Raw genomic sequence first — 230686 nt, 5'->3', positions numbered from 1 at the left:
CAACCACGTCTGGGAGGCGACCTTGCCGCGTTCCGTGGCATGGCCAAAGCGGTGTTCGCCGCTGATGATGCAGCTCTTGCTGCCGGAGAGCCGTCTGTACTCGATAGAGCATTTCTGGCCGAACACACGGCAGAATTTGAAGCCTATCGGGCTGCAGTCGATGCAACTTCATGGGACGAAATTGAAGATCAGTCCGGGCTGTTGCGTCAGTCGCTGGAACATGCTGCGCGTATTTACATGAAGGCGGGCCGCGTTATCTGCACGTGGGCGATGGGCATAACGCAACATCGCCATTCGGTGATCACGATTCGCGAGATAACCAATTTCATGCTGCTGCGCGGCAATATTGGAAAGCCCGGCGCGGGGCTGTGTCCTGTCCGCGGTCATTCCAATGTGCAGGGCGATCGCACGGTCGGGATCAACGAACGTCCGTCAGCTGCGTTTCTTGACGCGCTGGAAAAGGAATTCGCTTTCAAAGCGCCGCGCGAGCCGGGCCATAATGTGCTTGGTGCAATTGGAGCCATGCTTGACGGATCGGCAAAAGCCTTCATCGGTCTGGGCGGCAATTTCGCCCGTGCGACGCCCGACAGTCCGATGATTATCAAGGCACTTTCCAGCCAGAGACTGACCGTTCACATCGCAACGAAACTCAACCATTCGCATCTTTTGCCGGGGCAGGATTCGTTCATTCTGCCATGTCTGGGGCGCACCGAGATTGATTTGAATTCCAAAGGCGTGGCGCAGATTATAACGGTCGAAGATTCCATGAGCATGGTTCATGGATCAGGCGGTATCAACCATCCGGCTTCGGCGCTGCTCCGCTCGGAAGTTGCGATTATAGCTGGCATGGCAAATGCAACATTGGGTGCAAAGCCTGTCGATTGGTTGGAATTGGCGGATGACTATGACCTCATCCGGGATCATATTTCGCGGGTCCTGCCCGATTTCTATGACTTTAATGTACGTGTCCGCGTGCCGCGTGGTTTCCACTTGCGTAATACCGCGCGCGAACTGGAATGGGTAACGCCAAACGGTAAAGCAACCTTCTGGAGCGGGGCAATGCCAGAGGCCGTCGAGCATCAACAGGCACGCGGAAAGCCGGGCCACTATGTCTTGCAGACCTTCCGCAGTCATGATCAGTACAACACGACGATCTATGGTATGGATGACCGTTATCGTGGTGTTTATGGCGAGCGGCAGGTGGTTTTCATGAACCCTGCCGATATGTCAGACATTGGTGTTGAAGCAGGTGATCGAGCCGATGTTGTCGGTGATTTTGCAGACGGTGTTGAGCGTGTTGCGCGTGATTTCCGCTTTGTTCCCTATGATATTCCGCGTGGTTGTATTGCCGGTTATTACCCGGAAATGAATGTGTTGGTGCCGCTTGGTAGTGCCGGTGATGAGAGCTACACCCCAACCTCAAAATCGGTGATTGTTTCATTCCGCCCGGTTCAGGCGGTCAACGCCTGATGGAAGAAGCCGAGTATATGGCATTGGTGGATGCGCTTGAGGCAGCATCGGGTAAGATCTCGCGGCTTGGTGCCGGTATTATTGCTGCGCTTGCGCTCGATATAGCATCGGACAGCCGCAGTTTTTCACGAATACTGGGTATTGCTCACGCTCTTGTGTTGCGGGAGGTTGTAGTTCTTAGTGCTGAGGGGGGCTATATCCGCATCCGACAGCGAGATGAACGGACGCAACGCACACGTTATGAGCTGAGTGCAACAGGTAATCGGCTTGTTGAAGAAATGCGGCTATAAATTATTCTGATTTGTTATTTAGATTTCAGCGTTTTCCCAAAGTCTGTTTTGAGAGCGCGTTTTATATGTGAGCATGACGATTAATGATGTTTTTAAAGCATGCTTTTCGCGGCATTATTTTGGTTGCATTGTGCTCTCCAGGAAAAGAGCGAGAATCGTATAGATGGCCACAAAATTTTATCCTCTTGTGAACGTGCTACATAGTGCGCTTCAAGCGATTATCGGCGTTCTCGTTGTAACGACAGCGGTTCTGACTTCAGCGTTCTATGCACATGCTGAAACCAGCGGCGTCGTTGCTGTTGCCGTGACAGAAAGCAAGTTGATCGACTATCAGCCAAAGCTCACGCTATCGGGTGCGATTGCGGCCAGATCACTTGTCAATGTATCATTCCGTGTCAATGGGCAGGTTGTGGAACGTATGGTTGAAATCGGCCAGCACGTTGAAAAAGGTGCAATCCTTGCACGGATCGACAATGCCGAGCAGCAGTCCAATATGCGCGTTGCGCTGGCGTCCACAGATGCTGCACAGGCTCAGCTTGTGCAGGCTGAGGCCAGCTTCAAACGCCAGCAAGCCTTGCTTGCGCAAGGATTTACGACGCGGTCTCAATACGATCAGTCCGAGCAAGTCTACCGTACGGCGCAAAGCACGCTCATGAATGCTGAAAGCCAGCTTGGCAATGCGCGTGACGAGCTTTCCTATACTGAACTCCATGCCCCGGTTTCTGGTGTGCTCACAGCTCGCAATATTGAAACCGGGCAGGTGGTGCAGGCTGCGCAAACGGCGTTTTCGATTGCCGAAGACGGTCCCCGTGACGCGATCTTCGACGTTCAGGAAACACTCGTCAATTATGCCAAGATTGGCATGGACGTTACTCTGGCTTTGTTGTCGGACGATAAGGTTCAGGCGGAAGGTAAAATAAGGGAAATTTCGCCGGTGGTTGATGCACAGACCGGTACTGTGCGGGTGAAGGTTGGTATCGCCAATACGCCTGAACAGATGGCGCTCGGCGCGACGGTGACAGGCACCGTCCATATGGACAATCAGAAAGTTGTCATCCTGCCTTGGAGTGCCATGACGTCCGATTCAGGCCGTACAGCTGTCTGGCGCGTGGCGAAGGACACACAAGTCGCAACCCTCGTGCCGGTCAAAGTGCTCGCCTATGAAAAAGAACGAGTGATCGTTGCTTCCGGTTTGGGTGTTGGAGAACTGATCGTCACCAAAGGCGCGCAAATGCTTCGTTCAGGTGCTCAAACAGAGATTGTTACGGGTCTTGAAGGAGCGGGCGCACAATGAAGCCGACCATGAAGCTCTTAAGCTGCCTTGCTATTGCTGGTTCGCTTGTAACACTTACGGCATGTGGCAAGGATGATGACAAATCATCTGAAGCGGAGCCAATTCGCCCTGTGCTTTACACGATTGTAACGCCTAAGCCCGCCATTCAAACCAGTTTCGCCGGTACGATCGAACCGCGATATTCAACGGATCTTGCCTTCCGCGTTCTTGGTCGCATCATAGCGCGTCCGGTTAACGTGGGCGATCTCGTCAAGAAAGACGAAATGGTAGCGATGCTCGATCCTTCCACGCTTGATCTTTCGGTGCAGTCCGCAAAGGCTGACCTTTCAAGTGCTGGAGCGCAATATGCCAACGCAGCTGCCAGTGAGGAGCGTCTGCATATCTTGCTTGAAGGCAACAACATCTCACAAGCTGATTATGATGCTGCAAAGCAGGCGCGTGACAGTGCTCAGGCCGGACTTGAAAAGGCACAGGCTGGTTTGCGTAAAGCTGAAGATCAGCGCGGCTATGCTGTTTTGAGCCCGGATTTCGATGGCGTCATTTCAGCAACCAATGCTGAAGTTGGTCAGGTCGTGGCCGCAGGGCAGGCGGTGATGACGGTCGCAAGGCCAGACATTCGTGAAGCTGTTCTCGATATCCCCGACAGCATGACGGAATATTTCGTGGCGGGAACGCCATTTTATGTGCAGCTGCAAGCTGATCCTGCGGTGACTGGAAATGGCACTGTGCGCGAGGTCGCGCCCCAGGCAGATGCTCAAACCCGTACACGTCGGGTTCGGATTGCACTTGAGAACCCGCCGGAAGGGTTCCGCCTTGGCGCGACCATCAGGGCGGGGCTTGCAAGAGCGGAGAAAGACCACGTGATTTTGCCGATACAGGCCTTGCTTGAAAAAGACGGCAAAACTGAAATCTGGGTCATTGATCCAAAAACACAGACCGTAAGCCTCCAGGACATTCAGGTTGTCGAACGTCGCAGTGAGAATTTTGTTGCCGATAACGTTGAAGTCGGCAGCTATGTGGCGATTGCCGGAGTGAACGAACTCAAGCAAGGGCAAAAAGTCCGTCTGGATGCGAAGGGAAGCAGCCTATGAAAAAAGGTTTCAATCTTTCTGATTGGGCTTTGAACCACCGGTCGCTCGTCTGGTATTTCATGCTTGTCTTTCTGGTCGCAGGGTTTGTCTCCTATCTCGATCTCGGCCGTGCGGAAGATCCGGAATTCACCGTGAAGACGATGGTGGTGCAGGCCAACTGGCCGGGCGCATCCATCGACGAAACAATGAATCAGGTTACAGATCGTATCGAGAAGAAACTCGAAGAACTCGACACACTCGACTATACGCGCAGTGTCACTACAGCAGGTAAGTCGGTCGTATTTGTTTTTTTGAAGGATACGGTTCGCAAGGAACAGGTCACAAAGGCCTGGTCCGAAGTGCGTCATATGCTTGATGATATCAAGCCGAACATGCCGGAAGGCGTCTACGGTCCTTATTACAATGACAAGTTTGGCGATGTTTTTGGGAATATCTTTGCCTTCACCGCAGATGGGCTGTCGATGCGACAGCTGCGCGATTATGCGGAAGATGTACGCACGAAAATTCTGACCATCCCCAATGCTGGTAAGGTTGAACTGATCGGTGCGCAGGACGAGGCAATCTATCTCGAGTTCTCGACCCGGCAGGTGGCAGCCCTTGGTCTCGACCAGCAGGCTATTCTGAAGGCGTTGCAGGACCAGAACGCCATCACGCCATCAGGTGTTGTGCAGGCGGGACCTGAACGCATCAGCGTTCGCGTAAGCGGTCAGTTTGACTCGGAAGCTGATCTTCGTGCGGTCAACCTTCGGGTGAATGATCGCTTCTTCCGCCTGTCGGATGTCGCAACAATCACGCGCGGTTATGTCGATCCACCATCATCGATTTTTCGGGTCAATGGCCATGATGCGATTGGTCTTGGCATCGGCATGAAGCCTAACGGCAATCTGCTTGAGTTTGGCGAGAAGCTGGACACACTGATGCAGCAGGTGAAGGCCGAACTGCCGGTCGGCGTTAATGTATTTAAAGTGGCCGATCAGCCAGAAGTGGTTCAGGACGCGGTCTCAGGCTTCACAAAGGCACTCTTTGAAGCGGTTGTGATCGTTCTGGCAGTGAGCTTCATCAGTCTTGGTTTGCGCGCAGGCTTCGTGGTGTCGTTGTCGATCCCGCTGGTGCTGGCAATCACCTTCCTCGCCATGTCGCTCATGGATATTTCGCTGCAACGTGTGTCTCTCGGTGCACTGATTATTTCGCTTGGGCTTCTGGTCGATGATGCAATGATCGCGGTTGAAATGATGGTTGCCCGGCTCGAGCAAGGGGACCCCATCAACAAGGCTGCGACCTATGTCTATTCGCACACCGCCTTTCCGATGTTGACGGGTACGCTTGTCACGATTGCGGGCTTCATTCCGATTGGACTGAACTCGAGTCAGGCCGGCGAATATACATTCACGCTTTTTGTGGTGATTGCTGTTTCGCTGATTGTTTCGTGGATCGTGGCCGTGTTGTTTGCACCACTCCTCGGCGTGACGGTGCTTCCTAAGAAAATGAAGCATCATGAGGAAAAGCGCAGTCGCTTTTTCCAGGCCTTTTCGAGAACACTGCTTCTTGCGATGCGGCACAAATGGATTACGATTGTCACGACGATCGCTCTGTTTGTGGTCTCGGTTTTCGGTATGGGCTTGATTGAACGACAGTTCTTCCCTCAGTCCGATCGTCCGGAACTGGTGATCGACTGGACTCTGCCGCAAAACAGTTCCATCGCCGATACGAAGGCGCAGATGGAGCGCTTTGAACAGACGATGCTCAAGGATAATCCAGATATCGAGCACTGGAGCACCTATGTCGGCCAGAGCGCGATCCGTTTTATTCTGTCTTTTGATGTGCAGCCAGCCAATCCGTATTTCGGACAGATGGTGGTGGTGGCCAAGGATGTGGAAGCGCGTGATCGCCTGAAAGCCAAATTCGATGATGTCTTCCGCAAGGATTATGTCGGTACGGACGTTTACGTGAAATTCCTCGAACTTGGACCGCCGGTCGGACGCCCGGTCCAGTACCGCATTTCAGGCCCGGATATTCAGAAGCTGCGCGGTATTGCGCAGGATTTTGCAGGCATCATGAGTGCGGATAAGCGGCTCGGTGTTGTCAACTACAACTGGAATGAACCGGGGCGTGTTATCCGTGTGGATGTGATGCAGGACAAGGCGCGCAAGCTTGGCATTTCATCGAAGGATATTGCGACAACACTGAATGGCGTGGTCGGCGGCATCAATATCACGCAGGTTCGGGATTCGATCTATCTGATCGATGTGATCGTGCGGGCACAGAAGCATGAGCGCGATTCCATTAACACGCTGCAGAGCCTGCAGATCGCAACCGGCAACGGCAGTTCTGTACCGCTCGCAGCCATCGCCAATTTCCGCTATGAGCTTGAACAGCCGGTTATTTATCGCCGCTCACGCATTCCAACCATAACTGTTGCTGCCGGTATCGTTGATAAAACGATGCCCGATACGATAGTCAAGGAGCTTGAACCTGCGGTGAAGGCATTTGTCGATAAGCTTCCGGCGGGTTATTCGGTTGCGACAGCTGGTACGGTTGAAGAAAGCGGCAAGAGCCAGGGACCGATTGCAGCTGTCGTGCCGCTGATGCTGTTCGTGATGGCAACCGTTCTGATGTTGCAATTGCAGAGTTTCCAGCGCCTGTTCCTCGTGGTTGCCGTGGCACCTTTGGGGCTGATCGGTGTGGTTGCGGCACTGCTTCCGAGTGGTAAACCGCTCGGCTTCGTGGCTATTCTCGGTGTGCTGGCGCTGATCGGTATTCTCATCCGAAACTCGGTCATTCTGATTGTGCAGGTCGAAGAGCATATTACCGAAGGAATGCATCCGTGGGATGCGGTTGTTCAGGCAAGTCAGCACCGTATGCGGCCGATTGCATTGACGGCAGCGGCTGCAAGTCTGGCGCTGATCCCGATTGCGCGCGAAGTGTTCTGGGGGCCGATGGCCTATGCCATGATGGGCGGTATCATTGCCGGTACGGGCATCACCTTGCTTTTCCTTCCAGCACTTTACGTGGCCTGGTTCCGCATCAAGGAACCTGATGCTGAAAAGAGTGAAACAGCGGTGGAGCCACAGCCACAACATTGATAAGAAGAAGGCCCGCTTTATGCGGGCCTTTATTTTGGTTTTGGAGAATGAACATGCAAACTGCTCCATCGCTTATGCTGCAAGAAACCGAACAGTCACCTTCTGTTGTGGCGAAACTTCTTGAAGCAGAAGTCGGAACATTTGCTGAAATTGGGCGCTTGTTTGAAAAATCGCCATCAGTGATTACCACGGCTGCGCGCGGCTCGTCTGACCATGCTGCGACCTTTTTCAAATATCTGATGGAGATCGCCACCGGTATTCCGGTTGCCTCCATCGGTCCATCGGTGGCTTCCGTTTATGGTGCCGAGCTCAAACTGAAAGGTGGTCTGCATTTCACGGTGTCGCAATCGGGTGCAAGCCCGGACATTATTGCGGTGCAGGATGCGGCAAAGCGTGGCGGGGCTGTGACGGTTGCCGTTGTTAACGTGACCGATAGTCCGCTTGCGAAGGGTGCCGATATTGTGCTCGCCCTTCATGCAGGCGAAGAGAAAAGCGTTGCCGCTACCAAGTCTTTCATTGCGTCTGTCGCAGCGCTTTCAGGCGTGGTGGCTGCGGCCAGCAACGACCCGAAACTGAAAGATGGTTTGATCCGCTTGCCAGAAGCGTTGACCGCAACAAGGTCGGAAGGCCGTGAGGTGGTGGAAGACCTGTTGGTCGAGGCAAAGTCGCTGTTCACGGGCGGACGTGGCACCGCCTATGCCATTTCACTTGAAGCTGCACTCAAGGCCAAAGAAACTGCCAATATTCATGCGGAAGCATTCTCGCTTGCCGAGCTGATGCATGGACCGATGCGGCTGGTGGAAACCGGCTTCCCAATTCTGTCGTTCATACCGCAGGATGAGGCGCTTGAAACAAGCATTCAGGCACTGGGCAGGCTTCAGTCGTTCGGCGCAAACCTGGTTTCGTTTGGTGATGCGGAGGTGCCGGGACATCGGGTGCCATCAGCAAGCACAGGAAATGGTCATCTCGACCCACTGGTTGCGCTCATCAACTATTATCGGATCATTGAAACAGTAACGCGCCGCAAGGGCTATGATCCCGATAAACCACGTCATTTGAACAAGGTCACATCGACGGTCTGACGAATTAACCTACAATTCCATTCTTCACGCATTATCGACTTGATAGCGCAATCCGGTCAGTGCATTACGCATTCTGGCATGGTTGGCGCTGCATCGTAGAGTAAAAAATCACGATGTAGCTGCGCCTGCGTAATAGAGGAAGTTCGATGCATAATTTTGTCCTGACCGTCACCTGCAAGTCCACCCGCGGTATTGTTGCCGCCATTTCGGGTTATCTTGCGGGCAAGGGTTGCAACATCATCGACAGCGCCCAGTTCGATGATCTGGACACGGGTCGCTTCTTCATGCGCGTCAGCTTCATTTCGGAAGACGGCGTGGCGCTTGATGTCCTGCGCGAAGGCTTTGAGCCAATCGCGGCGCCGTTCGAAATGGATTTCGATTTCCACGGCAATGCCCATCGCACGAAGACGCTGCTTATGGTGTCGCGTTTTGGTCATTGCCTGAATGATCTTCTTTATCGCTGGAAGATCGGTGCTCTGCCAATCGATATCGTTGGTGTTGTATCGAACCACTTCGATTATCAGAAGGTTGTCGTCAATCACGACATTCCGTTCCATCATGTGGCCGTCACCAAGGCGAATAAGCCGGAAGCCGAACAGCGTCTTCTGGATATTGTCGATAATACGGGCACCGAGCTGGTGGTTCTTGCGCGTTACATGCAGGTTCTGTCCGATCAGCTCTGCCAGAAAATGTCGGGCCGCATCATCAATATCCATCACTCGTTCCTGCCGTCTTTCAAAGGGGCAAACCCTTACAAGCAGGCTTATGAGCGTGGTGTGAAGCTGATTGGCGCCACGGCGCATTATGTGACCGCCGATCTCGATGAAGGTCCGATCATCGAACAGGATGTTGCTCGCATCACCCACGCGCAGAGTGCGGCGGATTATGTGTCGATTGGCCGTGATGTTGAAGCGCAAGTTCTGGCGCGCGCCGTTCACGCGCATATCCATCACCGTTCATTCCTCAACGGAAATCGCACCGTCGTATTCCCGGCTTCGCCTGGGTCGTTCGCCTCCGAACGCATGGGCTGATATTGCGGTTCTGACGGCCTGCAAATCGCGTCTTTTTGCGCTTCCGGTGCTCACGTACTCAAGTACGCTGCGCGCCGGTTCTCAAAAGCCACGATTTTCGGCACGTCATAACGACAATCTCGCTAATCGCATGGCTTAGTGAAGCATCGGTCGATGCGTTGTGCCAATTCAAAGTTTAAGCCAATAAAAAACCCCGCTGAAAAGCGGGGTTTTCTTTTGATCTGAAATCAGACCGATTAGTCGATGTCGAAGGAAACGCCCTGTGCGAGCGGCAGAGCCTTCGAGTAGTTCACAGTGTTGGTTGCGCGGCGCATATAGCCCTTCCACGCATCCGAACCCGATTCACGGCCGCCACCAGTTTCCTTTTCGCCGCCGAATGCGCCGCCGATTTCAGCACCCGAAGTGCCGATATTGACGTTTGCAATGCCGCAATCCGAACCTTCAACCGAAAGGAAGCGCTCTGCTTCCTGCAGGTTCAGCGTGAAGATCGACGAGGACAGGCCTGCGCCAACTTCATTGTGGCTCGCCAGCACGTCGTCGAAGTCCGAATACTTCATGACGTAAAGGATCGGCGCGAAGGTTTCTTCGAGAACTGGACCCTGCTGCTTTGGCATTTCGACGATAGCTGGGCGCACGTAGTAAGCGTTTTCATGGCCAGCTTCGACGCGTTCGCCGCCCTGTACCTTACCGCCGTGAGCGGCTGCTTCCTTCAGTGCCTTCTGCATGTTGTCGAAAGCAACCTTGTCGATCAATGGACCAACCAGAGCAGTGGTTTCGAGTGGCGAACCAACGGTAACGCTGGCATATGCCTTCTGCAGACGTGGAACGAGAGCGTCGTAAACGCTTTCATGTACGAACAGACGACGAAGTGTGGTGCAACGCTGACCAGCGGTGCCCATTGCACCGAAAGCGATTGCGCGCAGTGCCATGTCGAGATCGGCCGATGGGCAGACGATACCGGCATTGTTGCCGCCGAGTTCGAGGATTGCACGCGCAAAACGCTTTGCAAGACGTGGACCAACTTCGCGGCCCATGCGGGTCGAACCGGTTGCCGAAAGAACAGGAACCTTCGGGCTGTCAACGAGAACTTCACCAACAGTACGGTCGCCGAGTACGACTTCAGCCAGACCTTCTGGAGCATCGCCAAAACGCTTAATTGCGCGCTTCAGGATTGCGTCACATGCAATAGCGGTGAGCAGGGTCTTTTCCGATGGCTTCCAGACAACCGAGTTGCCGCAAACGATAGCGAGAGCGGAGTTCCATGCCCAGACAGCAACAGGGAAGTTGAAGGCCGAGATAACGCCGACAACGCCAAGCGGATGCCAGGTTTCCATCATACGATGGCCAGCGCGTTCGGTAGCGATTGTGAGGCCGTAAAGCTGACGCGACAGACCAACTGCGAAATCGCAGATGTCGATCATTTCCTGTACTTCGCCGAGGCCTTCCGAAGGAATCTTGCCAGCTTCGAGCGAAACGAGACGGCCGAGGTCTTCCTTGGAAGCACGCAGTTCTTCACCGAGCAGGCGGATCAGTTCGCCACGCTTTGGTGCTGGAACAGTGCGCCAAGCACGGAAAGCTTCATCAGCCTTGTCGATGATCTTGGCTGCATCTTCCTTGCTGTGGGTCTTGACCGAAGCAATCTGCTCGCCGGAAACCGGGCTGAAACCAGCAAGGTCGCCCGATGTGTAGATCGAGGCGTCAACGCCAAGCTTGGACAGAAGATTTGCAGCTTCCTGCTTCACGTCGAGTTTTTTAACAGCGGTGTTCATGGTTTTCCTCTTAAGTCAGTATTGGTTTATTCGGCTGCTTCAAGGCCGCTCAAGCGGGCGAGTACAGCTTCAATAGATTCGCGTTCGATGCGAGCATAATGCTCGAATTCATTGAGAACCTTGGCGCCAAGGTCTTCCTCGAAACGCTTCTGGTTCGGGCTTTCCACAAAATCCTGTGCGTCGTCGTCGCCGAGGTTCGACTGGAAGATACCAGCGGCACTGACCGGCAGGAAGTCTTCATAGATAATCGGATCGAACTGGACTGCGCCGCCTTCGATCAGAGTTTCAATATCGGTATTAGCCGGGAAGGCTGCAAGACGTGCAGCATCCTTGACCGAATAGGCGAAATAGCCAAGGGCTTCTTCGCGCACGCCAGCCCATGTGTCAGGGAAAGCGGCAAAGGTGTCGCTTAGTGCTTTCACATATTCAGCCGAGTTTGAGCCATCCGGAGCAGGGCGGGCAACTGCACGGGTGTCGTTGAGCAGCTTGTCATAGAGCGCACGGCCCTTTGGTGTGAGAGCAACGCCACGCTGTTCGATTTCACCGAAACGGGCAGTGTGGGAGCCTGGTGTCCAGGTGCCGTCTGCGCTGACAAACGAAACTTCTTCTTCCAGTGCCTTGAACGAGGTCTGGCGCAGAAGGATCGGGCATTTGCGGGTTGGCGGACCTTCGACAACTGCCTTCGGGTTGATGCCGCGATCTGGCATCTGAACCTGCACGGCGTCGATGTCGAGCGTGCGTGGTGTCAGATGGTTGATGTGCGGACCCTTGAAGGAAACAACGTCGGCGATCAGGCGATGCGCATCGTGGAGGCGATGGTAAAGCTCTGCGCTGACATTGGCATGATCATGCCAGCGGAAAGTCTCTAACACTTCTGCAACGAAGATCTTCGCATCGGCTTCATCAAGGCCGCCATTGGCCTCTGCCTTCTCGACAAGCGCAATTGCGCCCGGCGTGAAGATTTGGCGCTTCGCGAGAACCTCTTCCGATTCTGCACGCAGCTTTTCGTCCGAAATCAGGTCAAGGCGCAGGAGCGACGTGAACACACGGAATGGATTGTGCTTGAGTGCTGCATCTTCGATCGGGCGGAAGGCGGTGGAATGCACTGGCACGCCAGCCGCACTCAAATCGTAGTAACCAACCGGAAACATGCCCATGACGGAGAAAACGCGGCGCATCATCGAGAGTTCAGCAGCAGTGCCGAGACGGATTGCACCGTGACGTTCTTCGGAAATGCGCTCAAGCGAATCTGTTTCCGTCAGACGCTCATGCAGATGCGCATCGTCTGCCAGAACTTTCGCGTTCACATCGGAGACGAGTTCCATCAATGTGCCATAAGCAGGCACTTCTTCCTTATACATGGCCGACATGGCTGCCGAAAAGGCGGAGCGAATGGCGTCCGGCGAAATGAATTTATGCTCGTTCATTGCGAAAGCTTCCGTAGAACTTGTGTCATCTTGGGGACGGACATGTTAATTGCGGGAGGAACATGCCTGGATTATGATGAAAATGTATCATATCAGCCGTTTTGCCGTTATGATTGCGACGAACGCAACTATGTTAATGCGAGATTGGAATGAAGCTTAGCAGGAGACTGATCCCCGACATTGCCACGCTACAGGCGTTTGAATGTGCGGCCCGGCATGGCAGTTTCACGCAAGCCGCCAATGAACTTAATCTCACGCAGAGTGCTGTCAGCCGTCAGATCAAGGATCTTGAAAGCCAACTTGGCGTGCTGCTGTTTGAGCGCATCCGTCAACGTATTCTTTTGTCCGATGCCGGGCGCAAGTTTCTGCCGGAAGTGCGGCGTTTGCTCAACCAGACGGAAGACACGATGCTGCGTGCAATGGCGTCGGCACAATCGACCTCTTCATTCAGTGTTGCAACCCTGCCGACCTTTGGCACACGCTGGCTGATGCCGCGTATTCCGGATTTTATTGAAAAGCATCCCGGGATTGCAATCAATGTCGCCTCGCGGTCCGGCGTTTTCGACTTTGAAGAACAGCCATTCGATCTCGCTATTCACTATGGCCAGCCGGTCTGGGCACATGCGACATGCACATTTCTGTGCAGTGAAGTCATTGTGCCGGTGGCCAGCCCAAGTCTACTCAAAGCACGACATCCCGCCAATCCCGAAGAACTTGAAAACGAGCCGCTGCTGCATCTCGCGACCCGTCCGAAAATGTGGGCGCAATGGTTTGAAAGCTGTGGCATTGAAGGCAAATCCGCCTATCGCGGCCATCGGTTCGATCAGTTTTCCATGGTAATTGGCGCTGCGCTTGCGGGGCTCGGCTTTGCATTGCTGCCGCTTTATCTGATTGAGCAAGAGCTGCGGAACGGTGAACTGGTTATGCTTTTCGAGCAGCCGATGCGCACCGAGAATGACTATTATCTGGTGGTTCCGGAAGGCAAACTTGAGAACCCGCTGACGCAGGTTTTCTGTCAGTGGATCGCGGGGCAAGTGGGGAACGTTGTCCTATAGGGTAAGTTCATTCCCAACCGGCATGAATTGTTGCATAAATATTGCTGTCATTGAGACTTCCAGCGCGTGAAATAGTTTTGGCGGTAAAAGCCGTCTGTTTTTCATTCTATGAAATGGTTGCCGTTCATGCTCAACGATCCACGCTCTCATGGCCTTTGGGAAAAGACCGCTCCAGCTGCACCAAAAACAACTGCTCTTAAAGGCGATCTGACTGCCGATGTGGTGATTGTTGGTGGTGGTTTCACCGGGCTTTCCACTGCGTTGCATCTCGCGGAAAAGGGCACGAAAGCAATCGTGCTGGAAGGTATCGAAATCGGCTATGGCGGTTCGGGCCGTAATGTTGGTCTGGTCAATGCGGGCATGTGGGTCATGCCTGACGATCTGCCGGGTGTTCTGGGCCAGAAGCACGGCGACCGTCTGCTCGACGTTCTCGGTAATGCGCCGAAGCTGGTTTTTGAACTGATCGAGAAGCATAAGATTGCTTGCGAAGTTGAAAAGCAGGGAACGCTGCATTGTGCGGTTGGCAAGAACGGTCTCAAGGAACTTGAAGATCGCTATGAGCAATGGGCACGTCGCGGCGCCAATGTGAAGCTGCTCGACGCCAGGGAAACTGAAGCCAAGGTTGGCACCAAGGCGTATGCCGGATCTCTGCTCGATCTGCGTGCCGGTACAATTCAGCCACTTGCTTATGTGCGCGGTCTGGCACATGCGGCGGTTGCTGCAGGTGCACAAATCTTTACGGCAAGCCCTGTAACGGGTGCCAGCGAGCAGAACGGTAAGTGGGTGGTGAAGACCGCTGCCGGTACTGTGACAGCTGACTGGGTTGTGGTCGCAACCAACGCCTATACCAATGTACCATGGGCAGAGGTGCGCGCGGAACTGGTGCATCTGCCTTATTTCAACATGGCGACCAAGCCGCTTTCTGACAATTTGAAAAAGAGCATTCTGCCAGAACGTCAGGGTGCGTGGGATACGAAGGAAGTTCTCTCTTCTTTCCGCTTCGATCAGCAGGGCCGTCTCGTGTTTGGTAGTGTTGGTGCGTTGCGCAATACTGGTGCTGCCGTTCATACGGCATGGGCTAAAAAATCATTGAAGCGCCTGTTCCCGCAGATCGGAAATGTCGAGTTTGAAGCCGAATGGTATGGCAAGATCGGCATGACCAATGACAGCCTGCCGAAGTTCCACCGTCTTGGACGTAATGTCGTTGGCTTCTCTGGCTATAATGGCCGTGGCATTGCGCCGGGTACGGTATTCGGACGCTTATTGGCACAACTCGTTTCAGGCGTAATTTCCGAAGACGATCTGCCGTTGCCTGTCACCGATCCGAAGGCGCAGAATTTCCGCGGCTTGCGCGAGGCTTATTATGAAGCCGGAGCACAGGTAGCGCACGCGGCTGAGATAATCATCTGAAGCTGCCTCACACTGTCATATAATTGAAGCCAAAGCCCGTTATGGCATCCGCGTCGCTTCCGAGTGGAAGAGATGCGGAAGGTGAAATCGATCTCTTCAAGTGATAGATGCCCTTCTGCGGACCGTTCGTCTGCCGGAGGGCATTTTGCTTTCTGAAATCAGTTCCGATTTTCTGGCGGATGTTTTAGAGATTTGTTTGACAGGTGAGTCATGAACAGGAATGATCGCGCTTCTCGATATGACAGTATCTGCGCCATTTCAGCTCGCATGCAGCGTAATCACGCCGGAGCGGCGGCACATGCTGCCGAAAACCACACAGAAATTCGAGGAGCCAACTCCATGACCAAGATGCTGAAGCGGGCCAGTGCTATTCCTGCTCTTCTTGCTCTTTCCATCGCCGTGGCGCAGGCCGATACGCTGACGCTCTATACGTCGCAACCGGAAGCGGATGCGACCAAAACGGTCGAAGCCTTCCGCAAGGCCAATCCGGATACGGATGTGCAGATTTTCCGTTCGGGAACGAGCGAACTCCTCACCAAGCTTGCTGCCGAGTTTTCGGCTGGCGCGCCGCAGCCTGACGTTCTGCTGATCGCTGATGCGGTGACGATGGAAGGTCTCAAGAAGGACAAGCGCCTTCTTCCTTACACCGACGCCAAGGTTGATGGTTTTTCTGCTGATAGCTACGACGTAGACAAGACCTATTTCGGCTCCAAGCTGATCACCACCGGCATTGCCTACAACACGGGCGCGTCCCAAAAGCCTGAACATTGGGCCGATCTCGCCAAGGCTGATTATAAGGGTCAGGTGGTCATGCCAAGCCCGCTTTATTCGGGTGCTGCCGCCTATCTCCTGAGCGGTTTCGCGCTCGATAAGGATCTTGGCTGGGATTATTTCAAGAACCTCAAGACCAACGAACTCGCAAGCGTCAAGGGCAACGGCGCCGTGCTGAAGTCGGTTGCGAGCGGCGAAAAGCCTTACGGCATTTTGGTTGACTTCATGGCGCTCAATGCCAAGGCCAAGGGTTCGCCGATTGAGTTCGTCTTCCCGTCGGAAGGCGTGCCTGCAGTGACCGAACCGGTTGCGATCATGGCAACCGCCAAGAACGTTGATGGCGCAAAGAAGTTCGTCGATTTCATCCTGTCGGATGATGGTCAGAAGCTGGCACTTGAGCAGGGCTATCTGCCTGCCAAGGAAGGTGTAGGTCGCCCCGCATGGCTGCCGGAAGGCACCAAGATCAACATCATGTCTATCGACACCCAAAAGGTTCTCGATCAGACTGATGCCGACAAGAAGCAGTTCTCCGAGCTGTTTGGTGGATAAGGCATTTTAATGCGCATGTTTCGAGATATTCAGGGCCGTGATGCGGCCCTGATTGTTGGTGTAACGCTGATTGTTGCAGTGCTTTCGCTTCTGCCGATGGCGCGTCTGCTGGTCGAACTGGTCGCGCCGCAGGGACAGTTTTCGATATCGGTGCTCACTGAAACGCTGAGCAGCCGCTCGACATGGGTTGCCACATGGCATTCCCTGCAGATCGGTATTGGCGGCACGCTGCTTGCGCTGGTGTTTGGCATTGTAGCGGCGTTGCTCGTCGGCCTCACCGACATGCGCGGGCGCAATGTCTTTGTGCTTTTCTATGTGACACCACTGCTGATCGCCCCGCAGGTAACAGCGCTGGCGTGGCTCCAGCTTTTCGGGCCTTCCAGCCAGTTCCTCAAGATCATCGGCATGGTGCCGCCGCTGGGAAGCCGTAATCCGCTTTATTCCGTCTGGGGCATCATCTTTCTGCTTGGCGTGCAATATGGACCGCTGGTCTTTCTGATTGTACGGGCGGGCCTGCGCAAACTCCCACGCGAGCTGGTGGAAGCCGGTCTGAGTGCCGGTGCCAGCAAATGGACCGTTCTGCGCACCATCATTCTGCCGCTGATGACGCCGTCTATCATCGGTGCCGCCGCCTTGGCCTTTGTTTCCTGCGTCGGCAATTTCGGCATCCCGGCGTTTCTGGGGATTCCATCGAATTATCTTGTTCTGCCAACGTTGATTTATCAGCGCCTTGCGGGCGGTGGGCCAGCTGTGCTGTCGAGTGTCGCGGTGCTTTCTGTGCTGATCGGACTGATTGCCATGGCAGGAATCGCCGCGCAGGACTATGCTTCGCGCCGTCGTGATTTCCGCATTGTTTCAACCTCGCTGCCAGCCGCACCTTTTGCGCTTGGCGCATGGCGCATGTGGGCGGAGCTGGCTGCATGGCTGTTGATCGTGGTGGTGCTATTCTTGCCCTTGATTGGTTTGACCCTTTCAGCACTGGTTCCAGCCTATGGTGTGCCGCTGACATTTGCGACCGCAACGCTGGAAAATTTCCGCTTTGTGATGCTTGAGCATGGTGGTTCGGCGCGTGCTTTCGGCAATAGCCTGATGCTGTCCTTTGCGGCTGCTGTGTTTGCGGTGCTGATTGCGGTCCCGCTTGCCTATATGCTGGCATGGCGCAAACGGCGCTGGACGCCTATCCTCAATTTTGCAGCCGAGATGCCCTATGCGCTCCCGGGCGTAGTTCTTGCAATCGCCTGTCTGCTGATGTTCTTAAAGCCTCTCCCGGTTGTTGGTGTTAGCCTTTACAATACGCTCTGGATTATCCTGTTTGCCTATCTCGCACGTTTTTTCGTGCTGGCGTTGCGGCCAACGGTTGCGGGTCTTCACCAGATTGACCGTGCGCTGGAAGAAGCTGCGCGAATTGCGGGGGCAGGGCTTTTCTATCGGCTGCGGACCATTATATTTCCTCTTGTCGCACCAGCGACGCTTGCAGGCGGCGTGCTCATTTTTATGACCGCATTCTGTGAGCTGACGGTTTCAGCGCTTCTCTGGGCGTCGGGATCGGAAACGCTGGGCGTGGTGATGTTTTCTTTTGAACAGGCGGGCGATTCCGCCTATGCGGCTGCCATATCCATTTTGGCCGTTGCGGTGACATTCATGCTGATGCTTGCAACAAATCTGTTTGCGCGGCGTCTTCCAAACGGGGTGCTGCCATGGCGCGACTGAAAATCGCTTCTGTTTCCAAGGCCTTCAACGAGTTTCAGGCCCTGTCTGAAGTGTCGCTCGATGTGAAGGATGGTGAGTTCGTTGCTATTCTCGGACCGTCTGGCTGCGGCAAGACCACACTTCTGCGGATGATTGCCGGTTTTGAAGATGTTGACGGCGGCGAAATCCATATTGGTGACAGCCGTGTTTCTCATGTGGATGGGAACGTACCACCTGAGAAGCGGCAGGTCGGTATTGTCTTCCAAAATTATGCGCTCTGGCCACATATGACGGTCGCTGAGAATGTCGGCTATAGTCTGCGGGTGGCAAAGGTTGCCAAAGCCGAGCGCGAGGCCCGTGTGAAGCAAGCGTTGGCGCTGGTCGATCTAGACGGTTTTGGTGATCGCCGCCCGGCCAATCTTTCAGGTGGTCAGCGGCAGCGTGTGGCTTTGGCCCGCTGTCTGGTAGCAGCCCCTTCGCTGGTCTTGTTTGACGAACCGCTTGCCAATCTCGATATGCATTTGCGTGCTTCGATGGAAGACGAGTTTGCGGCTTTCCACAAGCGCACCGGTACGACGATTATCTACATCACGCATGACCAGGCCGAGGCCATGGCGCTTGCCGATCGTATCGCCGTGCTCGATTATGGCAAGCTTCAGCAGTTCGATACGCCGCGCAAGCTTTACGAAGAACCGGCCAGCGAAATGGTTGCATCCTTTATCGCGCATGGCATGGTTCTGCCTGCGGAGGTCGTGTCTTTTGCGCAAGCGGGACATTGTGAGGCGCTGGTGCTGGGAAGCCGTGCGCAGGTGCGTTGTTCCGGCATTGAAATGCCGCGTGCCAATGCGCAGCTCTGCGTTCGCGCAGAAGATCTGGCATTGACCGAAACCGGCGGCATCCCCGTGCGGGTCAAGCGTTCGGTCTATCGCGGTGGCGGTTCACGCATCGAGGCACATCCGCTCACCAAGCCGGATATTCATCTGCATTTTGAAGTGCGCGATCCGGTGCGGCTCGAAGAAGGCGACGAGGTTCGCATCGCCATTCGCGGTGGCTGGATTATTCCCACCGATGAAATGCCGGTGAGAAAAGTCTCAACCGGCTTTCCAATCGGCAACAAGATCTGAATGTAAAAAGGGCGGCTTTTGTAGCCGCCTTTTTCTTATTTCTTCTTCATCGCCTCCAGAAGGGCTGCACCGAAACCGCCGGTTGATGGCTGTTCCTGTTTACGCGGGGTGAAGTTTTGCTTCTGTGCAGGTTTCGTGTCGCGCTGCGCATTGTTGCGCGGGGCAGGAGCTTCGCCGCCGTCCTTGCGCATTGTGAGGCCGATGCGCTTGCGTGGCACATCCACTTCGGTCACGCGCACTTTCACCACGTCGCCAGCCTTGACCACTTCATGCGGGTCTTTGACAAATTTATCTGCGAGTTGCGAGACATGGACAAGCCCGTCCTGATGCACGCCAATATCGACGAAGGCACCAAAGGCCGCGACGTTCGTGACAGTGCCTTCCAGCACCATGCCGGGTTTCAGGTCCTTGATGTCATCAATGCCATCGGCGAAGGTCGCGGTTTTAAAGCCGGGACGCGGATCTCGGCCCGGCTTATCAAGCTCGGCGATGATGTCACGCACGGTTGGCAGACCAAAACGCTCATCGACAAAGACGCGCGGATCGAGGCTTTTAAGTGCTGAGCTATCGCCCATGAGGCTGCGCACATCGCGGCCGCAGGCGGAAACGATCTTTTTTGCAACGCCATAGGCTTCCGGGTGCACCGACGATGCATCAAGCGGCTCGGTGCCGTTCGCGATACGCAAGAAGCCTGCGCATTGCTCGAAAGCACGGTTGCCAAGGCGTGCAACTTTCAGAAGCTCCTTGCGGTTCTTGAAAGCGCCGACTTCGTCACGATGTGCGACGATTGCTTCGGCGAGAGATTTTCCAAGACCGGACACGCGCGCGAGGAGCGGCGCGGATGCCATGTTGAGATCGACGCCAACAGCGTTCACAGCGTCTTCGACCACAGCGTCCAGCGAGCGGGCAAGGCGGACTTGATCGACATCATGCTGATACTGGCCGACGCCGATAGATTTCGGTTCGATCTTCACGAGTTCCGCCAACGGGTCCTGCAAGCGGCGGGCGATGGAAACGGCACCGCGCAGCGACACATCAAGTTGGGGGAATTCAGCCGCAGCGGTTGCTGAGGCTGAATAGACCGAAGCTCCTGCTTCCGACACGATGACTTTGAGCGGCTTTGGCGCTGGCAGCTCGGTGAGCATATCCACGACGAGGCGTTCGGTCTCGCGGCTGCCGGTGCCATTGCCGATGGCAATCAATTCGATCTTGTGTTTGCGGATCAGGCTTGCGAGCTCGGCCTGTGTACCGCGCACATCGTTTTTGGGCGGGAATGGATAAACAGTCGTTGCGTCGAGCAGTTTGCCGGTATCATCAACGATTGCGACCTTCACGCCCGTGCGGATGCCCGGATCAAGACCCATGGTGGCGCGCGAACCGGCAGGGGCGGCGAGCAACAGGTCTTTGAGGTTGCGGGCGAAGACGTTGATGGCTTCTTCCTCGGCGCGTTCACGCAGGTCGCGCATGAGGTCGAGCGAAAGGGAGAGCGAAAGTTTGACGCGCCAAGCCCAGCCTGCAACTTCCATCAGCCAGCGATCACCGGGCAATGTTCCGCCGATATTATAGGCGGCTGCAATTTTGCGTTCGACCGGCTTTACCGGTGATGTGTCGTCGGCGTCGATTTCAATATCGAGCGACAGAAAATCCTCGTTGCGACCGCGCAACATAGCGAGAGCGCGGTGGCCCGCAACATTTGCCCAGCGTTCGGAATGGTCGAAATAATCCGAGAATTTTGCGCCAGCTTCCTGCTTGCCATCGACAACGCGCGAGCGGAGCACGGCGCGTTCTTTGAGATAGTTACGCAGATTGCCGATCAGCTCGGCATTTTCGGCAAAGCCTTCGGCAATGACGTCGCGTGCGCCTTCAAGGGCTGCCTTCACATCGGCTACGTCGCCGGTGACATATTGCGCAGCAATCTCTGTGGGAACCAGCCTGCGGTCGGTCAAAATGGCTTCGGCAAGCGGTCCAAGACCGCGCTCGCGAGCGATTTCCGCTTTGGTGCGGCGCTTTGGTTTATACGGCAGGTACAGGTCTTCAAGTTCGGCCTTGGTCTGAACGCCTGCGATTTTCAGTTCGAGTTCCGGCGTCAGCTTTTCCTGTCCGCGGATCGATTCCAGAATTGAGGTGCGTCGCGCTTCAAGCTCGCGCAAATAGGAGAGGCGCTCGTCCAGCATGCGCAACTGGGTGTCGTCAAGCCCGCCGGTGACCTCCTTGCGGTAACGCGCAACGAAAGGCACGGTCGAGCCTTCATCCAGCAGACCAATGGCGGCGATTGCCTGTTCCGGCTTTGCGTTGATTTCCGCTGCAATGATTGCGGCAATGCGCTTGATGTCGTTGGCCATTAATTATTCCAATCCAAAATATCTGCTGCGAACATAATCGGATAGTGCTTTGACGCAATCAAGGCGGGCATATTGGTCCACAGGAAAGGCGTGAGTTGGAGCGGTTCCAGCTAGGAATGAATTGTCGGAACCGCTCTAATTATTTGCTTTACGCATTATCCAACGCAAAACCGCTTCGCACTTTTGCTGGAAATGCTTTTTACCTGCTCACGCGCATGTGAACGACCTCCCTCTTTTCAAATCGAATACAAACGATACTTATATCGTGAAATGACGATATGAACGAAGATCAGCGAGGTGAACGTGATGTCGGACATTCAAACCATAGCATTAGCTATGCCTTTGGACGAAATACTCAAGGCGCTCGCTCATCCTGTTCGTCTCGACATTTTGAGCTGGCTCAAGGAACCGGAGAATCATTTCTCCGATCAGCACATGCCTCTGGAGATGGGTGTGTGTGCGGGCCAGTTCGAACGGTGTGGTCTCTCCCAGTCCACCGTTTCTGCTCATTTGTCCGTGCTGACGAAAGCGGGGCTGATCATGCCCCATCGTGTTGGCCAATGGACCTTCTACAAGCGCGATGAGGAGGCGATTGCCGCCTTGCTCAAATCGCTGTCCGATCTTTAATCCCATTTGCCCAATCGTTCCCACTTGAAGGAAATGTATCTATGGCCACATTGTTCGATCCAGTTACAGTCGGCGATCTCAAGCTTGCCAACCGTATCGTTATGGCACCGCTGACGCGCAATCGCTCGCCCCGCGCTGTGCCAAACGACCTCAACGTCACCTATTATGAACAGCGCGCAAGTGCTGGTCTCATCATCACCGAGGCAACGCCGATCAGCCATCAGGGACAGGGCTATGCCGATGTGCCGGGCCTTTATTCCGATGAGCAGCTCGCCGGCTGGAAGCGCGTGACCGACGCAGTTCACACCGCGGGCGGCAAGATCGTCGTGCAGATGTGGCATGTGGGCCGTATTTCGCACAACACGTTGCAGCCAAATGGCGGCAAGCCGGTTGCGCCTTCGGCCATTACGGCCAAGTCGAAGACCTATCTCGTGCATCCGGACGGCACCGGCGAGTTTGCGCCAACATCCGAGCCGCGCGCGCTTGAAAAGAGCGAGCTGCCGGAAATCGTTGCGACCTATGCTAAGGCCGCGAAGGATGCTGTTGAAGTGGCTGGTTTTGACGGCGTCGAAATCCACGCAGCAAACGGTTATCTGATTGATCAGTTCCTCCGTTCGGACAGTAATCACCGCACTGATGAATATGGTGGCTCTATCGAAAACCGCGCGCGTTTCCTGTTTGAAGTGGTGGATGCAATCACCAAGTCGGTTGCACCGGGCAAAGTTGGTATTCGTCTTTCGCCGGTAACGCCTGCCAATGACGCGTCAGATTCCGATCCGCAGCCACTGTTTGACTATGTGATTGAGAAGCTTGCCTCTTACGGTCTTGCATATGTTCACATCATCGAAGGTGCGACCGGCGGCCCACGCGATTTCCAGCAGGGTCCGCAGCCGTTCGATTATGCTCGTCTCAAGCAGGTTTATCGCGATGCCGGTGGCGAAGCTGCCTGGATGGTCAATAATGGCTATGATCGCGAGCTGGCTGAACAGGAAATCGAAAGCGGCCGCGCTGATGTGGTTGCCTTTGGCAAACCGTTCATCTCCAACCCTGATCTTGTCCGTCGTTTGAAGGATAATTCGTCGCTCAATGAGCTGGATCAGCAGCATATGTATGGCGGTGGCGCCAAGGGATATACGGATTATCCGATCCTTGCCTAACCGCGAAAACAAAAAAAGCCCGGCAAATTGCCGGGCTTTTTTTACAGACGCGCCCGCGTTGAGCGCGGGGTAGCAAGCAGTAGATTGGTTTCGCTGGCCTTGATGCCTGGCACCAATCGGATGCGACGGAGCACGGCATCGAAATCGGTCAGTGTTGCAGCACCCAGTTCCACCACCAGATCGAAACGACCATTGGTGGTGTGGATGGCTGAAATTTCGGAGAAGCCGCCAAGTGCCTTGACCACACGGTCGGCGACATGGCCTTCGATTTCGATCATCATGATACCGCGCACCGGCAGATCGACCGCATCAGACCGCAGGATCACCGTATAGCCAATGATGTCGCCGGACTGTTCCAACCGTTCCATGCGCGAGCGAACAGTCGCACGCGAAACACCAAGATCAATTGCCACGTCCGAAATGCTGCGTCGGCCATTGTGACGTAAAAGCGTGATTAGCTTTTCATCCAGATCGTCCATGTTTTCTCCATTTTGAAAAGCCAAACCGACATTATGATAAACCAAACCGTTAAAATTGCCAATCCGGTTGCTTCACATCGCCAAGCGTAAATGGTCAATCTAAGAGAATAATTTCTCAGGAGTAGCACTTTATGCATTGCAAGATTTTGGGATTGCCTGTTCAGGAAGGCACTGGTCGTCTGGGCTGCAATATGGGCCCCGACGGTTATCGCGCCGCGGGCATTGCGGAGGCGATTCGCGAACTCGGCCACGAGTTTACCGATCTGGGCAATCTGGTGCCGGCCGAACTGCGCCCTTTGACCCATCCCAATCCTGCGATCAAGGCTTTGCCGCAGGCTGTCGCCTGGATCGAAGCAATCAGCGAAGCTGCTTATCGTGAGAGCGAAGACGGTTTTCCGATCTTCCTCGGTGGCGATCATCTGCTTGCAGCAGGCACTGTTCCCGGCATCGCGCGCCGCGCGGCAGAAAAGGGTCGCAAGCAATTTGTGCTGTGGCTTGATGCTCATACGGATTTCCACACGCTGGAAACAACAGGCAGCGGCAATCTGCATGGCACGCCTGTCGCCTATTACACCGGCCAGAAGGGCTTTGAAGGCTATTTCCCGGAACTGGCGGCACCGATTGATCCTGCCAATGTCTGCATGATGGGTATTCGCAGTGTTGATCCGGCAGAACGCGCCGCGATCAAGCAGACGGATGTTGCCGTCTATGACATGCGCCTCATCGATGAGCATGGTGTGGCAGCCCTGTTGCGACGTTTCCTGCAGCGCGTAAAGGACGAAAACGGCCTTCTGCATGTGAGCCTTGATGTCGATTTCCTTGAGCCTTCGATTGCGCCAGCTGTCGGCACTACGGTTCCGGGGGGCGCGACCTTCCGTGAAGCACATCTCATCATGGAGATGCTGCATGACAGCGATCTGGTGACGAGCCTCGATCTCGTCGAGCTCAATCCATTTCTCGATGAACGCGGACGTACCGCAACTGTGATGGTCGACCTGATGGCGAGCCTTTTGGGCCGCAGCGTCATGGACCGCCCAACCATCAACTATTGATTTCAAAACTGCATTCACTGCTGGCGGGATCAAATGGTCTGCCGCTGAATGTTAAGGAGCAAGAATGACCCAACCGAACCTGAATATCGTCCCTTTTGTCAGTGTCGATCACATGATGAAGCTGGTGCTTTCCGTCGGCGTCGAGACTTTCCTCAAGGAACTCGCCGATTACGTGGAAGAGGATTTCCGTCGCTGGGAAAGCTTCGACAAGACGCCACGCGTGGCGTCGCATTCCGATGAAGGCGTGATCGAGCTGATGCCGACAAGCGACGGTACGATGTACGGCTTCAAATATGTGAACGGCCATCCGAAGAATACGCGTGACGGCCTACAGACAGTGACGGCTTTCGGTGTTCTTTCGGATGTTGGCAGTGGCTATCCGATGCTTCTGACCGAAATGACCATCCTGACGGCGTTGCGCACGGCTGCGACCTCAGCAGTTGCCGCAAAGCATCTTGCGCCAAAGAATGCGCGCACGATGGCGATTATCGGCAACGGCGCACAGAGCGAGTTTCAGGCCTTGGCGTTCAAGGCAATTCTCGGTATCGACAAGCTGCGTCTTTACGATATTGACCGCACGGCTTCAGAAAAATGCGCGCGCAATCTCGAAGGCGCAGGCATTGATATCGTGATCTGCAAAGATGTTGAAGAAGTGGTCGAGGGTGCGGACATCATCACGACCGTAACGGCCGACAAGCTCAATGCGACGATCCTGACCGACAACATGGTTGGTGCTGGTGTGCATATCAACGCGGTCGGCGGTGATTGCCCTGGAAAGACCGAACTGCACGGCGATATCCTTCGCCGTTCGGACATTTTTGTCGAGTACCCGCCGCAGACTCGCATTGAAGGTGAAATCCAGCAGCTGCCGGAAGATTATCCTGTCAATGAACTGTGGGAAGTGATCACCGGCAAGACTGAAGGCCGCAAGGATGCGCGTCAGATTACGCTGTTTGACTCGGTCGGCTTTGCAACGGAAGACTTCTCGGCCCTGCGCTACGTTCGCGACAAGCTGAAGGATACGGGCTTCTATGAGCAGCTGGATCTTCTTGCTGATCCGGATGAGCCGCGCGATCTCTATGGCATGTTGCTGCGACACAAGCAGCAGCTTCAGGCAGAAAAGTCTAAACCTGCTGCATAATAAGCGCGCGTTCCGAAAAGTGTTTATAGCGGTTTTCGGATAAGACGCGCGTTGAAAACTATTGAACCGCCTGCTTCTGTTATCAGAGACAGGCGGTTTCTTTTATAACGGCTTGCGTGAATGGCGTGGTGCTGCGATCTGCCCGGAATGCGTGGCGATTGCCATTTCAAAACTATCGGCAATCCGGCGGGCGCGATCAATGAAAACAATTGCTCCGTCAGGTGGGAAAATGTCCCGCGCTGTCTGCTCAAACAATTGCAACCAACGATCAAAGTGTTCGTTTTTAAGGCCCAGGCGAATGTGTGGGGGCATAGGCCGCCCATCGTAACGTCCGGTTTTCAGGATAACGGATGACCAGAATTCGCTGATGCGTTCAATATGGTGATCCCAGTCATCCACTGCCTCTGAAAAGATTGGGCCGATAACGTCGTCTTCGCGGGCTCTTCCATAAAAAGTGCTGACCAATTTGTCGATGGACGCTCTGTCTATGGATGGGTGGGGCTGATTGATAAGAACGGTCATTCTCTCTTGCCAGTTTGCGTCGCGCCAAGGGTGCGCAACCAACTCTGATATAGTCCGGCGCCACGGTTCTATCCAGTGAAGCATTGCCGCATCATTGTGTTGAAACAAGTGGTTCATCGCTGCAGGTGGTGACTAAGCTAAAAGCCGCTCGCACCGCGCGAGTTCAACATAGAGACAAATAGGGGGGAGATTAGGCTTCCAGAGCCTGAAGTAGCTGAAACACTGCTGCTGGGTGCTGTTGGTAGCGGAGGACGGATTCGAACCGCCGACACAAGGATTATGATTCCTCTGCTCTAACCTACTGAGCTACTCCGCCACACATTGCAGTGAAACAGTTTTCGGCGCTGTCTCCAGCGTTTCACGAACCGTGTTCATGCAAGGAATGGCGGCGGTATATGTGGGGAACGGGACCCTGTCAAGCACTCTTCGCATAGCTTTCGTCTTGTTTTCCACGATTTGCGTAGATAAGTAACTAGCGGAAAGCAAAGGCTTAGTTTTATGGCACCTCGTATTGCGGTTTTGGGTTGTGGCTATTGGGGCGGCAACCATATTCGTACCTTGAAGAGCCTCGGGGCCCTTCATGGTGTTTCTGACGCCAATCCACAGAATGCGGAACGATTCGCTTCTGAGTTCGGTGTTCCCAACATTCCGGTCGACGAACTTTTCTCGCGCGCCGATATTGATGGCATCGTTTTGGCGCTGCCTGCGCAGTTTCACGCGCAATACGCAATTGAAGCAGTGAAGAACGGCAAGGACGTTCTGGTTGAAAAGCCGATCGCGCTGGAAGTTGCCGATGCAGAAGCAGAAGTTGCGGCTGCACGCGAAAATGGTCGCGTGTTCATGGTCGGGCATATTCTGCGCTTCCATCCGGCATTTGAGAAGCTGCTCGACATGGTGAAGAGCGGTGAGCTCGGCGATATTCGCTACGTGCATTCACACCGCGTCGGTTTCGGTAAGTTCCACGACAAGTTCGATGCGCTCTGGGATCTTGCACCGCACGATCTTTCGATGGTTCTTGCCATCACCGGCGAAGAGCCTTCAGCCGTTCGCGGTGAGGGCACGGCAATCATCGATAAGATCAGCGATTTCGCCCATGTGCATCTCGAATTCCCGAGCGGCATTCGCGGCCATCTCTTCGCTTCCCGAATGAACTCCTATCGTGAGCGTCGCCTGAGTGTGACCGGGACCAAGGGTATGCTTGTCTTTGACGATGCAGAACCGTGGGATCGCAAGCTTGCATTCTACAAGCACGAAGTATGGCGCGAGAATGATCAGTGGGCTTTCAAATCGGTCGATCCGATCTATATCCCCGTCGAAGAAGGAATGCCGCTGACACGCGAGTTACAGCATTTCCTGCACTGCATCGAAACACGCGAAAATCCGCGCACCGATGGGCAGGAAGCAATCAACGTCTTGCGTATTCTGACCGAAGGATCGGTCAATCATTCCAGATAATCCGCTTTTGACAGAAGTTCCTGTCAAGCGGTGTTACGGGAATAGCAAAACTTTGAACGCTCCACCCATGGCAGGGCGGGGCGTGAAGGAATAAACAGGTTGCCGTGGATTCGCTTTTGATAGGGCGAACCAGATAAATTGGAGCCAACATGCAGTTCATTGATCTTGGAGCGCAACGCGCGCGTATCGAAGACCGTCTTAATGCCGCCGTTTCCAAGGTAGTTGCGGAAGGCCGTTATATTCTCGGTCCTGAAGTTGCTGAGTTCGAAAAGAAGCTCGGTGAATATCTGGGCGTGGAACATGTGATCGCCTGCGCTAACGGCACCGACGCTTTGCAGATGCCTTTGATGGCGCGCGGCATCGGCCCGGGCCATGCGGTTTTCGTTCCGTCGTTCACGTTCGCTGCGACCGCTGAAGTTGTTGCCCTTGTTGGTGCAGAGCCGGTTTTCGTTGATGTTGATGCCGATACCTACAACATGAATATTGAACAGCTGGAAGCTGCCATTGCCGCCGTCCGCAAGGAAGGTCGTCTTGAGCCAAAGGCAATCATTCCTGTCGACCTGTTCGGTCTTGCTGCCGATTACAACCGTATTAGTGCAGTTGCAGATCGCGAAGGTCTGTTCGTGATTGAAGACGCGGCTCAGTCGATTGGCGGCAAGCGCGACAACGTCATGTGCGGTGCTTTCGGCCATGTTGGTGCGACAAGCTTCTATCCTGCCAAGCCGCTCGGCTGCTATGGCGACGGCGGTGCAATGTTCACCAACGACGCTGAACTGGCCGACACGCTGCGCTCCGTGCTGTTCCACGGCAAGGGCGAAACGCAGTATGATAATGTTCGCATTGGCCTCAACTCGCGTCTCGACACGATCCAGGCAGCTATTCTTCTGGAAAAGCTGGCGATCCTTGAAGACGAAATGGAAGCGCGCGACCGTATTGCCAAGCGCTACAATGAGCTGCTCAAGGACGTGGTCAAAGTTCCGGGCCTGCCTGCTGGCAATCGTTCAGCCTGGGCACAGTATTCGATTGAAAGCGAAAACCGCGACGGTCTGAAGGCACATCTTCAGGCAGCCGGCATTCCATCGGTCATCTACTATGTGAAGCCGCTGCATTTGCAGACCGCATACAAGCATTATCCGATTGCACCGGGCGGTCTGCCTGTTTCGGAAGCGCTGCCTGCACGCATTTTGAGCCTGCCGATGCATCCTTACCTTTCGGAAGAAGATCAGGACAAGATCATCGGCGCGATCCGTGGTTTCCACGGCAAGTAAGCCTGATTTATCAGTGATTGTGAAAGGCCCGGCGAAAGCCGGGTTTTTTATTTTTGCCTTTTGGCAATGCGCGAAGCGACAAAGCGGGCAATTGCCGGGCCTGCAAGCAGCACAATGAAAAAGCGGCTGGTTTGCATGGCGATGATAAAGGGCAGATCGACATTGCTTGATGCTGCAATAATGGCCACGGTATCTGCGCCGCCGGGGCTGGTGGCGAGATAAGCGGTGAGGGGATCAAGACCCAGCACATGACCGAGCGTCATGCCGAACAGGCCACAAACGGCAATCAGAATAAGCGCTGATGCAAGCACTGCCGGGAAGGCGCGTGCCGCATGTGCAATGATCGCACGGGTAAAGCCAAGGCCAATGCGCCAGCCGATGAAGATGTAGCTTGCAGCCAGCAGCCATGGTGGCAGGTCAATGACCATAAGGCCCAAATCCTGCAACAATGCTCCGAGTGCGAGTGGCACGAGCATCGCTCCCGTTGGAATGCGAGATAATTCGCCCAGAAAGGCGCCACAGACGATCAAAGCGAGGGTCGGGCCCAGAGTGTGCCAGTTTATCGCTGGAAACCACTCTACGGCCGCTGGAGCGACTGTTTGGATATCGGCGGTAAACATCACCACAAGCGAAGCGGTGGTTGCGACAAGCACCACGCGCAAATATTGCATGAAGGCGATGAGCCGTGCGTCAGATCCGAAGGATTCGGCCATCAGCACAATTGCTGTTGCAGCCCCCGGTGAGACACCCCATACGGCAGTTGTTCCGGGCAAAACGCGAAAGCGTGCCAGAAGATAGCCGATCGTCGTGCTGGCGAGCAGCGTGAAGCCTGTCGAAAACAGGATTATCGGCAGATGTTGGCCCATATTGCTGAAGAATTCAGCCGTCATTGCCCGCGCGATCAGCAGGCCGACGATTGCCTGCGCGAGCAGTGAGAAATTTTTGTGAACTCTGATCGTGCTTTCACGAGAAGCAAGGATGATCGCTCCAAGCATAGCGCCGAGAAGCAGTGCGGCTGGCAGTCCCAGCTTCTCTCCGATGAAGATAAGAAATGCAGATATGATCAGCAGCACACCCCATTGAATGGGCTTAGGCGTCTTGCTGAAATTGAATTTATTGTGGGCTTCTTCTTGCCCTGAGGAGACGAGTTTCTGCATCGCGCTTCTTCCCTACAACTGTGTATGGGAAAAAGGCAAACCAAGAATTTGTGTCGAAAGCCAAAAAAGAGCCACAGCCTTCTGACGGGCTAAGCTGCGAATATTACTTCATTGCGACGCGAAGCGCCGACGGATCGGCGCTCCAAGCCCATTTTTCCAATCACAATCTGATCGGTACGCGTTTCGCGCTGGTCAGATTATGCTTTAGCCGATCATCGCGCGTCGCTGGTTCACCGGGCGCTCGACGATTTCACGAGGCGCTTTACCGCCGTCACGTTCTTCGAGTGCTTCAGCCTTTGACAGCTCGGTTTCCGCATAGACCAGTTCTGCTTCTGCAGCTTCTTTCTGAGACATCAAATCGCGAATCGATCCGAACAGGTTGTCGCGTCGCTGACGTGCAGCCTTCGCGAAGGTCGGGTAGGCGAAATGATTGATGTCAGTGATGCCTGCCTTCTTCTCTTCCGATAGAATCTGAGCGTCGAGTTCTCCCGCCATACGTTCGAACTCGCCGATCATCAGGTCGAGCTGGCCCAGCTGACGGCGTTTTTCCTTCACCTGGAACAGTTTAAGCCTGACGAGGCTTTCACGTGGCTTCATACGCAATACTCCTTGAACACCAACCAGCTTTATCAGAGCTCCTCTCGGTCTGCTTTGACCAGATCGGCGCCCTAACATTTTGTATTAACGCGCATCTTATCCGAAAACCGGCTCGCCCTTTCCGGGATGCGCTCTAATGTTGGGGCGTTCCCCCCGACTTTATTAACAGGCATATATGCTGGCGATTTTCCTGCAATATGCCGCGAAATCCATTGCAATGCCTTGCTTTTCAGGGCTTCGGCTTTGCCGCCAAACATAAGAACAGTCTCCATAAGCGAAACAAAAAGTTAAGATTTTGCTCTTTTGGTAACCATTCCTTTACCGGCAACGTTAATCATACGCGTTAGGAATTAAGGCTCGGTAAATCTTGTGTGGTTTTTGGGTAACAGGTGAAACATAGAGTCGAATGAATCACTTAAGAGGATTTCTTAATGTGATTCATAAGGGTCAATCGAATTGAATAATCACATATGATTCAGTTGGATAAGAGTTTTTTCTAAACAGGATAGAATTATGCTTGCCAACAGGAATCATATTTTGTTAACCATTTGCAGGCACCTTCATGCTAAGGCAACGACAGTTCCGTCAGCTGCCGTGAGGGAAAACTGGTCAGCGGCGGAAAGGGGATAAGATATGCGCGTCCTTTTAATTGAAGACGACAGTGCTATCGCACAGAGCATTGAGTTGATGCTGAAGTCCGAGAGCTTCAATGTCTACACCACCGATCTGGGTGAAGAAGGCATCGATCTCGGCAAGCTTTATGATTACGACATCATCTTGCTGGACCTGAACTTGCCGGACATGTCCGGTTACGAAGTTCTGCGTACCTTGCGCCTCTCGAAGGTCAAGACGCCAATCCTGATCCTTTCCGGTATGGCCGGTATTGAGGATAAGGTTCGCGGTCTAGGCTTTGGCGCAGATGACTATATGACGAAGCCGTTCCACAAGGACGAGTTGATCGCCCGTATTCATGCGATTGTTCGTCGTTCCAAGGGCCATGCTCAGTCGGTCATCACCACTGGCGACCTGATTGTTAACCTCGACGCCAAGACGGTTGAGGTTGGTGGTCAGCGCGTTCACCTGACCGGCAAAGAATATCAGATGCTCGAGCTTCTCTCGCTCCGCAAGGGCACGACGCTCACCAAGGAAATGTTCCTCAACCACCTTTATGGCGGCATGGACGAGCCTGAGCTGAAGATCATCGACGTGTTTATCTGCAAGCTGCGCAAGAAGCTTGATGCCGTTTCCGGCAGCCAGAGCTACATCGAAACCGTTTGGGGCCGTGGTTATGTGCTGCGTGAACCGGATGGCAGCGAGCTGCGTGAAAGCGCGTAAGCGTTTTTCAGGTGATGAAATGAAAAAGGCTCCGTTTGTGCGGGGCCTTTTCTTTTGGAACTGAGCCAGCAAAAAAAGGCGCAGGTTTTATCCTGCGCCTTTCTTGTGTTTGATCGGAAAGGGTTATTCAGCGGCGAAAACGATGTCTTCTGCAGTCGCGTGAATAGAAATCTTCATGCCAGCTTCTTCGGCGAGCAGCAGCGTATAATATGGCTGCACCGAATGCGCATCAATCGGCTCTTCTGGTTCTGCACCTGAATGCAGTTCCAGGAATTTCGGTGGTACGCGGAGCATACGACCCTTCACAGTAATGACGAAGCGCGGGTCGGTATCACCATTTTCAAGACGAACGGCCAGCGAACCACCGCGCGGGATAGCGGCATTGCCGATCAGCAGCATATTGAGCAGAAGCTTGACCTTGTTCTTTGGCAGCAGGACGCGTGAGCCTTCCCAAGTCAGTTCAGGCTTTTCATTTGCGAAATATTGTGTGGCAACATGCTGGGCATCACCGGTATCGATCTGCACACCAGCCGATCCGGCTGCACCAAAAGCGATGCGGGCAAATTGCAGGCGGGCCGAAGCATTGCGCGCGCTCGATTTGATAAGCGCCATCGCGTCTTCGTCTGCACCGCCTTCTTCCAGCAGCTCGAGACCGTTGTTGATCGCGCCGACCGGCGAGATGATGTCATGACAGATCCTGCTGCACAGAAGCGCACCGAGGTCGAGTGCGGAAAGGGTAACGGGCAATGGCATGGTGATTTCTCCAGGCACGAACCGACCCTGAAAATCGACATTCAAGTCGAATGACGGGCCGCTATCAGTTGGTGAGCGTAAACCCCGACGAATCATCGTCAGGAACCTTGGGAATCTGGATACACGCGACATCCGGTTGCCGCAACAAAGCTGTTTTTTGCCGCCATTCTAAAGCCAATTTCGCGGCATAAAGATTTAGACAATAAATTCGCGGTTAGAATAAGCGCGATTCGGCCAAAGCGTTCGCAAGAGACGTAGTAGCCAGGCTTTTAACAGGGCCGTCAGACAGAGAAGCTGGTAGGCAAAAGGAATTATAAATGGCCATACCGTCCCTGTCGCAGATCAGGTTCCGCAACGCGGCGTATTTTGTAGCGTTTTTTGCGGCATTTCTGATTTCCATTATCGTCGTGCCGCACAAAGCGCAGGCACAGAGCAGCAACGCATACACAGCCGAGGAAGTCGTTGAATCGGGGCACCGGTTCTTTGGTTCGACGTCTGGTGGAATAGCCAGTGCCGTCGAAAAAGCATTTCAGAGTTTTGGTCTTCCGAACGGATATATTCTGGGCGAGGAAGGTTCCGGCGCGTTCATAGGCGGTCTCACCTATGGTGAAGGCACGCTCTATACGAAGAATGCCGGTGATCATCGCACATTCTGGCAGGGTCCATCGCTGGGCTGGGATTTTGGCGGGCAAGGCTCACGCGTGATGATGCTTGTCTATAATCTCGACGACATCCAGAGCCTTTACGGTCGTTATGCAGGTGTTGCAGGCTCGGCCTATGTGATCGCGGGTGCAGGCTTTAACGTGCTCAAGCGTCAGAACATCATGCTGGTGCCTATCCGTACGGGTGTTGGCGCAAGGTTGGGTGTCAATATCGGGTATCTTAAGCTTTCGGCTGCGCCGACCTGGAACCCATTCTGATACGTGTTGCGCGATATGAGCCGCATGGGCGGAGTGGTTCCCCATTGAAACCGCTCTGCCGGTCTGTTTTGAAACATTCATCTCGCGCAAAACCGCTTCGCACTTTTGCTGAAAATGTTCTAGCATCGCGGGTGACGATCTATGAATAGTTGCCAGCCATTATCCTTTGGCTGGTCCTTTTTTCTTTTTGTGACAAAGTCGTGATCCAGTCTGCGCTCATTTTCATACTTGGCGTTCTCGTGGCGGTTTTCGTCGTGGTTCTGCTTGGCCCTTCGGTTTGGCGTCGTGCCTTTTTTCTGGCACGACGGCAGGTGCATGCCGAACTTCCGGTAACGCTTGCCGAAATAAGAGCGGATCGTGACGGTTTACGTGCCGAGCATGCCGTGGCTTTCAGCAAACTTGAACGGCAACTCAAGCAGGAACGGGAAAAATCGTCCGAGCAACTGATCAAGCTGGGAAAGCAGTATGACGAACTCAGGCGCTTCGCATCGCTTGAGAACGACATCGCCCAGCTGAGAAAGACGTTGGCCGAACGGGAAAAGGCCGTTGAAGAGACGGTTGTCGAACGCGATAATGCTGAGGAAAAGGCTGAAATCGTCGAGGCTGAAGTGGAGCGACTTCAGAAACATCTTTCATCTCTGCAAGATCTGGCCGATACGCTTCGTATCGAGATAAGCGCCAAGGAGGTCGAACACGGCCGTCTGGTGAATGAGATGAGCGAGATGCGTCGGGAACGTAAAGATGCATCTGCCCGCTATAATGAGGTTTCGACGCAATTGACTGCAGCACAAACTGAACTGAAAAGCGAAAGACGCCGCAACACAGAGCTCCAGCAAAGATTGGATAAGCTGATTTCCGATTTTTCTGACGCGCAGGAGAGACTGGAGCGTTATACGCGTAACGGCTCGACCTTTGTTGCAGGGGGCGTGCAGTCTGCAGAGCTCTCAAAGGAAAATGCTGCACTCCGCGAGGAAATGGCCGCCCTGGCTGCCCGGATGGTTGCTGCGACTGCCGAAAAAGAGGGCGAAGATTCGCCCATCGACGCTCTCGTGAATGCCGACAGATCGGAAGGCAGAGACGAGGTCAATGAAGAGCGCCCTCAAAGCCTCGCAAGCCGGATTCGCGACTTGCGCTAGAGCGCATCCCGAAAAGTGGGAACCGGTTTTCGGAACAAGATGCGCGTAAAAACAAAGAGATAGAGCATTTCCAATGATTCAATTTAAACTGGAAATGCTCTAAAGCCTGAAAACCAAAGGCGCACTTCAGAACTGCACTACCTATTCTGTCTCTATGACATCGGACCAGTCGGAATACCGTTTGACCTGTGCCTGCATGAAGCTGCAGCGCGGTACAATCTTCCAGCCGGTTTTGCGAGCATCTTCAACAGCATTCAACGCCAGGGCCTGTGCGACACCTTTGCCGCGCATCGAATCGGGCACGAATGTATGATCGATGGAAATCAGCGCTGGACCCAGCTTCGTGTAGGTCATTTCTGCTTCGTCGCCATTGATGACGACAAAGTAACGTCCGCTATCCGTATTGTCGCTTTTCCGAATCTGGATGTTTTCGCTCATCTGAGAACTCCATCAAAAGGTTTGTGACCCTACCTTCATATAGGCGGGATAGGCCAAAGAAAAACCCCGGCCGATTGACCCGGCCGGGGCTTAATTTGCGTATCTGATGTTTCCGAAGAAACCGGCAGAATCTTAGTGTCTATACTGCTGGATACGTGTGGTCCTTAGACCGGCGAGACCATGCTCATCGATCGAGGACTGCCAGCCAAGAAATTCCTCCACCGTCAACGTGTAACGCTGGCATGCCTCCTCAAGGCTGAGAAGGCCACCGCGTACAGCGGCGACTACTTCAGCCTTTCGGCGAATGACCCAGCGCCTCGTAGTGGCGGGGGGGAGGTCTGCGATGGTCAGCGGGCTGCCGTCGGGACCAATAACATATTTTATACGCGGTCTTGTCAGATCGGTCATTGTACTCTCTACACAACACTCAAGGACCTAATCGAGACCGAGACTAGCGCCACAGCTTTAAGAATTACCTAAACAGCCGGTAACTCTCTGGTAACACTTGCAAAAAAATGCCTCATTTAGAGAGAAAGTCATAAAAAAACCCGCTTATGCCGATATTTTTCTGAATGTCTCACGCGAAATTGTGACTGCAACGCTACAAAATGCGCGTTGTTTTTGCTGCGACATCTTGGCAATCACCCTTTGTGTGACCTATATAGGGCGCAAACCTAAACTTTGAGAAGCAGGGCATTTGCCCGGAAGCTGGAATCAATCATGAGCCTGAACAGCCTCGATCTGCCGGGAAAGCCGGAAGACACGCGCGTTGTCGTCGCCATGTCGGGCGGCGTCGATTCATCCGTTGTGGCGGGGATACTCAAACGTGAAGGCTATGATGTCGTTGGCGTGACGCTGCAGCTTTACGATCATGGTGCGGCTGTGCATCGCGCTGGTTCGTGCTGCGCCGGTCAGGACATCGAAGATGCCCGCCGCGTTTCGGAAAGCCTCGGCATCCCGCATTATGTACTGGATTACGAAGCGCGCTTCCGTGAAGCTGTTATTGATCCATTTGCAAATTCCTATGTGAGCGGTGAGACGCCGATTCCTTGCGTTTCCTGCAATCAGACCGTCAAGTTTGCTGATCTTTTGCAGACGGCGCGCGAGCTTGGTGCGGATGCGCTGGCAACCGGACATTATATCCGCAGTCGGCTGAATGGCGCGCATCGTGCGATGTTCCGCCCGGAAGATTCCGATCGCGATCAGAGCTATTTCCTGTTTGCGACCACGCAGGATCAGGTTGATTATCTGCGCTTTCCGCTCGGGCATCTGCCAAAGGCGCAGGTGCGTGAAATTGCCGAAGAAATGGGACTGACCGTTGCTAAGAAGCAGGACAGTCAGGACATTTGTTTCGTGCCGCAGGGAAAATATTCCGACATCATTTCCAAGCTGAAGCCGGAAGCAGCGACCCCGGGCGACATCGTGCATATCGACGGTCGCGTACTGGGCCGCCATGACGGCATCGTGCATTATACGGTTGGTCAGCGTCGCGGTATCGGTGTTGCAACGGGCGAGCCGCTTTATGTGGTGCATCTGGACGCCGCCAATACGCGCGTTATCGTCGGTCCGCGTGAAGCGCTCGAAACGCACAAGGTGTTCCTGCGCGACGTGAACTGGCTGGGTGATGGTTCCCTTGATGCGCTGCCAGAAGGTGGGGTCGAGGTCTTCGCCAAGGTTCGCTCGACACGTCCGCCACGTCCTGCTGTTCTCCATCATGGTGATGGAAAGACATGGGTAGAGCTCGTTGACGGTGAAAGCGGCATTGCGCCCGGACAGGCTTGTGTTCTTTATTCTGATGACAGCAATACGGCACGCGTGTTTGGCGGTGGATTTATCGGGCGCTCAGAGCGCGAACCGCAGGCTGAAGAAATGCTCCGTCGTTTGGTTGCCAATACGTCGAAGGAATCTGCAGCTTAGAGCATCATTCCTTAAATTTGGATCAGTTTAAGGTAAAATTATGCTCTAATTTTAAAGTGTTAGAGCGACCTTTGCGCGCCCAATAGGGCGGCCCAGCGCTCTAAACAGCGATACATGAGTTTGAATTTTAAAGCCTTCGACATCGTTCGGAGGCTTTTTATTTTAGAGTTTATTTTAGAGCGCGTTTCGACCTGATTGGATCAGATCGGCGCTATAAATATTTGTTTTAACGCGCATCTTTGTCCGAAAACCGTTTCACACTTTTCGGGATGCGCTCTAATCAAACCGGCTGAAGTGGGATAAAGCGATGCCGGAAGCAGTCGCCACATTCAGACTGTCGAACTCTTTGGACATAGGGATACGGGCTCCGGTCAGTCGCTTCAGCAGATGAGCCGGAAGGCCTTCTCCTTCCGTGCCGAGCAACAGAGCTTGGCGCCTATGGTGCGACGCCTGATAAATGCTCATCGAAGAAGAAGGGCTCAATGCCAATATGTCAAAATCGGATGACTGCAATGTGCTGATAATGTCTTCGATGGCTGAGCCGTGGAAATAGGGCATCTTTAGCGTGGCACCTACAGAAACGCGGATTGCTTTTCGATAAAGCGGGTCGCAGCAGGTTTCGTCAAGGAGAACGCAGTCAGCTTCGAATGCAGCAGCATTGCGAAAGATGGATCCCACATTATCATGGTTGGAAATGCCGCACAAAACCACCACGAGCGCCGTTTCCGGTAGGCGGTTGATCATTTCGGAAAGTGCGGGCTGGGCTTTTCGTCGTCCAACGGCAAGAATTCCGCGATGGACATGGAATCCCGCGACCTCATCCATGACGGATTGAGGCACGGAATAAACCGTTACTCCCGCAGGCAAATGCCTGAATTGCTCTTTTAACCCACTCAGGCGATTTTCGAGGACGAGCAGTGACTCTGTCTCGAACCGGGCATGAGCCGAAAATAGGACATTCAGGACGACTTTGCCTTCAGCAATGAAGCGCTGTTGGCGGCCTACCAGGTCCTTTTCGCGAATATTCGTATAGGGGGATAAACGACTATCGCCAGAATCGGAAATTCTTACGACAACGCCGTGCGATCCGGTTTCTTCTTCCTTCATCGCACGACGTATGCCTCATGGATGTGCGTTACTGATGTACGACCGCCGCCAATTCACGTCGGCGTGGAACAGGACTCATATAGAGACTTGAAAGCGTAGACAACATCAACTCAATGTGGGGTGAAGATACCATATAATAAATTGTCTGCGCATCACGTCGCGTGGATACGAGGTCAAGTGCCCGTAGTTTTGCGAGGTGCTGGGACAGCGCCGACTGGCTAAGATCAATTGCTTTTGCTAAAGCACCAACAGACATTTCATTGTGAAGTAACTTGCACAAAATGAGTAGTCTTTTGTTGTTGGCAAGAGCTGAAAGAAAATCAGCTGCTTCATCAACATTTTCTATTAAATCAAAAAAATTATTTTCATTGGTCATTTGCAGTCATACCCCCGTAAGACAGCATTAGGTTAAAAAATGCCCATACAACATTTGTCGAAGGCATCTCAAAATTAATACTATACGGAGAAATTGAAAAGGGCTTGCTTATATTTACCGGCTAAAAAAACTGGAAATTTGTCCCAAAACTATCGGGGTTTTGTTTCAGTCGTCGGTTTTAAGCGCACCTGTCAACATTTTCAGTGCTACGTCGCCAGAATCGGCTTGTACTGGAAAATGAGATCGAATGATGTGGTCCCCATTGGACAGATTGAAGCCATCGGGATCGAGGCTGGTTATGTTCCAGCGACCCGCCGCTTCATTGTGACGTTTCGCATGCAGGCTGATCTCGGTTTCGAGTTTGCTGTTGAGGTCATCAATGTGGTCTTGCTCCGACAAGGCAATGCCCCTCGCTATTTCTGGCGAATTTATAAGGTCGGCGTGACTAAGATTGAAAGCCTTGCCGAAGCCGCCATTGAGGCTGGCAGACTCTACAGCCAGTCGGAAAAAGACGAAGTCGCCCAAGTTTACATAGAGCGAACCCTTGGGATTGTGATTCAGATAACGTCGTCTTGTATGCGAGTAATCTGCCGAGTTCCGCTCAACCTTGTGAGCCGTGCAATGGAGCGTAATGCGCGGATGAGCAAGAGGGTCTCCCTTTCCTGCCTCTCCAAGTAACAACGAGCAGGCCGGATGAGCGATCAGAGCTGGTGTATGCGCTGCCAGTCCGGAAACAAGAATGATAGGTGTTCCGTTAACATCGGTGGCGACAGCGACACGACTGGCCAGAGGTCTGCCCGTCAATGAATCAAGTACGGCGAGTGCACCATAGCGGGAGGTGCGCATCAGTGCTTTCGCCAGCTGGATTGCTTCCGGAGTGGTGGAGCGGATGGGGCTTTTGTCTTCTGACATGAAAACAGGCTCAAATATGAGGGTGGTTCACCAGTTAATAGCTGGTGAGGATGCAGGAGTATAGCGCTATATCAATTTTTGTTTATCCTGGACCGGAATCTGGCCGGGGTACAATCATTGCGCTGCATTGGATGAGACAGTTTTGTATATATTTTAAGCATGAAGATTATTATAATTTGACGGCAGTTAGCGCAATTTTCTAAAACATGCCGATGTCGCGGAATAAAAATCTAATAATTTCGGGCAAAATCGGTTGAGAATATGACGGGATTCTAAAGATTGCGCTTGCAATGTGACATGGCAAGCGTTTCGATAAGGGCAGGTTGCGCGCTTAGGGTGCGCGCAATATTATTTCCGTGGAGGCGGGCACTAAATGAAATTCTATAAAACACTTCTGGCGGCAACGGCAGTTGTCGCTCTGATGAGCGGCGCGGCATCGGCAAAGACCTTTGTATATTGCTCGCCAGCATCTCCTGAGGGTTTCGATCCAGCAGCTTATACCGGCGGTGACACGTTCGATGCATCGGCGCATCCGGTCTATAACCGCCTTGCAGAATTCAAGAACGGCACGACGGAAGTTGTACCGGGTCTGGCAGAAAGCTGGGAAGTTTCGGAAGATGGTAAGGAATATACCTTCCATCTGCGTAAGGGCGTAAAGTTCCATTCGAGCGACTATTTCACGCCAACCCGTGATTTCAACGCCGATGACGTGATCCTTTCCTTCGACCGTATGGGCAACAAGGAAAATCCTTGGCACGAATACACCGCTGGCATCACCTACGAATATTTCGATTCGATGGAAATGGGCTCGCTGATCAAGGAAATCCAGAAGGTTGACGACAACACCGTCAAGTTCATTCTGAACCGTTCAGAAGCTGCGTTCCTCGCCAATATCTCGATGCCTTTCGCTTCGATCATCTCGAAGGAATATACCGACAAGCTCGCAGCTGACGGTAAGAAGGACGATCTCAATCAGGTTCCAGTTGGCACCGGTCCTTTCCAGTTCGTAGCCTACCAGAAGGACGCCGTCGTCCGCTTCAAGGCTAACCAGGACTATTGGGGCGATAAGCCGAAGATCGACGATCTGGTTTTCGCAATCACGACCGATCCTGCAGTCCGCGCGCAGAAGCTCAAGGCTGGCGAATGCCACCTGATGTCTTATCCTGCTCCAGCAGACATTAAAGATCTTCAGGCCGATTCCAACCTCAAGGTTGACGAACAGGCTGGTCTGAACATTGCTTACTTCGCTTACAACACGACTGTCGCTCCATACGACAAGCCAGAAGTTCGTAAGGCTCTCAATCAGGCTGTGAACAAGCAGGCAATCGTTGATGCAGTGTTCCAGGGTCAAGGACAGGTTGCCAAGAACCCAATCCCACCGACAATGTGGAGCTACAACGACAAGATCGAGGACGACAAGTACGATCCGGAAGCCGCCAAGAAGGCTCTCGAAGCCGCTGGCGTCAAGGATCTGAAGATGAAGCTCTGGGCTATGCCGGTCAGCCGTCCTTACATGCCAAACGCACGTCGTACTGCTGAACTCATGCAGTCTGATTTTGCCAAGGTTGGCGTAAACGCTGAAATCGTTTCGATGGAATGGGGTGAATATCTCAAGAAGTCCGGCGAAAAGGACCGCGATGGTGCAGTTATTCTTGGCTGGACCGGTGACAATGGTGATCCGGACAACTTCCTCGGCACGCTTCTCGGCTGCGCCGGCGTTGGTTCGAACAACCGCGCACAGTGGTGCTACCAGCCATTCGAAGACCTGATCCAGAAGGCAAAGGTTTCGACCAACCACGAAGAACGCGTCAAGCTTTATGAAGAAGCTCAGGTGATCTTCAAGGAACAGGCGCCATGGAACACCATTGCTCACTCGACTGTCTTCGTGCCGATGTCTGCAAAGGTTACGGGCTTCAAGCAGAGCCCGCTTGGTGATTATCGCTTCGAAGATGTCGATATCTCCGAGTAAAATCTGACAACACCAGCGGCCGGGTGTGGAGGTTTCCTCCGCACCCGGTCGGAGTTTTTGTATGTTTCGTTTTATTTTAAACAAACTCCTCTATCTGATACCGACTTTCATCGGCATCACGATCGTTGCTTTCGCCTTCGTCCGCGTATTGCCGGGCGACCCGGTGCTATTGATGGCAGGTGAACGCGGCGTCAGCCCCGAGCGCCATGCGCAGCTATTGGCCCAGCTCGGATTTGATCGTCCGTTGTGGGAGCAATATATCAACTATGTCTGGAACCTTCTGCATGGCGATTTCGGCCAGTCTCTGGTCACGAAAAAGCCGGTGCTTGTGGAATTCTTCACACTGTTCCCAGCAACGATTGAGCTTGCTGTCTGCGCCATCATCGTAGCAATTCTATTGGGTATTCCGGCAGGTGTTCTTGCCGCTGTAAAGCGCGGCTCATGGTTCGATCAGGGTCTTATGGGCATCTCGCTCGTTGGCTATTCGATGCCGATCTTCTGGTGGGCCTTGTTGCTGATCATCATGTTCTCAGGCGTTCTGCAATGGACGCCGGTTTCAGGTCGCATCTCGCTGCTTTATTATTTCCCGCCGGTAACGGGTTTCATGCTGATTGACAGCCTTCTGTCGGGGCAGAAGGGCGCGTTCGCTTCTGCGGCTTCGCATCTCATCCTGCCGACCATCGTGCTTGCAACGATCCCGCTTGCGGTGATTGCGCGTCAGACACGTTCGGCGATGCTGGAAGTGCTCGGTGAAGATTATGTGCGTACTGCACGCGCGAAAGGCCTGCCGGTTCGCCGCGTTATCGGTCTTCATGCGCTGCGCAATGCGATGATCCCTGTCATCACCACAATCGGCCTCCAGGTCGGCGTGCTTATGGCGGGTGCAATCCTGACCGAGACGATCTTCTCATGGCCTGGAATCGGCAAATGGATGCTCGATTCCATTTCGCGTCGCGACTATCCGGTCGTGCAGAGCGGACTGCTGATTATCGCGTTCATCATCATGATCGTGAATCTGGTCGTCGATCTGCTTTACGGTCTGATCAATCCGCGTATCCGGCATAAGTGAGGGTATCATGACACACTCAGCAATTCAGCCGGAAGCCGTAAACGAAGTCGGAAAAATCCGTGCTTTGAAAGATTTCTGGTTCTATTTCAGCGTCAATCGCGGCGCTGTCATCGGTCTTTTCGTATTCTTGGCGCTTGTCATCGTTGCAGTTCTCGCGCCACTTATCGCTCCGCACAACCCTTCGGAGCAGTTCCGTGACTTCATGTTGGCTCCTCCTTTCTGGGAAGAGGGCGGTTCAACGCAGTTCCTGCTTGGCACAGATGCTGTCGGTCGCGATATGCTGTCTCGCCTCGTCTATGGCGCTCAGTATTCGCTACTCGTGGGCTTTGTCATCGTCATCATTTCGATGTGCCTGGGCATCACTATTGGTCTCATCTCCGGCTATTTCGGCGGTGGTGTCGATACGATTTTCATGCGTATCATGGACGTTATTCTGGCGTTCCCGTCGCTGTTGCTCGCACTGGTTCTAGTGGCGATTCTGGGACCAGGCCTCATCAACGCCGTTCTCGCAATCACGCTGGTTCTGCTTCCGCACTTCTCGCGTCTGACCCGTGCAGCTGTGATGGCCGAAAAGGAACGTGAATATGTGACAGCTGCCAAGCTTGCCGGTGCAAGCAAGCTGCGTCTCATGTTCAAGACCATTCTGCCAAACTGCCTTGCACCGCTGGTTGTTCAGGCAACCATGTCGTTCTCCAACGCTATTCTCGACGTTGCAGCACTTGGCTTCCTTGGCATGGGTGCGCAGCCGCCGACACCGGAATGGGGCACAATGCTTGCAGAAGCGCGTGAGTTCATCATGCGTGCATGGTGGGTTGTGACTTTCCCGGGTCTTGCGATCCTGATCACTGTTCTCGCGATCAATCTGGTCGGCGATGGTCTGCGCGATGCGCTTGACCCGAAATTGAAGAGGAGCTGATCGATGGCTCTGCTTGAAATCAAGAACCTCACGGTTTCGTTCGATACCTCGACTGGTCCTTTCAAGGCGGTCGATGGCATCGATATCTCGGTGGACAAGGGCGAAGTACTTGCCATCGTGGGTGAGTCGGGCTCTGGCAAATCGGTCGGTATGCTTGCAGTCATGGGCTTGTTGCCTAAGACCGCAACAGTGACTGCCGATAGCATGATGTTTGACGGACAGGACCTGAAAGGGATGTCCGACAAGGAACGTCGCAAGATTATCGGACGCGATATTTCGATGATCTTCCAGGAACCGGTTGCCAGCCTCAATCCGTGCTTCACGGTGGGGTATCAGCTCGAAGAAGTTCTTAAACGCCATCTGGGGCTTAAGGGTTCTGCGAGTCGTGCCCGCGCGATTGAACTGTTGGAGCTGGTTGGTATCCGCGATGCCGGTGAACGCCTGTCGAGCTTCCCGCATCAGATGTCGGGTGGCCAGTGCCAGCGTGTGATGATCGCGATTGCGATTGCGTGTAACCCGAAGCTGCTGATTGCTGACGAGCCGACAACGGCGCTTGATGTGACGATCCAGAAGCAGATTCTGGATCTGCTGATGAACCTGCAGGTTGAGCACGGCATGGGGCTTATCATGATCACTCATGATATGGGTGTTGTTGCTGAAACAGCCGACCGCGTGATCGTGCAGTATAAGGGCCACAAGATGGAGGACTCCGACGTGTTGTCGCTGTTCTCTGCACCAAAGCATCCTTATACACGTGCGCTGCTTTCTGCTCTGCCGGAAAATGCGACCGGTGATCGTCTGCCGACGGTATCCGATTTCGTTTATCAAAACAGTGCCGCAGGAGAAGCGTGATGAGCGAGATCGTTCTCGAAGCGCGCGATATCAAGCGCGATTACCATGTTGGTGGCGGTCTTTTTGGCAAGCCAAAGGTTGTTCATGCCGTCAAGGGCGTGAGCTTCAAGCTTGAAAAAGGCAAGACGCTGGCAATCGTCGGTGAATCGGGTTGTGGCAAGTCAACACTCGCCCGCATTCTGACCATGATCGACCCGCAGACATCCGGCAATCTGATGATTGGCGGCAAAGATGTGAACATTGCCCGTGACGGTCTGACAGCCGAAATGCGCCAGAAGGTGCAGATCGTGTTCCAGAACCCTTACGGTTCGCTCAATCCGCGTCAAAAGATTGGCGACGTGCTGGCTGAGCCTCTGTTGCTCAACACCAATATGTCTGCTGCTGAGCGCCGCGAAAAGTCGATGGAAATGTTGCTCAAGGTTGGTCTTGGCAAGGAGCATTTCAATCGTTACCCGCATATGTTCTCAGGTGGTCAGCGCCAGCGTATCGCGATTGCGCGCGCGCTGATGCTCAATCCGAAGCTACTCATTCTCGATGAGCCGGTTTCGGCGCTTGATCTTTCCGTGCAGGCGCAGGTGCTCAACATTCTTGCTGATCTGCAGGAAGAGTTCGGCCTGACTTACGTTTTCATCAGCCACGATCTTTCGGTCGTGCGTTACATCGCTGACGATGTGATGGTGATGTATTTCGGTGAAGTTGTTGAATATGGCTCGCGTGACGACGTGTTCAACAACCCGCAACACGACTATACGAAGAAGCTTTTTGCAGCCACGCCGCGTGCGGATGTGGATGCGATCCGCGCCCGTGTTGAAGCACGTGCCGCAGCGAGACAGGCAGCACAGGCTTAAAGCCCCAGCTGTATGAGAATAAGAAACGCCGCCCTTTCGAGGCGGCGTTTTTCTTGATTAGTGTTGTCCGCGTTGCTGATGCCAGGCGAGCGCCCGCACAATGTCGTCGGCGGCAATTTTGCCGATGATGGCACCGTTCTCGACAATGCCCACATCGCCGCTGCTGTCTGCAATAACACCCATTAGTTCACGAATAAGCGTTTCGCGTCGAGCAGTTGCCGCAAACGGCCGAGGCGCTGCATTTCGATCAAAGGGCATCATAATATCGCCTGCGCACAAAACGCCCAGTGGGTTCATATGCGCCACGAAATCGGCGACATATTTATCCGCCGGCTGCAGAAGAATTTCCTGCGGCGTACCACATTGAACGATGCGGCCGCCTTCCATGATGGCGATGCGATTGCCTATTTTCATAGCTTCGTCGAGATCATGACTCACGAAAACGATTGTTTTCTTGAGCCGCGACTGAAAAGCCAGTAGTTCGTCCTGCAAACGCGTGCGGATGAGCGGATCGAGCGCTGAAAACGGCTCATCCATGAGCAGGATCGGCGCGCCGGTCGCAAAGGCGCGCGCCAGGCCGACGCGCTGCTGCATGCCGCCGGAAAGTTCGCCGACCTTGCGCTTGGCCCAGTCCTGCAGGCCTACAAGTTCAAGCTGCTTGCGTGCCTGTGCGAGCCGCTCTTCCTTGCGCATGCCGGAAATTTCCAGCCCAAACGCAACGTTCTCTTCAACCGTGCGCCATGGCAGCAGACCAAATTGCTGAAACACCATCGAGACGAGTTCGGTGCGCAGATGACGAAGCGTTCCCCGATCGGCTTTGCCGACATCGATTGTCCGCTCACCGTCACGCACCAGAACGCGGCCGCGTGAAATCGGATTGAGCCGGTTGATGGCACGCAGCAGTGTTGATTTTCCGGAACCTGAGAGGCCCATCAGGACGAGAATCTCGCCTTCCTGAATATTGAGCGCGCAGTCATGCACGCCCAGAACGAGATCGGTTTCAGCCTGAATTTCCGAACGTGAAGCGCCACGATCTGCCAGTTCCAGCGCGCTATCGACATTCTCGCCGAAAATAATGCTGACATCTTCCAGTGCGATGATCGTCATGGTCGTGTCTCCTATTTCTCGCGTCCGGCGCGGAAGATGCGGTCGAGCACAATGGCGACCACGACAATGACGAAACCTGACTCAAAGCCCAGCGCGGTATTGACCGAGTTCAGGGCTCGGACCACCGGCACGCCAAGACCATCAGCCCCCACGAGCGCTGCAATCACCACCATGGATAGCGACAGCATGATCGTCTGCGTCAGGCCGGCAAGAATTTGCGGCATGGCATAAGGCAGCTCGATTTTCCAGAGAAGCTGTGTGCGGGATGCGCCGAAAGCTTCACCGGCTTCTATGAGCGAGGAAGGCGTCGATGAAATGCCAAGATGGGTAAGTCGCACCGGTGCGGGCAGCACGAAGATCGCTGTTGCCAGCAAGCCCGGCACCATACCGATGCCAAAGAAGACGATAGCCGGGATCAGATACACAAAGGTCGGCAATGTCTGCATCAGATCGAGAATCGGCCTCAGGACTGCATAAAGCGTAGGGCGATGGGCGGCTGCAATGCCGAGCGGTACGCCTATTGCCATGCAGAGGAAGCAGGCTGACAAAACCAGCGTCAGCGTTTTGAGCGTGCCGTCCCAATAGCCTTGATTGATGATGAACAGAAAGCCGATGACGGTGAGGATCACCACCGAAATTCGGCGCTGGATGAACCAGGCGATCACGGCAAAAATGGCGATCAGGATGAGGGGATGGGGGAGCTGCAACAAGTATAACAACCCATCGATGAGCCACTGCATGATCGCAGCAAGCGTATCGAAAAAACCACCCATATTGTTCGTAAGCCAATCGACCACCGACTTTGCGGTTGGTCCGACTGGAATCTTATAGTCCGTCAGCCAGTTCAACGATCATGTCTCCTGCTGCGTGCTTTTTGTTTATCTTAACGCGCATCCTGTCCGAAAACCGCTTCACCCTTTTCGGGATGCGCTCCGATAGTTTACTCACAAAAGAGTAGGCCGCGGTGATCCGCGGCCTGTGGCTTTAAAGATTACAAGCCGAGTTCCGACTTTACGGCTGGGAGACCTTCCTTGCCATCGGCGGTGGTCACACCGTCGAGCCATTTGTCGAGAACAGCAGGATTTGCCTTGAGCCAAGCAGTTGCAGCCTTCGCTGGGTCTTCGCCGTCGTCAAGAATCTTGCCCATGATCTCGTTTTCCATTTCGAGCTGGAATTCGAGATTGGTAAGGAATTTGCCGACGTTCGGGCATTCCTGCGCATAGCCTGCACGGACATTGGTTTCGACTGTCGCGCCGCCGAGGTTCGGGCCGAAGAAATCGTCGCCACCGGTCAGATAGGCGATTTCAAAGCGTTTGTTCATCGGATGCGGCTCCCAGGCGAGGAAGACGATCGGCTCTTTGCCGCGGACGTTCTTGCCAACCTGTGCAAGCATGCCCTGTTCGGACGATTCAGCGAGTTCAAACGACTTCAGACCAAAAGCATCTTTGCTGATCATGTCGAGGATCAGACGATTGCCGTCATTGCCTGGTTCAATGCCGTAGATCTTGCCGCCAAGCTTGTCCTTGAAAGTGGCAATATCTTTGAAGTCCTTGAGGCCTTCATCATAGGCATATTTTGGTACGGCGAGGGTGTATTTCGCGCCCGTCAGATTGGTGCGGAGCGTTTCGACGGTCTTGTCATCCAGATAAGGCTTGAGATCGGCGCTCATGGACGGGTTCCAGTAGCCGAGGAACACGTCGATGTCCTTCTTACTGAGCGACGCATAGGTCACCGGCACAGAAAGAACCTTGATGTCGGTCTTGTAGCCGAGGCCTTTCAGAATTTCGGTGGCTACCGCTGTGGTGGAGGTGATGTCGGTCCAGCCCACATCGGAAAAGCGAACGGTGGAGCAGCTTGCCGGTTCGGCCGCAAAGCTGGTACCGGGCAATGCAACAATAGCTGTCGTGAAGGCTAGCGTGCTCAATGCAAACTTGAGTGTGGACGTCGATGTGGACTTCATTTCTCTCTCCATTAACCGGGCCGTTTTGACGGTTGATTGTTTTTCCGGTTCCGGCTGTTAGCAAACACCAAAGATTTCGCCGATCAAGTACCATTGCGGCGAAAATATTTCTGATTGCGACTTTGGGGTGTGTTGTACTCGTTTTTCTGGACCGTCAGTCAAAAAGGTTCTGCAGATGAGGCTTTTAAAGCCGAAGCAGTGCGAAGTGGCGCCATGTTACGCAAGGGGCATCTTGTTTCAACCCTTGAGCGCTGAAAACACGCGATAAAGTCGGAGACAGACTGGTTCAAGGTTGTCGAAAAGCTTGCCGCACTCTATTTGAGATGTGTGAAGCTCATCAGAATATGCTGATCATTGGTCAGTGGCTTTTCGGGCCTGTTGCCCGGATAGGTCAAAGTGTCGGATAGCCTGCAATTGCAGGCAAGAGGAAGGAATTTTTACGGTGTGGAATGCAGTACGGGGCGTTTTCTCCTTCCTTGGTCGATTTATCGCGGCATTGGCCCGCTTGATAGCAGTACCGCTCGGCGGCTTATGGCGGCTTTTTCTTAAATTGGGAAATTTGTGGAAAGTTGCGATTGCCGTCATCGTGATCGGACTTGGCGGCCTTTATATTTATTTTATCTGGCAAACGCAGGTCTGGACTAATTTCAATCCCGACTATCCAGCCAAGTACAGCTATCAAACGGCGGTAACACCCGGCGAAGCAGTTCAGACGACGCCTGTGCCGCTCGCGGCAACGCCCGAACCTGCAACGTCAACACCTTCCGAAAATAGCTCTGGCGGCACGGATACGACACCTGCTGCTGGTAACGGCGACACAAGCACGCAATCCGAAACCCCGACAGAATCACAGGCGCAGCCGATGCAGGCCGCGCAGATTCCATCGACTGCGCGTAAGTGTTCGCCTTCTGCAATTGCCGAAGTTGCGGCTGATCTCACTGATTTCAACGTGAACCAGAATGCGTGGATTTCCTCCATGCTGCTCTACAAGGTTGGTTTCTTTGGAATCGATTGGGATCGCACGCCTTTCCTCGACAACAAGGCGTCGTTCCAGCGCGGCATCAATGCAGCTGTGCGCCGCACGGCAATCGAGTTGGTGGACAATATCGGCCGTCTGCGCGGCACCTCGCAAATCGATGGCGATCTTCAAAAGGCACGCGGTAATCTGCAGTTTGCCGAAGATGCCTGGTATTTCGGCCTGAGCCCGTTTGGTCCTAAGACCCCGACGCCAAGCTATTATCGCTCGGCCATCAAGGACCTGCGTTCGTTCAACACGCGTCTTGAAAACTGTCAGGCCACGTTTGATGCGCGCGCCGACAATCTGATTCAGTTTGTCGACCGTATTGCCAGCGATCTGGGTTCGACCTCAGCAATCCTCAAGGATCGTGCCGAAAACTATCATGCCGGTTGGTTCGATACGCGTGCCGATGATCGCTTCTGGTTCGCCTATGGCCAGCTCTATGCCTATTACGGTCTGCTGCGTGCTGCCCATTCGGATTTCCGCGGTGTCCTGGCTGAAAAGCATCTTGATGGTGTGTGGGATGAAATGGAACGGCAGTTGCGCTCGGCGCTCGATATGCAGCCATTTATCGTTTCCAATGGAAGCCCTGATGCGTGGTTTACGCCATCGCATCTGACGACAATGGGCTTTTATATCCTGCGCGTTCGGTCCAATCTGGTCGACGTAAAGCAGGTTCTGGAGCGCTGATCTGCGATGGAATTGCCGTCACTATTGCGTCAGGCTGTGGACGCGTCGCTTGAAGGGGTAGCTCTGGCTGACCTCAAGCGTGCGTCTGAGGTTCTTTCGCGGCGCTATCGCGCGGAAAAGCGCGATGGACGTCTGCATATTTCTGATGAACTTGCGGCCAAGGCTTATCTTGCTGCACGACTGCCTGCGACCTATGCGGCTGTGCGCGCAAGCCTTGATAGTGTTGCGGAGGTGTGCCCGGACTTCACACCTCAGACTATGCTTGATGTTGGCTGTGGGCCGGGGACTGCACTTTGGGCTGCGCGCGAATGCTGGTCTGATCTCAAGTCTGCGACCATGATCGAAGCAAGCCCGGCGATCCGTGCTGTGGGCAGCAAGCTTGCAGAAAATGTGGGGTTTCAAACCGAGTGGCGCGCAGGTGATCTGGTCAAGGAAAAGCTTGATTTGCCGCAGGCGGATCTTGTGACGATTGCCTATGTTCTGGATGAGCTCGCTCCCCTTGATCGCAGGGTGCTTGTCGAGCGGCTATGGGCCTCGGCCCGTCATCTGTTTGTGATTGTCGAACCGGGAACACCTGCAGGCTGGCAACGTATTCTCGATGCACGCGCAGCGCTCATTGAACAGGGCGCGCATATTGCGGCGCCATGCCCGCATCAGCTCGAGTGCCCGTTGGTTGCACCTGACTGGTGCCATTTTTCGCGTCGTGTTGCCCGTTCGCGTATTCATCGTCTGACCAAGGATGCCGAGGTGCCATGGGAAGACGAGAAGTTCATCTATCTGGCTGCAACACGTGATCCGTCGCTTGCTGTATCAGCGCGGGTGATTGCGCCAACGCGTATCGGTGGCGGCAAGGTCGCATTGAAGCTGTGCAATGAAGATGGAAGTGCTGAAGAACGTCTTGTCACCAAGCGGGATGGCGAGTTTTTCCGCTGGGCGCGTCGTGCCGATTGGGGCGATGCGGCACTTGGAAGTTAGGCTATGAAAATCAGTCTCGTCCAGTTGCGCTTGCTCGAAGCAGTAGCCGAAACCGGCAGCGTGGGTGCGGCAGCGCGCAAGCTTGGCCTCACTCAATCGGGTGCCAGTCAGGCGCTGGCGACGCTGGAGAAAATCCTCGGACTGGATCTGCTTGCCCGTAAGCGCGATGGTGCGATGCTGACTGCTTTCGGGCAGACCATCCTTGATGATGCGCGCAGTGCTTTATCGGCTGTGGACCGGATCGAAGCGCAGGCACGCAAGATGGTAACGAATGCGCCTGACAGGCTACGCGTGGCGGCCATTCCCAGCCAGCTGGAATATGTTGTGCCTGATCTGCGTAAAACGTTTCTGCGGCTTCATCCGCGTGTGGAGTTCAGCACCTTTGAAGGTGGTCATGACGATGTGAGTCTCTGGGTCAGCGAAGGTATCGCCGATTTGGGTATTACCTCGCTACCGGCTTCAGGTCTTGAAGCAACAGAAGTGGGGCAGGAGGAGCTGGTCGCCGTGGGACGCCGTGATGATCCATTCATGCGGCGTGATCTGGTTGCTCCAGGTGATTTGCGTGATCGACAGCTGATTGCGGCTGCTGGATGCGAGCTGATCATCGATCGTATCATTCATGCGGATAGTGGCGCACGCAGCGAGCAGGTCAGAACGAGGGACGTCGCTACCGTGCTCGAAATGGTGCGGCATGGCATCGGTATGACACTGCTATCGGAAATCAGTCTTCCGGGTTCCGATCTGCATGATCTGCGGGCGATCAGGCTCGATCCACCAACGTTCAGGACGGTCTATATCGTTTATCGTGCGGATAGCCCGGTAAAGCACTTGATCGACAGTTTCTGTGCGGTTGCCAAAGAAGCAAATATCAAAGCGGCATAAGAATTTCTAATATCTCATATTTGGCTTATCCGTGCCGTCTGCATTTCGGGTTTCTGCAATAGTCGCCCCACTATTCACGAAGCAGGGCACAGCAGATATGACGGCCACCACAGATACGACTATCTCGGTTTCAACATCCAATACGATAAAGGGCTTGGCCTGGGGACTTTCGGGCGTCCTCGTCTGGTCAGGTTCATTCGTGCTGACCCGCTTTGGTTTTAAAACAGCACTCATGCCATCGGACATCATTGCATTACGCTTTGGCGTGGCAGGGTTGGTGCTGTTGCCGGTGGTCTTCGCGAAAGGGTTTGGCTTCCGGCAATTGGGGCCGCTTGGCTTCGTGCTGCTCGCGTCCGGCGCAGGCTTTCCCTATGCGCTTCTGACGGTTTATGGGCTGCAATTCGCGCCTGCATCGCACGCGGCAGCGCTTATCCCTGGCCTGATGACAGCACTCGTCGCTATCCTGGGTGTTCTTTTGCTTCAGGAACGGCTGGCGCTGTCGCGTTGGGTCGGGGTGGTGCTGATCCTGATTGGAAGCGGGTTGATCGCAGGCCTTTCACAATTGGGCGGGCAGGAGATGATGGGGCATCTCTCCTTTTTTGCAGCTGCGCTGGTCTGGTCGATCTACGTGATGGTCTTTCGCCGGAAAGGCATGGATGGTCTTCATGCTACGGCGATTGCAGCCGTTGCCTCTGCTCTGGTGTTCCTGCCGATTTACGTGCTTTTTCTTAACAAGGGCATTAGCGAAACCGCTTGGGGCGACATCGCTCTGCAGGGCTTTTATCAGGGCGTTCTGACCTCGGCCTTCGGTGTCTTTGCTTTCAATCGTGCAGTCGTGCTGTTGGGAACAGCGGCAGGAGCAGCCCTGTCCGCTCTCATCCCGGTTGCGACGTTGGTATTGGGGCTTTTGCTGCTTGGTGAGGTGCCGGGATGGACCGACACTGCTGCTGCCCTTCTGATCAGCCTCGGTGTGCTGGCGCTAAACAGAAAGGGCAGGAGACGATCCGAGTGCTGACCTGATTTCAATCAGATCGGCACTCGGATCATTTTTCTTTAGCGCGCATCTTTTCCGAAAACCGCTTCACACTTTTCGGAATGCGCTCGAGTGGATTGAATTTGACGTTTGAATCCCGACTGACATCAATGCCGTTTCAAACGTCAAATTCGAAAAATCCACTAGATTCATAAAGTTGCTAGTGGTCTTCGCGATTCCGACATTTGTTCGGTGCTTGTAACTGCGGGATCCAAATGTCGGAATCGAACCACTAGCATCATGATGCCTGAAGCACAGCACGTCTCGACGGGCGATTGATGAGAAACACCATCGCAGCAGCAGCGAAACACATAGCACCTGCCAGAATAAGTGCTGGTGTGTAGCTATCGTAATCGGTGCGGACATAGCCTGCGAAAGCCGCAGCTGCAGCCGCGCCCACCTGATGGCCAGTGAATACCCAGCCAAACACCATGCCAGCCTTTTCAGGGCCGAACTGTTCAGCCGCAAGCTTTACGGTTGGTGGCACGGTGGCTACCCAGTCGAGGCCATAGAACACTGCGAAGAGTGCAAGCTCGTAGAGTGTGAAATCTGTGAACGTCAGATAGATGAGCGACAGGCCGCGCAGGGCATAGAACCAGAACAAGAGCCAGCGATTGTCGAAACGATCAGTAAGCCAACCAGACGCAATCGTGCCGATGAGATCGAAGGCACCGATGACCGCGAGAATGCCCGCTGCACCAACAGGAACAATTCCGAAGTCTCCGCAAAGCGCAATCCAGTGGGTCTGGATCAAGCCGTTTGTGGAAAAACCACAGACGAAGAATGTGATGAATAGCACCCAGAAGGTGGTTGTGGATGAGGCCTCACGCAACGTTACCAGAGGCGAGAGCAACATCGATGCAAAGCGCTTCTTTGGTTCTGCTGCAGGCATGGGCGCTGTACGACCATATGGCTTGAGGCCAATATCGGCCGGATTGTCGCGCATCAGCGCCAGAACCAGCAAAAGGGCTGCCAGCAGGAAGGAAATGACAATTGTAAGCGACATGCGCCAGCCGATGTTTTGGCTTACACTGGCCAGAATTGGCATGAAAATAAGCTGTCCGGTCGCGTTGCTGGCCGTCATCATGCCGACGACGAGGCCGCGGCGCTTTTCAAACCAGCGTGCGGCAACGGTCGCGCCCAGCACGAGTGCGGTCATGCCTGTGCCAAGTCCGATGACGACACCCCAAAGTGCCACCATCTGCCATTGCTCCGTCATGAAAATCGAGCCGACAAGGCCCAATGAAATCATGATCAGTGCTGTCATGACCACCCGGCGAAGACCAAACTGGTTCATGAAGGCAGCTGCAAATGGCCCCATCAGCCCGAACAGAACCAGACGCAGAGCCATGGCGAAGGAAATATCCGCGTTGGTCCAGCCGAACTCACTTTGAAGTGGCTCAATCAATATGCCTGCTGATCCCATCGCCGCAGCCGTTGCCAGCATGGTGAGGAAGGTGACAGCAGCGACGACCCATCCATAATGGATGTTTCTTTGCGCAAGAAAGCTGGCAAGGCTGGCTGAAATCATTTTCGGCGCTTTCGGACACTGGCTGATTTTTGAACAGCCGCAAAGTTGAAGATCAACCCAATTTGCCAGTTACAGGCTGAATGGGTTTTTGGTCATTGTTTTCAGTCAAAGGCGCGGAGAAGGGTAAGCAATTGCTCCACTCCCTCGCTCCCAAGTTTTGCTTCTATTTCTTCCTGTGCCTCATCCCATAGCGGTGCGCCGCGCTCGACAAGGTCGCGGCCCATCGCCGTCAAAGCGATGTGGGTCTCACGATGATCTTCACCCGGTGTCTGTTCGACGAGGTCCATACGCTGCAGCACCTTCGCATTGCGGCCCATGGTTGACCGATCAAGATCGGCAAGCCGGGCAAGTTCGGTCAATGAGATCGATTGCGCGCGCGAAATCTTTCGCAGCAGGCTGAACTGGGCAACATTGATGCCAAGCGGCGCCAGCGCTTGGTCGTAAACGCTGGAAGATTTTCTCGCCGCCTGGCGCAGAAGGATGCAGAAACATGGATTGGACATTATGCGGGTATATACCCGTAAATAATTATTGGCAAGCGGATATCGGCAACGTGCCGTCTCATACTGTCATCACGCTGGCAGTAGGTTTATACGGGTTGCCGATGATTCCAGTGTCACACAGCGATGTGCGACGTTTCTTTGACCTCTTCCATAACCGCGTAGGTGTGGGACTCTCGCACGCCGGGTAACGACAGCAGCGCCTCCGACAAAAACCGCCGATAATGATCCATATCGGATACGCGTGCTTTGATCAGATAATCGAAGCCACCTGCAACCATGTGGCACTCCAGAATGTCGGGATTGCCACGTGTGAAAGTAGAGAATGTTTCAAAGACTTCCGGTGTGGTGCGGTCGAGTTTGATCTCGATAAAGACCAACATTGAGCGATCGAGCATTTTGGGCGACAGATGCGCTGAATAGCCGAGAATATACCCCTCTCGCGTCAGGCGCTTGACGCGTTCTGCGGTTGCAGTCTGGGAAAGATTAATGCGATCAGCGAGTTCAGTGTTGGTCAGTCGGCCGTTTTCCTGAAGCGCGTGCAGAATACTCCTGTCCATCGCATCGATATTTTTCATCGTTGTCCCCATTTGACTGCCTGCTTCGGCGTCTTTTTATTGATTAATTATAAATGATTTGCTTGCGAAATGAATCCGAATTCTGCGTTTGGCGCAAGGTAAAACTTTTGACGCACACATAAGTTGGATCCCTTTCATGCGGTTGAAAAGAAGGGATCAACGATAGAACTAACAGTTGCCAGCTATATACAACCTATAGTAGTATTCGGGTATACTTAAAGTGATATTGCACGTATAAAGTCATGACGTCTGGCAGGTGTTATACCTACTGCTCGCCGGTAAAGGTACGCCGACCATAAGTCGAGTAGTCCTGAACAAGGGCGAGAGCAGTTTCAGTTGAGGCTGAAGCTGCTCTATCTATTTGTTTTGGCGCATTTGCGTCACGCAAAGTCGCTTTGCGTTTTCGGCTCAGGTCCTGGTGGATAGTCTCGACCGGTTCATATGTCCGGATTTTCTCCTCACCGTTCTATCCGGCATAGTCTGAAAAATTTCATTCTGCAGCGAAACTGACAAGTATGACAGGAGTGGGATGACAGGAACGGGATGGCAGGCATGGTGTGCTCCGTTCAGGAGTTCAATTTTCCAGTTGCAAGCGATGCGAGGGAAGGCTAACAGTATCGCCATGAACATTTCGCGCATTGATACAAAAATCTGGTGGTGGGCTCGCTAAAAGCGGCCACGCAGGCGTTTGTGCATTTGCGTTTTAGATAAGGCCGCTGGGATTATCCGGGCGGCCTTTTTGTTTGGCTATCCGAATAATGCCGGGTTTTGGAAGTGCTCGATAACGTATAACACTTGGGAATTGCCAGTCATGAATGCGAAGATTGCGGATAGCGAGATATTCAGGCACGAGACAGCGGGCGGCGTTGTTGTCGAACGCGTGCGCCATCTGACTGCTTATAAGGGAGCCATCGAAACTTATATCGATGCTCTCAATGAGCGGCGGGGCGCGGTCTTTTCTTCCAACTACGAATATCCTGGCCGCTACACGCGATGGGACACGGCAATTGTCGATCCGCCAGTCGTGATCACCTCGCGTGCTCGCCAGATGCGTATCGAAGCGCTAAACAAGCGCGGCACGATCCTGCTGCGTCCGATCCTTAAGACGGTGCAGGCGCTTGCCGAAGTGAAGGTCGATAAGGCCGACGAAGATCTTATCGAGCTGACGATTGCTGAACCCACCGGCACCTTCACCGAAGAAGAACGCTCACGTATGCCGTCGGTCTTTACCGTGCTGCGTGCGATTGTCGGCCTGTTCTTCTCTGAAGAAGATGCAAATCTCGGCCTTTACGGTGCTTTCGGCTATGATCTCGCATTCCAGTTCGATCCAATCCAGTACAAGTTGAAGCGCCCGGACGATCAGCGTGATCTGGTGCTTTTCATTCCTGATGAAATCTTTGTGGCGGATCATTATTCGGCACGCGCCTGGGTAGATCGTTACGAGTTTGTTTGCGGCGGTTCATCCACACACGATCTTGATCGGGCCACACCAGTGCAAGCTTTCAAGCCTGCTGAACGGGACCTGCCGCGCGGTGATCACAATCCTGGCGAATATGCCAAGCTGGTCGAGCGTGCCAAGGCCAGCTTCCAGCGTGGTGATCTGTTCGAAGTTGTGCCGGGACAGACGTTCTATGAACGCTGCCACACGGCACCCTCCGAGATTTTCCGACGCCTGAAGACGATCAATCCATCTCCATATTCCTTCTTCATCAATCTCGGTGAGAACGAGTATCTGGTTGGCGCGTCGCCGGAAATGTTCGTGCGCGTCAATGGTCGTCGTATTGAAACCTGCCCGATTTCGGGTACGATCAAGCGCGGTGAAGACGCGATTTCAGATTCCGAGCAGATCCTGAAACTGCTCAATTCCAAGAAAGACGAGTCTGAGCTGACCATGTGCTCGGATGTGGATCGCAATGACAAGAGCCGTGTCTGCGAGCCGGGTTCTGTACGCGTTATCGGTCGTCGTCAGATCGAGATGTATTCGCGTCTGATCCACACGGTTGACCATATTGAAGGCCGTCTGCGCGATGGCATGGATGCGTTTGACGGCTTCCTCAGCCACGCATGGGCTGTAACGGTAACCGGAGCGCCGAAGCTCTGGGCTATGCGCTTCCTTGAAGAAAACGAACGCAGCCCCCGTGCATGGTATGGCGGTGCTATCGGCATGATGCATTTCAACGGCGACATGAATACCGGTCTCACGCTTCGCACGATCCGTGTGAAAGACGGCGTGGCTGAAATCCGTGCCGGTGCGACGCTGCTGTTTGATTCCAATCCGGAAGAGGAAGAAGCAGAAACCGAACTGAAAGCATCTGCAATGATTGCCGCCGTGCGTGAAGCGCAGAAGAGCAATCATGTGGTAGAAGAGCGGGTGGCGGCAAAAGTGGGCGAGGGGATTTCGATCCTGCTTGTGGATCACGAAGATTCTTTTGTGCACACACTCGCCAATTACTTCCGCCAGACCGGCGCAACAGTTGCGACCGTTCGTTCGCCGGTTGCTGAAGAAGTGTTCGATCGCATCAATCCTGATCTTGTCGTGCTGTCGCCCGGACCGGGTACGCCTCAGGATTTTGATTGTAAGGCGACCATCGACAAGGCGCGCAAGCGGGAACTGCCGATCTTCGGTGTCTGCCTTGGGCTTCAGGCGCTGGCCGAAGCCTATGGTGGTACGCTGCGCCAGCTGCGCATTCCGATGCATGGCAAGCCGTCGCGTATCCGGGTTTCAAAGCCGGAACGCATCTTCTCAGGCTTGCCGAAGGAAGTAACGGTTGGGCGCTATCACTCGATCTTTGCCGATCCTGAACGTCTGCCGGATGATTTTCTGGTAACGGCGGAGACGGAAGACGGCATCATCATGGCATTCGAACATAAGAAAGAGCCTGTGGCAGCCGTTCAGTTCCATCCCGAATCCATCATGACACTGGGTCATAATGCGGGGATGCGAATGATCGAAAATGTTGTGACGCATCTGGCAAGAAAGCATAAAGCGCGTCGTAGCAACTACTAACAGCGTTTCTGTTCGACAAAACAATCAACCGGCCGTGGCGAAAACTGCGGCCGGTTTTGCATTTAGGGCCTTATAAAACCATAGTTTTCCGGAGCTGCTTTAGCGAACCATTTGCAACTGTAATGCCTTGCATTTGCAGGAGAAAATTAAATGCGATAAGTGCAGAAGAGGGGTTCGATACTTGAACTTTCTAGGCTATAGAACGGCTATCGAAATGCTGCTGACTGGCTTGGCCAGAGTGAATGCGCAGTGAGCTTCATATTGAGCTCAACCCGCTGGTCGGGACAAGAATTTAAGTATCTGAAGGTTCGTGATGGACGCGAGTGTAAAAGTTCGGCGGCTCGCCGCTTGGTCGATTCCTGTTGCGCTGGGCGTAATGGGGCTGAAATATCTGGCCTATGCGCTGACTGGCTCCGTGGCACTCTATTCGGATGCTCTGGAATCGATCGTCAATGTCATTGCGGCACTCGGTGCATGGTGGGCAATCAGTGTCAGCTACAAGCCAGCCGACGAAAACCATCCGTTTGGTCATCATAAGGCAGAGTATATTTCGGCAGTTGTTGAAGGTGTGCTGATTACGATTGCAGCCCTTTTGATTGCAAAAGAAGCATGGTCTGCGCTTGAGAATCCGCGTCAGCTTGATGAGCCGTGGCTGGGTCTTGCGATCAATACGGGCGCTGCTGCGATAAATGCTTTCTGGGCTATGCTGCTCATTCGCACGGGTCGCAGTGCGCGTTCGCCTGCTTTAGAAGCAGATGGCCAGCATATTATGACTGACGTGTTTACGTCGGTCGGCGTTCTGGTTGGCCTTGTCGGTGCCGTCATTACGGGTTGGGCGATACTCGATCCGCTGCTCGCAATTCTGGTTGCGATCAACATTCTCTGGCAGGGCTGGGGCGTTATCAATAAATCAGTGCAGGGCTTGATGGATATTGGGGTCGAGCCTGCCGAGGAAATGCGCATTCGCGATGTGATTTCAGCGAATGCCGGTGGTGCGCTGGAAGTTCATGATCTCAAGACCCGCATTGCAGGCCGTGTCACCTTCATCGAGTTTCATCTGGTTGTGGTCGCCGATATGAGCGTGGGCGACGCACATATCATATGCGACCGAATCGAAGATGCACTGAAAGCGCAGATCGAAAGCGCGCGCGTCGTGATCCACGTTGAGCCGGAAGATGAGGCAAAACTGCCGCTGGGCACGAGTTCCGTGCCTTTTGCATAGAGCGCGTTTCGATCTGATTTTATCAGATCGGCGCTCTAATCTTTATATTTGATGCGCATCCCATCCGAAAACCGCTACGCACTTTTCGGGGTGCGCATAAAACAAATAGCAGCTTGCGCGTTTTGAACCTCGAGTGTAAAAGCGTCTCCATGGTTATGAAGAACGCAACATCTCTGGAACATTCCGCCGCCGCTTCCAGCGCGCGCGTAAATGTTTGCGTTCTAAACTCGCTTCTTACCCTCGGCCTTAGCGGCGATCGCCGGGCTCGTTGAAAGGAGCGTCCGGCGGTCGATTGAAGTCCCGCTGACGCATGCTCCTTTCTCAAAATCCACATTTGAATTTTAAGACGAGATATCCGTGTCGTTATGACAGTGCAGAACTGTTTGCGCCGGGAGGATGAGAAGACCATGAACCATAATCCAAATACGACTGTCTCCGCTGCAAAGCCTAAAGGCATGCCTGACGCGGCTGTAAAATATTCGCCGTTTCCATTTCCAAAGCTTGATGACCGTACATGGCCTGCAAAGCGCATCGAGAAGGCGCCAATCTGGTGCTCGGTCGATCTGCGCGACGGCAATCAGGCCTTGGTTGACCCAATGGGCCACGACCGCAAGGAGCGCATGTTCCGCCTGCTGGTCGATATGGGTTTCCCGGAAATCGAAATTGGCTTCCCATCGGCTTCGCAGACCGATTTCGACTTCTGCCGCTGGGCAATCGAACAGGGCGATACGCCTGACGAAGTTGATCTGCAGGTGCTGGTGCAGTGCCGCCCTGAACTGATCACGCGTACTTTTGAAGCGCTGGAGGGCGCGAAGACGCCAATCATCCACTTCTACAATTCGACCAGTGAATTGCAGCGTCGCGTCGTTTTCAACAAGGACGTCAAGGGCATCAAGCAGATTGCGACCGATGCTGCCAAGATGATCATGGATATGGCTGCGAAAGCAGCCAATGCTGAGGGGGGTGGCTATCGCTTCCAGTATTCGCCGGAAAGCTTCACCGGCACCGAGCTGGAAGTGGCGCTGGAAATCTGCAATGCGGTGACAGAAATTGTCAAACCGACTGCTGAGAACAAGCTGATCCTCAATCTGCCTTCAACAGTCGAAATGAACACGCCAAATGTTTATGCCGACCAGATTGAATGGATGTGCCGCAATCTCGATAATCGCGAAAACCTGATCATTTCGCTGCATCCGCATAATGACCGTGGCACGGGCATCGCTGCGACCGAACTGGGTCTGATGGCCGGTGCTGACCGTGTTGAAGGTACGCTGTTCGGCAATGGCGAACGCACCGGCAATGTCGATGTGGTGACGCTGGCGCTCAACATGTACACGCAGGGTATTGATCCTGAGCTGGATTGCACAGACATCAATCGCATGAAGGATGTGTACGAATATTCGAACCAGCTGAAGATTGCAGAGCGTCACCCTTATGTGGGCGAGTTGGTCTATACGGCTTTCTCAGGCTCGCATCAGGATGCGATCAACAAGGGCATGAAGGTTCGCAAGACTGCCAATTCACCGGTCTGGGAAGTGCCATATCTGCCAATCGATCCGCAGGATGTTGGCCGTTCCTATGAAGCGATCATCCGCATCAATTCGCAGTCGGGTAAGGGCGGTATCGCTTACATTCTCCAGGCCGATTACGGCCTGAATCTGCCACGCAATCTGCAGGTGGAGTTCCGAGAAATCATCCAGAACATTACGGATGAAGAAGGTAAAGAGTTGCCATCCAAGCGTATTCATGAAGAGTTTCAGAAGCTCTATGTGGAGCAGGCGGAAGGCCGCATCAAGTTCGTGGATCACCACACCTATCCTGATCCCGAGCAGAAAGGCCGTCGCATTCTGACCGCTGAAATCACTGATAATGGCGTGACCAAGAATATCGAAGGCAAGGGTACAGGCCCGATCGATGGCTTCATCGATGCGCTGTCGAAATATCTCGGCGTGAAAATGTCGGTTGTTGATTACTCCGAGCATTCACTAAAGCAGGGTTCGGACGCAGCGGCAATTTCTTATGTCGAAGTCGCATACCAAGACGGCAAATTGTTCGGTGCCGGTATCAACGACAATATCGTCAGCGCTTCACTGGAAGCCATTGTTTCGGCTGCCAATCGTGTAATCGGTAAGTGATCGAAGAAAAAGGCGGCAGAAATGCCGCCTTTTTCATTTATAGTGTCAGAGCGCCGTGGACCCAATTAGGCCCACGGCGTTCTAATAAAGCTTCTGCTCTGAAATTTTGATGATGCGCTCGCTCGCATCTTCGATACCGTGCTGTTCCCATAAACACAGCCAGCCGCCTTCCGGCTTACGGTCGATATTGAAGATATTATACCGTGCAGGTGGCTTATGCCCACCGAAATTCTGGCTTGCCGATGGCACGCAAACCACAGGAACTTTGTTGCCATTCGGCCCATCAATGTCATAGCGCGTGGCGAGATGCGTGTGTCCATGAATGACCAGTTCTGCGCCATGTTGGCGAATGACTTTCTGGAAACGACGGATACCATAGAGCCGCTTATGCGTGGGAGTTGCACCGTGGATTGGCGGATGGTGGATCATCACGACACGAAAAAGACCTTGCGAACCAGCTTCGTCAAGCAGCTTTGCAAGACGTTTGGCTTGCGCAGAGCGAAAATCGCCACTGGCCATAAAAGGTGCCGTGGCGCGTGCCGATGAAACGCCGATCATGGCGACCGGACCGCGTGCGCGCATGTACGGGAATACCGGTCGCTCGTTGTGGTTGTCGATGCCATCGCCACGCATCCATGGTTCCCATTTGCGGCAGGATCTATCGAGCGCGCCCGGAACATATGCATCGTGATTGCCGGGTACAACGGAAACATCGTCGGGGTTGCCGAGACCAGCAAGCCAATCGTGGGCGATGTCGATTTCCAGATTGAGCGCCAGATTGACAAGATCGCCCGTGACCGCAATATGATCGGGGTTCTGCGCCAGCATATCGGCAATCAGGCTGTCCAGCACTGTGCCATGCATTGCGTTCTTACGGTTTCGCAGCCAGTTGATGTAGCCGGTAATACGTTTTGACGCTAACTCGCGATAGCGAATGCGTGGCAGAGGCGACAGATGGATGTCTGAAATATGGGCAAGCCGAAACATATAGTCGGTGTACTGTATTATTTTTTAAACTGAAACCGTGTTTAGCGACTTTTTGTTGAGGTCTTTGCTGCAATGATCTCATCAGGAATATTTGTTCAGGATCGACGGTATGCGCTTCCGCCATTTTTTGTTTCATACGTATTTCTTATTGAGGCGCCCCATGACCTTGGGTGTCAGGGCAATTGTATTTGATGAAAAGAAAAACTCCGTATTTCTGGTGAAGCATACTTATGTCCCTGGCTGGCAATTGCCGGGCGGTGGTGTTGATAGCGGAGAAACATTCGGGCAGGCGCTTGAAAAGGAATTGCGTGAGGAAGGCAATATTTACCTCACTGGTCGGCCCGAGCTTTTCGCCCTTTACAAAAATGCTCATGCGTCACCGCGAGATCATGTAGCGCTTTATGTCTGTCGGGCCTTTGAACAGACAGAGCCGAAAAAGCGTGACAGAGAAATCGCGGAGGCGGGCTTTTTTCCGCTCGATAACTTGCCCGAAGGCACAACACCTTCGACCAAGCGTCGCTTGCAGGAAGCGCTTCATGATCTCGATCCGCTTCCGACGTGGTAATGAAAAGGGCGCTTTCGCGCCCTTATTTATTAGAGAATTTCCAGCAAAAGTGCGAAGCGGTTTTGCGTCGGATAATGCGAAAAAACAAAGAGATAGAGCATTTCCAATGATTCAAGAAAAACAGGAAATGCTCTAAAGATCAGAAGCGGTATGTAATACCTGTACCGATCAGCCAGGGATTGAGCTTGGCCTTGCCGCTGACCTGAGTACCACCAGCCAGTGTGGCGTCGAATTTTGGTTCGAGGAAGAGCTTCTTGACGTCGAAGTTGATACCCCAGTGTTCATCAAGCATATAGTCGAAGCCGACCTGAAGCGCGCCGCCGAACGTGTTCTTGACCTTGAGATAGTCAACGCCTGCTGCATCCTGATTGTAGAAGATCGTGTAGTTTACGCCTGCACCGACATATGGCTTGAATGCGCCAAAATTGGTGAAATGATATTGCATGGTCAGAGTCGGAGGCAGCATCCAGACCTTGCCGATCTTGCCCAGACCTTCGATGGAACCAGTGCCATTGATATTGGCATAGGTCGTGCCGAGGATGAGTTCAGCAGCCAGATTGTCGGTAAAGTAATAGGTGATATCGAGTTCTGGGGTGATCGACTTCGAGTAATCAAGACCAGAGCCATCAACGCCGTTTACGTAACCCTTGTTTTCAGCGATGACGCCGAGAGCGCGCACACGGATCTGCCACGGTGACAGGGCCTGCGGAACGGCAACGATTTCGGTTGCTGGCTGGGCGACAATCGCATCGGCGGCAAATGCGGCTGGTGCTGCAAAGCTGAGCGCGGTTGCAGCCAGAAGGCCTTTGGCAAAGCGGTTCATCATTCTCTCCTTCAAGTCTTGGGTAGTGATGCGCGCAATCTGGACTGCGCCGCAGGACGCCCCATTGATCTAGATCAAAGAGGCGCCCAAGATTTGAGGAAGTGCTGATGTTCCCGCCAGACTGTTGCAGGAAAGGCTCAGTTGCCTAGTCTATCCCGATCATGCGGGGCTGAGAAATCGATATCCGGTCCAAACGGAACGATGCCTGTGGGATTGATCGTCTTGTGGCTACGGTAATAATGGCCCTTGATGTGCTCCATATCGACGGTCGAGGCTACGCCCGGCACCTGATAGAGTTCACGTGTGTAGTTCCAGAGGTTCGGATAGTCCGCGATACGACGCAGATTGCATTTGAAATGTCCGACATACACCGGATCAAAGCGTAAGAGCGTCGTGAACAGGCGCCAGTCGGCTTCGGTCAGGTTCGATCCGGTCAGATAGCGCTGTGTTGAAAGCTTATCTTCCAGTTTATCGAGTGTGTTGAACAGCTGACCGAAGGCTTCTTCATAGGCATCTTGCGTTGTGGCAAAGCCCGCACGATAGACGCCATTGTTGATGTTTGGGTAGATGAGGTCGTTGAGTGCATCGATCTCACCGCGCAATTGCTCCGGATAGAAATCAAGCGTTGCATCGCCAAACTCATCAAAGGCGCTGTTGAGCATACGAATAATTTCAGCTGATTCGTTGGAAACGATTGTTTCGCGTTGCTTGTCCCACAGAACTGGCACCGTCACGCGACCGGAATAATGCGGATCGGCACGTGTATAGATTTCATGCAGGCGCTTTGAGCCGTATAAAGCGTCGCCAGTGCTGCCGGTTGTGCCGTAGAACGTCCAGCCTTCTTCGAGCATGAGGTAATCGACAACCGAGACGGAGATGACGTCTTCAAGTTTCTTCAATGCGCGGAAGATCAGCGTACGATGTGCCCACGGGCAAGCGTAGGATACATAGAGATGATAGCGGCCGGGCTCAGCTTTGAAGCCACCTTCACCGCTCGGACCTGCGCTACCATCCTTCGTCACCCAGTTACGAAACTGCGATTTTGAGCGTTCAAAGCGGCCCTTTGTATTTGCGGTGTCATACCAGACATCATGCCACTTGCCGTCTACCAGAAGTCCCATGTGATTTCTCCTTTTGATAAGGAAAATAGTCCGAAAACTACCGTTTGACAGCCTCCCAAGCCGTGAACAGTGCGTAACGGTGCCAAAAAGGTAAGTTTAATCCGCCGTTTTGAAAGAAATTGTTTTACCTCTGACCAATTTGGTGTTAGGCAACTGTCAAATTGCGGCACTATCCATTTTTCCGCCGCGAAGGAGAGACCTATGACCGGAATGCGTTTCATCCGACGATGAAATTGAAACTGTGCTCAACGCGCACAGAATGCATTCCATTGGCTTCCTCTGGCCATCGACTTCTCTCTTCAGGCAATTCTCCCATGCAACAGCTTGAACTGACCTACGCGCAGGAAGATCCTGCGCACGACATCGAGATCGAGGATATGAATGCGGAAGCGTTCGGTCCCGGTCGTTTCACCCGTGCAGCGCATTTTATTCGGGAAGGTGGGCCACACGACTACAACCTGTCTTTTGTGGCACTGATGGGCGGTATCGTTATCGGGTCGCTGCGTATGACGCCGGTTGTGGTTGGTAAAACACCAGCTTTGTTGCTTGGCCCCCTTGCTGTGCGCCCTGATTGGAAAAAGCGCGGCATTGGTGGCACACTGATGCGGATGTCATTGGAAGCGGCCAGGAATGCCGGTCATAAGCTGGTCATTCTTGTTGGCGACCAGCCTTATTATGGTCCGTTCGGATTTAATATGGTGCAGCCGGGTTCGATGATTATGCCTGCGCCGGTCGATCAGCGCCGGATGCTCGCTTGCGAGCTTGTGCCCGGCGCATTGAGCGGCGTTGGCGGCGTCGTGCGCCACGCCAATAGAGCTTAGCAGTTATAATATGGTCTGCGTTCGCGAAGGCGCTTTACCGCCCTTCGCGATACCACATGCTGCCGAATATGAAGAGCAGGGCTGCGAGAGCAGCCAAACCAGAGAACAGCGGCAGGCGGTTTACGCTTTTGAGTTGAGTATCGGTTGTCTCACGCAAACCAATCCAGTCATTGCCACTTGCGGAACGACCAGCACCGACAGCTGTGATCGCAGGCACCTGAACTGCGCTGTTGGCACTCGCATGCACGCGATGGACTGAGCCGCCGGTTGCATCGGCAAGTGGCTTCAGACGATCTGGGGTCGAGATACTGTCCAAGAACTCAGGCGCGTCGACCGGACCTACATGGGCAAGTGTTTCATAGTCGCCGTTTTTAATGCGGAAGATGCCGATTTCATCCGTCTGCAATGTGCCGTCGAACAGGCCCGGTTTGTTTTGTGTGAGATTGATCTGCAGTTCTTTGCCGGATGGTGTGGTGACTGAGGCTGTGCCCGGATTATCGCCCATCGTCTGACGATGAATGGTCAGCGTACGACCATTTCCGCCAGCAGTAAGTGCTTCTTCTTCAAGCTCCGGTTCCTGCATCAGCCAGTGGGCGATGCGGCGATAAAGTGCTGCATAAGGACCGCCGCCTTCAAACCCGCGCGCCCAGAGCCAACCCTGATCCGAAAGGAACATGCCGACGCGACCCTTGCCGACACGGTCGAGTACCAGAAGTGGCTTGCCATCGGCCCCGCTCATGACGGTTTCACCTCGTGGCTGGCCGATATCGATCGTGCGGAACCAGCGGCTCCAATGTGGCGGCTCCTGCTCGCTGCCATCAAGGCCGCGTGTGACGGGGTGGCGTTTGCCAAGCTCAGTCAGGCGCGGATAGAAGGCTTTTTCCGTGAGCGTGCCGGTGGGCATGGCGGGCAGGGCGCTATAAAGCGGTGTGCGTGCAATCGACATGTCGCCCGCATATTCGGGACCGGCGGCAACCAGCAAAGCGCCGCCATTTTCCACATACTGCGCGATGTAATCATAATAAAGCAGCGGCAGCACATCGCGATGCTGATAGCGATCAAGAATGATGAGATCGAACTCATTGACCTTGTCGACGAAAAGCTCGCGCGTTGGGAAGGCGATCAGAGAAAGCTCGTTGATGGGTGTCCCGTCCTGCTTTTCAGGTGGGCGCAGAATGGTGAAATGGACGAGGTCTACGGCTGCGTCAGATTTCAAAAGATTGCGCCATGTGCGCTCGCCATTATGCGGTTCACCCGATACGAGCAATACACGCAGGTTCTCGCGAATACCGTCGACTGTAGCGACTGCACGATTGTTGGCATCCGTCACTTCGCCCGGAAGGGTCGGGGTGATTATCTCGACGATATTGACGCCTGCACGCGGCAGTTCGATGGTGACGGGGGTCTCCTGACCAACCTGTGCCTGCTCTTCACTAACAGCTTCTCCGTTGACACGGATTTCTACAGGTGCGGAGCTTCCAAGGGTCTTGCCTTCATCGATGACCGTGAAAGACATTTCCATCGGCTTGCCGCTGATGCCGTAGCGCGGAGCTTTGTTGAAGCGAATGCGGCGGTCGAATTCGTCTGGCTTGCCCGTAACCAATGCATGGACGGGTGCGTCGAAGCCAAGCGCATTTTTGTTGGCCGGAATGTCGTGCACCTGACCATCTGTGATCATGATTGCGCCAGCCACGCGTGACGGCGGTACATCAAGCAATGTGCGAGCGAGCGGTCCGAACAGACGGGTCGCATAACCGTCTTCGTTCTCGCCCGGCTGAGCAGCTTCAACAACACGCGTCTCAAACTGCTGCATGGATGCAAGCTGGTCCTGTACGGCCTTAAGGGCTGCATCCGTATCGGCGCGACGGTTGCCCAGTTCCTGGCTCTGGCTGCGATCAACAACAATCGCGACGACGCTTTTCAGAGGTTCGCGTTCTTCACTGATGATGACTGGATTGAACAGCGCCAGGGCAAGGGCTGCGGCGGCAAGCAAACGGATCAGCCCGCCGTGCATGCGCAGCGCGATTGTTGCCAACACAAGCAGTGCCAGTGGGACCAGAATGCCAATGAGCCATGGTAGCGAGAGGAACGGTTCGAACTCTATATTCATGTCAGTTACCCAGCCGCTCAAGCAGGGCCGGAACATGGACCTGATCGGATTTGTAATTGCCGGTGAGCATATACATGACAATATTCACGCCGCCGCGGATCGCATAAATGCGCTGCATTGGATCATTCGGCACGGTTGGCAATAACGGGTTGCCTTGTTCGTCCACAGCCCATGCCCCTGCAAAATCATTTGCAGTGATCATGATCGGTGAAACACCGTCGCCGGTGCGCACAGGCCGGTCCTGTGCTGCATTGGTGGGCGCGGTTGCTTCTACCCAAAGCGGGCTGCCTTCATAACGGCCGGGAAAATCTGGCATGATAAAGAAGGATTTGGTCAGCACGTGATCGTCTGGCACAGGCTCAAGTGGCGGTACATTCATGCCATTGAGAATGGCGCGGAGGCGCTGGTTGGCTGGTGAAGCAGCCGGATCAAGACTTGCACCCGCCTGCAACTGGTCACGCGTATCGAACAAAACCGTGCCGCCCTGCTGCATATAGGCATCAACCTTGGCGATGGCCTCGGGATTTGGCATTTGGGCATCGGGATCAATCGGCCAATAGATCAGGGGATAGAATGCGAGTTCGTCCTTTGCAGGATCGACGCCGATCGGATCACCTGGTTCCAGCGCTGTTTTGTCCAGCAGGGCAAAGCTTAAACCGCGCAGGCCAGCCTTGCTGATATCATCGGTCGCGGCATTGCCGGTGATGATATAGGCAAGATGGGTCTTTGAGACGGAATTGATAATCGCCTCATCGCCCGGCTTACTGTCGTCGTGCGTTTGCTGTTCTTGCGCGTGCGCTGAAGGGATTGCTGCAGGCAAAAGGCTGATGGCAAATGTCGCGGCAAGCAAAATGGCGATACCGGCGACTTTCGAACGAATTTTCATGCGGCGGCGGAATGCGCCGCGCAGCCAGAGCATCAGCAATGTGTCGAGCGCCAGCAGCATGGCGGCTGCAGCAAAAAATGGGCCGCGCAGCGAAATGGATTGATCAGCATCGTAAGATGTCGGGATTAAACCGGCAGATAGTGCAGGTTGGCTGATTGGTTGAAGCTCGATGTCATTACCCTCGAAGATATTGAGCGCTTTCAGACCGTCTTCATTGCCGTAAAAACCCGGTGGTGTGTTGATGCTGACGTCAGGCAGTTTGTCTTTTTCCACGATCAAGGGTTTTGCTTCCGATGATGGGGGTGCCAGTTCACCAGACGCCGAAAGGAGCTGGAATGGTGGCAACGAAATGGATTGCTGATTGTCCTGTGAGCCCATGCGCTGCGACAGCGACACGATACGGCGCAGCATCTCAACAAACGACCCGGAAATCGGCAGGCTCGACCATGTTGCATCAGGTGAAATGTGGAAGAGAACGACATTGCCGCGACCGCGGGTCTCGCCGGTGACAAGTGGCGTTCCGTCTGCCAGCGTCGCATAGGCCTTGTCGTTGAGATCAAAAGACGGTTCAGCGAGAACCTGCCGGTTGACCGTCACGTCATCAGGAACAGAAAGGCCTGCAAAGGGACCCTTGTCGGAAAAAGAACGCAATTTCTGAGGCTCTGACCATGACAAGGTGCCGCCGAGTGCGCGTTCGCCCTTACGAAGACGGACAGGCAGAAGCTGATCATTTTCGCTGGCACCTGCCAGGCGAGGGCCTGCAAAACGGACCAGCGTTCCGCCGTCTTCGATCCAGCTCGAAAGCTGTTCTTCAACAGGCTTGGGCAAGGTGCCGATGTCCGCCATGATGAGGATCGACGGTTTGGCATCCAGCAATTCCGGTACGGTCTTCATCAAATCTGCAGAACGCGGTTCGATCAGATTGGCAAAGGGTGACAGCGCACGCGAAATATAGTGAAGCGGGGACAGAAGCGGCTGTGCGAGATCTCCATCGCCACTGGCCAGAAGACCAATGGTGCGGCGCTCGGAACCGGCATCGATCAAACGCGTGGCACCAGCCTGTTGAATACCATCCACACGGATCAGGCGGAAATCGTTTCGCAACTCGACTGGCAGGTTAAAGCGGGCCGTCCCCTCATTGCTTCCTACCGCAAAGGATAGCGGCGCTTCCGCAATACGTCGGCCTTTGTCGTCATAAGCTGACGCCGTCAGCGTGCGTGGCATGGTTATGCCATCGGGGCGAATAGCTTTTGCTTCAAGACTATCGGCCTTGTTCTCGATGCCTGTCAGAGCAAGAACGCGGTCCAGATCGGCGGCATACCAAAGCACAGAAGTAAGGCGATCGTTCTGATCGAGCTTTATGAAGGCGTCTTTGTCATTGGCCTGTGCCAAACCATCATTCATGAAAGCCAGACGGATTTTTTCGCCCTGTGGTACAGTCGATGCGAGGCGGTCCAGTGTGGCTTTACGATCAACGGGAATCGGGCGTGGCTGCAAGGCCTGCAGACGTTCAGTTGCACGATTGCCGTCATAAGGGCCGATCTCAGCATTGGCAGGCTCTGCAGTGCCAAGCACATAAATTTGCGTGTTGGTGCCTTCCGCATCGGCAATCAATTTTTCTGCAGCGGTGACACGCTGTGTCCATTCTTCCGCCGACGCCCAACCATTATCAATGACGATTGCCAGCGGTTCATTGCCGGAAAGGGTGGTAGGGCGTGGGTTCCACACCGGCGAAGCAAGGGCGAGGATAACCAGTGCGGCGATCAGGAGACGAAGAAGCGTCATCCACCATGGGCTTTTGGACGGCACTTCTTCACGCTTGAAGACCTGTGCCAGAATCCGTAGCGGTGGGAATGTTTCTTCCTGTGGGCGCGGTGGCGTCATGCGCAGCAACCACCAGATAACCGGCAGCGCAATAAGGCCAGCCAGAATCAACGGTGATCCGAATGCGAGCGGAAGAAAATTCATGAACGTGAGCCTCCCCAAGAGGATACTTGTGAGGATGCGCTGAGAGCATCATGCAGTCGCGACAATGCCTGCGTGGCGGGTGTGTCCGTACGATGCACGATAAAGCTCCAACCAAGGCGTCTGCAAAAATCGGCCAGTGTATCCCGACGGGCTACATAAAGACGGCGATAGTCGTCGGCATAGGTTTCTGCGCGGCCCGCCACGAGGGTGACTCCCGTTTCAGGATCACGAAATTCGGTGCGGCCGGAATAGGGGAAGGTTTCTTCTGCGGGGTCCGCCACTTCCACCAGATGTGCGCGCACACCACGACGCGCCAGACTATCGAGCAATTCCGTCAACTCATCGAGCGGATGCAGGAAATCGGAAACGAGCACCACTTCAGAGAAACGGCGTATCTGATCGATATCGGGCAAAGGGCGGGCAGAATTGTCATGCATTAAGGCACCCGCCAGACGTTCCGCACCATTGCGGGCCGAAAAGGGCTGCAACAAGGATGGGAAAGCGATGCGTTCGCCTGAGCGGGAGAGCAGTTCTGCCAGTGCCAAGGTGAGCACTAACGAACGCGCTTCTTTCGAAACAGGCGAGAGTTGTGAACGATAAAGCATGGAGGGCGAGAAATCGCACCATAGCCAGACTGTGTGTGCCGACTCCCATTCGCGGTCACGCACATAGGTATGATCGTCCCGCGCTGAACGTCGCCAGTCGATGTGGACGAGAGACTCGCCCTGCACATAGGGTCGGAATTGCCAGAAGTTTTCGCCGGGGCCGCGTTTGCGACGACCATGCCAGCCATTCATCACAGTGTTGACGACACGCTGTGCTTCAACCAGCAGATCAGGAATACTCGATGCCCGCGCACGTGCACGAGCCAGTGTATCCTTGTGATCTGATGATGAAACTTCCGCGCCGATCACCATCAGGCAGCAGCCTTCACCAAATTGGCAATGACATCGCGCACATGCATACCATCGGCACGTGCTGCAAAATTGAGCGCCATACGATGCTGCAGAACCGGTTCGGCCAAAGCCTTCACATCATCAATGGATGGCGCGAGGCGACCCTCGTAAAGTGCACGTGCGCGCGCACAGAGCATCAGCGCCTGACTGGCGCGTGGACCCGGACCCCAGGCGATGTGCTTCTTTGCATGATCATTGTCTGCATCCGGTCGTGCCGAGCGAACCAATTTCAAAATTGCATCAACCACGCTTTCGGAAACCGGCATGCGACGCACAAGTGCCTGCATCTGACGCAGTCGATCCGCATCGAGAATTGCATGAGCCTTGGCCTCGGTTACGCCTGTGGTTTCAAGCAGGATACGACGCTCAGCATCCAGTTCAGGATAGAGAATATCGATCTGCATCAGGAAGCGATCAAGCTGGGCTTCGGGCAGAGGATAGGTGCCTTCCTGCTCCAGAGGGTTTTGCGTGGCAAGCACGTGGAATGGGGCGGGCAGATCATAACGCTGACCGGCAACGGTCACGTGATATTCCTGCATGGCCTGCAACAGCGCGGACTGGGTGCGCGGCGAGGCACGGTTGATTTCGTCGGCCATCAGAAGTTGGGTGAAGATCGGTCCCTTGAGATAGCGGAAGGAACGGCGACCGTCAGCGTTCTGCTCCATCACTTCCGAACCGATAATGTCCGATGGCATCAGGTCTGGTGTGAACTGGATGCGCTGGCCCGAAAGGCCAAGAACGGTTCCCAGAGTTTCGACAAGCTTTGTCTTGGCAAGGCCAGGCACGCCGACGAGCAGTGCATGACCACCTGCGAGAATCGCAACGAGCGCGCGTTCAATAACGCTTTCCTGCCCGAAGATAACGGTGCCGACATTCTCCTTGATGCGTGCGATGTCAGCGAGGGCGCGTTCGGCTTCGGCAACAATTTCATTGTAAGCTGTAGAGGAATTAGCGGCTTCGGGCGTAACAACAACGCTCATAGGGACCTCGCAATATTTCCGCATATGATTGGGCGGAGAACCGGACTGAAGGCGACTGCCTCTCAAACTTAAATCGCACTATAATGCTGACAAGCCGTGAAACGGTGACTATTTCATGACTCTATGCATTTTAATCACATTCGAGCAGGAATAACCGAGTCGGATGACAAAAAGCACCCCTAACGGCAAACATGAGCCGCAAAGTTCAATGAAGGCGGCCGCGAGTGCTGGCGGACTGGAAGCTCTGATTGCACGCGCCCACGCCGATGCCCATAGCGGACCGGCGACGAAAGAACGTGGAATTCCGCCTGTGGAACGCTGGAATCCAGAGTTTTGCGGCGATCTGGATATGGAAATCCGTGCTGACGGAACATGGTTCTATATGGGGACGCCCATTGGACGCCCTCAGCTTGTGCGACTGTTCTCGACTGTGCTGCGCAAGGATGAAGACGGAAAAACCTATCTGGTAACGCCGGTGGAGAAAGTTGGGATTCGCGTGGAGGACGCGCATTTCATTGCCGTTGAAATGCAGGTTTCGGGCGAGGGAGAGGCGCAGAAGCTGATTTTGCGGACCAATGTCGGAGATGTGATCGAAGTGGGTGATGAGCATCCGCTACGCTTTATCATTGAAAAGAACAGTGGAGGCCTCAAGCCATATGTGCTCGTTCGCGGTCGACTGGAAGCATTGCTGACGCGGGCTGTGATGTATGATCTCGTCGCACTCGGCGAAGAGATTGGGGTGGATGGCGTGTCGATGTTTGCGGTGCGTTCAAATGGAGTGATTTTTCCAATCATGCCTACCGATGCACTGGAGGTCGCCCTTCAATGAATGAGCGTGCACCACATCTCTTTCCGGCTTTTTCTGCGAGTGATTTTGCCGAGCGCGTGCGCAACTGGCAGCCGGATCATGACGATCTGACCGGAGACTATTCGCTCAACCCGGAATTCACACAAGCCATGGTCACATCGAAAATGCGTGATGCTGCCGTGCTCGTACCGGTGGTGGATCGTGGACCGGAGGCGACGTTGCTGCTGACGCGGCGCACTGAAAAATTGCGCAAGCATTCTGGCCAGATTGCTTTTCCGGGCGGCGCGATCGACCCGGAAGACGGTACGGCTGAAAATGCAGCGCTACGCGAAGCCAACGAGGAAATCGGGCTTATCTCCGAACGGGCTGAAATCATCGGGCATATGCCGCGCTATCTGACGGGCAGCGGGTTTTCGATCACCCCTATTCTGGCGGTCGTTAACACGCCTTTTGACGTGTATCCCAATCCAGACGAGGTGGCGGACATATTTGAAGTGCCGCTTTCATTTCTCATGAACCCGGCCAACCATCGGCGCGAAAGCCGACTGTTCAACGGTCAGGAACGTTTTTATTACGCAATGCCATATCACGAACGATTCATCTGGGGTGTGACCGCAGGGATCATTCGCGGACTTTATGAAAGGCTCTACGCTTGAGCGAGACACGCATTCATTCCATCAATATTTCTAGCCGTGCCGATTGGCTGAAGGCGAAGCCACTTCAGGCGCTTTTTGCAGCATTGAACCGTGATGGTGGCGAAGCGCGCGTGGTCGGCGGTGCTGTGCGCAACACGCTGCTGGGTACAAAAGTCAGTGATATCGATTTGGCTACCACGCATCTGCCGCAGGATACTGTACGACTTGCTCAGGAGGCAGGCTTCAAGCCCGTGCCGACCGGTATTGAGCATGGCACGGTGACGGTTGTCGTTCAGGGGCACCCCTTTGAAGTGACAACATTGCGCAAGGATATCGAAACCGATGGTCGCCATGCCAAAGTGGCTTTCGGTACGGACTGGAAAGCGGATGCCGAGCGACGTGATTTCACGATCAATGCGCTTTACGCAACGGTTGATGGCGCGGTGATCGATTATGTCGGCGGGCTGGCCGATATTGAAACGCAGACACTGCGTTTCATCGGCGATGCCGAAGCGCGCATCCGGGAAGACTATTTACGTATCCTGCGTTTCTTCCGCTTCTTTGCCTGGTATGGTTCGGGTCGTCCCGAAACCGATGGCCTGCGCGCCAGTGCGCGTCTCAAGGATGGCCTCGATCAGCTTTCTGCCGAGCGCGTCTGGTCAGAACTCAAGAAGCTCCTTGCTGCCCCAGATCCTTCGCGTGCGCTTTTGTGGATGCGGCAGGCTGGTGTCCTCACCGCCATTCTGCCCGAAAGCGAAAAATGGGGCATCGATTCGATCCATGGCCTCGTGCGTACAGAAGGCGATCTTGGCTGGCCTGTGGATGCTTTGTTGCGGCTTGAGAGCATGATTCCGCCGGATACGGCTCGCGTCGATGCTATGGGCAAGCGGCTTAAAATGTCGAACGCAGAACGGGCACGGCTTGAAGCATGGGCGCGGGCTGATGCCATCAAGCCGGAAATGTCTGAACAGGCGCTAAAAAAGCTCGTCTATCGTGGCAGTAAGCAGGCAGTCCTGGATCGCATTCAACTCAGCTATGCCCAAGCACGCAATGAAGCGATCGGCAGTGATGAGGCCATGATCCGTGCAGGTGGTTACGCGCGTCTGCTTGAGGCTGTTCAAAGCTATGAAGCGCCGGTGTTCCCGGTTACGGGTGGCGATCTTCTTCGCCTTGGCGTCGAGAAAGGCCCCGTTTTGGGCGAAAAGCTGCGCGAGTTGGAAACTCTCTGGATTGACTCAGGTTTTAGTCTTGACCACGAAGCGCTTCTGGACAAACTTGATCGCAATAAAATGAACGATTGACGGTTGATTATACAAAATCACGCCGCGATTTTCTGAGTTTATATCGTAAGTTCCGTTTTAGAGCATAATCCGACCGGAGTGAAACGAGGATCGATAAGATTATGCTTCAATAAAAAGGGTTGAGGCGCACCGATCTGATTCAATCAAATCGGCGCGTCTCAAGCGCCTGATTTGAAAGAGCAAAGAATGTCCTCTTCCGATACATCGACTTCGCAGAATACGGCCACTGATCCCAAGCAGAATTTTGGTACTGACGGTATCGCGCCTATGGAGCGTCCGGGTGCGATAACACGTTTCTTCATGGGGATCGTTGCCTGGGCAGAGCGGCTTAATCTCAAATACGCAAAGCTTGGCAATCCGCCTGTTTATGACAATGCCACCTTTCCTTGGGCAGCAGAGGTTGAGAAGGAATATCCGGCTATCCGTGCGGAGCTGGAAAAGGTTCTGCTGCGGCAGAGCGAACTGCCGTCCTTTCAGGATATTTCATCAGACGTAAAAACGATCTCGACGGATAATCACTGGAAGACGTTCTTCCTGCTCGGTTTTGGCGTGAAGTCTGAGCAGAACGTTCGCGCATGCCCCAATACATGGAATGCCGTGCAGAAAATTCCGGGCCTGACCACCGCCATGTTCTCGATCTTTGAGCCGGGCAAGCATCTGCCACCGCACCGTGGTCCTTATAACGGCGTGTTGCGTCTGCATATGGGCATGATCGTGCCTGAGCCTGCCGACAAACTTGCGATCCGGGTCGACAAGCAGGTCTGCCATTGGCAGGAAGGAAAGGTTCTTATTTTCGACGATGCCTATGAGCATGAAGCCTGGAACCACACCGAGCATACGCGCGTGGTATTGTTCGTTGATTTCGTGAAGCCACTGAAATTCCCCGCCCGCTTTGTGAACTGGGCGCTGATGAACCTTGCGATCTTCACCCCCTTCATCAAGGAAGGGCTGGACAACCACAATGAGTGGGAAAAGAAGTTCTATGCGCAAGCTGAAAAGCTTCGCAACCAGCCAAAAGCCTGAGCGATTTGACTTCAAGCTACAGCACTCTTAAATAATCTTCCGGAGGGCTTTTGAGCCCTCCTGTCTTTTTTGTGACCCATCATTAGTCTGGGTCTGCGTTAATGGGAATTGTTGATGCTGGAGATTGTCGGAAGCCTCTGATCGTTCCGAACAATAACTGCGGGTTTTAGAGCGCGTTTCGATCTGATAGGATCAGATCGGCGCTCTAATCATTTGTTTTAACGCGCATCTTTGTCCGAAAACCGTTTCACACTTTTCGGGATGCGCTCTAATCCACGCAGATGTTCAGGGACGGGAACGGCATTGGCCGTGGGTAAATTTTTGTTTGTCCGCGAGAGCTGGTGCTTGTCATGGTTTCCATCCAGGCATTAACGACAATGAATATCTCACGCATTGAACAGCGCGTACTGCACGTGCTGGCGCAGGGGGGCTATATCCGCCACCTGCGCGAAGACGGACGTATCTGCGAAATCGAATGTTATACCCGTGAAGGTTATCTGCTTTCCGATTGCACAATGGCTGTCTTTCAGCAGTTGCGCCGGAAGCGGCTGATCGAATCCCGCGCAGGCGGCGCGTATCGCATTTCGCTTAAAGGACGCATCAACGTCCGTGCACAAGCCAATAATCGATGAAGGAGCGCATGATGCATATCCGTAAGGAGCAACCAGGAGACGTCGCTGCAATTCGTCGCCTGACTGATGAGGCATTCCGCGGGATGCTTTATAGCAATCAGAAAGAGGCCGCTATCATCGATGCACTTCGTTTGGCATCGGCACTGACTTTGTCACTGGTTGCTGAGGAAGAAGGGTCTCTTCTTGGTCACGTGGCTTTTTCGCCCGTGCTCATCGATGGTACTGATTGCAACTGGTACGGGCTTGGCCCCGTGTCGGTTCAGCCGGGCAGGCAAGGTGAAGGAATTGGTAGTACACTCATCCGAGAAGGTCTTTTGCGACTGCAAGAGGCGGGAGCCAAAGGCTGCGTATTGCTCGGTGACCCGGGCTACTATCAGCGTTTTGGTTTCAAGGTTGATGAAGGACTCAGACTTGACGGTGTTCCGCCTGAGTATTTCCAATGCCTTCTGATTGACGGTGAAATGCCGAAAGGCAAAGTGACCTATCACTCAGCATTTGATGCATAAAGAAAGGGCGGGAAATTCCCGCCCTTTTGTTTGGTTCATTCTAGCTGTTACGGCCACTTCACCACGGGTGGCATGGATGAGAGAATAGAATTCACGTTGCCGCCGGTCTTGAGACCGAAGATCGTGCCGCGATCATAAAGTAGGTTGAACTCGACATAGCGTCCGCGACGGATCAGCTGTTCTTCGCGCTGTTCTGGTGTCCATTCCTTGTTGAAGTTCTGGCGCACGAGATGCGGGTAGACCACCGAGAAACCACGACCGACATCGCGGGTATAAGCGAAGTCCTTATCCCAGCCGCCCTGTTCTTCGGTTGAATGCAGCCAGTCATAGAAGATGCCGCCAATGCCACGCGCTTCGTCACGGTGAGGCAGGAAGAAATACTCGTCGCACCATTCCTTGACGCGCTGATAATCAACGATATCCTTATGTTTTTCGCAGATGAAGCGGAACGCCTTGTGAAAGGCGAGGGTGTCCGGATCTTCCTGTGTGCGGCGGTTGTCGAGAACGGGTGTAAGGTCAGCGCCACCACCGAACCATTGGCGTGTGGTCACGACCATGCGGGTGTTCATATGGACGGCTGGTACATTCGGGTTTTGCGGATGCGCTATCAGCGAAATGCCGCTTGCCCAATAGCGTGGGTCTTCTTCAGCGCCCGGTATCTGCTTGCGGAACTCCGGCGAGAATTCGCCATAGACGGTCGAGACATGTACGCCGACTTTTTCAAAGACGCGGCCATGCATGATGGACATGACACCGCCACCGCCTTTGCCCTCATCCTTTTGCCATGGGGTGCGAACAAAGCGTCCCGGCTCCTGATCGGAAAGCTGTCCTTGCAAGTCGTCTTCGAGCTGTTCGAAGCTCGCGCAGATACGGTCGCGCAGTTCTTCAAACCAGCTCTGGGCGGCTTGCTTTTTCTCTTCGATATCTTGCGGGATGATTGCCGGAATTTCGTCGCGCTGCATTTAGGTATCCTCTCACGCAATGTACCGAGCGACCTGAAAGGCCGCAAAAATTCAAACGTCTATCTTCCTGACTTAGCAAAGTCCTGCAGTCTGGCAAAGCGCGAAGAGTGCGCGGCTTGCGGGTGCGAATTCCTCTCCCCAAGAAAAGACTCGTCATGAAGTCGTTGCTTCCCTATCTTAAGCTTCCAAGGGATTGGAAGTTTCGAGTTTTCCCTTGTTTCGGGAGGCAATTGCATGACCGCATCTTCGCCCCGCCCACCACTTGAAGGCTTGCGCAAGCAGCTCGAAAAAGGTCGTGCCAAGAAGAGCCGTATGCCACGCGACGGGTTTGTCCGCGAGACATTCACCTTACCGCGACAGGCCGCACGCGATAAAGCGCGGGAATGGTTTGAGACTTTCCCCAAGGCTGCCTATTGGACTGAAATCGAAAGCTGGTGTGAACGGCCTGATGATGTCATCGAATTTACGATGCGTCGCTTGCCGGCATCGGATTAGAGATCTGAGTCAACGAGACGCTTTAAGCCATTGAAACCAGATTCAAATCAGGTATTTGCGAAAACGCCCTCCGGTTTTGCCGAAGGGCGTTTTCATTTCTGAGTCGTTATAGCATTACGAGACACCATTAACTCTTACGCGCATTTTTCCCGAAAACCGGTTTCCACTTTTCGGAATGCGCTATTTCGCTTCCGTCTGAGGTGCTTGCTCCCACGATTTCCAATCCTTGATGATGCTGTCAGCATATGCCTTACCAACGCGATAGGCATTGGTCGTTGCCAGCGGGAAACCACCCGACTTTGCCGCAAGGGATTCTGCAGCCGTCTGGTCTTTCCCCTGACGGTCGAAGTTGGAAGACGTGCGCAGCAGCGCAATACGGTCATAATCGAGCTTGCCTGCGTCGGCTGCGCGCTTGAGCGAGGTCAGCGTTGCATTGTCTTCCATCTGAGAGGTGCAGTAGTCGGCCTTACCGTCGGTCAGGAGCTTTGCCCACTGTTCCATGGCTTCGCCCAGCTTGGTGCCGTGCCAGTAGGTGTCGCCTGAAGCGGTATCGCAGATGGTAACCATTGGTGTGCTGGTTGCAGCTTCTTGTGTGTAGTGTTTGCGATATTCCTTGGCATCGTCACTGTCGAGAAGCTCAACGCCCTTGGTCGTTGCCAATGCGTAATCAGCAAGCTTGCCATTGAGTTCGAAAACTTCCGTACCTGCAGCCCATTTTGGCTTTTCACCCGGCTTTTCAGCGCCGAGACCGAAGAAGTCGGTCGGCCAGCCTTCAGGTGCTTCGCGGATATCAATGCGATGGTTGAGGTTGGCATCGACTGCGTATTTTGCCCAATGCGCAGAACCGAGTGTGCCATGCTTCGGATCAACGCCTGCGATACCGGCGATGAGGAAATAGGTGTGGCTCAGATCAAGCTTGTCGCTCAGCGCCATTGCTGAGACAGCGCTTGCTGCATTTGCAAAACCCATGGCCGTGGTCATGTGGCAGAGGCCTTCAGCCGTGCAATCGATCTCGGGATATTCAGGGCTCAAGCCCGGCAGCTTCAGCTTCTGCGTGAACTTTTCACCTTCCAGCCAAGGCTTTGCTTCCTCACCGAACATGGTGATGACCATGACCTTTGGCGAAATGGTTTCAGCAGTTTGCGCAAACGCAGGAGCGGCAACTGCGGTTGTCAGAAGCGAGGCTGTAAGAACAGAGGTGCGGAACGATGGCTTCATCGGAGAAGAACCTTTTCTGACTGAATATTAAATCTGCTTCGGGAACTGATTCCGTTTGTTCGTCTATGCGATTGAAACGGAATCGTTTTTTAAATTTCGCTGGCGCATAGCTTCGCCTGCGGTCAGTGCCACGGAAACCGCAAGATTGAGGGATCGTGCGCCCGGCACCATGGGGATAATCAGCCGCGCATCCGCGATGTCCTGAATGCTGTCAGGAACGCCTGCGGACTCTCGCCCGAACAACAGGATGTCATTTTTCTGAAACTGATAATCCGTATAGGGGATCGCGGCCTTGGTCGACAGCAACACAAGGCGTTTGCCTGCCTGCTGACGCCAATCATTGAAATGCTGCCAGTCGGCATGGCGGGTGAGGGCCGCCTGTTCCAGATAGTCCATGCCCGCGCGCTTCAGCGATCGGTCGGAGATGTCGAAGCCCGCAGGCTCGATCAAGTCCACCGCGAAGCCGAGGCATGCGGCCATGCGCAGGATGGTTCCCGTGTTTCCGGGAATGTCAGGCTGGTAAAGAGCGACACGCAGTTCCATATGAGGCGGGTAACGCACAAATCCGATGGCCGCAAGTGTTCAGATCGGTTGCGTCTCTCGCGTCAACACATCAATTCGCGGATGATGCCTGGTACGAGGATGAAAGTTCTCCTATCACAAAAATATTCCCTTTTTGTTCCTATTTTGCCTTGGCAATTTTTAAGGAGACACATAAAAGGATCGCCATGTTCAGATGGTTTGAAAAACGACTCGAAGCCTATCCCGAAGAGCCCCCGCGCGAGCCTCCGCGCGGGCTGGTGGCCTTCTGCCTTTATTATACCCGTGGCGCATGGCCATGGATTATCGGCATGGCAATTTTCACAACGCTGATCGCGATCATCGAAGTGTCGCTCTTTGCCTTCATGGGCAATATTGTCGACTGGCTTTCGCATCAGTCGCGTGAGACATTCCTGAGCAACGAGGGCTGGCGGCTTGCGATGATTGCAGGCGTTGTTCTGGTTGGCTTGCCTGGTGTGGTGCTGATCCATTCGCTGCTCATTCACCAGACGTTGCTCGGCAACTATCCGATGCGCGTGCGCTGGCTGATGCATCGCTATCTGATCCGTCAGTCCATGTCGTTCTTTCAGGACGAGTTTGCCGGACGTATCTCGACCAAGCTGATGCAGACCGCTCTCGCCGTGCGCGAAACGGTGATGAAACTGCTCGACGTGCTGAACTATGTCATCGTCTATTTCGCTGGTACGCTGTTTATTGCGGCCTCGGCGGATATTGTTCTGATGATCCCGTTTGCTGTCTGGCTGATCGTTTACATTGTCCTGTTGCGCTTCTTCATTCCGCGTCTCAGGGTGATTTCCGAACAGCAGGCTGATGCACGTTCATCGATGACCGGACGTATTGTCGACAGCTATACCAATATTGCGACCGTCAAACTGTTCTCGCATTCCAGCCGCGAAGAGTCTTACGTGAAGGAAAGCCTCGATGGCTTTCTAGGTACCGTGCATCGACAGATGCGGCTCATCACGATGTTCCATTTCACGCTCTATATGGCGAACTGCATTCTGTTGTTTGCCGTGGGTGCGATCGGCATCAAGCTCTGGATGAATGAAGCCATTTCGGTTGGTGCGGTTGCTGTCGGCATCGGCCTTGTGCTGCGCCTCAACGGCATGTCGCAGTGGATCATGTGGGAAATGTCTGCGCTGTTCGAAAATATCGGCACAGTGGAAGACGGCATCACGACGATTTCGCGCGCTCATGAAGTGGTGGATGCGCCAAATGCGCCCGCGCTGCATGTCAGCAAGGGTGCGCTGGATTTCGACAAGATCGGTTTCCACTACGGCAAGGGCAAGGGTGTTATCGAAGGTCTGTCGCTCGACATCCAGGCTGGGCAGAAGATTGGCCTCGTCGGCCGTTCGGGTGCGGGTAAGTCCACGCTGGTCAATCTGTTGCTGCGCTTCTACGATCTCGAGAAGGGTCGCATCCTGATTGACGGGCAGGACATCGCCAGGGTCACGCAGGATTCACTTCGCGCGAGCATCGGCATGGTCACGCAGGATACATCGCTTCTGCATCGCTCTGTACGTGAGAACATCATGTATGGTCGCCCGGATGCGACGGATGAAATGGTCGAGCGGGCAATCCGTCTGGCACAGGCTGATCAGTTCATCCCGCTGCTGACCGACGCGAAAGGTCGGCGCGGGCTTGATGCCCATGTCGGAGAGCGTGGTGTGAAGCTTTCCGGCGGTCAGCGTCAGCGTATCGCGATTGCTCGGGTTATGTTGAAGGATGCGCCGATCCTCATTCTGGACGAAGCAACGTCAGCGCTCGACTCGGAAGTGGAAGCAGCCATTCAGGACAGCCTGAATACGCTGATGGAAGGCAAGACCGTTATTGCGATCGCCCATCGTCTTTCGACCATTGCCGCCCTTGATCGTCTCGTCGTGATGGACAAGGGCCAGATCGTTGAAGATGGGACGCATGAGGAACTTGTTGCGCTTGGCGGCATTTATGCTGGACTATGGGCGCGGCAGTCGGGCGGCTTCCTGGGATTTGATGAACAGGCCGAAGCAGAGATGGCAAAGTAAGGATCACGCATTTGATGAAAGCGGTTTATAGCCTGTTCGAGCGCTGGGTTAACCCCTTCCGCGAACCGGACAAGCTCAGACCGCCTTCAACAACACTCGCCTTTCTCTGGCATTATGCACGCCAGGCTAAATGGCCACTTGCAGCCTCGTTGGCCGTCGGTGGCCTTTTGCCATTGGTGGAGGCAGGTCTCTTTTATTTCACAGGCAGGCTTGTCGATATTCTCGATCAGGCTGGCAAGGGCGGTGTCGAACGCAGTTGGTCGGCATTGTTTCAGGCTGCAGGTCCGGAACTTTTGTTCATGGGGATCACGGTTCTCGTCATCCGCTTTGTCGTTACCGCGATAAATACGCTGCTGGAAGGTCAGACGCTTTCACCCGGCTTCTACAATATGATCCGCTGGCAGGCGAACTCTTACGTTCAGCGGCAATCCTACGCGTTCTTTCAGAATGATTTTGCTGGACGCATTGCCACCAAGGTCTGGCAGGCGGGGCAGGCGGCTGGTGATCTTATTGAAAGTCTCATTCAAGTCGTCTGGTTTATGGCGATTTATAGCATCACAACTCTTTTTCTGGTCGGCCGCCTCGACTGGCGGTTGGCTGCAGCCGTTATCTTATGGATCGTTGCTTTCGGCCTGATCGCCCGACATTATCTGCCACGCATTCGCAAGAGTGCTGAAGCCTCCGCTGAAGCGGGCTCGATGATTAATGGCCGTATTGTCGACAGCTATTCCAACATTCAGACGATCAAGCTTAATACCGCTGATGATGACGAACGCTACATGCGCGAAGGCTTCATGCGGTATCTCGCTGCAATCTTGCCTTTCATGCGTTCATTGACTGGCGTGCGTCTTGCAATGACCGCGCTTTCTGGTGTGATGATCGTTACCGTAGCTGCAATTACCATCGATTTGTGGACCCGTGATGCGATTACCGTTGGACAGGTGTCCTTCACGCTTGGTCTGGTTTTGCGGTTGAACATGCTGCTTGGTCGCCTGATGATGCAGCTGAATGGTATGCTGCGTCAGCTTGGGCTGATCGAAAATTCGATGAAGCTTGTTTCCGAACCTTTGGGTCTGGAAGACAAGCGCGGTGCAAAACCATTGCAGATTACCGAAGCGCGCATCGATATCCAAAACGTCACGTTTCATTATGGTAAGGCGGCCGGCGTTCTCGATGGTATTAACTTCTCCATCAGGGGCGGGGAACGCGTGGGGCTCGTCGGCCATTCGGGCGCAGGTAAATCGACCCTCGTCAATCTGATCCTGCGCCTTTATGACGTCGAGAAAGGGGCGATCCTTGTTGACGGCCAGGACGTGCGCGATGTGACGCAAGCATCACTGCGCCGTGCCTTTGCGGTGGTCAGTCAGGAAACCGCACTTCTGCATCGCTCATTACGTGAGAATATCATGCTGGCGCGCGACGATGCGACGGATGAAGAGCTTGCGCAGGCTGCACGACAGGCGGAAGCAGATGAGTTTATTGCCAAGCTTGAGGACTTCAATGGACGCAAGTCTTTCGACGCTTTTGTCGGTGAGCGTGGTGTCAAGCTTTCTGGCGGCCAACGTCAGCGTATCGCGATCGCACGCGCTATTTTGAAGAATGCACCTATTCTTATTCTGGATGAGGCGACTTCTGCGCTCGACTCAGAAGTGGAAGCTTCGATCCAGGAGAACCTTCGTCAGCTCATGGACGGTAAGACCGTGATCGCTATTGCGCATCGTCTTTCGACCATTGCGGCACTTGACCGCCTTATTGTGATGGACAAAGGCCGGATTGTTGAAGAGGGCACTCATGATGAACTTATCGCACGTGGTGGCATTTATGCCGGTCTGTGGGCACGCCAGTCGGGCGGTTTCCTAGGCATTACCGGCTAATTCAAGACAATTTCGCGAGATGTTTCGCAAGCCGCTCAAAGTAAGATTTGAGCGGCTTGTTTTGTTCGGTCGCTTTTAAATCATCCCAATAAAGCACCCTGCGACATGGTGCCGTCCTATGAGGTTGGCGTCTGGACAAGGCTTTTCAACCTGCCTAAACCTCAATGTTGAGATGGAGGGAATTTCGTTCTGCAAGCAATTGTAGAACTGCTTTTTGCGTGAGCGCAAAAGGCTGGACTACTTTTGCCTAAGTGCAAAGGAACGAGGGGAGATTTCAATTGGATATCCAGGTTAAAAAGGAATTGGCACGTGAGCGCACACGACACGGCTGAGCCGACACGGCGTGATTTTTTGTATATTGCGACGGGAATGGCCGGTGTCGTCGGTATCGGCGGACTGGCATGGCCGTTTATCGACCAGATGCGCCCCGACGCTTCGACGCTTGCTGCAGCGTCCATTGAGGTTGATGTATCGTCTCTGGCAGAAGGTGCGTCACTCACCGTTAAATGGCGCGGGAAGCCAGTTTTCATCCGTAACCGTACGGCCAAAGAAATCGAAGATGCCAAGACGACTGCTCTTGGCGATCTGAAAGATATCGCGGCCCGCAATGCGAACCTTCCTGCTGATGCGGAGGCGACCGATGTCGCGCGTTCTGCTGGTGAAGGTAAGGAAAACTGGATCATCATGATCGGCGTTTGTACCCACCTTGGTTGTGTACCGCTCGGTGAATCGGGTTCTTTCGGTGGCTGGTTCTGCCCATGCCACGGTTCGACCTATGACACCGCAGGTCGTATCCGCAGCGGTCCAGCACCGGAAAACATGCACATTCCGGCATACGCATTTGCTTCCGATACGGTCATCAGGATCGGCTAAAACAGATCTTGGGGAGAGAAAACATGAGTGGTGGACACTCCACATATACGCCCTCGACCGGCATCGAAAAATGGGTCGACGAACGACTGCCTTTACCGCGCCTTGTCTATGATTCCTTTGTTGCCTATCCGACGCCACGTAATCTCAATTACATGTATACGTTTGGTGGCATTCTGAGCTTTATGCTCATTGCGCAGATCATTACCGGTATTGTGCTGGCAATGCATTATGCGGCTGATACGGGCATTGCGTTCAATTCCGTCGAAAAGATCATGCGCGATGTCAATTCCGGCTGGCTGCTGCGCTATATGCACGCCAATGGAGCATCCTTCTTCTTCATTGCGGTTTATCTGCATATTGCTCGTGGTCTGTATTATGGCTCCTACAAAGCGCCGCGCGAGCTTCTGTGGATTCTCGGTGTGGTGATCTTCCTTCTTATGATGGCAACAGCCTTCATGGGTTATGTGCTGCCATGGGGACAGATGTCCTTCTGGGGTGCGACGGTTATCACGGGCTTCTTCACCGCCTTTCCGGTGATAGGCGAACCGATCCAGCAATTGTTGCTTGGTGGCTTTGCTGTCGATAATCCAACGCTGAACCGCTTTTTCTCGCTGCATTATCTACTGCCGTTTATGATTGCAGGTGTTGTTATCCTGCACGTCTGGGCACTGCACGTAACCGGCCAGACCAACCCGACAGGCATTGAAGTCAAGTCGAAGACAGACACACTGCCGTTCACGCCTTATGCGACCATCAAGGACGCTTTTGGCGCGCTCGTCTTCTTCATCTTCTTCGCTTATTTCGTCTTCTACTTGCCGAACTTCCTCGGTCATCCGGATAACTATATCCCGGCAGACTCGCTGAAGACGCCAGCTCACATCGTTCCGGAATGGTACTTCCTGCCGTTTTACGCGATGCTGCGCGCTATCACCTTCAACATCGGACCGATCGACTCGAAGCTCGGCGGCGTTCTGGCCATGTTTGGTTCAATCGCGATCCTCTTCGTGGTTCCCTGGCTCGATACGTCGAAGGTTCGTTCAGCGGTCTATCGCCCTTGGTTCAAGCTGTTCTTCTGGCTGTTCGTCATCAATGCCATCTTCCTTGGCTGGCTTGGTTCGCGTCCTGCGGAAGGCACTTATGTCTTCATGGCTCAGTTGGGTACGCTTTACTACTTCGCATTCTTCATTGTCATCATGCCGGTTCTTGGCCTGATTGAGACGCCAAAGCGTCTGCCGAACTCGATTACCGAGGCGGTACTGGAAAAGGGTGCAGGCAAAGCTGAGATCGCCCCAGTGGACATCAAGGCTTGAAGCAGCGAGAGATGAAGGACGTAACAATGAAAAACATCCTCAAGAGTTTCGCTGCCTTCGGTATTGCTCCGCTGGTTGCGCTGGGTGTGACGATGGGCGGTGCTTTTGCCGCCGGTGGTGAAGGGGAACCTGAACATTTTCCGATCCACCATCCAAAGCAGGAAAAATGGACCTTCTCTGGTCCGTTTGGAACCTATGACAAAGGGCAGCTTCAGCGCGGTCTCAAGGTCTATAAGGAAGTCTGCTCTGCTTGCCATTCGATGAACCTGGTAGCCTTCCGTACGCTGGAAGATCTTGGTTATTCGCCGGAGCAGGTGAAGGCATTTGCTGCGGAATATGAAGTGCAGGATGGTCCCAATGCGGATGGTGAAATGTTCACCCGCAAGGCAATCCCGACAGATCATTTTCCGTCGCCATTTGCGAACGCAAATGCAGCCGCTGCCGCCAATAATGGTGCAGCTCCGCCAGACTTTTCGCTGATTGCGAAAGCTCGTGCGGTTGAGCGTGGTTTCCCGACGTTCGTCTTCGATATATTCACACAATATGCCGAAGCAGGTCCGGATTACATTCACTCGCTTCTGACCGGCTATGATGAACAGCCGCCAGCAGGCATGCATGTCCCGGAAGGCACGCACTACAACCCGTATTTCATCGCGGGCAAGTCGCTTGCCATGGCCAAGCCGCTGAGCGACGATCAGGTAACATATGATGATGGTTCACCCCAGACGGTGGATCAGTATGCGCGTGACGTTTCAGCATTCCTGATGTGGGCCGCAGAACCGCATCTGGAAGAACGCAAGAAAACAGGTTTCCGGGTCATTATTTTCCTGATCCTGTTCGCAGGCCTTGTCTATATTGCCAAGCGTTCGGTCTGGTCGAATGTGAAGCATTAGAGCGCCGTGCGCGCTATTGGGCGCGCAAAGGTCGCTCTAACACTTTAAAATAAGAGCGTAGTTTACCTTAAACTGATCCAAGTTTTAGGAATTATGCTCTGGTCATTTGATCAAGTTGAACTGTTTCAAAGGGCGCCGTGAGGCGCCCTTTTCGTTGGAAAGAGCAGAAGCCGTTCAAAAATGTGCGAACGTGCTTGGCGTGGTGCGCATATCATGATTGAAGTGAGTTCAATATAATTGAGTCAGCCGACACTGCATTTATGACATCGCGTGGGCTTATCCTCTGAAAGGACTGAAAATGGAATCCGGACTCAAAGCGACGTTGAAGGACGCGATCAGAACGATTCCTGATTATCCGAAACCCGGTGTTCAGTTCCGTGATGTGACAACGCTCATGGGTGATGCGCAGGCTTTCCGTCGTGCTGTTGATGAACTGGTCTATCCTTATGCAGGCAATAAGGTGGACAAGGTTGCAGGTATTGAAGCACGCGGCTTCATTCTTGGCGGGGCGATTGCGCACCAGCTTTCCGCTGGTTTCGTGCCAATCCGCAAGAAGGGCAAACTGCCGCGCGATACCGTGCGCATTGCCTACAGTCTTGAATATGGCATTGATGAAATGGAAATGCACCGCGATGCTATCGTTCCGGGCGAGCGCATCATGCTGGTGGATGATCTGATTGCAACCGGCGGTACAGCGGAAGCTGCAGCGAAGTTGCTTCTTCAGATGGGTGCCGAGATTGTGGCGGCGTGCTTCATCATTGATTTGCCGGACCTTGGTGGTCGCAAGAAACTTGAAGCTCTTGGTGTGCCGGTGCGCACGCTTGTCGAGTTCGAAGGCGATTGAGCCCGAACAGATAGAAGAAAAAACGCCCGGATTTATCCGGGCGTTTTTGTTATGAAGGCAGCTTTACCATCGCAGCGTTGTCGAAGGACAGAACCTGCTGGCCGTCCTGATTAAAGGCACTGGTACTCATGCTCAACATCGACCAGCCTGGACGCGAGGTGAGAGGGCGTACTGCGTGCACGGTGCGCCTATAGGTGATCGTATCACCGGCATAGACCGGCCTCATCCATTTCAGGTTTTCAAAGCCGGGGGAGGGACCGAACATCGGTGGAACTTCACCGCGCTTCATCACCTCCTTTGTAGCCGCTACGATGGACATGACGTTCAGCTTCATAAACACCGCTGTGGTGTGCCAGCCGGAGGCGCAGAGACCACCGAAGACGCTGTTCTTTGCAGCTTCCATATCCAGGTGAAATGGCTGTGGATCATACTTTCTGGCGAAGTCGATTATTTCTTCGGCGGAGAAAGTATAGCTTCCGATGACAATATCCTGCCCGAGGTTTTCTTCAAGGAAACTCATGCTGCATCTCCCGGGATCACATCATGATTGCGCCGCAGCATCATGCATGGATGCTGCATCTCACAGACGCTTTCGCCACGCTGATTGAACAGTTCATGATGGAACGTAATCAGGCCGATTGTCGGACGAGATTTAGAGATGCGTTTATCCTTAACCGTCGTCATGCCGTTCAGCGTATCTCCTGCAAGTACGGGGCGCTTCCATCGCGTGAATTCGACGCCAGGGCCGCCTTGCGAGGTGGAGTTTGTGAGAAAAGCATCGCAAACCATTCGCATGATCAAGGAAGCAGTCTGCCAGCCCGACGCGGCTAGCCCGCCCAGTACGCTTGCCTTGCCTGCTTCTTCATCCAGATGGAAAGGTTGTGGGTCGAACTCACGGGCGAATTCGATAATCTCTTCTTTGGTGATGGTGCGCGGCCCGAAGGGGAGCTTCAGCCCTTGCGTGAAATCTTCATAAGCATATTGGGGCGTCTTATCAGTCAATCCGGTCTCCTCCCGAATAAGAAAAAAGGCCACCGTTTTCACGGTGGCCTGATCGTATCAGGTATTGAAGCGGAACAGCATCACATCGCCGTCATGGACGATGTATTCTTTGCCTTCGTCCCGCGCTTTGCCTGCTTCCTTGGCGCCGACTTCACCGTTGAACTTGACGTAGTCTTCATAGGCGATGGTTTGCGCGCGAATGAAGCCGCGCTCGAAATCCGTATGGATAACGCCTGCAGCGCCCGGTGCCTTGGTGCCGCGCTTGATGGTCCATGCGCGTGTTTCCTTGGGGCCAGCCGTGAAATAGGTGATCAGGTCGAGCAGCTTGTAGCCTGCGCGAATGAGACGGTCGAGGCCGGGCTCTTCGAGGCCCATGGCATCGAGATATTCCTTGGCTTCTTCATCAGCGAGCTGGGCTACTTCTGCTTCGATTGCAGCAGAAATAATGACGCTCTCTGCGCCCTGTTCTGCAGCCATTTTCGCAACGGCCTCGCTATACTCATTGCCCTTGGCAGCATCGCCTTCGGCAACATTGCAGACATAAAGCACCGGCTTAGAGGTGAGTAGGTTCAGACCCTTGAGAATCAGGAGATCGTCTGGTGCAATGTCTTTCAGCATCAGGCGAACGGGCTTGCCATTCTGCAACAGCTCCAGCGCCTGTTCCATGATTGGCAGGACGGTGGTTGCTTCCTTGTCCTTGGATGCAGCGCGCTTACGGATCTGAATGATGCGGCGCTCGATGCTTTCGAGGTCCGACAGCATCAGTTCCGTTTCAACGGTTTCTGCGTCAGACACAGGATCGATACGGCCTTCAACATGGGTGATGTCGTCGTCTTCAAAGCAACGAAGGACATGCACGATCGCATCGACTTCGCGAATGTTGGCGAGGAACTGATTGCCTAGGCCTTCACCCTTGGATGCGCCGCGTACCAGACCTGCAATATCAACGAAGTTGATGCGGGTCGGGATGATTTCCTTCGAGCCGGCGATTTTCGCAATGCCATTCTGGCGCGGATCAGGAACAGCCACTTCGCCAGTGTTTGGTTCGATGGTGCAGAACGGATAGTTTGCAGCCTGTGCTGCGGCCGTCTTGGTCAGCGCGTTGAAAAGCGTGGACTTGCCGACGTTAGGCAGGCCGACGATGCCGCATTTGAAACCCATGATATTCGTCCCTTATCGCTTGACGCGGTAAATTGAGCGCACGGCGCCATTATGAAGCGCATTGGCGGATTGCAAATCCAGCCAGTGGCGTGATGAATTTTTGAAAGCCGGTTTTCCGCTTCCCAGAATGACCGGAATAGTTCCTATATCGATGATGTCAAGCAGACCGGCATCGAGAAATTGCCGCGCCAGATCGCCCCCACCCATAAGCCATATGCGACCGGTTGCGCCCAAAGCTTTGAGCTGTGAAATCAACTCGTGCGGATTACCAGCCATTGCGACCGTGTTTGCAGGCAGATCATCAAATTTCTGATGCGTTGCAACAACAACGGGCATCGGCCCATAAGGCCATTCAGGAATGGAACATATGACATCATAGGTTTCGCGTCCCATAACGATTCCGGTGATGCCCGCCATGAACTCATCGAAACCAAAGCCGTCATCTGGCGGAAACTGTTCGAGCCAATCGAAACTGCCATCGTCATTGGCGATGAAGCCATCGAGGCTCATGGCAAACATATAAACGACTTCGCTCATGACTTAGTCTTTCTTACCCAGAAGCTTCTTGAGCATTTCAGCCATCGGGCCGCTTGCTGGAATGTTTGGCTTGGCTGCGCTCTGGCGCGCTTGCCGAATGTGGCTCTGAGCCTTGGCAGGAGCCTTTTCCAATTGTGCAGGATCAGCCTTGAAGCCGTTGGGGCGCTGGCTACCATCGCCCATGGCGATAGCCACACGGTTCATAAAGCTGTTGTCTTCCTTTTTGGCCAGCAAGCCAACATTATCGGCAATGGCACCGAACAGCGTGTCGAGCCATTCGCTGTCGACCTTGGCGAAATCACCCAGAACATAATTGTGAACCAGCTCTTTTGCGCCCGGATGCCCAATGCCAAGCCGCATACGGCGATAGTCTTTGCCGCCGGGGAAGGCCTGCACATGGGCGTCGATGGATTTGATGCCGTTATGGCCGCCGGAGCTACCGCCTGTCTTGATGCGCAGCTTTGCAGGCGCAAGATCAAGTTCGTCATATATCACGACGAGATCGGCAGGGGTCAGCTTGTAGAAGCGCATGGCTTCTCCAATGGACTGGCCGGAGAGGTTCATGAAAGTCATCGGCTTGATGAGAAGTACCTTTTCACCGTCGATCACGCCATCGGCGATTTCGGCATGGAACTTCTTCTGCCAGTTGGAAAAGCGATGGCGGCGGAATATTTCATCCGCCGCCATGAAACCGATATTGTGTCGGTTATGCGCATATTTGGGGCCCGGATTGCCAAGTCCTGCGATGAGCAGCATGGATTTCAGACCCCTCAATACGGAAAGCGATTATTCGCCTTCGGTCTTTGCTTCTTCTGCGCCTTCTGCATTTTCTTCCGACTTCAGGCCGGCAGGTGCAGCAATGGTGGCGATCGTGAAGTCACGGTCCTGAATGGCAGCAGTTGCACCCTTCGGCAGCTTGATAGCCGAAATGTGAACCGAGTCGCCGATTTCAAGGCCGGTCAGATCGAATTCGAGAGCTTCTGGAATTGCATTCGCAGGAACGATCAGTTCAACGTCGTGACGAACGATGTTGAGAACGCCGCCGCGCTTGATGCCCGGTGATGCTTCTTCGTTCTTGAAGTGAACTGGAACGTTGACGTGAACAACCGACTTTGCGGAAACGCGCAGGAAGTCAACGTGCTGTGGGAAGTCACGAACTGGATCCAGCTGGTAGTCCTTAGGAAGGACCTGAATCTTCTTGCCGTCTACTTCGATCGTTGCAACAGTGGTCTTGAAGCCACCGCCATGGATCTTGTAGAAGATTTCCTTATAAGGAACGGCGATTGCGAGGGGCTCCTGCTTGTCGCCATAGATGACTGCAGGAATCTGGCCGTTGCGGCGAAGTTCGCGGGAGGACCCCTTACCAACCCGGCTGCGCAGATCGGCCTTGAGCACGTAAGTATCGCTCATGGCATTACCTTTCAAAGTTACTGGAGTGTTGGTCGCAGTTTTTTATCTAAGCATGATCTAGTCCGAAAACCGGTTTCCACTTTTCGGGATCATGCTCCAGCGAACAACATGAAACAGCCCGTAATGTCTTCCACATTGTGAAAGACCGGACCGCCCCATTCCGCGTTGCCTCCAAGGGTGTCTACGCGGATGGCAGGCCTATAGCCCATAGCCTTTTCAAGCGCAAGTTTTTTGGTTGGAAAGACAGCTTCTGTGGGCTTTTGTCTTAACGGGTGGCATTGGCTGCGTCAAAAATGTTAAGCGGATGCCTGATCGATTGCAGGTTCTCCTGCCGAGTCGCCCCAATATTCATGAAACAAAAGGAAACGAGATGCAGGTCGGTATCGACATGGGTTCTGTTGCTGGAAGCGGTACTGCTGCGGCAGGTGCGCTTGGTGGTGGCAAGCAGGCCATGCTTGATCTTGAAGAGCTTCTCGCAACCCGTCTGCTGGTTCAGGGAAATTCCGGGTCGGGAAAGTCGCATCTCCTTCGTCGCCTGCTTGAGCAGAGTGCCCAATGGGTGCAGCAATGCATCATTGATCCTGAGGGCGATTTCGTGACGCTTGCCGACATTCACGGCCATGTCGTCGTTGATGCTGCCCGCACCGAAGCTGAACTGACGCGTATTGCCGGACGTATTCGCCAACACCGGGTTTCCGTCGTGCTCAATCTCGAAGGTCTCGATGTCGAGCAACAGATGCGCGCTGCCGCAGCTTTTCTCGGTGGTCTGTTTGATGCCGAGCGCGACTATTGGTATCCCATGCTCGTGGTGGTCGATGAAGCGCAGCTCTTTGCGCCCGCTGCCGCAGGCGAAGTGTCTGATGAAGCGCGTAAGCTTTCGCTTGGCGCGATGACAAACCTCATGTGCCGTGGCCGTAAGCGCGGCCTTGCTGGTGTGATTGCCACACAGCGCTTGGCAAAGCTTGCTAAGAATGTTGCTGCGGAAGCATCGAACTTCCTGATGGGCCGCACATTCCTCGATATCGACATGGCGCGTGCCTCCGATCTGCTCGGAATGGAGCGTAAGCAGGCGGAGATGTTCCGCGATTTGCAGCGCGGCCATTTCATCGCGCTGGGACCTGCTTTGTCACGTCGTCCGCTGCCGATCAAAATTGGCAAGGTTGAGACCTCGGCACGTTCGTCTTCGCCGAAACTGATGCCGTTACCGGATGCACCGGAAGATGCGCGCGATCTGATCTTCACGCCAGCACCTGAAGAAATTCGCACGGTTGTACGCCGCACACCACCACCGCCTCCGCCACCATCGACAGCGGAAATTCTGGCGCAGGTCGCCAAACCCAAGCCGGAAGCTGAACCTGTTGAAGCACCGTTGTTTCCTGGCATTGTGGAAGCCGAGCGTGACGGTCTTCTTGAAAAGGTGATGCGCGAAATTGTCGATGACCCGGAAGCATCCTTCCGTTCAGTTGCTGTGCTCTATCAGGATTTTCTGGTGCGTTGCCGCATCCATCGCGTTCCCGGAGAACCACTGGCTTTGCCTGCGTTCCGCCGCCGTCTTGCTGTTGCGCAAGCCAGCATTGAGAGCGATGTAGCGACCGGCGAGACATGGCAGAAGGCATTGACGCTGTCCGAAAGTCTCACAGATGATGTGCAGGGTGTGTTCCTGATTGTCGCACAGGCAGCAGTGACGGGCGCGCCATGCCCTTCAGATGCCGCTCTCGCGCGTGCCTATGGCACGCATTCATTGAGCCGCGCGCGGCGTCTCCTGACCTATTTTGAAGAGCGCGGTCTTCTTGTATTGCGCAACGACTTCAAAGGTTTGCGTATCGTCAACTTCCCGGATCTCGAATGTGAAACTGCACCGGGCGATCCCAACGCACCGGATGATCAGGTCGATGAAAGCACTGCGGCTGAGTAATGGGCCTTCTGTGCAAATTGTCATGAACCTGTAATGATCCTCAGCAACTGCTTGGAGGATTATGCAGAGAGAGAACATGACAACAGAGCCGCAACCGGATTTCAGAGAATTATTCGCCACGTTTGGCAAGATCGGGTTGCTGTCGTTTGGTGGGCCTGCTGCGCAGATTGCCATGATGCAGCGAGTGATCGTCGACGAAAAGAAGTGGATGGATCAGGAGCGGCTGATCCATGCTCTGAACTTCTGCATGCTTTTACCGGGACCCGAAGCCATGCAACTTGCCACCTATTGCGGCTGGGCCGCCAAGGGTTGGCGTGGCGGGCTGCTTGCCGGGTTGCTCTTTGTTCTTCCCGGTGCTGCGGTCATGTTGGTGCTATCGGCGCTTTATGTGGCCTTCGGTCATGTTGATGTGGTCGCCGGTCTTTTGTTTGGGCTTAAAGCTGCAGTTCTGGCGATTGTCTTTGAGGCTCTTTATCGAATGGCCAGACGCACACTGGCGTCTGGATTTTCCTATGCAGTAGCGGTGCTGGCATTTATGGCCGTCGCGTTCCTTAAACTGCCGTTTCCTTTGGTGGTGGCGCTTGCGGCGCTGGCAGGAGGAATGCGTCACTGGTTGCAGCGCGATGGGCATGGGGCTGCACATGGTGCGGTAGGGACGAATGCAATGCGTGTAGCGACGCAGCAGGCGCTCATCTGGGGAGCGCTCTGGCTTCTGCCACTTTTAGCGCTTTATCTGGTGTTTGGCGGACAGCACGTGTTCACGACAGAAGCCGCATTTTTCTCAAAGCTTGCAGCGGTGACATTTGGCGGTGCCTACGCTGCTCTCTCCTATACGGCACAGCAGGCCGTTGAGCATTTTGGCTGGATGAAGCCCGGTGAGATGCTGACAGGCCTCGGATTAGCTGAAACCACACCGGGGCCACTGATCCTTGTGCTGGTGTTTGTGGGCTTTGTTGGAGCGTCCAATCTGTCGGGCCTGCCGCCGCTCCTGGGCGGCTTTTTCGGTGGCCTGATTGCGCTGTGGTTTACCTTCGTACCTTGTTTTTTATGGATTTTTGCTGGCGCACCGTTTCTTGAGCGTTTGCGCAAAGTGCGCTGGTTATCCGCCATGCTGGGTGGGATAACGGCCGCAGTCGTCGGCGTTATTGCCAATCTTGCCCTGTGGTTCTCGCTGCATGTGCTGTTTGGAAAAGTGGTTGATCACCCGATCGGACCAGTAACCCTGCCACTGCCGGTGGTGAGCACAATAGACAATGCCGCCGTCCTGATCGCAGGCGCGGCGGCATTCTTACTTGTCGTTCTGAAGCTCAACATGCCGCTCGTGCTTCTGCTCGCGGCATGTTTCGGAATTATCTTTCGACTGGTCTTCTAATTATTTCGCGCATCTTTTCCGAAAACCGGTTCCCACTTTTCGGGATACGCTCTTAGTCGAACAGGCTCGAAACTGATTCTTCAGCTGCCGTGCGTGCAACCGCTTCACCGATAAGGCTGGAAATCGACAGAACGCGAATATTCGGAGCGTCGTTGATTGCTGTTGTTGGCTGGATGGAGTCGGTGATGACCAGCTCTTTCAGCTTTGACGAAGCGATACGGGCAACAGCACCGCCGGAGAGAACGCCGTGCGTGATATAAGCGGTAACGCTCTTTGCGCCCTTGGCAAGCAGAGCTTCAGCTGCATTGCAGAGCGTGCCGCCGGAATCAACAATATCGTCAAACAGCAGACAATCTTTGCCGGTTACGTCACCGATAACGTTCATGACCTCCGATTCACCCGGACGCTCACGACGCTTGTCGACGATTGCGAGCTGCGCATCGATGCGCTTTGCAAGCGAACGGGCGCGAACCACACCGCCAACGTCAGGCGAAACAACCATGCAGTTGCCGGTCGCATAGTTCGCCTTCACATCGCGTGCGATGACTGGAACGGCATAGAGGTTGTCCGTTGGGATATCGAAGAACCCTTGAATCTGACCGGCATGAAGATCAAGCGTCAGGACGCGGTTAGCACCCGCTTCAGTGATAAGGTTTGCGACAAGCTTTGCCGAAATTGGTGTGCGTGGGCCGGGCTTACGATCCTGACGCGCATAGCCGAAATAAGGAAGAACGGCGGTGATGCGGCGTGCCGATGAACGACGGAACGCATCAATCATGATGAGCAGTTCCATCAGATTGTCGTTTGCGGGATAGGATGTCGATTGCAGTACGAATACGTCTTCGCCGCGTACGTTTTCCTGAATCTCTACAAAGATTTCCTGATCGGCGAAACGGCGCACAGTAGCCTTGCCAAGCGGGATGTTGAGATATTGAGCAACGGATTCGGCAAGAACCCGGTTGGAGTTGCCTGCGAAAAGTTTCATTCTTTTTGCCTCTGAAGCCGGAGCAGTTTCGTTCTGTCGCAAAAAGTCCGTGAAACGGACGTAATCTCTGGTTTGAGCGAAACCCAACACAAATCCGGGTGCGCTCTGTCATTCTTGAAAAGCTTTAAAGCCGCAGGTTCTATGACGATTGGTCAAGTGCCGCAGCTTGCAAGGTTTTCTCGAATGTGCGGCCTATTGCAAAGAGTCACCGCTATTGCAAGGCCTGAGGGAAAACAATTGCAGTAAAAAGCCCTCGCAAAGTGCTTTCCCACAGGGCCAACACGCGATTCAGCAAAAGATTTCAGTCTTTTGCTGTCTCAGCTCGTTCTCATGCGCGATTTGCCGCAAGCCAGGTGGAATATTCCTGCATGGTCTTATCGGCGATAGATTGCATGGCAGACGGCGGAACGATGCTCCATGAGTCTGCGGACGCGCCCGGTACTTTTTCCTGACCCTGTATGCGGTGGAGGCGATTGCCGGAAGCATCCATCACGTCCCAGACGTAGAGGATCGTTGTCTGATTATCTTCAGACAAAACCGAGAAATAGCCCTTCATCACATAAGCGGCGTCGGTGCCGTTATTACCCGCAAGCTCGACACCCTTGGCGCGTGCATCATCATTGATGCGATGGGTAAGCGGAGTTACGACACTGACAGGTGCGCCGATGATCGGGGCTATGTAAAGCTTGCCCGGCTTGAGAGAGGCCGTACGTGCGGGCGGTGTCGCCGGTGTTGTTGTCTGTGCAGGTGTTGCAACTGGTGCAGTCGTCTGAACTGTAGATGCCTGGCCCGCAGGCGGCGTTGTGGTTTGTCCGGATTGTTGGTTGGTTCCCTGCACGTTCAATGCAGACTCGGTGCTGTTGCAGGCGGCAAGCAGTCCAGCAAGCAACAACATCATAGAAAGATGTGCCTTGTTCATGTTCGGCTTCATGCTCCTGAAAGCGCAGACCACTCCTGCGCTACGAACGGAGTTTATCGCTTATCCTGCGTCACTTGACAATAATGTCGAGTGAATGACGGGACAACGGTACGGCAGCGCCATTTGTCGTCAGGTAAGTCTGACCAAGCGTCATTGCCGTTTCGGTGTCAGAATCCATGATGATCATGTGCGCAAACAGCGTCATGTCCGGCTGGATGCTTTCCGGGTTGCCACAATAGAACATCTGCGGGTCCATCCATGATGGCGTAAAGCGTGCACCGACCGAATAGCCGCAAGCATTCAGGCGATGACGGGTGAGGCCATGCGCTTCCATCGTGCGGGAATGCGCGTCGAACACATCGCCAAAGGTCGATGCCGGCGTCATCGCTGTCTCGACGGCTTCCAGCGCCTCGCGTGCGGCATTGTAGAGCTTTAGATGCTCTGCCTTTGGCTGGCCGATGATGACGGTTCGCATCATCGGTGCATGGTAGTGTCGGAAGACGCCTGACCATTCCAGTGTCAGCTGATCATTCGCAGAAAGCGTGCGACGGCCTGCTTTGTAGCGGCACAAAAGTGCATCGGCGCCAGAGCCGATAATGTATTCATTGGCCGGATAATCGCCATCGCCCGCAAAGTTTGCGCTCATCATCGCGGCCAGAATGTCCGCCTCGCTTGCGCCTGCCTTGGTGAGTTTCAGTGCAGCGTCCAGCGCGTCATCACTTAGTTCAGCCGCACGCTTGGCATAGGCGATTTCTGCTGGGCTCTTGAGAAGACGCAAGCGGTCAACCATGCCAGAGGCGTCGAAAAGCTTGGCAAAGCTTTGCAGCTGTTCATCCAGCTTGCGCGCGTTAGCACCGGTCAGGCCATGGGTCTGGTATTCGATGCCAATGCGTGTGCCGAGAAGATCGAGCTCCGTCAGGATGTTGCGCAGATCTATGGCCGGATTGGCATTGTCGCGATCGGTCCAGACGGTAATATTGTCGATATTGGAGGTGTGACGCGCCTGCCTCAGATCGGCAGAGCGGGTCATCAGCACTGTCGATCCATCAGCCTTCACCACGAGACACTGGAAAAAGCAAAAGCCGAACGTGTCATAGCCAGTCAGCCAGTACATGCTTTCCTGCGCGAATAGCAGCAGAGCATCCAGCTTCTCTTCCTCCATCTTCAAGATCAGACGGTCGCGACGTGCAGCGAATTCTTCCGGCTCGAAGTGAAGGGCCATGTGGTTCTCCTAATCGTTTACGATAGCGATGGCGGCGATCTGACGACCGTAATCAGGCTCGTTGCGGTGCGTGGTGCGCCGGTAGGAATAGAACTGATCTTCATTGGCATAAGTGCACTGACGCAATGCCTCGGCTTTCACATTCGCCTTGGTCAGGCGATCCGTGATAAAAGTCCAGAGATCGAATAGCTTGTGACCTTCCTTGGCCGAAGGCTGGAAATATTTGTCATAGCTTTCGTCTTTGCCGGTGAACTCAGCATAGAATTCCGGACCGACCTCGTAATTTTCGGGGCCAATTGTTGGGCCAAGAACCGCAATGATATTTTCACGCTTTGCGCCGAGTTCAATCATGGCATTGATGGTGTTTTCAAGAACACCGGTAAACGCACCACGCCAGCCCGCATGGGCCGATCCAATGACACCGGCTTCATGATCGGCAAAAAGGACAGGGCCGCAATCCGCAGACAGGGCGCCGATAGCAATGCCCGGGACATTGGTGACCATAGCATCAGCCTTCGGGCGCGGACTGCTGAATGGTTCAGTGACGCGGAGCACGTCCGGGGAATGTACTTGGTGGACTGTCATCAGATGGTCGGATGCGACGCCAAGGGTTTCAGCAACACGACGGCGATTCTCTGTCACCAGTTCTGGCACATCATTTGACCCGCTGCCGACATTCAAACCGGCATAAATGCCATCTGAAACGCCGCCTTTGCGTGTGAAAAAACCATGCGCAATGCGCTTGCCGTTGTGTCCGGCAGGGCCATCCAACAGGGCGGAGCGAAGCGGTTGCGGCTTATCGGTCATTAGCTTTCTCTTTTCAAACGGCAGGATGTTGGGGGAGGCAAGTCGGCTTGTCAATCGCAGCTTTTTGACAGCGAGCTAGGCTGAGGGTGGATACGGGGTTGTTTCAAACGGGAAGATTGCGGTGGCGGGATCGCTGATCGCAAGGACCTTAAACAGTGTCCCCATCTGATCTGGTGCTGCGAGCCGCTCAACGTCGTCGCGAATTTTTTCCTGAGATGCCACATCGCGTCCAGTGCCGAGGCGACCCGCACGGTCGATGAGCCCCATCGCCAGTAGAAAATCGCCTTGCGTCATGGTTCCCGTCTTGCATCCGCAATTGCGGGCAGCTCTTTCCAACATGTCGAAATCGACGTGGCTGGTAAGATCTGCCTGACCCGGATGTGCAAATACATCGTCATAGGCGTGTTTCAACGTGGCCTGCAGCGTATCTGCAAAGCCTGATTGAAGATGTCCATAATCGATTGTGAGTGCGGCTCCACGTGTTGTTGCAATTCGTTGCGCAATCTCCTGCATCAAAGCAGTGCGGGCAGGGGCTGCCTCAAAGATAGTGCCATCGGAAGCGGACTGATGACCGACTGGCAATAGAGCCTCGTCAATGCCACCAGCGCCGCTGACAAACTGGAACTCGTCCTGCTCATCAAGCGCGATCATTCGTTCGACAAACCGGCCATTGGCTTTAACGAATTGTCGAAACGGTATTGCATCGAACAACTCGTTGGAAACGAGGATCAACGGGCCGTCTGGAATGCTCGGGAAGTTCTCGTACCATTCGATTGACCGGCCCAAACCAGAGAGCTTTTCTTTCTGCTTTTCGATCAGTCGCGGGCTGGTTTCGACCATGGCAACGCGCATGGCTGTGAACATTTCTGGCGCAAGCTGTCTGATTGTGCGCAGCATGTCGCTCATTAACGTCCCGCGGCCGGGGCCGACTTCGCACAGGACTGCATTGTCAGGGCGTCCGAGCGCATCCCATATACCGACGCACCATATGCCGATCAGTTCGCCGAACATCTGGCTGACCTCGGGCGCGGTGATGAAGTCACCCTCACGTCCGAATGGTTCGCGTGTTGTGTAGTAGCCTGATTCACGGTCGCCGAGGCACGCCGCCATGTAATCGGCGACGCTAATCGGCCCTGTGGTGCCAATCAGCCGTTTCAGCCGGTCTTTCAGTGTCGCCTCAGGCATTCTTTGTGACGGCCCGATTTGCGCGCCACATGGCCCAAATGCCGATGAGAACCATTGGAAGGGAAAGGATCATTCCCATGGTCAGCCAGCCACCGAAGAGATAGCCAAGCTGGGCATCCGGTTCGCGGAAGAATTCGACGATAATGCGGCTGAGACCATAACCAAGGACGAATGTGCCAGCGATAAAGCCGGGGGCTTTCAGTTTCTTGCCAAGCCATACGAGCAGAAGAAGAACGAAGAACAGCACAAAGCCTTCGAGGAATGCTTCATAGAGTTGGCTTGGGTGACGTGGTTCTGGTCCGCCATTTGGGAAATAGAAAGCCCATGGCACATCGCTGACACGGCCCCATAGTTCGGAATTGATGAAGTTTGCCACGCGCACGACGCCAAGTCCGACGGGGACGCCTGCTGCAATCACATCGAACATGCTCCAGACCTTGATGCCGCGTGAGCGCGCGAACAGGATCATAGCGACTGTGGTGCCGAGAATGCCGCCATGGAATGACATGCCGCCATCCCATACTGCCGGAATAGCCAGTGGATTGGAGAGGTAATAGGAGAAATTATAGAAGAGGACGTAGCCAATACGACCACCAAGTACGACGCCGAGTGCCGCCCAGATGACAAAGTCGTCGAGCGCTTCAGGCTTCATGGGTGGCTGGTTATTGGCCCAGAGACGATGGTTGCGCAGAAGCTTCTTGCCGTACCACCATGCGAACATGATGCCGACGACATAGCCGAGGCCGTACCAGTGAACGGCAAGCGGGCCGATGGAGAAAATCACCGGATCGATATTCGGAAAAGCCAGAGCCGAAACCGGCAGCAACGTCTCTATCATTCAATTACTCCATTTTCCGGCGGACCATGCGCGACGATATCTGAGTGGTCAAGTCATCACGTTTATACAGCTTTACTTGCATCAGAACCGAGACGGCCCTATTTCAAAATCAGGTTTTCAACAAGCCTGTATCGAAGATAGGGAATAATGCCATGACCAGCGGACAAAACCGGGTTCTTGATGAACTCGCCAAGCTTGTGACGGATGCGGCAGGCGCAGCCCAAGGCGTGCGCCGTGAGGTGGAGACGGCTTTGCGCTCGCAGAGCGAACGCGTACTGAATACGCTTGATGTGGTGCAGCGCGAGGACTTCGAAGCGGTGCGCGAAATGGCAATCAAGGCGCGTGCTGAAAACAGTGCTCTTCTTGTTAAAATTGAAGCTTTGGAAGCGCGCCTTGCCAAACTCGAAGTTGATTCGAGTGCCAAAACGGCAAAATCCTCTGCTTCGACTGCTAAATCCAAAGATAATTCATAATTTTTTATTAACAGGCCGCAAGTGCCAAAAACCCTTGTCTTAGAGTCGGTTAAGGCAAGGGTTGCGGCCCGCTCCAATCATATTTCCACATGCTTTAATGCCTCTTTTTAGAAAAGGGGCTGGCGTTCAGATTCAGCATCAATAGACTGAAAACACTACATGATTCGTAATGTGGTCATGTGGGCGGCGGCGAGGGGCTGTAGTTTTAGTTTTCGCGTCTTCAGGCTGCTTTCCAGTATCAGTTGCGTATGTGCGTGTGCCATTGAGGCGTTGCATGCTTTTCAAGCATGTCGGTTCCTCAACCGATCAATTCGTGCCTGTTTTTCTGCGCTTAGTCTTGCGTGGTGATGGGTGCGGGCGAGCAATAACTTGCGCGCCGGGAATTTGGAGGTGTCTTTCGAGGCGCTTCCCAGAACAGGAAACGGACATGAGCCTTCTTGAGCTTGAATTTGCACGCGAAGCGCATCCTGTGGATGTGATCGAGCACGTTGCGAATTCAAACGACTGGACGTTCGAGCGGACTGGCGACGATGAAATTGCAATTTCGGTAGCGGGTAACTGGACCGACTACCACATCTCGTTCTCCTGGATGGAGGACTTTGAAGCGTTGCACCTGGCTTGCGCCTTTGACATCAAGGTTGCAGAGCCGCGCGTTAATGAAGTGATGCGGCTGCTATCGCTGATCAATGAAAAGCTTCTGATGGGTCATTTTGATTTGTGGCAGCAGGAAGGTGCGATCATGTATCGCCAGTCGTTGCTGCTGGCCGGTGGTGCAGAGCCAACCAGCCGCCAGGTCGAGGTGCTGTTGTCGGCAGCACTTGAAGCTTGTGAAACTTATTTTCAGGCATTTCAGTTTGTTGTCTGGTCGGGTGTCAGCGCGCGTGAATCGCTTGAAAGCGTTGTCTTCGAGACAGTTGGGCGCGCATAAGAATTAGAGATCCCGGTAAACTGCCGGGATCTATTTCAGGGGATTGGTTATGAGTGAGACGGAAACGATCAGCTGGGGTGATTTCGAGAAGGTCGATATCCGCACGGGGACCATTGTTGAAGCTGTTCCATTTCCTGAAGCGCGTAAGCCTGCTTTTAAACTCAAAATCGATTTTGGTGACAAGTTCGGTATCAAAAAGTCATCCGCGCAGATAACAAAGCATTATCAGCCGGAAGATCTGGTTGGGCGTCAGGTGATGGCAGTGGTCAATTTCCCACCACGTCAGATCGGCCCGTTTATGTCCGAAGTTCTGACACTTGGCTTTCCAGATGAGAATGGCGAGGTTGTTCTCGCTGCTATCGATAAGAAAGTACAAAACGGCGTCAAACTGTTCTGATCTTATAGCGGTGATTTGCGTCGGCTTTGCACATTGTGCAAATAGTCTGCGTGAGTAACGAATAGGAACGGGACAGATGCAGGGAACGATTGCCGTAGCTTTGGGCGGTGCGCTTGGAAGCGTTTTGCGCTACTGGTTTGCGATCTGGCTTGCACCAGTCAGCCGTGATCTGCCTTGGGGCACAATTGTCGTCAATATCATCGGTTCGTTTGCAATCGCCTTTTTTGGCGCATTGACGATGGCATCAAGCCGCTTTGAAGTGCCTGAAATCTGGCGTGTCGCCTTCATGGTCGGCATTTGCGGCGGCTTTACCACCTTCTCCTCATTCAGCGTGCAAACCTTCGAATTGCTGCGTCTCGGTATGCCGGGACGCGCGCTCATGAATGTGAGCATATCGCTTTTTGCCTGCCTCGCTGCGACAGCGCTTGGTTATGTTGCAGCGCAGGCGATCAATCGCGTTTAAGCCGGAATACGAATAGTTGCCCTCAGGCCGCCGGTCGGTGCGTCTTCAAGATCGATATCTCCGCCATGACTTCTGGCGATGTCACGGGCAATGGCGAGACCAAGGCCGCCGGTGCCGCCGGAATCCTGCGTGCGTGCTTCATCAAGGCGCACGAAAGGTTTGAAGACATCTTCGCGCCGATCTTCCGGAATGCCGGGGCCATCATCATCAACGATGATTTTCAGCCAGCCATCATTGTGAGTGATCGAAAGCTCAACATTATCCGCGTGGCGGAAGGCATTCGAGACAAGATTGCTGACGAGGCGTGAGAAGGCATTCGGGCGAACGTTGACCTCGCTGTCGCCTTCGATCGAATACTTAAAGCCACGCTCGCGCAGGCGCGCTTCATTCGCGAGCTTGTCACACAGCAGGCGCACATCGTAGGTCGCAGCTTCTTCCGAGCCTTCGCCACGCGCAAAGGCAAGATAGCCCTCAAGCATGGTCTGCATGTCGGCAATGTCCTGATTGAGCGGTTCTGTGTCGATTGCATTACCGGTCAGTGCCAGTTGCAGCTTGAAGCGGGTCAGAATCGTGCGCAGATCGTGGCTCACACCGGAAAGCATGGCTGTACGCTGCTCAATTTGCCGCTCGATACGCGAGCGCATCTGGATAAAGGCAATGCCTGCGCGGCGAACTTCTTCGGCACCATGAGGACGGAAGCCTTCCGGCATCGGTCGGCCCTTACCGAAACTTTCGGCTGCTTGCGAAAGCTGCTGGATCGGCTTGATCTGGTTGCGCAAAAAAGCGATGGCGATGATCAACAGCACAAGTGCGGTGCCGATCATCCATGTGAGGAAGATGCCGGTATTGGACGCATAGGCCTGACTGCGACGCGCAAAGACACGCAGGACTTTGTCATCGAGCTTGATGCGGATTTCGATGAGATCGGAATCACCGACCGTATCGACCCAGAACGGCCGGTTGATCTGGCGGGTGATTTCTTCACTCAGGAAGTAATCGAGAATGGCGAAGAAGGGTTTCGGTCCCGGCGGCGGCAGTGGATCGGGTGGCAGGATCGAGATATTCAGGCCAAGGCGCTGCTGCGAAATGCGGATCAGATTGTCGTAGCCCGGTTCCTGCGGATAGGTTTCCAGAATGTCGATGATCGCAGAGATATCGCGGACAACGGCCGTTGAAAGCCGCTCCGTCACCATCTGCCAGTGACGCTCCATGAATACATAGGCAATCACTGACTGAAGCAGCACCATCGGTGCAATGATAATGATAAGCGAACGCGCATAGAGCCCTTTGGGCATGCGGCGCGCAAACCAGCGCGTGAGTGTTTTCCAGAGCGACTTCATCGTCTCAGAATACTCCAGACGGTTCTGCAAACTGCATGTCTTCGGTCACGCTCTGAATTTTGCGAGGCTCCACTCTAATCGCTTGTTTTGACGCGCATCTTGTCCGAAAACCGCTTCACACTTTTCGGGACGCGCTCTAAATCTAAACGCTACTCAATGCTCAACTTGTAGCCGATGCCGCGAACGGTTTGCAGCCAGACGGGATTAGCCGGGTCCTGCTCGATCTTGCGACGCAGGCGGTTGATTTGCACATCAATCGTGCGTTCGCCAACATCGCCGTCCTGTCCGGTCAGTTCATGACGCGGAATGGTTTCGCCGGCGCGCTCGGCGAAAATCGCCATAATATCCTGTTCACGATCCGTGAGCTTGATTGTTTCAGTGCCCTTTTTCAATTCGCGACGCGGAATGAAGAAAGTATAGGGTCCAAAGACAATCTGTTCGATCTTCGGCTGGGCTGGTGACGCACCACGGCGAAGGATATTATTGATACGCAGGATCAGCTCGCGCGGATCGAAAGGCTTTGGCAGATAATCGTCTGCACCTGCTGACAGACCATCGATACGGCTGTCGGTTTCCGACAAAGCGGTCAGCATCAGGATCGGCACGCTTTTCTGCTCACGCAACGAGCGGGTCAGCGAGACACCGGTTTCGCCGGGCATCATCACGTCAAGTATCAGGAGATCGAAGTCGATGCCTTCAAGCTTGCGACGCGCTTCTGCAGCGCTGGCCGCCATGGTGACGCGGAAGCCGCTGGTCGTCAGATATTGCGAAAGAAGGCTACGGATTCGCGTGTCATCATCGACAACAAGGAGATGTGGTGCGTCATCCGATAGGTTCGATTCTTCTACAGCCATGGCGTCGTTTGATCCCATCCTGTGCCAAATCACCGTGCAAAGGATGCTGCACGGCACTGGGCTTTTACTTCACGTATATGGAGGAAAGCCAGATCGTGGCTTTCCATAACACACCGCATCTTAGCCACTGCAAGACAGCGCGTCTATCTGAGGCTTGCGTTGTTGGCGATTAGCCCCCAGCCTTCTCGAGTTTCGGCTCAGACGCATTCCCGGCCGTTTCAGTTGCCGCGAAATCGTCAATCTGGGCGCGGCGCTCAGGATTGACCATATTATAAAGAAACCGCTCAATAACTTCGCGTTCTGCAGCGCCGGATTCTTCCAATGCCCGCGCGATGCGGCGCGACTGTGGCAAAGCGAGGGCGAGCGTGAGTTGTCGCCCACTTTTTGTGGGGTAAAGTTTGCGGTGACGACGATCGTGCAGCCCTGTGGCCTGCACAACATGGCCGGTATCGATCAGTTGCTTGAGAACGCGCGACAGACTCTGTTTGGTAATGCGCAGCACTTCAAGAAGTTCGGCTACCGTCATGCCGGGCTTGCGATTGATGAAATAGAGCACACGGTGATGGGCACGGCCAAATCCGATCTTCTCGAGGATCAGGTCCGGGTCAGCGGTGAAATCGCGATAAGAGAAGAACAGCAGTTCAATGACGTTGAGATCGTCAGCCTCCAGACACGTCAGAGGATTGCTGATATAGTTCACGTCGTTCGTCGAATTCACATCGAAGCTCCATCCTGTTGCGATAAATATGTCAGCATTGTTGACATAACTCAATCGCCAAGATAATTTTTGGTAAGTGCAGACCGCTTTTTTTGGAATAAAGTTTGCGCTGGTGCATGTTGGAGGAGAGATAATTACGCGGCTTGCTGTGTCAGACTGTCCAATAAGGACGGTAAAGCACAATGGCGAGCGTTATTTTCCGTAATTGTCGGAAATATCTTTGTTTTACATGCATTATTTGCCTGATCTCAGCGTAGTTGTTCGAGCTGACCTCAGCGCATTTGGTTGTAAAATGCCAGTGTTGGCGAAGAAAAACACGTCTTACTTACCAGTTATATCGATTTAACTGGCCAGAAAAGATTAGGGAAAGGCTCATCTGAGCCAAACGGCTTGCAGAAAAAGCGGGCTAATTTTGAGGAAGAGTGAAATGGCTGCGATTCCATTCGATCAACGCGACGGATTTATCTGGCAGGATGGCGAGTTTGTCTCCTGGAAGGATGCGAAGGTACATGTGCTGACTCACGGTCTGCACTATGCGAGCGCCGTATTCGAGGGCGAGCGTGCTTATGGCGGTGAAATTTTCAAGCTGACCGAGCATACTGAGCGCCTGCATGAATCCGCCCGAATTCTTGGCTTCGAGATTCCATATAGTGTCGAAGAAATCGACAATGCCTGTCGCGAACTGCTCAAGAAGCAGGGCTTCGTGGATGCATATGTTCGTCCGATTGCATGGCGTGGATCAGAGTCGCTTGGTGTTTCGGCTCAGAACAACCGCATTCATCTGGCTATCGCGATCTGGCAGTGGCCGAGCTATTTCTCGCCTGAAGAAAAGATGAAGGGCATTCGTCTCGACATTGCAGAATATTGCCGCCCCGATCCGCGCACTGCACCGTCGCGTTCCAAGGCTGCTGGCCTCTATATGATCTGCACCATTTCCAAGCATGCAGCAGAAGCAAAGGGCTATGCGGATGCGCTGATGCTGGACTGGCGCGGGCAAGTGGCTGAAGCCACTGGTGCGAATGTCTTCTTTGTCAAAGACGGTGCATTGCACACACCAAAGCCTGATTGCTTCCTTGATGGCATCACGCGTCGCACGATCATTGATCTTGCCAAGCGTCGCGGGCTGGAAGTTATTGAACGGGTTATCATGCCGGAAGAAATGGCGACATTCACCGAATGCTTCCTGTGTGGAACGGCAGCAGAAGTGACGCCGGTTTCAGAAATTGGAAAATACCATTTTACACCCGGTGAAATCACCAACATGCTGATGAACGATTATGCTGCTGAAGTTCAGCCCAAGCGAATAGCAGCCGAGTAACAACGTTTTAAACAGAAAAAAGCGGCTTTTAAGCCGCTTTTTTACTATGTGACTGCTTAATGTTTGACTTTGGAAAGTTTCGGTCCAAGATTTTTCGGGTCGGATTCGCGTTATTCCGGCTTTTAACTCAGATGGGGTGACGATTATGGAATCTCTACTGCCTATCATTCTTCAACTTGTTTCAGGCGCAGTAGGCGGCAATATTGCTGGTGCTGTTAAGAATCTCAGCCTCGGAACTGCTGGTAATACAGTTGCCGGTGGCATCGGCGGCGTTATTCTTGGCCAGCTTCTGCCTATGCTGTCCGGTGGCGGATTGGACTCGGTTCTCAATGGTGTCGTTGGCCAGCTGGCTGGTGGCGGTGTGGGCGGTATCGTCCTCACAGCAATTATCGGACTGATCAAGAACTCAATGGCAAGCAAAGCCTGAGCTTAAGCGAATAGCGTGGTTGTGGGGACAACAACCGGCGATCTCATGGGGTGACATTGCTCCAAAAGTGGTTTCAGGCTTTTGGAAATGTGAACAAGTTTCGTGAGAGGGGATACGGGCGGCCTTGTGCCGCCCGTTTTACTATGATCAAGCCTTTGCAAACTGAATGTCGCGCATTATGTGAAGGTGCAAATAGTCTGCGACAGTCCGAAATTCGCCTCGGCCAACTTTTCCAACATGCTGACTGAATGGAGTATTCTATATGGGACAATTACAAGCTATCATCGTTCCAGTGACGCCATTTCAGCAGAACTGCACTGTCCTTTTCGATGGCGACACTAAAAAGGGTGTCGTGATTGATCCCGGCGGCGATTTTGATCGGATCAAAGAGGCAATTGCGTCTCAGAATGTCGACGTTGAAGCCATTTGGATCACCCACGGTCACATCGATCATGCAGGTGCAGCGCTGGACCTCAAGGAAGATCTGGGCGTTGAGATTATTGGTCCGCACAAGGACGACAAGTTTCTGCTCGATAACCTGGCAACTACCGGGCTTAAATACGGACTGACTGAGGGCGTGCGTAATGTCACACCCGACCGCTGGCTGGAAGAGGGTGATACGGTTTCAGTTGCCGGGCACACTTTCGATGTCTTCCATTGCCCAGGACATGCGCCGGGACATGTGGTGTTCTACAATCCTGAAGCGCGCTTTGCGATTGTCGGAGACGTTCTGTTCAACGGTTCAATCGGTCGCACTGATCTGCCGGGTGGTGATCACGCCGCGCTCATCCGCTCGATAAAAGAAAAGCTTCTGCCTTTGGGCGACGATATTGGCTTTTTATGTGGTCATGGTCCCGGCGGACGCTTTGGCGAAGAACGCCGCAACAATCCGTTTCTCAACGATATCGGATATGCATGAGCTGAACTGCTTGTGAAAAAAGCCGCCCTTGAGGCGGCTTTTCCAATTGCGGATTACCAGCGAGATTAGTTCGCCGAGCAGAAATGGTCGCGTCCATCATAACCGCGATAGGTTCCGGTATTGGCATTGAACGAACGGTAACGGTCTGAACAATACTGATACCAGCCACGGCTCCATGGTTCATAGCCCACGCGATACTGCACGCTGCGTGCAGGGGGAGCCGGATAATATGCAGGCGGTGGTGGAGGCGGCGCGTAAACGGGCGCTGGCTGGACATATGTAGGCTGCGGCTGGCTCAGAGCGCTACCGATGAGTGCACCGGCTGCAAGACCGATGACGCCAGCAGCAACCGCATCGCCGCTGCGGTCACGGTGACGATGATAAGGACGATCCCAACCGCCCCGGTTCCAGTCACCACCGCGATCCCAACCGCGACGTCCCCAAGAGTCAGCGGATGCTGAAGCCAGCGGTGCTGAGACTGCTGCTATGGCGGCGACTGCCAGAATAGCTGTTTTAATTAGTTTGTTCATTGTCCGCTCCTTCAGAAGCACAACTGCAATTTCGTCGATGTGCAGGGCCGCGATGGCGCACTGCATCAATCATGAATGACAAGTTAATAGTCTCGACATGAATGGAGGCTGAACAATGGTGAAGGGGCGGCTGAAACCACTATTATCCGGTAAATTAAATGCAGTGTTGGTAATATTTCGCGCACAGCCATCTGGAGCGCATTTAGATCTGGCTGAATAGATCGGTACTCTTATTATTCGTTTTTATATGTGTCTCAATCAATAAAAAACCCCGGCGTTAGCCGGGGATCAAATTCTTGTTCTGTAAAATTTCGGACTTAGTCAGTAACCGAGATGTTTACAGCCTTAGGACCTTTGCCGCGACGATCCGGTTCAGTCTCGTAGGAAACCTTCTGGTTGTCAGCAAGTCCAGCCAAACCTGAAGCCTGTACGGCAGAGATATGGACAAAAATGTCTGCACCGCCATCATCAGGCTTGATAAATCCGAAACCTTTTTCGGAGTTGAAGAATTTGACCTGTCCGGTCTGTGCCATGGGATCCGTTCCTTTTCCTTGGCGCCACCGCTTTATTAAAAGACAGTGGAATTACAACTTCCGCCGAACGCACCACACACCCGGCAGAGGGTCATGCAGGCAGTTCTCGACATAGGAAAGGAACCGATCATTGCCAGAGACTAATCTCCGACCCGGAACTTCTAGCGGTTCCGGCGCGCCGTTCTTCCAGTCTTCCGTTTGTACTCAAATTGCCCGGACGAATGAAGACTGATCTATGATGCGTAATTTGGCAAGCAAATTCTTCATGGAATATGAGATTGGTTATCTTCGTAACGGTATCGTCTCGAATCTTTACAAAAATTACGAGAATATCACTCATTCAATACCAAAATAGCACAGGCCAAACGCAATATATCGATTCATACTAAGGTATAGCATGCTCATTTGCTTACCGATTGCGCAAAACTATGCATGCACCGCCTGCTGCGCGAAGTTTAGAGCAAATGTTGTCGGCTTCGCCTCGGCTATCGGCTCCGATGCGTACTGCATAGATGCCACGCCGGGCCATTGGGGTGCGTACACGGCTAATGACTGGATTGTGGCCCGCGAGCACCGAGGAGAATTGCTTACGCAGCCTGCTCCACTGATTGACAGCAACGCTGCGCCGAAAATTGCCCGCGACCTGAATGCCCCAAGGCTTAGGCTTGATGCGTGACATGGGTATTGTAGCCGTGCGAATGATCGGCAGGCGCTGGCAAGCTTCTGCAAAACTGAGTTTTGCATCGAGGGGCTTGTTCGTGATCTCACTGCCGGACGCAAAATTGTCAGCCGGAGCGCCTGTGAGATCAAGAACGTAGTCTTCCGTTTCCAGCGGAAGAAATCCGCCCGAGCGCATCCAGTTGGAAACGCGGGTTGGGCCAGCATTATAAGCAGCAGCAGCCAGCCCCCAATTCCCGAAAGCGCGTTTGAGTTCGCCTAGAAATCCCGCAGATGCCGGGATAGCTTGCTCAATATCGAATGGATCGGCAAGGCCGCGCTCTTTGGCGGTATAAGGCATGAATTGAGCAATGCCCTGTGCGCCGACGGGACTGACGGCGCGATGATCAAAGCGGCTTTCTTTCCAGATAAGCCGCGCGAAGAAGTCCTTCGGGATCCCTTGCGCTTCGGCATTGATTTCTATGAGTTCACAAATGCGACCGACAGTCGGCGCGATCTTTTCGGGCGGCATAGGCGGGCCATAAATCAGAGATTCGGGATTGACCGCTGTCTGTGCTGCTGCGTTGAAGTTTTCAGGCCAGCAAAAGAGCTGCATAAATGCAAATGTCGCTATCTTTATATGCCGACGATTCATGCTGTTGATTCCGCCCTTTATCCCGCTCTGGGGATGTAGAGTAATGCATGTTTGCGACTTGTCGATATGTGGTTGCTGAGAACCATGCCGATTATCTTCCAATACCTCCTTGTTCTCGGAGGTTGTTGTGCCATTTTAGCATTCAGACATGAGAGGGAGAGAGCAATGCTTCTAAACAGAATCAGCCGTTTGGGTTTGATCGCGAGTGCTATGTTTCTGGCAGGGTGTGTTGCCGAAGGCGGCCCGGATTATAGACCTCCGGTACGGCCAGGTCCAACGCAACCACAGATGTGTCCGATGATTTATGCGCCGGTTTGTGGTGAACGTGGCCAATCACGCAAGACTTTTGGCAATGCCTGTCAGGCGCGTGCCGATGGCTATCGGGTTGTCGGCAACGGACAATGCACGTCAAGACCGGGACCGGGTTCCGGCTGGGGAGGGGAACGGCCGGGTCGCCCGCCACATCAGGGCAACAGGCCGGGGCGTCCAGGTGCAGGGGCTTGCACAAGGGAATATATGCCGGTTTGCGCGCGTCGTGGTGGTGACAGGCAGACATTCCCAAATCGCTGTGAAGCAGAACGTGCGGGTTATCGCATTACCGGCAGTGGTCAGTGTCGGTAATCCCGCCGCGGCCATTTTTTAATCCGGTTTGGTAAGAACATCAGGTTGCTGGATGCCTGAAGAATTATCGGCCGCGAGGCGTTTTTCTCGCGGCCGTTTTTTCAATCGTCGCTAACGGTGCGAATCTTGCGCGCGGGATTTCCTCCCACAAGCGTGTTTGGAAGAACATCTTTGGTGACAACTGAACCCGCCGCAACAACAGAATTTTCACCTATTTTCACGCTGCCAATGATTATTGCACCGGCTGCGATCCAAACGTTTTTCTCTATTGTGATTGGCTTGGCGATCACGCCATCGCGTCGTTGTGAAGGCTCAATCGGATGTCCAGAGGTAATAATGCTTACATTTGGTCCGATCATGACGTCATCAGCAATACTCAGACCGCCGAGACCATAGAAAGTGCAGTTCTGGTTTACAAACACATTCCGACCGACCTGGATTCCATTTCCGTCAGCGCAGAAAAAGGGTGGGATCAAAAGAAAGCTGTCGTCCACCTTTGTTCCGATGAGTTCGCTGAATAAGGCTCGAACTTCGTCAGGATCGTTAAATGTCAAACGATTGATTTTGGCGGTGATAGCCATAGCCTTTCTAGTATTTGCGACCATAGCAGCCGATTCAGGCGTTCCCCTGTAAATTCTTATAACATCACCGTCATTCGTCATTTGCTGCGATCCTCAGTTGAGATTCCGCTGGGGCTGGGGAATGCTTATTTATGCAGCTGTCTTTGTCTTGATGGACTTGCTGAAGCGCTCGATATTGGTATCACCCCAATCCTTCAGTGCCAGCAGGATTGGCTCGATGCTGCGACCAAGCGGGGAAAGGCTATATTCCACCTTGGGTGGAACCTGCGCATAGACTTTGCGATCGATCAGACCGTCTTCTTCAAGTTCGCGGAGCTGATTGGTCAGCATACGCTGCGTGACGCCCGGTATCTGTCGTCGCAATTCGTTGAACCGCAGCGTTCCATCCAGAAGATGAAACAGCACAACGCTTTTCCATTTGCCGTCGATGAGGCTGATGGCAGCTTCGACTGCGCAGCCGGGACTGCAATCGAAGCGCGAGTGTTTTGCCTTGGTCATTTCAGTAACCTTTATATACTAAGTACATAAATCGACACTATGGGCGATTTTTGTACGTATTTCTATTTTCTGATAGTAGTCTAATATTTGATCCATAGCAAATGGAGCAAAGACTATGAAAGCTGTTGCCTATCAAACTGCCGGAAAGCTGGATCGTGCGGATTCGCTGGTTGATGTAGAACTGGACAAGCCTGTTGTGAAAGGCCGCGATCTGTTGGTGCAGGTTGAAGCCATCGCGGTTAATCCGGTCGACTACAAAATCCGTAAAGGTGTTTCACCAGAGCCGGGCCAGTGGAAGGTACTGGGCTGGGACGCGGTTGGTATTGTTGTTGAAACCGGCGAAGCGGTGCAGAATTTCAAGATTGGAGATAAGGTCTGGTATGCTGGTTCTTATATTCGACAGGGAGCCAATAGCGAATTCAATCTGGTCGATGAACGCATTGTGGGGACACCGCCATCGTCTCTTTCCAATAGTCAGGCCGCTGGCCTGCCGCTGACATCAATCACCGCCTGGGAAATGCTTTTTGACAGGCTCGACATTCGTAAACCGGTGCCGGGCGCGGCAAATGCTGTTCTCGTTATCGGTGGAGCAGGCGGGGTTGGCTCGATAGCAATTCAGCTGATACGCGCGTTGACTGATCTGACCGTGATTGCCACCGCCTCACGTCCTGAAACGCAGGATTGGGTGAAACAACTCGGCGCACATTATGTCATCGACCACAGCAAGCCGCTCGCGGAACAGGTGTCGGCTCTGGGTATCGGCGCACCGGCATTTGTTTTTTCCACCACGCAGACGATGGATCATTTCAACGAGGTAGTCTCATTGATCGCCCCACAGGGGAGGTTCGGTTTGATCGACGATTTCGATACATTTGATGTCGCGCCGCTGAAACGCAAGTCGGTCTCAATCCATTGGGAGATGATGTTCACGCGTCCTGTTTTTGAAACGGCGGATATGAATGAACAGGGCAAGCTTCTGAATGAAGTTGCGCGATTGATCGATGCAGGCAAAATCAAAACAACGGTGACGGAAGTTTTGTCGCCAATCAATGCTGCTAATCTTAAACAAGCGCATGGCGTGCTGGAAAGTGGCAAGGCCAAAGGCAAGATTGTGCTTGAAGGCTGGTAAGCAGCCTTCAGGCTTTGCGATATTACCGCCCCGGTCGGCCTGTCTTGCCGGGGCGACGCTTTTTGCGGGCCGTTTCAGCCGGATCTTCATAAGACCCAATGCCAGAACGTTCGCGACGGATGATGGCGTCGTCAGCGCCTGCTGGTTTTTCCGTCCGCTTAACGGTCATTTCATCCAGCGTGTTCTTGCGGAACAGCGGCTTTGCCGTATCCGTTCCCGGGCCCATATTGTCGAGTGAAGGCTTGGCGAACAGCGACTTCTTCGGCGCATCATCGACTGTGCGATGTACCTTGCGGCCCGCGTTGTGGCGACCTTTGGTGCGACCCGTCACAGGACTTTCAAGCTCGACTTCGCGAGCCAGCGGATCATCGGAAATTGCCAGTTCCATCTCGCGCAGGCGTTTGATCTCGTCGCGCATCCGTGCGGCCTTCTCAAAGTCGAGATCGGCGGCAGCATCGCGCATCTGCTTTTGCAGATGCTCGAGATGAGCGGTGAGATTGTTGCCCATCATAGCGCCTTCTTCTGCAAAGCCAGAAATATCGGCGCGGACATGATCCTGTTCGTAGACCGAATTCAGAATATCCGTGATGTTCTTCTTCACCGAGGCAGGCGTGATGCCATGTTCGAGGTTATAAGCTTCCTGCTTCTCGCGGCGGCGGCTGGTTTCATCCATCGCGCGCTGCATCGAGCCGGTGATGTTGTCGGCGTAAAGAATGACCTTGCCGTCAACGTTACGCGCCGCACGACCGATGGTCTGGACCAGCGAAGTTTCCGAACGTAGGAAGCCTTCCTTGTCGGCATCCAGAATGGCGACGAAACCGCATTCCGGAATATCGAGACCCTCGCGCAGCAGGTTGATACCCACCAATACATCGAAAGCGCCAAGGCGCAGATCGCGGATGATTTCGATGCGTTCCAGCGTGTCGATGTCCGAGTGCATGTAACGTACGCGAACACCTTGTTCATGCAGATATTCGGTCAGGTCTTCTGCCATGCGCTTGGTCAGCACGGTGCAGAGCGTGCGATAGCCCCTGCGCGCTGTTTCGCGGATTTCGCCGAGAACATCATCGACCTGATTTTTCGCTGGGCGGACTTCAACCGGCGGATCGATCAGGCCTGTCGGGCGGATGACTTGTTCGGCAAACACGCCGCCAGCTTCTTCCATTTCCCATTTGCCGGGCGTTGCCGAAACCGCGATAGTCTGCGGACGCATGGCGTCCCATTCCTCAAAGCGCAACGGGCGGTTGTCCATGCAGGATGGCAGGCGGAAACCATATTCGGCCAATGTTGCTTTGCGCCTAAAGTCGCCGCGATACATGCCGCCAATCTGCGGAACCGTGACGTGGCTCTCGTCGAGGAACACCAGTGCATTGTCCGGGATATATTCAAACAGGGTCGGTGGCGGCTCGCCGGGCTGACGTCCCGTCAGATAGCGTGAGTAGTTTTCGATGCCGTTGCACACGCCGGTTGCTTCGAGCATTTCAAGGTCGAAATTGGTGCGCTGCTCAAGGCGCTGTGCCTCAAGCAGTCGGCCTGCGCGGGTCAGTTCTGCAAGGCGATGCTGCAATTCTTCCTGAATAGACTTGATCGCTTGATTGAGCGTCGGGCGCGGTGTCACATAGTGCGAATTCGCGTAAATCTTGACCGATTGCAGATCGCCCGTCTTCTGGGCGGTCAGCGGATCAAATTCAACGATAGTCTCGATTTCATCGCCAAATAGCGAGATACGCCATGCGCGGTCTTCCAAGTGGGCCGGGAAGATTTCAATCGTATCACCACGCACCCGGAACGAGCCACGCACGAAATTGATGTCCTGCCGCTTATATTGCTGTGCCACGAGATCGGCGAGAAGCTGGCGCTGGTCGAGCCGGTCGCCGATTTTCATCTCGAAAGTCATGGCGGTATAGGTTTCGACCGAACCGATACCGTAAATACATGAAACCGATGCCACGATAATCACGTCATCGCGCTCGATCAGCGCACGCGTCGCCGCGTGGCGCATACGGTCTATCTGTTCGTTTACCGTCGATTCCTTTTCGATATAGGTATCGGACCGCGCTACATAGGCTTCGGGCTGATAGTAATCGTAGTAGGAAACGAAATACTCGACAGCATTGTTTGGGAAGAAATTTTTGAACTCACCGTAGAGCTGTGCGGCAAGCGTCTTGTTTGGAGCAAGAATGAGCGCAGGGCGCTGCGTTTCCTGAATGACCTTCGCCATGGTGAATGTTTTACCGGAGCCGGTAACACCAAGAAGAACCTGCGTGCGGTCCTGATCATCAAGGCCGCTTATCAGATCGCGAATGGCTGTTGGCTGATCGCCGGATGGCTCGAAACTCGATTCCATCTGGATCGCAATACCACCTTCGGATTTTTCGGGGCGGGCAGGACGGTGCGGGGTCCATAACTCGCCGTTCTTGAACAGCGGATTGCCGGATTCAATCAGATCGGAAAGCGCCTGAACCGTCGCGGTCGCGCCGGAGGGACTAAACTCGGCTGCATCTTCGAGGCTGATATCCAGTCCCGCTACGGGATTAAGGCCTGCTGCGGCACGTTCTTTGGCAGAGGCGGCACCACCCATCGACGTACCGCGTGCGCTACGTGATGATTCCTTGCTCCGTTCAGGCACCTTTTTGGGGGGCTTCGCGGCTTTGGCCGGTTTTGCCTTGGCTTGAGGCTTGACGGCCTCATCGCTGATCTCTTTTGCCCAATCGGAAATGGACCCGGACAGCGGTGCACCCGAGAAATCAGACTGAGGTGCCTCACCGAAACCGCCAGTCTGGCCGGTCAGCTTGCGCGAATCCTGAGAGTATTTATCTTTTGAGGAAGCCATGCTCCCAATATGGAATTTCGCAGCTCAAATGAAAAGGGTGCAGCGGCTAAATCCGCCGCACCGCATCGCAGTTTTCTGCGGCTCCTGACATCAGGCTGTCAGGAGGTGATATTTACCGTGGACGCCAGCGATTGCCGGGGCCATAGAAATTCGGGTGGAAACCCGGATGATCATTCCAGCCGGGTCGGTCGCTCCAATGTGGACGAGGCGGTCCCCATTGGCCCGGTCCACGCCAACCCGGACCCGGACGATATGGACCCGGACCCCATCCGGATCGATAAGGGCGAGGTCCCCAACCTGGACCCCAGTTCGGGCCGTCATCCCATCGATTGTTGTTGATTGCCGAACCGATCACTAACCCGGCGATCAGCGGTATGCCGATGGCTGCAGCGGTCGATCCAAAATTGTCATTGGTGGTGTAACCGCCACCGCCGGTCTGAACCGCGATGTAATTTGATGAAGCCCAGCCATCAAGGCCGCGATAATTGACGCGGCACCAGCCGTAGCCACTTGTGCAGCCAGCGACATCAAGCACAACCCCATTGGGGATGCTGCCCATCGATGGATATTGTGTGCCGGGACCGGTACGAAGATTAATATTTGCAGTTGCAAGTCCGGTTGAAGATTCTGCGTTGGTTGCAAATAAAAGTGCTAATGTAGTAATTGACGATGTAATAATTAATCTCATGCTATCCCCCGATGCTTATACCTTAGATCTGCATATAATGGATGATTGTTATTTTTACTTTAAAGTCTTACGAATGTTTCGATTGCGATTAATAATTAAGTTTTTAATATTTACAGCATTGCATCATGTTTGATTTGCATGGCTGCGGTGCGGATGTCGCACTTTCCCTTGATAAAGGCTTACAGCATACTCACTCTCGACTCATTTCAGATGATCGAAGGATTTATTGATGAACGATATCAATGCGCCCAAGGGCATGCTGACCGTGCGCACGCAGGCAATGCCGAAAGATACCAACTCGGCTGGCGATATTTTCGGCGGCTGGGTTATGGCGCAGATGGACACGGCCAGCGGCATCCGTGCTGCAGAGCGTGCCAAGGGCCGTGTCGTCACCGCAGCAGTACGTGAAATGGCTTTCGCCAAGCCCGTGAAAATCGGGGATATTCTTTGTGTTTATACCGAGATTACACGGGTTGGTCGCACGTCGATCACATTACGGGTGGAAGCCTGGGCACAGCGCTATCTTGCGGATGATATGGATCTCGTGACGCATGGTGAGTTCGTGATGGTAGCACTCGACAAGAGTGGTCAGCCAACACCAGTTCCTGCTGAGTAGGCAGTTCGGGAATTGATTCAGCATGCTTCGTTAAGCGGATGAAACAGAATCAAAAAAGCCCGGTTGAGCCGGGCCTTTTTATTACTTGCAGGCGCGATAGCCGCTGCGACGCTGCATCAGATCGAAGTGGAAGTGATCGGCATGCTCGCGATTATAGCCGGGGCCGAGTACTGTGGTGAAGTAATCGCAAGCATCGGAACGGACGCTGTTGAGCAAGCCTTTTTCGCGAAAGGCGAAGAAACCGGGTTTGCGAACTGTAATGCTCTTGCCGTTGTTCAGCACGATTTTGGTGACGTCGATGGCATTGCCACGTGAATGCTCGGACATCTTGGCACCGCGGCGGTGATTCATCGTCCGGCATGAGTAGCCACCGGCATTGTAAATCGTATTGACGCCGGAGAGGTAGCGCAGGCGTGCCGATGGTTGCAGATCGCCTTTGATCCAGCGCGCAAAAGCTTCCGTGACCTGACAATTAAGTGTTGCTGCCGGCTTGAAAGCGATTGAACCACTGTTGAAGCCGCTGACCTCGATAGGATTGTCGATGCGGCAGCTGCCGCTCTGATTGATAGGCGACTTCTCGGTGAAGACAACACCCAGGCGCTTCAGGCGCGTCCGACAGGCCGCATCCGAATTGGACATCGCATAAATATTCTCGGCGGTGCTGACCGGGTTTTGAACAGGTGTCGCGAAGCCATAATCGCCGGTATAATGCGGCTGGCTCTGCGTTGTCATCTCATTGGCATTGTTTTCGATTTCTTCGGCCAGTCCAACAACGCGCTCTTCGTGCTGCGGATTGGCAGAGGCGACAGGGGCCGGTGGCATCACATCAGCATTACCGATTTCGGCCTGCGGACGTGGCGGGCGCTCTCCGGAACAACCGGCAGCCAGCGTCAGCAAGGCAAGAGATGCCGGTATCAGATAGCGATGAAAGCGATTGGACAACGCAACACTCATGCCCCAGCCTTTCATTTTGGAACCTGCTCAGGCTCATATTAGCCGATAAGCGTAAACGAACAGTCAGTGAGTGCGTTAAGGGCTGTGGCGCAAATAAGGTGATTTCCCGCCAAATCAGTGGTCATAACTTTGGCGAAATCTTCATGCCTTTTTGCTATTCGTCTCCTGCGGTTTAGGGCCAAGCCGCGATAGTATCCTCCCGGTCCCCAAAAGTTCTTTTCATGTCAGCACTGATGTCGCCGAGTGTTCTGCCGATCCTGCTTTTGATCGGCTCCAATGTTTTCATGACCTTTGCCTGGTACGGGCATTTAAAGTTCACCAGCACGCCGTTGGTGACAGTTATTTTCATCAGCTGGGGTATTGCGCTGATCGAATATTGTCTGGCTGTGCCAGCAAATCGTATCGGGCATGAAGTCTATTCAGCAGCGCAGCTCAAAACGATGCAGGAAGTTATCACACTTGTGATCTTCAGCCTGTTTTCGATCTTCTATCTGAAAGAAGCTTTCACCTGGAACCACGTTCTTGGCTTTGCATTGATCGCAGGCGGTGCAGCACTGATTTTCAGAGGTTAATTATTCCGCGGCTGCTGGAATTGGTTCCGCTTTATGCTTCCAGAACATGGGAACCAGTTCCACGGCGAGCATGGCTGTAAACAACAGACCGCAGCCGATGAAGCCAATAAATGTCAGACGGTCACCAAGGAAGATCGCACCAAACATCGCGGCAAAGATTGCTTCGGATGAGAGGAAGATTGCGGCTTGTGCTGATGTTGTGTAGCGCTGGCCGATGGCTTGCAGAGTGAATGCAACACCTGAGGAAAAGACGCCTGTAAACAGAAGCTCTTTCCATGTAAGGGCGATGATGTTCCAGTTGATGTCTTCGACGGCAAGAGCGATGGCCAGTCCTGCAACAGCAGCGGTGGCAAACTGCACGCAACTGAGTGTGATGGGACGCCCAGCACGATTGGCGCGGCTAATCAGCAGAACCTGCATCGCCCAGAACACTGCGCCAATGATCACAAGCCAGTCGCCTTGCTTGAATGCGCTTAATGCGCCACCTGACAAAAGAAAAATACCTGCAAGACATGCAACCGCACTTGGCCAAACGACGGGGTGGGGCCAGTTGCGGAAAATGATGACACCCAACACCGGCACCATCACGACATAAAGTCCGGTGAGAAAGCCAGCATTGGTGACTGATGTTGTGATCAGCCCAATCTGCTGCAGGGCAAGACCTATGAACAGAGTGGCTCCCACAAGCATGAAAAAGAAGTAGTTCTGGCTTTGCAGCTTGTGCGGTGAGCGTCTGCCTTCTGCTATCGAGAATGGCAAAACGGTGAGCGCTGCAATTGCGGAACGCACTCCGATAAACAGGAACGGCCCGATGCTCGCCATGGCCGTGGATTGCGCCACGAAGCCCATGCCCCAAATGACACCGGCCAGAAGGAGGAGTAAATTCGCCTGTACGCGCGTCATTGTTGCTTCATCCCCAAGAAAAACGCCCGCAATGACTTGGATCATGTTTCCGGGGTGGCCATGCTATAGAAAATATCATGTGGGATCGGCAAGACAGTACTTTAAATACGACATGTTCGTTCATTGATATTTTAAATCTTATGGAGCGGGTTATGGTTTTGCGGAAGTTTGGGCTCAGAGCAATTTTGCTCACAGGATGGGCAGCGATTTCGTTGCTTTCACACACTGGCATATCACAGGCCGCCTACAAGCTGATCCGGGATACTTCTGTTCTATGCGACTTTGCGCAAAACTGCACATTAAGCCTCACTCCGGTCGCAAGTGAAGGCGCGCCAGCGCTTGGTATATACAGGAGCCGCGCGATCGGATCGAAGCCGGAATTGCAGCTTTCCTATATTGATCCGTCCAAGGCTTCAGGGAAACTGGAACTGTTCGTCGACGGAAAGTTGGTGCTGGTGGTGGAAGCATCAGCGGCATCGCTCAAGGGCGATCAGCTCAATTATGGTGACGCGGCTGCCGTTACCAAACTGATTGATGCCATGAAGAATGGCCAGAAATTGCAGCTCAAGTTTGCAGGAAAAACCTCGAATTACTCGCTTTCCGGATTTGTTGGCGGTTTAATCTATGCCGATGAGCAGCAATCACGCGCTGGCACAGTCGATGCATTGCAGGCAAAGGGAAACCAGCCTGCGCCGCAGCCATCGGAGGTGAAAATCATTGCCTCAGTCGATCAGGTGCCGGAGCAGATTCGCAAGGACTTCACTGAAGAAAATGGTTTGTGCGGGACATCCAGTGGAAATTCTTTCAGCACCGGCGGAGGCTTTGACGCGAAAATCGCAGACGGCCTTCACCTGATCGGAATGCCGTGCGGTTCGCCGGGCGCTTATAATCAGCCCTACGTATTTTACAGCCAATATGAGAATCAGGTGGTTCCGATTTCACTGCCAACGATTTCGGATGATGGTCCAACCGTCACTGATCAGGCATGGAACATTGACTGGTCGCAGCAGAACAAGACGCTGACAGCTTTCTTCAAGGGCAGGGGCCTGGGCGATTGTGGCACCTATGATGTCTGGAAAGCCACGGATGCGGGCGAAGGACACGTGCGGTTTGTGCTTGTGCAAGAGCGCGTTAAGGACGACTGCGATGGCAATTACGATGGTGGTCCTGAGAAATGGCCTGCGAACTGGCCTATTCAGGCAAAATAGGAATGGTGTGCTGCAGAATTAACAGGCTTAAATTTTTCTTCGTGAAATGATTGATGAAAATGCTATAGTTACAGCAACATCACTTTGAACGGTTCCGAAGCATGTGTTTCGGGGACCGTTTTCTTTTTGTGTGCCGGCAGGCGATTTAGCCTTCCGGACGGGTGTCCTGAGCCAATTTTGGAGCAGGATCAGGCGGGCAATCAAACTGCCGTCGCGCTCATCCTGGAGGGAAGCGCGGCGGGCGATGGAAAGGACTGGACTGGGTATGGAAAAGTTCCCTATGACCCCTCGCGGTTTCGAAAACCTCAAGGAAGAACTCCGCACGCGTCAGCAAAGTGAACGTCCGCGGATCATTGAGGCAATTGCTGAAGCGCGTGCGCACGGCGATCTTTCGGAAAACGCAGAGTATCACGCTGCTAAGGAAGCCCAGAGCTTGAATGAAGGACGCATCAACGAGCTGGAAGAGCTGGTTGGTCGCGCCGAAGTTATTGATGTAACAAAGCTTTCTGGCGACAAGATCAAATTCGGTGCAACCGTCACGCTGATCGATGAAGATACCGAAGAAGAGAAGATCTATCAGATCGTTGGCGATCAGGAAGCCGACGTGAAGGAAGGCCGTATTTCGATTTCTTCGCCAATCGCGCGTGCGCTGATCGGCAAGGGTGAAGGCGATACCATTGAGGTCAATGCACCCGGCGGTTCGCGTTCATATGAGATTCTCGGTCTCAAGTTCATTTGAGGCGAAACGTGCCAGTTCCCATTGAACAGGTTGAAGTCGTAGCGCCCAATTTCAAGCGCCGCCTTTCCGGAGTGACTTCGACTATCGTGCAGCTAATCCCTTTGCAGCGTGCAAAGGGATTAGGAATTGCAACAATGGGGCCTGGATTGCCTGAAACTCTGCCACAACTCGGCTGGGGTGCTCTTCTTTCATTCTGGAAAAAGCCTGCCAAACGACGTTTTCGTATCTGGCATGCACGCCGGAATATCGAGATGCTTGCAGGTATTTTCATGCGCGATGTATTGCGCATGAAGTTGCGGCTGGTGTTCACTTCTGCCGCGCAACGTCATCACAAACCCTTCACCAAATGGCTGATCCGCCGCATGAATGCGGTGATCGCGACCAGCGGCCGTTCGGGCAGCTTTCTTGAAGTGCCGCATCAGGTCATCATGCATGGCGTTGACCTTGAGCGGTTTCATCCACCCGTTGATGAAGAAGACCAGTTCAGCGCATCGGGCCTGCCCGGGAAATATGCTATTGGCTGTTTTGGGCGTGTGCGTCATTCCAAAGGCACGGACCTGTTTGTCGATGCGATGATTGCGCTTTTGCCGAAATATCCGGAATGGACCGCAATCATCACAGGTAGGACGACTGCCGAACACCAGTCATTTGAAGATGATTTGAAAGCACGTATCGCTGCCGCCGGATTGCAGGATCGTATCCGCATTCTTGGCGAAGTGCCGGACGTGCGTATCTGGTATCGACGTCTCACGCTCTATGTCGCGCCGTCCCGAAATGAAGGCTTCGGGCTTACGCCGCTGGAAGCGATGGCTTCCAAAACTGCTGTCGTTGCAAGCGATGCCGGTGCCTATGCCGAAATGATTGTAGAAGGCACAGGTCGTTTTGTTGCAGCTGGCGATGGCGACGCATTGCGTGATGCAATAGAGCCTTACCTGGCCGATCCTGCTCTGGCTCAACGCGATGGCGAAAACGCGCTCGCGCATGTTCGCGAAGCTTTCCCGCTCGAAAAAGAAGCTGCAGCAATCAGCGCAGTCTATGAGCAGGTTTTTAGTCGTTAAAATTACGCCCAAACAAAAAGAGCGACCGCGCATGAACGCAGTCGCTCTCTCATTAATACTTCAATGAACTAGAGAATCATCAGCGGTTCGTCCTTCACAGGACGAATAGTCAGTGCCGTGCGTACCGAATCCACATTGGGAGCGGCGGTCAGCTCTTCGATGACGAAAGTCTGAAATGTGTTGAGGTCGCGCGCAACGCAATGGAGCAGGAAATCGGACTCGCCCGATACCATCCATGCGCGCCGCACCAGCGGCCACTGCTTTGACTTCTCAGCAAAAGCCTTGAGGTCGGCGTCTGCCTGACGATGCAGACCCACCGAACAAAATGCGACAAGATCCTGCCCGAGAGCATTGCCATTGAGGATAGCGCGGTAGCCACGAATGACACCACTTTCCTCCAGCTTGCGCACACGACGCAGGCAGGGAGGGGCAGAGATGCCGACACGTTCGGCTAGCTCAACATTGGTGATGCGCCCGTTATTCTGGAGCTCCCGAAGGATTTTCCAATCGATTTCGTCCAGATCAGCCTTGATCGGCATGCAAAACTCCGCGCGCAATGAAATTTCATTCAGGCGTAATTATAAAACACTCAGCGCTGCTATAGCGCAATCTAATCCTGCTCATACCAAAAGAAACGACAGGATGTAAACCGTCTAAAGCGTTGTTAGCGCATCCAGAAAGTACGTGTGAACAGGATAAATATGGTTACGAGTTCAAGACGGCCAGCCAGCATGAGAAACGAAAGTACCCAAAGTGCCGGATCGTGGATCGTTGAGAAATTTCCGGCAGGTCCGATCGTATCCCCGAATCCTGGGCCTACATTCGACAATGCGGTCAATGCGCCGGTGAAGGCGGAGACGAAATCGAGACCAAGGGAAGCCAGCAAAACAGCACCGATAATGAGCGATGCAATATAGAGGAACAGATAGAGCAATACGTTCTGGGCGATCTCGCCAGACACCTCAGAAGAACCGTACCGGATTTTTATAACCGCATGAGGCATCACAAGGCGCGCGAGATTGGCTTGCGTCAGGCTCCATAGAATGATCAGGCGGTTCATTTTGATGCCGCCCGATGTCGATCCTGCGCAGCCTCCAAGAAACGATGCGAGGAAGAAAATGCCCAGGGCAGGTGGTCCCCACAGCGAATAATCTTCGGTCGTAAAGCCGGTTGTCGTAATGACGGAGACGAAATGGAACGACGCGGATATGAGCGCGTCGCCAAACGGAACATTCGAACCAAGCCTCAATACAATCGCAAGAAGGAAACTGAAGCCGATGACGAGGGCAAAAAACAGTTTTACCTGCGGATCGGCAAGCGACTCCAGTCGGCGTGGCATGAATGCCTTGATATAAAGGACGAACGGCAGGGCCGAAAGCGCCATAAAAACTGTTGATACGATGAGCAGCTTCTGGTTGCCGTCGTAAAAGCCAAATGAACTATCATGGGTCGAAAAGCCTGCGGTCGCAACGGTTGCCAAGCCATGATTGATTGCATCGAACATACTCATGCCAACTGCGAAATAGGCAATCATGCAAGCAGCTGTCAAAGTGAGATAGGCCATAACGATGCCGAGCGCGATCTGGTTCATGCGCGGCAGAATTTTTTCCGATTTATCGGAGTTTTCCATGTGAAAAAGTGCGAGACCGCCTGCGCGCAACGAAGGCAGCATCAATAGTGCCAAGCCGATGAAGCCGACGCCACCGATCCAGCACAGAAGCGAGCGCCAGAGCAGAATTCCACGCTGCATTTCATCGAGGCCGGTCAATGCCGTTGCGCCGGTGGAAGTCACGCCTGACATGGCTTCAAAGAAAGCGGTCGCATAGCTGATCGGCAGATGCGAGAAATAGAGCGGGATCGAGCCAAGAAAACTGGCTGTCAGCCACAGGCACGCGGTCAGCAAAAAACCGAGGCGCGGTGTGAAGCGCGTGTTCTGGTTTTGGGTGGCAAACAGGATCAGAGCCGATAATGCACCGGTCGCTGCCGCAGAACGCACAAAAATAAGCCAGTCGTCGCTGCCATCGCGCAAGTCGATAGCGGCAGGCAACAGCATTGCCACCGCCATGACGAGGCCGAAACGCGCACAGATATTAGCAACGGTCTTATATATGGCCTTCGGCTCCAGCGATTTTGAAAGCTGCTTTATTGTCCTGTGTTTAACGCGGGAACTTGCCAGCCGCAATGTGGGGATGCCGCTTCATCGTGCTGAATGGCGACAAGCTGTGGCTAAAGCGCAGCAAATGCTGCTCCAACCTTGCAAACAACGGATCGCAGACCTACCTTGGCCACAATATCAGGGCATTGGCAAAGCTGGGCGCGAAAGCGATTCTGGTGAGCTGGAAGTCCGCTGTTTAAATCGATTTTTGGACCGGAGAACTATCCCCATGTCACAGCGTCATGCGCCCGTTATCGTAATCGGCTCTGGTCCGGCAGGCTATACTGCGGCGATTTACGCTGCGCGCGCGATGCTCAAGCCGATCATCATTACTGGTTTGCAGCAGGGCGGCCAGCTGATGATCACGACTGATGTGGAAAACTATCCGGGCTATGCCGAACCAGTGCAGGGTCCATGGATGATGGACCAGATGGCGACGCAGGCTCAGAATGTTGGCGCCGAAATTCTTTATGACATCATCACGGAAGTTGATACGACGTCGCGTCCTTTCCGCCTGATCGGCGATTCCGGCACCGTTTATACCTGTGATGCACTGATTATCGCCACCGGCGCTCAGGCCAAGTGGCTTGGTCTTGAAAGCGAGCAGACTTTCATGGGCGGAGGCGTTTCAGCTTGCGCGACCTGTGATGGCTTCTTCTATCGCGGCAAGGATGTGGTTGTGGTCGGCGGCGGCAATACGGCTGTCGAAGAAGCACTCTATCTGTCGCATATCGCCAAGAGCGTGACGGTCGTGCATCGCCGTGAAGGTTTCCGCGCTGAGAAGATCATGCAGGATCGCCTGATGTCGCGCGATAACGTCAAGGTTATCTGGAATAGCGTCATTGATGAAATCGTAGGCACCGAAGCCAAGCCCCCGATGGGCGCGACGGTCACAGGTGTTCGTCTCAAAAATATCGTGACAGGTGAATTGAGCGAGCATGAAGCCCATGGGGTTTTCATCGCTATTGGACATGCGCCTGCTGTTTCTTTGTTCGAGGGCAAGCTCAAGCAGAAGCCAAACGGCTATCTTTGGACTGCACCCGATTCGACCGCTACCGACGTGCCGGGCATTTTTGCCGCCGGTGACGTTACCGACGATATTTACCGGCAGGCAGTGACTGCCGCAGGTATGGGCTGCATGGCGGCGCTCGAATCCGAGCGCTGGTTGGCTGCACAGGAGCCGCTGCACGAAGCTGCGGAGTAACGAGAGGGGGAGAAGGTGGTCGCACCGCTCGACTGGGACAAACTGCGCATTTTCCATGCTGCTGCGGAAGCCGGGTCCTTCACCCATGCCGCACAGACATTGCATCTGTCGCAATCAGCTATTTCGCGACAGGTAAGTGCATTGGAGCAGGACGTTGGTGTCCCGCTATTCCATCGCCATGCCCGCGGGCTCATTTTGACGGAGCAGGGCGAAACGCTCTACCGGACGGCGCACGACGTGCTGATGAAGCTCGAAAATGTCCGCTCGAAACTGGCCGAGAGCAAGGAAAAGCCGACAGGACGTCTGCGCGTGACGACGACCGTTGGTCTGGGTTCAGGCTGGCTGATCGAACGTATTCAGGAGTTTGTCGAGCTATACCCTGATGTGCAGCTTCAGCTCATTCTTGATAATGAAGAGCTGGATCTCACCATGCGTCATGCTGACTGCGCGATCCGTCTGCGTCAGCCACAGCAGCCTGATCTGATCCAGCGTCGTCTGTTCACTGTGCATATGCACGTCTATGCTTCGGCGGGCTATGTTTCCAAGTATGGCAAGTTGAACTCGATCGATGAGATTGATCAGCATCGCGTGGTGACTTTTGGTGAACCTGCTCCGAGCTATCTGACCGGGTTGAACTGGCTGGAGATTGCTGGTCGCTCAGATGGAAGTGCGCGCATTCCGGTTTTGCAGGTGAATAACCTGCTGTCCATTCGTCGTGCTGTTCAGCGCGGTGTTGGTATAGCGGTTCTGCCTGACTATATGGCGGACAAGGAATCCGGTCTGGTGCAGCTTCTGCCCGAGCTAGAGGAAATTCCGTCGTTCGATACATTCTTCTGCTATCCGGAAGCGTTGAAAAACTCTGCCAAGCTTCATGCCTTCCGTGACTTCCTGTTCTCGAAGGCACGTAACTGGACGTTCTGATTGTAGTCCTATGATGTGAAAAGGCCGCGCTGGATCATCCAGCGCGGCCTTTTCATTTTCATCAATGTTACTTGCGTGGCAGCAGGCGCTGCACTTCCTTGGATGCATCGGCGAGAGCGTCTTCCGGCGTTGCCGACTGTTCAACAACGCGCGAGAGATTATCGACGATGGTCTGCGTTACCTTGACGCCATTTGAGCCGGGGAAAGCATACCAAGGGATCATCAGCGACATCTGGCTGAGACCAGCTTTAAACAGCGGATTTTCCTCGTAGAACTTGCCGAGATATTCATCTGATTTGGCGGCCAGTTCGTTGTTCGGTACATAGCCAGTGCCGGGGACGACGACGGAAGCGCCATAAGGGCCAGCAGCGAACTTGGCGAATTTCCATGCTGCATCCTGCTTGGCCTGATCTTCGGTCAGGATCACAACCGCATTGCCGCCTGTTGGCAGACGACCTTTTTCGGCGTTGAGAAGCGGGATCTTGGCGGTGCGCATGTCGAACTTGTCGCCGACATTCTTGATCGTGTTGCGCAGAGCGCCCGTTGTCTGGAATGAAAATCCAACTTTGCCAGCAGCAAATGACTGCTCGCCCGCAGCCTTGGTGAGAACCGGCATGCCGCCTTCCTTGACCATGCGATCGACCAGCTTGAAAGCTTCAAGACCTTCCGCTCCGTCGAAGGCAACCTTCTTCTCGTCTTCAGACAGCATGGTGCCGCCAGCGCCGAACAGAAGGGCTGAGAACATCCAGTCATCGCCCTGCCAGCGGAAATCAATGCCTTCATTGCCGTCGCCAAGCGCCTTGATCTTGCCGCCGAGCTCAATCACTTCGTCCCAGGTGGTTGGAGGCGTGTCAGGATTGCCCCCTGCTGCCTTTAGAAGATCGGCATTGTAATACATGATCGGGTTGGAGGTTGCGAAAGCAAGACCAACCTGACGGTTGCCGACGCGGGCGAGGCTCAGCAGATGGTCGGTAAAGCCCTGGGCTTCAAGATCCGCTTCCTTATCGACGAGCGGCTTCATGTCGACACCGATGTTGCGCTCGGCCAATACGCGCAAGCGATTCAAACCGGTGAAAGTGATGTCTGGCATTTCCGAGGTGCCAGCCTGACGCATGATCGTCTGGATGCCTTCCTCGTAAGTCGCGGAAGGGCTGACGAAGTTGATTTTGATGTCCGGGTTTTCTTCCATGAACTTCTTGGAGATGTCCGCCATGACATCCTTGAAGAAGCCCGGCATCGGGTAGTGTACGTTCAACGTCGTGTCGGCAAAGGCGGGCGAGCCGAGACCTGTTGCCATTGCCAGAGCGGCGAGTGCACTGGAAAAGCGTTTCATGATTGAACTCCTGTGGAGGATGGGAGGGAAGAATTCAGCCCTTGAGGCCGGTGAGGGTGATGCCTTCGATGAAGCGGCGCTGGGCGGCAAGAAATGCGAGAAGAAGTGGCAACGTAATGACGAGAGTTGCAGCCATCAGTGCGCCGTAATCATCGCCTGCTTCCGCAGCGCGGAAATAGAGAAGGCCAAGCGGCGGCGTGGCACGCTCCATGCCGTTGACGACGATCAGCGGCCAGAACAGATCGTTCCAGTGCGCGACAACCGAGAAGATCGAGAAGGCGGTGATTGCGGGCCAGGCATTTGGCACGATCACCCGCATGACGATGCCTGCTTCCGACATACCGTCGAGGCGGGCTGCACTGATGAGATCATCTGGCAGGGCGCGGAAGAACTGCAGAAACAGGAAAATGCCGAAGACCGAGATGAAGAACGGAGCGCTGAGGGCAAAATAGCTGTTGAGCACACCAAGCTTGTTGAAACCAACATAGAATGGCAGTGCAGTTGCATGGATCGGCACTAGCAGACCTAGCATAACGAGCATCATCATGGTGCGCTGGCCGCGAAACTGCAGCTTTGCCATGGCATAAGCGCAGGGAATGGCGATGACGACCTGAACGACGAGAACCAAGCCACAGACGACAACGCCGTTGAACAGCAAAAGCCCCATCGGTACGCGTGTCAAAGCCTTGGTTAGATTTTCCCAGAGCGCCCAATTGTGCGGGATCAGCGACAGGGAGGACGAGAAAATATCCTGCTGGGACTTCGCGGCCGTCGACAGCATGAAGATGTAGGGCGCGAGAAACAACAACGCACCCAGCGACAGAAGTCCAAGACGGAAAGAACGAGCCAATGTCATCCGGGTTTCCTCAATAGTGGGTGCGACGGTCCAGCATGCGGAACTGCAACATCATCAGGATCACCAGAACCGCGAGAAAGATCACCGTCATTGCCGAGGCATAGCCGACGCGCAGATAGACGAAGCCTTCCTGATAGATGGTCCAGAGCAGCACTTCAGAGGCTTTGTTCGGGCCGCCTTCTGTGAGTGTTTTGACTGTCTCGAAAACCTTCACGGCATTGATGATGCTGATTGTTGTCACAAAAAGCGTGGTTGGTCCGAGTAAGGGCCATGTGACCAGCCGGAAGCGTTCCCAGCTGCTTTTCACGCCATCGACTTCGGCAGCTGAATAAAGCTCACGCGGGATGGCGGTGAGACCGGCCAGAAACAGCACCATGTTAAAGCCAACGCTTTGCCACACGCCGATCATCGCAAGACTGGTCAGAACCGTGTCGCTGGAACCAAGCCAATTGGGACCAGTGATGCCGATCATGCCAAGTATGGCGTTGATGGGACCGAGCGTTGGGTGCAGCAAATATTGCCAGACGGTTGCCATGGCGACGAGGAGCGAGGCGACCGGTAGGAAATAGACCGTGCGGAAGAAGGATTTGCCGCGCACTTCGCTCTCGATGAGCAGCGCTACGCCAAGGCCGAGAAAGACAGAGGCTGGAGCTACAATAGCGGTGTAAACGGCAGTGTTTTTGAGCGAGATCAGGAATGTTCGATCACGGAAGAGTTCGGCATAATTATCAAATCCGATAAACTCGAAACCATCATAGCCAAGTTCGAAATTGGTGAAACTCCAGAAGATCACAGCAGCGGTTGGCAGCAGGATGAGGAGTACAGTCAGAAAAATCGCGGGGGAGGCGAGTTTCCACGCAAGACGTTCTTCACGGCGGCGGGCATTTTCTGCGGCCGTTCTTGCGTGGCTTGTGCCTGAATAGGGAACAGCGGCGTCAGACATGGGCTGACGTCCTTTCGCGGGCCGTAAGCGTCACTTTACTATCGGCAGGCTGACGCAGCCGCAGACCGTCTTCGCCAAACAGATAGGCGTTGGCGGCGTCAAAGTGCAGGCCGACTGGCAGGCCCGTTATAATGTGCTGTGCATTGGCGGGGTCGAGCTTTGCCGTCAACTCCTGTGAAGTTCCGGGCGCTTTCATATAGATCAGCACTTCCGAGCCAAGAAATTCGATCCGTGAGACGGTCGCACTGATGCCGGTCTTGTCATGCGGAACGATACGGAAATGTTCGGGTCTGATGCCGATGCGAACTTGGGTGCCGAAATGGGCGGCAACGCCTTGCAGAATGGCGTGGCCTGCAAAATGAACAAGGCCGTTATCGCTGATCACGGCATCAAGAATATTGATGCGGGGCGTGCCGATGAACTGCGCGACCTCGATATGGCGCGGATCGTTATAGATCGCGGTTGGCGTGTCGATCTGAAGCAGTTTGCCGCCCATCATGACCGCAACGCGGTCGGCCATGCTGAGTGCTTCTGCCTGATCGTGTGTAACGTAGATGGTTGGCACGCCTGCACGACGATGCAGTTCGACGATTTCCGCACGGGTGTGAACACGTAGATTGGCATCAAGATTGGAGAGTGGCTCGTCCATCAGGAACGCACCCGGCTGGCGGACGAGCGCGCGGGCGAGAGCCACACGTTGGCGCTGACCTCCAGACATCTGACCCGGCTTGCGATCAAGCAAATGGTCTATTTTCAAGCTGGTCGCAGTGGCTCTGACCTGTTTCTGAATAGAAGCTCGCTTTTTCCTCTGGCTGGGAATAAGTGGGCCAATGATCGGCATGCGCTCCATCGTTGTGAGATCGCGCATGGCGAGCGGTACAGCAATGTTCTGTGCTGCTGTCAGATGCGGATAAAGGGCGTATGACTGGAAGACCATCGCCATATTGCGGTCGGCTGGATGCGCTGCGGTAATGTCACGCCCAGCAATGGCGATGCTGCCTTCGTCTGCGTGGTCCAGCCCGGCCAGAATGCGCAGCAATGTGCTTTTGCCGCAGCCGGAAGGGCCAACGAGAGCGATGAATTCACCCTCCGCCGCTTCTAGGGAAATACCATCGAGAATGCGGTTGGCACCATAGGATTTGCTGATGTCTCGAAGGGTGAGCGTGCTCACTGGCTGGCCTCCGCAATGAGTTCTTCTGCTTCACCATCGCCGGTGTGTTGCGGATAGACTTCATGCACCACGTCATCGATGACGTAAGGGGTGAGCTCTTCGATGCGGACGATTTCGCTTGTTACGGTTTCACCGAGCTCGTGAATGGCAGCGCCGAGGATACGTTCGCCGGGCAGGTCGCGTTCCATTGGCCCGACGATGAAGGCGGCTGCGGGTGCCCAGATGTAGCTGATGCCGTCGGCGGTGCCTTCCCAGGCGCGGTGCAGATGACCACTGGCGTGAAGCTTCACATTATGGGCTTTGAAAAGATCGTAAAGACGCTGGCGAGGGGCCGGGCTAATACCCCAGTAACCCGTATCACCTTCGTTCGGTGCATCGACGAAAACAGGCTTGTGTGCAAAGACTGCAACCGGCTTGCCGTCGCTATTGTTCAGTTCAGCTTCCAGCCACTGAAACTGTTCTTCTTCTTCAGTGGAGTCTGCGCCGATGATCAGGCTGTTGAGACCAATAATGCGCCAGTCGCCGAAATCCTTCGCCCAATAATCCGGGCCGAAATGCGTACGCCAGCGTGCAAGGCGCAGCGGGTTAACGGGCTGGTGACTGCCGGGAAGATGACCGATGTCATGATTACCGGGCAGGCTCAACACAGGCGCAGGGAGCTCTGCAATACGATCGCGGCAGAAAATCAGGTCAGTTTCGACATCGGCTCCGTCGACGGTCAGGTCCCCGGTATGAATGATGAGATCCGGCTTCTGCTGTTCGACCCACGCTACCAGTGGGGGCCAGTTGCTGTTGAAGTGCGATTTGGCAGGGCTGAGGTGAGTGTCTGTAATCTGAACGATCCGCAAGATGGCGCTCCTTCCTGAATAAGGGTGCGCGCAGCACGTGCCGTTTGGGCATTCATCGGGGATAGCTGCGGCCTTGCGAGGGCTTCTATGCCTCTTCTGTGACAGGTTCGATGCAGTGTGGTGATAGTTTAGTGACAGGCCCTGTGAATGTTGCCAGCGAAAGTGATTTGCTGTTTTTACAAGCAAGGCGGACTTGCATCTGCCTGCAGTTTAGGCTGCTCTTATATCGCTGATATAGAGTTTCGGTTCGGTGATAAATCTATAAAATATTGAATTTATTTATGTTTTTTTGATTTTCAAGCTATGCATAAAACGCATAGCTGCATTGCCATAAAGTTGCATTGCCAAAACAATAAGCAAAGTGCATATAAAGATCATCTCAGCGCTGCGTTTCCTCCTCCCATTTTACGCAGGCTGAGTGTTCCCCTCTGGAGGTTTGCCTCAAAGGCACCTTCAAAACTCAAAGCCAGACATTTGTCTGGCTTTTTTTTTGGCTTTTCGCCAGATCTTGGTTTTTCTCTTGAGGTGAAGATACGAAAAGGGGCCTTTCGGCCCCTTCGTCATTTGTATTTTTAGCTTTTAACGCAGGCTTGCGCAGAAGCGCTGAATGCGTGAGCAGGCTTCTTCAAGCAGTTCATCAGATGTCGCATAGGAAATGCGGAAGTTTGGTCCAAGACCGAAAGCCGAGCCGTGAACGACGGCAACGCCTTCTGCTTCTAGCAGTTCGGTCACGAAGTCTTCGTCAGTCTCAATCACCTTGCCCGCTTCAGTCTTCTTACCGATGAGGCCAGCGCATGACGGATAAACGTAGAACGCACCCTCAGGTGTCGGGCAGTGAATGCCTTTGGCCTGGTTGAGCATGGAAACAACCAGATCGCGACGAGCCTGGAAGATTTCCTTGTTCTTCGGAATGAAGTCCTGTGTGCCGTTCAGCGCTTCAACAGCCGCCCACTGAGCGATGGAGCAAGCGCCAGAGGTCTGCTGACCCTGCACCATATCCATGGCCTTGATGAGCTGCAGCGGGCCCGCTGCGTAGCCGATGCGCCAGCCGGTCATGGCATAGGCCTTCGACACGCCGTTCATGGTGAGCGTGCGGTCATAAAGCGAAGGTTCAACCTGTGCGGGCGTCGTGAAGACGAAATCGCCATAGACCAGATGTTCATACATGTCGTCGGTCAGGATCCAGACCTGCGGATGACGAACGAGAACTTCGGTCAGGGCCTTCAGTTCTGCTTCGGTGTATGCCGAGCCGGTTGGGTTCGATGGCGAGTTGAAAATGAGCCACTTGGTCTTCGGCGTGATGGCCTTTTCAAGATCAGCAGCGGTGAGCTTGAAATTGTCTTCGATCTTCGTGTTGACGAAAACCGGGGTGCCGCCGTTGATCGCAACCATTTCCGGGTAGCTCACCCAGTATGGCGCAGGGACGATCACTTCATCGCCTGGGTTCAGCGTCGCCATGAAGGCGTTGAACAGGATCTGCTTGCCGCCGGTGCCGACGATAACCTGTTCTGGCTTATAGTCGAGGCCGTTTTCGCGCTTGAACTTGGCAACGATAGCCTGACGCAGCTCAGGGATACCAGCAACAGGGGTGTACTTGGTTTCGCCGCGATTGATCGCGTCGATGGCAGCTTGCTTGATATTGTCTGGAGTGTCGAAATCGGGCTCGCCCGCTCCGAGACCGATCACGTCCTTGCCCTTAGCTTTCAGTTCACGTGCTTTCTGGCTGACCGCAATGGTCGCAGATGGCTTTACACGAGAAAGGGCGTCGGCGAGAAATGCCATGATAGATCTCCATAGATGGCAGGATCAGATAACCGGCACCGGGCGCGGTCCGGTTTTGCGGACTTTCTATGTCGCATTGGCGCACGAATCGCAACAAAAGCTTTGCAGTTTCGCAATAAATTCCGGTTTCTCGTGAGAATGTGTTGCTGAAAAGTTCTGATCCATCAATGCCACGAACATATTGTTTCAATGAAACTGATTGGACAGCTTTCAATCTGATGGACATGTTATACCGGCACAGGAGAAGCAGATGCTTACAATCTATTCACAGCCCGATTCCGGAAACTGCTATAAGCCACGGCTTTTGCTCGCCAAACTGGGAAAGACGTTTAAGCACGTCACTGTTTCGTCGCTCGACGGTTCGACGCGAACACCCGAATATCTGGCGAAAAATCCGAACGGCAAAGTTCCGCTGCTGGAACTTGATGATGGCCGGTTCATTGCCGAATCGAATGCGATGCTGCTCTATCTGGCTGAGAACACCCGCTACCTGCCGAAGGATGCCTATGAACGGGCACTCGTTTATCAATGGCTGTTCTTCGAACAATATAGCCATGAGCCCTATGTTGCTGTTCGTCGCGCCTTGATGGTCTATCCGGAGCGTGCACGTGATGCGACGCCTGAACGTCTTGCATCGACGCTTGTGGGTGGAGACAAAGCGCTGGCCGTAATGGAAGAGCAGCTGAAAAAGACGCCGTTTCTAGTTGGTAATAGCCTGACGGTCGCTGATATTGCTCTTTATGCTTATACGCATGAGGCCCATCGGGGTGGTTTCAACATGGAGCTCTATCCGGCGGTCAATGCGTGGCTTGCCCGTGTGGCTGCGGATGAGGGACATGTCTCGCTGGACTGGTTGCCGTAGGGGTTTAGAGCGGTCCCAGTTAAGATTGAACCGTTGGAACCGCTCTAGAGCGTGTCGCGTTTAATCGCACCCATGGTGCTCGCTCTAGATTCTTTTAATTGCCGCATGTTCGCGAACGTTAAATGAATCCATTTAACTGCGACATGCTTTAGCTATTTGTTTTACGTATTATCCAACGCAAAACTGCTTCACACTTTTGCTGGAAATGCTCTAATCCGCCATAAGGTCGCGCAAGCTGCGCGTGGCCATTAGTTTATAGGCCTCTATCAGCGCATTGCTTTCGTTTTCCGAAACGTCGACGGCGATGCGCATGGTGGATTCGCCAAAATGCATCAGCAGGAAGGCCGTTTCGTCCAGTTGCGCTGATACCTTGCCGGGGGCGATCCGGCGGATCGTATCTGCGAGCAACTTGCCGTTCTGCCTGCTTTCGGCAATTTCCAGCTTTGACAGGGACTTGTCGGTCTGCGTGGCCGACCAGATGTCGCGCATTGCTGGTTCCAGCCGCATCAACGCCAGATATTCGTCAATCAATGCATTGAATGCGACGATCAGTTCATCGACCGAATTCGCCGCTGCAAGGCCGTCCTCGATGCACTGGCGCGATTGCGCATTGCAGCTTTCAAACAGATAGCGGATCAGGGCGCTTTTATCGGGGAAGTATTGATAGAGCGCACCGATCGAAATGCCTGCCTGCTGTGCAATCTCGCTCATCTTGAGACTGTCGCTGCCTTTGGCGGCGATCAGCGCCGTGGCGCATTCCGTTATGCGCCGGATTTTTTCCTGTGCACGGCTTTGACTAGGGGTGCGGCGCAGGACGGTCGCACCGATTGTTTCTGTTTCCGTATCTGAATTCTGCTTCATGACCGACTCACATTTTCATCTTGACAGAATATGAGGATTGCTCACATATTGCAAATATGAGAGTTACTCATATTTTGGGAGATGAAGATGAATACACATCGCAATGATCGTTATCTGGTGATTGGCGCTACCGGCAAAACCGGTAGGAGGGTTGCAGAAAAGCTGCGAGGGAAGGGGCTTTCGGTTCGCGCGGTATCGCGCAGTACCGGGATAGTTTTTGACTGGAACAATCAATCAACGTGGGCTGCGGCGCTTGATGGCATCACGAGTGCCTATGTCACATATCAGCCGGATCTGGCCTTGCCGGGTGCCGTGGATGTTATCCGCGCGTTCCTGTCTACGGCTAAGAAGGTTGGCGTGAACCATGTCGTGCTTCTCTCTGGGCGAGGAGAGGAGGAGGCCGAGGCTGCGGAACAGGTTCTTCAAACTTCCGGTTTGGACTGGACTGTGCTGCGTGCCAGCTGGTTCATGCAGAACTTCAGCGAAAATTACATGCGTGACGAATTGCTTTTAGGCTCGCTGACCTTGCCGGTTGGTCCCACAAAAGAGCCGTTTATTGATGCCGACGATATCGCCGATGTCGCCGTTGCTGCCCTTACCGAAACAGTACATCACAACAAGCTCTATGAACTCACCGGCCCGGAACTGTTCAGTTTCAGCGAGGCAATAAGCGAGATAGCCGAGGCGACAGGTAAAGAGCTGTCATTCAACCCGGTCTCGTTCGCCGATTATGAGACAGCGCTGCGTGAACAGGCATTGCCGGAAGATGTCATCACGCTTTTGCGCTATCTTTTCACCGAGCTTTTTGATGGTCGCAATGCCAGTGTGGCGCATGGCGTGCAGGAAGCTCTTGGACGAAAGCCGCGTCGGTTTGCAGATTTCGCCCGCAAGGCGGCCATTGAAGGCACATGGGAGGGACAATCATGACTACGAGTTTTCAACTGCTTGTTCTGCTGACGGCATGGGGAAGCGCGATTACAGGCGGTATCTTCTATGCGTTCTCTAGTTTCGTGATGGCTGCACTAGCACGCATTCCGGCGAATGCGGGAATAACGGCGATGCAGTCGATCAATATCACTGTTATCAACGGCACGTTCTTTGCGGCCTTTTTCGGCACGGCGTTGCTATGTCTGGCAATTATTGCGCTGGGCTTAATGGGCTTCGGGAGCCTATCGAAATGGGCGATGATTGGCGCTGCCGTCTATCTTGTCGGCACTATTGGCGTCACGATGGTTTTGAATGTGCCGCTGAACAACCAGCTCGCGGCGATGGATGCCAGTGCCGCCACGTCGGCTGATATCTGGCTTACTTATGTGCGCGACTGGACCCTATGGAATCACGTCCGCACCATTGCTGCGCTGATTGCGGCCCTTATTCTGGGCGCGAGCGCGATGGCGAGGGTGTAAGCAGAAAAGCGGACAAATAAAAAAGCGGGCCCGAGGACCCGCCTTTTCTCTGCCTTACGGCAAAAATTATGCTGCGACGAGGTTGTCGGCAGACGAACGGCCCGAACGACGGTCCTGTACGATTTCGTACGTAACCTTCTGGCCTTCATCGAGCGTGGCCAGACCAGCGCGCTGAACAGCGGAAATGTGGACGAATACGTCCGTGCCGCCCTGATCAGGCTGAATGAAGCCGAAGCCCTTGGTCGTGTTGAACCACTTAACTGTTCCCGTAGCCATGGGAAATTCCTTTGTAACATTAGTAGTAGTTAGTCCGTATGCTTCGCACACGTCCCTGTGAATCGAATTTATGGACAGGAGATCGTCAGGAAGCACGGCAGGCCGGGCGGGTCGCAAAGTCACTTGACCGAAAAATCGATGACAAGACTATATGCGACAAATTTGACCAACACAAGACAGCCCGTGCTATCTCTAAAGGCCTATTTTTGTAATGCTTTTCCCCATTCCCAAGCCAATGCGAGCACTTGCTTCTATCAAAGGCAGCCAGAACAATTTGAAAAGAATTGGTTTGTTTCCGTCACTGGGAAACATTTCATAATGGTACCATTGATCGGGAAAACTGCCATCCAACGGTAGATGAAAGCAGTGACGATGATGTGTTTCGGTGTGGGTAGGCTCGATATATTCGTAGGTCACACTTTCAAGACTACGCATGCCGGAGGTCTTCAGGATACCGGTTTCTTCATGAAACTCACGATAGGCTGCAGCTTGGATTGCTTCGCCGTCATCGACAGTTCCGCCCGGAACCTGAAGCGGCATGTCTGGATTTTCCGGCTCGCTGAAGACGAGTAACTCTTTGTTCCATGTGGCGTAAATCAGAACTTTATCAATTGCTTTGGCAGATGCGGTCATCGGAAGCCTTCGCGCGATTTGTACTTTGTACTATCGTGTCAGGATTAGGGGTCACGCAAAAGTTCCAAAATATTGCTATAGAGCGCTATGGGAATTGGTTAAGAAAACGCGATGAAGTCTTGCTTTTAGAGCTGGAATTTGCCCGCAACGTTTCACATCTGCCCAAACAATTTTGATGAGGGAAGACTTGGTGTCGAAGTCAAAGCAGAAAAAGCCGCACGGGCTCGATAGCGCTAATCAGAAAGCTGATAGCGGCATGCAGGACGGCAGTGATCTATTTTCGCAAGCGCGCATGATGATGAGCGCCTTCTGGGTCTCACCTGTTCGCAACCAGTTGATTGCGCTGGGAACTGGTATTTTTGTTCTGATCGTTTTGATCGCCGTAGGGCAGGTTGCAATCAATCGCTGGAACGTACCGTTCTATAATGCTTTGTCAGATCGCAATCTGAGTGCCTTCTTTCATCAGCTTCTGATCTTTTTTGCTATCGCCGGATCGGTCCTTCTTCTGAATGTCTCTCAGACCTGGCTGAACCAGATGTTCAAGCTGAAGCTGCGAGAAGGGCTGGCGCGTGACTTGGTCGGCGAATGGTTGCAGCCGGGGCGAGCGTTCCGTCTTGCGAAGGCTGGCGAAATTGGCGTTAATCCCGATCAGCGATTGCAGGAGGATGCGCGTCATCTTGCTGAGACTACAAGCGATCTGGGCATCAATCTGCTGCAATCCACCGTCATTCTCGTAAGCTTCGTTGGCGTCCTGTGGTCTCTGTCGAGCGGCTTTGTATTCCACCTTTGGGGCTATAGTTTTTCCATACCGGGCTATATGGTTTGGGCGGCGGTTTTTTATGCGGGTTCTGCATCGCTGCTGTCATGGTTTGTGGGCCGTAGTCTCGTCAATCACAACGCCAATCGCTACGCGCGGGAGGCTGACTTCCGGTTCTCATTGATGCGGGTGAATGAGCACATCGATGCTGTCACATTGGCACGTGGCGAGGCTGATGAACGCCGCAGACTGGACCTTGATCTTGATGCAGTGCTTTTGGCTATCAAGCGAATTGTCATTGCAACGACCAATCTGACATGGGTTACGGCCGGCTATGGCTGGTTTACCATTGTGGCCCCGATCCTTGTTGCAGCACCTGTCTATTTTTCGGGCGGGCTGACGTTTGGCGGTTTGATGATGGCCGTCGGCGCTTTCACGCAGGTGCATAATTCGCTGCGCTGGTTTGTCGATAATTTCGGAGCGATTGCCGATTGGCGCGCAACATTGCTGCGCGTGGCGAGCTTTCGACAAGCCATATTGCGGATGGATGAAATTGGCCACATCGATCGGCAGATAGTTCTGGAAACCAACGAGGACGAGCGACTGACGGTTGATGCCCTGTCTATTGCCGTGCCTGATGGGTGTCTCAATCTGGTTGAGACGAATGTCAGCATCAATCCCGGTGAACGCCTGTTTGTGACTGGCGCAACTGAAACTGAACGCAGCCGGTTTTTCCGCGCGCTTGGTGGCTTGTGGCCTTGGGGGAGCGGGCGGATCGGATTGCCTGCTGGAGATCGCGTGGTGTTCATTCCGCATGCACCCTATATCCCGCCCGGCAATCTCCACGATGCTGTGGTCTATCCGTTGAGTGCCGCTGATTTCTCAAAAAATCAGGTGGCGGACGTGTTGAAGCTTGCCGGATTGGAGCGACTTGTACCCCAGATAGACCGTGTTCTGCGATGGGATCGCACGCTGACTGATGATGAACAACAGAGCCTGGCTCTGGCCCGGCTTGTGCTGCAAAATCCAAGCTGGATTGTGATTGATGGTACGCTGGATGGGATGGATGAAGAGGCGCGAAAGCGCGCTTATGCCATTCTGACAGGCCCGTTAAAGGACGCTGCTGTCATTCATATTGGCAAAGGTCTGGGCCATAACGGTCTGTTCACGCGACAATTGCATCTGGCAATGGACTTGCAGGCGGATCCGCTTCGGTTGCCCCATCAAGCGGAAGCGGCTGCATAAGAGCCGCCTGTAATATTTATCAAAAGCAAAAGGCCGCAGATTGTTGTCCGCGGCCTTTTTCATTCTCGTGTAATTATTTGCTTTTGCGCATTATCCTACGCAAAACCGTTTCACCCTTTTCGGGATGCGCTTTAATCGCGGAAGTAATCCTGAAGTGGACGAACCTCCAGCGATCCTGCCTTAAGAGCAGCAATGGCTTCAGCGGCAGCTTCGGCACCGGCCATTGTCGTGTAGTAAGGCAGTTTCTGCATCAGCGTTGCACGGCGGATCGACTTTGAGTCGGACACTGCGCTAGCGCTGTCGGTCGTGTTGAAGACCAAATGGATCTGGCGGTTGCGGATCGCGTCTTCCACATGCGGGCGACCTTCGATGACCTTGTTGATCTTGGTCGATTCCACGCCATTCGCTTCAAGGAACTGTTGTGTTCCACCTGTCGCCATGACCTTGAAGCCGATGCTGACCAGTTTGCGTACAGCACCAAGTACACGTTCCTTGTCCTCATCGCGCACCGATACGAAGACGGTGCCTTCGCGTGGCAGTTCAACACCTGCACCGAGCTGCGCCTTGGCAAATGCCAGTGCGTAGTCGTAATCGAGGCCCATGACCTCGCCGGTCGAGCGCATTTCCGGTCCGAGCAAAGTGTCAACGCCGGGGAAGCGGGCGAATGGGAACACGGCTTCCTTGACTGCGATGTGCGGGCGTGCGGTTGGCTGAGGCTTGCCGCCATAAGCATTGAGTGCTGCATCGAGGCTTTCACCGGCCATGACGCGGGCTGCAACCTTGGCAATCGGCGTGCCGATGGTCTTGGCAACGAATGGAACCGTACGCGATGCACGCGGATTGACTTCAAGGATGAAGATTTCGTCGTCCTTGATGGCAAACTGCACGTTCATCAGTCCGCCGACATTGAGTGCCTTAGCAAGCAATGCTGTCTGGCGTTCGAGTTCAGCAACAATTTCTGGCGAAAGCGTATGAACCGGCAGTGAGCAGGCACTGTCGCCGGAGTGAATGCCAGCTTCTTCGATATGCTCCATGATGCCGGAAACATAGCTTTCCTTGCCATCGCAGAGGCAGTCGACATCCACTTCGATAGCCTGCGTCAGATAGGTGTCGAACAAAAGTGGGTTCTTGCCGAGAAGCGTATTGATCTGGCCGGTCTTGTCGTTCGGATATTTGGCCTTGATGTCTTCCGGCACCAGTTCAGGAACGGTATCGAGAAGATAGGTCTGCAAGCCGCGCTCGTCATGAATGATCTGCATGGCGCGGCCACCAAGAACATAAGACGGGCGGACGACCAGAGGGAAGCCAAGATCAGCAACGATCAGGCGAGCTTGCTCTACTGAATAGGCAATGCCGTTCTTTGGCTGGTTGAGGCCGAGCTTGATCAGCAGCTTCTGGAAGCGATCACGATCTTCTGCAAGATCGATAGCGTCAGGCGAAGTTCCGAGGATCGGAATGCCAGCCTTTTCCAGCGCATTGGCGAGCTTGAGCGGGGTCTGGCCGCCGAACTGAACGATGACGCCGTGCAGCGTGCCCTTTTCCTGCTCAACGCGCAGGATTTCCAGTACGTCTTCTGCCGTCAGCGGCTCGAAATAGAGGCGGTCGGACGTGTCATAATCAGTTGAAACCGTTTCCGGGTTGCAGTTGATCATGATGGCTTCATAGTCTGCATCATTGAGTGCGAAGGCCGCATGGCAGCAGCAATAGTCGAACTCGATGCCCTGACCAATACGGTTTGGACCGCCACCGAGAATGACGACCTTCTTGCGATCCGATACTTCGGCTTCCGAACGCGGCTGACCGACAAAAGGCGTTTCATAGGTCGAGTACATGTATGCGGTCGGCGATGCGAATTCGGCTGCACATGTGTCGATGCGCTTATAGACCGGATGAACGTCGAGCTTGCTACGCAGCTTTGCCACATCTTCGGCATCTTTGCCGATCAGGCTCGCGAGACGTGCATCTGAGAAGCCCATGGCTTTCAGCATACGCAGGTTTTCGGCATCCTGCGGCAGGCCGTGTTCGCGGATACGTGCTTCCGTGTTGACGATGGCTTCGATCTGCTCAAGGAACCAAGGATCGATCTTGGAGGCGTCATGAACCTGTTCTGTGGTCAGGCCGAGGCGCATTGCCTGTGCGACCATGCGCAGACGGTCCGGCGTAGGCGTGCCGATCGCTGCGCGGATAGCGTTCTTTTCGTCGCCGTCTTCAATGCCCGGAATGGTGATTTCGTCAAGACCTGTCAGGCCGGTTTCAAGACCGCGCAGCGCCTTCTGCAAGCTTTCCTGGAAAGTACGACCAATGGCCATGACTTCACCAACCGACTTCATGGCGGTGGTCAGGATTGGCGAGGAGCCAGGGAACTTTTCAAACGCAAAGCGTGGGATCTTGGTGACGACATAGTCAATCGACGGTTCGAACGATGCAGGCGTTGCGCCGCCGGTGATGTCGTTGTCGAGCTCGTCGAGTGTGTAGCCAACGGCAAGCTTGGCTGCAACCTTGGCAATCGGGAAACCGGTTGCCTTGGAAGCCAGAGCCGAGGAGCGCGATACGCGCGGGTTCATTTCAATCACGATCATACGGCCATTGGCCGGGTTGATCGCGAACTGCACGTTCGAACCACCGGTTTCAACGCCGATCTCGCGCAGTACCGCAATCGAGGCGTTACGCATGATCTGGTATTCTTTGTCGGTCAGCGTCAGGGCAGGGGCAACGGTGATACTGTCGCCTGTATGCACGCCCATTGGATCGAGGTTTTCAATCGAGCAGATGATAATGCAGTTGTCCGCCTTGTCGCGGACGACTTCCATTTCATATTCCTTCCAGCCGAGGACTGATTCTTCGATCAGCACTTCGGTGGTTGGCGACGCGTCGAGGCCGCGCTCAATGATTTCGAAGAATTCCTGACGGTTATAGGCAATGCCGCCGCCGGTGCCGCCGAGCGTGAAGCTCGGGCGGATGATTGCTGGGAGGCCAACCACATCCATTGCTTGCGCAGCCTTGGCAAGCGCGTGGCTCATGTAGCGTTGCTTGCGCTCGACTTCGCCGAGCTGCCATTCGGTTTCAAGCTTGTCGAGTGCCTTGTCCAGATCCTCGCCGGAATACTGCGACTTCACTTCGTTGCGCTTGGTTTCGTGGCGCTTGCGATCTTCTTCTTTGATCTCGGTCGCGTTGGCGAGCATCGAGGTGGGTGTGTCGAGGCCAATTTTTTCCATGGCTTCGCGGAAAAGCGCGCGGTCTTCTGCCTTGTCGATGGCTTCTGCATGGGCGCCGATCATCTCGACGTTATAGCGCTCAAGTACACCCATACGGCGCAGCGAAAGTGCGGTATTGAGTGCGGTCTGTCCGCCCATTGTCGGCAAGAGCGCATCGGGGCGTTCCTTGGCGATAATCTTGGCGACAACTTCCGGCGTGATCGGTTCGATATAAGTCGCATCTGCCAAATCCGGATCGGTCATGATCGTGGCCGGATTGGAGTTAACGAGGATGATGCGGTAGCCTTCTTCTTTGAGCGCCTTACAAGCCTGCGTACCCGAATAATCGAACTCGCAAGCCTGACCGATAACAATGGGCCCCGCGCCGATAATCAGGATCGATTTGATATCTGTACGTTTCGGCATGGGGGCGTCTTCCTTGTTCTTAGCCTGCCAGAAAAGCCCGCACGGTTTACCGGCGGGTTGGCAGAGAGAAATTCTGTGGGCTAAGCTGGCCTTATAGGCAATGATGACCCAAAGCGGAACCCCACAAATGCCCTTATTTAAAAGAAAATGCGGGCATTCACGAAAATTCGCAAACAAGGCTCCGATTTGCAACCTTTCATCGCTTCATATGTTGCGATCATGTCTTTGTTTGTGATTGGTTTTGCCATTTACTTTTTATGTTGCCCTGCCAACTGTTTGTGCGACAATTGTATGCAATAGATTGCTGCTGTCTTTTAATGAGACGGCACTGTGAAGGGGAGTTGGTCAATGCGTTGGCAAGGCCGTAGACAAAGCGACAATGTGGAAGATGTTCGGGGGCAACAAAGCGGCGGCCTTGGCGGTGGTTTTGGTCGCGGTGGCGGCATGGGCGGCGGGCCGGGCTTCCGGATCGTTCGCGGTGGCGGCATTTCCGGGATTCTCATTCTCGTTGTGATGTTTTTCGTGTTGCGTGCATTTGGCATTGATCCACTGCCATTCCTGTTCGGTGATGGCAGTATCAACTCCACGCAGACTCAGCAGAGCAGCGGCCGCACGGCGGCTGAAGGCGGTAAGGTTGCCAATGATGAGGCGACGCAGTTTGCACGCACTGTTCTGGCCGAAACAGAAGATGTCTGGAGCGGCATTTTCCAGTCGCGCGGGCAAACTTATACACCGCCAACAATGGTCCTGTTTTCCGATGGTGTGCGTTCAGCCTGCGGTATGGCTTCTTCGGCATCTGGCCCGTTCTATTGTCCCGGCGACCGTAAGCTTTATCTCGATCTGACCTTTTTCAATGAACTCGCCAATCGCTTTGGTGCTTCGGGCGATTTCGCCAATGCCTATGTGATTTCGCATGAAGTGGGGCACCACGTTCAGAATTTACTCGGCATTCTGCCGCGTTTTAACCAGATGCGTCAGCAGATGAATGAAGCACAGGCTAATCAGATGTCGGTGCGTGTTGAGTTGCAGGCAGACTGCTTTGCAGGTGTCTGGGGCTACTACACGGATCAGAAGGGCATTCTGGAAGCGGGTGACCTCGAAGAAGCGATTAATGCTGCCCACCAGATTGGTGACGATACGCTGCAAAAGAGAAGTCAGGGTTATGTTGTACCTGAAAGCTTCAACCACGGCACATCGGCGCAGCGTGCCAAATGGTTCCAGCGTGGTTTTGAGAGCGGAAAGATCGAATCTTGCGACACGTTCAGCGGTGATATCTAACCAGTTCTTATAGTACGAAAGAAAGAAAGGCGGCTCAGGTCGCCTTTTTATATGGGCGATAGGCGACGGCCCGCATTAATTTTACTGAGCATCGGGCTTGCTGCGGAATAATTTCCCTTGTAAAATTTAACGGCAGCGCGGCCCTATTCATAGCCATTCGTGACGCTCAGTTTTGAGCGGCGATTGTGCGCGATCCTTTCCAAAAATCAAATCATTATGCTTTCTTGCGGCTTGTCCGCATGTGCATTTCAGGTGTTTCATGCATAATCCCCAGTTCGTGCGGCGGGGCCTGTTACTCGTCTTTATGACCCTTTTTCTCGATATTATCGGCATTGCGATCATCATGCCGGTTCTACCGACTTATCTTGAAGAACTTACCGGCGCGGATATCAGCACTGCGGCTGTTGATGGCGGCTGGTTGTTGCTGGTTTATGCGGCAATGCAGTTTTTGTTTGCGCCGATGATCGGCAATCTCAGTGACCGCTTTGGCCGACGTCCAGTGTTGCTGGCTTCGATCTTCACCTTTGCGATCGATAATCTGATTTGCGCACTCGCAACCACCTATTGGATGCTGTTTATCGGCCGTGTACTGGCAGGTATCAGCGGGGCCAGTTTCGCTACGGCGTCCGCCTATATTGCCGATGTTAGCGATGACAGTAATCGTGCACGCAATTTCGGTCTTATCGGCATTGCCTTCGGGGTAGGTTTTGCACTTGGCCCGGTTCTGGGCGGGTTGCTCGGCGAATTTGGCCCACGTGTACCGTTTTACGGGGCAGCATTTCTGTCGTTCATCAATTTCATTTTGGCCTATTTTCTGTTGCCTGAAACATTGTCACAGGAAAACAGACGCACGTTCCAGATCGCTCGCGCTAATCCTTTGGGTGCGCTCAAACAGATGCAGACCTATCCGGGTATCGGCTGGGTGATATTGGTGTTCTTTCTGTTCTGGCTTGCCCATGCGGTCTATCCATCGGTTTGGGCATTTGTGGGTGCCTATCGCTATAACTGGAGCGAAGCGCAGATCGGTTTGTCGCTTGGTCTTTTTGGCATTGGAGCGGCTGTTGTCATGGCGCTTGTGCTTCCAAGGGTCCTGCCGGTTCTCGGCGAAAGGCGCACGGCAATTATTGGCGTGCTGTTTTCATGCTTCGGCATGATTGGTTACGCAATCGCCTGGCAAGGCTGGATGGTTTACGCGGTTATCTTTCTGACTGCACTGGAAGGTTTGGCCGATCCGCCATTGCGCAGTATTGCTGCGGGTAAGGTGCCGCCTTCCGCTCAGGGTGAGTTGCAGGGGGCGCTGACAAGTGTTTCGAGCATAACGACCATTATTGGTCCGCTTATCTTCACGCAGCTCTTCGCTGTGTTCACCGGCATGAATGCGCCGCTTGTCTTTGCTGGAATGCCTTATGCTGTTGGCGCCGGGCTGATCTTCCTCGCCCTTGTTATTGTCGTGGCAAGGGTGCGCCCAGCTGAATCGGTTAAGATCACAGACGTGTAAATGCTTCTGCGAGTAAAAAAGGCCGGAGCATCAGCTCCGGCCTTTTCTTTTATTAACAGAAGGTTAATTCGCTTTATTCAGATTGCGATTCACGCCGCCTGTTCGCGTTCTGGCAGAAGAGCTTCGCCCTTCTTTTCGCGGATCAGATTGATGAACCGGCGGAAGAGGTAGTGGCTGTCCTGTGGGCCAGGAGAGGCTTCCGGGTGATGCTGTACCGAGAAGACCGGCTTGCCGATAACACGCAGACCGCAATTGGTGCCGTCAAACAGCGAAACATGTGTTTCTTCGACATGCTCTGGCAGGCTGTCGGAATCGACCGCAAAGCCGTGGTTCATCGATACGATTTCTACCTTGCCGGTGGTGTAGTCCTTGACCGGATGGTTTGCGCCATGATGACCCTGATGCATCTTTTCGGTCTTGGCACCGAGCGCCAATGCCAGCATCTGATGACCGAGGCAGATGCCGAAGACTGGCAATTCGCTGTCTACGAGCTTCTGGATCGTTGGCACGGCATATTCGCCGGTTGCTGCCGGGTCGCCGGGACCATTGGAAAGGAAGATGCCGTCTGGATTATAGGCGAGAACATCTTCTGCCGTGGCCGTGGCTGGCAATACTGTGACCTTGGCACCAAGGCCTGACAGCAGACGCAGAATGTTACGCTTCACACCGAAGTCGAGCGCGACAACATGATATTGCGTGGCTGATTGCTCGCCGTAGCCGTCTTCCAGCGTCCACGGTGTCTGGTCCCAAGTGAGGCTCTGGCCGATGGTGACATCCTTTGCCAGATCGAGATTTTCCAGACCGCTCCAGTTTGCAGCGCGGGCCTTGAGCGCGTCGATGTCGAACTTGCCGTCAGGATCATGGGCGATGACCGCATTCTGCGCACCGCGCTCACGGATAAGCGAGGTGAGGGCGCGCGTATCGATGTCAGCCAGTGCGATGACGCCGCGGTGCTTCAGCCATGCGTCGAGATTTTCCGAAGCGCGGAAATTGGATGGGTTGGTGATGTCGGCTTTGAAAATTGCGCCCACAGCGCCGTGACGATTGGCAGGGGTGAGGTCTTCCACGTCTTCCGCATTGGTGCCTACATTGCCGATATGCGGGAAGGTGAAAGTAACGATCTGTCCTGCATAGGATGGATCGGTCAGAATTTCCTCATAGCCGGTGAGAGCAGTGTTGAAGACCACTTCGGCTTCAATTGCTCCCGTTGCGCCTAGGCCTTTGCCTTCAATCACTGTGCCATCAGCAAGCACAAGAACGGCGGTTCGCTTTGCAGTCGTCCAGGGTGCTGTCTTCGATGTGGCTTCGGTCATGGCGTGCACTCCTGTCAGGTTTCGCGCTTGCCGTCTGGCGCGCGTTCTACGTTATCAGTCATGCGGCATGTATCCGTGTTTCAGCCGCCCGATGTCAGACAGCTTGAAAAATGGAGTTTATGGGGCCATATATGCGCCAAAAAGCAGCGGGGATTAAACTTCCCGCCGCGAGCACATGCCGATGTCCTGCTAAGCCCTGAGCAATAGAGAAACTTGGGCGCGGGGTCAATCGTTTGAACGCAAGCTTTTCAGGAAATTATGAGAGTGATGTCTCATAATTTCTATGATGGTTGTTCTGACAGGTCGGATTAGGCGTGTGATTGCTTTATGGCCCCGGTTCTGGATACAAGGGCTCTGATTTTTCATTATTACGCATGACGTCATTGGAAAGGCGAGTTTTTGCTTTTTCGGCGATATGCGCTAACACCGTCAGGAGAGACGTATGCTTCGCCAGGAGATTTCTCAGGCACTCACTCAGGCTATGAAGGCTCAGGATAAGCTGCGCCTGTCGACTTTGCGTCTGATCATGGCTGCGGTGAAGGACCGTGATATTGCCAATCGCGGTGCTGGAAAGGATCCGGTCGGCGATGAAGAGCTGCTCGGCATTTTGGGTAAGATGGTCAAGCAGCGTGAAGAATCTGCGCGCATTTATGAAGAAGGCAACCGTATTGAGCTTGCTGAAGGCGAGCGTGCGGAAATTGTTATCATCAGTGGTTTTCTGCCTGTGCAGATGAGCGATGATGAAGTCAAGAAAGCCTGTGCGGATGTGATCACCGAGATCGGTGCACAGGGTCTGCGCGATATGGGCAAGGTGATGGCAGTGCTCAAAGAGCGCTACGCTGGACAGATGGACTTCTCCAAGGCCAGCGCGCTGGTGAAAACGCTTCTTCAGTAAAAGCGTCTTAGTTTTCAAAGAAAAAGCCCCGCAGATGCGGGGCTTTTTTAGTTTTGTTTCACTGACTTCAAGCGTGTAGAGCCGAGCAATCCTTGTTCTTCAAGGACTGGATAGGCCATGGATGCGAGCAGCGAATTGATCTGCTTCAAATCGCGAATGGTATCGAGATGGATGGTGCTTGTCTCGATGCTGCGGGTTGAACCTTCGCGAAGCCGCGAGAAGTGACGCATACTCGTCTGCTTTTCCAGATCACGCAGATTGTCTTTTTCCTGCACGAGCAGACGTGCGGTGCGACCATCACGCGAGACGATGACGTTGAACGCCATATGCGCGTTGGCAAGCACCATGGCGTGGAAATGGCTCAGTTCCTTCCAGCCTTCCTCGGTGAATTCGAGGTTGTGATCCATCTTCTTCTGAACATGCGCCAGCATGTTGCGCACGATGATATCGCCAACCTGTTCGAGCTTCACACATGCACCCATCAGTTCCTGCATCCGCAAAGCTTCAAACTCATCGAGGTCTTTGGCTGCGAGCTTGGTAAGATAAAGCTTGATGGCTGCATGTTTCTTGTCGACCCGGTCGTCGAGGCTTGCCAGTTCGTTGATGCGCGCCTGATCCGGCTTTTCGTAGAGATCGATAATCCGGCGCAACATGACTTCAATCGTATCGCACACGCCGACGACTTCGCGCGTTGCATTGGCGAGCGCCTGCGAAGGACGATCAAGGACAGCATTATCGAGCGCGCTATACTCTTCGACTTCAAGCGGCTGGGTGGGTGCGTTTTTGTCTGAATTGAGATGAACCAGCGCTTCAGTCGCACGGAGCACCAGTCCAGACAATGGAATGCCTGCGACCATGACAATGACGTTGAACAGAATGTGGGCGTTGACCACCTGTGAAACCGGATCGCCACCAAGGAAGCCAATCGATGGCTTAAACGTTTCAAACAGGATCAACATGAGCAGCGAACCAGCACCGCGCATCAACAGATTGCCGAGCGGCACGACACGGGTCTCAGGTGGTGCGTTGCGGGTCAGGATTGGCGCGATGATGGATGAGCCAAGATTGACGCCAAGCACCATGACGACCGCAAGTTCAGGCGTGATCAGTCCGCGCGATGCGAAAGTGGTCAGCAGGATGACACCCGCGATGCTGGAATGAAACAACCACGTCATCAAAGCTGCCAGAAGATAGGCAGTCACGGGATCGTTGGAGAGATAATCCACGATGACGGGCAGAAGCTCACTCTGGCGCAGTGGCTCTGTCGCCTGTCCTGTCATTTCCAGTGACATGATGAGCAAACCGATGCCAACGAGAATGCGCCCGATCTGACGCCAGTCACGTCGCTCCGTGGTCATGAAAATAGCTGTGCCGGAAACGAGGCAGAGTGGAACCAGCAGTGTCAGATCGTAGCTCAGGATTTTTACAACGAGCGCTGAACCAAGTTCACCACCGCGCACCGCCATCAGGCCTGCAACACCGCTGACAATACCCGATCCGACGAAAGAGCCGACCAGTAGCGTCACAGCTGTCGAGCTCTGTAAGGCAATAGCCAGAATAAGGCCAAAGGCTATCGAAAGCAGCGGATTCTGCATCTGATTGCGCAAGCGGCGACGCAAACGATCACCATAGGCACGCTCCACTCCCGTTCGCACCATGCGCGTCGCCCATAATAGGAGCGCGACTGCACCGGCAAGATGCAAAAGGACCAGAGAACCGTTCACGGAAAAATCCTTTCAGGGTGTGAAGAGAGTTGGATCTCGATTGGGTTAAGCTTACGCAACAAATAAAGAAAAAATATGTTCCGGCTAACCATATTCGTCGGAAATATGAGCCGGAAATGCGCTTAAATCAAGCGTCGCAATTGTAATGTGACAACTATATGACAGTTTTATGAAGGTCGCGACTGTGTGCAATGATCGTAATTAAGAGGCCTGCAGCATGTGATTAGCGGGGAGGGCCGCTTGTGTGTGATGGACTGTCTGTCTGCGCGCGCCTATATATCATTGACTGGATACCATGCTTATTTGACCCGAAAGTGACAATCTTAATGCGTTTTCCGCCATCCTTTCTTGATGAGATCAGAGATCGCGTGCCGATCTCGACGCTGATCGGAACGCGCGTTTCGTTTGACCGAAAGAAGAGCAATCCGCCAAAAGGCGATTTCTGGGGCTGTTGCCCGTTTCATGGCGAGAAAACCCCAAGCTTTCACTGCGAGGACCGCAAAGGCCGTTATCACTGCTTTGGTTGTGGGGTGACGGGTGATCACTTCAAATTCCTGACCGATCTGGAAGGTGCGAGTTTTCCCGAAGCTGTTGAGCGTGTTGCCGATATGGCTGGTGTGCCGATGCCAGCACGCGACCCGGAAATGGAAAAGCGTGAAGCGCAGCGTGCAACGCTCTATGATGTGATGGAGCTTGCGGCGCAGTTTTTTGAAAATCAGCTGCAAAGTGCGTCGGGCGCGAAGGCACGCGCCTATTTGCGTGATCGTGGTCTTTCGAGCGCAACGCAACAGACATTCCGCATCGGCTATGGTCCGGAATCGCGCAATGCGCTCAAGGAATTTCTGGCGAGCAAAGGCATCTCAAAAGACCAGATCGAAGCTTGTGGTCTTGTCGTTCATGGAGAGGGCATTGCTGTTTCCTATGATCGCTTCCGTGACCGTATCATGTTCCCTATCGAGGACTTGCGTGGACGCATCATTGCGTTTGGCGGTCGTGCGCTTTCTGCTGACGCGCCTGCGAAATATTTAAATTCGCCTGAAACCGAGCTCTTTCATAAGGGCCGCGTGCTTTATAATGGCCTTCGTGCACGTAAAGCCTGCCAGCCGCAAGGCGGCGAGCCAGCCAAGCCGATCATTGCGGTTGAGGGCTATATGGATGTTATCGCGCTGGCGCAGGCGGGCATTCATCAGGCGGTGGCTCCGCTTGGAACGGCGCTGACCGAAGAGCAGCTTGAATTGTTGTGGCGGATCAGCCCTGAGCCGATCCTGTGTTTTGATGGTGACGGAGCAGGTGTTCGTGCGGCGCATCGTGCTGCCGATCTTGGACTGCCTACTTTGCAGCCGGGGAAATCCTTGCGCTTTGCGATGCTGCCGGAAGGACAGGACCCGGACGATCTGGTTAAGGCTGAAGGGGCTTCGGCTTTTTATTCTGTTTTGCGCGATGCCAAACCGCTGGTCGATATGGTCTGGACGCGCGAAACGGCAGCGGGTGTGTTCGATACACCTGAGCGTCGCGCGGAACTCGAAGCGCGCTTGCGCGAAATTACCAGCCGCATTGCGAATGAAGATATTCGTCGTCACTACAGCCAGGAAATGCGCGAGCGTGCGCAGGCTTTCTTTGGTCAGGGGCGGCAGAATGCACAACGCGGTGGCGCATTCAATCGCGGAAAAGACAAAGGTCGCGGTGCCCAAGGTGGTCGCGGAGTAGGGCTGGTTGCTGGAGGCCGGTTAGCATACTCCGATAGCTTGACCCGCTCCAACATGGTCAAAAAACGCAATGCGCCTCTGCGTGAAACTGCAATCGTACTGATGCTGCTTAATCATCCGCGCCTGATCGAAGAAGACTTTGAAACAATGGCGGCACTCGATCTCGAGCATGAGGCTTTGAAGGTCTTACATCTGGCGATGCTCGACGTTCTGGCATCGGATCATGTCGAAGATGGCTTCGCCATGCGCAAGGCACTGGTTGCAGCCGGTCATGGCGAGCTGATCGAAACGCTGGAAGCCGTTGTCCGGCGGACGCGGGAATGGACCGCCACATCGCAAGCAGCGGAAGACGACGTTCGAGAAGCATTAAAGCAGGCGCTTCACTTGCATCAGCGCGCGCGCACCCTACATAGGGAACTGCGCGCTGTTGAAGCATCGCTTGATAGCGATGAAACGGGCGAAATTTTCGCTCGACTTATTGATATTCAAAAACAGATTGCTCAGGCAGAAGCAACCGAAGCCCTCATTGACGGTTTTGGACTTTCTTCAGGACGCGCATCCGGCGGTTCGTGACCGTGCTGAAGTGAGATACTCGTGGTGCCCGAATCACTTTGAATCGCTTGAAGACTCGAAACTGCCGAAAATGGTGGGTTTCGCGAATCTTCGGCGGCTTAAGGGTGTGAGAACGCGCCGCGACAATAAATGATTCGCTTTTTAGACCCGAATCAGGTGAGTCGCTCTTGACGTGCGGCACAAATGACGGAATCACGACAGTTCGAGCAAGGGTTAGGGCATAATCCGACCGGAGTGAAACGAGGATCGATAAGATTATGCTTTGAGAAAATCTTCAGAGCGTCGATCTGATTCAATCAGATCAAAACATGCTCTGGAGAACTGATATTGATAAACGTTCCCTAAGTGGACTCCTGAAATTAGCCTCGATGGGCAACAATCAAAGACCGGGCAGGGCCTTAAAGGCGACCATTATCCCGGATCTGCCCACAGGAATTTGGAGACGGCAGGATCGGTTAATGACGGCAGGGTTAATTCGGCATTAACGTGAAATCAGCTATTCGCAGAATCAACAGTTAAACGGCGCTCTCGCAAAACCGTTTGACCACTCTATATATCTTAGACGCGACCGGTGTCGCCTGGAGACGAGCAATATGGCAACGAAGGCTAAGGAAAACGAAGAAGCCGAAGTCGAGCGCGAAGGTGCGACCGACGGGCCGCTTCTCGACCTTTCTGACGATGCTGTCAAGAAGATGATCAAGGTTGCGAAGAAGCGCGGCTACGTCACGATGGACGAGCTGAATGCTGTGCTTCCTTCCGAAGAAGTGACATCTGAGCAGATCGAAGACACGATGGCTATGCTGTCGGATATGGGCATCAACGTAGTTGAAGACGACGAGCAGGAAGCTGATCGCGACGACAACAATGATGATGATGCTGAAGAAGGTGGCGATCTGGTCGAGGCGACCGGTACTGCTGTCGCCGCCACGACAACAAAGAAAGAACCGACCGACCGTACGGATGATCCGGTGCGCATGTATTTGCGCGAAATGGGTTCCGTCGAGCTTCTGTCGCGCGAGGGCGAAATTGCCATCGCAAAGCGTATCGAAGCTGGTCGCGAAACGATGATCGCTGGGCTTTGTGAAAGCCCACTGACCTTTCAGGCCATTATTATCTGGCGTGAACAGCTGAATGAATCAAACATTCTGCTGCGCGAGATCATCGATCTCGAAACCACGTATGCTGGCCCGGAAGCCAAGCAAGCGCCAATTGTTGAACGTGTGGAAGAAGAGAAGCCACGCGACGACAAAGGGCCGCGCCGTTCGCGTGACGATGACGACATTACCAATGTCGGCGGAGACATGCCTGCGGAAGAGGAAGAAGAAGACGAGGACGAAGCCAATCTGTCGCTGGCGGCTATGGAAGCCGAATTGCGCCCACAGGTCATGGAAACGCTCGATCTGATTGCTGATACTTACCGCAAGCTGCGTAAGCTGCAGGACCAGCAGGTTGAAAGCCGTCTGGCTGCTGCTGCTGATCTGTCTTCCAGCCAGGAGCGCCGCTATAAGGAACTGAAAGATCAGCTGATCAAGGCTGTGAAGTCGCTGTCGCTTAATCAGAACCGTATCGAGCAGCTGGTTGAGCAGCTTTACGACATCAACAAGCGCCTCGTTCAGAACGAAGGCAAGCTGTTGCGTCTGGCCGAATCTTTCGGCGTCCGTCGTGAAGAATTCCTGAAGGAATATCAGGGTCACGAACTGGACCCGAAATGGGTTGACCGCGTCAGCACTCTGTCGGCTCGTGGCTGGAAGGAATTCGCAGTCAAGGAAGAACGTGCGATTGATCGTCTGCGTTCGGAAATTCAGATGCTTGCTACTGAAACCGCGATTTCGATCGGTGAATTCCGCCGCATCGTCAATCAGGTTCAGAAGGGTGAACGCGAAGCGACCATCGCCAAGAAGGAAATGGTGGAAGCCAACCTTCGTCTCGTTATCTCGATTGCCAAGAAGTACACCAACCGTGGCCTTCAGTTCCTCGATCTTATTCAGGAAGGCAATATCGGTCTGATGAAGGCGGTCGATAAGTTCGAATATCGTCGTGGTTACAAGTTCTCGACCTATGCGACATGGTGGATTCGTCAGGCAATCACCCGTTCGATTGCCGATCAGGCGCGCACCATCCGTATTCCGGTGCACATGATCGAAACGATCAACAAGATCGTTCGTACATCGCGCCAGATGCTGCATGAAATCGGTCGCGAACCAACGCCGGAAGAACTGGCTGAAAAGCTGGCCATGCCGCTTGAAAAAGTTCGCAAGGTTCTGAAAATTGCCAAGGAGCCAATCTCGCTTGAAACGCCAGTGGGTGATGAAGAAGATTCACATCTTGGTGATTTCATCGAAGACAAGAATGCGCTACTGCCAATCGATGCAGCCATTCAGGCTAACCTTCGCGATACGACGACCCGCGTTCTGGCATCGTTGACCCCGCGTGAAGAACGCGTTCTGCGCATGCGTTTCGGTATCGGCATGAACACTGACCACACACTTGAAGAAGTCGGCCAGCAGTTCTCGGTAACGCGCGAACGTATTCGTCAGATCGAAGCGAAGGCGCTGCGCAAGCTCAAGCATCCGAGCCGTTCGCGTAAGCTGCGTTCGTTCCTCGACAGCTAAGAACTTTTCGCCCGAGGCCGGATACGGCTTCGGGCGATTTTTATAGAAGAGAGGGAGCGTTATGTCTTTTTTGAAGCGCCTTTTTGGCGGTGGCTCAACGGAAGAAACGCCAGCAGCACCAAAAGAAGCCGGACGCCTTGAGCACAAGGACTTTCTTATTATCGCAACGCCTTACAGCGAAGGCGGGCAGTATCAGGTTTGTGGTGTTATCTCGAAGACGATCAATGGCGAGCTGAAAGAACACCGCTTTGTTCGCGCAGATCGTTGCCCTGGCATTGAAGATGCTGCCAGCATTTCGCTGAACAAGGGTCGCCAGATTGTCGATGAGCAGGGCGAAGCAATTTTCCGCTAAGCTACCGGCAACGGAATTGAGAAAGCCGCGCATCTTTGATGCGCGGCTTTTTATTTGCGCTTGTCAGTGTGGATGACAGACGAAGCTGACCATTTTCCGGACGACTGGTAGGATGGCAAGCAGGACTGGAAAAGCAACGAGCCACGAAAGAGCCCACGAGGTCATCCAGCTTGATGCAAGTTCGGGATGCGTGAGGCCCAGGTTTTTTGTGGTCGCGATCAGTGAGACAATAAAAGTCATCATGATCGAGAGAATGAAAGGCATCACAATAGATGCATAACGCGCTGGCAGTTTTCTGCGGCGTGAACCGTTAAACTGAGACATGTGTATTCCTGAATATTATGCAGGGAACGTGCAACGAAACATCAAAACTGATAGCCGTTCCCAGCTAAATTGATGCGTTGCCTAACGTAAGACGCTTACGGTCATAAGGATGACAAGCGTTATCTAACTCAACAATGTGCAGCATTCAATAGTGAAGGGCGACGATTTGCCCGTGTTATTGCGGACGCAACCGCTACGCACTTTTGCCGGAAATGCTCTATATGCAGCATCATGAACAAGAAACCTTTCTGGCAAACCAAATCGCTTGAGCAAATGAACCGACAGGAATGGGAAAGCCTGTGCGACGGTTGCGGCCAGTGTTGTCTGCATAAATTGCTGGATGATGATACAGAGGAAGTCTACTGGACGACAGTTGCCTGTACGCTTCTGGACGCAGATAGCTGCAAATGCAGTGATTATCCGAACCGTCGCAAAACTGTGCCCGATTGCGTGTTTCTGACGCCGGAAATCGTCTACGAGGTCAACTGGCTGCCGGCCACCTGCGCTTATCGGCTTGTTGCAGAAGGTGCCGATCTTTATTGGTGGCACCCGCTCGTTTCGGGTTCGCCCGATACAATCTACGAAGCCGGTGTTTCTGTTCGTGGCAAGGTGACGGCGTTCGACCATGAACTCAAGGATGAAGAAGAGTACATCCAGCACATGGTGCCATTGGATTAATCGCCCTATGGGGCACATTAATTAAGTTTAATGTTCACTCTTCTGTAGTGTCTGTTTGGCAGGAACTTCCATTTAAATAATTGTTTTATAACAATTTATTCAGAACATTGAGCGTGATTTTGTGGTGGTATTTACCAAACTGAATGCCATATGAACGTGAACCTGGCTTTGCGTTCATATTCGATGGACTACTTATCGGATGTCTCAGGTGAGGATCACCTGACAAAAGTTCGAAAGGGTTTCAAGATGTCTTCAATTTCGCTCAAGTCATTCGTTGTCACTGCTGCAATCGGTTTTGCTGCTGTCTTCACTGCTGGTGCTTCAGCAAATGCTGCATCGCCCACGTCAGCTCCTGCGATGAGCACGGCAGCACATTCGCCTGTGGTCAATATCGACTATCGTGGCAATCGTCATCATGCCCGCCCGTCGCGCCGCGGTCCTGCCTGCTCGGTTGAAGGTGCCAAAATGAAGGCGCACCGTATGGGTATCCGTAACGCACGCGTTGTCTATCGCGGAAAATCGGTTCAGGTTCGTGGCTTCCGCCATGGTCGTCCGACCGGCGTTGTCTTCGCCAATGTGCGTGGTTGCCCGATTATCCGTTAATTGCATTTCATGATTAAATAAAAAGCCAGCCTGAAATTCAGGCTGGCTTTTTTGTTTTATTAAACCGGTCAATAAAGGGGCGCATAAACGCCCCTTTATGCTGTCGTTATTCCTTAATTTCGAAAACGACGTTAACAGAGACATCATAGCTGTTCTCGCCAGCAGCGACAGGAACCGAGTCCTGAGGTGCGGAGGCTGCCATCATCTTGGCCTGACGCGCGATAGGCATCGGCATAGGTGCGCGGCTCTGTTCGTTGATTTCAACAACACGACCGAGGCCAACGCCTGCTGCATCGGCAAGTGTCTTGGCCTTAGCAATCGCATCCGCTACGGCGCGCTTGCGCGCTTCGTTGATGGTGGCTGCCGGGTTGTCATTGACGAAGGTGAGATCGCCACCCTGATTGACGCCGAGTGTCACGGACTCATCAAGCACATTGCCAACCTTGTCCAGATCGCGCACGCGTACGGTCAGGCTGTTGGATACGCTGTAACCGCTGATCTTTGGTTCCTTCAGGCCGTTCTTATCGTCCGGGTAGACATAGCGAGGCTGAATGTTGATGCTGCTCGTCTGGAGATCACGCTCCTCGACGCCAGCTTTTTTCATTGCTTCCAGCACCTTGGCCATTGCTTCATTATTGGCCGTCATTGCGTCGCGCGCAGTTTCAGCATCACGCAATACAGTGAGGTTGAGAATAGCCATGTCCGGGGCAGAGGTCATCTTGCCTTCACCGGTCACCGCAATACGCGCGGTCTGCTTCGTCATCTGATTCTCCTGCGCTGTAGCTGGCAGTGAAAACGCACCTGCAAGCACGATTGCCGAAAATGAAGTGGCAAGAAGGGTAGTAGCGCGGTTCTTCATAAAATCTCCTGTAGAGAATGTTGAGGCAGCTTGTGCAAAGCAGTCTCCATGATAGGCCATTCCTGCTTTGTCATTGAGTGTATTTAAGTTCCCTCTAAAGCAAAACGCCACAATATCTGGCTTGAAATACAGTTGAATTGCAACCAAAGAGTTCAATCCAGATGAATCGTGTCTTGGGTTGCATGCATGACAATCGAATATGTGCGCATTAGGGCAACTCGTGCAATTGACAGCTTGTGTCCCGTCTTTCTTTAGGGTAGGTGCTGTGTTGCGTGGGGCCTGTAGCTCAATTGGTTAGAGCCGGCGGCTCATAACCGCTTGGTTGGGGGTTCGAGTCCCTCCGGGCCCACCATTTCTTCCAGAAGTTTGTTCTGTTATTGCTGTCGTATGGATGGCTATTAAGCCTTTGGCCTCGACGTGCCATAGTGAAGAAAAAACATGCAGAAGCAGCATTTGCGACCTCTGCATTCCCGGTTTCAGAACATTTGAATAGTATCGGTCACAGCTCGTCTGGTTTGTCGTTTTAAACGCCGAACAGACTCGCTTTTTCATGCGCGAAGTTCATCGAGCCGCGACCATTTTCCCTGTTCAACAAGTTTTTAGGAGCCTGTTAAGGAAATAGTAACGCAATGAAACAATTTTTTATGTCACGTGATTGGTGACATTATGGAGGTTTCAGGCAATGACTAAAAAGACAACCACTGTTGCGTTGGCGCTTGCAGGGTTGGTGGCGAGTTCTCTCGCGGCTTCGGCTAAAACAAGTCACATTGGTGAGTTCAGGGATTGGGGTGTTTATCAGAACACGCAACTGCCCGGGAACAAGTGTTATGCCCTGACTGTGCCGTCGAGTTTCCTTCCGGCAGGCGTTCGGCATGGCGATAATTTCATTATTCTTTCCAAGTCTGGTGCGAGCTACAGCCCACAGCTCGTGATGGGCTATGATCTGAAAGCGGACAGCACTGTAAAGGTCATGATTGACGGAGCACAGTTTCCGTTCTTCAGCGAAGGGAACCGGGCATGGGCGCAGAATGTCGGCGATGAGGCACGCATTGTCAGCGCCATGCGGTCTGGTCGCACGGTCAATGTGCAGGCGACATCGGCACGTGGCACGCAAACGCGCTACACATTTTCACTGTTGGGATTGTCTGCTTCGCTTCAGCGCGTTGATCGCTGCTAGAGCGCATCCCGAAAAATGTGAAGCCGTTTTCGGAAAAAGATGCGCGTAAAAACAAATGGATAGAGAATTTCCAATGATTCAATCAAAACAGGAAATGCTCTAAGTGTAATAGAGATATAAAAATGAAGCCCTGCCGAGGGCAAGGCTTCATTCTGTCTGTCTGATTACAGAGATTTTTAGGAAAGCCACTGCTGGCGCTGGTACCAGTCATCGATGTCCGATTTTACACGGTCCTTGGCGATGCCGTAATGCTCCTGAATCTTGCCTTCCAACTGCTCGCGGCGGCCATTAATCTGGTCGAGATCATCATCAGTGAGTTTGCCCCACTGTTCCTTGATCTTACCCTTAGCCTGCTTCCAATTGCCTTCTACGCGATTCCAGTCCATTGGATTCCCTCCGTTCTGGTTGTTGTGACTAGTTAACGCGCGGGACACCGATTGGTTTCGTTTTTTTTGGCCTGGTTGAACGCAGTTGTTGGCAGGTGGCAGTTTCAGATTGTGCGAAACAGCCGTTAAAGCCCGAGGAATTTGAAGGGTTCTGCGTCCTTGAAATCCTTGTTCACAACACCGGAAAAAATATTGCGCTGATCCGGGCCAAGGTCAAGTTTCTGCACTTTTCCCTTGTCGGCAGAGAAGTCTACCGTGTTCAGATCGACCCAGAAAATATTCGGCGTCAGGGCAGATTCAAAGAAATAGAGTTTACGCTTCTGATCTGAAACTGTGCGCCAGCGTGTCGAGGAGATATTCGGTTCATCAGGTGTCGTGATGCCAAACGGGACTGATGCGTTGCGAATGACGCCGAAAACGCTCGCGAGAGCTTCAACTGGTTCTTCGGATTTTGGTACGGCGTTTATATAGAAAGCAGCGCGCGTGAAACGATCTGATGCCCGGTTTGTGCCCGGTAGCATGACGGTTCCGCCGATCTGCGACCAATAAGAGTGCAGTGCAAGCTGTTCGTCAAATGTCGGCGAATTGGTCATCACCTGATACTCACGGCTGTGATGGATAACTTGCTTGCCGTCGATATATTCGACGATCGCACTGTCTCCGGATGCATCCGATATGGAGAGATGCAGGGTCGCGAGCCGGTCTTGACCCGGTACATTATCCGTGACGATTGTGAACGGATTGGTGCTGAGTTCTTTGACCGCTTCGTCAACCGTAGCAAAGTTATCGAGCACATATTGCGCCCAGGCTGCGATGGAAAGGCCGGGTCCGGTTCCATCATATTTAGGGTATTCGGATTCCACTAACCAGAGCACGTTGGCAACGAGGCCCGCTTCGTTCATTCCGTCGGTCGTCGAAATATCGTAGCCTGAGGAGATGACACTGCCATATTTGGACGTCCATTTTATGGAATTGGGTCCAGCTTCGCCGCTGCGATCCATACCGCGCGGAAAAATCCACAGATTGGTGCCAACATCGACCTTCCAGTCCATGGAACGCGCCGTAATCACCTGATCATTGGCTCCAAGATAAACGACACGCGTGCAGGCTTCAGCGACAGGTGCGGCAAGCATACTGAAAGCAACAAGAGCACTGGTGCACGCGGCTGCAAAAGACTTCTTCAGAATAACCATTGATAACCCCCTAGAGCGCATCCCGAAAAATGCGAAGCGGTTTTCGGATTAAGATGCGCGTAAAAACAAAGAGATAGAGCATTTCCTATAATTCAAGATAAACTGGAGATGCTCTAGGTGAAACGGCCTGCACATATATCATGCCTGAACGCCTGCTTTTGATAAATCCATTAGAAGGTCTCTGAAGCGCTCAATCTGTATTTATCTTTCGCCGCCATAGCCGCGACGCTTCCATTCAGCCAGTGGCATGATGTCGGGCGGACCGCCGCCTGCTTCATACCAGGAATCAACCGCCCAGCGCTCACCATCTTTGGCTTGGATAACTGCAGTCCAATGAGGATAGCGACCATCGAAAAAGCTTCCGCGTGCGGTTTTGCGCACAGGAGTATGATGTTTGAGCCAGCCGCGAGAATTCAGGTAGCGGATGAAGTTATCCGTGTTGGTCGATTCATCGATGCAGTCCATCTGCCCTTTGATGCGTGCTTTGCCAAACTGCATGCGTGGCTTGTCACGAACACCGATTATTGCTGTGCTGCGTTGTTCAAATAGTGCAATCGCGGTTCTCAAGGCTTTGCGTTCGGCAGCTGGCGATTTAGCGCCTTGCTGCATGAGATTCTGTATGCGGCGCAAATCTGGAGCGGATAGCGTTAGCTTGGTCTGATAGTAGCATTCATAGCCATGACAGACACGGAAGGCCTGAGTCTCAGCTTCAGCCTCGGCCTTTGGCAATGCTGCGAAGAGCGTCAGTGCTGCGATGGCTATCGAAAGAAATTTCATTCGAAAGATCAACCCGCTTTCTGGTTTGTAAATAGCAGCGACGGTTCGAGCCGCTCTATGCCTTGATATGGATTGGCATGGATCGCGAGGATCCAAAGACAAAAAGCAGCCGTGATCGAATAGATTACCATGGCCTTGATGCCGGCACTTACTCTGTCTGCATGTGTGGCTGCGATAGTGATGATGGTCAGGATCGTCAGCGAAAACAGTAAATACCATTTGTACATGTCGACTGATGTTGAGCCGACAGAGAGGCGCGTGTTGCGCGCATCCTGTAATTCGTCGAAGTCGTGTACAAGTTGCGATATTATCGGTGACGGAATGTCTGTCTTAGCAAGCTTCACGATCTCGCGCCGTATATTCTGTAATGCAACTTCAACGGAATGGGCAGGCGAAATGTTGCTGTTTTCAAGCCATTCGTCTTTGACGACTGCCGTGCGATACTCGGAAAGAGATGCCACAAGTACGGGTGCATTCAGAATGTCTGGACTCGCGGCTCCGATCAATCGCGAAATGGACGATCTTTCTTCACTGGTCGCCTGATCAGCTTTTGAGTTGGCTGTCCAGATGTCTGCGGCAACAAATCCCAATGACAGCGCCCATGCCGTCGCAATGGTGCCGATGAAGGCACCAATCGGGATCGATAGAATGTCATGATTGGCATGGCGGGACAGGATGTGGAGCGCGAAGCGACCAACGAAATAGACGCCCACGCCGAGAACGGTGAAAGTCACAAAAGAAAGATAAACGGATAGTTCGAAAATATAATTCATCCCGCGCCCAACGCCCCACTAGAACGCGTTTCAATCGGATTGAATCAGATCGGCGCTCTAAACGTTTGTTTTTACGCGCATCTTATCCGAAAATCGTTTCACACTTTCCGGGATACGCTCTAGTGCAGACGGATGATGAATGCAGGTCCACATTTGCAAATGGATTCGGTCAAAATCATCAAGCCTGTTCAGATAGTTGAGGCCATATCGCCCAATCTTGCAAGCATGAAATAGTGGCAGATTATTTCTTGCTAAATAAAGAGCTTCCACGTTGATCAATGTGGGCAATGTCTTTTGTTGCGGAGGCAAAACAAAAGCCGCCGGAAAAATCCAGCGGCTTTAGAAGGCAGGAGCAGGATCAGAACTGAACGGAGAGGCCGATTACTGGTCCGTGCTGTGTTACATCATACTTGAACTTTTCGACGCCATCATTGTCCCGGTAATCCTGATAGAGCGCGCGATAACCAACACGCCATGTGGTTGGGACGTCGAATACCAGGGTGCGATAGCCGAGATAGATCTGGCCGTTCGCGCTGAGTTTGGTTCCTGCACCGAAGCCGCCGATATCGGCTTCAGCAAAGATGTTCCAACGGTCATTGATGTCGTAGAAGACGCGGGTGCCGATAAACGGATCGGTCCAGTCTGCTTTCCGAGATGCGCTGAACGGTCCCACATTGACTTGCGCCTTGAGCTCTGTCCAGCGTACGCCTACGGTCGGTTCAATGGCAAAAATCCGCTGACCGCCGAAAAGCGTCGTACCGTCCAGCTGCTGCTCATAGAGGCGATAATAGACGCCACCCGAAAGCGTCGTGGACTTGATATCCATGTCGAGCTGTTCGTCACGAATGTCGGCGTCCTGACTGGTTTTGGTATACTGGCCGTCAAAATAAACGCCGAACTTGCCGTTCGTCACTTCGATATTGCCCATAAGGCTCATGTCGAGATTGTCCAGAATGTCCCTGAAAGGTACGTCGACATTCGTGCTCAACCCAAGCAGACCGGCTTTGCCATTCAATGAAGCGCCCCATACATAAGGGCTGAAGATCACGCGCCAGCGTTGCTGATCCTGAATTTCTGTCTGCACAGGAGGAGGCGCGATAACGTCTGCTGCGTGGGATGCGCTTGCTGCCGCCATCATAAAAGAGGTAGCTAATATAATATTGCTAAAAGTAGTGGTCAGTAAATTTTTACTATCGGAGCGAGAATTGTTTCTGATCACGGCATTGTCCCCTCGGAACCTAATTTAGAAACATATAAAAGACCAGACCTATAAAGGCATGATCAATGTTTATGTTAATCATGGCAAGAAATAAATGGAAAAATGAAGGTAATGCAGAGGTTTTGTTGGTTGACTTTGCTATATTGTAGCCGTTCTATTCGCCTGCGATTGGATTAATGAATGTTTCTGGTTCCCAAATGTAGCCGGGCTCCCCAAGTGGCTGCATTTATCATTCCAGACATCTAATTTTGTGATGAGGTTGTCATGCAAAAGAACTGGTCTATCTGGAAGTCATCGTGCGGGGTGCTGGCTCGCGGTGCAGCGATTGCGGCGCTTGTTTCGGCACTCGTCATTCCTCAGGCAGCCCAAGCCTGCACGAGTTTTGTATTGCCTACTACGGATGGCAGTATCGTCTACGGACGCACCATGGAGTTTGCGTTTCCGATCGATTCACAAATGATCGTTCTTCCTCGCAACTTTGATATTGCGGCTACACCTGCAGACGGCAAAGTGGCCAAGACCTGGAAAGCCAAGTATGCGGCTGTTGGTATGAACGCTTTTGGCGTTACCGCGCTTGCTGACGGTATGAACGAGAAGGGTCTGACTGGTGGCGTTCTCTATTTTCCGGACTTTGCAGGCTATGCGGATCCGGCAGAAGCAAAGGCTGAAAACAGTCTTGCTCCGTGGGATGTCCTTACCTGGGCACTGACGAATTTTGCTACGGTTGCCGAAGTGAAAGAAGCTCTGAACGACATTTCCGTCGTGACTGTTATTCAGAAGAACATGGGCATTGCACCGCCGCTGCATTACACACTTCATGATGCAAGCGGCGCTTCGATTGTTATCGAACCAGTTGATGGCAAGCTGAAGATCTATGACAATCCGCTTGGCGTGATGACCAATGCGCCTTCATTTGATTGGCATATGACCAATCTGCGAAATTACGTCAAACTTTCCCCGAACAATGCCAAGCCAGTGAAAATTCTTGGCGCTGAAATCAAGCCGCTAGGGGAAGGTTCCGGAATGTTGGGCATCCCGGGCGATACCACGCCTCCGTCGCGTTTCGTAAGAGCCAGTGCATTTGTTCTTTCGGCCAAGCCTGTTGCAAGCGGCCCGGAAAGCGTGCGGCTTGCAGAGCATATCATAAACAATTTCGATATCCCGAAGGGCTGGATCGAAGAGCCGAATACGCCTGCTGAATATACCCAGTGGAGCACAATCGGCGATCTGAAGAATCAGGTTTATTATGTAAAGACGTATGACGATCCGGTTCTGCGCGGTGTCTCTTTCAAAGACCTTGATCTTGATGCCAAGGACATGGTCACTATTCAGATGCACCCGAAGCTTGAGCCTGCCTCACTTATTGAGAAAAAATAGGTCAAGTTATTCTTGAGACAAAGGGCGGCCTGAAAGGTCGCCCTTTTGCTTTTGTCAGGGGACATCGTCGTAACCAACGACGCCGCCTTCATTTTCCATGTTTGCAATACGCTTTGATTCTGAGCGGTTGAATTTCAGCCTCACGCCAAGTCCGCCGCCATTCTCCCATATGAACTGTGCGCCGACTTTTTCCAGCACCTCTTGCAGGGTTTGTATTTGCTCATCAGACGGAGAGCCGATCTTTCGTTCAAAATGCTCGATTGTCCCGGCATCAATGCCCGAGAGCTGGGCCAGCCGCTCCCGCGTGAATTCCACCAGTGCACGTGCAGCGCGGCATTGCGGTCCTGTAATCATGGCAATCGTCCTCATTATCCCAGATGGGTGCTGGCGATAAGTCTATGACAAATCGTGATAATTGCCATGGGACTTTTTACTGAAAAGTTGCTCCCTCCTGATCGATCACGTTATCTTGAGCTATGCTTTTTTTCGTGAACAAAATTTGGCCACGATCTTCCTTGTCCCCGGTGTTTCTACTTCTTACATAAGCTGTTGCGCCGCAGGAGAAGCGCCGTCGGCCCAGCGCATTGTCGGACCGGTAGTTCAGCCTGCCTCATAAACATAAAAAGCAATGGTTCGCGATGACCACTTATAAATATTTCATTTGGCCGGTATTTTTCACGGTCATTGGACTTCTCTGCGCTCTCTGGCTTGGATATTCGACGACTGGCACTATTGGAGGCATGGTTTCTGTCTTCATCATTTGTGCGGTGTTGAGCGTTCTCGAAATCTCCCTCTCATTCGATAATGCGATCGTTAATGCGCGCATTTTGCGTGATATGACGCCGGAGTGGCAGCATCGGTTTTTGACCTGGGGTATCATCATTGCCGTCTTCGGCATGCGCATCATTTTTCCGCTTGCAATCGTTGCGGTCGCCATGTGGACAGATCCGATTTCGGCGCTGAAACTCGCTATATGGCAGCCAGATGAATATGCGCGGGTGATCGCGGAATCCCATACGGGCATTGCAGCATTTGGCGGCACATTCCTGCTCATGGTCGGCATGAAATACTTTTTCGATGTCGAAAAGGATGTGCATTGGGTCAGGATTATTGAAAGCCGCATGTCGAAGTTCGCATCGGTTCAAGGTGTTGAAATCGGCGTTGCCATAGCGCTTATCCTGTTCTTCTCTTACCAGCTTGATGCTGAGCATTCGCATACATTCCTGGTAGCAGCACTGTTCGGTCTACTGACCTTTCTGGCTGTCGAAGGCTTAGGCGAGGTGCTGGACGCATCGCAGGAACAGGTGGATATGGTCCACCGCGGCGGTCTTGGTGCCTTCATTTATCTTGAAGTGCTCGATGCCAGCTTCTCATTCGACGGTGTTATCGGCGCCTTTGCGCTGACGACCAATCTGTTTGTCATTGCGATCGGCCTTGGTATCGGCGCGTTCTACGTACGCTCGCTCACCATCATGCTGGTCGAGCGCAAGACACTTGGTCAGTATCGTTATCTGGAGCATGGCGCGTTTTACGCCATTCTGGTGCTGGCTGTGATCATGTATGTGCAGACGCTGTTCCATATTCCGGAAGTCATCACTGGCCTGATCGGTGCTGTGCTAATCGGTCTCTCCTTGATGTCATCGATCCGCTTCAACAAGAATAATCCGGAGTGGCAGAAAGAGGCCGATGAGGCTGCGTTGCACTAAGCATCTGGAACAACTGCTAGTAAAAGGCGGCTTTGGCCGCCTTTTTTGTTGCCTATTGACCGAATCGAAAGAGTTAGCGAGCCTTGATGCGCTTATGGCGCTATCGCCAGAGCATATCAGCATAGGCCGCAGGTCTCGAAGAGGCTGCGGCTGCGACTTTTTTGGAGAGGGGTTTTCCATGGTCGTTACTCGTTTGAGCAAAACCGCATTCGTTGCGGCAATTGCCTTCTTCGCAACACTCGTTTCCTTTGGCAACATTACCGACTACGGCAGTAATTTCGCGTTCGTGCAGCACGTTTTGCTCATGGATACGATTTTTCCTGATGCGACGATCAAATATCGCGCCATAGACAGCAATGTCCTGCACAATGCCGGTTACATTCTGATCATTGCCGCAGAAACGCTGACAGCCGTTCTGTGTTGGATTGGCGCTTTCGCAATGTTCGGTCGTCTGAGCGGGGATGCAGGAAGCTTCAACCGTTCCAAGAAATGGGCCATTGCGGGTCTTTCGGTTGGCTTCCTCGTCTGGCAGGTCGGCTTTATGTCTATCGGTGGCGAATGGTTCGGCATGTGGATGTCATCCACATGGAACGGCATTGAATCTGCTTTCCGCTTCTTCATAACCATCATTGCTGTGCTGATCTATGTCGTTCTGCCTGATGGTGAATTGCAGAAATAATCAGAGCAAATGCGATGCAAGGGCGGGTTCGTTGATGAGTTCAACGCCCGCCTTTTGCATTTTTTCGAGCATGGTATTCATGGAGCCGCCGATGTCTATGCCGCGGCAGGCGTCCAGCCGAACACGCACTTGAAAGCCGTGTGAAACTGCATCAAGTGCTGAGAAAGCCACGCAGAAATCCGTAGCCAAACCGGCCAGTGTTAATGAACCGATGTTGCGTTCGCGCAGGTATCCCGCAAGGCCCGTAGGGGTCTGGTGATCGTTCTCAAACAGGGCCGAATAGCTGTCCACTCCTATGCGGAACCCCTTGCGGATAAGCATCTGCGCACGCGTCCATTGCAAATCTGGATGAAAATCCGCACCGTGTGTGCCCTGAACGCAGTGATCCGGCCATAATGTTTGCGGGCCATAGGGCATATGGATGGTATCGAAGGGCTTTTTTCCGGGATGGCTGGTTGCAAAGCTGGAATGTCCCGCCGGATGCCAGTCTTGTGTCAGAATGACATGCTCGCTCTCGTCAATCAGCCGGTTGATAGCCGGTAGAATTTCATCACCCTTATCGACGGCCAGCGCGCCACCAGGGCAGAAATCATTTTGCACATCAACGACGAGAAGGGCATGACCAATCATAAGATGCTCCTGACTGTTTTCATGTAATTATAGTCAGCGGCGCAGGCGCATACCAGTCAATATCAGCGTTCTGGTATTACATTGTCTTTGGTGCTAACGACCGGCTTTATCTATCTGGACAGGGGATGATCATGACTGATGAAATCACGCGCGACAGCAACGGGACGCAGCTCAATGACGGTGATTCCGTTACGCTCATCAAGGATTTGAAGGTCAAAGGAACGTCAACGACGCTCAAGCGTGGCACGCTGGTCAAAGGCATTCGGCTGACTGGCAATCCGGATGAGGTTGATTGCAGCACCAAGCAGGTCAAAGGCCTCGTGCTGCGTACCGAATTTCTGAAGAAGGCTTAAAGCATTTCCAGCAAAAAGTGCGAAGCGGTTTTGCGTAGGATAATGCGAAAAAACAAATAGTTACAGCGGCTCCAACGATTCAGTCTTAACTGGAACCGCTGTAACGACTTCATAATTTAAACTGGTAGAGCGCACTGCGCTCTACGCATCAATTTCGACACGGCCACGCGGACGGCTGCAACAGGCAAGAATATAGCCGTCTGCGATTTCGTCGTCACGGATGCCGCCATTGTGGTTCATTTCCGTCTCGCCACCGATGCATTTAACCTTGCAGGTGCCGCAGATGCCGAACTCGCAGGCGCTTGGGATTTTAAGCCCACCATTGCGGGCTGCGAGCAAGATGGTGTCGTTCTCGGTGCATTCGACTTCGACGCCTGACAGGCTGAAGACGACGCTTGCGGGTGCGACAGCAGGTTTTGTTGGAGCCGCAGGTGTATCGACTTGCAGTGTCGAAGGTACTGGCACTGCGGAAATTTCAGTCGCAGGCTGAAAACTCTCCTGATGATAATTGGCCATGTTGAAGCCGGATTGCTCCAGAAGGCCGCGCACGCCATTCATGAATGGCTCAGGGCCGCAGCAGAATACTTTGCGATGCAGGAAATCGGGTGCCAGCAGTTCAAGCCGTGCGCGGTCGATGCGACCATGCAGACCCGGCCAGACATGGCGCGCCGATGATTGTTCCACAATGAAAGCAAGATGCATGGCTTCCATGCGACCGGAGAGAAGCTCCAGTTCTTTGCGGAAGATGATGTCATCAGGTGTGCGTGCACAATTGATGAAGGCTACATCGGTTGCCGGCGCGCAATCGAAAAGCCAGCGCGTCATCGACACCATAGGTGTGATGCCTGAGCCAGCCGAGATGAACAGGTATTTCTCGCTCGGATGATTGGCGAGCGAGAAGTCGCCATTCGGGCCATAGGCCTTGATGGTCATCGGCGGACGCAGATTGTCGAGCATCCAGCGGGTGCCAATGCTGTCTTTCTGTGCCTTGACCGTAACTGAGATATGGTAGGGTCGCGAAGGTGTGGATGAGAGCGTATAGGTGCGCAATACCGGACCAAGTCCATCGGAGCGCTCGATTGGAAGTTCGAGCGTGATGAACTGTCCTGGCGTATAGCGAAACCAGTTGTCATCCTGAGTTTTGAAGGAGAAGGTCATGACGTCTGGCGCTTCTTCGATGGCCGAGATGCATTGCAGCATCTGCAACCTGTCGTTCCACGGCAGCATCTCATCCAGATATTTCAGAGGCTGCATGGCCTTCTCACTTCTCTATTTCAGTTTACTTCAGGCTACGCGGCTAAGCTTTGCGGCTTCGCCTTTCAGGCGAGGTGTGATGGTGTTGGTGTACCATTCGAGAAACTGCATCACACCGCCTTCGTGCTCGACCGAATAAGGGCCGGGCTGGTAGGCGGGTGAGCGAATACCGATCGCATTTTCTTCCACAATCTGACGGTCCTGATCATTGGTCTGAATCCAGACATGAGTCAGCTCATCAAGATCGTAATCAACGCCTTCAACTGCATCCTTGTGAACCAGCCATTTGGTCGTAACCATAGTTTCCTCAGCACTGATCGGCAAAACGCGGAAGGAAATTGCGTGATCGACCATCAGGTGATTCCATGTGGACGGGTAGTTAAAGAGCAGCATTGCGCCGATATTGGTATTGCCCGACACCTGATCGCTCAGTGGCTTCTTCACGGCAGGTTTGCCCGACATGGTATAGCTCACGGCATCACGCAGCAGCGGAATGCGTGTGATGCGATAGCGGCCGTCTTCCGACATGTTGAATTCAGCAGGCAGGCCGATGGAAGCGCAGTTTTTCCAGAGCTGGTTGATTTCCGGATCTTCCATCACACCCTGAACGCCGGTTGCGCTTGGTGCTTCAGGATAGGTACGGCAGAGCTCTGGATGGTTGGCAGCGCAGTGGTAGCACTCGCGGTTGTTTTCCCATACCAGCTTCCAGTTGCCTTTCTCGATAATCGAGCTTTCAAAGGCAACCTTGGCCTCCTTGATATTGTGTGGCACGAGATAGGGCTCGACCAGTGTACGGAAGCTGTTGAAGTCAGGTGCTTCGTCAGCGAGGCAAACATAGATGTAGCCAGCAACGCTCTCGCAATGAACCTGCTTCAGACCATATTCCGCAGGCTTGAAGTCCGGGCCGACCTGACGCGCGAAGAGAAGGCGACCGTCAAGTTCATAGGTCCACTGGTGATAAGGGCAGACGAGCTTTGCTGCGGTGCCTTTTTCCGCCGAACAGATGCGCGAACCGCGATGGCGGCAGGAATTGTGGAACGCACGGATGCCGCCTTGTGCATCGCGCACGATCACGACGGGATAGGCGCCAACCTGCACTGTCATGTAGGAGCCGGTCTTCGGCAGTTCGCAATCATGGCCGACAAACAGCCAGTCGCGGTAAAAGATGTTTTCCAGATCCAGCTTGTGATAGTCAGGATCAGTATAAAACTTCTGTTCAAGGCTGAAATTTGGGTCACGCCCGGTCAAAAGCCCCAGCATTTCGTTGCGAACGTCCATAGAATCGACCCTTTGTGCCGTATCAAGGTCGCGCTTGTGCTGTTCTCTCAGCGACGTTTGCTCGACCTACTGTTCCCGTTGTCTTCCGAAAGCACGGCTTTTCCCGTTATCTCAATGGCTTGTCCGTTCATCCGGTTCGGTTCAGACTGGCTTTCGTTGTCATGATTCAATCATTGAAATGTTCTAAACGCGCATTGGGATGCGACATGATTTTCGCGTAAAGACGACACGTCAAAATGACGCGCAGCATTTCGCAAATATGAGTGACTTACGCGCATGGGATTGCCAAAATGGCAGAAAGCCAGTTACCAAGCTGTCAAATATATCCTGTTTCATTCCATGGGAGGCTTAGAGGCCATGAAACGTTCAGAAATTAATGAGATTATCCGTGAGAGCGATGCTTTCATCCGCTCCTTTGGCTATATCATGCCTCCCTTTGCTTACTGGTCGCCTGAAGAGCTGAAAACACGCACTTCGAGCGATGCAAAGGCAATTCTCGACGGTCGCCTCGGATGGGATATTACAGATTACGGTCAGGGCAAGTTTGCCGACCTCGGCCTGTTTCTTTTCACCACGCGCAATGGCAATGCTGAAGATCTCAAGCGCGGTGGCGGTATGCTTTATGCCGAAAAGATCATGATTTCGCGCAAGAACCAGATTTCGCCAATGCATCGCCATGTGGTGAAGGCAGAAGACATCATCAATCGTGGTGGTGGTACGCTGGTGCTTGAGCTTTTCAATTCGCGTGCCGACGGCAGCGTCGATGAAGAAACCGATGTCACGGTTGCGACGGACGGTCGTCTGGTTACGCAGAAGGCAGGTGCACATCTCAAGCTCGCGCCGGGCGAAAGTGTGACGCTTCTGCCGGGCAACTGGCATGCATTCTGGGGTGAGGGCGGCGATGTGCTGATCGGTGAAGTATCGACGGTCAATGACGATCTGACAGACAATATTTTCCGCGAGCCGATCGGGCGCTTCTCCAATATTGAAGAAAACGAGAAGCCACTACACCTCTTGGTGTCGGACTATGATAAATGGCTTTAAGCTAAATTGAAGGACTGAACATATGAAGCTGGCGATGATCGGAACGGGCTATGTGGGTCTGGTTTCGGGTGTGTGTTTTGCCGAATTTGGCTTTCACGTTACCTGTGTCGACAAGAATCCGTCGATCATCGAGCGGCTGACTGCGGGCAAGGTCACGATTTTTGAACCGGGGCTTGATGAGCTCATGGCGCGAAATATTCGTGACGGACGGCTTGAGTTCAGTACTGATCTTGCAACCAGCGTTGCAGATGCCGATGTGATCCTGATCGCTGTCGGCACACCATCGCGGCGCGGTGATGGTGAAGCGGATCTGCAATATATTGAGGCGGCTGCCGACGAAATTGCAGCAGCCATGAAGCCGGGTGCGGTAGTCGTCATCAAGTCGACGGTCGTAGTTGGTACCAATGCGCGTATTCGTGATCGTATTGCCGCAGCACGTCCGGGTGTTGAATTCTCGATGGTATCAAACCCGGAATTTCTGCGCGAAGGATCGGCGATTGAAGATTTCATGCGTCCTGACCGTGTGGTGGTTGGCGTTGATGATGAGCGCGGCAAGGCTGCTATGCAGCGGCTTTATCGCCCGCTTTATCTGCGTGAGACGCCGATGGTTGTCACGTCGCTGGAAAATGCCGAAATCATCAAATATGCAGCCAATGCATTTCTTGCGATGAAAGTAACCTTCATCAATCAGGTTGCAGATCTTTGCGAAAAGACCGGTGGCAATGTGCAGGAAGTTGCGCGCGCCATTGGCATGGATAACCGCATCGGCTCGAAATTCCTGCATGCAGGTCCGGGTTTCGGGGGCTCGTGCTTTCCGAAAGATACACGTGCGTTTGCTGCTACAGGCAAAAAATACGATGCACCGCAGTCTCTGATCGAAGAAGTAATTGCAGTCAACGAAGCACGCAAACAGTCGATGGCGGAGCGCATTGTTGCCGCTGCTCACGAGAGCGGCGCGAAGACAGTTGCTGTGCTTGGTGTCGCGTTCAAACCGAATACGGATGATATTCGTGAATCACCATCGCTCGACATTATTGCGGCTATCCAGAACGCAGGCATTTCTGTTCGTGCCCATGATCCTGAGGCAATGGATGCTGCCAAAATGGTCCTGCCGGATGTGATCTGGTGTAGTTCAGCTTATGAAGCAGCAAAAGGCGCTGGTGTCGTAGCACTGCTAACCGAGTGGAATGCTTATCGTGCACTTGATCTCAAGCGTATCGCGAGCGTGATGGAAGGCAATGTGCTGATCGATCTGCGCAATGTCTACAAATCTGAAGACATTGCTGGCTTGGATATCGATTACCGCTCTGTCGGACGCGGTAGGCTGACGGCGAAAGTGTAACGCTCAGTTTGGTGCACCGTAATATATTTCGCTGGTCCAACCACGGTCTATGTTTGTTTCAACGCCACATTTGCGATCAGCGATCAAAGACTCGGCTTGGCCCACGCCGGGATAACCATTCCTCCAGAATAGTTCTTTGGTCGCGAATTTTGTGTGTAATGTCGACAAATTACTCAGGAGACTTATCTGATCGCATGTTTCAGCGTCATAAGTCTCGTAAACGGCCTCGTCGAAACTCCTGTAATTGCTGTCGGGCAGCTCGACATTGAGATTTTGCGATCCCGCCTCTACACCGTTTCTCAGAACGGAGATGGTTATGAGCCATTTCTTCACGGACTGTGGATCGATTCCAACGGGTATATCTCGTGTGAGAGTTCCTCTTACGATGTCGCCGGGCTGAACCGTCGTATTGCCAGTTTTGCAATATCCGTTCGTGCATAGATTGGGGCCTACGGCCCAGCTGGCAATAGACCATTGAGGTCCCAGGGCCCCGCTCTGATTAAAGCCCAGGACAGGTTGAATTATGATGGGGCCGTAAGTCTGTATTGAATTAAACAAAAACAGAACTTGATGTCCGAATGACCGTGGATTGTGTGGAACGGTCCACTCTCCGACAATTTTCCGGACGCCGTTGTCACGCGGTAATTGATGGCTTATCGATGCCTCCCATCCTCCGATGGTCCGGTTGTTGAGATCAATGTCCAAATTGGAGGAGCTGATCTCTTTTCCGTATTTTGAATATTGAGTGTAATCGCAGTCTTTGATGTTTCTTTCCGATCCGTCTGCTTTTGCGATCTTTCCGTCGCTTTTAACAGTTTCACCCTCTTCGATGGTTACGATGCAATCCGGGTGTGCATATCCACGCGGTGTGGCCATGTAATCTTCAGGTATATTGGATGGTCTTCCGTCAAGTTTCATCGACGAGGAGGTTGTCTTGCTATAGGATATGTCTGTTCCTGCGACGATCAGGGAAATCAATGTGTATGAAACTAATTTGCAAATAAAACTCATCATATTTACCTCCATTTTGGAGGTAAATAAATACGATGCGAATGAGTTGGTTTATACTGTAACTATTTTCAAGTCTTCAATATTTCGCGTTCTGGCAGTTGATCATTCTTCTGCTGTAAGTTTCTTCTCGTTGGCGATGAGCCAGAGATTGCGGACATAGACAATCAGACCCAAGGCCTGACCGGCGATGAAAACCGGGTCTTTGCGCTGGATCGCATAGATCAGAAGAAGCGCGCCGCCAAACAACGAAAAGAACCAGAATGCCACCGGCATGACACTTTTCTTGGCTTTTTCCGAAGCCAGCCACTGCACGACGAAACGCATGGTAAAGCAGGCCTGTGCAACAAAGCCCAGAATGATCCAGCCGTCCCATTGCGCCACGAATACATCGTGAAGCCATTGAACGAGACTGTTAAGAATGTCAGTCATGGGTAATCTCCGTCACGCGCGGCACAACCTTGCGGCGCTTGCGCAGCCACCAAACGCCATAAAGGTCGAGAATACCGCGCAGGCCGCGGTCCAGAATGCCGTAATTGGATTTTCCGTGGCGGCGTTCGCGGTCGGTGACATCGATATGTACGACATCAAAGCCTTCGCGAAGAGCCAGCGCGGGCAGATAACGGTGCCAGCCGTCGAAGAACGGCAGCTGACGGAAAAGATCGGTATGCAGCGCTTTCAGGCCGCAGCCGGAATCGCGGGTCTTATCTTTCAGGATTGAACCACGCAGATTATTGGCAAAGCGTGATGAAAGCTGCTTGAGCTTGGTATCTGTACGCTTGAGGCGCTGTCCGGCGGCAATACCAAAGGCGGGGCCTGCATTAATGAGAGCATCTGCGAGCGCGGGCAAATAGGCCGGATTGTTCTGTCCATCGCCATCCATCGTGACAACAATCTGGCCGTGCGCTGCGAAAACGCCTGAACGCAGAGCAGCACTCTGTCCTGCAGAACGATCATGGCGGATATGGCGCAGCGGCTTGCCTGCATGAATGCGGCCCGCCAGTACGTCGCTCGTGGAATCTGTCGAGCCATCATCCACGACGATCACTTCATATGCGCGACCAAGCATTGCACTGTCGACTTCATCGAGCAGAAAAGCGAGATTGTCGGCTTCATTGCGGCAGGGGATGACCACAGAAATCGTTGGTGTTGCCAAGCGGAGCTTCCTTCATTCCTTGCGCATTTGCCGTAAAACCGGTGTGCTTAGTGTTTATGTACAGATGCCCTGTAGCGCGCAAGGCGGGCTCCATAACATTGATTGCGAGGCAAACCAAGATGTTTCAAGAAATCGTGAGTTTGATCCGGTATTTGAATATCTGCAGGTTTTAGCCGGAGATGCGGCTGGACGGAAGTACCTCGGTGAGCCAATCCAGAAAATTCTGCGTCACCTCATCCCGATTGATCTCATTCAGGCTTTCATGGCGCGTGCCGGGATAGATGGTGCAGGTAACATTGCTAAAGCCCATCGCCTGCATTCTGTCGGCCAGTTTACGCGTGGCTTTGGCTTTATCCGTTGCCGGATCTTCCGTACCGCCGACGAGATTGAACGGCAGGTCTTTGCGGATTTTCGCAAAGTTGCTGTCGGTCGCGCCATTCTTCATCATGCGAAAGACGTCAATCCAGAGTGCCACACTTGCATCAAAGCCACAGAGAGGATCATTCACATAGGCTTCCACTTCTGTAGCATCGCGCGAGAGCCAGTCAAAAGCCGTGCGATGACCAGGAATGGAGTTACCCCATGCCCGGAACGTAAGCTTCGGCAGAAGTGCGCTTGGCACGTCCGAGCCTTTGAGCATGCGTTCGGCATGAAGCAATGCCATCGCTGCACTGTTCTCAATGCCGCCGTTGAAATTGGCGTTCCACACGGCGACAGCATCAATCGTATCCGAATGCGCAAGCGTGTAGTTCAGCGCGATAAGCCCGCCCATTGAATGACCGAATAACACCACCGGTAAGCCCGGATGCGTTGCATGAATATGGCGGTTCAGGGCCAGAACATCCCCGATAGCCACTCTATCGCCGTCTTTTGGTGTGAACATCCCTCTCGGTGCATGTGGACCGATATTGGCGCCGTGCCCGCGATGATCATGTGCATAAACATGATACCCAGCCTGGTTTAGCGCTGTGGCAAAACGTGCATAGCGGGCCGAATGTTCGGCAAGTCCATGACAGATATGCACGACAGCTTTCGGTGCCGCAGTGAGCGACTGCCTATAGGGCAGTGCGATTTCGCTTGTCAGAGGCAGGTGATGGATGGTTTCAAACGTCATGAGATCATCAGAATTTATGCCGCGCAAATAGTCAAATTCTCTTTTAGTTACGTCTCAAAAAAAGGCATCCAGGAGTTGAATGAATTAATTTTAGGCATTTGCAATTTTTGAGCAAATTCCGCTTGAAAACCGCAAAATCCTAGGCAAATCTATCTTTATCAGGGGATATGGACGGAGTTTTGAAGAGAATTCAGGGGCGTTGAATTCCAGTCTTTTGGGCATAACTAGCAGGCCATTCGGTGAAAGGGAGGAAACTTTCCCGAGTGGTGGCCAGAGGGGAAACCGGGTGACGGAAATATCCGCGCCCGGTTTCATTTATTTTGGGCCATGAGAAAATCGGTGCTTCGCTCTCGCAATGAGAGTGATCGGTGCAATCCGTGCGATGATGTTTGCTTCCGCGCTCTATTTCGCCTACATAGCCAGCAGCAATTTCCCGCGCTTCGGCATCAGGTCGAACCGCGCTTTCCAACCTGTGGAGACGACGCGCTTTATGGCACGCCAATTCATCTATCATATGTCCGGGCTGAATAAGGCCTACGGCGCCAAGAAGGTTATCGAAAATCTTCATCTGTCATTCTATCCAGATGCGAAGATTGGTATTCTCGGACCAAACGGCGCTGGTAAATCGACAATTCTCAAGATCATGGCTGGTCTCGACAAGGACTTCACCGGCGAAGCCTGGCTCGCAGACGGTGCGACTTGTGGTTACCTTGCGCAGGAACCGCATCTCGACCCTGAAAAGACCGTGCTCGGCAACGTGATGGAAGGTGTGGCTGCGAAGACCGCCATTCTCGACCGTTATAATGAGCTGATGATGAACTATTCTGATGAAACAGCTGACGAAGGTGCAGCACTTCAGGATCTCATCGACAGCCAGAACCTCTGGGATCTCGACAGCCAGGTCGAAATGGCGATGGAAGCTCTGCGCTGCCCGCCAGCGGATGCCGATGTCACCAAGCTTTCGGGTGGTGAGCGTCGTCGTGTAGCACTTTGCAAGCTTCTCCTGTCGAAGCCTGATCTGCTGCTGCTTGACGAACCGACCAACCATCTTGACGCTGAAACCACTGCCTGGCTGGAAAAGCACCTGCGTGAATATGAGGGCGCTGTCCTGCTTATCACGCACGATCGCTACTTCCTTGACAATGTAACAGGCTGGATTCTCGAACTCGATCGCGGTCGTGGTATTCCATATGAAGGCAACTATTCTGCCTATCTGGAAGCCAAGTCCAAGCGCATGATTCAGGAAGGCCGTGAAGACGACTCCCGTCAGAAAGCACTTGAGCGTGAGCGCCAGTGGATTGCAGCGAGCCCTAAAGCGCGTCAGTCGAAGTCGAAGGCTCGTATCAAGGCTTATGATCAGCTGGTTGAAGCTGCCAACAATCAGCGTCCGGGCGATGCCCAGATTCTGATCCCGGCTGGCGAGCGCCTTGGTCAGGTGGTTATTGAAGCCGAAGGTCTGACCAAGTCGTTTGGCGATCGTATGCTGATCGAGAACCTGACATTCAAGCTGCCTCCGGGTGGTATCGTTGGTGTTATCGGTCCAAACGGTGCGGGTAAGTCGACACTGTTCAAGATGATTACCGGGCAGGAAAAGCCGGATTCGGGTTCGATCCGTATCGGTGATACGGTTCATCTTGGTTATGTCGATCAGAGCCGCGATCACCTCGACCCGAACAAGAATGTCTGGGAAGAAATTTCCGGCGGTAACGACATTATCAAGCTCGGCAAATTTGAAATGAACTCCCGCGCTTATTGCGGTGCGTTCAACTTCAAGGGCGGCGATCAGCAGGCGAAAGTCGGCAATCTGTCCGGTGGTCAGCGTAATCGTGTGCATCTTGCCAAGATGTTGCAGGCAGGCGGCAACGTTCTGCTTCTCGACGAACCGACCAACGATCTTGATACGGAAACGCTGGCAGCGCTTGAAGATGCGCTTGAAAAATACGCTGGTTGCGCCGTTATCATCTCCCACGATCGTATGTTCCTCGATCGTCTGGCAACGCATATTCTGGCATTCGAAGGCGATAGCCATGTCGAATGGTTCGAAGGCAACTTCGAGGATTATGAAGCGGATAAGGTCCGTCGTCTTGGACCTGAAAGCGTCAATCCGAAGCGGGTTACTTACAAGCCGCTGACGCGCTAAAGAAATTGAGGCCGGTGCAATGCACCGGCCTTTTTATTTGGAAGGAGTGGAGAATGAAAGACTGGTCCGCAAAACAGTATCTGAAGTTTGAGGATGAACGCAGCCGCCCGGCAGCCGACCTTCTCGCACAGATAGCGATCGATAGTCCGCGCAAGGTGGTTGATATTGGTTGCGGTCCCGGAAACTCCACCGAACTTTTGGCTGAACGCTGGCCGGATGCCCAGATTTCGGGCTTTGACACATCGCCGGATATGATTGAGAAAGCCAGACAGCGCCTGCCACAGGTGGATTTCGCTCTGGGTGATCTGACAAAGTTTGAACCAGATGCGGAAACGCATGTGCTGTTTTCCAATGCAGTATTTCAGTGGATTCCGGATCATAAGGAGCAGATGCGACGACTTCTGTCACAGCTTCAAAACGGTGCTTATCTCGCTGTGCAGATGCCGGATAATATGGGTGAACCGACCCATATATTGATGCGTGAAGTTGCCAAAACTGCCCCCTTTAAGGCGAAGATTGGCGATAAGGGCAGGGCACCGCTGCCGCCTGCTGCCGATTATTATAATGCTTTGATCGATCAAGCTTCCCGCGTCGATATCTGGCATGTGGTTTATAACCATCAGCTAGCCGATGTAGACGCTATTATTGAGTGGGTGAAATCCACGGGGCTGCGTCCGTTTCTCGATCCATTGGACGATGACGAACAGCGCGAATTTTTGAAAGCCTACAAATCACGCCTTGAGGAATTCTATCCAACACTGAATGACGGTCGTGTATTGTTGCGCTTCCCACGAATTTTCATTGTTGCCAGAAAATAAGATAATCGTTTTCGCGAGGCCCGACGAGCTTAGGGGCGAGGGCTCTCTCACAAAGATTTTACCGGGTTGGCTAAATGATGATCCGGTAAAGTGTTTAATATTCAGATACTTGCATGATCGCGAAAGGCTTCCTCAGCCAATAGTAGTCTGTGGTAATAGATTGCATGCAAACGATATTGATCCTATGATTTTGCGATGTCGGAGGTAATTCCAAATAAGTTTTGATGCCTGCAGGGATCGCTTGATTGGGAGTGGTGACATCTGTTTTCAAAGATGTTGCGTCAAGGTCAGCTTCAGAGACTGTCTGGCTTTCGGGCAGGGTCATGCGGGCTTGCAGACCAAAGTCTGAGGTCTGACCACCTGCCGAATATATTGATTATGGGATCAATGATCACTGGTTTTGTCTCTCCCAGGCAAGGCGGGTGATCATGTAGTCGCTTCCCTTTTGCGGCTGCTTTCGGGAGTTTCAGAATGAGCAATGCAGAAATGCAGATTGATGCCAATGGCGAGATCGAAGAGAAACACGACGCTCACGATACGCGCCGCCGCATCTATGCGATTGTTGCCAGTGCATCTGGTAATCTGGTCGAATGGTACGACTTCTATGTCTATTCATTCGGTGCACTTTATTTCGCGTCACAGTTTTTCCCGGCCGAAGATCAGACCAGTCAGCTGCTGAATGCAGCAGCAATCTTTGCAGCTGGTTTTCTTATGCGCCCTATCGGTGGGTGGGTGTTTGGTCGTCTCGCTGACAAGCTTGGTCGCCGCACCTCTATGCTGATTTCGGTCAGCATGATGTGTCTTGGTTCTTTTGCAATCGCTATCCTTCCGACCTACGAGTCCATCGGTCTCTGGGCGCCACTCCTGCTGCTGTTGGTTCGCCTGCTGCAGGGCCTGTCAGTTGGCGGCGAATACGGTACGACCGCCACGTATATGAGTGAGGTCGCTCTCGCTGGCCGTCGTGGTTTCTTCTCGTCGTTCCAATATGTAACTCTGATCGGCGGACAGCTTCTGGCTGTTCTGGTCCTGGTTATTTTGCAATTCTTCCTCACTTCAGAGCAACTGCACGAGTGGGGCTGGCGCATTCCGTTTGCTATCGGTGGTCTCGCGGCAATCGTGGCGCTTTATCTGCGCCGAACGTTGCATGAAACCTCGACCGAGGAATCCCGCAACAGCAAGGCTGCAGGTAGCTTCGCGACGATCTGGAAGCATCATCGCAAGGCATTTCTGGTTGTTGTCGGCTTCACTGCTGGCGGTTCGCTGACCTTCTATACGTTCACGACCTATATGCAGAAATATCTGGTCAATACGGCCGGTATGAACAAGGAAACAGCCAGCGAGGTTATGACCGTCGCGCTGTTTGCTTTCATGCTCATGCAGCCATTGTTTGGCTATATCTCCGACAAGGTGGGCCGCAAGCCGATGATGATCGCCTTTGGCGGTGTGTCGGTATTGACGACCATTCCACTGCTGACGGTGCTTGGGTCGGTGCAAAGCCCGACCATGGCGTTTGTTTACATCGCAATCGCCTCGGCAATCGTGAGCATGTACACATCGATTGGCGGTATCGTAAAATCAGAATTGTTTCCCGCAGAAGTGCGCGCTTTGGGCGTCGGGTTCTCTTATGCGATTGCCAATGCGATCTTTGGCGGCACAGCCGAGTATGTAGCACTCTGGTTCAAGAAGGTCGGCTTTGAAAGCGGGTTCTTCTGGTATGTCACCATCATGATGGTGATCGTGTTTATCGTGGGACTTGTGATGCCAGATCCTCGGAAAAATGGCTATCTGCAAGGGCATGGCACCCATTAAATTCCGAATGCATAAGCGCCGCCTTCGGGCGGCGTTTATATATCCACCTTTTCATCCTCATCTGCAGTGATGAGGCGTGTCGCGCGCCATTCCGTAAGTTTGGAGTTGATGGCATCCATCACAAAGAAGCGTGCGGAATCTTTGTCATAGCCATCATCACGCAGCATGTCGTAATCGGTATGCATGTGACGAACATGGGCTACAGTCGCGAGCCATACGGCAATTGATGGCGGAAGCGTTTTCATATGTGGTGCGAGAGCTGCCGCGCGAATTGGCTCTGAATCGGAATAGGGGACCGCAGGAAGCAAAAGCGTCAGAGATTTTGCGATTGCCTTCTGGCGTACAGTGCCTGCTCTCATGGCCGTCTTCCTTTCACGCTCATACGCTCGAAGCAAGATTCGCAATAATCATAACTCGGTTGTCCTCCAGCTCAAATGACTTCCCAAAAGGGCGGTATAGTTTTGCTGTGCATTGTATTGCGAAAATTCCTTGCGCCTGGTTTGCGCTTCATATAAACATATCTTTATATCTTTAGAAGCGTATGGAGATTGCGAATTGCGCTTGCAGCTCGATCAGATGGTGGATGTGTTAAAAGCAGTGGCAGAACCTAGCCGCTTGCGCATCCTTGCGCTTCTTTCCAAGGGTGATCTCACCGTTTCAGACCTGACCACAATTCTGGGTCAATCGCAGCCGCGTGTTTCGCGTCATCTCAAGCTGCTGGGCGAAGCCGATCTTATCGATCGCTATCAGGAAGGGGCCTGGGCCTATTTTCGTTTGTCGGACAATGCGCTGTGCGGTGAAGTCGCACGCAATCTTCTGCAGCGGCTCGATGCTGCCGATCCATTGATCGAACGCGATATGGAGCGCCTGTCGCAAGTTAAATCCAGCCGTCAGGAAAAGGCTGCAGCTTATTTCAGCGCCAATGCTGGTAGCTGGGATGAGATCCGCAAGTTGCATGTTTCCGAAAATGCAGTGGAAGCGGCTCTCAAAGGCATCATTGGCGACAAGCATTTTCAGGCCATGCTTGATGTCGGTACGGGTACGGGCCGACTGCTAGAGCTGTTTTCGCCGCTTTATGTGCGTGGATTGGGCATCGATATCAATCGCGACATGCTCTCGGTGGCGCGTGCCAATCTCGATCTCGCATCGGTCGGCAATGCGCAGGTCCGGCAGGGAGACGTCTATGCGCTGCCCGTCGAACGCGAAAATTTCGATTTGGTGACGATTCACCAGGTTCTGCACTTCCTCGATGATCCGCTCGCCGCAATCCGTGAGGCGGCGCGTGCGCTTCGCTCCGGTGGACGCTTGCTGATTGTTGACTTTGCACCGCACAGGCTCGAGTTCCTGCGTGAGGAACATGCGCATCTAAGGCTCGGCTTCAGCGACGAGCAGATGCTGGGATGGTTGAAAGATGCAGGGCTTGAACCTGCCAGGACGACTGAATTGGGGCCAAAGGCTGCAAATGGTGACGACGGATTGACGGTCAAGCTTTGGCTTGCCAATGATCCGCGCTTGCTGATTGCCGATCCAGCGCCGCAAAATGCAAGCATAACGGAGACAGTCTAATGGGCTTTTACGGTCTTTCCCGCCGATCGGATATCGGCCAGACCACCCGCGTATCGTTCGAGTTTTTTCCGCCCAAGACAGAAGAAATGGAACAGCGTCTGTGGGAAACCGTGACGCGCCTTGCGCCGCTCAAGCCTGAATTTGTCTCTGTGACTTACGGTGCCGGCGGCTCTACCCGCGAGCGTACCATCCGTACGGTCGCGCGTATTCTTAAAGAAACCGATATTGAGCCTGCGGCTCACCTGACCTGTGTTGATGCGACGCGCGAGGAAGTGGATCGCGTTGCACAGGAATTTGCGGCCCTTGGCGTCAATCGCTTTGTCGCGTTGCGTGGCGACCCTGCCAGCGGTATTGGCGAGAAATATGTGCCGACGCAGGGTGGCTATCAGAATGGTGCCGACCTGGTTGGAGGTCTGCGCAAGCTTTCCGATTTCGACATTTCTGTTTCGGCTTATCCTGAAAAACATCCTGAAAGCCCGGATTTCGCCACCGACATCGATATGCTCAAGCGTAAGGTCGATAATGGCGCGACACGTGCCATCACGCAGTTCTTCTTCGATAATGATCTTTATGAGCGTTATGTCGAGCGCGTGCGCCGTGCTGGTATATATATCCCGATTGTTCCGGGTGTTTTGCCGGTGCATAATTTCAAGCAGGTCAGCAACTTCTGTGCCCGCTCCGCGACGCATATCCCGGCATGGCTGGCCGAGCGTTTTGACGGGCTGGATAAAGATCCGCAGACCCATCAGCTTGTTGCTGCGGCCATTGCTGCGGAGCAGGTGATGGATCTGATCGAACGTGGCGTGCAGGATTTCCACTTCTACACGATGAACAGAGCCGATCTGCCGTTTGCGATCTGCCATATGATTGGCATCAGACCCAATACGGAAACTGCTTTAGAAGTCGCCTGAAATGAAAAAAGCCCGGTTTGTAAACCGGGCTTTCTTTTAAGTAAAACGGATCGGTCTATCCTCAAGAACCGATGCCGCCACAATGGCTTGGCTATCCCAATTCAGGGAATAACGCCTGCTATCAACGCTGCAACAAATGCGAATGCTGCACAGATCATGAGGACATTCAGAGATCGCGTAAGTCCCATTGGTCTGTCTCCTTATAAGCACCCGACAAAGCCGGGTACGCGCTGGTAGAGAACCGGAATCTAAGCGCAAATTGGCTTAAACAAAAGAACATTTCGTACTGCAATAAGGGGTGATAGGGAAAAAAACCTTTTGTTTACCAGCTAAGTTATTGAAATTTTTAACTGTAAAAATTTGTTCACATTTCATGAAAATGCCACGAAAGCGCCAATTTTGACCCGGCTTCCGCCGTCCAGTCAGCCTTTTTGTGTCACCGTTTAGCGGATTAAAGCGAGGAATCCTGACAAGGTGAACACCGACAGAACGGTTGAATACAGTATGACATTCGACGTAATGGCGGCTTCCCGGCGATAATGTTCCGCAAGCATGAAAGGGCCTGTGCCAGCGGGTAGTGCAGCGAGCAGTGTTGCACTCTGCGCCAGATGCGGTGGAAGCCCGAAGACATAGACCGCAAGTAGCCATGTTGCCAAAGGCATGACGATGAGCTTGACCGAAACGAGGAAAGCGATTGCATTGACGCTGTCGCGTTCGATCTTGCGGGGCTGTGCAAGGAAAAGGCCGAGCGCCACGAGTGCGCAAGGTGAAGCCGCACCACCGAGCATTTTCAGAAAGGTTTCGGCGGGAGCAGGGATGGTGAGGCCTGAGAACGATACGAGCGTTCCCAGCGCTGGTGCAAAGAGAAGCGGATTGCGGATCAGAGATCGTGCGACTTTCCAGACAAGGCGCAGCGGCTTCTTTTCCGTCTGCATGCCGATCTCGATCAGGATGATAGCAAAGGCAAAGGTTACACAGACGGTGATGATGATGGAGATCGTTGTCGCAGCCAGAACACCTGATCCGAAAGCGATCATCGAAAGCGGGATGCCCATATAGCCGGTATTTGGATAGGCGGCGTTCAACCCATCAAGCGCATTGTCGGCTAAAGATAACTTGCCACGAAGACGGATAACGAAGGGCAGGGCAAAGGCGATAGCGCTGCTCAACAGGAAAACACTGATAAAGCCGGGCTGCCACAAATCGCTGCCGTGGGTATTGGCCATGATGTCGAAAAGCAGGGCAGGCAAGGCCAGATAAACAACGAAACGGTTGAGCTCAGCGATCGCGTGCGGCCCCAATATCTTCAGCTTGAATGCTCCCCAACCTGAAAAGATGAGGGCGAAGACGGGCAGAACGATGATGAGGGTGGAGATCATGGCGCTTGAATAACTTGCAAAAGTTGAAAGGCGCGGAGGGTGGTCCGCGCCTTTGATTTACTTTGGTTTAGAGCTTTTCGAGCAGTTCAGGCGTTGGCCATGAATCGGCAGGCATTCCAAGTCGCAACTGTTCGGTGCGAACGGCATCGCGGGTCAGGATACCGAAAACGCCATCGATTTTGCCCATGTCATAGCCACGAGCCTGAAGCTTGGTCTGCAATTCCTTCATTTGCTCCTGCGTCAAACCCTGATCGGGATTGCCAGGATTGAAGGCTGGAGCACCAGCGAGGCGGGTGGCGAAATAGGCAGCCGTTGTCGCGTAAACAATCGACTTGTTCCATTCTACGAAAATATCAAAATTCGCATAGGACAGGAATGCAGGGCCTTTGCGACCCAGTGGCAGAAGCAGCGATGCATCGCCGTCATCTGGACCGAGTGGACCTTTAAGCCCAACTACGCCCTGCTCAGCCCACCATGAGTGTGGCTTGCGATTGGTGCGAATGGATTCCTCCCAAGGCAGATCCTTGGTGATGCGTACTTCTTCGAGCCATGGCTCGCCACGCTTCCAGCCGAGTTCGGAAATCATGCGGCCAGCGGTCATCATCGCATCAGGGACGCTGTTTTTCAGATCGACTTTGCCGTCGCCGTCACCATCAACGCCGCGCTCGAGATAATCCTTTGGCAGAAGCTGCATCATACCTATTTCGCCAGCCCATGCGCCAGTTGTGGCAGCATCGACAACGCCGGTATCGAACAGCTTGAGCAGAGCGATCAGCTGCGGACGGAACAGATCCGGACGGCGGCAGTCATAGGAGAGCGTCACGAGTGCATTGAGCGTGTCGAAATCGCCCTGAATCGCGCCGTAGTCGGTTTCAAGACCCCAGAAGGCGGCAAGTACAGGTCCCGGTACGCCATAAGTGTCTTCGACTTTCTTGAAGACATCGGCGTGCTTGACCAGGTTGTTCTGGCCGTTCTTAAGGCGCGCCTCAGAGATGAGTCGCTTGGAAAATTCGGTGAAGGTCAGGTTGAAGACAGTCTGCTTGCGGTCGCGATCAAGAACTTTCTGTTCGAGCGACGCCTTATGCAGTTCAGCAATCCCCTTTTCGCCAACGCCTGCTTCGCGTGCTTCCTTGGTCAGATTGTCCATCCACTGACCATAATCAGTTTCGCATTCGGGCTTTGGCAGGTTGACGGTGCTGTCGGCGCTGGCAGCCGGTGCGGGAGAACCGGAAGCCTTTGCGCCAGATTGGGCAACAGATATTACAGTCGATGCCAGCAAGGCGGTAGCCATCACTGAAGCTATAATTTTCATCGAGAAAACTCACAATTCAGAGGGGGAGGTCTCCCCGTCGGGTTTTTCAAGCTATTGCCCCATCACGCATCGGAAATGAAGCAAAACTTGGTGTGAGCACCCAATTAACGAAGAGTTAACGGACCTTGTTGCTTTCCAGCCACTTTTTCCATGCGCCTGCACTGCCCGCAAACACATTGATATCTGCATCGCCCTTGATGCCGGGAATGGTGCCCGTTCCGGTATATTGCCAGAATGTCCAGGGGTGTGGCCCATACTTTTCCGTCGGATGCCCCGCCGTCGAGCGCAACCAGAATGGATATTCACGCAGCTGGTTCAGATCATTTTCATCGAAGAAATCAACTGTCGTGTAAATGATAGGGCGCTTGCCGTAGTGCTTTTCGATCGCATCAAGGAAAATCTTCATTTCCTTGCGGACGATGACAGCATTTGGTCTCAGCTTGCAGCTTGGCGACTGTGCGTTCCATTCCATATCGAGAACGGGCGGCAAAGCATTTGGATCGCGCGGCACATTCTGGATGTACCAGCGCGCCTGTTCGATAGCCGGACGGCAGAAATAATAGAAGTGATAGGCGCTGCGTGGAATGCCCGCCTGTTTCGCGCCGTTCCAGTGTTCGGTGAAGCGGTCATCGAAACGATCGCCGCCTTCGGTTGCCTTGATGAATACAAAGGAAATTCCGCTGCGCCTTACTGCGTTCCAGTCGACATCGACCTGATATTTGGAAACGTCGGTTCCGTGGATCGGATAATGCCACGGTGTCCTGCCGGTCCATTCAAACGGCTTGCGATCACCAAAACGTGGTGCATTGACCGCTCCCGTTGGCCGCGCCATCTGCTGCATTGAGTTGCCGGACTTTTTTACATCGGAGAAGTCGTAATCCACTGTCGTACAGGCAGACAGAAGGAAAACACCAAGGGCAAGAATGCTGCGGTTGGCCAGACGGTTCATACAGTGGTCCCGATGTCGCGAATCAATCTTAACAACGGTTACGCGATCCGGGTCCTAACGTCATCAGTTATGCTGGCAAAACTTTGCGGGAAACAGATTGTGTCGCACCGACTGAGGGATAATCAAAAGAGCCGTCGGAAATCTATCCGGCGCGAATGACAGCTATCCACGCAAAGCCGCGATAAAGATTCATGCGTCTGGAGGTGGCGCCCTGTTCAACAGCCATAGTATCTGCAACGCTGAAGAGATTGCCGCGCGGTGACACATGGAACCATTCAAGCCATGTGAAGAGTGCCTTCTTAAACCATCGCGGCAGGCGTTGCTGATCGCCGAAGTCAACGATATGCAGTTCGCCGCCTGGCTTTAAATGTCTGATGCTTTCCCGAATGACTGATTGCCATTGCGGTATCATCGAAACCGCATAGGAAATGAAGATGCGATCAAAGCTATCCTGACCAAAAAGGGCAGCGGGATCGAAATGCGTGGCATCGGCACGTTCAAGTCTGGTGCGATCTGCAATCCCGGCGCGCTGTGCTGCCTGACGCGCTGTGTCCAGCATTTCAGCCGAAATATCGATGCCGAAGAGTGTTGCGTCGGGGTAGTTCTGCGCTGTTTTGACAAGATTGCGTCCTGTGCCGCAGCCGATTTCAAGCACACTGCCGCCTTGAGGCACGTTTAGTCCCGTAATCATAGGGTCGCGACCCAAAAGATAATATTTGCGCGTGGCATCGTAGAAATGACGCTGCCGCTTATAAACCCGGTCCATCAGAGTAGCGTGATCGATACCCTTGATTTGCCCCTGAGTTCGCTGCGGATTGGTGCCCATATCACGCATCCTTCAAGACATAGAGGTGGAAGCCGCCATAGATAGAAGAGCGGTCGCGATCATGCAGCAGGCGGGATTCTTCTTCACGATAGTGCCAGTGTTCAAGAATCGATGGATCAACCCGGCCCGGCAATAGGCTTGGCTCTGCCGCTGTGCGGAAGATAACGCGCGCGCCCGCAGCAGCAGTACGGGTGATTTCGCTCCAGAGTGCATTGAGCTGGGCGTCGTTCATCCAGTCCTGTGCATCGAGCAAGATGTAGCGGTCTACCGATCCGGCTGGCTTTTGGCTGAGAAACTCTGTGTAGTTGGCATTTCGCACCGTCATGCGATCAACGCGAGCGCGAACGGTGTCGAAATTTGCCCTTGAGAGATAGGGAGGCAGAGGGCCTGTTTCTTCATCGCCGCTATAGCCACGGCCAAAGGCCTGCCACGCGAAATAGTTTTCGGTCAGGGGGAAGGCGCAGGCGAGCTTTTCAAGCCGGGCGCGCAGGACAAAAGCCATGTCGCCATTTCCGGCTGTTGCCAGTGCGTCATATTGCTGAGGTGGAATGCCGAGGCCAAACAGAGACGATTTGCGTGCTGTTGCCCAACGCACCATGCGTTTTTCAAACAAGGGGGCGAGGGCGGTGTCGAAGAAGGTGCGCTGTTCTTCCATCGTGCGGGCTTTAAGGATGTCACGTGGGTCTATGCCATAAAGACGAGCGACGCGGTGGCCCATGCCGATAAAGACGCCCAGCAATCCGTGGCGGTAAAGATCCCTCGAGAAGATAGAGATACGTTGACGGCCGCTCCATTTGCGCTTTTCCCAATAGGCACGACTTTCACTATCAAGATGCGGACGGATGAAGCGTTGATAAGCTGCGAGATTGGCCTTGTCGTCGGCCTTGCCATAGAAGCGATAGAAGCTGGCATAGTCCGGCAGATGCTTCAAAGCGCCAAGTTTCAGGCGGTTGAAGGCAACATGAGCGCTGTTGAGATCAACAGCCTCGACCGAGGCCGGGTCAGCCGTCAGATAAGAAAGAGCGTTGCAGCCGCCTGAAGCGATGGTGACGATGCGGTGGCCGGGCTGAATGACAAGTGCTGCCATATCCACTTCGGGGTCTTCCCATATCTGGGGATAGACCAGTCCTTTGAAGAGCCAGGCGAATAGTCTTTCGGATACGCCGTCGCGCGAAAGCGCATGGTTTTGTGTGACTGCGCGCTTGAGGATTGTGCCGTTGGCATTTGGGCCCGTCATTCCATGCTCCCCGTATTTTTTTGAGCGCACTCCGAAAGTTCTGAATGATCTCGGGCAAGATGCGCGAAGGTTCCAAGGCGAATCCAGCCTTGTTTGGGAGAGTTAAGCATTCGCCGGTGACAGGGGCGTGACGGCTGTTTCAGGGACAAACTATGGTTAAAACTTTGTTATTATGGCGGTTTGTTACCAGCCGTAAGACTATTTGAGAGAACCTTTCCGCATCCTCGCCGTTTTCTGGTGTGACGTTGGTATCGTCGAAAAGCATCACCGGGGACTAAAGAGTGGTGTGACGACTGTCTTCGTAAGGTGATTGACCGGCCAGAACGGTCAGACACGGAAAACCAAAGCAGCGTTGGCTATATCCCCGCAACGCTGGATTTTAGGGAAGGAGAGCCATCATGAAGAAATTTTTGATTACTTCGGTTGCTGCCGTATCGTTTTTGGGGCTTGCAGCTTGCAGCGACAATTCAAACGACGCCAGCAAGGCACCGGCATCGCCCTCGCCTGAAGCGCCTGCTGCCCCAGCAGCACCTTCAAACAACGATACAACGACGCCGACAACACCAGCACCTGCGCCTTCGACGCCAGGCACGACTGGTTCACCGCCTGCAAACTAAAGCATGTCTCCCAAAAATGGGATCCGTTTTCGGATAAAGACATGCTTAAAATTGCAGATAGCGTGATTTTCGAGCACTGATCTGATTGGATCAGATCGGTGCTCTAGTCATTTGTTTTCACGCGCATCTTGTCCGAAAACCGTTTCACACTTTTCGGGGTGCGCTTTAATGCCAGAGCTTCTTACTGGTAAAAGAATGGCGGTCCGGTCAGCGGGCCGCCATTTGCCCCGAAAGGAGCAAAGTTGATGGATAATTATGCAGTGGTCGTCAATAAAGACAATATAACTGCGTTTTCCATGTTCAAACGCAGGCTTTCTTCGGTTATGGCTTTTGTTATGAGCCGTCATTTTCTGTTTCTTATTTCCGCTGTTGTTCTTGTTGCCCTTGCCGCTTGCGGCAGAGGGGAGGATGAACAGGCTGCTGCTCCAACTCAGCCAGAACAAACAACAGCTGCTCCAGCGCCTGACGCTGACAAGCAGGCTGGGCCTGATCTGATCAAAGCTTTGCAGGATAATTCCGGTGTTATGACACCAGAAGAGCAGAAAGCAGCCATCGAACGTGCACGCAACAATGCGGAGGCTGCAGCCAGGTCTGTGGGCCAAAGCGCTGAGCAGGTTCAGGCCGCCGGTGAGGCGGCAGTCGCTGCCGCTCAGCGTTCGTTCGAGGCTCGTCAGACTGCGCAATAATTCTCTCTACAGAGAGCAATATTCTTCTAAATTATTGTTTTTTCGTCGATTGCAACGGGTTGCTGTTTCCAGTCTTTACGGAATTATATAGAAACGATTCATGTCGATCTGGGTCCGCATCGGTGAGTTTGTCACCTCCGTCACGCTGAACGCTATTTCAAGCGTTATCGAGGCTGTGCGTACGGTTTTTGAAGGCGATGCGGATACGCGCAGGCGCGTTGCGTTCTCCATTGCGATGATTGCGCTTTCAGCCAAAATGGCCAAAGCCGATGGCGTGGTGACACAGGATGAGTTTCGCGCATTCCAGAACATTTTCTCCGTGCCACCAGAAGAGCATACCCATGTGGTTCGCTTGTATAATCTCGCTCAGCAGGACGTGGCGGGCTATGAGAGCTATGCGCGCCAGCTTGCTGGCCTATGTCGGGAAGGCGATGAGAATTGTCATCTGCTTGAAGATATTCTCGATGGTCTCTTTCATATCGCAACCGCTGACGGCTACGTACACGATAAGGAAATGGCTTTCCTGTCGAGCGTTGCCGAGATTTTCGGTTTCGATGAGGAAAGTTTCGAACGTATCGCATTGCGGCATATCAATCGCGGTGAGGGCGATCCTTACGCCATTCTCGGGCTGGTGCGCGGCGTTTCTTTTGAGGACGCGCGCAAGCGCTACCGTTCATTGGTGAAAGAACACCATCCGGATCGGCTTTATGCGGAAGGCCTTCCGCTGGAATTCATAAATATCGCGAATGCACGTCTTGCGGCCATCAACGCGGCTTGGGCAAGTGTCGAAAAACAATTGGAGGCCGCATGAGCAGCGTGGATGCTTCGCAGGAAGAATTGGTAGCGGAACTTTCGTTGGAAGCGCCCGATTATCCGACCGCTTCGCTTGATGCGTCTCCAAATTTTGGTCCGCGTCGCGATGGCAAGACGCCGACCTATCTCATTCTGCATTATACAGGGCTTGCAACGGCTGAAGAAGCTTTGGACGTGCTTAAGTCGCCCGAGCGGGAAGTTTCTGCTCATTATCTCGTTCACGAAGATGGACGTGTGGTACAGATGGTGTCTGAAAAGGCACGCGCATGGCACGCAGGCCAAAGCTTCTGGAAGGGCGAGACCGATATCAATTCGGCCTCCATCGGCATTGAGATCGTCAATCCCGGCAATCTGGAAAACTATCCGCCATTCGCAGACCGTCAGATTGAATCCGTTATCGATCTGTGTCGCAGCATATGCGGGCGCTACGAAATTCGACCGGAAAACGTTCTTGCGCATTCCGATATTGCACCGGAACGCAAGACTGATCCCGGGCACAACTTCCCATGGAAGAAATTGCACCAGGCAGGCATTGGACACTATATCGAACCAACGCCGATCCGTGGCGGACGCTTCTTCGCGCGTGGTGAACAGGGCCAGCCAGTGGAGGCTTTGCAGTCCATGCTTGCCCTTTATGGCTATAAAATCGAGATCAATGGCGTGTTCGATGAGGCCACACAAACCGTGATTAAGGCCTTTCAGCGACATTTTCGGACACAAAATGTGGACGGTGTAGCCGACGTATCTACTATAGATACCCTCTACAGGCTGATTTTTTCGTTGCAAAATGTTACCGCTTGACCGCGCGTGGTTCTGTATGGTCGAGCAGAGCCCTACATTCATATTTCCGTAATAATTTCATCAAATTAGAACAATTACAGCTTTAGGTGGTGGCTCTCTTCCACTGTGACGCGCATCACGAAATGTGACAGCGTTTATTACAACCTGTAAGACTATTTTACTTCCCCGACCAATCTTCGGCTGCATTTCCCCAGCAAATGATCTGCCATTCCCAGCGGTGACGGGCGGGCAAAAATGCTTGTCGAGCGGGATCATAAATAAACGGCATTGCTGCCCCCAAGACCAGCAATGCCCCATAAAAACGATCCAAGACGGTAGGTTATGAAAATAAAATTTGTTGTTGTATGCGCTCTCATTGGCGCCATGAGTTCTTTTGGCCTTAATTCTGCGATGAGTGCTCCTGTTAATGAGCCAACCAATCTCGCAGACCTGCTCAAGGCACGGGCACAGAATAAGACTGCTGAAGCCAACAAGTCTGAAAAGACATCCCGCGCAGCCGCACGGGCAGAACAGAAACAGACTGCCAAGAAGGTTTCGGTCATCACCAAGCGTGCTGCACCAACAGCTAAAAGTGCAAAGCGTTCCAAGGCGCGTGGTGAGACTTCAAAGTCTGTGCAGAGCGGCAAGGGCTACTCCCAGATCATCAATCGTTATGCAGCAACTTACGGCATATCGTCTTCGCTGGCTCATGCCGTTGTTCGTCACGAAAGCAATTTCCAGCCAAACGTTCGGGGTGCTGCCGGTGAAATTGGCCTGATGCAGATCAAGCTCTCAACGGCTCGCGGTCTGGGTTACACGGGTTCGGCAAAGGGTCTCTATGAACCATCGACCAATATCCAGTTCGGTATGAAGTATCTTGCTCAGGCACAGAAGCTCGGTGGCGGCAGCACCTGCGGCACGATCCTCAAATACAATGCCGGTCATGGCGCAAAGCGCATGAACCCAACCTCTGCAAAATATTGCAGCTCGGTTAAGTCCTATATGGCCGGACTTTAATATTCAGATTCGCCTTGTCGGCCGCGTAGTGTTTCAGGTCGATGATGTGAACGAAAAGCCGGTAGCGGTTTCGCTGCCGGCTTTTCTGTTGTGTATAGTTTTTTTCGAAACCCGGTTCCCACTTTCCGCGATCATGCTATATACGCGCCGTCAGTCGGTCGGGCAGCCGCGCTTGTCATATGCCGAAAGGCGGCAGGTGAGGAAAGTCCGGGCTCCATGGAAATACGGTGCCGGGTAACGCCCGGCGGGGGTGACCCCAGGGATAGTGCCACAGAAAGTAGACCGCCCCGTCTTCCGTACCGCTTTCAAGAAGCGGCAGGGATGACGGGGTAAGGGTGAAAGGGTGGGGTAAGAGCCCACCGCGCCGGTGGCAACACAGGCGGCACGGTAAACCCCACTGGGAGCAAAACCGAATAGGGACGGCGCATCAGCCCGAAAGAGCTGATAATCAATTTCCGGATCAGCCGTCCGGGTGGGTTGCAAGAGGTGGGTGGCGACATCCGTCCCAGATGAATGGCTGCCACGTTGGACGCAAGTCCGGCCATACAGAACCCGGCTTACAGACCGACTGACATTTTTTACTCTCCGTAATGGCTAGAGCGCCGGGCGCGCTATTGGGCGCGCAAAGGTCGCTCTAACACTTTAAAATTAGAGCATAATTTTACCTTAAACTGATCCAAGTTTAAGGAATTATGCTCTAACTGATATTTCCCTTTGAACGCAGGAAACGGATAGTTGTGATCTGATTGCACATCTATTGCGAAACCTCCCAACCAAGGAGGTTTCCATGTCGAGCTTAAAAGATAAAGTCGCAATCATCACTGGCGCATCATCGGGAATAGGTCGTGCTACGGCACTGTTGTTTGCTTCGGAAGGTGCTGCAGTTGTGTTGAATGCCCGCAATGAGGCCGGGCTTGAGCAAGTAGCACAGAATATCAGAGAACTTGGCGGGCAGGCCCATTGTGTGGCTGGGGATGTCTCTGAGATGGAGACACATGAAAGACTGGTGGCCGCTGCTCAAAGCGAATTTGGTCGCCTTGATATTGCTTTCAACAATGCGGGCACTGTTGGTCCGCTCGTCCCATTAACTGAGGCAAATCTTGATGACTGGAACAATGTGATTGCCGGCAATCTGACATCGGCCTTTCTTGGCACGAAGTTGCAGATACCATCGATGCTCAGGTCTGGCGGCGGTTCGATCATTTTCACGTCAACCTTTGTCGGCACCAGTGTCGGTATTCCGGGAATGTCGCTGTATGGCGCATCGAAAGCTGGGTTGATGGGGTTGGTCAAAGGCATTACCGCGGACTACGGATCGCGAGGCATTCGGGCCAACGCGCTTCTGCCGGGCGGTGTCGATACGCCAATGGCAGGCGGTGACGCTCAGAAAGAGTGGGCGGCGGGCCTCCATGCAATGAAGCGGATTGCGCAGCCTGAAGAAATTGCCCAGGCCGCACTCTTTCTTGCAGGGCCAATGGCGAGTTTTGTTTCTGGTTCAGCGCTTTATGCTGATGGTGGCAATTCAGCAGTCAAATAAAAAGATTGCGGCTTTCCTGAGCAGAAAGCCGCAGCCCGATATTAGAGCGCCGATCTGATTGGATCAGATCGGCGCTCTAAATATTTGTTTTAACACGCATCTTTTCCGAAAACCGTTTCACACTTTTCGGGATGCGCTCTAAATGGGTACGCCTGTGAAGAAGTCGTAGATGAGTTTCATGTTCAACACGACGATGATGGCGGCGGTGATTGCAGCAAGGATTGTCACCCACCGTGGTGCAACTAAAGCGCCCATCTTCTTCTTTTCTGCCGTGAACATCACAAGCGGGATGATCGCAAAAGGAAGCTGCAGACTGAGAACGACCTGCGACAGGATCAGAAGTTCGGTCGTTCCCTGCGAGCCATACATGATCGTAACTATGGCCGCTGGCACGATAGCGACGAAGCGGGTGATTGCGCGACGCAACCAGGGCTTCAACTTGATATCGATAAAGCCTTCCATCACAATCTGACCGGCCATGGTTGCCGTAATTGTTGAGTTGAGCCCGCAGCACAGAAGCGCAATTGCAAAGAGGGTTGGGGCCAGTGCAGAGCCGAGTAACGGATTGAGCAAAGCATGCGCTTTGTCGAGATCCTCTACCCCGGTATTGCCGGTCGCATTGAAGCTCGCTGCGGCGAGGATCAGGATTGAAGCATTGACCAGCAATGCAAAGGTGAGGGCAATGGTGGAGTCGAGCGTTGCAAAGCGGATCGCTTCGCGTTTTTCTGGCAGAGTGTGACCATAGTCGCGGGTCTGTATGATGCCTGAGTGCAGGTAGAGATTATGCGGCATCACCGTCGCGCCGATAATACCCAACGCTATATAAAGCATATCCGGATTGCGGAGAATTTCTGTCGTTGGTGCAAAGCCGCGGATTACTTCGCCCCATTTGGGTTCTGCCATCAAAATCTGGATCAGGAAGCAGAGGGCAATTACGCCTAACAGCGTGATGATAAGAGCCTCGACGCGGCGAAAACCCTTGTTCTGTAAATAGAGAACGAGGAGTACATCGGCTGCGGTAATGATGACGCCGATTTCAAGCGGAATGCCGAAAAGAAGATTAAGGCCGATTGCCGTACCGATAACTTCAGCCAGGTCTGTCGCGCAAATGGCAAGCTCTGCCAAGAGCCACAAAGGCCAGGCAAGGAAACGCGGATAGGCATCCCGGCAGGCTTGCGCGAGATCGCGACCCGTCGCAACGGCAAGACGAGTACAGAGCGCCTGTAAAAGGACGGCCATGAGATTTGAAATAAGTACGACCGACAGCAACATGTAGCCGAAGCGGGAACCGCCAGCGAGCGATGTTGCCCAGTTGCCGGGGTCCATATAGCCAACGGCGACCAGATAGCCGGGGCCGAAAAAAGCCGTCGCGCGGCGAAGTTTAGAACCGGATCGGCTGACCCGGATCGACCGGTGGACGTCAGACATGGACGCTTCGCCCCGATCCCGACGCCAGCCTTCAAATGTAACGTCATGCTTTGCGGGGGGCGTGCTCGCCCGAGGGGCCATCTTAAATGCCATGCGTTAAGCTTTCAAAATGCAATTGCGAATTATTTGCAATTAATAGACCTGTGAAGCTTTCCCGTCAACGGCAGAGAATGGGGGGATTTTCTCATAAATATGTGATCGTGCTATTCGGATAGCCTACGAATTGACATCTGCTCAGAAGCGCTGTTTGCGGGCTGCGGATCATGCAAAATCGTGCCAGAAAAACTTTTGTATAAGCCTCGGTTTTCTGAATGGGCGCGGCAAAGGATAACGGTTCATTAAGCTTAATATCCGATAACTGTTTGAACGAATCCGCCAAATAGAAGCTTGTCTACAATTGGCCGGAATCCATAAAGAAAACACAGGATAGCGGGACTTGATCCCGGGAAAGGATCGGGATGATGGCTAGCCTCGGCGGAGACGAATCTCAAGCCGAAGGGGCTCAGGTCCGTCACGTTCCGGTGCTTATTTCCGAAGTGATCGATGCCCTGAAGCCCGAATCCGGCAAAATAATCGTCGATGGCACATTCGGTGCAGGCGGTTATACCCGACGTATTCTGGAAGAGGGTGCGAACGTCATCGCTATTGACCGCGACCCGACCGCAATCGCAGCCGGTCGTGCCATGGAAAAGCAGTTCGAAGGCAAGCTCAATCTGGTTGAAAGCCGTTTCTCGGCGCTGGATAAAGCCGTTGAAAAAGTCGAGGGAGAAGGCGCGAAAGTGGATGGCGTTGTGCTCGATATCGGTGTCTCGTCGATGCAGATCGACGAAGCCGAGCGTGGCTTTTCCTTCCAGAAGGACGGGCCTCTCGACATGCGCATGTCCCGCAACGGCCCAAGTGCGGCTGATGTCGTGAATCGCCTGAAGATGGGCGATCTCGCACGCATCTTCAATTTTCTGGGTGAAGAACGCAATGCAGGTCGCATAGCCCGCATGATCGAAAAGCGTCGTGAATCTCAGTCTTTCACGCGCACGCTGGATCTCGCCAATGCGATTGAATCGCTGGTTGGTCGCAATCCGAAAGTGCCCATTCATCCTGCAACGCGTGTGTTTCAGGCGCTACGAATCTATGTGAATGACGAGCTGGGTGAACTGGCGCGAGCACTGCTTGCAGCCGAACGCGTGCTCAAGCCGGGCGGACGTCTGGTTGTTGTAACCTTCCATTCGCTGGAAGATCGCATGGTCAAGCGTTACTTTGCAGACCGCGCTGGTGGTAGTGCAGGTTCACGGCATTTGCCTGAGACACATGTGCGCCATCCGAGTTTTACACCTGCAGTGAAAGGTGCCGTTGGCCCAACTGCAGAAGAAGAAGAGCGCAATCCACGTGCCCGCTCAGCAAAATTGCGCGCTGGTCTGAGGACCGAGAATCCGCCTCTTGAAGATGATCTTTCGCTTTTCGGGCTGCCCAAATTGCCTGAAACGCATGAACTGGCCCGGAGTTGAACGAGTGCTGCGTACTTTTGAACTCATCATGATAGCGGCGATGCTGGTAGCAGCAACGATCACCTACACCATCAAATATGATGCGGAGAGGCAGATCGCGGTTATTTCCAAGCTCAAGCGCCAGATCGATTCCGAGAAAGATACGATTACGCTTCTGCGCGCGGATTGGGCATTGATGACCCAGCCGGGTCGTTTGCAGAGCCTTGTTGGCGTTTATTCTGATGAGCTGAAACTTGCACCCATTGAAGCGGAGCAGCTTGCGATGGGCGTGCAGGACATTCCAGAACGCCAGCTGGACGATATTCAGAAACTTATTTCAGGCAGCGATGAACTGGTGGCAAGCGGCGTTCTCGAACCAGATGCAACGACCACCGGCAGTATCAAGAAGAATGGAGCGAGGCACTGACCATGCGGCTGAAGCTCGGATTTTCCAAAAAGAACAAGCAGAACGGCAATGACGGTTTTGAGCCGGCTGGCAATGAAAAGCTGGCCGGCAATATGGCGTTTGTCGGTTCCCGTAAGAAGCATGGCAATCGTGCACGCAATCGTCTTTGGATGGCAATTGCGTGCTTTGTCGGCATTTACGGCGTGATTGGCGGCAAGCTCGTCTATTTCGGTGTGATTGGTGGCGAGGACGATGATTCCAATGGTCCTGCCGTGCATCAGCTTGCATCCCGACCTGATATTCTGGACCGTAACGGCGAAATTCTTGCCACCGATATCAAAACCTCTTCGCTCTTTGCCGAGCCACGCAAGATTGTCGATCCGGATGAAACCATCGAGCTGCTCTCGACGGTTATTCCTGATCTCGATTGGGAAGCGACCTATCGTCGTCTCAAGAGTGGTGCTGGCTTCGTCTGGATCAAGCGCGGTCTGACGCCACGCCAGCAGAGCCAGATCATGGCGCTCGGTGTGCCGGGCATAGGCTTCCGTACTGAAAAGCGTCGTTTTTATCCCGGTGGCCCGACGGCTTCCCATGTTCTCGGCCTCGTGAATGTCGACAATCAGGGCATTGCTGGCATGGAGAAGTATATCGACAGTCAGGGTCTGAGTGATCTGCGTGCTGTCGGTATGGCGACCGGACAGTCGCTTGAACCAGTCCGTCTTTCGATCGACATTCGCGTTCAGCACATCATGCGTGACGTGTTGGTCAAGGCAGTCGAACGCTATCGTGCAATTGCTGCGGGCGCAGTGGTACTGAATGTGAAGACCGGCGAGGTTATCGCCATGGCTTCTGTTCCGGATTTTGATCCGAACAATCCTGTGCATGCGCTCGACAAGGATCGTCTGAACCGTATGTCAGCGGGTACCTATGAAATGGGCTCGACGATCAAGAGCTTCACCACCGCAATGGCGCTCGATTCAGGTAAGTTTAATCTCAATTCCAGGATTGATGCATCGCGTCCGCTGGTGATTGGTCGTCAGACCATCCGCGACTTCCATGGTAAAGGCCGTGTGCTGACGCTGCCGGAAGTATTCATCTTCTCGTCCAACATTGGCTCGGGTCATGAGGCGAATGTGGTTGGTATCGAAGGCCATCGTGCATTCCTCAAGAAGATCGGCCTGCTTGATCGCATGCAGACGGAATTGCCGGAAGTTGCCCGTCCTGTCGAACCACGCGTCTGGAAGAAAGTTCATTCCATGACCATTTCGTTTGGTCACGGCATGATGACGACCCCGCTGCAAACCGCGGTGGGTGCTGCGGCTTTGATGAATGGCGGCAAGCTGATCGAACCGACCTTCCTTACACGTACACAGGCTCAGGCCGATCAGGTGGCGCAGCAGGTTATTCATCCGCAGGTTTCTGCCGATATGCGTTATCTCTATCGCCTGAACTCGACCGCTCAGGGTGGTTCGGGTAAGCGTGCTACGGTTCAGGGTTATCGCGTTGGCGGCAAAACCGGTACAGCGGAAAAGGTTGTTCATGGCCGCTATTCGAAAGATGTACGCTTCAACGCCTTCCTTGCATCCTTCCCGATGGACGATCCAACCTATGTTGTTTTGACGATCATCGATGAGCCAAAACCCGAAGAAGGTAAGTACAGCGCAACGGCTGGTCTTAATGCCGCCCCGATGGTTGCAGACATTATTAGACGCTCTGCCACCTTTTTGGGGGTAAAGCCCGATTTTAAACAGGAATTTGCGCCAGCAGCTGCAGAGATCGCTTCCGCTGATTCGATAAACGACTGATTCGTGCACTTCCGCTATTGGGAGCGGAAACTGCGCCACTGAACCTGGATTTGGTAAGACCATGAAGCTGAAGGAAATTACACTCTTTAAAGAACTGGCCTCCGGCGCTGCGGGCGAAGTGGACATTACCGGCGTCACGTCAGACTCGCGTAAAGTCGAAAACGGCTTCCTTTTTGCGGCCCTCAAGGGTGTAAAGGCTGATGGCTCCGCCTATGCCGCCGACGCAGTCAAGCGTGGCGCAGTTGCGATCATCGCTGGCAAAAATACGGTCCTGGAAAATCCAGGTGTGCCGGTACTGCATGTCGATGATCCGCGCCACGCCCTCGCAGTTGCGGCCGCCCAATTCTATGGCAAACAGCCTGAAGTCATGGTTGCTGTCACCGGTACGAGTGGCAAGACTTCCGTCGCTTCCTTTACACGTCAGATCTGGGCTTATGCAGGCTTTCCTGCGGCCAATATTGGAACGACAGGCGTCTTTTCGCCAACGCGCAGCGATTATAATTCGCTGACAACGCCTGATCCTGTTGAGCTGCATCGTCTTCTCGCAGAGCTTACTGACGAAGGCGTGACCCATGCTGCGATGGAAGCCTCTTCGCATGGTCTCGACCAGCGACGCCTTGATGGCGTGAAGCTTGCTGCCGGTGCTTTCACCAATCTCGGTCGCGATCACATGGACTATCATGCGACGATTGAAGAGTATCTGCATGCCAAGATGCGCTTGTTCGATACACTTTTGCCAAAAGGGTCGCCTGCGATCATTTTTGCGGATGATCAGTTTTCGCCCCAGGCGATTGAAGCGGCAAAAGCTGCCGGCTGCGATGTTAAAACTGTCGGCCGTAAGGGCGATTTCATCACGATCAAGCGTGTGGAGCATGAGCGTTTCCGCCAGCATGTTGAAGTGCGCATTGCTGACGAAATCTTTGAAATTGAACTGCCGTTAGCTGGTGACTTTCAGGTTGCGAATGCGCTTGTATCGGCTGGTCTTGCAATGGTTACGGGGGTTCCTGCTGCTGCTGCGATGCGTGCACTTGAGCGTCTTAAGGGCGCTCCGGGTCGCCTTGATCTGGTTGGTGCCACGGAAGAAGGCGCTCCTGCTTACGTTGACTATGCGCATAAGCCGGAAGCACTTGAAAATGTCCTGACGTCTGTCCGTCCGTTTACGACGGGCCGTGTGATCGTGGTGTTTGGCTGCGGCGGTGATCGCGACAAGGGTAAACGCCCGATCATGGGGGAAATTGCTGCGCGTCTGGCCGATGTTGCCATCGTAACTGACGACAATCCACGTTCGGAAGTGCCTGCGCAGATCCGTTCGGAAATTATGGCGGCAGCTCCCGGCGCCACCGAAATCGGCGATCGTCGCGAGGCAATTTTCACTGCAGTTTCCATGATGATGCCGGGCGACACACTGGTGGTTGCGGGCAAGGGACATGAAGAAGGTCAGATCGTTGGCAATATTACTTTGCCGTTTTCTGATCATACGGAAGTGGCGGCAGCATTGGCTGCCCGCCTTGAAGAGCATAAGGCTTGAGGAGCACAAGGGATGAGTGACTGGCTTTGGACATCTGCCGATATGGTGGAGGCCATGGAAGGCCGGCCTTTCGGTACGTTGCCTGCGGGTATCACCGGGATTTCCATCGATAGCCGCACGCTGAAGGACGGCGAAGCTTTCTTCGCAATCAAAGGCGATCTGTTTGATGGTCATGATTTTGCAACTGCTGCTATGGCCGCGGGTGCAGGTCTTCTGGTCGTCAATGAATCGCGCCTTCCGGCACTCGGTAATCTTAAAGTTCCGATGATTGTGGTTGAGGATGTGCTTGAAGCACTGACCAAGCTCGGTATTGCTTCGCGCGAACGCTCCACCGCGCAGATCATTGCCGTCACAGGTTCCGTCGGTAAAACGACAACAAAAGAAGCGCTGCGTCATGTGCTTGCCGATTCAGGCAAGGTCCATGCGTCGGTTGCTTCGTTCAACAATCATTGGGGCGTGCCACTGACGCTTGCCCGTATGCCTGCGGATACTGATTACGGCGTATTCGAAATCGGCATGAACCATCACGGCGAAATTCGCCCACTGGTTAAGATGGTCCGCCCGCATGTGGCGCTGGTCACGTTGATCGCGCCTGCGCATCTTGGTCATTTTGCTAATCTCGAAGAAATCGCAGTCGCGAAAGCTGAGATTTTTGAAGGTGTTGTACCGGGCGGCTATGCGCTAATCAATCGGGACGACAAGCGTTTCAAACAGCTTGAAGAGCTGGCTGAAAAAGCAGGCGTTGAACACGTCGTGACCTTTGGCGAGAACGCCCGTTCCGATTATCGCCTGCGCGAATTAAAGATGCACCCGACCTGCTCATGCATGACAGTCAAGATCGGCAACGAAGAGGCCGTCGTAAAGGTTGGTATGCCCGGACGCCATATCGTGCAGAACATGCTTGCCGTTCTCGGAGCTGCACATCTCGTTGGTGCGGACATGGCAAAAGTTGCTATCGCCATGGCGACGCTTTCAGCTGAAGGCGGTCGTGGTGCGCGTCACGTGCTGGAACATCCTGATGGCGGTTCCTTCACGCTGATCGACGAAAGCTACAACGCAAACCCGACTTCGATGCGCGCATCGCTTTCGCTTCTTCAGGCCACCCCGCCGGAAGGACCGCGCGGTCGCCGCATCGCCGTTCTGGGTGATATGCTGGAGCTTGGGCGCCAGTCCGGAAAGCTCCATGCCGACCTCGCGCGCCCCATCGTCGATGCAGAAGTGAATGTGCTTTATATCGGCGGACGTGAAATGTCGGTGCTCAAAAATGCCTTGCCGGTTGAAATTCACGTCGAATACAGGCAGAGCACCGATGAATTGTTGCCGCTGGTGACGAAGGCTGTGCGCCCCGGCGATGTTGTTATGGTGAAGTCATCCAAGGGGATTGGCTTCTCCAGGATCGTCAAGGCGCTTACCAATCAGTTTCCACCAGTAGTGCCTGCCGAGTAGCAGTTTTTGAGGGATTTTTCTCCGCATGTTGATGCTTCTTTCAATCTTCGCCGAGCATGTGACACCGTTTAACGTGTTCCGCTACATCACGTTCCGCACTGGCGGTGCGATGATCACCTCGGCGTTGATCGTGTTCCTGTTTGGTCCCGCGATCATCAATTCGTTGCGCGCGCGGCAAGGAAAAGGTCAGCCGATCCGTGCTGATGGCCCTCAGACCCATTTCAAGAAAGCCGGGACGCCGACAATGGGCGGCCTGATGATCATGACCGGCATTCTCGTGTCATGTTTCTTCTGGGCCAATCTCTCCAGCGTGTATGTCTGGGTTGTGTTAATGGTCACCGTCGGCTTCGGCGCTATTGGCTTCTATGACGACTATCTCAAGGTCACGAAGCAGTCGGACAAAGGCTTTTCCGGCAAGTCGCGGCTGGCAATTGAATTCCTGATTGCGGCGGTTGCAGCCTTCATCATCATGCGCGCGGGTCAGGAGCCGTTTTCTTCTTCGCTGACATTCCCGTTTGTAAAGCAGTTCGTTCTCAATCTCGGCTGGTTCTTCATTCCACTTGCGGCCTTCGTCATGGTTGGCGCCGGCAATGCGGTTAACCTCACCGATGGTCTTGATGGTCTCGCCATCGTGCCGGTGATGGTTGCTGCGGCTTCCTTCGGTTTCATCGCTTATCTTTCGGGTAATGCGATTTTCGCTGACTACCTGCAGATCCATTTCGTGCCTGGAACGGGTGAGCTCGCCGTGGTGCTTGGTGCAGTCATTGGTGCAGGTCTTGGCTTCCTCTGGTTCAATGCGCCTCCTGCGGCTATCTTCATGGGTGACACTGGCTCGCTCGCCTTGGGCGGCATGCTTGGCACAGTGGCTGTTGCGACCAAACACGAAATCGTTCTTGCGATCATTGGCGGTCTGTTTGTCGTTGAGGCGCTTTCGGTCATCATTCAGGTTGGCTCGTTCAAGCTCACCGGCAAGCGCGTGTTCCTGATGGCACCAATTCATCATCATTTTGAAAAGAAGGGCTGGACGGAGAGTCAGGTTGTGATCCGTTTCTGGATCGTGGCAATTATTCTCGCCATGATCGGCCTTTCCACACTGAAGCTGAGATAAGGCAGACGAATGATCCCGATCACCGCCCTTAAAGATAAGACTGTAGCCCTCTTCGGACTGGGCGGGTCGGGTATCGCAACGGCCAAGGCAATTGTGGCCGGTGGTGCAAAGATCATTGCCTGGGATGATAATCCCGACAGTGTGGCCCGCGCGCAGAGCGCAGGCATTGCAACAGGTGATCTGAGGCAGGCGGACTGGTCGCAGTTCGCCGCCTTTGTGCTTTCGCCCGGTGTGCCGCTGACGCATCCCAAGCCACACTGGACTGTTGATCTCGCTCATGCTGCCGGTGTCGAGATTATCGGCGATGTCGAACTCTTCGTGCGTGAACGCAATCACATCGCACCGGATTGTCCGTTTATCGCGATCACCGGCACCAACGGCAAATCCACCACGACCGCGCTGATTGCGCATATCATCAAGGCTTCAGGCCGCGACATGCAGCTCGGCGGCAATATTGGTACAGCGATCCTGACACTGGAAGCGCCTGCGCCGAACCGCTTCTATGTGGTTGAGTGCTCGTCCTACCAGATCGATCTCGCACCTTCGCTCAATCCGACCGCCGGTGTTTTGCTTAATCTGACGCCTGATCATCTTGATCGCCATGGCTCCATGGAAAACTACGCCGCAATCAAAGAACGGCTGGTTGCGAAAAGCGGCGTGGCAATTATTGGTGTGGATGACGACTATTGCGCCAGCATTGCAGACCGTCTTGAAAGCAGTGGTGTAAAAGTTGCCCGTATCTCCAAGGATAAGCGCCTTGGGAATGGTGCTTTTGCAGATGGGGCGAAGCTTTATTCGACAACGAACGACAAGATTGAAGAACTGGCCTCACTTAACGGCATCGGTTCGCTGCGTGGCGCGCATAATGCGCAGAACGCGTTGGCTGCAATCACCGCCTGTTTGTCAGTTGGTCTTGCAATCGAAGAAATTCGTGCGGGTCTGAAAAGCTTTCCGGGTCTTGCGCATCGCATGGAACAGGTGGGCAATCGCGGTAAGGTTCTGTTCGTCAATGATTCCAAGGCGACGAATGCTGAAGCAACAGCACCTGCGCTGTCATCCTTTGTGAACCACATCTACTGGATCGCCGGTGGCGTGCCCAAGGCTGGTGGTATCAGCGCTTTGTCGGAATTCTTCCCCCGCATCACCAAAGCCTATCTGATAGGTGAAGCTGCGGCGCAATTTGCTGCCACACTTGGCGATGCCGTGGCGTTCGAAATTTCCGACACTTTGGCTGCGGCTGTTGAGCATGCAGCACGGGATGCGGGCAATGATGCAGCAAGCGAGCCGGTTGTCCTGCTTTCGCCCGCTTGTGCAAGTTTCGACCAGTTTCAGAATTTTGAAAAACGCGGTGATGCATTCCGCAACGCCGTTCTTGCGCTCCCGGGTGTCGAGCCGATTAGAGGGGAAAGCTGATGGTAAGTCGTGTTGACCGCGGTCCTGTCGCCAATTGGTGGTGGACAATCGACCGTTACTTTCTGGCTGCATGTCTTGGCCTGATGGGACTTGGTGTGCTGTTGTCCTTTGCGGCAAGCCCTGCTGTTGCGCAGCGCATCGGTCTCGATAGCTTCCATTTCGTTGAGCGTCAGACCTTCTTCATGATACCGGCTGTGGCGGTGATGATTGGGGTATCGTTTCTGTCACCACGTCAGATCAGACGTTTTGCACTGATCCTGCTGGGAGCTTCGCTGTTTCTGATGCTAGCGGCTTTGTTTGTCGGCATCGAGATTAAAGGTGCACGTCGCTGGGTCAGTCTTGCGGGTGTTTCCATTCAGCCATCCGAGTTTATGAAGCCGGCCTTTGTGGTTATTTGCGCGTGGCTTTTCTCTGAGCGGGAACGTGGCGGCCACATGCCGGGCTATTTTCTGGCGATGATGTTGTTTTGTGTGACTGCGGGATTGTTGATGCTGCAACCTGACTTTGGTCAGACAATGCTCACCACAGGCACATGGGGCGCAATGTTCTTCCTCGCGGGACTGCCGATGTTCTGGATTTTGGTCCTCGGCGGCATCGCGGTTGTCGGTGCGTTTGGTGCTTACATGACGCTCGATCACGTTGCGGGCCGTGTGAATCGCTTCATGACCGGCGAGGGTGATACGTTCCAGGTGGATGCGGGCCGCGAAGCCATTTTGCGCGGCGGTTGGTTTGGTCAGGGACCGGGCGAAGGAACGGTCAAACGCATCATTCCAGACAGCCATACCGATTTTATCTTCTCGGTTGCTGCAGAAGAATACGGCATCATTCTCTGCATGATCATCATGGCGCTTTTTGCGTTCATCGTGATTCGCGGGCTTTCGATTGCGCTTCGTGAGCGTGACGCGTTCACGCGATTGGCTGTATCCGGCATTGTGATCCTCTTCGGCTTTCAGTCGATCATCAACATGGCGGTTAATCTCCATCTGATGCCTGCCAAGGGCATGACCCTGCCGTTTATCTCCTATGGCGGTTCTTCGCTCGTTGCGATTGCGATCACCATGGGCATCCTGCTGGCGCTGACACGTCGCCGTCCAGAAGCGCGCATGACGCATACGGTCAGTATGGGTGAGCGCATTCCGGCTTTGTGAGGGGAATATGGGAAAAGGCATAATCGTACTGGCCGCCGGGGGAACGGGCGGCCATCTCTTCCCAGCGGAAGCGCTGGCGCATGAATTGAAGACACGCGGTTGGGACGTGCATCTGGCAACGGATGCACGTGCGCAGCGTTTTGCTGGCGCATTTGCCGAAGACCATGTGCATGTGATCCGTTCGGCCACGATTTCAGGCCGTAACCCGATTGCACTTATCAAGACCTTCTGGTCACTGTGGCAGGGTAATCTCGATAGCCGCAGGCTGTTCCGCCGCTTGAAGCCGAAGCTCGTCGTTGGCTTTGGTGGTTATCCGACACTGCCGCCGCTTTATGCTGCGAGCAATATGGGTATCCCGACGATGGTACATGAGCAGAACGCTGTCATGGGCCGGGCCAATAAGGGGCTGGCTGGACGCGTGAAGGCGATTGCCGGTGGTTTCTTGCCTGAGACAAGCGGCGCCTATGCGGACAAGATTATTGCGACCGGTAATCCGGTTCGTCCGCCAGTGCTTGCTGCTGCCAACACATCTTATAAGTCAGCCAAAGAAGGTCAGCGTTTTCGCCTTCTGGTGTTTGGTGGCAGTCAGGGCGCGCAGTTTTTCTCAAATGCGATCCCCGAAGCGATTGGGCTTTTGCCTGACAATGAACGTGCAAGGCTGCTGATCACTCAGCAAGCCCGCAAAGAAGACGAAGCTGCTGTTCGCGCAGCCTATCAGAGTTTGCGTGTTCCGGCAGATGTTGCGCCGTTCTTCAACGACATGCCTGCGCGCATTGCAGACGCGCATTTCGTGATCTCCCGTTCAGGCGCGTCAACGGTTTCGGAAATCGCAGCAATTGGTCGTCCGGCGATGCTCGTGCCATTCCCGCACGCACTTGATCATGATCAGGCAGCGAATGCAGCAGCCCTCGCAGCAGCCGGTGGTGGGCAGGTTGTTCGCCAGTCCGAACTGACTGCACAGCGGCTGGCTGAGATCATAAGTTCTGCCATGAATGAGCCTGAAAGGCTTGAACAACAGGCAAAAGCTGCAAAAAGCGTTGGTAAGCCGGATGCCGCGCAGTTGCTTGCTGATCTCGCAGAGGCTATTGCAGCGGGTAAATCAGTTCAGGAATTGAAAAAAGGAAACCGGCCATGAAAATGCCGCTGAATATCGGGCTTGTCCATTTTATCGGGATAGGCGGCATCGGCATGAGCGGTATTGCGGAAGTGCTGCACAATCTGGGCTACAAGGTTCAGGGTTCGGATCAGTCGGACAGCGCCAATGTGCAGCGTCTGCGCGAGAAGGGCATTGAGGTCTTTGTCGGCCATAAGGCTGAGAACCTTGGCGATGCGGAAGTGATTGTTGTCTCGACCGCGATCAAGAAAACCAATCCGGAACTTGCAGCAGCCCGTGAAAAGCTTTTGCCGATCGTTCGCCGTGCTGAAATGCTGGCCGAACTGATGCGTTTCCGTCGTGCTGTCGCCATTGGCGGTACTCACGGCAAGACCACCACGACTTCGATGGTCGCTGCCTTGCTGGATGCCGGGCATCTTGATCCGACTGTCATCAATGGTGGTATCATCAATGCGTATGGCACCAATGCTCGCATGGGCGATGGCGACTGGATGGTCGTTGAAGCCGATGAAAGTGACGGCACGTTCCTGAAACTGCCGGCCGATATTGCGGTTGTGACCAATATCGATCCGGAACATCTGGATCATTATGGCAATTTTGACAATGTGCGTGCAGCTTTTGCGCAGTTCGTCGAGAATGTACCGTTCTATGGCTTTGGTGTGATGTGCCTCGATCATCCGGAAGTGCAGGCTCTGGTGAGCCGCATCGAGGATCGCCGTATTGTGACCTATGGTCAGAATCCGCAGGCCGATGTGCGTTTTGTCAATCATCGCATGGAAGGTGCAGTCAGCCTGTTTGACGTGCTGATCCGCTCGCGCAAGGGTGAGACGACTGAGATCAAAGACCTGCGTCTGCCGATGCCGGGTCTGCACAATGTTTCCAACGCAACGGCTGCTATTGCCGTGGCACATGAGCTGGGTATTTCAGCCGATGATATCCGTCGCGGTCTTGGTGCATTTGGCGGTGTGAAGCGCCGCTTTACGCATACGGGTTCGTGGAATGGCGTCGAGATATTCGATGATTATGGACACCACCCCGTCGAAATCCGCGCTGTACTGAAAGCTGCGCGCGAAGCAACCAAAGGGCGAGTTGTCGGTATCGTGCAGCCGCATCGCTATACGCGTCTGCACAGCCTGTTTGATGAGTTTGCAGCGTGCTTTAACGACGCCGATACCGTTATCGTGATGCCGGTTTATACCGCTGGCGAGGACCCGATTGAGGGCGTGAATTCGGAAACGCTGGTTTCACGTATCAAGACGGCTGGTCATCGCGATGCACGTTATGCAAACGGACCTGAAGCCTTGGCGCCGCTCGTCGCATCTGTGGCTGAGCCGGGCGATTTCGTAGTTTTCCTCGGTGCAGGCAACATTACGCAATGGGCTTATGCGCTTCCCAAAGAACTGGCTGAACAGGGTAAGAAGTAATGGAAAGCGGCGAGACGCTTCTCAAGAAGCTCGACGGCAAGCTGTCGGGCCTGCGTGGCAAGCTTATGCCAGATACTGGCATGGACAAGATCACCTGGTTCCGTGCCGGTGGTCCTGCACAGGTTTTGTTCCAGCCCGCGGATGAAGAAGACTTGTCGGAATTTCTGAAAGCTGTGCCAGAAGAGATTCCGCTTCTGGTTGTAGGTATCGGCTCCAATCTGCTGGTACGTGACGGCGGTATCCCGGGCTTTGTGGTGCGCTTGTCGGCGAGGGGCTTCGGCGAGGTTCAGCAAGTTTCTGAAACGCAGCTCAGGGCAGGTACGGCAACGCCAGACAAGCGTGTAGCCGCAGCTGCCCTTGAAGCGGGGCTTGGTGGCTTTCATTTCTACCACGGCATTCCCGGCGGCATTGGCGGCGCTTTGCGCATGAATGCGGGCGCTAATGGTGTTGAAACGCGTGAGCGTGTCGTGGAAGTCCGCGCGCTCGACCGTAAGGGCGAGCTGCATATCCTCTCCAATGCCGACATGGGTTATGCCTATCGGCATTCCTCAGCGTCGCCTGATTTGATTTTCACCTCAGCGCTGTTTGAGGGTATTCCGGGCGACCGGGAAGAAATCAAGAGGGCAATGGACGAGGTGCAAAACCACCGCGAGACGGTACAGCCGGTGCGGGAAAAGACGGGCGGTTCAACCTTCAAGAATCCTGAAGGCACATCTGCTTGGAAAGAAATCGACAAGGCTGGCTGTCGTGGCTTGCGTGTCGGTGGCGCACAGATGTCTGAGATGCACTGTAATTTCATGATCAATACCGGTAGCGCGACCGGATATGACCTTGAAACGCTTGGCGAGACAGTTCGCGCTAAAGTTTATGAGAATTCAGGTATTCGCCTTCATTGGGAGATCAAGCGGCTCGGCTTGTTCCGCGAAGGTGAGGAAGTGAAAGAATTCTTACAAAAAGTCTAATTTTAAGAAGCCCGGATTTCCCACTGAAATTCCGGGCTTTTTTGCGCTTGTTGAGGCATGCGTAAGTTGCTCCCCTTTTGATAGGGGCTTGCCACGGAATCAACTCTCTGATTCTTTATGGTTAACCGTACAGTGATTTGATTCGTCAGGGTTTTCCTGACTTGGGTGTCTGCGGCTTGTGTCGCCGGACTATCCTGATTCTATTTTTGATTCGAGCGCAGGGAATGCGCAGAGGGGATGACTAACGTGGCTGGACAGAAAGCTGGAAAGCATGTTGCCGTTTTGATGGGCGGTTTCTCTTCAGAGCGTCCCGTCAGTCTGTCCTCTGGCGCTGCCTGTGCGAAGACGCTTGAAGAATGCGGCTACCGCGTTACGCGTATCGATGTTGATCGCAATGTCGCCAGCGTTCTTGCAGAGCTGAAGCCTGATGTAGCGTTCAACGCGCTTCATGGTCCTTTTGGTGAAGATGGTACTATTCAGGGTATCCTCGAATATCTTCAGATCCCTTACACACATTCCGGTGTGCTGGCCTCTGCGCTCGCCATGGACAAGGATCGTGCCAAGACGGTTGCGTCTGCTGCGGGTGTGGCTGTTGCGCCTTCGCGTTTGATGAACCGTTTTGATATCAGTTCCGAGCATCCGATGCAGCCGCCTTATGTGGTCAAGCCTGTACGTGAAGGCTCGAGCTTCGGTGTTGTCATCGTTCAGGAAGATCAGTCGCATCCGCCACAAATCATCAGCTCTGCCGAATGGAATTATGGTGCCGATGTTCTGGTCGAAAAATACATCGCCGGACGTGAGTTGACCTGCGCTGTGATGGGTGATCGCGCCATGGACGTGTGCGAGATCATTCCAGTGGGGCATCAGTTCTACGATTTTGATTCAAAATATGTGCCTGGCGCATCAACTCACGCATGTCCGGCAAAAATTTTACCAAATATTTACCAAAAAATACAAACAATGGCCCTTACGGCGCATCGGGCAATCGGGTGTCGGGGCGTAAGCAGATCAGACTTCCGTTTCGATGATCGTTTTTCCGAAGAAGGCGAAGTTATTTGGCTGGAAATTAACACCCAGCCGGGAATGACTCCTACCTCGCTCGTACCTGATATCGCGAAGGCGGCAGGTATCTCTTTTGGTGAATTGTTGAGTTGGATGGTGGAGGACGCGTCTTGTTTGCGGTAAACGGCAGATCTCAGGAATACAGGCGTTCGGGCGCGATGCGGGATGCATCGGGTGCAGCCTTTGTTCTGCCGCGCCTCCTGCGGAAGCCTTTCCGCTTTGCTGTCCGTCTGTTTCAGGGCAATATCAACGTTCCCCGCTATGCTGGCACGATTGGCATGCTCGGCTTTCTCGGTGCAACCGGCATCTACGGTATGGTGCTCGGCGGTCATTCCGAGAATATGATCAAGGCGACCGCTTCGACATTTGGCTTTGCGATTGAAGACGTAAAGGTCGTTGGTAACAACGAGACCTCGGACATCGATATTCTCGGTCAGCTTGAGCTGGACGGTGAGACGTCACTGGTTGGCCTGAGTGCCGAACAGGCGCGTCAGGCTATCGCCAAGCTGCCTTGGGTTGAAAGCACTGAAGTGCGCAAGGTTTATCCGGGCACGCTGCTTGTTTCTCTCGAAGAGCGCAAGGCATTTGCCGTCTGGCAGAATGGCCAGGAGCTTTCGCTGATTGATTCTGCTGGCGATACAATCGTTCCATTTCGTGCGGGCCGTTACAACGCTCTCCCGCTTGTCGTGGGTGAGGGCGCTGAAAAGCGCGTTAAGGGCTTCGTAGACGAGGTTGCGGCCTATCCGGGGCTGGCTGGCAAGGTTCGCGCCTATATCCGCGTTGCCGACCGTCGCTGGGATATTCTGCTTGAAAATGGTGTCCGCATCATGCTGCCGGAAGATGAGCCGATGAAGGCTCTCGCCGAAGTCGAGCGTCTCGATAGCGAAAACCAACTTCTGTCGCGCGATATCGCATCTGTCGATCTTCGTCTGGATGATCGCGTTACGGTTCAATTGACTGCGAGCGGCATGGAGCAACGCCAGAAGTTCTTGGCGGAGCGTAAAAAAGAATTATCCCGCACGGGGAAGCGCGTATGAGTATTCTTGGCGGAAAAGGTTCATCACAGGTCGGAACTTCAGGGCGCAAGGTGCGCCTTCTAACGGTTCTGGATGTTGGTTCAAGCAAGGTTTCCTGTGTGATCGCACGCTTGCGTCCACATGAAAGTGGCGCACTGCTGCCAGGCCGCACACATCGCATGGAAGTGCTTGGCATCGGTCATCAGCGTTCGCGCGGTGTGAAGTCCGGCGTCATTATCGATCTGGATGCGGCTGAACAGTCCATTCGCCTCGCAGTTGATGCTGCCGAGCGCATGGCTGGTCTGACGGTTGATAGCCTTATCGTCAATATTTCAGCTGGCCGCCTCAAGAGCGAAACCTTCACCGCGAGCGTCAATCTTGGCGGTCATGAAGTCGAGCAAACTGATATTCGCCGCGTGCTGGCCGCTGGTGCGAAGCAGGCGCTTGCAGCGGAACGTCACCTCGTTCATTCACTGCCGGTTGGCTACACGCTTGATGGCGAACGCGGTATTCGTGATCCGCTCGGCATGCTGGGCGATAGCCTCGGCGTCGATATGCACGTGCTGACCGCAGATGCTGCGCCACTGCGCAATCTCGAGCTCTGCGTCAATCGTTGCCACCTTTCGGTTGAAGCAATCGTTGCTACCCCTTATGCGAGCGGCCTTGCAGCGCTCGTGGGTGATGAAGCTGAAATGGGTGCTGCCTGCATCGATATGGGCGGTGGTACGACCACGATTTCGGTTTTCTCCGAAGGCAAATTCATTCACGCTGATGCAGTTGCCATCGGCGGCAATCACGTCACGATGGACGTGGCACGCGGCTTCTCCACGCGTATGGAAGACGCCGAGCGCCTCAAGGTCATGTACGGCTCGGCGCTGCCAAGCGCTGCCGATGATCGCGACCTCATTTCGGTTCCGCCAATCGGTGACGATGAGCGTGATGTACCCAATCAATATCCGCGCTCAGTGCTGACGCGGATCATCCGTGCAAGAGTGGAAGAGACACTGGAACTGGTTCGCGACAGGCTGAACCAGTCAGGCCTCGGACATATTGTCGGCAAGCGTGTAGTCCTGACAGGTGGCGCAAGTCAGCTGCCGGGCATGCCTGAAGCTGCGCGGCGGATTCTTGCAAGAAATGTACGTATCGGGCGTCCGCTAGGGATAGCGGGATTGCCTGAGGCGGCTAAGGGTGCGGCTTTCTCCGCGACCGTTGGTCTTCTGATCTACCCTCAGGTGGCAGGCATTGAAGAACGGTCCGTGAAGGCAGCCTCCTCCGGTCTTATGACTGGTACGGGCGGGCGGATTCAACGTGTCAGCCAATGGCTGAGAGAGAGTTTTTGAGTACACATTGAGTGATTTGATTGCGTGATGTGGGCGTAACCATCAGCGTAATAACCAATTAGCACCGCGGCGGCGAAGCGGTGAGAGGCTTAAGAGGAACGAGAACCATGACCATTAATCTGCAAAAGCCGGACATCACCGAGCTGAAGCCTCGCATCACCGTATTCGGTGTCGGCGGTGGCGGCGGCAACGCGGTAAACAACATGATCAATGCCGGTCTGCGCGGCGTGGATTTTGTCGTTGCCAACACCGATGCACAGGCTCTGACAATGTCAAAGTCTGAACGCATGATCCAACTCGGCGCTGCCGTCACAGAAGGCCTCGGCGCGGGCTCTCAGCCAGAAGTTGGCCGCGCAGCCGCAGAAGAATGCATCGACGAAATCGTTGATCATCTTAACGGCACGCATATGTGCTTTGTAACGGCCGGCATGGGTGGCGGCACCGGTACTGGTGCTGCTCCTGTTGTGGCACGCGCTGCACGCGAACGCGGTATCCTCACCGTTGGCGTCGTTACCAAGCCTTTCCATTTCGAAGGTGCTCGCCGCATGAAGACGGCTGAGTACGGCATCGAAGAACTGCAGAAGAACGTCGATACCCTGATCGTCATTCCAAACCAGAACCTCTTCCGCATTGCCAACGACAAGACCACCTTCGCTGATGCCTTCGCAATGGCCGATCAGGTGCTTTATTCCGGTGTTGCCTGCATCACCGATCTGATGGTCAAGGAAGGCCTCATCAATCTCGACTTTGCTGACGTTCGCTCGGTCATGCGCGAAATGGGCAAGGCCATGATGGGCACTGGCGAAGCTTCGGGCGAAGGCCGCGCGATGGCTGCTGCTGAAGCTGCGATTGCTAACCCGCTGCTCGACGAAACTTCGATGCGCGGTGCAAAGGGTCTCCTGATCTCGATCACTGGTGGTCGTGATATGACCCTCTTTGAAGTCGATGAAGCTGCAACCCGTATCCGCGAAGAAGTTGATCCGGAAGCCAACATCATTCTCGGCGCGACCTTCGACGAAGGCCTTGAAGGCGTCATCCGTGTATCCGTTGTTGCAACCGGCATCGACAAGCAGATCGGAGATGCGGCCCCGGCGCCGCTGGAATTTCGCCAGCCAGTAAAGCCAGCCGCTCAGCAGGCAAAGCCAATGGCTCCGCATGGCGCTCTGCGTCTTCCGGTTACTGAACAGCCACGTCAGGCTGAGCCAGCTGCTCCGGTCGCTCAGTCGATCGAAAGCGAAATGCCAGCTGCGCCTGCAGCTTCTGCTGCTCCGGATTTCCGTCCGCAGAGCCGCATTTTCCAGGCTCCTGCTGCTGAGAGCTTTGAACGTGCACCTGTTGCCCGTCCTGCAGCCCCACAGCCGCAGATGATCAACAATCAGGCGACGGCTCATGCAATGCAGCCGCAGGCATACCAGCAGCCACAGCAGATGCATGCAGAACCGGCTCCACAGCCACGTCCTGCTCCGCGCATGCCGGCGGTGTCCGACTTTCCCCCAGTCGCTCAGGCAGAAATCAATGCACGTCGTGCAGCGCCTCAGCAACCTGTTCAGGAAGAACGCGGACCGATGAGCCTCCTCAAGCGCCTGACCCATGGTCTGTCGTCGCGCCGTGAAGAAGAACAGCCAGCAGCTCGTCTGGAGCCTGCTCAGCATCGTGAGCCTGCAATGCGCCAGCCAGAACAGCGCCGCCCAATGCAGCAGGACAGCTCGATCTATGCTCCACGCCGTGGCCAGCTTGACGATCAGGGCCGTCCGCAGCCACGCGCTGCCTCGGAAGAAGATCAGCTCGAAATCCCGGCATTCCTGCGCCGCCAGTCGAACTAATCATCTGATCCGACTTTGAAATAGAGAAAGCCGTGGGATTCTTCCCACGGCTTTTTTCGTGAGAACCTGTCTTGTTCGTAATTGCTGTATCACGTGCTTCAGCTCGTGGTTTTGAAGCATGTTGTTGCGGGAAAGCCGTCCTCTGCATTTCCATGATGGGCTTTAGTAGTCGTCGTTACATTTTGTAAGAAAGCGTGATTTTGAGCGGCTGCCGAGCATCACTATTTTCTGCGGGATGGCATGATAAGGTTCGCATATGGATGCGAGCCGTTTTTCGTGCGTTCGTCGCTATTTTCGCCATATCTATCTTATTATAGAAACACATGACGGAAGCTGGTGATTGCTTAGTACGGGCACTGCACGTTCGGTGGGGGCACCTCGGTAGAGGTTTCGCTCTTGCTTCATATGATAATTAGATTGGACTGGTTTTGAGCGCTTATCAAAAAACAATCGGTCGCGCGGTTACGCTATCAGGCGTTGGCGTCCATGGCGGAGCGCCTGCTTCGGTGACGTTTTTGCCGGCTGATGCGGATGCGGGAATCATTTTCCAGCGCTCGGACCTGGGGACTGCTTCGCGCGACATCCACGCCCATGTTTCGGAGATTGGCGCAACGGACCTGTCTACCGCACTGGGGCCGCAGGAAGCACGCATCAATACCGTTGAGCACCTGATGGCCGCAATCGCTGCGGTTGGGATCGACAATCTGATTATCGAAGTGAATGGGCCTGAAGTTCCAATTCTTGACGGCACGTCAGCACGTTTCATCGAGGCTTTTGACGAAGCCGGTATTGTGGTGCAGGAAGCAAAGCGCCGCTTTATTCGTATTCTGAAGACCGTGCGCGTGGAAGCCGGTGGTTCATGGGGTGAATTCCAGCCGTATTCTGGCACACGATTTGAGGTCGAGATTGACTTTGAATGTCCGCTGATCGGTCGACAGAAGTTTGCTGCCGACATGTCGGAAGAAACCTTTCGCAAGGAAATATCGACGGCACGTACCTTTGGTTTCATGAAGGATGTTGAGCGTCTCTGGGCGGCAGGTCTGGCACTTGGTTCCTCGCTCGACAATTCGCTTGTCATTGGCGACGATAACTCGGTGATCAATCCCGGCGGATTGCGTTTCAAGGATGAGTTCGTGCGTCACAAGACGCTGGATGCCGTGGGCGACATTTCGCTTGCCGGTCTGCCGTTTATTGGCTGCTTCCGTTCCTATCGCGGTGGTCACAGATTGAACGCTGAAACCGTGAAGGCACTTCTTGCCGACAAGTCAAATTACGATATCGTCGAAGCAAGCGGTGTGCGCCGGAATGCAGATAGCTCGGACTTTGTAGCTGCACGGCCAAATATATCGGCGCCCTGGGCGCTTTAAAGTTCGTGCAGAAGGCTCGGGCGTTTATGGCCATAATTGGGCCGTGATCGCCGGGTCTTCTGCGCTTTGAGTCGGCGTATTCGTTGTGACTGACAGCCAAACCTCTGTATCGGATGAGGAAAAGCCATTAGTTTGCATAGATATAGCTTCAATGTAGCTTTGGGCCGGGGTATTCACGCCTTATGCGCGCATTTTCGGACGATTGATCAGCTTGACGATTGCCGATTTCGCCAGCATGTGGTTTATGAACTGCCAAAACAGCCTCGGCTATGTTTACCTATGCGCTGATGCTGATGTATTGGGAAGAATGGGGAAAGCCGTGAACTGAAGGGTTCACGTTGCTCCAGACAGAAAAGACGTTGCCAGATGGCCGGAGACCGCATGACGAGTTCGAAATTCCCGGTGAAGACGAAAACCGCGCTGATAGCCAGCGCTCTTGCCGTTTTTGTTCCGCTTGCGGGATGTGCTAGCAAAAACGACGATATCGATCTTTCCAAGTATGTGGAGACGATCGATCCGGCGGACAAGCTTTACAACGAAGGTCTTGCTAACCTCGATGCAGGTCGCCTTGGCGAAGCCGCAAAGAAGTTTGCCGCTGTTGATCGTCAGCATCCATACACTGAATGGGCACGTAAGTCGCTCGTCATGGCTGCCTTCACGAATTACCGTCAGGGTAATTATGAAGAAGCAATCAGCATGGCCAAGCGTTACAACACGCTCTATCCGACTTCGCCTGAATCTGCTTACGCATACTACATCATCGGCTTGAGCTATTTCCGTCAGATTCCTGACGTGACCCGTGATCAGGCCGCAAGCCGCCGCGCCATTGCCGCGATGCAGGAAGTGGTCGATCGCTTCCCGGATTCGGAATATACCGACGACGCCAAGACCAAAATCCGCGTCGCTCGCGACCAACTCGCCGGCAAGGAAATGCAGGTCGGTCGTTATTATCTTGAGCGCAAGGAATATCTGGCTGCGATCAAGCGCTTCCGTGGTGTGGTCGAAGAATATTCCAACACCCGTCAGGTTGAAGAAGCACTCGCCCGTCTGGTGGAAGCCTATTATGCGCTTGGCCTGACGTCTGAAGCGCAGATGGCTGCATCGGTGCTTGGCAAGAACTTCCCGGACAGCCGCTGGTATAAGGATTCTTACAAGCTCTTGCAGAGCGGTGGTCTTGAGCCACGTGAGAATGGCGGTTCGTGGCTCGCCAAGGCCTCGGCACTCATCACGGGTGGCGGCGCCTAAGCCGATACCCGCATGCTGTCGCACCTGTCGATCCGCGATATTGTCCTGATTGAAAGGCTCGACATCGAGTTCAAGACCGGCTTGTCCGTACTTACGGGCGAGACCGGTGCGGGCAAATCCATCTTGCTCGATTCGTTGTCGCTGGCGCTTGGCGCACGCGGCGACGCTTCTCTGGTCCGTCATGGTGCCGATCAGGGGCAGGTGACTGCCGTGTTCGATGTTCCGGGCGTCCACCCTGCCAGAAATTTTCTCCGCGAAAATGGTTTTGACGATGACGGTGACGTTATCCTGCGTCGTCTCCAGATGGGTGATGGACGCACGCGCGTTTTCATCAACGATCAGGCTGCAAGCGTTGCGCTGCTGCGTGAGCTGGGCAAGCGGCTTGTGGAAATCCACGGTCAGCATGATGACCGTGCGCTGATCGATACCGATCTTCACCGTACATTGCTGGATGCCTTTGGCGGGCTTGATACCGAGACTGGTGTCGTTCGCGAACGATACAAGGCATGGCGCGATGCTGAAAACGCCTTGTCGAAACATCGTGCGCGCGTTGAGCAGGCGGAACGTGAAGGCGATTACCTGCGCTCATCTGTTGCAGAGCTGACCAAGCTTGATCCGCAGCCCGGCGAGGAAGAAGAACTCGCAGAACGCCGCGCGATCATGATGAAATCGGAAAAAATCGCCGGTGATGTGAATGAAGCGGGCGAGCTTCTGTCAGGAAATGGTTCGCCAGTGCCCACACTTGCAAGCCTTGTGCGTCGCTTGGAGCGCAAAATTCCGGAAGCACCGCATCTTTTGGAGCCGGTCTGCAAGGCGATAGACGAGGCACTTAACAGTCTGGCGCTGGCGCAGGACGGTATCGACCACGCCATGCGGGAAATCGATTTTGATCCACGTGTGCTGGAACAGGTCGAGGAGAGACTTTTTGCTCTCAGAGCCGCTGCGCGCAAATATTCTGTTGCGGTCGAAGGCCTGCCTGCACTGCGTGACAAGATGGACGCGGACCTCGCTGATCTCGATGCGGGTGCAGAAAAGCTGATCCAGCTGGAGGCGCAGGCAACCGAAACGCGCGCTTCTTACGATACTGCGGCGAAGGCTCTGTCTGAACGCCGCAAGGACACGGCTGATCATCTCAAAGCCGCTGTCATGGCTGAGCTTCCGGCACTCAAGCTGGAACGCGCCGAGTTTATCGTGGAAATGACGACCGATACCAATGCGCGTGCCGCCGAAGGTATCGATACGGTCGAATATTGGGTTCGTACCAATCCGGGCACACGGGCTGGCCCGATGATGAAGGTTGCTTCAGGTGGCGAGCTTTCGCGCTTCCTGCTGGCGCTGAAAGTGGCGCTTGCAGATCGCGGTTCGGCTCCGACGCTTGTGTTTGACGAAATCGATACCGGTGTGGGCGGTGCGGTTGCCGATGCCATTGGTCAGCGCTTAGCGCGGCTTTCATCGCGTGTGCAGGTGCTTTCCGTCACCCATGCACCGCAAGTGGCCGCGCGTGCCTCTACGCATTTTCTGATTGCGAAATCCGCGACCAATGAAGATCGCATGTCGACATCGATCCGTTCGATTGGTGTCGATGAACGACAGGAAGAAATCGCGCGTATGCTCGCCGGTGCCAGCATCACCGATGAAGCGCGTGCAGCAGCCGAGCGTTTGCTGGCCGAGAACAGCGCATTGGCTAACTAATACGCTGTCAGCAGTCTGTGTGCGATTTGCTGTTTTCATAGGCGCAGCCTCATTTCTTGGTTATGTTGGGCAAAATTGAATCAGCAGGTTTTGCCACGCATATGTCCGATATCTCCGTTGAAAAACTGACCGACCTTGAAGCCGTAGCAGAACTGGAGCGGCTGGCGCGTGCAATTGCGCATCATGATGAGCTTTATCATGCCAATGACAGGCCGGAGATTTCGGATGCGGACTATGATGCACTGAAACGGCGCAATGATGCCATTGAAGAGCGCTTTCCACATTTGGTGCGGGCAGACAGTCCTTCCTTGCGCGTTGGCAGTACGCCTGTTTCCAAGTTCGCACAGGTTGTCCATGCGCGTCCGATGCTTTCGCTTGGCAACGCGTTTTCGGATGAAGATGTGCAGGATTTTGTCGGCAGCGTTTATCGCTTTCTCGGACAGTTGCCAGACAATTCCATTGCCTTTACGGCTGAGCCGAAGATTGACGGGCTTTCCATGTCGATCCGCTATGAGAATGGTATTCTCGTTAGTGCTGCTACACGTGGTGATGGCACGACCGGCGAAAATGTAACCGCCAATATCCGGACCATCGGCGAGATTCCGAATAAGCTTCCGGCGGGTGTTCCAGCGGTCGTGGAAGTTCGTGGTGAGGTCTATATGGCCAAGAGCGACTTTCTCGCGCTCAACGAGCAAATGGTGGCAGAAGGCAAGCAAACCTATGTCAATCCGCGTAACACCGCAGCGGGCTCGTTGCGCCAGCTGGATGCGAAGGTCACGGCAAGCCGTAAGCTGAGGTTTTTCGCTTATGCTTGGGGTGAGATGTCGGAAATGCCTGCCGACACACAGCACGGCATGGTCGAAGTGTTCGCCAAGTGGGGCTTCCCGGTAAATCCACTGACAAAACGTTTGCAGAGTGCGGACGAGCTGATTGCACATTATCGCGCCATTGGTCTCGAACGTGCCAGTCTCGATTATGATATTGACGGTGTCGTCTACAAAGTGGATCGGCTCGATCTGCAAACGCGACTTGGTTTCCGGTCGCGTAGCCCGCGCTGGGCCATTGCGCATAAATTCCCGGCAGAGCAGGCAACCACGATCCTGCGCGGCATCGACATTCAGGTTGGACGTACAGGCGCGCTAACGCCGGTTGCCCGCCTTGAGCCTATTACCGTCGGCGGTGTGGTCGTAACCAACGCGACGCTGCATAACGAGGATTATATCAAGGGCATTGGCCTCAAGGGTGAACGCATCCGCGAGGACGATCATGATATTCGTATTGGCGATACGGTCATTGTGCAGCGCGCAGGAGACGTCATTCCGCAGATTGTTGATATTGTGCTCGAAAAGCGTCCCGCTGATGCTGTGCCGTTCAATTTCCCGCATGAATGTCCGGTCTGTGGTAGCCATGCCGTGCGTGAGGAAGGCGAGGCGGTCTATCGGTGCACGGGTGGCCTGACCTGTGCTGCACAGGCAGTCGAACGCATTCGTCATTTTGTGTCGCGTAATGCGTTCGATATTGAGGGCCTTGGCGAAAAGCAGGTCGAGTTCTTCTTCCATGCAGACGATGACAGTCTGAAAATCAAATCGCCTGCCGATATTTTTACGCTGCAGGATCGTCAATCTGGTTCGCTTAAAAAGCTTGAGAACATCGAGGGCTTTGGCGCGACCTCCGTGAAGAAGCTCTACGACGCGATCAATGCTCGACGTGAGATTGCTTTGCATCGCTTCCTGTTTGGCCTTGGTATCCGTCATGTTGGTGAAGTGAATGCCAAGCGCTTTGCGAAGGCCTATCTGACTTATGAAAAGTTTGCAGAAGCGGCGAAAACCGCAGTTCCGCCAAAACAAGGCGACCGTACCGATAAGGGTAATGAAGCCTGGCAGGATCTGATTGCCGTTGAAGGCATTGGCGCCATCGTTGCGGAAGCCGTGGTCGATTTTTATGCGGAGCCACACAATTGGGAAGTTCTGAAAGAATTACGCAATAAAGTAACACCGCTCGATGAAGTGGCACGCATTGCAACCGGTTCGCCGGTTGAAGGCAAGACAGTTGTGTTCACTGGCAGTCTCGAGCGCATGTCGCGCGATGAGGCCAAGGCCATGGCTGAGCGCCATGGTGCTAAGACGGCGGGTTCTGTTTCCAAGAAAACTGATCTTGTTGTTGCAGGGCCGGGTGCCGGATCGAAACTTACGAAGGCATCGGAACTAGGCATCGACGTGATTGATGAAGATGCTTGGCTCAAGCTGGTTGGAGAGGGTTGATGGCTCCGTTCAAAGGTTTCGGCGACAAGGCTATTCCGTTCCTCAAAGCGCTTGATTTTCATCAGAACCGCGAGTGGTTTGTTGAAAACAAGGACTTGTTTGAAGAGCACCTGAAGGAGCCGCTTGGCGATCTGGTTGAGGAGCTGACGGCGCGCTTTGAAAAAGTGGGACTGCCCTTTAAGGGGGACCGTGTGAAGTCGCAATTCCGTATCAAACGGGACACGCGTTTTTCTCATGACAAAGCACCCTATAATCGTCATTTGTCGGCATTGCTTTCAAACTCTGGCACCAAATGGGATGAGAGCGGTTGCTTTTATGTCTGCATCGGTTTGCCGGGCGTGCGCGATTGCTATGCTGGCGTGGCGTGGTGGGGACCGAAGAAAGAGCTGTTGCAGGCCATCCGCGAAGCAATTGTCGAAAAGCCGGATGAGTATCGCGCTGTTGTGGCAAAGCTCAGGAAAAGCGGTTTGCAGATCAGTGATAGTGATCGGCTGAAGCGTACGCCGCGTGGCTTTGATACCGTGACCGATGAGGATCTTCTTGAAGCGATCCGCAACCGGCATTTTGCTGTTCGTCTGGAGATCGATCCAGAGAGCATCACCCATGCCGACCTTGCGGACCGGCTGGTGAAGTTTGCTGAACAGGCGTGTCCGCTGATCGACTGGATCAAGAAGATCGAAGGCACTGTTCCTCAAGCATCAGAATAATGCATTGATGCATCACGCATTTTAATAGGTGATGCTGAAATGCTGCTGATCACGGGCAATTTATTGCTTGAGATTCTTATAGTATGATTTTTCGCGAAAACTGATTTCAACTTGGTGCAAAATTTCCTAAGCCACTCTCATACCAAGGCACTGAGATGCTCACGCACCACGCTTTGGTATGATTGAGGAGTGATTTTCGTGGATCAGGGTTTTCGGCCAGCACCGGCTTCAGCACGCAGCGACTTTTGGGTCGGTGTCAAACGCGGTCTGCCCATTGTTGCAGCTAGCGCGCCATTCGGCCTGCTGTTCGGTGCTGTGGCACTCGACAATGGCCTGTCGATCAGTGAAGCCGTGTTTATGAGCGCAATGCTCTATGCGGGCGCGAGCCAGATGGTCGGGCTTGATCTTTTCGGTCAGAATATTGCGCCATGGATGATTGTTCTATCGATCTTTGCGGTCAATTTTCGCCATGTGCTTTATTCGGCGACCGTTGGTCGGCGTATCAGTCATTTCACATTCATGCAGAAGGCTGCTGCCTTCTTTCTGCTGGTCGATCCACAATATGCCGAAGTGGAAATTCGGGCTGAGGCGGGCCGGAAAATCAGTTTTGCCTGGTATATGGGCATGGGCCTCACGATCTATATCTGCTGGCTTCTTGAGACGCTTATCGGCGCGCTGTTCGGTAATCTGATTAGCAATCCCTATGCGCTTGGTATCGACTTCCTGTTGCCGATCTATTTTCTTGGCATGGTGATGAGCTTCCGCCACCGCGAGCATTGGTGGCCTGTGGTCATCGTCAGTGCGATTTGCGCGATCATTGCTTATAAGCTTGTCGGCTCGCCATGGCATGTGACGCTGGGTGCCATAGGTGGCGTTGTGCTTGCAGCCGTCCTCGCAAAGCCGCAAACAGGGGAGGCATAAGGCCATGTCTACAACGATCTGGATCATTCTTGCAGGCGCTGTTTGCACTTATCTCACCCGCGTCGGCGGACATCTTATTTTATCGCGATTTGAGCGTGTGCATTACCGTATCGAAGCAGCATTGAATGCAGTGCCTGCAGCAGTTTTGACGGCAATCGTTGCAGCACCTGCATCGGATCACGGCTGGCGCGAACTTCTTGTGCTTGTCTTCTGCGTGCTGCTCTCGCTGCGCGTGGGCATGATGACGATGTTTTTTGCAGGCGCAGCGCTGTTGATCGCGCTGCGCCACTTTTTTCCGGGTTAAAGAGCAGCCGTAGCTGCCTCCAGCCACTTGGCCTGTGTGCCATCGAGATGGCCGATAAGCTTCTCACGCACACTTGCATGATAGGCGTTCAGCCAATCGAGCTCTTCCTGCGTAAGCAGTGACTTGTCGATAAGGCGCCGGTCGATGGGGCAGAAGGTGAGCGTTTCAAAGCTCATCATCGGCAGTTCGCCGCCTGCCGGCACTTCCGCCTCCTTCACGATAATCAGGTTTTCGATGCGGATGCCGTAAGCGCCGGGCTTGTAATAGCCAGGTTCATTGGAAAGGATCATGCCGGGCAGAAGCTCGTGTGCGCCCTTCTTGGAAATGCTCTGTGGGCCTTCATGGACCGACAGGTAGCTACCGACGCCGTGACCGGTGCCGTGAGCATAGTCAAAGCCCTGTTTCCAGAGCGCGATACGCGCCAGCACGTCGATGTCCTGTCCGCGCGTGCCTTTCGGGAAGCGAGCGGTGGTGATCGCAATCATACCTTTCAGAACGAGCGTGAAAGAGCGGATCGTTTCTGGAGTAATCGTACCAACGGCAACCGTGCGCGTGATGTCGGTCGTGCCGTCGCGATATTGCGCACCGGAATCAATCAGATAGAGCTCGCCATCTTCGAGTTTGCGGTTTGTATCTGTGTTGACGCGGTAGTGGATGATTGCGCCGTCCGGACCTGCACCGGAAATCGAATCGAAGGAAAGCTCTTCGAGCGGCATCTGGAAATCGCGACCAGCCTTGTCGCGGCTTGCTTCAAGCTGCTGTGCGGCCGAGATTTCATCAACCGTGCCAGGTGTTTTGCCATCAAGCCAGGATAGGAAATTGACCATGGCCACGCCATCGCGCTCGTGGGCGGAGCGGGAGCCGTCGAGTTCAGCCTTGTTCTTAATTGCGCGGGGCAGGCGGGCAGGGTCCTTGCCATGGATCACGCTACCACCTGCGGCTTCCACGGCAAGGCGTAGCTTTTCTGCAGCGAGCGCCGGATCGAGCAGGATGGTTTCGCCTTGTGCCGCACGCGCGCTCAGGTGGCCTTCAAGCTTGGCAGGTTCGCAGAGTTTGGCAAGCTGCGTGAGATAGGCGCGCGGTTCGATGGCAAGCTTACGCTCGTCGATGAACAGTTCTGGCTCGCCAGTTGCGGGGATAATCGCAAAGCTCAACGGTAGTGGAGTATTGGAGACGTCTTTGCCACGAATGTTGAACACCCATGCCACCGATGACGGATCGGTCAGTACAGTTGCGTTTGCGCCTGCACTTGCCACGGCTTTCTGCATGTCCTTGATTTTATCTTCGGCCTCATGACCAGCAAAGCGGGCAGGTTGAATAGTGACCGGTGCAAGAGGTGCCTCCGGCTGATCGTCCCATATGAGGTCCACCAGATTATGCGCAACCGGCACGAGCTTGCCGCCCTGATTTTCCAGAGCTTCTCGCAGTGCCGCCGCTTCGGAAATCGTGTGCAGCCATGGATCAAAACCAATCGTCAGGCCCTTGCCGTTTTCCGCGAGCCAGCTGGCAGGCGGATTGGTGACAAGGCTTTCATAAGAAAAAACGTTGCCGTCGGTCTGATTGCGTACCTGCAGCTCGTAACGGCCGTCGATGAAAATATAGGCCTGCTTTTTCATGATCAGTGCAGCGCCAGCCGAGCCCGTAAAGCCTGTGAGCCAGCTCAGGCGCTGGGCGCGGGGCGGTACATATTCGCCCTGATGTTCATCGGCGCGCGGAACGAGAAAGCCATCAAGGCTCTGCTCGGCCAGCTTCGCGCGTAGCAAAGCTACACGCGGTGCACCGTTGGCCGGATTGGTGGTTACATCAAAAGTCTGAAAAGCCATGAGCGTAACTCGCAAAAAATAAGGAAAGCAGCGTGATTTCAGATGGTCACTATTTCAGATGGCCATTATTCAGATGGCCATTATTTCAGATGGATTGTGACCCAGCCTTCGCGATGAAAGGTTTTCTCGTGGGTAAGACCCTGCGCCTGATAGGCTGCAAGCACCATATCATGCTGGCTGTCGAGGATGCCCGAAAGGATGATCGAACCGCTTGGTGCGAGGTGCGATTTCAGCGAAGGCGCAAGTTCCATCAGAGGATTGGCAAGAATATTGGCGACGATCAGATCGAATGGTGTGTAGGAACGAAAGATCGGATGGTCGAAGCCTTCAGCCGTCGCGGTGACGACGTGTTCGCTCACACCATTGAGAACAGTGTTTTCGGCGGCAACGGTGACTGCAATCGGGTCTATATCGGTGGCAAGAACCGGGATCGGTGCAAGTTTCGCGATAGCGATTGCCAGCACCGCGCTTCCTGTTCCAAGATCAAGCGCATTGGTTGGATGCTCGCGCTCAACCACTTCCTCAATCATTTCAAGGCAGCCGGATGTGGTGCCATGGTGGCCAGTACCAAAAGCAAGTCCGGCATCGATCAAAATCGGAATTTCGTTTGGCTGCAGCTTGTCACGATCATGCGAGCCATGCACGAAGAAGCGGCCCGCACGAACAGGCTTCAGGCCTTCGAGCGAATGTGTCACCCAATCAATATCCGGCAGTTCTTCTGTTTCAAACTTGCCCGCGCCGACCAGCGCATCGATGCGTGCTGCAAGTTCTTCCGCGCCATCTTCGGTATAGACGGAAACTTCGGAAATCTGGCGGTCTTCATCGATCTCGGTGATTGCGATCGGGAAGCCGTCATCCTCGAACGCGCGTTCGAGAATGTCATAGATTCGTTCGGCTTCCGTCTTGTCCACTGAGAAGAAGAGGCGTGATTGGGGCATGGATAAAAACTCTCTAAAAGATTCAGAGTAGTTCTTTAACCGTTTGCGCGGCCCTTTGCCAGATTCTTCAACTTTTGCAGCGCTGTATCTGCGTTCTCCTGATAAGCGATAGTGCCGCGGAAGCGTCCGCCCTTGTCGAGCAGAAACACGGAAGCCGTGTGATCCACGGTATATTCACCGTCTTCGGTTGGAACCTTCTTCGCATAAATGTGGTAGGACTTGACCACTTCGGCAACGTTTGCAGGCGTGCCGGTTACGCCAATGATGCGGTCAGACACGTTGCCGACATAGGTTTTCATGATTTCCTGCGTATCGCGTTCCGGATCTACAGAGATGAAATACGCTTTAATATCAGCGGCTTCTGGACCAAGCTGTTTCAGATAACCATCAAGCTCATAAAGCGTGGTTGGGCATACATCCGGACAATGGGTGAAGCCGAAGAAAACCAGAGATGGGGTGGCGCGCAGATCTTTTTCAGTAAAAGGCTGTCCATCCATCGCGACGAGATTAAACGACCCACCGAATGGCTCGTCAGCTGCATTGCGATCACGCAGCATGTTGAAGCCAGCCGCACCGACAATTACGATGATGAAGGCGAAGATGAAGATGGGCAGGAATTTTTTCATGTCCAGTCAGCCTTGAATTTTGTTTTGCGTTTATCGCACATAAGCGCGCTCATTAGAATTTACATCGATCTGCGACAGGAAGGCGCTTATATGCAAGCTCTAACTCGCTACTGCAAACGATGTTGGAACGATAAACTCAGTCTAGCAGAATACAAAGATTTCAGAAAGTTTTGAAATGACGCAGGGTGAAGACCTCCGTTTCCAGAATAGTGAACCGCGTATTCATTCAACAGCGCAGCTCAAAGCTTCCAAACTGGGCCGTTATGCCGACATTGGCGAGCGGGTGATCCTGCGTGAAGTGACCGTCGGCGATTTCACCTATTTTGAGCGAAATGGTGAGGGGATCTACGCCGATATTGGAAAATTCTGCTCGATTGCGGCCAATGTGCGTATCAACGCGCTTGAGCATCCGATGGAGCGGCTGACGACGCATAAGGTAAGTTACCGCCCGAACGAGTATTTCCGTTATCTGGGTGTTGATGGCGATTTTCGCGCAAGGCGGCAGGCGAAACGTGTCACAATCGGCAATGATGTGTGGGTCGGTCATGGTGCGGTGATCACACCCGGCGTGACAATTGGTCATGGCGCGGTGATCGGGGCGAATGCTGTGGTGACAAAAGATATAGCGCCTTATCATGTTGTGGGCGGGGTTCCGGCGCGCGTCATCCGCAAGCGCTTTGACGACAAGGTCATCGAGAGACTGCTAACACTTTGCTGGTGGGATTGGCCGGTGGAAAAGCTATATGAGGCGGTGCCGGACATTCAGGCGCTTGAAATCGAAGCATTTCTGGAAAAATGGGGCGGTTAGGCACACTTCACTTGCGATGCCCGATTTGCTTCGCCATTTTACATATGGAAACTGCTGGAGATATCGAATGTCGAAAATGA

General features: G+C 53.7%; 215 protein-coding genes, 2 tRNA genes, 1 other RNA gene and 1 pseudogene (2 of these 219 running past the window's edge). 123 read left to right on the top strand and 96 right to left on the bottom strand.

The features are described 5' to 3' along the window. The 7 genes from ACSME1_RS03855 to purU form a co-directional block, all read left to right on the top strand. Positions 1-1470, top strand: the 3' portion of a protein-coding gene (locus ACSME1_RS03855; protein ID WP_024899343.1) for an FdhF/YdeP family oxidoreductase. Its footprint begins 843 nt before the window's first position; the window shows 1470 of its 2313 coding nt (coding positions 844-2313); its start codon lies off the left edge, out of view; its stop codon occupies positions 1468-1470. Next, the gene (locus ACSME1_RS03850; protein WP_424576417.1) at positions 1470-1760 is read left to right on the top strand and encodes a hypothetical protein; all 291 of its coding nucleotides are present in this window, start codon (positions 1470-1472) and stop codon (positions 1758-1760) included. Before ACSME1_RS03855 ends, ACSME1_RS03850 begins: the two co-directional genes overlap by 1 nt. 163 nt (positions 1761-1923) lie before the next feature. After that, positions 1924-3054: an efflux RND transporter periplasmic adaptor subunit gene (locus ACSME1_RS03845; RefSeq protein WP_105705686.1), complete on the top strand. Its 1131-nt coding sequence runs from the start codon at positions 1924-1926 to the stop codon at positions 3052-3054. After that, positions 3051-4145, top strand: a complete 1095-nt coding sequence (locus tag ACSME1_RS03840) for an efflux RND transporter periplasmic adaptor subunit (RefSeq protein WP_024899346.1) — start codon at positions 3051-3053, stop codon at positions 4143-4145. The genes ACSME1_RS03845 and ACSME1_RS03840 overlap by 4 nt, the downstream gene beginning before the upstream one ends. Then, positions 4142-7228: an efflux RND transporter permease subunit gene (locus ACSME1_RS03835; protein WP_024899347.1), complete on the top strand. Its 3087-nt coding sequence runs from the start codon at positions 4142-4144 to the stop codon at positions 7226-7228. Before ACSME1_RS03840 ends, ACSME1_RS03835 begins: the two co-directional genes overlap by 4 nt. A 53-nt stretch (positions 7229-7281) precedes the next feature. Next, positions 7282-8310: an SIS domain-containing protein gene (locus ACSME1_RS03830; protein ID WP_024899348.1), complete on the top strand. Its 1029-nt coding sequence runs from the start codon at positions 7282-7284 to the stop codon at positions 8308-8310. Positions 8311-8456: 146 nt separating this feature from the next. After that, positions 8457-9341 (top strand): formyltetrahydrofolate deformylase, encoded by an 885-nt coding sequence (gene purU / locus ACSME1_RS03825; RefSeq protein WP_435654938.1) that lies wholly within the window; start codon positions 8457-8459, stop codon positions 9339-9341. 236 nt (positions 9342-9577) lie between these two features. On the opposite strand, the gene amaB is transcribed toward purU, so the two are convergent. Further along, positions 9578-11110, bottom strand: coding sequence for an L-piperidine-6-carboxylate dehydrogenase (gene amaB, locus ACSME1_RS03820; RefSeq protein ID WP_105705688.1), 1533 nt, complete (start codon positions 11108-11110; stop codon positions 9578-9580). Positions 11111-11136: 26 nt separating this feature from the next. Continuing rightward, the gene (hglS, locus tag ACSME1_RS03815; RefSeq protein WP_105705690.1) at positions 11137-12537 is read right to left on the bottom strand and encodes a 2-oxoadipate dioxygenase/decarboxylase HglS; all 1401 of its coding nucleotides are present in this window, start codon (positions 12535-12537) and stop codon (positions 11137-11139) included. Positions 12538-12686: 149 nt separating this feature from the next. Here hglS and ACSME1_RS03810 point away from each other — a divergent pair, with 149 nt between their 5' ends. The 5 genes from ACSME1_RS03810 to ACSME1_RS03790 all read left to right on the top strand — a co-directional run bounded on the left by ACSME1_RS03810 (position 12687) and on the right by ACSME1_RS03790 (position 19135). After that, on the top strand, positions 12687-13592 hold the full coding sequence (locus tag ACSME1_RS03810; RefSeq protein ID WP_100558686.1) for a LysR family transcriptional regulator: 906 nt from the start codon (positions 12687-12689) through the stop codon (positions 13590-13592). A gap of 126 nt (positions 13593-13718) precedes the next feature. After that, positions 13719-15002, top strand: coding sequence for an NAD(P)/FAD-dependent oxidoreductase (locus ACSME1_RS03805; RefSeq protein WP_024899353.1), 1284 nt, complete (start codon positions 13719-13721; stop codon positions 15000-15002). A 339-nt stretch (positions 15003-15341) separates the two neighbouring features. Beyond that, entirely contained in the window at positions 15342-16322 is a 981-nt protein-coding gene (locus tag ACSME1_RS03800; protein ID WP_105705692.1) for an ABC transporter substrate-binding protein, read from the top strand. A gap of 9 nt (positions 16323-16331) precedes the next feature. Continuing rightward, a complete protein-coding gene (locus ACSME1_RS03795; protein WP_105705694.1) occupies positions 16332-18032 on the top strand; it encodes an ABC transporter permease in 1701 nt (566 codons plus the stop codon). Continuing rightward, complete coding sequence (locus ACSME1_RS03790) at positions 18020-19135, top strand: ABC transporter ATP-binding protein (protein WP_105705695.1); 1116 nt, start codon at positions 18020-18022, stop codon at positions 19133-19135. Before ACSME1_RS03795 ends, ACSME1_RS03790 begins: the two co-directional genes overlap by 13 nt. 35 nt (positions 19136-19170) lie before the next feature. Here ACSME1_RS03790 and ACSME1_RS03785 read toward each other — a convergent pair whose 3' ends face one another. Then, positions 19171-21477, bottom strand: a complete 2307-nt coding sequence (locus ACSME1_RS03785) for a Tex family protein (protein WP_105705697.1) — start codon at positions 21475-21477, stop codon at positions 19171-19173. A 306-nt stretch (positions 21478-21783) separates the two neighbouring features. On the opposite strand from ACSME1_RS03785, the gene ACSME1_RS03780 reads away from it, so the two are divergent. Then, the gene (locus ACSME1_RS03780) at positions 21784-22104 is read left to right on the top strand and encodes an ArsR/SmtB family transcription factor (protein ID WP_024899358.1); all 321 of its coding nucleotides are present in this window, start codon (positions 21784-21786) and stop codon (positions 22102-22104) included. Between the two features lie 41 nt (positions 22105-22145). After that, positions 22146-23261 carry an alkene reductase gene (locus ACSME1_RS03775; RefSeq protein WP_024899359.1) on the top strand — a complete coding sequence of 372 codons (1116 nt, stop codon included), beginning with the start codon at positions 22146-22148 and terminating at the stop codon, positions 23259-23261. Positions 23262-23302: 41 nt separating this feature from the next. On the opposite strand, the gene ACSME1_RS03770 is transcribed toward ACSME1_RS03775, so the two are convergent. Further along, a complete protein-coding gene (locus ACSME1_RS03770; RefSeq protein WP_007876167.1) occupies positions 23303-23740 on the bottom strand; it encodes an Lrp/AsnC family transcriptional regulator in 438 nt (145 codons plus the stop codon). Between the two features lie 131 nt (positions 23741-23871). Between ACSME1_RS03770 and rocF the strand changes: the two genes are divergently transcribed. After that, entirely contained in the window at positions 23872-24792 is a 921-nt protein-coding gene (gene rocF, locus ACSME1_RS03765; protein WP_024899360.1) for an arginase, read from the top strand. Between the two features lie 64 nt (positions 24793-24856). Continuing rightward, entirely contained in the window at positions 24857-25933 is a 1077-nt protein-coding gene (locus tag ACSME1_RS03760; RefSeq protein WP_024899361.1) for an ornithine cyclodeaminase, read from the top strand. Between the two features lie 102 nt (positions 25934-26035). Here ACSME1_RS03760 and ACSME1_RS03755 read toward each other — a convergent pair whose 3' ends face one another. Both ACSME1_RS03755 and ACSME1_RS03750 read right to left on the bottom strand, forming a co-directional pair. Beyond that, complete coding sequence (locus ACSME1_RS03755) at positions 26036-26455, bottom strand: group III truncated hemoglobin (RefSeq protein WP_024899362.1); 420 nt, start codon at positions 26453-26455, stop codon at positions 26036-26038. A 239-nt stretch (positions 26456-26694) separates the two neighbouring features. Continuing rightward, positions 26695-26771 (bottom strand) — tRNA-Met (locus tag ACSME1_RS03750). A 182-nt stretch (positions 26772-26953) separates the two neighbouring features. Between ACSME1_RS03750 and ACSME1_RS03745 the strand changes: the two genes are divergently transcribed. After that, a complete protein-coding gene (locus ACSME1_RS03745; RefSeq protein ID WP_024899363.1) occupies positions 26954-27910 on the top strand; it encodes a Gfo/Idh/MocA family protein in 957 nt (318 codons plus the stop codon). Between the two features lie 149 nt (positions 27911-28059). Then, on the top strand, positions 28060-29178 hold the full coding sequence (locus ACSME1_RS03740) for a DegT/DnrJ/EryC1/StrS family aminotransferase (protein ID WP_036567973.1): 1119 nt from the start codon (positions 28060-28062) through the stop codon (positions 29176-29178). Between the two features lie 47 nt (positions 29179-29225). Here the strand turns inward: ACSME1_RS03740 and ACSME1_RS03735 are convergent, their stop codons facing one another. Together ACSME1_RS03735 and ACSME1_RS03730 are read right to left on the bottom strand one after the other, a co-directional pair. After that, the gene (locus ACSME1_RS03735) at positions 29226-30335 is read right to left on the bottom strand and encodes an AbrB family transcriptional regulator (protein ID WP_024899364.1); all 1110 of its coding nucleotides are present in this window, start codon (positions 30333-30335) and stop codon (positions 29226-29228) included. Positions 30336-30539: 204 nt separating this feature from the next. Beyond that, on the bottom strand, positions 30540-30932 hold the full coding sequence (locus ACSME1_RS03730; protein ID WP_024899365.1) for a hypothetical protein: 393 nt from the start codon (positions 30930-30932) through the stop codon (positions 30540-30542). Between the two features lie 633 nt (positions 30933-31565). Here ACSME1_RS03730 and ctrA point away from each other — a divergent pair. Then, positions 31566-32267 carry a response regulator transcription factor CtrA gene (ctrA, locus tag ACSME1_RS03725; RefSeq protein ID WP_024899367.1) on the top strand — a complete coding sequence of 234 codons (702 nt, stop codon included), beginning with the start codon at positions 31566-31568 and terminating at the stop codon, positions 32265-32267. A 123-nt stretch (positions 32268-32390) separates the two neighbouring features. On the opposite strand, the gene chpT is transcribed toward ctrA, so the two are convergent. Continuing rightward, positions 32391-33020, bottom strand: coding sequence for a histidine phosphotransferase ChpT (gene chpT, locus ACSME1_RS03720; RefSeq protein ID WP_024899368.1), 630 nt, complete (start codon positions 33018-33020; stop codon positions 32391-32393). Positions 33021-33337: 317 nt separating this feature from the next. Here chpT and ACSME1_RS03715 point away from each other — a divergent pair, with 317 nt between their 5' ends. Then, on the top strand, positions 33338-33940 hold the full coding sequence (locus ACSME1_RS03715; RefSeq protein WP_024899369.1) for a DUF1134 domain-containing protein: 603 nt from the start codon (positions 33338-33340) through the stop codon (positions 33938-33940). Between the two features lie 224 nt (positions 33941-34164). Then, positions 34165-35076, top strand: coding sequence for a hypothetical protein (locus ACSME1_RS03710; RefSeq protein WP_024899370.1), 912 nt, complete (start codon positions 34165-34167; stop codon positions 35074-35076). Between the two features lie 141 nt (positions 35077-35217). Here ACSME1_RS03710 and ACSME1_RS03705 read toward each other — a convergent pair whose 3' ends face one another. Both ACSME1_RS03705 and sciP read right to left on the bottom strand, forming a co-directional pair. Continuing rightward, on the bottom strand, positions 35218-35514 hold the full coding sequence (locus ACSME1_RS03705; protein WP_024899371.1) for a GNAT family N-acetyltransferase: 297 nt from the start codon (positions 35512-35514) through the stop codon (positions 35218-35220). Between the two features lie 132 nt (positions 35515-35646). Continuing rightward, complete coding sequence (gene sciP, locus ACSME1_RS03700) at positions 35647-35922, bottom strand: CtrA inhibitor SciP (RefSeq protein ID WP_007876112.1); 276 nt, start codon at positions 35920-35922, stop codon at positions 35647-35649. 312 nt (positions 35923-36234) lie between these two features. Here sciP and mnmA point away from each other — a divergent pair, with 312 nt between their 5' ends. Then, the gene (mnmA, locus tag ACSME1_RS03695; protein ID WP_181153615.1) at positions 36235-37431 is read left to right on the top strand and encodes a tRNA 2-thiouridine(34) synthase MnmA; all 1197 of its coding nucleotides are present in this window, start codon (positions 36235-36237) and stop codon (positions 37429-37431) included. Positions 37432-37707: 276 nt separating this feature from the next. Here mnmA and ACSME1_RS03690 read toward each other — a convergent pair whose 3' ends face one another. The 3 genes from ACSME1_RS03690 to ACSME1_RS03680 form a co-directional block, all read right to left on the bottom strand. Beyond that, positions 37708-38538 (bottom strand): TrmH family RNA methyltransferase, encoded by an 831-nt coding sequence (locus ACSME1_RS03690; protein WP_105705698.1) that lies wholly within the window; start codon positions 38536-38538, stop codon positions 37708-37710. Between the two features lie 28 nt (positions 38539-38566). Continuing rightward, positions 38567-38914, bottom strand: coding sequence for an ArsR/SmtB family transcription factor (locus ACSME1_RS03685; RefSeq protein WP_024899375.1), 348 nt, complete (start codon positions 38912-38914; stop codon positions 38567-38569). A 165-nt stretch (positions 38915-39079) separates the two neighbouring features. After that, positions 39080-39826: a HugZ family protein gene (locus ACSME1_RS03680; protein WP_105705700.1), complete on the bottom strand. Its 747-nt coding sequence runs from the start codon at positions 39824-39826 to the stop codon at positions 39080-39082. 373 nt (positions 39827-40199) lie between these two features. Between ACSME1_RS03680 and ACSME1_RS03675 the strand changes: the two genes are divergently transcribed. From ACSME1_RS03675 to ACSME1_RS03655, 5 genes are all read left to right on the top strand, one after another. Further along, complete coding sequence (locus tag ACSME1_RS03675) at positions 40200-41795, top strand: ABC transporter substrate-binding protein (protein WP_024899377.1); 1596 nt, start codon at positions 40200-40202, stop codon at positions 41793-41795. 61 nt (positions 41796-41856) lie between these two features. Next, a complete protein-coding gene (locus ACSME1_RS03670; RefSeq protein ID WP_024899378.1) occupies positions 41857-42864 on the top strand; it encodes an ABC transporter permease subunit in 1008 nt (335 codons plus the stop codon). A 7-nt stretch (positions 42865-42871) separates the two neighbouring features. Further along, positions 42872-43780 (top strand): ABC transporter permease subunit, encoded by a 909-nt coding sequence (locus tag ACSME1_RS03665; RefSeq protein ID WP_024899379.1) that lies wholly within the window; start codon positions 42872-42874, stop codon positions 43778-43780. A gap of 3 nt (positions 43781-43783) precedes the next feature. Continuing rightward, the gene (locus ACSME1_RS03660) at positions 43784-44632 is read left to right on the top strand and encodes an ABC transporter ATP-binding protein (protein WP_024899380.1); all 849 of its coding nucleotides are present in this window, start codon (positions 43784-43786) and stop codon (positions 44630-44632) included. Beyond that, positions 44632-45480, top strand: a complete 849-nt coding sequence (locus ACSME1_RS03655; protein ID WP_024899381.1) for a dipeptide ABC transporter ATP-binding protein — start codon at positions 44632-44634, stop codon at positions 45478-45480. Before ACSME1_RS03660 ends, ACSME1_RS03655 begins: the two co-directional genes overlap by 1 nt. Before the next feature lie 57 nt (positions 45481-45537). On the opposite strand, the gene choV is transcribed toward ACSME1_RS03655, so the two are convergent. The 3 genes from choV to ACSME1_RS03640 all read right to left on the bottom strand — a co-directional run bounded on the left by choV (position 45538) and on the right by ACSME1_RS03640 (position 48547). Beyond that, entirely contained in the window at positions 45538-46587 is a 1050-nt protein-coding gene (choV, locus tag ACSME1_RS03650) for a choline ABC transporter ATP-binding protein (RefSeq protein ID WP_024899382.1), read from the bottom strand. An 11-nt stretch (positions 46588-46598) separates the two neighbouring features. Further along, on the bottom strand, positions 46599-47435 hold the full coding sequence (choW, locus tag ACSME1_RS03645; RefSeq protein WP_024899383.1) for a choline ABC transporter permease subunit: 837 nt from the start codon (positions 47433-47435) through the stop codon (positions 46599-46601). Positions 47436-47578: 143 nt separating this feature from the next. Next, positions 47579-48547 (bottom strand): choline ABC transporter substrate-binding protein, encoded by a 969-nt coding sequence (locus ACSME1_RS03640; protein ID WP_024899384.1) that lies wholly within the window; start codon positions 48545-48547, stop codon positions 47579-47581. Between the two features lie 442 nt (positions 48548-48989). Here ACSME1_RS03640 and ACSME1_RS03635 point away from each other — a divergent pair, with 442 nt between their 5' ends. From ACSME1_RS03635 to ACSME1_RS03620, 4 genes are all read left to right on the top strand, one after another. Continuing rightward, on the top strand, positions 48990-50255 hold the full coding sequence (locus ACSME1_RS03635) for a DUF2333 family protein (protein ID WP_024899385.1): 1266 nt from the start codon (positions 48990-48992) through the stop codon (positions 50253-50255). Between the two features lie 6 nt (positions 50256-50261). Further along, on the top strand, positions 50262-51230 hold the full coding sequence (locus ACSME1_RS03630) for a small ribosomal subunit Rsm22 family protein (RefSeq protein WP_024899386.1): 969 nt from the start codon (positions 50262-50264) through the stop codon (positions 51228-51230). Positions 51231-51233: 3 nt separating this feature from the next. After that, positions 51234-52112 carry a LysR family transcriptional regulator gene (locus ACSME1_RS03625; protein ID WP_024899387.1) on the top strand — a complete coding sequence of 293 codons (879 nt, stop codon included), beginning with the start codon at positions 51234-51236 and terminating at the stop codon, positions 52110-52112. Between the two features lie 97 nt (positions 52113-52209). After that, entirely contained in the window at positions 52210-53127 is a 918-nt protein-coding gene (locus tag ACSME1_RS03620) for a DMT family transporter (protein ID WP_024899388.1), read from the top strand. A gap of 256 nt (positions 53128-53383) precedes the next feature. On the opposite strand, the gene ACSME1_RS03615 is transcribed toward ACSME1_RS03620, so the two are convergent. The 3 genes from ACSME1_RS03615 to ACSME1_RS03605 form a co-directional block, all read right to left on the bottom strand. After that, entirely contained in the window at positions 53384-54676 is a 1293-nt protein-coding gene (locus tag ACSME1_RS03615; RefSeq protein ID WP_024899389.1) for an MFS transporter, read from the bottom strand. 101 nt (positions 54677-54777) lie between these two features. Then, the gene (locus tag ACSME1_RS03610) at positions 54778-55179 is read right to left on the bottom strand and encodes a MarR family winged helix-turn-helix transcriptional regulator (protein WP_024899390.1); all 402 of its coding nucleotides are present in this window, start codon (positions 55177-55179) and stop codon (positions 54778-54780) included. A gap of 113 nt (positions 55180-55292) precedes the next feature. Then, the gene (locus ACSME1_RS03605) at positions 55293-55754 is read right to left on the bottom strand and encodes an Lrp/AsnC ligand binding domain-containing protein (protein ID WP_024899391.1); all 462 of its coding nucleotides are present in this window, start codon (positions 55752-55754) and stop codon (positions 55293-55295) included. 811 nt (positions 55755-56565) lie between these two features. On the opposite strand from ACSME1_RS03605, the gene ACSME1_RS03600 reads away from it, so the two are divergent. From ACSME1_RS03600 to leuA, 3 genes are all read left to right on the top strand, one after another. Further along, positions 56566-58761 (top strand): anthranilate synthase component I, encoded by a 2196-nt coding sequence (locus ACSME1_RS03600; protein WP_105705702.1) that lies wholly within the window; start codon positions 56566-56568, stop codon positions 58759-58761. Positions 58762-59074: 313 nt separating this feature from the next. After that, positions 59075-59983 carry a cation diffusion facilitator family transporter gene (locus ACSME1_RS03595; protein ID WP_024899393.1) on the top strand — a complete coding sequence of 303 codons (909 nt, stop codon included), beginning with the start codon at positions 59075-59077 and terminating at the stop codon, positions 59981-59983. 407 nt (positions 59984-60390) lie between these two features. After that, entirely contained in the window at positions 60391-62118 is a 1728-nt protein-coding gene (leuA, locus tag ACSME1_RS03590) for a 2-isopropylmalate synthase (RefSeq protein ID WP_024899394.1), read from the top strand. Between the two features lie 81 nt (positions 62119-62199). Here leuA and ACSME1_RS03585 read toward each other — a convergent pair whose 3' ends face one another. Beyond that, positions 62200-63105: a metallophosphoesterase family protein gene (locus ACSME1_RS03585; RefSeq protein WP_024899395.1), complete on the bottom strand. Its 906-nt coding sequence runs from the start codon at positions 63103-63105 to the stop codon at positions 62200-62202. A gap of 109 nt (positions 63106-63214) precedes the next feature. Here ACSME1_RS03585 and ACSME1_RS03580 point away from each other — a divergent pair, with 109 nt between their 5' ends. Continuing rightward, positions 63215-63670, top strand: coding sequence for an NUDIX domain-containing protein (locus tag ACSME1_RS03580; protein ID WP_024899396.1), 456 nt, complete (start codon positions 63215-63217; stop codon positions 63668-63670). Positions 63671-63809: 139 nt separating this feature from the next. On the opposite strand, the gene ACSME1_RS03575 is transcribed toward ACSME1_RS03580, so the two are convergent. Together ACSME1_RS03575 and ACSME1_RS03570 are read right to left on the bottom strand one after the other, a co-directional pair. Next, entirely contained in the window at positions 63810-64493 is a 684-nt protein-coding gene (locus ACSME1_RS03575; protein ID WP_024899397.1) for an OmpW/AlkL family protein, read from the bottom strand. A 137-nt stretch (positions 64494-64630) separates the two neighbouring features. After that, on the bottom strand, positions 64631-65614 hold the full coding sequence (locus ACSME1_RS03570) for a glutathione S-transferase family protein (protein WP_024899398.1): 984 nt from the start codon (positions 65612-65614) through the stop codon (positions 64631-64633). A 314-nt stretch (positions 65615-65928) separates the two neighbouring features. Between ACSME1_RS03570 and ACSME1_RS03565 the strand changes: the two genes are divergently transcribed. Then, on the top strand, positions 65929-66435 hold the full coding sequence (locus ACSME1_RS03565) for a GNAT family N-acetyltransferase (RefSeq protein WP_024899399.1): 507 nt from the start codon (positions 65929-65931) through the stop codon (positions 66433-66435). 34 nt (positions 66436-66469) lie between these two features. On the opposite strand, the gene ACSME1_RS03560 is transcribed toward ACSME1_RS03565, so the two are convergent. Genes ACSME1_RS03560 through ACSME1_RS03545 form a run of 4 tightly spaced genes read right to left on the bottom strand, consistent with a single transcriptional unit; the run spans position 66470 to position 73335 of the window. After that, on the bottom strand, positions 66470-68545 hold the full coding sequence (locus ACSME1_RS03560; protein WP_105705703.1) for a hypothetical protein: 2076 nt from the start codon (positions 68543-68545) through the stop codon (positions 66470-66472). A gap of 1 nt (position 68546) precedes the next feature. Next, entirely contained in the window at positions 68547-71399 is a 2853-nt protein-coding gene (locus ACSME1_RS03555) for a DUF4159 domain-containing protein (protein ID WP_024899401.1), read from the bottom strand. Next, positions 71396-72316, bottom strand: coding sequence for a DUF58 domain-containing protein (locus ACSME1_RS03550; RefSeq protein WP_024899402.1), 921 nt, complete (start codon positions 72314-72316; stop codon positions 71396-71398). The genes ACSME1_RS03555 and ACSME1_RS03550 overlap by 4 nt, the downstream gene beginning before the upstream one ends. Further along, entirely contained in the window at positions 72316-73335 is a 1020-nt protein-coding gene (locus tag ACSME1_RS03545) for an AAA family ATPase (RefSeq protein ID WP_024899403.1), read from the bottom strand. Before ACSME1_RS03545 ends, ACSME1_RS03550 begins: the two co-directional genes overlap by 1 nt. Positions 73336-73498: 163 nt before the next feature. Between ACSME1_RS03545 and ACSME1_RS03540 the strand changes: the two genes are divergently transcribed. The 6 genes from ACSME1_RS03540 to ACSME1_RS03515 all read left to right on the top strand — a co-directional run bounded on the left by ACSME1_RS03540 (position 73499) and on the right by ACSME1_RS03515 (position 78240). Then, positions 73499-74164: a DUF1285 domain-containing protein gene (locus ACSME1_RS03540; protein WP_024899404.1), complete on the top strand. Its 666-nt coding sequence runs from the start codon at positions 73499-73501 to the stop codon at positions 74162-74164. Then, a complete protein-coding gene (locus ACSME1_RS03535; RefSeq protein WP_435654937.1) occupies positions 74161-74799 on the top strand; it encodes a CoA pyrophosphatase in 639 nt (212 codons plus the stop codon). Before ACSME1_RS03540 ends, ACSME1_RS03535 begins: the two co-directional genes overlap by 4 nt. A gap of 11 nt (positions 74800-74810) precedes the next feature. Then, complete coding sequence (locus tag ACSME1_RS03530; RefSeq protein WP_235822363.1) at positions 74811-76079, top strand: CCA tRNA nucleotidyltransferase; 1269 nt, start codon at positions 74811-74813, stop codon at positions 76077-76079. 186 nt (positions 76080-76265) lie between these two features. Next, positions 76266-77102, top strand: coding sequence for an aspartyl/asparaginyl beta-hydroxylase domain-containing protein (locus ACSME1_RS03525; protein WP_024899407.1), 837 nt, complete (start codon positions 76266-76268; stop codon positions 77100-77102). A 377-nt stretch (positions 77103-77479) separates the two neighbouring features. Further along, complete coding sequence (locus tag ACSME1_RS03520) at positions 77480-77734, top strand: YjhX family toxin (RefSeq protein ID WP_024899408.1); 255 nt, start codon at positions 77480-77482, stop codon at positions 77732-77734. A gap of 11 nt (positions 77735-77745) precedes the next feature. After that, on the top strand, positions 77746-78240 hold the full coding sequence (locus ACSME1_RS03515) for a GNAT family N-acetyltransferase (protein WP_024899409.1): 495 nt from the start codon (positions 77746-77748) through the stop codon (positions 78238-78240). Positions 78241-78287: 47 nt separating this feature from the next. On the opposite strand, the gene hemF is transcribed toward ACSME1_RS03515, so the two are convergent. After that, complete coding sequence (hemF, locus tag ACSME1_RS03510) at positions 78288-79202, bottom strand: oxygen-dependent coproporphyrinogen oxidase (protein ID WP_024899410.1); 915 nt, start codon at positions 79200-79202, stop codon at positions 78288-78290. A 234-nt stretch (positions 79203-79436) separates the two neighbouring features. On the opposite strand from hemF, the gene ACSME1_RS03505 reads away from it, so the two are divergent. Next, a complete protein-coding gene (locus ACSME1_RS03505) occupies positions 79437-79697 on the top strand; it encodes a hypothetical protein (RefSeq protein WP_024899411.1) in 261 nt (86 codons plus the stop codon). Between the two features lie 180 nt (positions 79698-79877). Here ACSME1_RS03505 and ACSME1_RS03500 read toward each other — a convergent pair whose 3' ends face one another. Together ACSME1_RS03500 and ACSME1_RS03495 are read right to left on the bottom strand one after the other, a co-directional pair. Continuing rightward, complete coding sequence (locus tag ACSME1_RS03500; protein ID WP_024899412.1) at positions 79878-80915, bottom strand: purine-nucleoside phosphorylase; 1038 nt, start codon at positions 80913-80915, stop codon at positions 79878-79880. Positions 80916-80978: 63 nt separating this feature from the next. Next, complete coding sequence (locus ACSME1_RS03495) at positions 80979-81458, bottom strand: tRNA (cytidine(34)-2'-O)-methyltransferase (RefSeq protein ID WP_024899413.1); 480 nt, start codon at positions 81456-81458, stop codon at positions 80979-80981. Positions 81459-81643: 185 nt separating this feature from the next. On the opposite strand from ACSME1_RS03495, the gene ACSME1_RS03490 reads away from it, so the two are divergent. From ACSME1_RS03490 to ACSME1_RS03465, 6 genes are all read left to right on the top strand, one after another. After that, positions 81644-83500 carry an ABC transporter ATP-binding protein gene (locus ACSME1_RS03490; RefSeq protein ID WP_024899414.1) on the top strand — a complete coding sequence of 619 codons (1857 nt, stop codon included), beginning with the start codon at positions 81644-81646 and terminating at the stop codon, positions 83498-83500. A gap of 14 nt (positions 83501-83514) precedes the next feature. Beyond that, entirely contained in the window at positions 83515-85374 is a 1860-nt protein-coding gene (locus tag ACSME1_RS03485) for an ABC transporter ATP-binding protein (RefSeq protein WP_024899415.1), read from the top strand. Between the two features lie 309 nt (positions 85375-85683). Then, complete coding sequence (gene petA / locus ACSME1_RS03480; protein WP_024899416.1) at positions 85684-86247, top strand: ubiquinol-cytochrome c reductase iron-sulfur subunit; 564 nt, start codon at positions 85684-85686, stop codon at positions 86245-86247. A gap of 23 nt (positions 86248-86270) precedes the next feature. Beyond that, a complete protein-coding gene (locus ACSME1_RS03475; RefSeq protein ID WP_024899417.1) occupies positions 86271-87557 on the top strand; it encodes a cytochrome b in 1287 nt (428 codons plus the stop codon). A 26-nt stretch (positions 87558-87583) separates the two neighbouring features. Beyond that, positions 87584-88450, top strand: a complete 867-nt coding sequence (locus ACSME1_RS03470; protein WP_024899418.1) for a cytochrome c1 family protein — start codon at positions 87584-87586, stop codon at positions 88448-88450. A 298-nt stretch (positions 88451-88748) separates the two neighbouring features. Continuing rightward, positions 88749-89294: an adenine phosphoribosyltransferase gene (locus ACSME1_RS03465; RefSeq protein WP_024899419.1), complete on the top strand. Its 546-nt coding sequence runs from the start codon at positions 88749-88751 to the stop codon at positions 89292-89294. A 49-nt stretch (positions 89295-89343) separates the two neighbouring features. Here the strand turns inward: ACSME1_RS03465 and ACSME1_RS03460 are convergent, their stop codons facing one another. The 6 genes from ACSME1_RS03460 to ACSME1_RS03435 are packed head-to-tail and all read right to left on the bottom strand — an operon-like array spanning position 89344 to position 93404. Continuing rightward, positions 89344-89814, bottom strand: coding sequence for a MaoC family dehydratase (locus tag ACSME1_RS03460; RefSeq protein ID WP_024899420.1), 471 nt, complete (start codon positions 89812-89814; stop codon positions 89344-89346). Continuing rightward, positions 89811-90296 carry a MaoC family dehydratase gene (locus ACSME1_RS03455; protein ID WP_024899421.1) on the bottom strand — a complete coding sequence of 162 codons (486 nt, stop codon included), beginning with the start codon at positions 90294-90296 and terminating at the stop codon, positions 89811-89813. Before ACSME1_RS03455 ends, ACSME1_RS03460 begins: the two co-directional genes overlap by 4 nt. 57 nt (positions 90297-90353) lie before the next feature. Further along, positions 90354-91457, bottom strand: coding sequence for a redox-regulated ATPase YchF (ychF, locus tag ACSME1_RS03450; protein ID WP_024899422.1), 1104 nt, complete (start codon positions 91455-91457; stop codon positions 90354-90356). 12 nt (positions 91458-91469) lie between these two features. Next, entirely contained in the window at positions 91470-91994 is a 525-nt protein-coding gene (locus ACSME1_RS03445) for a dihydrofolate reductase family protein (RefSeq protein WP_024899423.1), read from the bottom strand. A 3-nt stretch (positions 91995-91997) separates the two neighbouring features. Beyond that, complete coding sequence (gene pth, locus ACSME1_RS03440; protein ID WP_024899424.1) at positions 91998-92750, bottom strand: aminoacyl-tRNA hydrolase; 753 nt, start codon at positions 92748-92750, stop codon at positions 91998-92000. Positions 92751-92780: 30 nt separating this feature from the next. After that, positions 92781-93404, bottom strand: coding sequence for a 50S ribosomal protein L25/general stress protein Ctc (locus ACSME1_RS03435; RefSeq protein WP_024899425.1), 624 nt, complete (start codon positions 93402-93404; stop codon positions 92781-92783). Between the two features lie 370 nt (positions 93405-93774). Here ACSME1_RS03435 and ACSME1_RS03430 point away from each other — a divergent pair, with 370 nt between their 5' ends. Together ACSME1_RS03430 and chrA are read left to right on the top strand one after the other, a co-directional pair. Beyond that, on the top strand, positions 93775-95319 hold the full coding sequence (locus ACSME1_RS03430; protein ID WP_024899426.1) for a helicase HerA domain-containing protein: 1545 nt from the start codon (positions 93775-93777) through the stop codon (positions 95317-95319). A 76-nt stretch (positions 95320-95395) separates the two neighbouring features. Next, positions 95396-96691: a chromate efflux transporter gene (gene chrA, locus ACSME1_RS03425; protein ID WP_024899427.1), complete on the top strand. Its 1296-nt coding sequence runs from the start codon at positions 95396-95398 to the stop codon at positions 96689-96691. Between the two features lie 52 nt (positions 96692-96743). Here the strand turns inward: chrA and ACSME1_RS03420 are convergent, their stop codons facing one another. The 6 genes from ACSME1_RS03420 to lgt form a co-directional block, all read right to left on the bottom strand. Beyond that, positions 96744-97676 (bottom strand): ribose-phosphate pyrophosphokinase, encoded by a 933-nt coding sequence (locus ACSME1_RS03420; protein ID WP_024899428.1) that lies wholly within the window; start codon positions 97674-97676, stop codon positions 96744-96746. Positions 97677-98004: 328 nt separating this feature from the next. Next, on the bottom strand, positions 98005-98607 hold the full coding sequence (locus ACSME1_RS03415; RefSeq protein ID WP_100558723.1) for a hypothetical protein: 603 nt from the start codon (positions 98605-98607) through the stop codon (positions 98005-98007). A 58-nt stretch (positions 98608-98665) separates the two neighbouring features. After that, the gene (locus ACSME1_RS03410) at positions 98666-99817 is read right to left on the bottom strand and encodes a M24 family metallopeptidase (RefSeq protein ID WP_435654936.1); all 1152 of its coding nucleotides are present in this window, start codon (positions 99815-99817) and stop codon (positions 98666-98668) included. Positions 99818-99826: 9 nt separating this feature from the next. Then, on the bottom strand, positions 99827-100624 hold the full coding sequence (gene pgeF, locus ACSME1_RS03405; protein ID WP_036567983.1) for a peptidoglycan editing factor PgeF: 798 nt from the start codon (positions 100622-100624) through the stop codon (positions 99827-99829). A 75-nt stretch (positions 100625-100699) separates the two neighbouring features. Then, positions 100700-101809 carry a class I SAM-dependent methyltransferase gene (locus ACSME1_RS03400; RefSeq protein WP_105705706.1) on the bottom strand — a complete coding sequence of 370 codons (1110 nt, stop codon included), beginning with the start codon at positions 101807-101809 and terminating at the stop codon, positions 100700-100702. Continuing rightward, positions 101802-102647 carry a prolipoprotein diacylglyceryl transferase gene (gene lgt / locus ACSME1_RS03395; RefSeq protein ID WP_024899433.1) on the bottom strand — a complete coding sequence of 282 codons (846 nt, stop codon included), beginning with the start codon at positions 102645-102647 and terminating at the stop codon, positions 101802-101804. Before lgt ends, ACSME1_RS03400 begins: the two co-directional genes overlap by 8 nt. Before the next feature lie 152 nt (positions 102648-102799). Here lgt and ACSME1_RS03390 point away from each other — a divergent pair, with 152 nt between their 5' ends. From ACSME1_RS03390 to crcB, 4 genes are all read left to right on the top strand, one after another. Next, entirely contained in the window at positions 102800-103120 is a 321-nt protein-coding gene (locus ACSME1_RS03390; RefSeq protein ID WP_024899434.1) for an accessory factor UbiK family protein, read from the top strand. Between the two features lie 427 nt (positions 103121-103547). After that, positions 103548-104048: a YbjN domain-containing protein gene (locus ACSME1_RS03385; RefSeq protein ID WP_024899435.1), complete on the top strand. Its 501-nt coding sequence runs from the start codon at positions 103548-103550 to the stop codon at positions 104046-104048. A 49-nt stretch (positions 104049-104097) separates the two neighbouring features. Next, complete coding sequence (locus ACSME1_RS03380) at positions 104098-104445, top strand: tRNA-binding protein (protein WP_024899436.1); 348 nt, start codon at positions 104098-104100, stop codon at positions 104443-104445. A gap of 76 nt (positions 104446-104521) precedes the next feature. Then, a complete protein-coding gene (gene crcB / locus ACSME1_RS03375) occupies positions 104522-104908 on the top strand; it encodes a fluoride efflux transporter CrcB (protein ID WP_105705708.1) in 387 nt (128 codons plus the stop codon). Here the strand turns inward: crcB and ACSME1_RS03370 are convergent. From ACSME1_RS03370 to ACSME1_RS03360, 3 genes are all read right to left on the bottom strand, one after another. Further along, on the bottom strand, positions 104905-106248 hold the full coding sequence (locus ACSME1_RS03370; protein WP_024899438.1) for an ATP-binding protein: 1344 nt from the start codon (positions 106246-106248) through the stop codon (positions 104905-104907). The two genes, crcB and ACSME1_RS03370, sit on opposite strands and share 4 nt — an antisense overlap. Positions 106249-106397: 149 nt before the next feature. After that, a complete protein-coding gene (locus ACSME1_RS03365) occupies positions 106398-107120 on the bottom strand; it encodes a response regulator (RefSeq protein ID WP_036567985.1) in 723 nt (240 codons plus the stop codon). Positions 107121-107271: 151 nt separating this feature from the next. Next, a complete protein-coding gene (locus ACSME1_RS03360) occupies positions 107272-107820 on the bottom strand; it encodes a MarR family winged helix-turn-helix transcriptional regulator (protein ID WP_024899440.1) in 549 nt (182 codons plus the stop codon). A 427-nt stretch (positions 107821-108247) separates the two neighbouring features. Here ACSME1_RS03360 and ACSME1_RS03355 point away from each other — a divergent pair, with 427 nt between their 5' ends. The 3 genes from ACSME1_RS03355 (at position 108248) to ACSME1_RS03345 (ending at position 110484) form a co-directional block, all read left to right on the top strand. Next, a complete protein-coding gene (locus tag ACSME1_RS03355; RefSeq protein WP_024899441.1) occupies positions 108248-109138 on the top strand; it encodes a branched-chain amino acid aminotransferase in 891 nt (296 codons plus the stop codon). 145 nt (positions 109139-109283) lie between these two features. Further along, positions 109284-109565, top strand: a complete 282-nt coding sequence (locus ACSME1_RS03350; protein ID WP_024899442.1) for a hypothetical protein — start codon at positions 109284-109286, stop codon at positions 109563-109565. A gap of 262 nt (positions 109566-109827) precedes the next feature. Beyond that, complete coding sequence (locus tag ACSME1_RS03345; RefSeq protein WP_024899443.1) at positions 109828-110484, top strand: MBL fold metallo-hydrolase; 657 nt, start codon at positions 109828-109830, stop codon at positions 110482-110484. A gap of 65 nt (positions 110485-110549) precedes the next feature. Here the strand turns inward: ACSME1_RS03345 and ACSME1_RS03340 are convergent, their stop codons facing one another. The 3 genes from ACSME1_RS03340 to ACSME1_RS03330 form a co-directional block, all read right to left on the bottom strand. Continuing rightward, a complete protein-coding gene (locus ACSME1_RS03340) occupies positions 110550-111014 on the bottom strand; it encodes a BA14K family protein (RefSeq protein WP_024899444.1) in 465 nt (154 codons plus the stop codon). Between the two features lie 317 nt (positions 111015-111331). Beyond that, positions 111332-111547 (bottom strand): cold-shock protein, encoded by a 216-nt coding sequence (locus ACSME1_RS03335; RefSeq protein ID WP_024899445.1) that lies wholly within the window; start codon positions 111545-111547, stop codon positions 111332-111334. Between the two features lie 409 nt (positions 111548-111956). Further along, positions 111957-112859 (bottom strand): lytic transglycosylase domain-containing protein, encoded by a 903-nt coding sequence (locus ACSME1_RS03330; protein ID WP_024899446.1) that lies wholly within the window; start codon positions 112857-112859, stop codon positions 111957-111959. 165 nt (positions 112860-113024) lie between these two features. Between ACSME1_RS03330 and ACSME1_RS03325 the strand changes: the two genes are divergently transcribed. Then, positions 113025-113480: a Kazal-type serine protease inhibitor family protein gene (locus ACSME1_RS03325; protein WP_100558728.1), complete on the top strand. Its 456-nt coding sequence runs from the start codon at positions 113025-113027 to the stop codon at positions 113478-113480. A gap of 101 nt (positions 113481-113581) precedes the next feature. On the opposite strand, the gene ACSME1_RS03320 is transcribed toward ACSME1_RS03325, so the two are convergent. Further along, on the bottom strand, positions 113582-114142 hold the full coding sequence (locus ACSME1_RS03320) for a sugar O-acetyltransferase (RefSeq protein WP_105705709.1): 561 nt from the start codon (positions 114140-114142) through the stop codon (positions 113582-113584). Positions 114143-114190: 48 nt separating this feature from the next. Further along, positions 114191-114559, bottom strand: coding sequence for a winged helix-turn-helix transcriptional regulator (locus tag ACSME1_RS03315; protein WP_024899449.1), 369 nt, complete (start codon positions 114557-114559; stop codon positions 114191-114193). Positions 114560-114674: 115 nt separating this feature from the next. On the opposite strand from ACSME1_RS03315, the gene ACSME1_RS03310 reads away from it, so the two are divergent. Next, a complete protein-coding gene (locus ACSME1_RS03310; RefSeq protein ID WP_105705711.1) occupies positions 114675-115688 on the top strand; it encodes a zinc-binding alcohol dehydrogenase family protein in 1014 nt (337 codons plus the stop codon). Positions 115689-115710: 22 nt separating this feature from the next. On the opposite strand, the gene uvrB is transcribed toward ACSME1_RS03310, so the two are convergent. Both uvrB and ACSME1_RS03300 read right to left on the bottom strand, forming a co-directional pair. Continuing rightward, positions 115711-118521, bottom strand: a complete 2811-nt coding sequence (gene uvrB / locus ACSME1_RS03305; RefSeq protein WP_105705713.1) for an excinuclease ABC subunit UvrB — start codon at positions 118519-118521, stop codon at positions 115711-115713. Between the two features lie 112 nt (positions 118522-118633). Then, on the bottom strand, positions 118634-119209 hold the full coding sequence (locus tag ACSME1_RS03300) for an SH3 domain-containing protein (RefSeq protein ID WP_024899452.1): 576 nt from the start codon (positions 119207-119209) through the stop codon (positions 118634-118636). A gap of 229 nt (positions 119210-119438) precedes the next feature. Here ACSME1_RS03300 and ACSME1_RS03295 point away from each other — a divergent pair, with 229 nt between their 5' ends. Beyond that, on the top strand, positions 119439-119825 hold the full coding sequence (locus tag ACSME1_RS03295; RefSeq protein WP_024899453.1) for an acyl-CoA thioesterase: 387 nt from the start codon (positions 119439-119441) through the stop codon (positions 119823-119825). Positions 119826-119906: 81 nt separating this feature from the next. Here the strand turns inward: ACSME1_RS03295 and ACSME1_RS03290 are convergent, their stop codons facing one another. After that, positions 119907-120779: an extensin-like domain-containing protein gene (locus ACSME1_RS03290; RefSeq protein ID WP_435654950.1), complete on the bottom strand. Its 873-nt coding sequence runs from the start codon at positions 120777-120779 to the stop codon at positions 119907-119909. 221 nt (positions 120780-121000) lie between these two features. On the opposite strand from ACSME1_RS03290, the gene ACSME1_RS03285 reads away from it, so the two are divergent. Continuing rightward, positions 121001-121351 (top strand): DMT family protein, encoded by a 351-nt coding sequence (locus ACSME1_RS03285; RefSeq protein ID WP_007875953.1) that lies wholly within the window; start codon positions 121001-121003, stop codon positions 121349-121351. Here the strand turns inward: ACSME1_RS03285 and ACSME1_RS03280 are convergent, their stop codons facing one another. Then, positions 121352-122254 (bottom strand): DMT family transporter, encoded by a 903-nt coding sequence (locus ACSME1_RS03280; RefSeq protein WP_100560114.1) that lies wholly within the window; start codon positions 122252-122254, stop codon positions 121352-121354. Between the two features lie 152 nt (positions 122255-122406). On the opposite strand from ACSME1_RS03280, the gene ACSME1_RS03275 reads away from it, so the two are divergent. From ACSME1_RS03275 to ACSME1_RS03265, 3 genes are all read left to right on the top strand, one after another. Continuing rightward, a complete protein-coding gene (locus ACSME1_RS03275) occupies positions 122407-123462 on the top strand; it encodes a DUF1176 domain-containing protein (protein ID WP_105705716.1) in 1056 nt (351 codons plus the stop codon). 265 nt (positions 123463-123727) lie between these two features. Further along, positions 123728-124201, top strand: coding sequence for a transcription elongation factor GreA (greA, locus tag ACSME1_RS03270; protein ID WP_024899457.1), 474 nt, complete (start codon positions 123728-123730; stop codon positions 124199-124201). Between the two features lie 8 nt (positions 124202-124209). Further along, positions 124210-125259, top strand: a complete 1050-nt coding sequence (locus tag ACSME1_RS03265; RefSeq protein WP_105705717.1) for a glycosyltransferase family 4 protein — start codon at positions 124210-124212, stop codon at positions 125257-125259. A 68-nt stretch (positions 125260-125327) separates the two neighbouring features. Here the strand turns inward: ACSME1_RS03265 and ACSME1_RS03260 are convergent, their stop codons facing one another. Together ACSME1_RS03260 and ACSME1_RS03255 are read right to left on the bottom strand one after the other, a co-directional pair. After that, on the bottom strand, positions 125328-125798 hold the full coding sequence (locus tag ACSME1_RS03260) for an Lrp/AsnC family transcriptional regulator (protein ID WP_024899459.1): 471 nt from the start codon (positions 125796-125798) through the stop codon (positions 125328-125330). A gap of 125 nt (positions 125799-125923) precedes the next feature. Then, positions 125924-127324: a TrkH family potassium uptake protein gene (locus ACSME1_RS03255; protein WP_024899460.1), complete on the bottom strand. Its 1401-nt coding sequence runs from the start codon at positions 127322-127324 to the stop codon at positions 125924-125926. Positions 127325-127440: 116 nt separating this feature from the next. Here ACSME1_RS03255 and ACSME1_RS03250 point away from each other — a divergent pair, with 116 nt between their 5' ends. Genes ACSME1_RS03250 through ACSME1_RS03240 form a run of 3 tightly spaced genes read left to right on the top strand, consistent with a single transcriptional unit; the run spans position 127441 to position 129539 of the window. Continuing rightward, on the top strand, positions 127441-127614 hold the full coding sequence (locus ACSME1_RS03250; RefSeq protein ID WP_161662562.1) for a hypothetical protein: 174 nt from the start codon (positions 127441-127443) through the stop codon (positions 127612-127614). A gap of 29 nt (positions 127615-127643) precedes the next feature. Continuing rightward, positions 127644-128618, top strand: coding sequence for a thioredoxin-disulfide reductase (gene trxB, locus ACSME1_RS03245; RefSeq protein WP_100558737.1), 975 nt, complete (start codon positions 127644-127646; stop codon positions 128616-128618). Between the two features lie 15 nt (positions 128619-128633). Continuing rightward, the gene (locus ACSME1_RS03240; RefSeq protein ID WP_024899462.1) at positions 128634-129539 is read left to right on the top strand and encodes a LysR family transcriptional regulator; all 906 of its coding nucleotides are present in this window, start codon (positions 128634-128636) and stop codon (positions 129537-129539) included. A gap of 67 nt (positions 129540-129606) precedes the next feature. Here ACSME1_RS03240 and ACSME1_RS03235 read toward each other — a convergent pair whose 3' ends face one another. The 7 genes and pseudogenes from ACSME1_RS03235 to ACSME1_RS03205 all read right to left on the bottom strand — a co-directional run bounded on the left by ACSME1_RS03235 (position 129607) and on the right by ACSME1_RS03205 (position 136472). Beyond that, on the bottom strand, positions 129607-130872 hold the full coding sequence (locus ACSME1_RS03235; RefSeq protein ID WP_105705719.1) for an ABC transporter substrate-binding protein: 1266 nt from the start codon (positions 130870-130872) through the stop codon (positions 129607-129609). A 34-nt stretch (positions 130873-130906) separates the two neighbouring features. Next, a complete protein-coding gene (locus tag ACSME1_RS03230; RefSeq protein WP_105705720.1) occupies positions 130907-131728 on the bottom strand; it encodes a carbohydrate ABC transporter permease in 822 nt (273 codons plus the stop codon). Between the two features lie 10 nt (positions 131729-131738). Next, positions 131739-132671 carry a carbohydrate ABC transporter permease gene (locus tag ACSME1_RS03225; protein ID WP_105705722.1) on the bottom strand — a complete coding sequence of 311 codons (933 nt, stop codon included), beginning with the start codon at positions 132669-132671 and terminating at the stop codon, positions 131739-131741. Then, a complete protein-coding gene (locus ACSME1_RS03220; RefSeq protein WP_105705723.1) occupies positions 132664-133842 on the bottom strand; it encodes an ABC transporter ATP-binding protein in 1179 nt (392 codons plus the stop codon). Before ACSME1_RS03220 ends, ACSME1_RS03225 begins: the two co-directional genes overlap by 8 nt. Continuing rightward, positions 133839-134690, bottom strand: coding sequence for a metallophosphoesterase family protein (locus ACSME1_RS03215; RefSeq protein ID WP_435654935.1), 852 nt, complete (start codon positions 134688-134690; stop codon positions 133839-133841). The genes ACSME1_RS03220 and ACSME1_RS03215 overlap by 4 nt, the downstream gene beginning before the upstream one ends. Positions 134691-135064: 374 nt before the next feature. Further along, positions 135065-135254 (bottom strand): annotated as a pseudogene (locus tag ACSME1_RS03210) (hypothetical protein). Positions 135255-135269: 15 nt separating this feature from the next. Beyond that, positions 135270-136472: a pyridoxal phosphate-dependent aminotransferase gene (locus ACSME1_RS03205; protein ID WP_024899468.1), complete on the bottom strand. Its 1203-nt coding sequence runs from the start codon at positions 136470-136472 to the stop codon at positions 135270-135272. A gap of 250 nt (positions 136473-136722) precedes the next feature. Between ACSME1_RS03205 and ACSME1_RS03200 the strand changes: the two genes are divergently transcribed. Then, on the top strand, positions 136723-137334 hold the full coding sequence (locus ACSME1_RS03200) for a glutathione S-transferase family protein (RefSeq protein WP_024899469.1): 612 nt from the start codon (positions 136723-136725) through the stop codon (positions 137332-137334). Between the two features lie 210 nt (positions 137335-137544). Here the strand turns inward: ACSME1_RS03200 and ACSME1_RS03195 are convergent, their stop codons facing one another. After that, positions 137545-138195: a TetR/AcrR family transcriptional regulator gene (locus ACSME1_RS03195; protein WP_105705725.1), complete on the bottom strand. Its 651-nt coding sequence runs from the start codon at positions 138193-138195 to the stop codon at positions 137545-137547. 87 nt (positions 138196-138282) lie between these two features. Between ACSME1_RS03195 and ACSME1_RS03190 the strand changes: the two genes are divergently transcribed. Both ACSME1_RS03190 and ACSME1_RS03185 read left to right on the top strand, forming a co-directional pair. After that, complete coding sequence (locus ACSME1_RS03190) at positions 138283-139122, top strand: NAD(P)H-binding protein (RefSeq protein ID WP_105705727.1); 840 nt, start codon at positions 138283-138285, stop codon at positions 139120-139122. Then, positions 139119-139601 (top strand): DUF1772 domain-containing protein, encoded by a 483-nt coding sequence (locus tag ACSME1_RS03185; RefSeq protein ID WP_105705729.1) that lies wholly within the window; start codon positions 139119-139121, stop codon positions 139599-139601. Before ACSME1_RS03190 ends, ACSME1_RS03185 begins: the two co-directional genes overlap by 4 nt. 66 nt (positions 139602-139667) lie before the next feature. Here ACSME1_RS03185 and ACSME1_RS03180 read toward each other — a convergent pair whose 3' ends face one another. Together ACSME1_RS03180 and ACSME1_RS03175 are read right to left on the bottom strand one after the other, a co-directional pair. Further along, positions 139668-139877 (bottom strand): cold-shock protein, encoded by a 210-nt coding sequence (locus ACSME1_RS03180; protein ID WP_007875924.1) that lies wholly within the window; start codon positions 139875-139877, stop codon positions 139668-139670. A gap of 192 nt (positions 139878-140069) precedes the next feature. Further along, positions 140070-140510 carry an NUDIX hydrolase gene (locus tag ACSME1_RS03175; protein WP_105705731.1) on the bottom strand — a complete coding sequence of 147 codons (441 nt, stop codon included), beginning with the start codon at positions 140508-140510 and terminating at the stop codon, positions 140070-140072. Between the two features lie 256 nt (positions 140511-140766). Between ACSME1_RS03175 and ACSME1_RS03170 the strand changes: the two genes are divergently transcribed. Beyond that, positions 140767-142512, top strand: a complete 1746-nt coding sequence (locus tag ACSME1_RS03170) for an ABC transporter ATP-binding protein/permease (protein ID WP_105706042.1) — start codon at positions 140767-140769, stop codon at positions 142510-142512. A 131-nt stretch (positions 142513-142643) separates the two neighbouring features. Here ACSME1_RS03170 and carB read toward each other — a convergent pair whose 3' ends face one another. Beyond that, positions 142644-146132 carry a carbamoyl-phosphate synthase large subunit gene (gene carB / locus ACSME1_RS03165; protein ID WP_024899475.1) on the bottom strand — a complete coding sequence of 1163 codons (3489 nt, stop codon included), beginning with the start codon at positions 146130-146132 and terminating at the stop codon, positions 142644-142646. Positions 146133-146480: 348 nt separating this feature from the next. Between carB and ypfJ the strand changes: the two genes are divergently transcribed. Continuing rightward, entirely contained in the window at positions 146481-147410 is a 930-nt protein-coding gene (ypfJ, locus tag ACSME1_RS03160) for a KPN_02809 family neutral zinc metallopeptidase (protein WP_105705734.1), read from the top strand. Positions 147411-147669: 259 nt separating this feature from the next. Continuing rightward, the gene (locus ACSME1_RS03155) at positions 147670-148908 is read left to right on the top strand and encodes a TCR/Tet family MFS transporter (protein WP_105705736.1); all 1239 of its coding nucleotides are present in this window, start codon (positions 147670-147672) and stop codon (positions 148906-148908) included. Between the two features lie 89 nt (positions 148909-148997). Here the strand turns inward: ACSME1_RS03155 and carA are convergent, their stop codons facing one another. After that, a complete protein-coding gene (gene carA, locus ACSME1_RS03150) occupies positions 148998-150221 on the bottom strand; it encodes a glutamine-hydrolyzing carbamoyl-phosphate synthase small subunit (protein WP_024899478.1) in 1224 nt (407 codons plus the stop codon). A 442-nt stretch (positions 150222-150663) separates the two neighbouring features. On the opposite strand from carA, the gene ACSME1_RS03145 reads away from it, so the two are divergent. Then, complete coding sequence (locus ACSME1_RS03145; RefSeq protein ID WP_024899479.1) at positions 150664-151116, top strand: GatB/YqeY domain-containing protein; 453 nt, start codon at positions 150664-150666, stop codon at positions 151114-151116. A 47-nt stretch (positions 151117-151163) separates the two neighbouring features. Here the strand turns inward: ACSME1_RS03145 and ACSME1_RS03140 are convergent, their stop codons facing one another. Further along, positions 151164-152840: a Na/Pi cotransporter family protein gene (locus tag ACSME1_RS03140; RefSeq protein WP_024899480.1), complete on the bottom strand. Its 1677-nt coding sequence runs from the start codon at positions 152838-152840 to the stop codon at positions 151164-151166. 326 nt (positions 152841-153166) lie between these two features. On the opposite strand from ACSME1_RS03140, the gene dnaG reads away from it, so the two are divergent. The 3 genes from dnaG to ACSME1_RS03125 all read left to right on the top strand — a co-directional run bounded on the left by dnaG (position 153167) and on the right by ACSME1_RS03125 (position 158083). Next, complete coding sequence (gene dnaG / locus ACSME1_RS03135) at positions 153167-155119, top strand: DNA primase (protein ID WP_024899481.1); 1953 nt, start codon at positions 153167-153169, stop codon at positions 155117-155119. 593 nt (positions 155120-155712) lie between these two features. After that, positions 155713-157731 (top strand): RNA polymerase sigma factor RpoD, encoded by a 2019-nt coding sequence (gene rpoD, locus ACSME1_RS03130; protein ID WP_024899482.1) that lies wholly within the window; start codon positions 155713-155715, stop codon positions 157729-157731. Between the two features lie 61 nt (positions 157732-157792). Further along, complete coding sequence (locus ACSME1_RS03125) at positions 157793-158083, top strand: HlyU family transcriptional regulator (protein ID WP_024899483.1); 291 nt, start codon at positions 157793-157795, stop codon at positions 158081-158083. 63 nt (positions 158084-158146) lie between these two features. Here ACSME1_RS03125 and ACSME1_RS03120 read toward each other — a convergent pair whose 3' ends face one another. Continuing rightward, complete coding sequence (locus ACSME1_RS03120; RefSeq protein ID WP_024899484.1) at positions 158147-158407, bottom strand: DUF2798 domain-containing protein; 261 nt, start codon at positions 158405-158407, stop codon at positions 158147-158149. Between the two features lie 231 nt (positions 158408-158638). Here ACSME1_RS03120 and ACSME1_RS03115 point away from each other — a divergent pair, with 231 nt between their 5' ends. After that, positions 158639-159085: a YcgN family cysteine cluster protein gene (locus tag ACSME1_RS03115; protein ID WP_024899485.1), complete on the top strand. Its 447-nt coding sequence runs from the start codon at positions 158639-158641 to the stop codon at positions 159083-159085. Between the two features lie 246 nt (positions 159086-159331). Continuing rightward, a complete protein-coding gene (locus tag ACSME1_RS03110; protein ID WP_105706044.1) occupies positions 159332-159688 on the top strand; it encodes an antifreeze protein in 357 nt (118 codons plus the stop codon). 106 nt (positions 159689-159794) lie between these two features. Here the strand turns inward: ACSME1_RS03110 and ACSME1_RS03105 are convergent, their stop codons facing one another. Continuing rightward, positions 159795-160547 (bottom strand): SIMPL domain-containing protein, encoded by a 753-nt coding sequence (locus ACSME1_RS03105; RefSeq protein WP_105705738.1) that lies wholly within the window; start codon positions 160545-160547, stop codon positions 159795-159797. A 275-nt stretch (positions 160548-160822) separates the two neighbouring features. Between ACSME1_RS03105 and ACSME1_RS03100 the strand changes: the two genes are divergently transcribed. Then, positions 160823-160899 (top strand) — tRNA-Ile (locus ACSME1_RS03100). Positions 160900-161229: 330 nt separating this feature from the next. After that, complete coding sequence (locus ACSME1_RS03095; RefSeq protein WP_024899545.1) at positions 161230-161724, top strand: invasion associated locus B family protein; 495 nt, start codon at positions 161230-161232, stop codon at positions 161722-161724. A gap of 176 nt (positions 161725-161900) precedes the next feature. Here the strand turns inward: ACSME1_RS03095 and ACSME1_RS03090 are convergent, their stop codons facing one another. From ACSME1_RS03090 to ACSME1_RS03070, 5 genes are all read right to left on the bottom strand, one after another. Further along, on the bottom strand, positions 161901-162110 hold the full coding sequence (locus tag ACSME1_RS03090; RefSeq protein ID WP_024899546.1) for a CsbD family protein: 210 nt from the start codon (positions 162108-162110) through the stop codon (positions 161901-161903). Positions 162111-162235: 125 nt separating this feature from the next. Then, positions 162236-163303, bottom strand: a complete 1068-nt coding sequence (locus ACSME1_RS03085; RefSeq protein WP_024899547.1) for a linear amide C-N hydrolase — start codon at positions 163301-163303, stop codon at positions 162236-162238. Between the two features lie 201 nt (positions 163304-163504). Further along, on the bottom strand, positions 163505-164080 hold the full coding sequence (locus ACSME1_RS03080; RefSeq protein ID WP_024899548.1) for a hypothetical protein: 576 nt from the start codon (positions 164078-164080) through the stop codon (positions 163505-163507). 8 nt (positions 164081-164088) lie between these two features. Next, positions 164089-164853, bottom strand: a complete 765-nt coding sequence (locus ACSME1_RS03075) for a hypothetical protein (RefSeq protein WP_105705740.1) — start codon at positions 164851-164853, stop codon at positions 164089-164091. A gap of 358 nt (positions 164854-165211) precedes the next feature. Further along, the gene (locus ACSME1_RS03070) at positions 165212-166072 is read right to left on the bottom strand and encodes a hypothetical protein (RefSeq protein WP_105705744.1); all 861 of its coding nucleotides are present in this window, start codon (positions 166070-166072) and stop codon (positions 165212-165214) included. A 264-nt stretch (positions 166073-166336) separates the two neighbouring features. Between ACSME1_RS03070 and ACSME1_RS03065 the strand changes: the two genes are divergently transcribed. Then, positions 166337-167449, top strand: coding sequence for a linear amide C-N hydrolase (locus ACSME1_RS03065; protein ID WP_024899551.1), 1113 nt, complete (start codon positions 166337-166339; stop codon positions 167447-167449). A gap of 54 nt (positions 167450-167503) precedes the next feature. On the opposite strand, the gene ACSME1_RS03060 is transcribed toward ACSME1_RS03065, so the two are convergent. Beyond that, positions 167504-167803 (bottom strand): helix-turn-helix domain-containing protein, encoded by a 300-nt coding sequence (locus ACSME1_RS03060; protein ID WP_024899552.1) that lies wholly within the window; start codon positions 167801-167803, stop codon positions 167504-167506. 284 nt (positions 167804-168087) lie between these two features. On the opposite strand from ACSME1_RS03060, the gene ACSME1_RS03055 reads away from it, so the two are divergent. Both ACSME1_RS03055 and ACSME1_RS03050 read left to right on the top strand, forming a co-directional pair. Continuing rightward, on the top strand, positions 168088-169155 hold the full coding sequence (locus ACSME1_RS03055) for a DUF475 domain-containing protein (protein WP_024899553.1): 1068 nt from the start codon (positions 168088-168090) through the stop codon (positions 169153-169155). 178 nt (positions 169156-169333) lie between these two features. Next, on the top strand, positions 169334-169834 hold the full coding sequence (locus ACSME1_RS03050; protein WP_024899554.1) for a DUF2165 family protein: 501 nt from the start codon (positions 169334-169336) through the stop codon (positions 169832-169834). Here ACSME1_RS03050 and pncA read toward each other — a convergent pair whose 3' ends face one another. Next, the gene (pncA, locus tag ACSME1_RS03045) at positions 169835-170464 is read right to left on the bottom strand and encodes a bifunctional nicotinamidase/pyrazinamidase (RefSeq protein ID WP_105534480.1); all 630 of its coding nucleotides are present in this window, start codon (positions 170462-170464) and stop codon (positions 169835-169837) included. It abuts the gene before it with no gap. Between the two features lie 131 nt (positions 170465-170595). Between pncA and ACSME1_RS03040 the strand changes: the two genes are divergently transcribed. Next, positions 170596-170817 (top strand): alkylphosphonate utilization protein, encoded by a 222-nt coding sequence (locus ACSME1_RS03040; protein ID WP_007875876.1) that lies wholly within the window; start codon positions 170596-170598, stop codon positions 170815-170817. Positions 170818-170958: 141 nt separating this feature from the next. Here ACSME1_RS03040 and ACSME1_RS03035 read toward each other — a convergent pair whose 3' ends face one another. Both ACSME1_RS03035 and ACSME1_RS03030 read right to left on the bottom strand, forming a co-directional pair. Beyond that, positions 170959-172071 (bottom strand): hybrid-cluster NAD(P)-dependent oxidoreductase, encoded by a 1113-nt coding sequence (locus tag ACSME1_RS03035; RefSeq protein WP_024899556.1) that lies wholly within the window; start codon positions 172069-172071, stop codon positions 170959-170961. 30 nt (positions 172072-172101) lie between these two features. Next, the gene (locus tag ACSME1_RS03030; protein WP_100558757.1) at positions 172102-173349 is read right to left on the bottom strand and encodes an aromatic ring-hydroxylating oxygenase subunit alpha; all 1248 of its coding nucleotides are present in this window, start codon (positions 173347-173349) and stop codon (positions 172102-172104) included. 357 nt (positions 173350-173706) lie between these two features. On the opposite strand from ACSME1_RS03030, the gene ACSME1_RS03025 reads away from it, so the two are divergent. Then, positions 173707-174393 carry a D-lyxose/D-mannose family sugar isomerase gene (locus tag ACSME1_RS03025; RefSeq protein ID WP_024899558.1) on the top strand — a complete coding sequence of 229 codons (687 nt, stop codon included), beginning with the start codon at positions 173707-173709 and terminating at the stop codon, positions 174391-174393. A gap of 22 nt (positions 174394-174415) precedes the next feature. Continuing rightward, positions 174416-175735, top strand: a complete 1320-nt coding sequence (locus ACSME1_RS03020; RefSeq protein ID WP_105705746.1) for a UDP-glucose dehydrogenase family protein — start codon at positions 174416-174418, stop codon at positions 175733-175735. A 3-nt stretch (positions 175736-175738) separates the two neighbouring features. Here ACSME1_RS03020 and ACSME1_RS03015 read toward each other — a convergent pair whose 3' ends face one another. The 4 genes from ACSME1_RS03015 to ACSME1_RS03000 all read right to left on the bottom strand — a co-directional run bounded on the left by ACSME1_RS03015 (position 175739) and on the right by ACSME1_RS03000 (position 179013). Beyond that, the gene (locus tag ACSME1_RS03015) at positions 175739-176749 is read right to left on the bottom strand and encodes a hypothetical protein (protein ID WP_100558759.1); all 1011 of its coding nucleotides are present in this window, start codon (positions 176747-176749) and stop codon (positions 175739-175741) included. A gap of 99 nt (positions 176750-176848) precedes the next feature. Then, positions 176849-177175 (bottom strand): lipid-A-disaccharide synthase N-terminal domain-containing protein, encoded by a 327-nt coding sequence (locus ACSME1_RS03010; protein WP_024899561.1) that lies wholly within the window; start codon positions 177173-177175, stop codon positions 176849-176851. After that, the gene (locus ACSME1_RS03005; RefSeq protein WP_024899562.1) at positions 177168-177899 is read right to left on the bottom strand and encodes a glycosyltransferase family 2 protein; all 732 of its coding nucleotides are present in this window, start codon (positions 177897-177899) and stop codon (positions 177168-177170) included. Before ACSME1_RS03005 ends, ACSME1_RS03010 begins: the two co-directional genes overlap by 8 nt. A gap of 169 nt (positions 177900-178068) precedes the next feature. Beyond that, a complete protein-coding gene (locus tag ACSME1_RS03000; RefSeq protein WP_024899563.1) occupies positions 178069-179013 on the bottom strand; it encodes an alpha/beta hydrolase in 945 nt (314 codons plus the stop codon). Between the two features lie 490 nt (positions 179014-179503). Between ACSME1_RS03000 and ettA the strand changes: the two genes are divergently transcribed. Both ettA and tam read left to right on the top strand, forming a co-directional pair. Then, positions 179504-181153, top strand: coding sequence for an energy-dependent translational throttle protein EttA (ettA, locus tag ACSME1_RS02995; protein WP_024899564.1), 1650 nt, complete (start codon positions 179504-179506; stop codon positions 181151-181153). 53 nt (positions 181154-181206) lie between these two features. Continuing rightward, the gene (gene tam / locus ACSME1_RS02990) at positions 181207-181971 is read left to right on the top strand and encodes a trans-aconitate 2-methyltransferase (RefSeq protein WP_024899565.1); all 765 of its coding nucleotides are present in this window, start codon (positions 181207-181209) and stop codon (positions 181969-181971) included. Positions 181972-182065: 94 nt separating this feature from the next. Here the strand turns inward: tam and ACSME1_RS02985 are convergent, their stop codons facing one another. Further along, entirely contained in the window at positions 182066-182296 is a 231-nt protein-coding gene (locus tag ACSME1_RS02985) for a hypothetical protein (protein WP_105534481.1), read from the bottom strand. Positions 182297-182442: 146 nt separating this feature from the next. On the opposite strand from ACSME1_RS02985, the gene ACSME1_RS02980 reads away from it, so the two are divergent. After that, positions 182443-183780 (top strand): MFS family transporter, encoded by a 1338-nt coding sequence (locus tag ACSME1_RS02980; protein WP_024899566.1) that lies wholly within the window; start codon positions 182443-182445, stop codon positions 183778-183780. Positions 183781-183815: 35 nt separating this feature from the next. On the opposite strand, the gene ACSME1_RS02975 is transcribed toward ACSME1_RS02980, so the two are convergent. After that, entirely contained in the window at positions 183816-184139 is a 324-nt protein-coding gene (locus ACSME1_RS02975; RefSeq protein WP_105705748.1) for a DUF2293 domain-containing protein, read from the bottom strand. Between the two features lie 217 nt (positions 184140-184356). Here ACSME1_RS02975 and ACSME1_RS02970 point away from each other — a divergent pair, with 217 nt between their 5' ends. Continuing rightward, the gene (locus tag ACSME1_RS02970; RefSeq protein ID WP_105706046.1) at positions 184357-185346 is read left to right on the top strand and encodes an ArsR/SmtB family transcription factor; all 990 of its coding nucleotides are present in this window, start codon (positions 184357-184359) and stop codon (positions 185344-185346) included. Next, positions 185346-186257 (top strand): methylenetetrahydrofolate reductase [NAD(P)H], encoded by a 912-nt coding sequence (gene metF, locus ACSME1_RS02965; RefSeq protein ID WP_105705749.1) that lies wholly within the window; start codon positions 185346-185348, stop codon positions 186255-186257. The genes ACSME1_RS02970 and metF overlap by 1 nt, the downstream gene beginning before the upstream one ends. Before the next feature lie 443 nt (positions 186258-186700). On the opposite strand, the gene ACSME1_RS02960 is transcribed toward metF, so the two are convergent. The 6 genes from ACSME1_RS02960 to ACSME1_RS02935 form a co-directional block, all read right to left on the bottom strand. Continuing rightward, positions 186701-187636: an AEC family transporter gene (locus tag ACSME1_RS02960; protein WP_024899570.1), complete on the bottom strand. Its 936-nt coding sequence runs from the start codon at positions 187634-187636 to the stop codon at positions 186701-186703. Between the two features lie 67 nt (positions 187637-187703). Further along, positions 187704-188948, bottom strand: coding sequence for a lytic murein transglycosylase (locus tag ACSME1_RS02955; protein ID WP_024899571.1), 1245 nt, complete (start codon positions 188946-188948; stop codon positions 187704-187706). A 115-nt stretch (positions 188949-189063) separates the two neighbouring features. Beyond that, positions 189064-189897 carry a glycoside hydrolase family 25 protein gene (locus ACSME1_RS02950; RefSeq protein WP_024899572.1) on the bottom strand — a complete coding sequence of 278 codons (834 nt, stop codon included), beginning with the start codon at positions 189895-189897 and terminating at the stop codon, positions 189064-189066. A gap of 142 nt (positions 189898-190039) precedes the next feature. Beyond that, the gene (locus ACSME1_RS02945; protein WP_105705751.1) at positions 190040-190723 is read right to left on the bottom strand and encodes a class I SAM-dependent methyltransferase; all 684 of its coding nucleotides are present in this window, start codon (positions 190721-190723) and stop codon (positions 190040-190042) included. A 1-nt stretch (position 190724) separates the two neighbouring features. After that, positions 190725-191960 (bottom strand): DUF3419 family protein, encoded by a 1236-nt coding sequence (locus ACSME1_RS02940; protein WP_100558767.1) that lies wholly within the window; start codon positions 191958-191960, stop codon positions 190725-190727. 379 nt (positions 191961-192339) lie between these two features. Next, positions 192340-192552 carry a hypothetical protein gene (locus ACSME1_RS02935; protein ID WP_024899575.1) on the bottom strand — a complete coding sequence of 71 codons (213 nt, stop codon included), beginning with the start codon at positions 192550-192552 and terminating at the stop codon, positions 192340-192342. Positions 192553-192822: 270 nt separating this feature from the next. Between ACSME1_RS02935 and ACSME1_RS02930 the strand changes: the two genes are divergently transcribed. The 6 genes from ACSME1_RS02930 (at position 192823) to ACSME1_RS02905 (ending at position 197410) form a co-directional block, all read left to right on the top strand. Continuing rightward, positions 192823-193263, top strand: a complete 441-nt coding sequence (locus tag ACSME1_RS02930) for a hypothetical protein (RefSeq protein WP_024899576.1) — start codon at positions 192823-192825, stop codon at positions 193261-193263. A gap of 100 nt (positions 193264-193363) precedes the next feature. Continuing rightward, a complete protein-coding gene (locus ACSME1_RS02925) occupies positions 193364-194074 on the top strand; it encodes a J domain-containing protein (RefSeq protein ID WP_024899577.1) in 711 nt (236 codons plus the stop codon). After that, complete coding sequence (locus ACSME1_RS02920; protein WP_024899578.1) at positions 194071-194877, top strand: N-acetylmuramoyl-L-alanine amidase; 807 nt, start codon at positions 194071-194073, stop codon at positions 194875-194877. Before ACSME1_RS02925 ends, ACSME1_RS02920 begins: the two co-directional genes overlap by 4 nt. 321 nt (positions 194878-195198) lie before the next feature. Continuing rightward, complete coding sequence (locus tag ACSME1_RS02915; protein WP_024899579.1) at positions 195199-195873, top strand: lytic transglycosylase domain-containing protein; 675 nt, start codon at positions 195199-195201, stop codon at positions 195871-195873. Between the two features lie 150 nt (positions 195874-196023). Then, positions 196024-196449: RNase P RNA component class A (gene rnpB, locus ACSME1_RS02910), an RNA gene on the top strand. Positions 196450-196660: 211 nt separating this feature from the next. After that, positions 196661-197410: an SDR family oxidoreductase gene (locus ACSME1_RS02905; RefSeq protein WP_105705753.1), complete on the top strand. Its 750-nt coding sequence runs from the start codon at positions 196661-196663 to the stop codon at positions 197408-197410. Between the two features lie 138 nt (positions 197411-197548). Here the strand turns inward: ACSME1_RS02905 and ACSME1_RS02900 are convergent, their stop codons facing one another. Then, entirely contained in the window at positions 197549-198919 is a 1371-nt protein-coding gene (locus ACSME1_RS02900) for an Nramp family divalent metal transporter (protein WP_036568072.1), read from the bottom strand. A 377-nt stretch (positions 198920-199296) separates the two neighbouring features. On the opposite strand from ACSME1_RS02900, the gene rsmH reads away from it, so the two are divergent. The 22 genes from rsmH to ACSME1_RS02790 all read left to right on the top strand — a co-directional run bounded on the left by rsmH (position 199297) and on the right by ACSME1_RS02790 (position 226411). Further along, positions 199297-200340, top strand: coding sequence for a 16S rRNA (cytosine(1402)-N(4))-methyltransferase RsmH (rsmH, locus tag ACSME1_RS02895; protein WP_181153616.1), 1044 nt, complete (start codon positions 199297-199299; stop codon positions 200338-200340). Between the two features lie 4 nt (positions 200341-200344). Further along, positions 200345-200746, top strand: a complete 402-nt coding sequence (ftsL, locus tag ACSME1_RS02890; RefSeq protein ID WP_105706050.1) for a cell division protein FtsL — start codon at positions 200345-200347, stop codon at positions 200744-200746. Positions 200747-200748: 2 nt separating this feature from the next. Beyond that, a complete protein-coding gene (locus ACSME1_RS02885) occupies positions 200749-202530 on the top strand; it encodes a peptidoglycan D,D-transpeptidase FtsI family protein (protein WP_105705755.1) in 1782 nt (593 codons plus the stop codon). 61 nt (positions 202531-202591) lie between these two features. Continuing rightward, the gene (locus tag ACSME1_RS02880; RefSeq protein ID WP_100558771.1) at positions 202592-204058 is read left to right on the top strand and encodes a UDP-N-acetylmuramoyl-L-alanyl-D-glutamate--2,6-diaminopimelate ligase; all 1467 of its coding nucleotides are present in this window, start codon (positions 202592-202594) and stop codon (positions 204056-204058) included. Between the two features lie 12 nt (positions 204059-204070). Continuing rightward, positions 204071-205504, top strand: a complete 1434-nt coding sequence (locus tag ACSME1_RS02875) for a UDP-N-acetylmuramoylalanyl-D-glutamyl-2,6-diaminopimelate--D-alanyl-D-alanine ligase (protein WP_024899586.1) — start codon at positions 204071-204073, stop codon at positions 205502-205504. Positions 205505-205529: 25 nt separating this feature from the next. Next, on the top strand, positions 205530-206612 hold the full coding sequence (gene mraY / locus ACSME1_RS02870; protein ID WP_024899587.1) for a phospho-N-acetylmuramoyl-pentapeptide-transferase: 1083 nt from the start codon (positions 205530-205532) through the stop codon (positions 206610-206612). Positions 206613-206621: 9 nt separating this feature from the next. Then, positions 206622-208025, top strand: coding sequence for a UDP-N-acetylmuramoyl-L-alanine--D-glutamate ligase (gene murD, locus ACSME1_RS02865; RefSeq protein ID WP_105705757.1), 1404 nt, complete (start codon positions 206622-206624; stop codon positions 208023-208025). Further along, complete coding sequence (gene ftsW, locus ACSME1_RS02860) at positions 208025-209173, top strand: putative lipid II flippase FtsW (RefSeq protein ID WP_100558773.1); 1149 nt, start codon at positions 208025-208027, stop codon at positions 209171-209173. Before murD ends, ftsW begins: the two co-directional genes overlap by 1 nt. Before the next feature lie 7 nt (positions 209174-209180). Beyond that, positions 209181-210308, top strand: coding sequence for an undecaprenyldiphospho-muramoylpentapeptide beta-N-acetylglucosaminyltransferase (murG, locus tag ACSME1_RS02855; protein WP_024899590.1), 1128 nt, complete (start codon positions 209181-209183; stop codon positions 210306-210308). After that, entirely contained in the window at positions 210305-211711 is a 1407-nt protein-coding gene (gene murC / locus ACSME1_RS02850; RefSeq protein ID WP_024899591.1) for a UDP-N-acetylmuramate--L-alanine ligase, read from the top strand. Before murG ends, murC begins: the two co-directional genes overlap by 4 nt. Then, positions 211711-212673 carry a UDP-N-acetylmuramate dehydrogenase gene (murB, locus tag ACSME1_RS02845; protein ID WP_024899592.1) on the top strand — a complete coding sequence of 321 codons (963 nt, stop codon included), beginning with the start codon at positions 211711-211713 and terminating at the stop codon, positions 212671-212673. The genes murC and murB overlap by 1 nt, the downstream gene beginning before the upstream one ends. A 285-nt stretch (positions 212674-212958) precedes the next feature. Beyond that, entirely contained in the window at positions 212959-213858 is a 900-nt protein-coding gene (locus ACSME1_RS02840; protein ID WP_235822361.1) for a D-alanine--D-alanine ligase, read from the top strand. Then, positions 213846-214772 carry a cell division protein FtsQ/DivIB gene (locus tag ACSME1_RS02835; RefSeq protein WP_024899594.1) on the top strand — a complete coding sequence of 309 codons (927 nt, stop codon included), beginning with the start codon at positions 213846-213848 and terminating at the stop codon, positions 214770-214772. Before ACSME1_RS02840 ends, ACSME1_RS02835 begins: the two co-directional genes overlap by 13 nt. Next, the gene (gene ftsA / locus ACSME1_RS02830; RefSeq protein ID WP_024899595.1) at positions 214769-216091 is read left to right on the top strand and encodes a cell division protein FtsA; all 1323 of its coding nucleotides are present in this window, start codon (positions 214769-214771) and stop codon (positions 216089-216091) included. The genes ACSME1_RS02835 and ftsA overlap by 4 nt, the downstream gene beginning before the upstream one ends. A 107-nt stretch (positions 216092-216198) precedes the next feature. Continuing rightward, positions 216199-217914, top strand: coding sequence for a cell division protein FtsZ (gene ftsZ, locus ACSME1_RS02825; RefSeq protein ID WP_105705758.1), 1716 nt, complete (start codon positions 216199-216201; stop codon positions 217912-217914). Positions 217915-218342: 428 nt separating this feature from the next. Beyond that, positions 218343-219281 (top strand): UDP-3-O-acyl-N-acetylglucosamine deacetylase, encoded by a 939-nt coding sequence (gene lpxC, locus ACSME1_RS02820; RefSeq protein WP_024899597.1) that lies wholly within the window; start codon positions 218343-218345, stop codon positions 219279-219281. A gap of 381 nt (positions 219282-219662) precedes the next feature. Next, complete coding sequence (locus ACSME1_RS02815) at positions 219663-220526, top strand: outer membrane protein assembly factor BamD (protein ID WP_024899598.1); 864 nt, start codon at positions 219663-219665, stop codon at positions 220524-220526. A 12-nt stretch (positions 220527-220538) separates the two neighbouring features. Then, the gene (gene recN, locus ACSME1_RS02810) at positions 220539-222218 is read left to right on the top strand and encodes a DNA repair protein RecN (RefSeq protein WP_024899599.1); all 1680 of its coding nucleotides are present in this window, start codon (positions 220539-220541) and stop codon (positions 222216-222218) included. A gap of 101 nt (positions 222219-222319) precedes the next feature. Further along, on the top strand, positions 222320-224479 hold the full coding sequence (gene ligA, locus ACSME1_RS02805; RefSeq protein ID WP_024899600.1) for an NAD-dependent DNA ligase LigA: 2160 nt from the start codon (positions 222320-222322) through the stop codon (positions 224477-224479). Continuing rightward, positions 224479-225186 carry a DUF2461 domain-containing protein gene (locus ACSME1_RS02800; protein WP_024899601.1) on the top strand — a complete coding sequence of 236 codons (708 nt, stop codon included), beginning with the start codon at positions 224479-224481 and terminating at the stop codon, positions 225184-225186. The genes ligA and ACSME1_RS02800 overlap by 1 nt, the downstream gene beginning before the upstream one ends. Positions 225187-225384: 198 nt before the next feature. Continuing rightward, the gene (locus ACSME1_RS02795; protein ID WP_024899602.1) at positions 225385-226107 is read left to right on the top strand and encodes an AzlC family ABC transporter permease; all 723 of its coding nucleotides are present in this window, start codon (positions 225385-225387) and stop codon (positions 226105-226107) included. A 4-nt stretch (positions 226108-226111) separates the two neighbouring features. Continuing rightward, on the top strand, positions 226112-226411 hold the full coding sequence (locus ACSME1_RS02790) for an AzlD family protein (protein WP_024899603.1): 300 nt from the start codon (positions 226112-226114) through the stop codon (positions 226409-226411). On the opposite strand, the gene ACSME1_RS02785 is transcribed toward ACSME1_RS02790, so the two are convergent. The 3 genes from ACSME1_RS02785 to ACSME1_RS02775 form a co-directional block, all read right to left on the bottom strand. Further along, entirely contained in the window at positions 226408-228234 is a 1827-nt protein-coding gene (locus ACSME1_RS02785; RefSeq protein ID WP_105705760.1) for an aminopeptidase P family protein, read from the bottom strand. The genes ACSME1_RS02790 and ACSME1_RS02785 overlap by 4 nt on opposite strands. An 80-nt stretch (positions 228235-228314) precedes the next feature. Next, positions 228315-229172: a 50S ribosomal protein L11 methyltransferase gene (locus ACSME1_RS02780; RefSeq protein WP_024899605.1), complete on the bottom strand. Its 858-nt coding sequence runs from the start codon at positions 229170-229172 to the stop codon at positions 228315-228317. A gap of 35 nt (positions 229173-229207) precedes the next feature. Beyond that, complete coding sequence (locus ACSME1_RS02775; protein WP_024899606.1) at positions 229208-229798, bottom strand: SCO family protein; 591 nt, start codon at positions 229796-229798, stop codon at positions 229208-229210. A gap of 175 nt (positions 229799-229973) precedes the next feature. On the opposite strand from ACSME1_RS02775, the gene ACSME1_RS02770 reads away from it, so the two are divergent. Continuing rightward, entirely contained in the window at positions 229974-230606 is a 633-nt protein-coding gene (locus tag ACSME1_RS02770) for a DapH/DapD/GlmU-related protein (RefSeq protein WP_024899607.1), read from the top strand. Between the two features lie 67 nt (positions 230607-230673). Beyond that, on the top strand, positions 230674-230686 hold the start of the coding sequence (locus tag ACSME1_RS02765; protein WP_024899608.1) for a CreA family protein. Its footprint extends 488 nt past the window's final position; only the first 13 of its 501 coding nucleotides appear in the window; its start codon is at positions 230674-230676; its stop codon lies beyond the right edge, outside the window.

Origin of the sequence: Brucella pituitosa (assembly GCF_965577835.1) — a bacterium.
GTDB lineage: Bacteria > Pseudomonadota > Alphaproteobacteria > Rhizobiales > Rhizobiaceae > Brucella > Brucella pituitosa.
The sequence above is the reverse complement of the archived record's forward strand: the minus strand, read 5'-3'. Positions and strand labels throughout refer to the sequence as shown.

Bases quoted from the DNA above. Each gene is read 5' to 3' on its own strand.
- ACSME1_RS03330 (WP_024899446.1), bottom strand. From the start codon at position 112,859: ATGAATCGTCGGCATATAAAGATAGCGACATTTGCATTTATGCAGCTC.
- ACSME1_RS03540 (WP_024899404.1), top strand. From the start codon at position 73,499: ATGACAAAAAGCACCCCTAACGGCAAACATGAGCCGCAAAGTTCAATG.
- ACSME1_RS02790 (WP_024899603.1), top strand. From the start codon at position 226,112: ATGTCTACAACGATCTGGATCATTCTTGCAGGCGCTGTTTGCACTTAT.
- ACSME1_RS03075 (WP_105705740.1), bottom strand. From the start codon at position 164,853: ATGAATTATATTTTCGAACTATCCGTTTATCTTTCTTTTGTGACTTTC.
- ACSME1_RS03430 (WP_024899426.1), top strand. From the start codon at position 93,775: ATGCAGGTCGGTATCGACATGGGTTCTGTTGCTGGAAGCGGTACTGCT.
- ACSME1_RS03790 (WP_105705695.1), top strand. From the start codon at position 18,020: ATGGCGCGACTGAAAATCGCTTCTGTTTCCAAGGCCTTCAACGAGTTT.
- ACSME1_RS03275 (WP_105705716.1), top strand. From the start codon at position 122,407: ATGGTTTTGCGGAAGTTTGGGCTCAGAGCAATTTTGCTCACAGGATGG.
- carB (WP_024899475.1), bottom strand. From the start codon at position 146,132: ATGCCGAAACGTACAGATATCAAATCGATCCTGATTATCGGCGCGGGG.
- ACSME1_RS03785 (WP_105705697.1), bottom strand. From the start codon at position 21,477: ATGGCCAACGACATCAAGCGCATTGCCGCAATCATTGCAGCGGAAATC.
- mnmA (WP_181153615.1), top strand. From the start codon at position 36,235: ATGAGCCTGAACAGCCTCGATCTGCCGGGAAAGCCGGAAGACACGCGC.
- ACSME1_RS03300 (WP_024899452.1), bottom strand. From the start codon at position 119,209: ATGAGATTAATTATTACATCGTCAATTACTACATTAGCACTTTTATTT.
- ACSME1_RS03020 (WP_105705746.1), top strand. From the start codon at position 174,416: ATGAAGCTGGCGATGATCGGAACGGGCTATGTGGGTCTGGTTTCGGGT.
- ACSME1_RS03705 (WP_024899371.1), bottom strand. From the start codon at position 35,514: ATGAGCGAAAACATCCAGATTCGGAAAAGCGACAATACGGATAGCGGA.
- ACSME1_RS03620 (WP_024899388.1), top strand. From the start codon at position 52,210: ATGACGGCCACCACAGATACGACTATCTCGGTTTCAACATCCAATACG.
- ACSME1_RS03120 (WP_024899484.1), bottom strand. From the start codon at position 158,407: ATGTCTCAGTTTAACGGTTCACGCCGCAGAAAACTGCCAGCGCGTTAT.
- ACSME1_RS03345 (WP_024899443.1), top strand. From the start codon at position 109,828: ATGGGACAATTACAAGCTATCATCGTTCCAGTGACGCCATTTCAGCAG.
- ACSME1_RS03715 (WP_024899369.1), top strand. From the start codon at position 33,338: ATGGCCATACCGTCCCTGTCGCAGATCAGGTTCCGCAACGCGGCGTAT.
- ACSME1_RS02900 (WP_036568072.1), bottom strand. From the start codon at position 198,919: ATGGCCCCTCGGGCGAGCACGCCCCCCGCAAAGCATGACGTTACATTT.
- ACSME1_RS02975 (WP_105705748.1), bottom strand. From the start codon at position 184,139: ATGAGAGCAGGCACTGTACGCCAGAAGGCAATCGCAAAATCTCTGACG.
- mraY (WP_024899587.1), top strand. From the start codon at position 205,530: ATGTTGATGCTTCTTTCAATCTTCGCCGAGCATGTGACACCGTTTAAC.
- ACSME1_RS03115 (WP_024899485.1), top strand. From the start codon at position 158,639: ATGAACAAGAAACCTTTCTGGCAAACCAAATCGCTTGAGCAAATGAAC.
- chrA (WP_024899427.1), top strand. From the start codon at position 95,396: ATGACAACAGAGCCGCAACCGGATTTCAGAGAATTATTCGCCACGTTT.
- lgt (WP_024899433.1), bottom strand. From the start codon at position 102,647: ATGATAGAGACGTTGCTGCCGGTTTCGGCTCTGGCTTTTCCGAATATC.
- ACSME1_RS02800 (WP_024899601.1), top strand. From the start codon at position 224,479: ATGGCTCCGTTCAAAGGTTTCGGCGACAAGGCTATTCCGTTCCTCAAA.
- ACSME1_RS03575 (WP_024899397.1), bottom strand. From the start codon at position 64,493: ATGAACCGCTTTGCCAAAGGCCTTCTGGCTGCAACCGCGCTCAGCTTT.
- rsmH (WP_181153616.1), top strand. From the start codon at position 199,297: ATGATGGCTAGCCTCGGCGGAGACGAATCTCAAGCCGAAGGGGCTCAG.
- chpT (WP_024899368.1), bottom strand. From the start codon at position 33,020: ATGCCATTGCCCGTTACCCTTTCCGCACTCGACCTCGGTGCGCTTCTG.
- ACSME1_RS03610 (WP_024899390.1), bottom strand. From the start codon at position 55,179: ATGTCCAATCCATGTTTCTGCATCCTTCTGCGCCAGGCGGCGAGAAAA.
- ACSME1_RS03760 (WP_024899361.1), top strand. From the start codon at position 24,857: ATGACCCAACCGAACCTGAATATCGTCCCTTTTGTCAGTGTCGATCAC.
- ACSME1_RS03835 (WP_024899347.1), top strand. From the start codon at position 4,142: ATGAAAAAAGGTTTCAATCTTTCTGATTGGGCTTTGAACCACCGGTCG.
- ACSME1_RS03845 (WP_105705686.1), top strand. From the start codon at position 1,924: ATGGCCACAAAATTTTATCCTCTTGTGAACGTGCTACATAGTGCGCTT.
- ACSME1_RS03445 (WP_024899423.1), bottom strand. From the start codon at position 91,994: ATGAGCGAAGTCGTTTATATGTTTGCCATGAGCCTCGATGGCTTCATC.
- ftsA (WP_024899595.1), top strand. From the start codon at position 214,769: ATGAGTATTCTTGGCGGAAAAGGTTCATCACAGGTCGGAACTTCAGGG.
- ACSME1_RS03545 (WP_024899403.1), bottom strand. From the start codon at position 73,335: ATGAGCGTTGTTGTTACGCCCGAAGCCGCTAATTCCTCTACAGCTTAC.
- ACSME1_RS03505 (WP_024899411.1), top strand. From the start codon at position 79,437: ATGACCGCATCTTCGCCCCGCCCACCACTTGAAGGCTTGCGCAAGCAG.
- ACSME1_RS02880 (WP_100558771.1), top strand. From the start codon at position 202,592: ATGAAGCTGAAGGAAATTACACTCTTTAAAGAACTGGCCTCCGGCGCT.
- trxB (WP_100558737.1), top strand. From the start codon at position 127,644: ATGTCACAGCGTCATGCGCCCGTTATCGTAATCGGCTCTGGTCCGGCA.
- ACSME1_RS03295 (WP_024899453.1), top strand. From the start codon at position 119,439: ATGAACGATATCAATGCGCCCAAGGGCATGCTGACCGTGCGCACGCAG.
- ACSME1_RS02920 (WP_024899578.1), top strand. From the start codon at position 194,071: ATGAGCAGCGTGGATGCTTCGCAGGAAGAATTGGTAGCGGAACTTTCG.
- crcB (WP_105705708.1), top strand. From the start codon at position 104,522: ATGCAGGGAACGATTGCCGTAGCTTTGGGCGGTGCGCTTGGAAGCGTT.
- ACSME1_RS03460 (WP_024899420.1), bottom strand. From the start codon at position 89,814: ATGAGTTTCCTTGAAGAAAACCTCGGGCAGGATATTGTCATCGGAAGC.
- ACSME1_RS03260 (WP_024899459.1), bottom strand. From the start codon at position 125,798: ATGCCGATCAAGGCTGATCTGGACGAAATCGATTGGAAAATCCTTCGG.
- ACSME1_RS03420 (WP_024899428.1), bottom strand. From the start codon at position 97,676: ATGAAACTTTTCGCAGGCAACTCCAACCGGGTTCTTGCCGAATCCGTT.
- ACSME1_RS02780 (WP_024899605.1), bottom strand. From the start codon at position 229,172: ATGCCCCAATCACGCCTCTTCTTCTCAGTGGACAAGACGGAAGCCGAA.
- ACSME1_RS03770 (WP_007876167.1), bottom strand. From the start codon at position 23,740: ATGGACGATCTGGATGAAAAGCTAATCACGCTTTTACGTCACAATGGC.
- ACSME1_RS03495 (WP_024899413.1), bottom strand. From the start codon at position 81,458: ATGGAACTGCGTGTCGCTCTTTACCAGCCTGACATTCCCGGAAACACG.
- ACSME1_RS02885 (WP_105705755.1), top strand. From the start codon at position 200,749: ATGCGGCTGAAGCTCGGATTTTCCAAAAAGAACAAGCAGAACGGCAAT.
- ACSME1_RS03320 (WP_105705709.1), bottom strand. From the start codon at position 114,142: ATGACGAATGACGGTGATGTTATAAGAATTTACAGGGGAACGCCTGAA.
- tam (WP_024899565.1), top strand. From the start codon at position 181,207: ATGAAAGACTGGTCCGCAAAACAGTATCTGAAGTTTGAGGATGAACGC.
- ftsZ (WP_105705758.1), top strand. From the start codon at position 216,199: ATGACCATTAATCTGCAAAAGCCGGACATCACCGAGCTGAAGCCTCGC.
- ACSME1_RS03390 (WP_024899434.1), top strand. From the start codon at position 102,800: ATGACCAGCGGACAAAACCGGGTTCTTGATGAACTCGCCAAGCTTGTG.
- ACSME1_RS02985 (WP_105534481.1), bottom strand. From the start codon at position 182,296: ATGACCCTGCCCGAAAGCCAGACAGTCTCTGAAGCTGACCTTGACGCA.
- ACSME1_RS02980 (WP_024899566.1), top strand. From the start codon at position 182,443: ATGAGCAATGCAGAAATGCAGATTGATGCCAATGGCGAGATCGAAGAG.
- ACSME1_RS03660 (WP_024899380.1), top strand. From the start codon at position 43,784: ATGGCTCTGCTTGAAATCAAGAACCTCACGGTTTCGTTCGATACCTCG.
- ACSME1_RS03515 (WP_024899409.1), top strand. From the start codon at position 77,746: ATGCATATCCGTAAGGAGCAACCAGGAGACGTCGCTGCAATTCGTCGC.
- ACSME1_RS03850 (WP_424576417.1), top strand. From the start codon at position 1,470: ATGGAAGAAGCCGAGTATATGGCATTGGTGGATGCGCTTGAGGCAGCA.
- ACSME1_RS03840 (WP_024899346.1), top strand. From the start codon at position 3,051: ATGAAGCCGACCATGAAGCTCTTAAGCTGCCTTGCTATTGCTGGTTCG.
- ACSME1_RS03010 (WP_024899561.1), bottom strand. From the start codon at position 177,175: ATGACTGACATTCTTAACAGTCTCGTTCAATGGCTTCACGATGTATTC.
- ACSME1_RS03090 (WP_024899546.1), bottom strand. From the start codon at position 162,110: ATGGACTGGAATCGCGTAGAAGGCAATTGGAAGCAGGCTAAGGGTAAG.
- ACSME1_RS03040 (WP_007875876.1), top strand. From the start codon at position 170,596: ATGACTGATGAAATCACGCGCGACAGCAACGGGACGCAGCTCAATGAC.
- ACSME1_RS03175 (WP_105705731.1), bottom strand. From the start codon at position 140,510: ATGACCGCATCTGCCAAAGCAATTGATAAAGTTCTGATTTACGCCACA.
- ACSME1_RS02950 (WP_024899572.1), bottom strand. From the start codon at position 189,897: ATGAACCGTCTGGCCAACCGCAGCATTCTTGCCCTTGGTGTTTTCCTT.
- ACSME1_RS03485 (WP_024899415.1), top strand. From the start codon at position 83,515: ATGAAAGCGGTTTATAGCCTGTTCGAGCGCTGGGTTAACCCCTTCCGC.
- ACSME1_RS03535 (WP_435654937.1), top strand. From the start codon at position 74,161: ATGAATGAGCGTGCACCACATCTCTTTCCGGCTTTTTCTGCGAGTGAT.
- purU (WP_435654938.1), top strand. From the start codon at position 8,457: ATGCATAATTTTGTCCTGACCGTCACCTGCAAGTCCACCCGCGGTATT.
- ACSME1_RS03665 (WP_024899379.1), top strand. From the start codon at position 42,872: ATGACACACTCAGCAATTCAGCCGGAAGCCGTAAACGAAGTCGGAAAA.
- ACSME1_RS03470 (WP_024899418.1), top strand. From the start codon at position 87,584: ATGAAAAACATCCTCAAGAGTTTCGCTGCCTTCGGTATTGCTCCGCTG.
- ACSME1_RS03680 (WP_105705700.1), bottom strand. From the start codon at position 39,826: ATGTCAGAAGACAAAAGCCCCATCCGCTCCACCACTCCGGAAGCAATC.
- ACSME1_RS03000 (WP_024899563.1), bottom strand. From the start codon at position 179,013: ATGACGTTTGAAACCATCCATCACCTGCCTCTGACAAGCGAAATCGCA.
- ACSME1_RS02875 (WP_024899586.1), top strand. From the start codon at position 204,071: ATGAGTGACTGGCTTTGGACATCTGCCGATATGGTGGAGGCCATGGAA.
- ACSME1_RS03190 (WP_105705727.1), top strand. From the start codon at position 138,283: ATGAATACACATCGCAATGATCGTTATCTGGTGATTGGCGCTACCGGC.
- ACSME1_RS02970 (WP_105706046.1), top strand. From the start codon at position 184,357: ATGGTGGATGTGTTAAAAGCAGTGGCAGAACCTAGCCGCTTGCGCATC.
- ACSME1_RS03465 (WP_024899419.1), top strand. From the start codon at position 88,749: ATGGAATCCGGACTCAAAGCGACGTTGAAGGACGCGATCAGAACGATT.
- pgeF (WP_036567983.1), bottom strand. From the start codon at position 100,624: ATGACCGATAAGCCGCAACCGCTTCGCTCCGCCCTGTTGGATGGCCCT.
- murG (WP_024899590.1), top strand. From the start codon at position 209,181: ATGGGAAAAGGCATAATCGTACTGGCCGCCGGGGGAACGGGCGGCCAT.
- ACSME1_RS03675 (WP_024899377.1), top strand. From the start codon at position 40,200: ATGAAATTCTATAAAACACTTCTGGCGGCAACGGCAGTTGTCGCTCTG.
- ACSME1_RS02960 (WP_024899570.1), bottom strand. From the start codon at position 187,636: ATGATCTCCACCCTCATCATCGTTCTGCCCGTCTTCGCCCTCATCTTT.
- ACSME1_RS03570 (WP_024899398.1), bottom strand. From the start codon at position 65,614: ATGGGACTTCTGGTAGACGGCAAGTGGCATGATGTCTGGTATGACACC.
- ACSME1_RS03030 (WP_100558757.1), bottom strand. From the start codon at position 173,349: ATGGACGTTCGCAACGAAATGCTGGGGCTTTTGACCGGGCGTGACCCA.
- pncA (WP_105534480.1), bottom strand. From the start codon at position 170,464: ATGATTGGTCATGCCCTTCTCGTCGTTGATGTGCAAAATGATTTCTGC.
- murC (WP_024899591.1), top strand. From the start codon at position 210,305: ATGAAAATGCCGCTGAATATCGGGCTTGTCCATTTTATCGGGATAGGC.
- ACSME1_RS03640 (WP_024899384.1), bottom strand. From the start codon at position 48,547: ATGAAGTCCACATCGACGTCCACACTCAAGTTTGCATTGAGCACGCTA.
- ACSME1_RS03685 (WP_024899375.1), bottom strand. From the start codon at position 38,914: ATGACCAATGAAAATAATTTTTTTGATTTAATAGAAAATGTTGATGAA.
- ACSME1_RS03560 (WP_105705703.1), bottom strand. From the start codon at position 68,545: ATGAATATAGAGTTCGAACCGTTCCTCTCGCTACCATGGCTCATTGGC.
- ACSME1_RS03400 (WP_105705706.1), bottom strand. From the start codon at position 101,809: ATGCCTGAGGCGACACTGAAAGACCGGCTGAAACGGCTGATTGGCACC.
- ACSME1_RS03110 (WP_105706044.1), top strand. From the start codon at position 159,332: ATGTCTTCAATTTCGCTCAAGTCATTCGTTGTCACTGCTGCAATCGGT.
- ACSME1_RS03255 (WP_024899460.1), bottom strand. From the start codon at position 127,324: ATGGCGGTGGCAATGCTGTTGCCTGCCGCTATCGACTTGCGCGATGGC.
- ACSME1_RS03415 (WP_100558723.1), bottom strand. From the start codon at position 98,607: ATGAAGCCGAACATGAACAAGGCACATCTTTCTATGATGTTGTTGCTT.
- ACSME1_RS03810 (WP_100558686.1), top strand. From the start codon at position 12,687: ATGAAGCTTAGCAGGAGACTGATCCCCGACATTGCCACGCTACAGGCG.
- ACSME1_RS03595 (WP_024899393.1), top strand. From the start codon at position 59,075: ATGGACGCGAGTGTAAAAGTTCGGCGGCTCGCCGCTTGGTCGATTCCT.
- ACSME1_RS02815 (WP_024899598.1), top strand. From the start codon at position 219,663: ATGACGAGTTCGAAATTCCCGGTGAAGACGAAAACCGCGCTGATAGCC.
- ACSME1_RS03380 (WP_024899436.1), top strand. From the start codon at position 104,098: ATGAGTGAGACGGAAACGATCAGCTGGGGTGATTTCGAGAAGGTCGAT.
- ACSME1_RS02955 (WP_024899571.1), bottom strand. From the start codon at position 188,948: ATGAAAATTATAGCTTCAGTGATGGCTACCGCCTTGCTGGCATCGACT.
- uvrB (WP_105705713.1), bottom strand. From the start codon at position 118,521: ATGGCTTCCTCAAAAGATAAATACTCTCAGGATTCGCGCAAGCTGACC.
- ACSME1_RS03025 (WP_024899558.1), top strand. From the start codon at position 173,707: ATGAAACGTTCAGAAATTAATGAGATTATCCGTGAGAGCGATGCTTTC.
- ACSME1_RS03605 (WP_024899391.1), bottom strand. From the start codon at position 55,754: ATGAAAAATATCGATGCGATGGACAGGAGTATTCTGCACGCGCTTCAG.
- ACSME1_RS03050 (WP_024899554.1), top strand. From the start codon at position 169,334: ATGGTCGTTACTCGTTTGAGCAAAACCGCATTCGTTGCGGCAATTGCC.
- pth (WP_024899424.1), bottom strand. From the start codon at position 92,750: ATGCTGCTCATCGCAGGACTTGGCAATCCGGGCCCCAAATATGCGCAT.
- ACSME1_RS03285 (WP_007875953.1), top strand. From the start codon at position 121,001: ATGTCAGCACTGATGTCGCCGAGTGTTCTGCCGATCCTGCTTTTGATC.
- leuA (WP_024899394.1), top strand. From the start codon at position 60,391: ATGAACCATAATCCAAATACGACTGTCTCCGCTGCAAAGCCTAAAGGC.
- ACSME1_RS02925 (WP_024899577.1), top strand. From the start codon at position 193,364: ATGTCGATCTGGGTCCGCATCGGTGAGTTTGTCACCTCCGTCACGCTG.
- ACSME1_RS03490 (WP_024899414.1), top strand. From the start codon at position 81,644: ATGTTCAGATGGTTTGAAAAACGACTCGAAGCCTATCCCGAAGAGCCC.
- ACSME1_RS03290 (WP_435654950.1), bottom strand. From the start codon at position 120,779: ATGAGTGTTGCGTTGTCCAATCGCTTTCATCGCTATCTGATACCGGCA.
- hglS (WP_105705690.1), bottom strand. From the start codon at position 12,537: ATGAACGAGCATAAATTCATTTCGCCGGACGCCATTCGCTCCGCCTTT.
- ACSME1_RS03550 (WP_024899402.1), bottom strand. From the start codon at position 72,316: ATGGTGATCGGCGCGGAAGTTTCATCATCAGATCACAAGGATACACTG.
- ACSME1_RS03625 (WP_024899387.1), top strand. From the start codon at position 51,234: ATGAAAATCAGTCTCGTCCAGTTGCGCTTGCTCGAAGCAGTAGCCGAA.
- ACSME1_RS03555 (WP_024899401.1), bottom strand. From the start codon at position 71,399: ATGAATTTTCTTCCGCTCGCATTCGGATCACCGTTGATTCTGGCTGGC.
- ACSME1_RS03225 (WP_105705722.1), bottom strand. From the start codon at position 132,671: ATGTCTGACGCCGCTGTTCCCTATTCAGGCACAAGCCACGCAAGAACG.
- ACSME1_RS03095 (WP_024899545.1), top strand. From the start codon at position 161,230: ATGACTAAAAAGACAACCACTGTTGCGTTGGCGCTTGCAGGGTTGGTG.
- recN (WP_024899599.1), top strand. From the start codon at position 220,539: ATGCTGTCGCACCTGTCGATCCGCGATATTGTCCTGATTGAAAGGCTC.
- ACSME1_RS03105 (WP_105705738.1), bottom strand. From the start codon at position 160,547: ATGAAGAACCGCGCTACTACCCTTCTTGCCACTTCATTTTCGGCAATC.
- ACSME1_RS03475 (WP_024899417.1), top strand. From the start codon at position 86,271: ATGAGTGGTGGACACTCCACATATACGCCCTCGACCGGCATCGAAAAA.
- ychF (WP_024899422.1), bottom strand. From the start codon at position 91,457: ATGGGTTTCAAATGCGGCATCGTCGGCCTGCCTAACGTCGGCAAGTCC.
- ACSME1_RS02930 (WP_024899576.1), top strand. From the start codon at position 192,823: ATGGATAATTATGCAGTGGTCGTCAATAAAGACAATATAACTGCGTTT.
- ypfJ (WP_105705734.1), top strand. From the start codon at position 146,481: ATGCGTTGGCAAGGCCGTAGACAAAGCGACAATGTGGAAGATGTTCGG.
- ACSME1_RS02945 (WP_105705751.1), bottom strand. From the start codon at position 190,723: ATGGGCACCAATCCGCAGCGAACTCAGGGGCAAATCAAGGGTATCGAT.
- ACSME1_RS03630 (WP_024899386.1), top strand. From the start codon at position 50,262: ATGGAATTGCCGTCACTATTGCGTCAGGCTGTGGACGCGTCGCTTGAA.
- ACSME1_RS03200 (WP_024899469.1), top strand. From the start codon at position 136,723: ATGCTTACAATCTATTCACAGCCCGATTCCGGAAACTGCTATAAGCCA.
- ACSME1_RS02775 (WP_024899606.1), bottom strand. From the start codon at position 229,798: ATGAAAAAATTCCTGCCCATCTTCATCTTCGCCTTCATCATCGTAATT.
- carA (WP_024899478.1), bottom strand. From the start codon at position 150,221: ATGACCGAAGCCACATCGAAGACAGCACCCTGGACGACTGCAAAGCGA.
- ACSME1_RS03755 (WP_024899362.1), bottom strand. From the start codon at position 26,455: ATGACCGTTCTTATCAATCAGCCCCACCCATCCATAGACAGAGCGTCC.
- ACSME1_RS03335 (WP_024899445.1), bottom strand. From the start codon at position 111,547: ATGGCACAGACCGGACAGGTCAAATTCTTCAACTCCGAAAAAGGTTTC.
- ctrA (WP_024899367.1), top strand. From the start codon at position 31,566: ATGCGCGTCCTTTTAATTGAAGACGACAGTGCTATCGCACAGAGCATT.
- ACSME1_RS03580 (WP_024899396.1), top strand. From the start codon at position 63,215: ATGCGCTTCCGCCATTTTTTGTTTCATACGTATTTCTTATTGAGGCGC.
- ACSME1_RS03185 (WP_105705729.1), top strand. From the start codon at position 139,119: ATGACTACGAGTTTTCAACTGCTTGTTCTGCTGACGGCATGGGGAAGC.
- greA (WP_024899457.1), top strand. From the start codon at position 123,728: ATGGAAAAGTTCCCTATGACCCCTCGCGGTTTCGAAAACCTCAAGGAA.
- sciP (WP_007876112.1), bottom strand. From the start codon at position 35,922: ATGACCGATCTGACAAGACCGCGTATAAAATATGTTATTGGTCCCGAC.
- ACSME1_RS03830 (WP_024899348.1), top strand. From the start codon at position 7,282: ATGCAAACTGCTCCATCGCTTATGCTGCAAGAAACCGAACAGTCACCT.
- rpoD (WP_024899482.1), top strand. From the start codon at position 155,713: ATGGCAACGAAGGCTAAGGAAAACGAAGAAGCCGAAGTCGAGCGCGAA.
- dnaG (WP_024899481.1), top strand. From the start codon at position 153,167: ATGCGTTTTCCGCCATCCTTTCTTGATGAGATCAGAGATCGCGTGCCG.
- ACSME1_RS03655 (WP_024899381.1), top strand. From the start codon at position 44,632: ATGAGCGAGATCGTTCTCGAAGCGCGCGATATCAAGCGCGATTACCAT.
- ACSME1_RS03125 (WP_024899483.1), top strand. From the start codon at position 157,793: ATGTCTTTTTTGAAGCGCCTTTTTGGCGGTGGCTCAACGGAAGAAACG.
- ACSME1_RS03195 (WP_105705725.1), bottom strand. From the start codon at position 138,195: ATGAAGCAGAATTCAGATACGGAAACAGAAACAATCGGTGCGACCGTC.
- ACSME1_RS03745 (WP_024899363.1), top strand. From the start codon at position 26,954: ATGGCACCTCGTATTGCGGTTTTGGGTTGTGGCTATTGGGGCGGCAAC.
- ACSME1_RS02785 (WP_105705760.1), bottom strand. From the start codon at position 228,234: ATGGCTTTTCAGACTTTTGATGTAACCACCAATCCGGCCAACGGTGCA.
- ACSME1_RS03015 (WP_100558759.1), bottom strand. From the start codon at position 176,749: ATGATGAGTTTTATTTGCAAATTAGTTTCATACACATTGATTTCCCTG.
- ACSME1_RS03035 (WP_024899556.1), bottom strand. From the start codon at position 172,071: ATGCAGCCTCTGAAATATCTGGATGAGATGCTGCCGTGGAACGACAGG.
- ligA (WP_024899600.1), top strand. From the start codon at position 222,320: ATGTCCGATATCTCCGTTGAAAAACTGACCGACCTTGAAGCCGTAGCA.
- ACSME1_RS03525 (WP_024899407.1), top strand. From the start codon at position 76,266: ATGTCCTCTTCCGATACATCGACTTCGCAGAATACGGCCACTGATCCC.
- ACSME1_RS02915 (WP_024899579.1), top strand. From the start codon at position 195,199: ATGAAAATAAAATTTGTTGTTGTATGCGCTCTCATTGGCGCCATGAGT.
- ACSME1_RS03340 (WP_024899444.1), bottom strand. From the start codon at position 111,014: ATGAACAAACTAATTAAAACAGCTATTCTGGCAGTCGCCGCCATAGCA.
- ACSME1_RS02840 (WP_235822361.1), top strand. From the start codon at position 212,959: ATGGGCGGTTTCTCTTCAGAGCGTCCCGTCAGTCTGTCCTCTGGCGCT.
- ettA (WP_024899564.1), top strand. From the start codon at position 179,504: ATGGCACGCCAATTCATCTATCATATGTCCGGGCTGAATAAGGCCTAC.
- ACSME1_RS03585 (WP_024899395.1), bottom strand. From the start codon at position 63,105: ATGTTTCGGCTTGCCCATATTTCAGACATCCATCTGTCGCCTCTGCCA.
- hemF (WP_024899410.1), bottom strand. From the start codon at position 79,202: ATGCAGCGCGACGAAATTCCGGCAATCATCCCGCAAGATATCGAAGAG.
- ftsW (WP_100558773.1), top strand. From the start codon at position 208,025: ATGGTAAGTCGTGTTGACCGCGGTCCTGTCGCCAATTGGTGGTGGACA.
- ACSME1_RS03065 (WP_024899551.1), top strand. From the start codon at position 166,337: ATGCAAAAGAACTGGTCTATCTGGAAGTCATCGTGCGGGGTGCTGGCT.
- ACSME1_RS03730 (WP_024899365.1), bottom strand. From the start codon at position 30,932: ATGAAGCCACGTGAAAGCCTCGTCAGGCTTAAACTGTTCCAGGTGAAG.
- ACSME1_RS03775 (WP_024899359.1), top strand. From the start codon at position 22,146: ATGGCCACATTGTTCGATCCAGTTACAGTCGGCGATCTCAAGCTTGCC.
- ACSME1_RS03250 (WP_161662562.1), top strand. From the start codon at position 127,441: ATGTGGGGATGCCGCTTCATCGTGCTGAATGGCGACAAGCTGTGGCTA.
- choV (WP_024899382.1), bottom strand. From the start codon at position 46,587: ATGACGATCATCGCACTGGAAGATGTCAGCATTATTTTCGGCGAGAAT.
- ACSME1_RS03055 (WP_024899553.1), top strand. From the start codon at position 168,088: ATGACCACTTATAAATATTTCATTTGGCCGGTATTTTTCACGGTCATT.
- ACSME1_RS03670 (WP_024899378.1), top strand. From the start codon at position 41,857: ATGTTTCGTTTTATTTTAAACAAACTCCTCTATCTGATACCGACTTTC.
- ACSME1_RS02940 (WP_100558767.1), bottom strand. From the start codon at position 191,960: ATGACGGGCCCAAATGCCAACGGCACAATCCTCAAGCGCGCAGTCACA.
- ACSME1_RS03735 (WP_024899364.1), bottom strand. From the start codon at position 30,335: ATGCAGAAACTCGTCTCCTCAGGGCAAGAAGAAGCCCACAATAAATTC.
- ACSME1_RS03350 (WP_024899442.1), top strand. From the start codon at position 109,284: ATGGAATCTCTACTGCCTATCATTCTTCAACTTGTTTCAGGCGCAGTA.
- ACSME1_RS03600 (WP_105705702.1), top strand. From the start codon at position 56,566: ATGAATGCGAAGATTGCGGATAGCGAGATATTCAGGCACGAGACAGCG.
- ACSME1_RS03325 (WP_100558728.1), top strand. From the start codon at position 113,025: ATGCTTCTAAACAGAATCAGCCGTTTGGGTTTGATCGCGAGTGCTATG.
- ACSME1_RS03170 (WP_105706042.1), top strand. From the start codon at position 140,767: ATGCAGGACGGCAGTGATCTATTTTCGCAAGCGCGCATGATGATGAGC.
- ACSME1_RS03690 (WP_105705698.1), bottom strand. From the start codon at position 38,538: ATGAAGGAAGAAGAAACCGGATCGCACGGCGTTGTCGTAAGAATTTCC.
- ACSME1_RS03180 (WP_007875924.1), bottom strand. From the start codon at position 139,877: ATGGCTACGGGAACAGTTAAGTGGTTCAACACGACCAAGGGCTTCGGC.
- ACSME1_RS03235 (WP_105705719.1), bottom strand. From the start codon at position 130,872: ATGAAACGCTTTTCCAGTGCACTCGCCGCTCTGGCAATGGCAACAGGT.
- ACSME1_RS03780 (WP_024899358.1), top strand. From the start codon at position 21,784: ATGTCGGACATTCAAACCATAGCATTAGCTATGCCTTTGGACGAAATA.
- ACSME1_RS02905 (WP_105705753.1), top strand. From the start codon at position 196,661: ATGTCGAGCTTAAAAGATAAAGTCGCAATCATCACTGGCGCATCATCG.
- ACSME1_RS02770 (WP_024899607.1), top strand. From the start codon at position 229,974: ATGACGCAGGGTGAAGACCTCCGTTTCCAGAATAGTGAACCGCGTATT.
- ACSME1_RS03435 (WP_024899425.1), bottom strand. From the start codon at position 93,404: ATGAGCGATACTTACGTGCTCAAGGCCGATCTGCGCAGCCGGGTTGGT.
- ACSME1_RS03805 (WP_024899353.1), top strand. From the start codon at position 13,719: ATGCTCAACGATCCACGCTCTCATGGCCTTTGGGAAAAGACCGCTCCA.
- ACSME1_RS03370 (WP_024899438.1), bottom strand. From the start codon at position 106,248: ATGAAGTCGCTCTGGAAAACACTCACGCGCTGGTTTGCGCGCCGCATG.
- ACSME1_RS03205 (WP_024899468.1), bottom strand. From the start codon at position 136,472: ATGGCATTTCTCGCCGACGCCCTTTCTCGTGTAAAGCCATCTGCGACC.
- ACSME1_RS03080 (WP_024899548.1), bottom strand. From the start codon at position 164,080: ATGAAATTTCTTTCGATAGCCATCGCAGCACTGACGCTCTTCGCAGCA.
- ACSME1_RS03365 (WP_036567985.1), bottom strand. From the start codon at position 107,120: ATGGGATCAAACGACGCCATGGCTGTAGAAGAATCGAACCTATCGGAT.
- ACSME1_RS03310 (WP_105705711.1), top strand. From the start codon at position 114,675: ATGAAAGCTGTTGCCTATCAAACTGCCGGAAAGCTGGATCGTGCGGAT.
- ACSME1_RS03565 (WP_024899399.1), top strand. From the start codon at position 65,929: ATGCAACAGCTTGAACTGACCTACGCGCAGGAAGATCCTGCGCACGAC.
- ACSME1_RS03230 (WP_105705720.1), bottom strand. From the start codon at position 131,728: ATGACATTGGCTCGTTCTTTCCGTCTTGGACTTCTGTCGCTGGGTGCG.
- ACSME1_RS03800 (WP_105705692.1), top strand. From the start codon at position 15,342: ATGACCAAGATGCTGAAGCGGGCCAGTGCTATTCCTGCTCTTCTTGCT.
- ACSME1_RS03155 (WP_105705736.1), top strand. From the start codon at position 147,670: ATGCATAATCCCCAGTTCGTGCGGCGGGGCCTGTTACTCGTCTTTATG.
- ACSME1_RS03085 (WP_024899547.1), bottom strand. From the start codon at position 163,303: ATGGTTATTCTGAAGAAGTCTTTTGCAGCCGCGTGCACCAGTGCTCTT.
- rocF (WP_024899360.1), top strand. From the start codon at position 23,872: ATGCATTGCAAGATTTTGGGATTGCCTGTTCAGGAAGGCACTGGTCGT.
- metF (WP_105705749.1), top strand. From the start codon at position 185,346: ATGGGCTTTTACGGTCTTTCCCGCCGATCGGATATCGGCCAGACCACC.
- ACSME1_RS03355 (WP_024899441.1), top strand. From the start codon at position 108,248: ATGGCTGCGATTCCATTCGATCAACGCGACGGATTTATCTGGCAGGAT.
- amaB (WP_105705688.1), bottom strand. From the start codon at position 11,110: ATGAACACCGCTGTTAAAAAACTCGACGTGAAGCAGGAAGCTGCAAAT.
- ACSME1_RS03520 (WP_024899408.1), top strand. From the start codon at position 77,480: ATGAATATCTCACGCATTGAACAGCGCGTACTGCACGTGCTGGCGCAG.
- ACSME1_RS03145 (WP_024899479.1), top strand. From the start codon at position 150,664: ATGCTTCGCCAGGAGATTTCTCAGGCACTCACTCAGGCTATGAAGGCT.
- ACSME1_RS03740 (WP_036567973.1), top strand. From the start codon at position 28,060: ATGCAGTTCATTGATCTTGGAGCGCAACGCGCGCGTATCGAAGACCGT.
- ACSME1_RS03795 (WP_105705694.1), top strand. From the start codon at position 16,332: ATGCGCATGTTTCGAGATATTCAGGGCCGTGATGCGGCCCTGATTGTT.
- ACSME1_RS03315 (WP_024899449.1), bottom strand. From the start codon at position 114,559: ATGACCAAGGCAAAACACTCGCGCTTCGATTGCAGTCCCGGCTGCGCA.
- murD (WP_105705757.1), top strand. From the start codon at position 206,622: ATGATCCCGATCACCGCCCTTAAAGATAAGACTGTAGCCCTCTTCGGA.
- ACSME1_RS03385 (WP_024899435.1), top strand. From the start codon at position 103,548: ATGAGCCTTCTTGAGCTTGAATTTGCACGCGAAGCGCATCCTGTGGAT.
- ACSME1_RS03280 (WP_100560114.1), bottom strand. From the start codon at position 122,254: ATGACGCGCGTACAGGCGAATTTACTCCTCCTTCTGGCCGGTGTCATT.
- ACSME1_RS03060 (WP_024899552.1), bottom strand. From the start codon at position 167,803: ATGATTACAGGACCGCAATGCCGCGCTGCACGTGCACTGGTGGAATTC.
- murB (WP_024899592.1), top strand. From the start codon at position 211,711: ATGGAAAGCGGCGAGACGCTTCTCAAGAAGCTCGACGGCAAGCTGTCG.
- ACSME1_RS03615 (WP_024899389.1), bottom strand. From the start codon at position 54,676: ATGATTTCAGCCAGCCTTGCCAGCTTTCTTGCGCAAAGAAACATCCAT.
- ACSME1_RS03500 (WP_024899412.1), bottom strand. From the start codon at position 80,915: ATGAAGCCATCGTTCCGCACCTCTGTTCTTACAGCCTCGCTTCTGACA.
- ACSME1_RS03410 (WP_435654936.1), bottom strand. From the start codon at position 99,817: ATGGCCCTTCACTTCGAGCCGGAAGAATTCGCTGCACGTCGCGACCGT.